At 48.7% G+C, this 230686-nt stretch carries 187 protein-coding genes, 3 tRNA genes, 1 rRNA gene, 1 pseudogene and 1 other annotated feature (1 of these 193 running past the window's edge); of the genes and pseudogenes, 164 read left to right on the forward strand and 28 right to left on the reverse strand.

Translation table 11 applies throughout. The annotated features are described in order from the left end of the window. Positions 1-166 precede the first annotated feature (166 nt). The 4 genes from RHOM_RS00145 to ftsH all read left to right on the forward strand — a co-directional run bounded on the left by RHOM_RS00145 (position 167) and on the right by ftsH (position 5416). A 23S ribosomal RNA gene (locus tag RHOM_RS00145) occupies positions 167-3055 on the forward strand. 138 nt (positions 3056-3193) lie between these two features. Continuing rightward, positions 3194-3266, forward strand: a tRNA-Asn gene (locus RHOM_RS00150). A gap of 57 nt (positions 3267-3323) precedes the next feature. Then, positions 3324-3394, forward strand: a tRNA-Cys gene (locus tag RHOM_RS00155). A 186-nt stretch (positions 3395-3580) separates the two neighbouring features. Then, positions 3581-5416 (forward strand): ATP-dependent zinc metalloprotease FtsH, encoded by a 1836-nt coding sequence (ftsH, locus tag RHOM_RS00160; RefSeq protein WP_014078248.1) that lies wholly within the window; start codon positions 3581-3583, stop codon positions 5414-5416. Between the two features lie 93 nt (positions 5417-5509). Here the strand turns inward: ftsH and RHOM_RS00165 are convergent, their stop codons facing one another. Further along, complete coding sequence (locus RHOM_RS00165; RefSeq protein ID WP_014078249.1) at positions 5510-6532, reverse strand: CPBP family intramembrane glutamic endopeptidase; 1023 nt, start codon at positions 6530-6532, stop codon at positions 5510-5512. A gap of 248 nt (positions 6533-6780) precedes the next feature. Between RHOM_RS00165 and RHOM_RS00170 the strand changes: the two genes are divergently transcribed. The 5 genes from RHOM_RS00170 (at position 6781) to mgtE (ending at position 11398) form a co-directional block, all read left to right on the forward strand. Further along, positions 6781-7248 (forward strand): immunoglobulin-like domain-containing protein, encoded by a 468-nt coding sequence (locus tag RHOM_RS00170; protein WP_014078250.1) that lies wholly within the window; start codon positions 6781-6783, stop codon positions 7246-7248. A gap of 150 nt (positions 7249-7398) precedes the next feature. After that, positions 7399-7469: transfer RNA gene (locus RHOM_RS00175), tRNA-Cys, on the forward strand. A 222-nt stretch (positions 7470-7691) separates the two neighbouring features. Further along, entirely contained in the window at positions 7692-8777 is a 1086-nt protein-coding gene (locus tag RHOM_RS00180) for a GGDEF domain-containing protein (RefSeq protein WP_014078251.1), read from the forward strand. A gap of 23 nt (positions 8778-8800) precedes the next feature. After that, complete coding sequence (locus RHOM_RS00185) at positions 8801-9646, forward strand: alpha/beta hydrolase (RefSeq protein ID WP_014078252.1); 846 nt, start codon at positions 8801-8803, stop codon at positions 9644-9646. Between the two features lie 324 nt (positions 9647-9970). After that, positions 9971-11398: a magnesium transporter gene (gene mgtE / locus RHOM_RS00190; protein WP_014078253.1), complete on the forward strand. Its 1428-nt coding sequence runs from the start codon at positions 9971-9973 to the stop codon at positions 11396-11398. A 20-nt stretch (positions 11399-11418) separates the two neighbouring features. Here the strand turns inward: mgtE and RHOM_RS00195 are convergent, their stop codons facing one another. The 5 genes from RHOM_RS00195 to tyrS all read right to left on the reverse strand — a co-directional run bounded on the left by RHOM_RS00195 (position 11419) and on the right by tyrS (position 17767). Continuing rightward, on the reverse strand, positions 11419-13287 hold the full coding sequence (locus tag RHOM_RS00195) for a CotH kinase family protein (RefSeq protein ID WP_014078254.1): 1869 nt from the start codon (positions 13285-13287) through the stop codon (positions 11419-11421). 22 nt (positions 13288-13309) lie between these two features. Continuing rightward, a complete protein-coding gene (locus RHOM_RS00200) occupies positions 13310-15046 on the reverse strand; it encodes a CotH kinase family protein (protein WP_158307312.1) in 1737 nt (578 codons plus the stop codon). 17 nt (positions 15047-15063) lie between these two features. Next, positions 15064-15741, reverse strand: a complete 678-nt coding sequence (locus RHOM_RS00205; protein WP_014078256.1) for a DUF4956 domain-containing protein — start codon at positions 15739-15741, stop codon at positions 15064-15066. A 23-nt stretch (positions 15742-15764) separates the two neighbouring features. Further along, entirely contained in the window at positions 15765-16454 is a 690-nt protein-coding gene (locus RHOM_RS00210; RefSeq protein ID WP_014078257.1) for a polyphosphate polymerase domain-containing protein, read from the reverse strand. An 86-nt stretch (positions 16455-16540) separates the two neighbouring features. Continuing rightward, positions 16541-17767, reverse strand: coding sequence for a tyrosine--tRNA ligase (gene tyrS, locus RHOM_RS00215; protein ID WP_014078258.1), 1227 nt, complete (start codon positions 17765-17767; stop codon positions 16541-16543). Positions 17768-18281: 514 nt separating this feature from the next. Between tyrS and RHOM_RS00220 the strand changes: the two genes are divergently transcribed. Together RHOM_RS00220 and RHOM_RS17830 are read left to right on the forward strand one after the other, a co-directional pair. Continuing rightward, the gene (locus tag RHOM_RS00220; protein ID WP_014078259.1) at positions 18282-18737 is read left to right on the forward strand and encodes a ferritin-like domain-containing protein; all 456 of its coding nucleotides are present in this window, start codon (positions 18282-18284) and stop codon (positions 18735-18737) included. A gap of 348 nt (positions 18738-19085) precedes the next feature. Beyond that, positions 19086-19295 (forward strand): transposase, encoded by a 210-nt coding sequence (locus RHOM_RS17830; RefSeq protein WP_242823152.1) that lies wholly within the window; start codon positions 19086-19088, stop codon positions 19293-19295. Between the two features lie 37 nt (positions 19296-19332). Here the strand turns inward: RHOM_RS17830 and RHOM_RS00225 are convergent, their stop codons facing one another. Further along, positions 19333-20352: a LacI family DNA-binding transcriptional regulator gene (locus tag RHOM_RS00225; RefSeq protein ID WP_014078260.1), complete on the reverse strand. Its 1020-nt coding sequence runs from the start codon at positions 20350-20352 to the stop codon at positions 19333-19335. 201 nt (positions 20353-20553) lie between these two features. On the opposite strand from RHOM_RS00225, the gene RHOM_RS00230 reads away from it, so the two are divergent. The 22 genes from RHOM_RS00230 to RHOM_RS00335 all read left to right on the forward strand — a co-directional run bounded on the left by RHOM_RS00230 (position 20554) and on the right by RHOM_RS00335 (position 43606). Further along, the gene (locus RHOM_RS00230) at positions 20554-21816 is read left to right on the forward strand and encodes an extracellular solute-binding protein (RefSeq protein ID WP_014078261.1); all 1263 of its coding nucleotides are present in this window, start codon (positions 20554-20556) and stop codon (positions 21814-21816) included. Positions 21817-21870: 54 nt separating this feature from the next. Beyond that, a complete protein-coding gene (locus RHOM_RS00235) occupies positions 21871-22764 on the forward strand; it encodes a carbohydrate ABC transporter permease (protein WP_014078262.1) in 894 nt (297 codons plus the stop codon). Then, the gene (locus tag RHOM_RS00240; RefSeq protein WP_014078263.1) at positions 22757-23602 is read left to right on the forward strand and encodes a sugar ABC transporter permease; all 846 of its coding nucleotides are present in this window, start codon (positions 22757-22759) and stop codon (positions 23600-23602) included. Before RHOM_RS00235 ends, RHOM_RS00240 begins: the two co-directional genes overlap by 8 nt. 7 nt (positions 23603-23609) lie before the next feature. Further along, positions 23610-25376 (forward strand): glycoside hydrolase family 13 protein, encoded by a 1767-nt coding sequence (locus RHOM_RS00245; protein ID WP_014078264.1) that lies wholly within the window; start codon positions 23610-23612, stop codon positions 25374-25376. A 144-nt stretch (positions 25377-25520) separates the two neighbouring features. After that, complete coding sequence (locus RHOM_RS00250; protein WP_408639169.1) at positions 25521-26432, forward strand: DUF362 domain-containing protein; 912 nt, start codon at positions 25521-25523, stop codon at positions 26430-26432. A 30-nt stretch (positions 26433-26462) separates the two neighbouring features. Further along, entirely contained in the window at positions 26463-27374 is a 912-nt protein-coding gene (locus RHOM_RS00255; protein WP_014078266.1) for a hypothetical protein, read from the forward strand. Between the two features lie 123 nt (positions 27375-27497). Further along, complete coding sequence (locus tag RHOM_RS00260) at positions 27498-28889, forward strand: MATE family efflux transporter (protein WP_014078267.1); 1392 nt, start codon at positions 27498-27500, stop codon at positions 28887-28889. A 70-nt stretch (positions 28890-28959) separates the two neighbouring features. Next, positions 28960-29628, forward strand: coding sequence for a response regulator transcription factor (locus RHOM_RS00265; RefSeq protein ID WP_014078268.1), 669 nt, complete (start codon positions 28960-28962; stop codon positions 29626-29628). Next, complete coding sequence (locus RHOM_RS00270) at positions 29615-30703, forward strand: sensor histidine kinase (RefSeq protein ID WP_014078269.1); 1089 nt, start codon at positions 29615-29617, stop codon at positions 30701-30703. Before RHOM_RS00265 ends, RHOM_RS00270 begins: the two co-directional genes overlap by 14 nt. 131 nt (positions 30704-30834) lie before the next feature. Then, positions 30835-33210 (forward strand): ABC transporter permease, encoded by a 2376-nt coding sequence (locus RHOM_RS00275; protein WP_014078270.1) that lies wholly within the window; start codon positions 30835-30837, stop codon positions 33208-33210. Positions 33211-33232: 22 nt separating this feature from the next. Then, complete coding sequence (locus RHOM_RS00280) at positions 33233-33994, forward strand: ABC transporter ATP-binding protein (RefSeq protein ID WP_014078271.1); 762 nt, start codon at positions 33233-33235, stop codon at positions 33992-33994. A 16-nt stretch (positions 33995-34010) separates the two neighbouring features. Next, on the forward strand, positions 34011-34169 hold the full coding sequence (locus tag RHOM_RS17525) for a hypothetical protein (RefSeq protein ID WP_014078272.1): 159 nt from the start codon (positions 34011-34013) through the stop codon (positions 34167-34169). Positions 34170-34187: 18 nt separating this feature from the next. Further along, complete coding sequence (locus RHOM_RS00285) at positions 34188-34625, forward strand: GNAT family N-acetyltransferase (protein ID WP_044024728.1); 438 nt, start codon at positions 34188-34190, stop codon at positions 34623-34625. 146 nt (positions 34626-34771) lie between these two features. Further along, entirely contained in the window at positions 34772-35383 is a 612-nt protein-coding gene (locus RHOM_RS00290) for a hypothetical protein (RefSeq protein WP_143761622.1), read from the forward strand. Between the two features lie 179 nt (positions 35384-35562). Next, positions 35563-36885, forward strand: coding sequence for an MATE family efflux transporter (locus tag RHOM_RS00295; protein ID WP_014078275.1), 1323 nt, complete (start codon positions 35563-35565; stop codon positions 36883-36885). An 8-nt stretch (positions 36886-36893) separates the two neighbouring features. Then, positions 36894-37757 (forward strand): AraC family transcriptional regulator, encoded by an 864-nt coding sequence (locus RHOM_RS00300; protein ID WP_014078276.1) that lies wholly within the window; start codon positions 36894-36896, stop codon positions 37755-37757. A 227-nt stretch (positions 37758-37984) separates the two neighbouring features. After that, positions 37985-38827 (forward strand): Cof-type HAD-IIB family hydrolase, encoded by an 843-nt coding sequence (locus RHOM_RS00305; protein WP_014078278.1) that lies wholly within the window; start codon positions 37985-37987, stop codon positions 38825-38827. Between the two features lie 11 nt (positions 38828-38838). Further along, the gene (locus RHOM_RS00310) at positions 38839-39699 is read left to right on the forward strand and encodes a hypothetical protein (RefSeq protein WP_014078279.1); all 861 of its coding nucleotides are present in this window, start codon (positions 38839-38841) and stop codon (positions 39697-39699) included. Positions 39700-39887: 188 nt separating this feature from the next. Further along, entirely contained in the window at positions 39888-40556 is a 669-nt protein-coding gene (locus RHOM_RS16415) for a helix-turn-helix domain-containing protein (RefSeq protein WP_014078280.1), read from the forward strand. A gap of 394 nt (positions 40557-40950) precedes the next feature. Then, positions 40951-41310: a helix-turn-helix transcriptional regulator gene (locus tag RHOM_RS00325; RefSeq protein WP_014078281.1), complete on the forward strand. Its 360-nt coding sequence runs from the start codon at positions 40951-40953 to the stop codon at positions 41308-41310. Positions 41311-41361: 51 nt separating this feature from the next. Continuing rightward, entirely contained in the window at positions 41362-42615 is a 1254-nt protein-coding gene (locus RHOM_RS00330) for an erythromycin esterase family protein (protein WP_014078282.1), read from the forward strand. Positions 42616-42691: 76 nt separating this feature from the next. Further along, the gene (locus RHOM_RS00335) at positions 42692-43606 is read left to right on the forward strand and encodes a lysozyme inhibitor LprI family protein (protein ID WP_014078283.1); all 915 of its coding nucleotides are present in this window, start codon (positions 42692-42694) and stop codon (positions 43604-43606) included. Positions 43607-43795: 189 nt separating this feature from the next. Here the strand turns inward: RHOM_RS00335 and RHOM_RS00340 are convergent, their stop codons facing one another. Both RHOM_RS00340 and RHOM_RS00345 read right to left on the reverse strand, forming a co-directional pair. Further along, positions 43796-46147, reverse strand: a complete 2352-nt coding sequence (locus RHOM_RS00340; RefSeq protein WP_014078284.1) for a thiamine pyrophosphate-dependent enzyme — start codon at positions 46145-46147, stop codon at positions 43796-43798. 58 nt (positions 46148-46205) lie between these two features. Further along, a complete protein-coding gene (locus tag RHOM_RS00345; protein ID WP_242823153.1) occupies positions 46206-47297 on the reverse strand; it encodes a 2-oxoacid:acceptor oxidoreductase family protein in 1092 nt (363 codons plus the stop codon). A 191-nt stretch (positions 47298-47488) separates the two neighbouring features. Between RHOM_RS00345 and RHOM_RS18150 the strand changes: the two are divergent. The 20 genes and pseudogenes from RHOM_RS18150 to RHOM_RS00440 form a co-directional block, all read left to right on the forward strand. Continuing rightward, positions 47489-47671 (forward strand): annotated as a pseudogene (locus RHOM_RS18150) (SLC13 family permease); the annotation flags it as partial. Positions 47672-47765: 94 nt separating this feature from the next. After that, on the forward strand, positions 47766-48617 hold the full coding sequence (locus tag RHOM_RS00350; RefSeq protein ID WP_330364837.1) for an SLC13 family permease: 852 nt from the start codon (positions 47766-47768) through the stop codon (positions 48615-48617). Positions 48618-48699: 82 nt separating this feature from the next. Next, positions 48700-49554: a DMT family transporter gene (locus tag RHOM_RS00355; protein WP_044024731.1), complete on the forward strand. Its 855-nt coding sequence runs from the start codon at positions 48700-48702 to the stop codon at positions 49552-49554. A gap of 449 nt (positions 49555-50003) precedes the next feature. Then, a complete protein-coding gene (locus RHOM_RS00360) occupies positions 50004-51428 on the forward strand; it encodes an ethanolamine ammonia-lyase reactivating factor EutA (RefSeq protein WP_014078287.1) in 1425 nt (474 codons plus the stop codon). 9 nt (positions 51429-51437) lie between these two features. Beyond that, a complete protein-coding gene (locus RHOM_RS00365) occupies positions 51438-52805 on the forward strand; it encodes an ethanolamine ammonia-lyase subunit EutB (protein ID WP_014078288.1) in 1368 nt (455 codons plus the stop codon). A 14-nt stretch (positions 52806-52819) separates the two neighbouring features. Continuing rightward, entirely contained in the window at positions 52820-53605 is a 786-nt protein-coding gene (gene eutC, locus RHOM_RS00370; RefSeq protein WP_014078289.1) for an ethanolamine ammonia-lyase subunit EutC, read from the forward strand. Positions 53606-53688: 83 nt separating this feature from the next. After that, positions 53689-55170 (forward strand): APC family permease, encoded by a 1482-nt coding sequence (locus RHOM_RS00375; RefSeq protein WP_014078290.1) that lies wholly within the window; start codon positions 53689-53691, stop codon positions 55168-55170. A gap of 28 nt (positions 55171-55198) precedes the next feature. Then, positions 55199-56761 (forward strand): amidohydrolase, encoded by a 1563-nt coding sequence (locus RHOM_RS00380; protein ID WP_014078291.1) that lies wholly within the window; start codon positions 55199-55201, stop codon positions 56759-56761. A 142-nt stretch (positions 56762-56903) separates the two neighbouring features. Beyond that, entirely contained in the window at positions 56904-57704 is an 801-nt protein-coding gene (locus RHOM_RS00385) for a glycerophosphodiester phosphodiesterase (protein WP_014078292.1), read from the forward strand. Continuing rightward, on the forward strand, positions 57701-58741 hold the full coding sequence (locus RHOM_RS00390) for an alpha/beta hydrolase (RefSeq protein ID WP_143761624.1): 1041 nt from the start codon (positions 57701-57703) through the stop codon (positions 58739-58741). The genes RHOM_RS00385 and RHOM_RS00390 overlap by 4 nt, the downstream gene beginning before the upstream one ends. Further along, positions 58695-59984, forward strand: coding sequence for an MFS transporter (locus tag RHOM_RS00395; RefSeq protein WP_014078294.1), 1290 nt, complete (start codon positions 58695-58697; stop codon positions 59982-59984). Before RHOM_RS00390 ends, RHOM_RS00395 begins: the two co-directional genes overlap by 47 nt. Positions 59985-60042: 58 nt before the next feature. Then, positions 60043-60666, forward strand: a complete 624-nt coding sequence (locus tag RHOM_RS00400; protein WP_242823154.1) for a GTP pyrophosphokinase — start codon at positions 60043-60045, stop codon at positions 60664-60666. 136 nt (positions 60667-60802) lie between these two features. Further along, positions 60803-61771, forward strand: coding sequence for a substrate-binding domain-containing protein (locus RHOM_RS00405; protein ID WP_014078296.1), 969 nt, complete (start codon positions 60803-60805; stop codon positions 61769-61771). Between the two features lie 112 nt (positions 61772-61883). Then, a complete protein-coding gene (gene pstC / locus RHOM_RS00410) occupies positions 61884-62735 on the forward strand; it encodes a phosphate ABC transporter permease subunit PstC (RefSeq protein ID WP_044024735.1) in 852 nt (283 codons plus the stop codon). 3 nt (positions 62736-62738) lie between these two features. Beyond that, complete coding sequence (gene pstA / locus RHOM_RS00415; protein WP_014078298.1) at positions 62739-63617, forward strand: phosphate ABC transporter permease PstA; 879 nt, start codon at positions 62739-62741, stop codon at positions 63615-63617. Between the two features lie 25 nt (positions 63618-63642). Next, a complete protein-coding gene (pstB, locus tag RHOM_RS00420) occupies positions 63643-64395 on the forward strand; it encodes a phosphate ABC transporter ATP-binding protein PstB (RefSeq protein WP_014078299.1) in 753 nt (250 codons plus the stop codon). Between the two features lie 15 nt (positions 64396-64410). Next, on the forward strand, positions 64411-65064 hold the full coding sequence (phoU, locus tag RHOM_RS00425) for a phosphate signaling complex protein PhoU (RefSeq protein ID WP_014078300.1): 654 nt from the start codon (positions 64411-64413) through the stop codon (positions 65062-65064). Positions 65065-65250: 186 nt separating this feature from the next. Next, complete coding sequence (locus RHOM_RS00430) at positions 65251-67011, forward strand: Na/Pi cotransporter family protein (RefSeq protein ID WP_014078301.1); 1761 nt, start codon at positions 65251-65253, stop codon at positions 67009-67011. A gap of 51 nt (positions 67012-67062) precedes the next feature. Continuing rightward, positions 67063-67734: a response regulator transcription factor gene (locus RHOM_RS00435; protein WP_014078302.1), complete on the forward strand. Its 672-nt coding sequence runs from the start codon at positions 67063-67065 to the stop codon at positions 67732-67734. Between the two features lie 10 nt (positions 67735-67744). Further along, positions 67745-69058: a sensor histidine kinase gene (locus RHOM_RS00440; protein ID WP_014078303.1), complete on the forward strand. Its 1314-nt coding sequence runs from the start codon at positions 67745-67747 to the stop codon at positions 69056-69058. 1083 nt (positions 69059-70141) lie between these two features. Here the strand turns inward: RHOM_RS00440 and RHOM_RS00450 are convergent. Further along, positions 70142-71713: a methyl-accepting chemotaxis protein gene (locus tag RHOM_RS00450; protein WP_014078304.1), complete on the reverse strand. Its 1572-nt coding sequence runs from the start codon at positions 71711-71713 to the stop codon at positions 70142-70144. Positions 71714-71807: 94 nt separating this feature from the next. Next, entirely contained in the window at positions 71808-72602 is a 795-nt protein-coding gene (locus RHOM_RS00455) for a MerR family transcriptional regulator (protein ID WP_014078305.1), read from the reverse strand. Positions 72603-72760: 158 nt separating this feature from the next. Here RHOM_RS00455 and RHOM_RS00460 point away from each other — a divergent pair, with 158 nt between their 5' ends. The 13 genes from RHOM_RS00460 to RHOM_RS00525 all read left to right on the forward strand — a co-directional run bounded on the left by RHOM_RS00460 (position 72761) and on the right by RHOM_RS00525 (position 89019). Then, on the forward strand, positions 72761-76066 hold the full coding sequence (locus RHOM_RS00460) for a DEAD/DEAH box helicase (RefSeq protein ID WP_014078306.1): 3306 nt from the start codon (positions 72761-72763) through the stop codon (positions 76064-76066). A gap of 332 nt (positions 76067-76398) precedes the next feature. Further along, positions 76399-76980 (forward strand): manganese efflux pump MntP, encoded by a 582-nt coding sequence (locus RHOM_RS00470; RefSeq protein ID WP_014078308.1) that lies wholly within the window; start codon positions 76399-76401, stop codon positions 76978-76980. Positions 76981-77057: 77 nt separating this feature from the next. Next, positions 77058-77999, forward strand: a complete 942-nt coding sequence (locus RHOM_RS00475) for a calcium/sodium antiporter (RefSeq protein WP_044024569.1) — start codon at positions 77058-77060, stop codon at positions 77997-77999. 104 nt (positions 78000-78103) lie between these two features. Then, a complete protein-coding gene (locus RHOM_RS00480) occupies positions 78104-78475 on the forward strand; it encodes a zinc ribbon domain-containing protein (protein ID WP_014078310.1) in 372 nt (123 codons plus the stop codon). Next, the gene (locus RHOM_RS00485) at positions 78462-79859 is read left to right on the forward strand and encodes a hypothetical protein (RefSeq protein WP_014078311.1); all 1398 of its coding nucleotides are present in this window, start codon (positions 78462-78464) and stop codon (positions 79857-79859) included. Before RHOM_RS00480 ends, RHOM_RS00485 begins: the two co-directional genes overlap by 14 nt. Positions 79860-79998: 139 nt before the next feature. Further along, positions 79999-81087, forward strand: coding sequence for a GGDEF domain-containing protein (locus RHOM_RS00490; RefSeq protein ID WP_014078312.1), 1089 nt, complete (start codon positions 79999-80001; stop codon positions 81085-81087). Positions 81088-81307: 220 nt separating this feature from the next. Beyond that, positions 81308-81985: a GntR family transcriptional regulator gene (locus RHOM_RS00495; protein WP_014078313.1), complete on the forward strand. Its 678-nt coding sequence runs from the start codon at positions 81308-81310 to the stop codon at positions 81983-81985. An 18-nt stretch (positions 81986-82003) separates the two neighbouring features. Further along, complete coding sequence (locus RHOM_RS00500; RefSeq protein WP_014078314.1) at positions 82004-82927, forward strand: AEC family transporter; 924 nt, start codon at positions 82004-82006, stop codon at positions 82925-82927. 112 nt (positions 82928-83039) lie between these two features. Beyond that, positions 83040-84188, forward strand: coding sequence for a glycoside hydrolase family 28 protein (locus tag RHOM_RS00505; RefSeq protein WP_014078315.1), 1149 nt, complete (start codon positions 83040-83042; stop codon positions 84186-84188). Continuing rightward, positions 84175-84417 carry a hypothetical protein gene (locus tag RHOM_RS18400; protein WP_014078316.1) on the forward strand — a complete coding sequence of 81 codons (243 nt, stop codon included), beginning with the start codon at positions 84175-84177 and terminating at the stop codon, positions 84415-84417. Before RHOM_RS00505 ends, RHOM_RS18400 begins: the two co-directional genes overlap by 14 nt. Before the next feature lie 186 nt (positions 84418-84603). Further along, the gene (metG, locus tag RHOM_RS00515) at positions 84604-86601 is read left to right on the forward strand and encodes a methionine--tRNA ligase (protein WP_014078317.1); all 1998 of its coding nucleotides are present in this window, start codon (positions 84604-84606) and stop codon (positions 86599-86601) included. Then, the gene (locus tag RHOM_RS00520; RefSeq protein WP_014078318.1) at positions 86595-88016 is read left to right on the forward strand and encodes a DUF6056 family protein; all 1422 of its coding nucleotides are present in this window, start codon (positions 86595-86597) and stop codon (positions 88014-88016) included. The genes metG and RHOM_RS00520 overlap by 7 nt, the downstream gene beginning before the upstream one ends. Before the next feature lie 118 nt (positions 88017-88134). Continuing rightward, positions 88135-89019, forward strand: coding sequence for a hypothetical protein (locus RHOM_RS00525; RefSeq protein WP_014078319.1), 885 nt, complete (start codon positions 88135-88137; stop codon positions 89017-89019). A 590-nt stretch (positions 89020-89609) separates the two neighbouring features. Here RHOM_RS00525 and RHOM_RS00530 read toward each other — a convergent pair. The 3 genes from RHOM_RS00530 to RHOM_RS00540 are packed head-to-tail and all read right to left on the reverse strand — an operon-like array spanning position 89610 to position 92912. Continuing rightward, the gene (locus tag RHOM_RS00530; RefSeq protein ID WP_014078320.1) at positions 89610-90776 is read right to left on the reverse strand and encodes an ABC transporter permease; all 1167 of its coding nucleotides are present in this window, start codon (positions 90774-90776) and stop codon (positions 89610-89612) included. Continuing rightward, on the reverse strand, positions 90763-91959 hold the full coding sequence (locus tag RHOM_RS00535; RefSeq protein ID WP_014078321.1) for an ABC transporter permease: 1197 nt from the start codon (positions 91957-91959) through the stop codon (positions 90763-90765). Before RHOM_RS00535 ends, RHOM_RS00530 begins: the two co-directional genes overlap by 14 nt. Positions 91960-91970: 11 nt before the next feature. Further along, the gene (locus RHOM_RS00540; protein ID WP_014078322.1) at positions 91971-92912 is read right to left on the reverse strand and encodes an ABC transporter ATP-binding protein; all 942 of its coding nucleotides are present in this window, start codon (positions 92910-92912) and stop codon (positions 91971-91973) included. Between the two features lie 224 nt (positions 92913-93136). Between RHOM_RS00540 and RHOM_RS00545 the strand changes: the two genes are divergently transcribed. From RHOM_RS00545 to RHOM_RS00555, 3 genes are all read left to right on the forward strand, one after another. Continuing rightward, positions 93137-94261 carry a sensor histidine kinase gene (locus RHOM_RS00545; RefSeq protein ID WP_014078323.1) on the forward strand — a complete coding sequence of 375 codons (1125 nt, stop codon included), beginning with the start codon at positions 93137-93139 and terminating at the stop codon, positions 94259-94261. Between the two features lie 30 nt (positions 94262-94291). Beyond that, a complete protein-coding gene (locus RHOM_RS00550) occupies positions 94292-94915 on the forward strand; it encodes a response regulator (protein WP_014078324.1) in 624 nt (207 codons plus the stop codon). A 91-nt stretch (positions 94916-95006) separates the two neighbouring features. Continuing rightward, the gene (locus RHOM_RS00555) at positions 95007-95783 is read left to right on the forward strand and encodes a TatD family hydrolase (RefSeq protein ID WP_014078325.1); all 777 of its coding nucleotides are present in this window, start codon (positions 95007-95009) and stop codon (positions 95781-95783) included. A gap of 13 nt (positions 95784-95796) precedes the next feature. On the opposite strand, the gene RHOM_RS00560 is transcribed toward RHOM_RS00555, so the two are convergent. Together RHOM_RS00560 and RHOM_RS00565 are read right to left on the reverse strand one after the other, a co-directional pair. After that, the gene (locus RHOM_RS00560; protein WP_014078326.1) at positions 95797-96585 is read right to left on the reverse strand and encodes a TIGR03915 family putative DNA repair protein; all 789 of its coding nucleotides are present in this window, start codon (positions 96583-96585) and stop codon (positions 95797-95799) included. Between the two features lie 40 nt (positions 96586-96625). Continuing rightward, positions 96626-97921, reverse strand: coding sequence for a putative DNA modification/repair radical SAM protein (locus tag RHOM_RS00565; RefSeq protein ID WP_014078327.1), 1296 nt, complete (start codon positions 97919-97921; stop codon positions 96626-96628). Between the two features lie 443 nt (positions 97922-98364). On the opposite strand from RHOM_RS00565, the gene RHOM_RS00570 reads away from it, so the two are divergent. From RHOM_RS00570 to RHOM_RS00600, 7 genes are all read left to right on the forward strand, one after another. Then, positions 98365-98784, forward strand: a complete 420-nt coding sequence (locus tag RHOM_RS00570) for a hypothetical protein (RefSeq protein ID WP_014078328.1) — start codon at positions 98365-98367, stop codon at positions 98782-98784. Next, on the forward strand, positions 98772-99650 hold the full coding sequence (gene rsmA / locus RHOM_RS00575) for a 16S rRNA (adenine(1518)-N(6)/adenine(1519)-N(6))-dimethyltransferase RsmA (protein WP_014078329.1): 879 nt from the start codon (positions 98772-98774) through the stop codon (positions 99648-99650). The genes RHOM_RS00570 and rsmA overlap by 13 nt, the downstream gene beginning before the upstream one ends. Positions 99651-99672: 22 nt before the next feature. After that, on the forward strand, positions 99673-100452 hold the full coding sequence (locus RHOM_RS00580) for a hypothetical protein (protein ID WP_014078330.1): 780 nt from the start codon (positions 99673-99675) through the stop codon (positions 100450-100452). A 66-nt stretch (positions 100453-100518) separates the two neighbouring features. Next, the gene (locus RHOM_RS00585; protein ID WP_014078331.1) at positions 100519-101442 is read left to right on the forward strand and encodes a SpoIID/LytB domain-containing protein; all 924 of its coding nucleotides are present in this window, start codon (positions 100519-100521) and stop codon (positions 101440-101442) included. Positions 101443-101516: 74 nt separating this feature from the next. Further along, the gene (locus RHOM_RS00590; RefSeq protein WP_044024741.1) at positions 101517-102299 is read left to right on the forward strand and encodes a M23 family metallopeptidase; all 783 of its coding nucleotides are present in this window, start codon (positions 101517-101519) and stop codon (positions 102297-102299) included. A gap of 82 nt (positions 102300-102381) precedes the next feature. Continuing rightward, the gene (locus RHOM_RS00595; protein ID WP_014078333.1) at positions 102382-104019 is read left to right on the forward strand and encodes a tetratricopeptide repeat-containing diguanylate cyclase; all 1638 of its coding nucleotides are present in this window, start codon (positions 102382-102384) and stop codon (positions 104017-104019) included. A 312-nt stretch (positions 104020-104331) separates the two neighbouring features. Beyond that, positions 104332-105924 carry a DEAD/DEAH box helicase gene (locus tag RHOM_RS00600; RefSeq protein ID WP_044024743.1) on the forward strand — a complete coding sequence of 531 codons (1593 nt, stop codon included), beginning with the start codon at positions 104332-104334 and terminating at the stop codon, positions 105922-105924. Between the two features lie 676 nt (positions 105925-106600). On the opposite strand, the gene RHOM_RS00605 is transcribed toward RHOM_RS00600, so the two are convergent. Then, positions 106601-108004: an MATE family efflux transporter gene (locus RHOM_RS00605; protein ID WP_014078336.1), complete on the reverse strand. Its 1404-nt coding sequence runs from the start codon at positions 108002-108004 to the stop codon at positions 106601-106603. Between the two features lie 100 nt (positions 108005-108104). Here RHOM_RS00605 and RHOM_RS00610 point away from each other — a divergent pair, with 100 nt between their 5' ends. The 19 genes from RHOM_RS00610 (at position 108105) to RHOM_RS00700 (ending at position 128453) form a co-directional block, all read left to right on the forward strand. Beyond that, positions 108105-108524, forward strand: a complete 420-nt coding sequence (locus RHOM_RS00610; RefSeq protein ID WP_014078337.1) for an ATP-binding cassette domain-containing protein — start codon at positions 108105-108107, stop codon at positions 108522-108524. Then, the gene (locus RHOM_RS00615) at positions 108517-109281 is read left to right on the forward strand and encodes an ABC transporter permease (RefSeq protein WP_014078338.1); all 765 of its coding nucleotides are present in this window, start codon (positions 108517-108519) and stop codon (positions 109279-109281) included. Before RHOM_RS00610 ends, RHOM_RS00615 begins: the two co-directional genes overlap by 8 nt. 242 nt (positions 109282-109523) lie before the next feature. Then, entirely contained in the window at positions 109524-110219 is a 696-nt protein-coding gene (locus RHOM_RS00620; RefSeq protein ID WP_014078339.1) for a response regulator transcription factor, read from the forward strand. Then, a complete protein-coding gene (locus RHOM_RS16420) occupies positions 110216-112621 on the forward strand; it encodes a sensor histidine kinase (RefSeq protein ID WP_014078340.1) in 2406 nt (801 codons plus the stop codon). The genes RHOM_RS00620 and RHOM_RS16420 overlap by 4 nt, the downstream gene beginning before the upstream one ends. A 173-nt stretch (positions 112622-112794) precedes the next feature. Next, positions 112795-113742, forward strand: a complete 948-nt coding sequence (locus tag RHOM_RS00630) for a VanW family protein (protein ID WP_014078341.1) — start codon at positions 112795-112797, stop codon at positions 113740-113742. A gap of 347 nt (positions 113743-114089) precedes the next feature. After that, positions 114090-114371 carry a flagellar biosynthesis anti-sigma factor FlgM gene (flgM, locus tag RHOM_RS00635; RefSeq protein ID WP_014078343.1) on the forward strand — a complete coding sequence of 94 codons (282 nt, stop codon included), beginning with the start codon at positions 114090-114092 and terminating at the stop codon, positions 114369-114371. 23 nt (positions 114372-114394) lie between these two features. Then, the gene (locus tag RHOM_RS00640; protein WP_242823156.1) at positions 114395-114907 is read left to right on the forward strand and encodes a flagellar protein FlgN; all 513 of its coding nucleotides are present in this window, start codon (positions 114395-114397) and stop codon (positions 114905-114907) included. Positions 114908-114932: 25 nt separating this feature from the next. Next, positions 114933-116750, forward strand: coding sequence for a flagellar hook-associated protein FlgK (gene flgK / locus RHOM_RS00645; RefSeq protein WP_014078345.1), 1818 nt, complete (start codon positions 114933-114935; stop codon positions 116748-116750). A 31-nt stretch (positions 116751-116781) separates the two neighbouring features. Then, positions 116782-118623 carry a flagellar hook-associated protein FlgK gene (gene flgK, locus RHOM_RS00650; RefSeq protein WP_014078346.1) on the forward strand — a complete coding sequence of 614 codons (1842 nt, stop codon included), beginning with the start codon at positions 116782-116784 and terminating at the stop codon, positions 118621-118623. 25 nt (positions 118624-118648) lie between these two features. Further along, a complete protein-coding gene (locus RHOM_RS00655) occupies positions 118649-120220 on the forward strand; it encodes a flagellin N-terminal helical domain-containing protein (protein ID WP_014078347.1) in 1572 nt (523 codons plus the stop codon). Positions 120221-120253: 33 nt separating this feature from the next. Next, on the forward strand, positions 120254-120715 hold the full coding sequence (gene fliW, locus RHOM_RS00660; protein WP_014078348.1) for a flagellar assembly protein FliW: 462 nt from the start codon (positions 120254-120256) through the stop codon (positions 120713-120715). A 3-nt stretch (positions 120716-120718) separates the two neighbouring features. Then, positions 120719-120937, forward strand: coding sequence for a carbon storage regulator CsrA (gene csrA, locus RHOM_RS00665; protein WP_014078349.1), 219 nt, complete (start codon positions 120719-120721; stop codon positions 120935-120937). 90 nt (positions 120938-121027) lie between these two features. After that, the gene (locus RHOM_RS00670) at positions 121028-121459 is read left to right on the forward strand and encodes a flagellar protein FlaG (RefSeq protein WP_014078350.1); all 432 of its coding nucleotides are present in this window, start codon (positions 121028-121030) and stop codon (positions 121457-121459) included. Positions 121460-121476: 17 nt separating this feature from the next. After that, positions 121477-124224: a flagellar filament capping protein FliD gene (gene fliD / locus RHOM_RS00675; protein ID WP_014078351.1), complete on the forward strand. Its 2748-nt coding sequence runs from the start codon at positions 121477-121479 to the stop codon at positions 124222-124224. A gap of 82 nt (positions 124225-124306) precedes the next feature. Beyond that, the gene (fliS, locus tag RHOM_RS00680) at positions 124307-124687 is read left to right on the forward strand and encodes a flagellar export chaperone FliS (protein ID WP_014078352.1); all 381 of its coding nucleotides are present in this window, start codon (positions 124307-124309) and stop codon (positions 124685-124687) included. Between the two features lie 43 nt (positions 124688-124730). Beyond that, the gene (gene flgN, locus RHOM_RS00685) at positions 124731-125210 is read left to right on the forward strand and encodes a flagellar export chaperone FlgN (protein WP_014078353.1); all 480 of its coding nucleotides are present in this window, start codon (positions 124731-124733) and stop codon (positions 125208-125210) included. A gap of 196 nt (positions 125211-125406) precedes the next feature. Beyond that, on the forward strand, positions 125407-126219 hold the full coding sequence (locus tag RHOM_RS00690; RefSeq protein ID WP_014078354.1) for a flagellin N-terminal helical domain-containing protein: 813 nt from the start codon (positions 125407-125409) through the stop codon (positions 126217-126219). A gap of 97 nt (positions 126220-126316) precedes the next feature. Beyond that, a complete protein-coding gene (locus tag RHOM_RS00695) occupies positions 126317-126616 on the forward strand; it encodes a hypothetical protein (RefSeq protein WP_014078355.1) in 300 nt (99 codons plus the stop codon). 13 nt (positions 126617-126629) lie between these two features. After that, a complete protein-coding gene (locus tag RHOM_RS00700) occupies positions 126630-128453 on the forward strand; it encodes a motility associated factor glycosyltransferase family protein (RefSeq protein WP_014078356.1) in 1824 nt (607 codons plus the stop codon). 587 nt (positions 128454-129040) lie between these two features. Here RHOM_RS00700 and RHOM_RS00705 read toward each other — a convergent pair. Together RHOM_RS00705 and RHOM_RS00710 are read right to left on the reverse strand one after the other, a co-directional pair. Continuing rightward, positions 129041-130198: a CgeB family protein gene (locus RHOM_RS00705; RefSeq protein ID WP_014078357.1), complete on the reverse strand. Its 1158-nt coding sequence runs from the start codon at positions 130196-130198 to the stop codon at positions 129041-129043. A 12-nt stretch (positions 130199-130210) separates the two neighbouring features. Continuing rightward, positions 130211-131389 carry a CgeB family protein gene (locus RHOM_RS00710; protein ID WP_014078358.1) on the reverse strand — a complete coding sequence of 393 codons (1179 nt, stop codon included), beginning with the start codon at positions 131387-131389 and terminating at the stop codon, positions 130211-130213. A gap of 109 nt (positions 131390-131498) precedes the next feature. On the opposite strand from RHOM_RS00710, the gene RHOM_RS00715 reads away from it, so the two are divergent. The 6 genes from RHOM_RS00715 (at position 131499) to RHOM_RS00740 (ending at position 137960) form a co-directional block, all read left to right on the forward strand. Continuing rightward, positions 131499-132683 carry a glycosyltransferase family protein gene (locus RHOM_RS00715; protein ID WP_014078359.1) on the forward strand — a complete coding sequence of 395 codons (1185 nt, stop codon included), beginning with the start codon at positions 131499-131501 and terminating at the stop codon, positions 132681-132683. 80 nt (positions 132684-132763) lie between these two features. Continuing rightward, the gene (gene pseB, locus RHOM_RS00720; protein WP_014078360.1) at positions 132764-133756 is read left to right on the forward strand and encodes a UDP-N-acetylglucosamine 4,6-dehydratase (inverting); all 993 of its coding nucleotides are present in this window, start codon (positions 132764-132766) and stop codon (positions 133754-133756) included. A 15-nt stretch (positions 133757-133771) separates the two neighbouring features. Next, positions 133772-134941 carry an N-acetyl sugar amidotransferase gene (locus RHOM_RS00725; protein ID WP_014078361.1) on the forward strand — a complete coding sequence of 390 codons (1170 nt, stop codon included), beginning with the start codon at positions 133772-133774 and terminating at the stop codon, positions 134939-134941. Beyond that, positions 134941-135555 carry an imidazole glycerol phosphate synthase subunit HisH gene (gene hisH, locus RHOM_RS00730; RefSeq protein ID WP_014078362.1) on the forward strand — a complete coding sequence of 205 codons (615 nt, stop codon included), beginning with the start codon at positions 134941-134943 and terminating at the stop codon, positions 135553-135555. Before RHOM_RS00725 ends, hisH begins: the two co-directional genes overlap by 1 nt. Positions 135556-135586: 31 nt before the next feature. Next, a complete protein-coding gene (gene hisF / locus RHOM_RS00735; RefSeq protein WP_014078363.1) occupies positions 135587-136345 on the forward strand; it encodes an imidazole glycerol phosphate synthase subunit HisF in 759 nt (252 codons plus the stop codon). Positions 136346-136379: 34 nt separating this feature from the next. Beyond that, positions 136380-137960: a glycosyltransferase gene (locus tag RHOM_RS00740; RefSeq protein WP_014078364.1), complete on the forward strand. Its 1581-nt coding sequence runs from the start codon at positions 136380-136382 to the stop codon at positions 137958-137960. 527 nt (positions 137961-138487) lie between these two features. On the opposite strand, the gene RHOM_RS00745 is transcribed toward RHOM_RS00740, so the two are convergent. Both RHOM_RS00745 and RHOM_RS00750 read right to left on the reverse strand, forming a co-directional pair. Further along, positions 138488-139357, reverse strand: coding sequence for a glycosyltransferase family 8 protein (locus tag RHOM_RS00745; protein WP_014078365.1), 870 nt, complete (start codon positions 139355-139357; stop codon positions 138488-138490). Next, entirely contained in the window at positions 139354-140328 is a 975-nt protein-coding gene (locus RHOM_RS00750) for a glycosyltransferase family 8 protein (RefSeq protein WP_014078366.1), read from the reverse strand. Before RHOM_RS00750 ends, RHOM_RS00745 begins: the two co-directional genes overlap by 4 nt. 120 nt (positions 140329-140448) lie before the next feature. Between RHOM_RS00750 and RHOM_RS00755 the strand changes: the two genes are divergently transcribed. Continuing rightward, on the forward strand, positions 140449-142059 hold the full coding sequence (locus tag RHOM_RS00755) for a glycosyltransferase family protein (RefSeq protein ID WP_014078367.1): 1611 nt from the start codon (positions 140449-140451) through the stop codon (positions 142057-142059). Here RHOM_RS00755 and RHOM_RS00760 read toward each other — a convergent pair whose 3' ends face one another. Then, a complete protein-coding gene (locus RHOM_RS00760; RefSeq protein ID WP_014078368.1) occupies positions 142060-143241 on the reverse strand; it encodes a DUF3880 domain-containing protein in 1182 nt (393 codons plus the stop codon). Positions 143242-143298: 57 nt separating this feature from the next. Here RHOM_RS00760 and RHOM_RS16425 point away from each other — a divergent pair, with 57 nt between their 5' ends. The 38 genes from RHOM_RS16425 to RHOM_RS00945 all read left to right on the forward strand — a co-directional run bounded on the left by RHOM_RS16425 (position 143299) and on the right by RHOM_RS00945 (position 185929). Continuing rightward, positions 143299-144384 carry a glycosyltransferase family protein gene (locus RHOM_RS16425; RefSeq protein WP_052298507.1) on the forward strand — a complete coding sequence of 362 codons (1086 nt, stop codon included), beginning with the start codon at positions 143299-143301 and terminating at the stop codon, positions 144382-144384. A gap of 23 nt (positions 144385-144407) precedes the next feature. Next, the gene (gene pseF, locus RHOM_RS00770) at positions 144408-145100 is read left to right on the forward strand and encodes a pseudaminic acid cytidylyltransferase (RefSeq protein ID WP_014078370.1); all 693 of its coding nucleotides are present in this window, start codon (positions 144408-144410) and stop codon (positions 145098-145100) included. A gap of 44 nt (positions 145101-145144) precedes the next feature. Beyond that, complete coding sequence (locus RHOM_RS00775) at positions 145145-146125, forward strand: LicD family protein (protein WP_014078371.1); 981 nt, start codon at positions 145145-145147, stop codon at positions 146123-146125. Positions 146126-146173: 48 nt separating this feature from the next. Beyond that, positions 146174-146833 (forward strand): hypothetical protein, encoded by a 660-nt coding sequence (locus tag RHOM_RS00780; RefSeq protein ID WP_014078372.1) that lies wholly within the window; start codon positions 146174-146176, stop codon positions 146831-146833. A 24-nt stretch (positions 146834-146857) separates the two neighbouring features. Next, positions 146858-147511, forward strand: a complete 654-nt coding sequence (locus tag RHOM_RS00785; RefSeq protein WP_014078373.1) for a glycosyltransferase family protein — start codon at positions 146858-146860, stop codon at positions 147509-147511. 122 nt (positions 147512-147633) lie between these two features. Beyond that, positions 147634-147996 (forward strand): hypothetical protein, encoded by a 363-nt coding sequence (locus RHOM_RS00790; protein WP_014078374.1) that lies wholly within the window; start codon positions 147634-147636, stop codon positions 147994-147996. A gap of 77 nt (positions 147997-148073) precedes the next feature. Beyond that, complete coding sequence (locus RHOM_RS00795) at positions 148074-149228, forward strand: CgeB family protein (protein ID WP_014078375.1); 1155 nt, start codon at positions 148074-148076, stop codon at positions 149226-149228. A 4-nt stretch (positions 149229-149232) separates the two neighbouring features. Then, the gene (locus RHOM_RS16430; protein ID WP_014078376.1) at positions 149233-151056 is read left to right on the forward strand and encodes a GNAT family N-acetyltransferase; all 1824 of its coding nucleotides are present in this window, start codon (positions 149233-149235) and stop codon (positions 151054-151056) included. A gap of 10 nt (positions 151057-151066) precedes the next feature. Further along, entirely contained in the window at positions 151067-152410 is a 1344-nt protein-coding gene (locus RHOM_RS00805) for a methyltransferase domain-containing protein (protein WP_014078377.1), read from the forward strand. Between the two features lie 59 nt (positions 152411-152469). Further along, the gene (gene pseI / locus RHOM_RS00810) at positions 152470-153498 is read left to right on the forward strand and encodes a pseudaminic acid synthase (protein WP_014078378.1); all 1029 of its coding nucleotides are present in this window, start codon (positions 152470-152472) and stop codon (positions 153496-153498) included. Positions 153499-153502: 4 nt separating this feature from the next. Continuing rightward, positions 153503-154537, forward strand: coding sequence for a UDP-2,4-diacetamido-2,4,6-trideoxy-beta-L-altropyranose hydrolase (gene pseG, locus RHOM_RS00815; protein WP_014078379.1), 1035 nt, complete (start codon positions 153503-153505; stop codon positions 154535-154537). A gap of 11 nt (positions 154538-154548) precedes the next feature. Further along, positions 154549-155796, forward strand: coding sequence for a glycosyltransferase family protein (locus RHOM_RS00820; RefSeq protein ID WP_014078380.1), 1248 nt, complete (start codon positions 154549-154551; stop codon positions 155794-155796). Then, positions 155796-156917, forward strand: coding sequence for a UDP-4-amino-4,6-dideoxy-N-acetyl-beta-L-altrosamine transaminase (gene pseC, locus RHOM_RS00825; protein ID WP_014078381.1), 1122 nt, complete (start codon positions 155796-155798; stop codon positions 156915-156917). Before RHOM_RS00820 ends, pseC begins: the two co-directional genes overlap by 1 nt. A 57-nt stretch (positions 156918-156974) precedes the next feature. Then, positions 156975-158714 (forward strand): methyltransferase domain-containing protein, encoded by a 1740-nt coding sequence (locus RHOM_RS00830; protein ID WP_014078382.1) that lies wholly within the window; start codon positions 156975-156977, stop codon positions 158712-158714. Further along, the gene (locus tag RHOM_RS00835; RefSeq protein ID WP_014078383.1) at positions 158711-159736 is read left to right on the forward strand and encodes a glycosyltransferase family 2 protein; all 1026 of its coding nucleotides are present in this window, start codon (positions 158711-158713) and stop codon (positions 159734-159736) included. Before RHOM_RS00830 ends, RHOM_RS00835 begins: the two co-directional genes overlap by 4 nt. 37 nt (positions 159737-159773) lie before the next feature. Further along, positions 159774-161498 (forward strand): SAM-dependent methyltransferase, encoded by a 1725-nt coding sequence (locus tag RHOM_RS00840; protein ID WP_242823177.1) that lies wholly within the window; start codon positions 159774-159776, stop codon positions 161496-161498. Between the two features lie 102 nt (positions 161499-161600). Beyond that, complete coding sequence (locus RHOM_RS00845) at positions 161601-162428, forward strand: flagellin N-terminal helical domain-containing protein (RefSeq protein WP_014078385.1); 828 nt, start codon at positions 161601-161603, stop codon at positions 162426-162428. 93 nt (positions 162429-162521) lie between these two features. Beyond that, complete coding sequence (locus RHOM_RS00850) at positions 162522-163277, forward strand: class I SAM-dependent methyltransferase (RefSeq protein WP_014078386.1); 756 nt, start codon at positions 162522-162524, stop codon at positions 163275-163277. Between the two features lie 18 nt (positions 163278-163295). Next, on the forward strand, positions 163296-165101 hold the full coding sequence (locus tag RHOM_RS00855; RefSeq protein WP_014078387.1) for an aminotransferase class I/II-fold pyridoxal phosphate-dependent enzyme: 1806 nt from the start codon (positions 163296-163298) through the stop codon (positions 165099-165101). A 125-nt stretch (positions 165102-165226) separates the two neighbouring features. Then, on the forward strand, positions 165227-166420 hold the full coding sequence (locus RHOM_RS18085) for an HAD-IIIA family hydrolase (RefSeq protein ID WP_143761634.1): 1194 nt from the start codon (positions 165227-165229) through the stop codon (positions 166418-166420). Positions 166421-166437: 17 nt separating this feature from the next. After that, complete coding sequence (locus tag RHOM_RS00865) at positions 166438-167439, forward strand: GHMP family kinase ATP-binding protein (RefSeq protein ID WP_044024572.1); 1002 nt, start codon at positions 166438-166440, stop codon at positions 167437-167439. Between the two features lie 8 nt (positions 167440-167447). Then, the gene (locus RHOM_RS00870) at positions 167448-168278 is read left to right on the forward strand and encodes a TylF/MycF/NovP-related O-methyltransferase (RefSeq protein ID WP_014078390.1); all 831 of its coding nucleotides are present in this window, start codon (positions 167448-167450) and stop codon (positions 168276-168278) included. 9 nt (positions 168279-168287) lie between these two features. Continuing rightward, positions 168288-169226 (forward strand): glycosyltransferase family 2 protein, encoded by a 939-nt coding sequence (locus tag RHOM_RS00875; RefSeq protein WP_044024752.1) that lies wholly within the window; start codon positions 168288-168290, stop codon positions 169224-169226. Positions 169227-169233: 7 nt separating this feature from the next. Further along, a complete protein-coding gene (locus RHOM_RS00880) occupies positions 169234-170244 on the forward strand; it encodes a radical SAM/SPASM domain-containing protein (protein ID WP_014078392.1) in 1011 nt (336 codons plus the stop codon). A 39-nt stretch (positions 170245-170283) separates the two neighbouring features. Then, positions 170284-171480 carry a glycosyltransferase family 2 protein gene (locus RHOM_RS00885; RefSeq protein ID WP_014078393.1) on the forward strand — a complete coding sequence of 399 codons (1197 nt, stop codon included), beginning with the start codon at positions 170284-170286 and terminating at the stop codon, positions 171478-171480. A 23-nt stretch (positions 171481-171503) separates the two neighbouring features. After that, on the forward strand, positions 171504-173333 hold the full coding sequence (locus RHOM_RS16435; protein WP_014078394.1) for a glycosyltransferase: 1830 nt from the start codon (positions 171504-171506) through the stop codon (positions 173331-173333). Between the two features lie 45 nt (positions 173334-173378). After that, positions 173379-174596, forward strand: coding sequence for a glycosyl transferase GT2 family protein (locus RHOM_RS00895; protein ID WP_014078395.1), 1218 nt, complete (start codon positions 173379-173381; stop codon positions 174594-174596). After that, the gene (locus tag RHOM_RS00900) at positions 174581-175786 is read left to right on the forward strand and encodes a hypothetical protein (RefSeq protein WP_014078396.1); all 1206 of its coding nucleotides are present in this window, start codon (positions 174581-174583) and stop codon (positions 175784-175786) included. The genes RHOM_RS00895 and RHOM_RS00900 overlap by 16 nt, the downstream gene beginning before the upstream one ends. Beyond that, positions 175770-176984: a hypothetical protein gene (locus RHOM_RS17530; RefSeq protein WP_014078397.1), complete on the forward strand. Its 1215-nt coding sequence runs from the start codon at positions 175770-175772 to the stop codon at positions 176982-176984. The genes RHOM_RS00900 and RHOM_RS17530 overlap by 17 nt, the downstream gene beginning before the upstream one ends. A 2-nt stretch (positions 176985-176986) precedes the next feature. After that, positions 176987-177232 carry a phosphopantetheine-binding protein gene (locus tag RHOM_RS00910; protein WP_014078398.1) on the forward strand — a complete coding sequence of 82 codons (246 nt, stop codon included), beginning with the start codon at positions 176987-176989 and terminating at the stop codon, positions 177230-177232. Next, positions 177222-178739: an amino acid adenylation domain-containing protein gene (locus RHOM_RS00915; RefSeq protein WP_014078399.1), complete on the forward strand. Its 1518-nt coding sequence runs from the start codon at positions 177222-177224 to the stop codon at positions 178737-178739. The genes RHOM_RS00910 and RHOM_RS00915 overlap by 11 nt, the downstream gene beginning before the upstream one ends. A gap of 116 nt (positions 178740-178855) precedes the next feature. Beyond that, positions 178856-179428, forward strand: a complete 573-nt coding sequence (locus RHOM_RS00920; RefSeq protein ID WP_014078400.1) for a D-sedoheptulose-7-phosphate isomerase — start codon at positions 178856-178858, stop codon at positions 179426-179428. Positions 179429-179481: 53 nt separating this feature from the next. After that, on the forward strand, positions 179482-180624 hold the full coding sequence (locus tag RHOM_RS00925) for a glycosyltransferase (protein ID WP_014078401.1): 1143 nt from the start codon (positions 179482-179484) through the stop codon (positions 180622-180624). A gap of 11 nt (positions 180625-180635) precedes the next feature. Continuing rightward, a complete protein-coding gene (locus tag RHOM_RS00930; protein ID WP_014078402.1) occupies positions 180636-180962 on the forward strand; it encodes an MmcQ/YjbR family DNA-binding protein in 327 nt (108 codons plus the stop codon). 83 nt (positions 180963-181045) lie between these two features. Further along, on the forward strand, positions 181046-181222 hold the full coding sequence (locus RHOM_RS17535; protein WP_207635403.1) for a hypothetical protein: 177 nt from the start codon (positions 181046-181048) through the stop codon (positions 181220-181222). Between the two features lie 254 nt (positions 181223-181476). Then, a complete protein-coding gene (locus RHOM_RS00935; RefSeq protein ID WP_014078404.1) occupies positions 181477-183345 on the forward strand; it encodes an AAA family ATPase in 1869 nt (622 codons plus the stop codon). Between the two features lie 12 nt (positions 183346-183357). Beyond that, on the forward strand, positions 183358-184593 hold the full coding sequence (locus tag RHOM_RS00940; RefSeq protein WP_014078405.1) for a glycosyltransferase family protein: 1236 nt from the start codon (positions 183358-183360) through the stop codon (positions 184591-184593). Positions 184594-184723: 130 nt separating this feature from the next. Then, positions 184724-185929 carry a CgeB family protein gene (locus RHOM_RS00945; RefSeq protein WP_014078406.1) on the forward strand — a complete coding sequence of 402 codons (1206 nt, stop codon included), beginning with the start codon at positions 184724-184726 and terminating at the stop codon, positions 185927-185929. Positions 185930-186594: 665 nt separating this feature from the next. Here the strand turns inward: RHOM_RS00945 and fliD (RHOM_RS00950) are convergent. After that, positions 186595-187896, reverse strand: coding sequence for a flagellar filament capping protein FliD (gene fliD, locus RHOM_RS00950; protein WP_014078407.1), 1302 nt, complete (start codon positions 187894-187896; stop codon positions 186595-186597). A 432-nt stretch (positions 187897-188328) separates the two neighbouring features. Between fliD (RHOM_RS00950) and rpmG the strand changes: the two genes are divergently transcribed. The 22 genes from rpmG to RHOM_RS17265 all read left to right on the forward strand — a co-directional run bounded on the left by rpmG (position 188329) and on the right by RHOM_RS17265 (position 221395). After that, positions 188329-188478 (forward strand): 50S ribosomal protein L33, encoded by a 150-nt coding sequence (gene rpmG, locus RHOM_RS16695; protein ID WP_007885763.1) that lies wholly within the window; start codon positions 188329-188331, stop codon positions 188476-188478. 24 nt (positions 188479-188502) lie between these two features. Further along, positions 188503-188715 carry a preprotein translocase subunit SecE gene (gene secE / locus RHOM_RS00955; RefSeq protein WP_014078409.1) on the forward strand — a complete coding sequence of 71 codons (213 nt, stop codon included), beginning with the start codon at positions 188503-188505 and terminating at the stop codon, positions 188713-188715. Between the two features lie 18 nt (positions 188716-188733). Further along, positions 188734-189252, forward strand: a complete 519-nt coding sequence (gene nusG, locus RHOM_RS00960) for a transcription termination/antitermination protein NusG (protein ID WP_014078410.1) — start codon at positions 188734-188736, stop codon at positions 189250-189252. Positions 189253-189298: 46 nt separating this feature from the next. Continuing rightward, positions 189299-189724 (forward strand): 50S ribosomal protein L11, encoded by a 426-nt coding sequence (gene rplK / locus RHOM_RS00965; RefSeq protein ID WP_014078411.1) that lies wholly within the window; start codon positions 189299-189301, stop codon positions 189722-189724. A gap of 101 nt (positions 189725-189825) precedes the next feature. After that, on the forward strand, positions 189826-190521 hold the full coding sequence (rplA, locus tag RHOM_RS00970; RefSeq protein ID WP_014078412.1) for a 50S ribosomal protein L1: 696 nt from the start codon (positions 189826-189828) through the stop codon (positions 190519-190521). Positions 190522-190657: 136 nt separating this feature from the next. Then, positions 190658-190799: a sequence feature (ribosomal protein L10 leader region), on the forward strand. A 44-nt stretch (positions 190800-190843) separates the two neighbouring features. Further along, positions 190844-191404, forward strand: a complete 561-nt coding sequence (gene rplJ / locus RHOM_RS00975; protein WP_014078413.1) for a 50S ribosomal protein L10 — start codon at positions 190844-190846, stop codon at positions 191402-191404. 95 nt (positions 191405-191499) lie between these two features. After that, positions 191500-191877, forward strand: a complete 378-nt coding sequence (gene rplL / locus RHOM_RS00980) for a 50S ribosomal protein L7/L12 (RefSeq protein ID WP_014078414.1) — start codon at positions 191500-191502, stop codon at positions 191875-191877. A 222-nt stretch (positions 191878-192099) separates the two neighbouring features. After that, on the forward strand, positions 192100-193176 hold the full coding sequence (locus RHOM_RS00985; RefSeq protein ID WP_014078415.1) for an HD-GYP domain-containing protein: 1077 nt from the start codon (positions 192100-192102) through the stop codon (positions 193174-193176). Between the two features lie 78 nt (positions 193177-193254). Next, positions 193255-194031, forward strand: a complete 777-nt coding sequence (locus RHOM_RS00990) for a flagellin (RefSeq protein WP_014078416.1) — start codon at positions 193255-193257, stop codon at positions 194029-194031. Between the two features lie 281 nt (positions 194032-194312). Further along, positions 194313-198173 (forward strand): DNA-directed RNA polymerase subunit beta, encoded by a 3861-nt coding sequence (rpoB, locus tag RHOM_RS00995; RefSeq protein ID WP_044024574.1) that lies wholly within the window; start codon positions 194313-194315, stop codon positions 198171-198173. Between the two features lie 19 nt (positions 198174-198192). Further along, a complete protein-coding gene (rpoC, locus tag RHOM_RS01000; RefSeq protein WP_014078418.1) occupies positions 198193-201870 on the forward strand; it encodes a DNA-directed RNA polymerase subunit beta' in 3678 nt (1225 codons plus the stop codon). 178 nt (positions 201871-202048) lie between these two features. Next, positions 202049-210046, forward strand: coding sequence for a fibronectin type III domain-containing protein (locus tag RHOM_RS01005; protein ID WP_014078419.1), 7998 nt, complete (start codon positions 202049-202051; stop codon positions 210044-210046). 30 nt (positions 210047-210076) lie between these two features. Continuing rightward, positions 210077-211207: a class B sortase gene (locus RHOM_RS16440; RefSeq protein WP_014078420.1), complete on the forward strand. Its 1131-nt coding sequence runs from the start codon at positions 210077-210079 to the stop codon at positions 211205-211207. 70 nt (positions 211208-211277) lie between these two features. Beyond that, the gene (locus RHOM_RS01015; RefSeq protein WP_014078421.1) at positions 211278-213578 is read left to right on the forward strand and encodes a leucine-rich repeat protein; all 2301 of its coding nucleotides are present in this window, start codon (positions 211278-211280) and stop codon (positions 213576-213578) included. Between the two features lie 241 nt (positions 213579-213819). Then, positions 213820-214239, forward strand: coding sequence for a 30S ribosomal protein S12 (rpsL, locus tag RHOM_RS01020; protein ID WP_014078423.1), 420 nt, complete (start codon positions 213820-213822; stop codon positions 214237-214239). Positions 214240-214468: 229 nt separating this feature from the next. Further along, on the forward strand, positions 214469-214939 hold the full coding sequence (gene rpsG, locus RHOM_RS01025) for a 30S ribosomal protein S7 (RefSeq protein ID WP_014078425.1): 471 nt from the start codon (positions 214469-214471) through the stop codon (positions 214937-214939). Between the two features lie 17 nt (positions 214940-214956). Beyond that, positions 214957-217074 (forward strand): elongation factor G, encoded by a 2118-nt coding sequence (gene fusA, locus RHOM_RS01030; RefSeq protein ID WP_014078426.1) that lies wholly within the window; start codon positions 214957-214959, stop codon positions 217072-217074. A 171-nt stretch (positions 217075-217245) separates the two neighbouring features. After that, positions 217246-218433, forward strand: a complete 1188-nt coding sequence (tuf, locus tag RHOM_RS01035) for an elongation factor Tu (protein WP_014078427.1) — start codon at positions 217246-217248, stop codon at positions 218431-218433. Between the two features lie 279 nt (positions 218434-218712). Then, positions 218713-219318, forward strand: coding sequence for a helix-turn-helix domain-containing protein (locus RHOM_RS01040; protein ID WP_014078428.1), 606 nt, complete (start codon positions 218713-218715; stop codon positions 219316-219318). Between the two features lie 46 nt (positions 219319-219364). Then, positions 219365-220354, forward strand: a complete 990-nt coding sequence (locus tag RHOM_RS01045) for a nucleotidyltransferase family protein (RefSeq protein ID WP_014078429.1) — start codon at positions 219365-219367, stop codon at positions 220352-220354. A 143-nt stretch (positions 220355-220497) separates the two neighbouring features. Continuing rightward, entirely contained in the window at positions 220498-220935 is a 438-nt protein-coding gene (locus tag RHOM_RS01050; protein WP_014078430.1) for a hypothetical protein, read from the forward strand. A 163-nt stretch (positions 220936-221098) separates the two neighbouring features. After that, positions 221099-221395, forward strand: a complete 297-nt coding sequence (locus RHOM_RS17265) for a hypothetical protein (protein ID WP_143761636.1) — start codon at positions 221099-221101, stop codon at positions 221393-221395. 7 nt (positions 221396-221402) lie between these two features. On the opposite strand, the gene RHOM_RS01055 is transcribed toward RHOM_RS17265, so the two are convergent. Further along, positions 221403-222191: a class I SAM-dependent methyltransferase gene (locus tag RHOM_RS01055; protein WP_014078431.1), complete on the reverse strand. Its 789-nt coding sequence runs from the start codon at positions 222189-222191 to the stop codon at positions 221403-221405. 66 nt (positions 222192-222257) lie between these two features. Then, positions 222258-222863, reverse strand: a complete 606-nt coding sequence (locus RHOM_RS01060) for a TetR/AcrR family transcriptional regulator (RefSeq protein ID WP_014078432.1) — start codon at positions 222861-222863, stop codon at positions 222258-222260. A 153-nt stretch (positions 222864-223016) separates the two neighbouring features. On the opposite strand from RHOM_RS01060, the gene RHOM_RS01065 reads away from it, so the two are divergent. After that, positions 223017-224753, forward strand: a complete 1737-nt coding sequence (locus RHOM_RS01065; RefSeq protein WP_014078433.1) for a methyl-accepting chemotaxis protein — start codon at positions 223017-223019, stop codon at positions 224751-224753. A 616-nt stretch (positions 224754-225369) separates the two neighbouring features. Here RHOM_RS01065 and RHOM_RS01070 read toward each other — a convergent pair. Genes RHOM_RS01070 through RHOM_RS01080 form a run of 3 tightly spaced genes read right to left on the reverse strand, consistent with a single transcriptional unit; the run spans position 225370 to position 229916 of the window. Continuing rightward, the gene (locus tag RHOM_RS01070; RefSeq protein WP_014078434.1) at positions 225370-226797 is read right to left on the reverse strand and encodes a sensor histidine kinase; all 1428 of its coding nucleotides are present in this window, start codon (positions 226795-226797) and stop codon (positions 225370-225372) included. Then, positions 226794-227498, reverse strand: coding sequence for a response regulator transcription factor (locus tag RHOM_RS01075; RefSeq protein WP_014078435.1), 705 nt, complete (start codon positions 227496-227498; stop codon positions 226794-226796). The genes RHOM_RS01070 and RHOM_RS01075 overlap by 4 nt, the downstream gene beginning before the upstream one ends. A 30-nt stretch (positions 227499-227528) precedes the next feature. Beyond that, entirely contained in the window at positions 227529-229916 is a 2388-nt protein-coding gene (locus RHOM_RS01080) for an endonuclease MutS2 (protein WP_014078436.1), read from the reverse strand. Positions 229917-230105: 189 nt separating this feature from the next. Between RHOM_RS01080 and RHOM_RS01085 the strand changes: the two genes are divergently transcribed. Further along, on the forward strand, positions 230106-230686 hold the 5' end (the start) of the coding sequence (locus tag RHOM_RS01085; RefSeq protein WP_014078437.1) for a S1C family serine protease. It continues 730 nt past the right edge of the window; 581 of the gene's 1311 nt are visible here — the first part of the coding sequence; its start codon is at positions 230106-230108; its stop codon lies off the right edge, out of view.

Genomic DNA, 230686 nt, shown 5'->3' on the forward strand with positions numbered 1-230686 from the left:
CATACAGAAGATTTTGATGAAAATGATTTTTTATCAAGACATCCGAGAATATCGTAAACAAAGTTTACGACCAAACCAAACGAACGAAAGTTCAAGATCGAAGCAATTCGATCCGCGTTATTAAACGCAAAGACCCAGTTTCTAACGCTATAGAAACTGTAAACGAGGTCAAGCAAAAAAGAGCGCAGGGTGGATGCCTTGGCACTAAGAGCCGATGAAAGACGTGATAAGCTGCGAAAAGCTACGGGGAGGAGCAAATATCCTTTGATCCGTAGATGTCTGAATGGGGAAACCCACATGAGCATACCTCATGTATCCATACGCCAATCCATAACGTATGGAGGGGAACCCGGTGAACTGAAACATCTAAGTAGCCGGAGGAAGAGAAAGAAACATCGATTTCCAAAGTAGCGGCGAGCGAAATGGAAAGAGGCCAAACCGGAATGCGTGCATTCCGGGGTTCGGACCGCATAATTGATTCATTGATCCTAGCAGAAAGGTTTTGGGAAAGCCTGCCAGAGAGGGTGAAAGCCCCGTAAGCGAAAGGAAAGATGACATGGCGGAATCCAGAGTACATCGAGACACGAGAAACCTTGATGGAATGAGCGGGGACCACCCCGTAAGCCTAAATACTCCTTAGTGACCGATAGCGCATAGTACTGTGAAGGAAAGGTGAAAAGGACCCCGGGAGGGGAGTGAAAGAGAACCTGAAACCCTGTGTTTACAAGCTGTGGAAGTGCTTTATATGCACAACCGCGTACTTTTTGTAGAACGGTCCGGCGAGTTACGGGTACCGGCAAGGTTAAGCACTTAAGGTGTGGAGCCGAAGGGAAACCAAGTCTGAATAGGGCGTCAAGTCAGTATCCGTAGACCCGAAACCGGGTGATCTACCCATGTCCAGGTTGAAGTTGCCGTAAAAGGCAATGGAGGACCGAACGCACATCCGTTGAAAAGGGTGGCGATGAGGTGTGGGTAGGGGAGAAATTCCAATCGAACCCGGAGATAGCTGGTTCTCCTCGAAATAGCTTTAGGGCTAGCCTCATTTTAGTCTTATGGAGGTAGAGCACTGAATTTCCGCGGGGGCGTCAAAGCTTACCAAAGAATATCAAACTCCGAATGCCATGTAGATGATGAATGGGAGTCAGACTGCACGAGATAAGTTGGGCAGTCAAAAGGGAAAGAGCCCAGACCACCAGCTAAGGTCCCAAAGTGTGTGTTAAGTGGAAAAGGATGTGGGATTTCAAAGACAACTAGGATGTTGGCTCAGAAGCAGCCACACATTCAAAGAGTGCGTAACAGCTCACTAGTCGAGAGGTCCTGCGCCGAAAATGTCCGGGGCTAAAACACAACACCGAAGCTGTGGAATCACGTAAGTGATTGGTAGAGGAGCATTCTTAAGACCGACGAAGCTGTACCGGAAGGAGCAGTGGAGGGATAAGAAGAGAGAATGCCGGAATGAGTAGCGAGAGAGAGGTGAGAATCCTCTCGGCCGAATATCCAAGGTTTCCAGAGTAAAGCTGATCTGCTCTGGGTAAGTCGGGGCCTAAGGAGAGGTCGAAAGACGTATCCGATGGACAACAGGTTTAGATTCCTGTACCACATATGAACAGAACTGTGGGGACGCATGTGGAGAGCACGAGCCGGGAATGGAAATACCGGTACAAGCGGAGAAGGAGTCTGGTTGGCAAATCCGCCAGGCAATCCGAAGACGTGATGTGGAGCGAATTAAAGTAGCGAAGCGTGTGAGCCATGTGCCGAGAAAAGCCGCTATTGTTTCATGTGTGCCCGTACCGTAAACCGACACAGGTGGATGAGGAGAGAATCCTAAGGCCGGCGGAAGAAGCATTGTTAAGGAACTCGGCAAAATGACCCCGTAACTTCGGGAGAAGGGGTGCCTGCTAACGCAGGCCGCAGAGAATAGGCTCAAGCAACTGTTTAGCAAAAACACAGGTCTATGCGAAACCGAAAGGTGAAGTATATGGGCTGACGCCTGCCCGGTGCTGGAAGGTTAAGAGGAGAGGTTAGCGCAAGCGAAGCTTTGAATTTAAGCCCCAGTAAACGGCGGCCGTAACTATAACGGTCCTAAGGTAGCGAAATTCCTTGTCGGGTAAGTTCCGACCCGCACGAAAGGCGTAATGATTTGAGCACTGTCTCGACAATGCATCCGGTGAAATTGAAGTACCAGTGAAGATGCTGGTTACCCGCGCCAGGACGGAAAGACCCCATGGAGCTTTACTCCAGTTTGGTACTGGGATTCGGTACTGCATGTACAGGATAGGTGGGAGACTAAGAACTTGGGACGCCAGTTTCAAGGGAGTCGCTGTTGGGATACCACCCTTGCAGTATTGGATTTCTAACCAGCCGCCGTGATCCGGCGGTGGGACAATGCCAGGCGGGGAGTTTGACTGGGGCGGTCGCCTCCGAAAGGGTATCGGAGGCGCTCAAAGGTTCCCTCAGAATGGTTGGAAACCATTTGAAGAGTGCAAAGGCAGAAGGGAGCTTGACTGCGACACCGACGGGTGGAGCAGGTAGGAAACTAGGACTTAGTGATCCGGTGGCATAAAGTGGGATTGCCATCGCTCAACGGATAAAAGCTACCCTGGGGATAACAGGCTTATCACTCCCAAGAGTTCACATCGACGGAGTGGTTTGGCACCTCGATGTCGGCTCATCGCATCCTGGGGCTGTAGCAGGTCCCAAGGGTTGGGCTGTTCGCCCATTAAAGCGGTACGCGAGCTGGGTTCAGAACGTCGTGAGACAGTTCGGTCCCTATCCGGCGCGGGCGGAGGATATTTGAGAGGAGCTGTCCTTAGTACGAGAGGACCGGGATGGACGGACCACTGGTGTATCTGCTGTCGACCAACGGCATGGCAGAGTAGCCAAGTCCGGAAGGGATAAACGCTGAAGGCATCTAAGCGTGAAGCCCCCCTCAAGATGAGATATCCCTCACATAAGTGAGTAAGATCCCTTGAAGACTACAAGGTAGATAGGGCAGAGGTGGAAGCACGGTAACGTGTGGAGCTGACTGTTACTAATCGATCGAGGGCTTGACCAAAAAGTTTGTTGGATGATTTCTGTATGAAGTTTTGAAGGTACAATTTAAAAAAGTATTGCAATTATAACAATTTTGTTATATAGTAAATGACGTACTAGCTACGTCATTTTGTGTCATTTTGTATCTTTCAGTTAGTATTCCTCGATAGCTCAGTCGGTAGAGCACGCGGCTGTTAACCGCGCTGTCGTAGGTTCGAGTCCTACTCGGGGAGTTTTTTTATCAGTAATTTTGTAAAGCGGGCATCATTATTCTGTCCGTGCTTAAATATGGCGACTTAGCCAAGTGGTAAGGCGTGGGACTGCAACTCCCTGATCGTCGGTTCAAATCCGTCAGTCGCCTCTGTAAAGATCTCGAAGATTTTTTCGGGATCTTTTTTTGTTTAAAAATCACTCTGCATCTGGATTGTGTGGAAAACGGATCGCAAATTTTTTAGATTTGTTTATAAAAATATAATATGACACTGTTTAGAAACCGTGTTAAAATTATCACAATATATAAGAGAATAAACAGGAAAGGGGAGTCAGTATGAATGAAGTAAAAACACCGAAAAAACCTCTGATCTTCTATTATGTTATGGTTTTTCTGCTGTTGATGATGCTGAATTTTATGGCGATTCCGTGGATGGCAGAGCGTCAGGTCAGGGAAGTGGACTATGGAACGTTTATGACCATGACGGAAGATAAAAAGATTGCAAAAGTCGAGATCGATGAGAGTGAGATCGTCTTTACGGACAAGGATGGAAATATTTACAAGACGGGTCCGATGAATGATCCGGATCTGGTACAGCGGCTTCATGATTCCGGAGCGGAGTTTGCAAGTCAGATTGTAGAGCAGATGTCTCCGTTTTTAAGCGCATTGCTGGGCTGGATTGTGCCGATCGCCATTTTCATGATAATCGGCCAGGTTATGTACAAGCGTCTGATGGACAAAGCCGGCGGCGGCGGGAACGCGATGATGTTCGGTATGGGCAAGTCGAATGCCAAAGTATACGTAAAGTCTTCGGAGGGAATCAAGTTCACAGACGTGGCAGGCGAGGATGAAGCGAAGGAGAATCTGACGGAGATAGTGGATTATCTGCATAATCCGGACAAGTACCGGGAGATTGGTGCATCCATGCCAAAAGGTATTCTGCTTGTCGGCCCTCCGGGAACCGGTAAGACGATGCTGGCGAAGGCTGTCGCCGGAGAGGCGAACGTACCGTTTTTCTCGATGTCGGGATCTGAATTTGTGGAAATGTTTGTCGGCATGGGCGCTTCAAAGGTGCGTGACCTGTTCCGCCAGGCGAAAGAGAAAGCACCATGTATCGTATTTATTGATGAGATTGACGCCATCGGCAAAAAGCGTGACGGAAATATGGGCGGAAATGATGAGCGTGAGCAGACACTCAATCAGCTTCTCACGGAAATGGATGGTTTTGAGGGCAACACAGGAGTGATTATCCTGGCGGCAACGAACCGACCGGAGTCTCTGGACCCGGCACTGACGCGTCCGGGACGTTTTGACCGGCGTGTACCGGTAGAACTGCCGGATCTAAGCGGCAGAGAGGCAATTCTTAAGGTACATGCAAAGAAGATCAAAGTATCGGATAATGTGGATTTCAACAAGATTGCCAGAATGGCGTCCGGGGCATCCGGAGCGGAGCTGGCGAATATTGTAAATGAGGCTGCGCTGCGCGCGGTGCGTGATGGCAGAGCCTATGCGACACAGGCGGATCTGGAAGAGAGCATCGAAGTTGTCATTGCCGGTTATCAGAAGAAGAATGCGATTCTGACAGACAAGGAAAAATGGACGGTGGCTTATCACGAGATCGGTCATGCCCTTGTAGCGGCAAAGCAGACCAATTCCGCTCCGGTACAGAAGATCACGATTATTCCGAGAACTTCCGGTGCGTTGGGTTATACGATGCAGGTAGAGGAAGGTACACATTATCTCATGAATAAGGAAGAGATTGAGAACAAGATCGCAACGCTGACAGGCGGTCGTGCCGCGGAGGAAGTGGTATTTGATTGTGTTACAACAGGTGCTTCTAACGATATTGAGCAGGCGACCAAGCTGGCAAGGGCGATGATTACCCGTTATGGTATGAGTGAAGAATTCGATATGGTGGCGCTTGAGACAGTGACCAATCAGTACCTTGGCGGCGATGCATCCCTGGCATGCTCAGCAGACACGCAGGCACAGATCGACAGAAAAGTAGTGGAACTGGTAAGGAAGCAGCATGAGAAGGCGGCGAAGATCCTTAAGGACAACCGCGCAAAGCTGGATGAACTTGCGAAATATCTCTATGACAAGGAGACCATCACAGGGGAAGAATTTATGAGCATCTTAAATGCACAGGATGGGCAGACCGTGGAAAATTAGAGAAGCTGCGGGAAAGAGCAGTAAATATTGCATAATAAAAGCTGTCACAGGAATAGAACCGATAAAACGGGATACCTGCGGCAGCTTTTTTCATTATTGCAAGAGCTGTACAATGATTATCACGATCCAGACGATCATGTAGAGGGCCATTCCAACGTTTAACACGGTTGTGGAAAAGCGTTTTCCTTTCGGAATCGTGTTCATTCCAGGCAGGAAGCGGATTTTCTTCAGATTGACGATAAAGAGAATAATACCAGCAATCGCCACGCCGAGCAAAAGGAAAATGTAAATAAAGTAAACGATCAGTTTTCCAAAGTTTCCTGTCATGTAGGACATCATGCCTGCAGGATCGGAAGCGATGGAGAGAAAATCATCTCCCAGCCATTTCAAGATCGCCACACCGAGTACAGAGCCGAGGAAGTTCACCAGCATGTGTAACCCGATCGTGTAGCGGATATTGCCGGTTTTGACATAGATAAAGCCGAAGCACAGGCCGAGAACGAAAGCATAGACGAACTGGTTCAGATTTCCGTGAAACAGTCCGAACATCAGGCCGGAGAAAAGCACAGCTACGCCCTCGCCGTACTGTACAAGGCGGTCAATGAGAAGCTTCCGGAAGATCAGCTCTTCGGCAACCGGGGCGCAGAGTACCATGATAAACAGATTCACCCAGAGATTGGAGCTTGTGGCGACTTCAAGCATGGTGTTTGTTACCGGGCTTCCCTTCAGGATACTGATCAACTGTGTCAGGACAAGACCGGTATAATTGCTCACATACATGGCACCATAGCACATGAGAAAAGCGATCAGCCACTGACCGAAGGTCATGTGTTTTTTGGGAAGGGTCACAGCCGGAATCCTCTTGATCAGAAGTGCCATGACCGGCATGGCGATCACATACATAGGAATCATAACAATCAAAAGCGCGTAGCTCGTGCTGGAAAGCAGATCCGGATTGATCGCGTTTGCGATTCCGCTTGCGCCGAACTGAACTCCATAGATGAGCACGGTTCCAATCAGAAACATCAGACCGATGCGGGAAAATTGTCGTCTGGCATCTGCACAGACAGTATTGGGTGTGCCGGTCATATAATCCGGCGTCATTTCTTCGTTCATATAATCCTCCAATTCCGCAGACGTTGTGTGTTGAAGAAACCGGGAGCCAGAGCTTCCGTTCCATCGACGGTTGAGGCTGCTTGTGACATCTGCGACACAAAGAGCCATGCATTGACAACTTTACTTGTCAAAATAATTATATGTATGACAAGTAAAGTTGTCAAGTAAAATAAATAAGAAAATCTTTCGAGACAAACCATGCACTTATCGGTTATAATAAAAAGGAAGACGTTATCGGAGGAAGATTCATGAGAAAATTATGGATAACAGGCTGTATCGCGATGATCTGCATGGGAATGCTGACAGCCTGCGGTGGAAATAAAACGGAGGTTGTACCGATCGAGGATACGGAGGAGGCAGAACGGGAAGTACCTTACGCAATGTACATCAACCGTGTGGAAGGCGGAAAGGCATCGGTTACGATCTCAAATTATACGGATGAGGAGATTCTGTACGGAACCGATTTTCATCTGCAGAAATATATCGGGAGCGACTGGGTGGACGTGTCGACGCTGGTTCCCAATTACAGGTTTAACGAGGGGGTCTATTCCATTCCGGCGCACAGCAGCGTGGTCACGGATGTCAAATGGGAGTGGCTGTACAGCACGCTGACGGACGGGGAATATATGCTGACGAAGACAGTGCTTGATCCGAAGGAAGACGGAACTTACGATCAGGCAACGATGTATGTGACATTTGTTTTTGGAACGCCGTAGGCGGCAGATGCTGTTTATTTTAAAAATATGACTTGACGGGAGACAATGGTTTTGTTAAAATCTCTGTGTGTCTGATGTGATGCTTCCCGGCAGAAGTGATCTGTCATAAATGACGGGAAGCTGCATATAATAGGCATATAAGAGAGATAGGGCGACTTAGCCAAGTGGTAAGGCGTGGGACTGCAACTCCCTGATCGTCGGTTCAAATCCGTCAGTCGCCTTTGGGTCAGTAATGGCGTACGAGAAATCGTACGCCTTTTTACATGTTATCTTATTTTACATCAAGATCAGAAAAAGAAATGACGTTGCGCCAGGGGATGCAATGTTTTTTGGAATACAATATATGGTACTTAAGATATAAGGAAAACCTTGAAAAAAAGACTTCAAATGTATATGATAGAACTATGGAGAAAGGACGGTTTTCTGGGGGAGGGGACTGTACTATGGTGCAAAAGATAAAGGACTTTGTATTAAAAGACGTGCAGAGCGAGAACGAGACGAAGAAGACGGCGGTTACGCTACGGATCAGCGCATTGATGCTGTGTCTGTACTTTTTAAGCCTGTTTGCTGTATTCTGCGCGATTAAGGATATCCGTTCAGCGGTGATCTGCCTGGTGTGTATAGGATGTTATCTCGTATCTTTTTACACGACCTATCTGAATCATACGAAGTTTGCATCGATATTTTCGCAGGCGCTGATGGCGCTATGGATTCTGATTTTTATCTGGGAGTATGGCTGGGACTGCGGTGTACAACATTTTGTGTTTGTGCTTCTGGTTCTCAATTTTACCGTGAGCGCGGGAACGATGGGAATGAAGATCGGCGCTGCGGCACTGGCATGTGCGTACCGTATTTTTCTGTATGCCTATACGAACAGGTATGATCCGGTGACAAATATTTCTGTGGATACCGGTGTTCTTTTTCAGATTATCAATACGCTTGCTATTTTTGCGGAATTGACGGCAATCATGATCGTGTTTACCAGAGATTCGCAGGAGATGGAATACAAGCTTGTAAAATATAATGAGAAGCTGGAACACATGGCGTCCATCGATCCGCTTACCGGCCTGTACAACCGCTGGAGCATGCGGTCGTATCTGGAGAAAATCGCCGGAAAATATGCGTCCGGAGAGATTGGATATGTGTCAGTTGCAATCGGCGACATCGATTTTTTCAAAAAGACAAACGATACCTACGGGCATGATGCCGGGGATATGGTGTTGAAAGAACTGGCAAAAGTTTTTCTGGAGGCGATGGAAAAGGAAGGAAAAGTCTGCCGCTGGGGCGGAGAGGAATTCCTGTTTGTATTTCAGAATAAAAACGGCGATCAGGCGAATGAGGTACTTCACGATATATTGAAGAGAATCCGCGGCATGGGCATTCCTTATCAGAGCGATTGGATTCATGTCACCATGACATTTGGACTGGAGGAGTATAGCGGAGAGAAGGATATGGAAACGATCATCCGTGCTGCGGATCAGAAGCTTTATCATGGGAAAGAGAACGGGCGGAACCAGATTGTATATTAAGAAAAGACGGGGAGAATAGACAGATGCTGACAGAAACAATCACAATACAGGTGGAGGGATCCCAGCCGGGTGCAAGACTTTGTATCTACATTCAGGAAAAGAGCAGGGAGCTTCGGATTAAGGAGCGGCCGCTCATATTACTGTGTCCGGGAGGCGGATACGAATGGACCTCGGACCGGGAGGCGGAGCCGATGGCAGTACAGTTTCTCGCAATGGGATACCATGTTGCCGTGCTGCGTTATTCCTGTGCGCCGGCGGTGTTCCCGACAGCGCTTTTAGAGTTGGCGGAGGCGATGAAGCTGATCCATGCACACGCTGCGGAATGGGGTGTTAAGAAAGAGCAGATTTATGTAGAGGGATGCTCCGCGGGAGGTCATCTCGCGGCAAGTCTGGGCGTATTCTGGCACGAATCCTGGCTTTCCGAGAGAGCCGGCGTGGCAAATGAGATCCTGCGTCCGGCGGGACTGATTCTCTGCTATCCGGTTATCACGTCTGGCGAGTATGCACACAGGGGATCGTTTGAAGCTCTGTTAAAGGGACAGAAGACGGAGGAGATGATGGAAAAAGTCTCACTGGAGAAGCAGGTGACAGAGCACATGCCGCCGGTATTTTTATGGCACACGTTCACCGATGACTGTGTGCCGGTTGAGAATTCCCTGCTGCTTATCGCAGCGATGCGCAAGGTGAATGTGCCGGTGGAATTTCACATGTATCCAGCAGGCGGACACGGGTTATCGACCTGTACGGAGTTATCCATGAATGTGGATGGCTATGGTGTGCAGGAGCAGTGCCAGAGCTGGCTTCCGCTGGTGCGAACCTGGCTGGCAGAAAAAGTGCGTTGCAAAACTGAGACAAATATGTTAGGATAGCAACGGATTAAAATAAGAATGGAGGTGGCAGCATGACTGACGACAGTTGCGGACGAAGTAATCATATTGTCTGTGGGGAAAGAATGAGCGGCAGTCTGCCTGCCATTTTTTGATCGAAGAACGATTATCGAGGATATCTTTTTTTCTTATGCTCTGTATTCACAGACAATATTTCCAGACAACATAATCAAATCATGCCGAAAACAAGGAGACAGCCGTGCGCTGTCTGTATCAGAATGCCATAAATAACGTGGCGTTCGTTGTTTGCGTGCACATTTTGTCCCGGCAGAATGTGACAACATCGGAAAGGAAATGGTGGCTTGCATGAAAGAGCAGATGACAGAGAAAAAGAAACTGGAAGATGTGACGGAAGTTCAGATGAAATATCAAAAAGAGATCGAGGCGATTGTACGCGGAATGTCATCCCCGAAGGTGATGCGTGACAGACTTCTGGATTATCATGAGAATGATATTGCGGCGGCGCTCGAAGACATGAATCCCACCGAGCGGCAGCGCCTGTACCGCATTCTAAATGCGGAGGAGATCTCGGAGGTTCTCTCCTACATCGATGAGGAGGAGATTCCGTTCTATCTGGAAGAGATGGATATGAAGAAAAAGGCAGCAGTCGTCTCGGAGATGGACGCAGATGAAATTGCCGATCTGCTGCGCCAGATGGACAAAAAAGAACGCGAGACGCTGACGGAGCTGCTCGATGAGGAGGTACGGCATAAGATCGATCTCATCGATTCTTTTGATGAAGAGCAGATTGGAAACCGGATGTCCACCAACTATGTGGAGATTCCGTCTAATGTGACCGTAAAGCAGGCTATGCGCGAGTTGATCCGGCAGGCGGCAGACAATGACAACATATCCACACTTTACATTGTAGATGAGAACCGTATCTTCTGCGGTGCGATCAGTCTGAATGATCTCATCATCGCGCGGGAGGACACGAATCTGGAGGATCTGATCGTGGTGTCCTACCCGTTCGTCTATGCCACGGAGGAGATCGCGGACTGCATCGAATGGATCAAGGATTATTCCGAAGATTCCATTCCAGTTCTGGACGAGGAGAACCGGATCATCGGAGTCATCACCTCGCAGGACATTGTTGAGGTGGTCGATGACGAGATGGGCGAGGATTATGCCATGCTCGCCGGTCTGACTGCGGAGGAAGATTTGGAAGAGCCGTTAAAAGACAGTATCAAAAAGCGTATGCCGTGGCTGATCGTGCTGCTCGGACTGGGACTGGTCGTGTCCTCCGTTGTGGGGATGTTCGAGCACGTGGTCGCAGAACTGACAATTGTCATGTGCTTTCAGTCGCTGATTCTCGATATGGCGGGAAATGTGGGAACGCAGTCCCTGGCTGTGACGATCCGTGTGTTGATGGATGAAAATCTCACTGCCGGGCAGAAAGTGCACCTGGTCTTTAAGGAAGCACGCGTCGGACTTAGCAACGGTCTGATCCTTGGTATGATGTCAATTATCCTGATCGGGTGTTACATTTACTTTTTCAAGTCCGGCTCCCTGCAGTTCGCCTTTGCGGTGTCCGGCTGTATCGGAGCGGCGTTGATCCTTGCCATGCTGATCTCAAGCCTGGTGGGAACGCTGATCCCGATGTTTTTCCACAAAATTCATATTGATCCTGCCGTTGCATCCGGACCGCTCATCACGACGGTCAATGATCTGGTGGCGGTAGTGACATACTACGGGCTTGCGTGGCTCTTTTTGATCGAGATGCTGCACTATTGAGGGGGACGAACCGGTCTTTATCAGGAGAGCGGTTCGAACACAGCCTGGATATCGGCTCCGCTTTCGGGCAGAGTCACGCTGGTGGAAGGGTCTGTGATGTGTTCTCCGTTGATCAACCACTCCTTCAGCCGGTATCCATCCATTGGTTCTGCTGTGACAGTGACAGGATAGTCGGTGTAGTAGTTGCCGCTCCAGCTGCCGGAGGATAGATCCGGTGTGATCGTATTCAGCAGGATCTCTCCCATAGAGGCGTCATTGACCGAGAGGGTCACGGGCACGAGAGTGCCTGTCAGGGAAAAGGTTTCTGCGAGAGAGTCGTTGATATAAGCGGGGCGGTTGGCAAAGTATGCGTCCATCATATCAGGATCGTCGATATAGCCAAGACAGGTATCCATCGCCGCGCGCACGGTCGCGTAGGAAAAGTTCTGGTTTTCCAGGTCGAGGAAGGTCGTTACAAACTGTTGGCGGAAGGAGGCATTTGCGAGCAGGGATTTGAACATCGTCTCTTCCGTCTGGATTACGACAGCTGATTCTGTATCGGAAAAGCTGTTTGTGGCATAGTTTTCGACACCGCCGAAGGAAGTGAGAGACAGATCGACATCCATCAGGGAAAAACGCCATTTTCCATCGGCGTAGGGGTTTGCAGCATCGGTGCTGTCCGAACGCCACATGACCTGATTTTTCGATTCCGAAAAATCAAAGTTATTGATATAGATCTGGGTTGCATAATAATCAATATAACTCTGGATATCCAACTGTGAGCATACAGTATCATAGTTTTCTGAAATGCTTAGATCATTTGCATCCATATAAGCCAGAAGCTGTCTATAGTCTTCCAGAGAATATGCAGATCCCGAAAAAAGTTCCCCGTCTTTTAAAATCGTGACGTTGTCGTCATCGACCTGGTAGTGCCCCGCCAGATAATCTGTATCATAACGCTCAATCATATAATAAATTCCCCAATATTCCCCATCAATAAATACAACACATGGAACATAATCCTGGGTTCCCATATTACGGTCGGCGACGAGCGAAGGAAGAAACTGATTAATAAATGTTCCTCGGCGCAGGATAACAGAGTTGGGATAGATGTTATTGCTGAAGATCGGGTAGGTGAACAGGCTGTTTCCGTCATATTTTTTTCGGGCATACAGGCGGAGACTTTTTCTGGAATCACCGCGGGAAGAGTTTCCGTTGATGCGGATTCCACCTTCCTGTGAAAAGGCATAGGTCTTATCCATATTAAAGTAGTCAATATGCACCGGACGTTCCCAGTCACTTCCCGTCTGCATAAAGTTGGCATCCAGTTCATTTCCCGATTCGTAGTAGGAATCTCCCAGAACATAAATACCGGTTTTGGAATCGAACAGGTTGGAAGGATCCGTTATGAGTGATACAACGGAGTAACCGTCATAAAAGCCATCGTAGCCCACAAAATAGGTCTCGGTCACAACATCGGTTGATACACCGGCATCATTGATTCCAACTGCCCGGACGATATAAGCCTGGTCGGGCACATCGCCGGACACGTTGTTGCCATCAACGGAAAATATCGTCTGGTTTGCATACTTTTTTTCTGGGGAGGAAACGTTTGTGACGGCAAGCGGAGCCGTGTAGTGCTCGCTGGTCTCATCCGGAAGCGAGCCATCCAGCGTGTAGTAGATGGAAAAACCATCCGGTGCAGATAATGTCAGTGAAAAATCATCATCGTAAAAGCCACTGGGGGCAGAAAAAGTGACGCAGTAGTCATCCACGTACTCTGTCTGTGAGCTTTCATCCGAAAGTGCGGGTGTTGCGTTTAAATATTGTATTCCCATCAGAATTCCCACTAAGAGAAGAAACGCGGGGAGTACAAAAATATATTTTTTGATCTGATCAAATGATTTCATAAGAGTATCCTCTTTCTCCTGTCTAATCGGAAAGTCCCTCTTCTGTGAGGAGATCTTCCAGGTAGCTTAAAATAAATACGGAGCGGTCGCGGAAGAACTGCGAAAATTCGCCTTCCAGATTGTCTGTATCCTCTTCCGGGTAAGTGGTGCCGGCAAGGAGTGCCTCTGCCGCAGCCTCGTTCAGCCGGTTTTCAGCAAGATCTGTGAAGTATTCCGAAAACCGGTCACGGAAATCGGGGTTCTGAAGGAGTACTTCAAACAGCGGATCAGTATCCTGCACGTGGGAAAATGTATTGGTCAGAGTATTGCTGTTTTGGGTAAAGAGAGCCCGGGACAGTCCGGTGATCTCATAATGCCATTTTCCATCGGAAAAGGTATTTCCCGGATCAACTGTTTCACTCCGCCAGACAAGGCAGGAGTCATAAGGTGAAAAATCATTGTCATTCAGAAGAATGTGCAGCACATAGTAGTTGATCAGGCTGTCAATATCGATCTTTTCACAGAAATTTTCATAGGCAGCAGGATCGGTCAGACCGTTGGCTGTGGCATCTGCGATGAGTGCGCGGTATTCCAACAGTCCATAGGAAGAACCGTATGTCAGCTGGTTTTCGGTAAGTATGGTCAGATTCTTCCCGGAGACACCATAGGAAGACTTGAGATAGTTTTCATCGACAGGTTCTGCCAGATAATAGTTCCCGTAAAATGTGCCATTCAGGAAAACACTGCATGGGAGGAAGGAGACAGTCTGTATATTCTGCTGTGCCAGAAGCGTATAGAGCAGATACTGTTTATCTGCTCCGTGTAGAAGGAGCAGTCTGTCATGTTCTATACCATTACCGAAAAAATCTGTGGAAAACGTATCCGATCCATAGATATTCCGTGCATAAAGATTAAAATCCAGACACTGCAGATTATTTGACCGCTTACTCACACGCAGTCCGCTGTAAAACGAACTCTCATTGGAACGATCCGGGGAGAAATAATCGACCTGGCATTCCCGTTCCGCTGTGCGGCCGGAGAGAGTTCTGTTTTCACTGAGAAAAATACCGTCATCGCCATAGAGAGAGTCCTCCGGGATGGAGATTGATAAAACGGCAGCATCGGCGGCTTCCGCAGGGAGTGACAGATCGGTTAACGGATAAGCGGGCTCTGCGGGCGCGTCATCCCTGTCCGCCCAGAAAGGAGCAGAGGCAGATGCGTTGTCCGTACAGGGAGTGCCGGTAAGAATTTTCCAGGTGTCCGCGCCGTCCGTCTCTCTGGCATACACGGTGTTGTAGGTGAGAGCAGGAACAGTCACGTAGTCGGTTGTTTTATCGGAGGAATTGCGCAGATAGAGCGTGTCTCCATCTTTGGCGACAGAGCATGGGATTTCCAGAGAAAAGGAATCCTTCGGGGAGACGGTAATACTGGAAGTGTCTGTGTCGGATGCGGCATCATCCCTATGGATCAGCAGCACACGAGCCTGTGGTAACAGACGGATATCTCCAAAGGTGTACGTTCCTGAATCTTTTTTTCCGGTATGCAGGGTCCAGTTTAAAAGAGAAATGGTTGTATCGCCTGCATTATAGAGTTCAATATAATCAGCATATTTCCCGGCAGAATTTTCCACCAGAGAAAAATCGTTGCTGCACACTTCGTTGATCACGATCGTACGGGTATGTGATGCCTTGTGTGTTGCGATCAGGACAAGCAGAGTTGCAGCAACGAGCAACAGAAACAGAAAAAGTTCTTTTATATAGGTAGAAATCTTGAATTTCATCGGAATCTCCAAAATCATTAAAAACGGCGTTCTCCGTCATGGGACAGGATAGAAACATGTGTAACATGGGAAAGTTCATGAAGTGTGGCAAGGAGCGTGGCATCTTCATTTTCTTTACACTTAAATTCGATCACAAGATCCAAACCGTCTTTCGTGAGACTTTTGGATTTTACATCAAAAGATTTGGTGTGGGACTTCACGAGATTTTCAATTTCGGAAAAAGTGTTGACATCGGAACTGTTGACGATTAGAAGTAACGCTGCCTTCGGTGTCGGAACCAGGTCGAGCAGGAATAAGAGAACAGTCAGGATCAGGGAAGCCACAAATGCGATCTCATAGAGTCCGGCGCCACAGATGATACCAATACTGATGGACCAGAATAAAAAGACAAGATCCATAGAGCTTTTGATGGCATTCCGGAAACGGACGATTGAAAGTGCACCGACCATACCAAGTGAGATGACCAGGTTCGACTGCATGGCAAGCACGATGGCAGCAGTGATAACGGACATCAGGGCGATGGATTTGTTAAATTCTTTGGAATAGAAGCTGGACTTCGTTGTCATCCGGTAGATATAAAAGATGTAAAGGGACAGTACAACGGCAAGTCCCAGGGAAATACATACCCTTGCCAGGGAAATGTCAGCGGTAAAATTTTCAAGAACAGAATTCTTGATGATATCTTTGGTGCTCATAAATAACCTCCTCGTATGGATACTTATAATTGGTTGGTAATATCACACGCCTGTCTGCAGAGAAAATATTTGGAGCAGGCGGTCTGGGTCAACGTGTCAAGCTCTAACAGCTGGGCAATGTGATCCGGCAGCAGTTCATCGTATTTTACTTCTAAAACATGCTCATGTGTGGGCAGGACAGGGATGCGGGCATTTTGTGCCGAAAAGAAACCCGATGGATCTGCGATTGCGGAAATATTCCGGTCGAATGTAATACGTACATTTCCGATCGGATAAGTAAACGCAGTACGCTCGTATTCGACGATGACGGCAGGGTGCAGAAACTGCAGGTGCTCTTTTAAGTAAATCTGACTGAGAACGGAAGAATCATTATCTGCAGGTAGAAAGTGCCCGGCAATCAGATCCTCGCACTGACTGCGGGTGATCGGGACTGTAGATTTTTTCGTTTTTCCACGCAATTTTTCTTTGATCTCAAACCGGATATTTGAATCAGAATGATCGTAAATACGGATACGATATTTTTTCCTGTCATCCACGCCGGCAGAATTTTCGTAATAGCACTGATTGTCTGCGGTATCAAAATAGAGACTACTGATCGTATAGGATGAATCCTTCTGATGGACATCATAGGGAAGGATGGCTTTAAGCCGGTGTTTTAAGATCTCCAACTGATAGTCGGAACAGAAATATTTTCTCTCCTCACGGTATTCCATGACAGATACTCCTTTATCATTGAAAAAGAAGGGATATGCAAAATGCAGTCCCCTCTTTGTCTTGTTGTATTCTAGCATGCACTATCTTATTTTACAATGATTTTGACGAATTTCTTCTTGCCGCGTTTTACGACAAGACCGTCAGCACCGAAGGAATCAGCGCTGTAGGTGGTCTTGATATCGGTGACCTTTGCATCTGCAACGCTCACGCCGCCCTGCTCAACGGCACGTCTTGCATCGGAGCGGGATGGAGCAAGCTCTGTCTTCACGAGAAGTGCAAGGATGTCGAGATCGCCCTCTGCAAAATCAGCAGCCGAAAGCTCTACGGTCGGCATGTGTGCGGAATCTCTGCCGCCTGCAAAGAGTGCATGGGATGCCTCGCGTGCCTTGGCAGCTTCCTCCTCGCCGTGTACCAGCTTGGTCAGCTCGAAAGCTAAGATTTCTTTTGCCTGGTTTAACTGTGCGCCTTCCCAGCTCTCCATTGCGTCGATCTCCTCGAGCGGAAGGAAGGTCAGCATACGGATGCACTTTAAGACATCGGAGTCAGCCACGTTTCTCCAGTACTGGAAGAAATCGAATGGGGAGGTCTTCTCCGGATCAAGCCATACAGCGCCGGACTGCGTCTTACCCATCTTTTTGCCTTCGGAATTAAGGAGCAGGTTGATCGTCATGGCGTAAGCGTCTTTTCCGAGCTTACGGCGGATCAGCTCCGTACCGCCGAGCATGTTGCTCCACTGGTCGTCGCCGCCGAACTCCATGTTGCAGCCGTATTTCTGGAATAAGGTGTAGAAATCGTAGCTCTGCATAATCATGTAGTTGAACTCAAGGAAGCTTAAGCCCTTTTCCATACGCTGCTTGTAGCACTCAGCGGTCAGCATGCGGTTTACGGAGAAATGAGCGCCGACCTCGCGCAGAACATCAATGTAATTTAAGTCCATCAGCCAGTCCGCGTTGTTGACCATGAGCGCTTTGCCGTCGGAAAAATCAATAAAGCGGCTCATCTGCTTCTTGAAGCAGTCGCAGTTGTGCTGGATGGTCTCCGGTGTCATCATCTGGCGCATGTCGGTACGGCCGGACGGATCACCGATCATGGCAGTACCGCCGCCGATTAAGGCGATCGGCTTGTTGCCTGCCTGCTGGAGGCGCTTCATTAAGCAGAGCGCCATGAAATGTCCGACATGCAGACTGTCTGCAGTCGGGTCAAACCCAATGTAGAAGGTTGCTTTTCCGTTGTTGATCAGTTCTTTGATCTCTTCTTCGTCTGTTACCTGCGCGATTAAGCCGCGGGCAACTAATTCATCGTATAATGTCATGATGTCAGTTCCTTTCTTTGTGGTTGTAGTTGTGGTTGTCTTTTTCTGGCGGCGGTACAACAGCCGAACAGTGCCGGACCGTTGCTGCCGCACAAAAAACCCCCGTCCTTCAAAAAGGACGAGGGTATAAACTCGTGTTACCACCTTTGTTCACAGACCATTCACACGGTCTGCCTCTGCGAGTGTCCGACAACACTCAGGCGCTTGTAACGTGCGCCGCTACGTCACAGCCTACTATCACATCACCGCAAAAAGAACGGTCATGCAAATTGGGTGTGAAGCTCGGGGATGTATTCGTAATAAGCTTTCCGTGCACCTCTCATCAGCCGGTTGCTTTCTGTTCGTTCCACTTATTCTTACTTCTTCCCGTCAAAGCCTGTGTTCTGCTCCGATTAACGCCATTATAGACGCGGCCGTGCGCATTTGTCAACCGGAAAATAAATATTGTGTATAATTGCGAAACTTTTTCCCAATAATACCAGCATAGAAAAAAATAAGAAAAGAGGTAACAACGATGGTATTAAGTGAAAAAGAGACAGCGGCGATCAAAGATCTCCAGACCCAGGAGAAAACCTGCGTGGAGAAGTATTCCCGATACAGCAAAGAGGCGAAGGATCCGGTTCTCGTGAACCTGTTCACCGATCTTCACAAGAAGGAGCAGCAGCACTTTGACTCGCTGGGACAGGTGTTAAACGGTACCGTGCCGAACTGCAACTGCAACGACAGCGATGGAAAGAATTATAACCCGACCGCCACCTACTCCCTCGCGGAGTCCGAGGACAAGAAAAACGACTGCTTCCTTGCGACTGACTGTATCGGTACCGAGAAGCTGGTGTCTTCCGAGTATAATACCGACGTGTTTGTATTTGCCGATCCGGGCGTCCGCAAACTGCTCGCAGACATTCAGGTGGAGGAGCAGAATCATGCGGAGATGCTCTATAAGTATAAGACTGTCAACAGCATGTCATAAAGCAGACAAAGTATCATGTATAAGAGAAGTCCCGGTGCAAAGAGTTCCGCACGCGGGGCTTTTTTTAACTTATAGGATTGGGGTGTCAAAAGGTTTATAACCTTTGATATAAATTTGTACCTTGAAAGCTTAACACGATATGTAAAAACATTGGATTCTTTGGTAAAATGCAGGCAGCATTTTATGAGGTCATCCATATGTCTTTTGTTAAAAATGATAATCAACAGCTTACTGTTTTAGACAGCACTTTTCATCTTACAGACAGATAAAGTTGTTCCTGCTATTGATGAAAATATTTTTTCTGTTCTTTACAGTGAAAAAGCATCCAGACCTAATACTCCGGTCAATGTGATTGTTGGGCCACTGATTCTTAAAGAAGCTCTTAATGTTACTGACGATGAGATCGTTGAAGCTAGGGTATTTGATATCCGCTATCAGTATGCGCTGCACACAACCAGTTTTGGAGAGCAGCCAATTAGTGACAGAACCCTCACCAGGTTTAGAGCAAGAGTTCTTTCTTACGAAACAGAGCATGATGTTGATCTTATTCATGAATGAGGGGTCAGGAGAGTTGAGAGTGTCGAGGGCACTTTTTTTATGTCAGTGGTCTGGTGCTTTCTCCCTGGATGATAACAGGAAGCGTTGTATAGCTTTGGATGAGAAGCTCCGGGTTCTGAAGCTTACGGATCATCATGGAGCCTGCCTGCACACCGGTATCATAGACATTGATATCTACAATGGTAAGCTGTGGGTCGATGATGCTGGAATATGGGTAGACGTCAAAGGTAAGTATGGCAATGTCATCCGGGATGGAAAGCTGCCGGTCTTTGACTGCCTGGATGACACCTAATGCGAGGGTGTTATTTTCACATACAATAGCGCGAGGCGGTACAGGCTGTGTCAGCATATCAGAAGTAACAGAATAAGTGTGCTGCCAACTGGAATCGGTATTTCCGATACGGGCAGCCGGAATGTGAAAGCCTCTGTCTAACATGCCTGCCATAAATCCTTTTTGACGCTGGGCAGAAATATAATCGGTTTTGCGCTCTCCGATAAAGGCAACATCTGTATAACCACAGGCTATCATGTGGGCAGCGGCATATTCACCGGCAAGGGCGTGGTTGGTATCTACCCAGCATAAGCAGCTTTCAAAACTCGGATGTCCAATGATAATGTGTGGAAAGCCTGCATCCAGAATAAGATTTGCAATTTCTTTATTAATGGCAGAGCCGTGGATGATAAGACCATCGGAGGAACGGCTTGTGATAACTTCGCTGACTTTTTCTCCGGGATAGTGCTCTTCAGAAGTGTTGACAAGCGTTAGGGAATAGTTGTTTTCGGACAAGGTATGGTGTACGCCGCACATAATGTCAAACATATGCGGATTCCGATAAGCAGTATCTTTCTCCAGATTGGTAAGATAGACAATATTGGAAGTAGCACCTTTTGCAAAGTTTACAGCCCGGGAGTTAGGGGTATAATGAAGCTTTTCAATTGCTGCATGAACCTTTTCCACAGTGGCTGGGGATATGGTGGTCCAGTGATTTAAAACTTTAGAAACAGTGGATTTGGAAACACCGGCTTCATTGGCAACATCATTGATGGTAACAGACATAAAATACCTCCTAAAAAAATGTATAAATTTACAAATACAATATAGCGGTTTCCTAACAAAGTCAATCATTTTTGACAAATAAACATTGTAAACAATGGGAAGAAGTGATAGATATAGACTTAGCAAGAGGAACAAATTGCATGAAAAAAAGAAAATAAAGAAAACGGTTTCCTAAAGAAACCGGAAAACGGAGGTATTTTTATGAAGAAAAGGGTGTTGAGTCTGTTGCTCTGTACCGCAATGACAATCGGCGCATTATCCGGTTGTGGAAAAGATGCAGGAAAAGACGAAGGACAGACTACAGAAGTACTTGGAAATGATGCAGGGGATGAAATGACAGAAGTAAAAATCTGGCATGATGGGGATGAGAATATCATGCAGACCATTGCAGATTGTGCGAATGAGAAACTGGCAGAGGATAATATCAAGGTTACCTTTGAAAAGAAGAGTGGTCTGACCGACCAGCTTCAGTTATATGGAAATGATGAATCCAACGGACCGGATATGTATCTTTATGCACATGATTCATTGGGAACATTTGCAGAAATGGGAATTTTAGCTCCGATTACGGATGTTATCAGTGAGGATGTAATGGCAGATTTATTACCGATGACCGTAGAAGCAGGTAATTATAAGGATACCCAGTACCTGCTGCCGGTTTATTATGAGACATTGCTCTTTATGTATAATAAGGCAAGATGGGAAGGTGATGTGCCGGAAACAACAGATGAACTGTATGATTATATGGTAGCACATACCGATGTGGATGCAGGAACTTATGCACTGGTAAATCAGCATTCTACCGCATACAATGTGGCACCGGTGATCAATGGTTTTGGTGGATATATTATTGATAAGGATGCAGATCCTGGATTAAATACAAAGGAAACCAAGGATGCTATCGCGTACAATCAGAAATTTGCAGCATTGGAGGCAGATGGAGATTACAACACAGTAACTGCATTATTCAATGAAGGTCAGGCAGCAGCAATCATCGGTGGACCATGGCTGGTATCCGGAATCAAGGCGGCGGGCATTGACCTTGGTATTAAATCCTTAGCGGATTTTAAACTTCCGAATGGAAACGGACTGGCACCATATTCTGGTGTACAGAGCATTGGTGTCTTAAAATATGCAGCAGAAAATAAGAAAGAAGCAATTGCAAAAGCATTAGAGACAATTGCAAGCCCGGAAGTAGGTATTGCACTGGCGAATAAATCAAACTGTGCACCGGCAAACAGCAAAGCATATGATGATGCAGATGTTGCTGCAAATGAGATGATTATGGCAATGAAAGCAACTGCAGAAACTGCACAGCCTATGCCAAACATTCCTCAGATGAGCGTTATGTGGGGACCGGCAGAAGCATTTTTGGCGGCAGTCAACAAATCCGGGGAAGATATTGACACTGCAGCAGAAACTTATCAGCAGGAGGCATTGGATGCCATTGCTGATATGCAGTAAGAAGGAGTTTATTTAGAAGCAATAAAGAGGAAAATCAGGAAGAGAAGTGTGTATATGAAGATCAAACGGAAATTAACACCATGGCTTTACAGTATGCCGGCGCTGATATTGATTGGAATGGTTATTGTATTCCCAATTATTTATACGGGTTATATATCACTGACCAATATGAATCTTTTTCACTGGTCAAATTATGAATTTATCGGACTATCCAACTATAGCAGGGCATTATTAAAGGCAGACTCCGGTTTCCTTGGAGCACTGTTTACAACATTACTTTGGACCGCATTAAATATGGTGATACAGGTAGTTGTGGCATATTTTATTGCATTGGGATTTCAAGGAGAAGATTTCAAGGGAAAACGTGTATACAAGACCCTTTTGATGTTTCCGTGGGCAATGCCTGCATATGTGTCCATTCTTTTGTGGAGAGTAGGCATTTATAACACAGAGTTTGGTCTTCTGAATAAGATTCTGGTGGCACTTGGCTTTGGAAAGGTAAATTTCCTTTCCACCAATGTGCCGGCATTTCTCTCCTGTATGACCTTAAACCTGTGGATGGCATTGCCGTTTATGATTATGATGATAGACGGTGCACTGTCCAGCATTGACCGCAGCTATTATGAAAGCGCAGAACTGGATGGAGCAGGTTTCTGGTCAAAGAACATCCATATTACCGTTCCGGCAATGAAAGGAATTATTGCACCGGCGGTTATTATGACGACATTTACCACATTTAAGCAGTTTGATATCGTATATCTTCTTACGATGCAGAAGGGAGCATATTCAGGAGCAACCTTACAAACCGTAATTACCTATGCACAGCAGAATGCGTTTGTTTCAAATAACTATGGGCTGTCCTCTGCGGTATCCATGATTATCTTTTTCCTCATCATGGTATTTTCGCTGTTTACCAATCGAGGGGTAAAGGAGAAAAATTATGACTAAGAAAAAGAGAAAACAGATTTTACAGCGTAGCGGATTACATATTTTTTATATTATACTGTGTCTGCTGGCACTGGTGCCGATTTTATATGCGTTGAATCTTTCCTTTGAAAGGGGAAGTGGAGCATTGTCCTCTGGATTATCTTTGTTTCCAAAGGAATTTACACTGGATAATTATAAAAATATACTGACGCAGAAGCCGTTTTTGCGGTGGTTTTATAACTCTGCCGTATTAAGCTTCTTTACAATGGTCATTGCTATCGGATTTGCCGTGGTGTCATCTTATGCATTTTCAAGATACCGTTTTAAAGGAAGAAATGGCATTTTAAAATTACTGCTTCTCTTAAATGCATTCCCACAGATCCTGTCCATGTTTGCATTATTCCGTCTTTTAAAACAGATGAATATGCTGGACACGAAACTGGGACTGGTGATTATTTATGCGGGAAGCATGTGCATCTTCTCTATCTGGAATATGAAGGGGTATTTTGATACCATTCCGGTAGAAATTGAAGAAGCATCGAAAATTGACGGTGCATCGGATTTCCAGCTGCTGTGGAAGGTAGTAATGCCGCTGGCTCGTCCGGCAATCATTGTAACTTCTGTGATGGTACTTATTTTTGTATGGAATGAATATCTGTTTTCCACAACATTTCTACTGAATGAAAACAGTTATACACTGGCAGGTGGATTATATCAGTTACAGTCCAGCGATTACACCAGAAGCTGGGGAATGTTTTCCGCAGCCGCTATCCTGGTATCTGTTCCAGTGCTGATTATTTTCTTCTGTATACAAAAGTATATGGTATCCGGTCTTACTGCAGGTGGTGTGAAAGGATAGAAATAAAATGGAAAAAGAAGCAATTTTGCATATTCCACTGTCACAATTTGCCTTTGCAGAAAAAGAAGACCGGCTGGTAATAAGAATCCGTTGTAAAAAGGACGATTTAAAACGGTGCGTGCTGTATTGGGGAGACCGGGTGGCGATGGAAGAGCCACTTCCGGTGAAACAAAGTGAAATGGAACATGTGGCATCCGATATGCTTTATGATTATTATGAAGTTAAGATTACATCTCCGTATACCAGGGTATGCTATTATTTCCGGTTAGAGGACGATACAGAAAGCCTTTATTATTATGGAAGAGGATTTGCAGAGAAACTGTCCTGTGGCAGGGCAGAATATTTTCAGTTTCCATATATTCGAAGAGAGGATATTTTAGATATCCCGGAGTGGGCAGAAGACATTGTTATGTATCATATTTTCCCGGACAGTTTTGCAAATGACAGACGGGAACTGAAGGAAAAAGCGACAAGGCATATGCTTTTGCCGGATGAAAAAAGCGACAGCAATGGAAAAATTTTACCGGACCGGATTTGCAAGAATCATCTGGGTGGTACACTGAAAGGAATTTGTGAAAACCTTGACTATATCGAAAAGCTTGGAATTAACTGCATTTATCTGAATCCGATTTTTGAAGCGGCGTCTTATCATAAATATGATACCATTGATTATTTTGAAATCGACCCCTGTCTTGGAAATAAAGTGGATTTAAAAGAACTGGTGCAGCAGTGCCACAAGAGAGGAATCCGTGTTATTTTAGATGGTGTATTTAATCATTGTGGAGCAGATTTCTTTGCATTCCGGGATGTGCGGCAGAAGGGAAAAGCATCAAGATATTATAACTGGTTTTATTATCTGCCGGAAACGATACAGTACGCTGATCCGCCGGATTATGAGGCGTTTGCCTATGTAAAGGAAATGCCAAAGCTTAATACCGGAAATCCTGAAGTGGTGGAGTACCTTTGCAATGTTGGAACTTACTGGATTCGGGAAGCAGACATTGACGGCTGGCGCTTGGATGTGGCAAATGAAATCAATCATGAATTCTGGAGAACCTTCCGTCATGCGGTGAGAGCAGTAAAAGAGGATTTATTTCTAATAGGCGAAATCTGGGAAGAAGCAGGCATCTGGCTTCAGGGAGACCAGTTTGATTCTACGATGAATTATACTTTTTCTTATCTGTGCCGGGATTTTTTTGGAAAGGGAGAACTTTCGGTCAGTGAATTTGATGCCCAGATGCAGCAGATGATTTACCGCTACCCATGGCAGGTGAGTCTGGCACAGATGAATTTTCTGGATTCCCATGATATTCCGAGATTTTTAAGCTATTGCAATGGAAATAGAAAGAGAATGGAGCTGGCATTTTTCTATCTCTTTATGGGGGTGGGCGTGCCATCGGTATTCTATGGGGATGAAGTGTATATCGAGGGAATGAAAGAGCTGGAGTATCGGGCAGCCATGGACTGGCAGGCAGTAATGGAGCAGCAGATAGAAAACAACAGATTACAGGGAAATCTGGCAGAGAAGTTCAGCTGCTGGATTGTACTCCGAAAAGAGCATGTGGCGTTACGCAAGGGCAATTACCGGACAATTTACTGCAATGATATTACAGGAGCATATGTATTTTCGCGTAGTTTTGGGGACGACAAAGTCCTGATATTTTTAAATACCGGCACCGGCAGTGTGACACTGACATCAGTGGAAGTTCCGCAGTTGCAGAAAAAAAAGATAATTCTTTCTTCCTATGAGGGAAAACTTTTGGCTGTTTTGTAAAAACAAAAGATATTTCTATAAATAGTATCGTTCTTTAAAAAAGATAAGAGACATCTTTACATACGTGTGCTATACTTTGGAAAAGAATACATGAAAGACAAATGGGGAATAGAAGTAACGGATAGAAATACGTTCCAAACAGCGATGTTGAAATCGAGTCAGGAGAAAGGCTGGATTCTGTATATGAGTGAAAAAGCAAAAGTATACTTTTCAAAAGAAATCAGCCCGGAGAAGGTATTAGAGATGTATCAGCTTCTCGGGAAGAAGCTGGACGGCAAAGTGGCGATCAAGCTTCACTCCGGTGAGGCGGGGAACCAGAATTTTTTAAAACCGGAATTCTGGAAGCCGGTCATTGATTACGTTGGCGGTACCGTTGTGGAATGCAACACTGCATACGAAGGCGAGCGTAATACAACCGCCAAGCACAAAAAGACGCTGGAGGCACATGGATGGAGCCGGTACTTTAAAGTCGATCTTCTGGATGCGGAGGGACCGGATCTGGAGCTTGCGATCCCGAACGGCAAAGTCATTCAGAAGAACTTTGTAGGAAAAGACCTTGCGGATTATGATTCGCTTCTGGTTCTCTCCCATTTCAAGGGACATCCGATGGGAGGATACGGCGGAGCGCTCAAACAGCTTTCGATCGGCATTGCATCTTCCGCCGGCAAGGCATATATTCATGGTGCAGGAAAGCCGGAAGATATCTGGACGGCAGACCACGACTCTTTCCTGGAGTCTATGGCGGATGCGGCATCTTCCGTTGTCGATTACTTTAAGGGGAATGCAGTTTACGTCAATGTCATGAAAAATATGTCGGTTGACTGTGACTGCTGTGCAGTGGCGGAGGATCCGTGCATGGAGGATATGGGTATCCTGATTTCGACAGATCCGATTGCAATTGATCAGGCATGTCTTGATCTGGTCTATGCGAGTGACGATCCGGGCAGAGATCATCTGCTCGAGCGAATCGAATCCAGACATGGCGTACACACCATCGAGGCGGCCGCAGCCTTAGGTTTCGGAACCCGCGAGTACGAACTGATCACGGTTGCCTAGACCGGGAATCAGCGAGGTGACGAGGCAGATATGGCTTCATTAAAAAAAGATACCGCATACTATCACCTTCCGGGGCTGTTTGAATTTTATGAATTGTATCGCGTGTTTCTGCCGCTGTTCTATGAGCACAGGGAATATTTTTACGACTGGTGCGACATCGGATCGATCTATGGTGCACCGGCGGACTGTCTCTGGGGCGGAGGCCGCGTCGGGTTCGGAGATCACGACTCCGCGGAGATTCTGGCGTTGCTGCGGGAGTACGGAATTTCTGCCCGGCTGACGTTCAGCAACTCTCTGCTGCGGGAGGAGCATCTCTCGGACCGGAAATGTAATGACCTGTGTGCCCTGTTTGAGGAAGGTGGGGATCAAAGAAACGGTGTGATCGTTCACTCGGATCTGTTGTTAGCGTATTTGAAGCAGCAGTATCCGGGGTTCTATTTTGTCTCCTCGACCACCAAGGTTCTGACGGATTTTGAGGATCTTCGCGGGGAGATCGACCGGGAGGATTTCCGCTATGTCGTGCCGGATTTCCGGCTGAATAAGGCGTTTGCGCAATGGGATACGCTGACCGGATGGCAGAGGGACAAAGTGGAATTTCTGTGCAATGAATGCTGCTGGTTTGGCTGCAGGGACAGGAAGCGCTGTTACGAAGCCGTCAGTCGCAAAAATCTCGGAGAAAGCGGCGGGGAGCATCACTGCGCGGCTCCGGATGCAGAGGGCGGCTATCTGTTTTCCAAAGCGATGGCTAATCCGGGATTTATCGGTACGGACGCCATAAAAAATGTCTACCTGCCCATGGGATTTTCCCAGTTCAAGATCGAGGGGCGGGGACTTGGCAGTGCGCTGATTCTGGAGTTCCTTCTCTACTATATGACGAAACCCGGGTATCAGCTGCATGTCAGGGAAAAAATTTATCTGGACAATATGCTGGATCTGTTCTGAGTGGCAGCAATGGCGGCAGACGGGAAATGGCACTGTTTTTCAAAAAAACAGTGCTTTTTTTGCGGGAAGATGTTAAGATGATCAGATAAACACAAAAGAGATCTTATAGAAGGAAAAGAACGTATGAAGTTAGCAGAATTTAAGGAAAAATATATCGGAGACCGGGCGTTTTATAAAAGATATTTATATCTGGCGCTGCCCATGATTGTACAGAATGCGATCACGAATCTCGTCAGCTTTCTGGATAACATCATGGTGGGACAGCTCGGCACGGAGCAGATGTCCGGGGTTGCCATCGTGAACCAGCTCATTTTTGTATACAATCTGGCGATTTTCGGCGCGGTTTCGGCAGCCAGTATTTTCGGGGCGCAGTATTACGGCAAGAGGAATCACAAGGGACATATGTATTCCTTCCGCTTTAAGCTATATGCGGCGCTGCTTGTGACGGGGCTTACCATTCTGCTGTTTCTAACATGCGGGGACAATCTGATCTCGCTTTATCTGACGGATACCGCCGGAGACGGGGCGACGGATGTGGCGCTTGGGTATGGACTGCAGTATCTTGGGATCATGGTAGTGGGACTGGTTCCGTTTGCGGTCAACCAGGCGTATGCGACGAATATCAAGGAGACGGGACAGACGATGGTGCCGATGGTTGCGAGCTTTGTCGCTGTGGGAAGCAATGCGCTGTTAGATTATCTTCTGATCTTCGGAATCGGACCGTTCCCGGAGCTTGGTGTTGCCGGCGCCGCGCTTGCGACGGTGATTGCACGCTACATTGAGGCGTTCATCATTATTGTCTGGGCGCACAGCCATACCGGACAGAACCTGTATTTAAAGGGCGCCTATACCGGATTTGGCATTCCGGGAGAGGAATTGAAGGCGATTATCGTGAAGGGATTTCCGCTGATGCTCAACGAGGTTCTGTGGGCGGCGGGTATGACAGCGGTCACACAGTGCTATTCCGTCCGCGGACTGGAGGTTGTGGCAGGACTGAATATCGCGACGACAATCACAAACCTGTTCAACATCATCTATCTGCAGCTTGGTTCCTGCATCAGTATCGTGGTCGGACAGTATCTGGGCGCCGGCGAGCTGGAAGAAGCAAAGGACGCAGACAACAAGATGATCGTGTTCAGTGTGTTCTGCTGCGTGATCGTGGCAGGTCTTATGCTGGTGGTCGGAGGATTTTTCCCACAGATCTACAATACAACGGAGGAGATCAAGGCGCTTGCGACAAGCTTCATCGCCGTATCGGCGATGATCATGCCGTTCTGTTCATTCAGCCATGCGTCGTACTTTACGCTGCGATCGGGCGGAAAGACGATGGTTACGTTCCTGTTTGACTCTGTTTTCACGTGGATCGTTGTCGTGCCGGCCGCGTTTGTACTGGCACGTTTTACAGGACTTGGCATTGTGAGCGTGTACTTTCTGGTGCAGGCGACCGAGCTGATTAAGGTGGCGATCGGATACCGCATGGTGCGGAGCAATGTATGGCTGGTGCAGATGGTGTAGCTGCCCGGGCGGAGAAGAAATCCGCGCAGAAAAGCAGTGAAAAATAACGGGAGCAGGTGAGACAGGATTTATGCCGGATATTATTATTGTAGAAGATAACAGGGAAATAGGTACGCTTTTATGTGATTTCCTCAGAAAAGAAAATTATACGGTCAGCCTTGCAGACACGGGAGAAAAGGCGCTTGATATTTTTGAACGGTACGGTGCTAATCTGCTGGTGCTCGACATCGGTCTGCCGGGAGTGGACGGTTTTTCTGTCTGCGCAAGGATCCGGGAGAACTCGAATACGCACATCCTGATTGCCAGTGCCAGAACGGATAAGGAGAGCACATTAAAGGGGTTGCAGATAGGCGCGGACGACTATATCAGCAAACCCTACGATATTGATATTCTGCTTGCGAAGATCAACGGGATTTTTAAGCGGAAATATGCACTGGATGAAATCGTCTGCGACCATCTGCGGTTAAACAGTGTTACACAGACACTTACGGTCGATGGCATGCCGGTTAATGTCACAGAAAAAGAGTTTCAGCTGTTAAAGCTTTTGATAGAAAACAGGGGAACCACGTTGAAGAAGGAATATCTGTTCAACCGTATCTGGGGCAGCGACAGTGAGTCTGAGATGCAGACGCTTACTGTCCATATCAAATGGCTGCGGGAGAAAATCGAGCAGGATCCGAAAAATCCAAAACATATTATTACGGTCTGGGGGACAGGATACCGGTATGAAGCATTATAAAAAATTGGCGGCGGGGGTTCTTGGCATAGAACTTTTTTTCATCATGGCGGCGAATGTGTTCTATTATATGGCAGCAGTGACCCGGGAACCGCGTATTGAGAGAGCGCAGGAAAAAACAGATACCATCTATAAAATTATTTACACACAAACAGACTACGGAACATGGATTTTCATGGATATCGTCCTGGGAATCATGTTTTTGTTGTCTGTTTTTTTCGTATGTTACGTTGGAGAGAAAGTGATAAGACCGTTTCAGAATATGCAGAATCTGACGGAGGAACTGGCAAAAGGAAACCTTTCTACGCCAATCAAGGCAGAGAAAAGCAGGTTCTTCGGCAGGTTCCTCTGGGGAATGGATATGCTGCGGGATACGTTAGAGAGCAACAGGAAGAAAGAACTGGAGCTGCAAAAAGAGAAAAAGACCCTGGTTTTATCGCTGACGCATGATATTAACACTCCGCTGTCCGCCATCCGCCTGTACACAAGGGCTTTGGCGGAAGGTTTGTATACAGAGGAAGATAAACGTATGGAAGCATATCGGGGAATTGAGAAGAATGTAACAGATATTGAGAAATACGTGAATGAGATTACCGTTGCATCAAGGGAGGATTTCCTTTATCTGACCGTAAATCTGACAGAAGTGTATCTGTCAGATGTGATAGAAGCAATCAGGAAACTTTATATGGATAAATTCGGCAGTCTGCATACGGTATTTGAGATGGAACCCTATACGGACTGTCTGCTAAAAGGTGATGCAGACCGATTGATCGAAGTGATGCAGAATCTTTTGGAGAATGCATTGAAATACGGAGACGGGAAAAGGATTATTGTTTCTTTTTCGGAGGAAGAGGACTGCCGGCTGATTACAGTCACAAATTCCGGCTGTACATTAAAACAGGAGGAACTTGTGAATATATTTGATTCATTTTACCGCGGAAGTAATGTAGAAGCGGGAAATGGTTCCGGACTTGGACTGTATATCAGCAGACAGCTGATGCATAAGATGGATGGCGAAGTGTATGCAGAGATCAGAGACGATGATTTCTGTGCGACGGTAGTTGTGCGGAAGGCATAACGACATTTAAGGATTGTTTAATAAATTCTCCTGTAAGATGAGTACATCAAATAAAGGTGAGGAAAACAAGGAGGAAAATCCTCTGCTCACCAGAGGGTTCGCATTTTCCTTCGGAAAACAAGGAGGATTAGATGTTTTTTCGTATTTTGAAGAAAGACTTAAAAAGAAAAAAGGCGATGAATGCCGTTATGCTTTCCTTTATTCTGCTGGCGACAATGTTTGTGGCGAGCGGAATCAGCAATGTCGTTTCTGTCACGAACGGAATCGACTCTTATCTGGATAAGGCGGGCATCGGAGATTATGTTGTAATCTCTATGGGAACGGACAGCGGGGCGGCACTGGATGAGATGCTGCGTACGGAGGAGAAGGTCATAGAATACCGCACGGAGCCGGTCGTCTGGGGCGACAAATCCAATCTCAAGGATGTGGACGGAAAAGAATTGGAGGCTAAGAACTCGGTGGTCTACCAGGCCGTAGAAGACAGCCGGCTCAAATTTTTTGACAAAAACAATGAGCAGATTACGGAGATTGAACCGGGACATGCCTATGCAACCGGAGATTTTATGGAAAAGAATCATCTGAAGCCGGGCGATCAGATTACCATTACGCATCATAGCGTATCGTTTTCTGTGACGTTAGACGGCATGGCAAAGGATGCGCTGCTCGGATCCAGCATGATGGGAAACAGCCGTTTTCTGTTTAACAAAGCGGAGATTGAGCAGCTGCTTTCCGATGACAGTATCCGCAATGGATATCAGGGACAGATCTGTTACATTGATCTGGCAGATGATACCTCATTGTCTGATATTGCATCCCTGATAGCCGGGGTTCCGGAGATTATGTTTTCCGGAACGCGTTCCATGATAAAAATGTGTTATGTCTTGGATATGATCGTGGCATTCACGATGTTAGTTCTTAGTATCTGTCTGATTCTGGTATCCTTTGTGGTACTGAAATTCTCCATTACATTTACGATTTCGGAGGAATTCCGTGAAATCGGCGTGATGAAGGCAATCGGAATCAGCAGCTTCAAGATTCGCAGTCTGTATCTGGCAAAATATCTGATGCTCGCAGTGGCAGGAGCTGTTGCGGGGTTTTTGCTCAGTATTCCGTTTTCCAATCTGATGCTACGGTCAGTCAGCAACAACATTGTGCTTGGAGCGGACAATCATTTTGGACTTTCTGTGCTTGGAGCGGTTCTGGTCATTGTTGTGATTCTTCTTTTTGCATTCCGGTGTACCGGCCTGGTGAAGAAGTCTTCCCCTATCGATGCAATCCGCTCCGGTCAGACAGGGGAGCGTTACAAGAAAAAATCGTCTGTCCGGCTGGGGAAAAGTCATGGAAGCACGAGTATGTTTCTGGCAGTCAATGATGTGCTTAGTGCGCCGCGGCGGTATGCAACGATTGTGATTACATTTTTTATCTGTACCCTGTTTGTGCTGGTGTTTGTCAATCTCATCTCAACAATGCGGAGTGACACATGTATCACGACATTCGGATCCCGGAGTGATCTGTATTATACCGATCTGGCGGAAGCGATGAGCAGTATGAATCCGGACGGGTTAGAGCGGGTCGAGAACTATCTCAGGGATACGGAAAATCTGCTGGAAGCGAATGGAATGCCGGCAAAGATGTGTGTGGAGGCGCAGTACAAATATAAGGTGCGTGTGGATGGAAACGATTATTCTATCGTCTGCGAGCAGGGAATTGATGTCGGTGCGTCAGATTATGAATACACGGAAGGTATTGTCCCACAGAGCAGGAACGAGATTGCGATCACACCGACGATTTCAAAACTGACGGGGGCAAAAATGGGAGATACGGTAACAATTGATTTTGGAACCGAAACGCTGGATTGTATCGTAGTGGCATACTTCCAGAGTATGAATCAGCTTGGAGCCGTGATACGGCTTCATGAGGATGCACCGACGGATTTTTCCTATATTGCAAGTCTGATGTCCTATCAGATTAACTTTACCGATCATCCGTCTGCAAAAGAGGTTGAGATCCGCAAGGATAAGATAAAACAGCTTTTTGATAATGATAAGGTAATGAATGCCGCAGAATACTGTGATGACTGTATGGGAGCGGCGTCAACGATCGAATCCGTACAGTATCTTCTGCTTGGAATTACACTCATTGTGGTGCTGCTGGTGTGTATTCTGATGGAACAGTCATTTCTTGCAGATGAGAGAAGCCAGATTGCAATTTTAAAGGCGATTGGCTTTTCAAATAGCAGAGTGATAAGATGGCATGTGATCCGGTTTGGCATAGTCACGCTTGCGGCGGTATTTCTGGCGGGAATCTGTTCCATTCCTGCAACGTATCTGATTGGAAATCCGATTTTTGGCATGATGGGGGCGGTAGAGGTTTCTTATGTCATCAACACGTGGAAGATTTTCCTGTTGTATCCGGGAATCATTTTCCTTATGACGCTTCTGGCATCGGGAATCACGGCATTGCAGATCCGGACAATTAAGAGCAGCGATACTGCAAATATAGAGTAAAAATAAAATGGAGGAACATCATATGGCAGCATTACTTTGTGCAAAGGATCTTTGCAAAACATATGTAATTGATAAAAGGCAGAATAACGTATTAAAAAATGTAAATCTTGAGGTAAATGAGGGGGAGATGGTGGCGATCATGGGACCGTCCGGCTCCGGAAAATCTACACTTTTGTATGCCATTTCGGGCATGGACCGGGCAACGAGCGGACAGGTGCTCTTTGAGGGGCAGGATCTGACGAAGCTTGGAGAAAAAGATCTGGCAAAGCTCCGTCTGGATGAAATGGGATTCATTTTTCAACAGATGTATATGATGAAGAATCTGACGATTCTGGATAACATCGTGCTCCCGGCAGTGGAAAGCAGGAAATCAAAGGAGAGCAGGGAAGAGAAGCAGGCAAGAGGCGAGCAGCTGATGCGTAAGCTCGGAATTATCGAAATTGCAGATAATGATATGAACGAGGTGTCCGGCGGACAGCTTCAGCGGGCATGTATATGCAGAAGTATGATGAACCGCCCCAGACTGTTGTTTGCGGATGAGCCGACAGGTGCATTGAACCGCACATCCTCCAATGAGGTTATGGATGAACTTGTGAAGTTAAACGGCGAGGGGACAACGATTGTCATGGTGACGCATGATGCGAAAGTTGCCGCAAAATGCGGCAGAGTCCTCTTTATCGTAGACGGCAATATCAAAGGGGAGTATACCAATTTGAAAAATATTACCGACGAAAAGGAACGGGAAAGAGGACTGAATAACTGGCTGCTGGATCTGGGATGGTAGCAGATTCCTTTTAAAAGTGTGTTACCGCTTAACCTATGACATGCTGCGCAGAACGAAGAACTGCCGGGAGATTATCGAATCCGCTTCCAGACCGAATGAAAATCTGGACAAACGATTGACGTTCGACGGTTTTCAGGCGTGGTATCTGGAGCGGGCAGGGCTTTTAGGGGAATAGCGTGGAAAGGGATTTATGATGATCAGCAGATTACAGAGTGAATACACAGGCAGAGTTGCCGAGATATGGTTAGAGGGTAATTTAAACGCCCATTGTTTTATTCCGGCTCAATACTGGAGGGATAACTTTGAACTGGTAAAGGAACTGTTGGGACAGGCAGAGGTTTACGTATATGAGGATGCCCGGCAGATACAGGGATTCATCGGATTAAATGATGAATATATTGAGGGTATTTTCGTTTCTGATGATATGCGGTCGCAGGGAATCGGAAAACTTTTACTGGATTTTGTGAAAAACAGAAAAGCAAAGCTAAGCTTAAATGTGTATCAAAAGAACACACGGGCGATCCATTTTTATCAGCGGGAAGGCTTTGCGATCCGGTGTGAAGGGGTGGATGAAGCTACCAGTGAAAAGGAGTATGTGATGACGTGGGAAAATTTCTATAATCAGAGATGATGGAGGGGTGTATGGTACTTGATTTTTACTATTTTTCATATCAATGTCCGTTGAATGACAACATGATCCGGCTGTTAAATGAATATCGGGATAAAATAGATATCAATCTATATGACATTTCCAACAATCATTTATTGGCGGGGGAAATGAAGATGTTTTTTCCCACACTGATTGTTCTGGATAAGAAAAAAAGATACTATAGTCCGCTCAGGAAGTCTTTTCTGGAGCAGGCAGCAAACGGAATATATCCGGAGGAGAAACCTTTTTTACCAACAATATCCAGAAATTTTACCAAAGGGATCATAGAGCCGCTCTCCTTAGACAAGTTCGACATCGCCTGTGAGTGCTGTGGGGACAAAACGTCTGAAAATTGTAAAAAGAAAATAGAATTTCTAAAACAGTACGAGCTGGATATCTATGGTTTTATTCATAAAAACGGGAAGGGAGAGCTCGTTGGCGGTGTGGAATACCTGCCTGCGAAGGTCATTCCATACGACATTCCACACGATGATGATATAGCGTTTCTGACTTGTGTATACATGACGGATGCAGCCTATGATTATAAAAGTGCTCCCCTTATGAAACTGGAAAAATATTTAGCGGGCGAATATAAAAGAATCCTTGCAATATCCGATGAAAAAGGCGTCTTTCCAAATGGGGATTTGGACTTTTTTATCAGCAATGGATTTCAGGATGAAGGTGTCATTTTTGAAGATGAAAATTATTGCAGATTACATTTGGTGACGAAAAAACTGTGATGAAGAGGTTAAAGCAGCAGGTTTGAGGGCGGTGTCAGACGCTCCGTAGATTTCTCACAGACTGCATAGTAGAAATAGTGCAATTTTTGCATGATATTATACAAGAAATATATGCAGATATATCGTATTATTGATAATATAGATTATATTAGCATCTAAGGAGCATCTGAGGAGAAAATATGGCAGCTGAAAGAAAAACATTGACACAGCTATTTGTGCCAATATGTGTAGAGACTTTATTTTATATGCTTTCAGGCATGGTTGATACACTTATGTTATCATCTGTAAGTGACCAGGCTGTGGGAGCTGTTGGAACAGCAAATACATATATAGGCGTTTTTATCATCATGTTCGGCGTAATATCATCAGGTATGGTAGCGGTTATGTCACAAAATATCGGAGCGGGAAGACCTGGAGTTGCATATCAGGCCAGACAGCTTGGACTGATGTTTAATGCAGTGATGGGCATCCTGATGTCTGTTATTCTTGCTGTTTTTTCTGGTGGAATACTTAGAATAGTAAGTATTGCCCCGGCTTTGTTTGAACCGGCGGAAACATATCTTAAAATTGTTGGAGGCGCATGTTTTTTAAATGCACTGATTCCTATTTATTCCAGTTATCTGAGAGTGTTTGGATATACAAAGCACTCACTGATAGGAACGGTTGTTGGAAATCTCATTAATATAATACTTAATTCGGTATTTTTGTTTGTGTTTAACTGGGGAGTAATGGGAGTTGCCGCTGCCACAGTTATTTCAAGGGTTGTAAATCTACTGATTGTAGCAGGCATGGGCGCGGTACTTATAAAAGCAAAGCAGAGCCCGGAGCGAATTCCGTCCCGGAAGATACTTGCGCAGATCGTTAAGATAGGTTTTCCTTCTGCATTAGAAACAGCGCTTTATAATGTGGCAATGACACTGATAGTACGATTTATGAATCAGATGGATGCGGACGGAATGAATGTTACAGCACGTTCGTATACTATGCAGATAGCAAATTTCTCGTACTGTATAGGAGCTGCACTTGCACAGGCCAATGCTATTATGACTGGCTGGAGAATTGGGGCAAAGGAGTTTGAAGAATGTGACAGGGGGACACGAAAAGCTGTGATATATGGTCTTATAACAGCAACGTGCTTCTCTGCGGCATTTGCAATGTCCGGACATTTTATCATTCATATATTTACGGATGACACACAAATGATAAATCTTGTGGTAAAGCTGTTGATAGTAGATATATTTCTTGAGTTTGGAAGGGTGACAAATCTTGTATATGGACAGGCGTTAAAAACCAGTGGAGATGCAATTTTCCCGGTTATTATGGGTGCGATATTTATGTACCTGTTTGCAGTTGGCGGAACGTATTTTCTTGGAATACATATGGGACTTCAGGCTGTAGGAGCATATATTGCCATGGCAGCGGATGAGTGTGCGAGAGCTGTTGGAATGGTGTTTAGATGGAAAAGCGGAAAATGGAAAAGTAAGAGTCTTGTAGAACTGTAGGAGAGAATATGTACTTTGAATTGAAGGAAAACAAACCACATGGCACAAAGGACGATCCATTTAGCACATATCATATAGAGAATGCGGGGCGCTCATTTCAGATACCGGTACATTGGCATGATGAATTTGAAATTATATATGTAAGAAGCGGTTTTCTGGCGGTAAGTATATCCGGAGAGAGCTATATTGGAAAAACAGGAGATGCGTTTGTGGTGTCGCCGGGCAATCTGCATCTTATGGGATCACAGACCGGTACTGTGGATTATTATACCTTCCTATTTCCGTTAAAGTATATATCTTTTCGTACAGATGACATGTTAGATGAAAAATTGCTTGAACCATTAAATAGCGGTCACTTGATGATATGTCCAAGAGTAAAGGATACAGCAAAAGAACTGTGTGAACAGCTGATTGAGATATATGAGGCAAAAAAGGATGAAAGTGAATCGAAAATAACGACACAGGTCAGGACAAAAATAATTCTTTTACAATTTATTCTTGAAATGTGGAAGAAAGGATTTGTAATAGAAAATGATACAAGTGGCAGAAATACAGTAGAAAAAGAGATGGTTTCCTATATACAGCAGAATTTTACAGGAAAGATATCGCTGAGGGAATTTGGGGAACAGTTTCATCTCTCGGAAAAATATATATCGAGGTATTTTAAGGAACATTTTCATATTACACTGTCACAATATGTAACATACCTGCGGTTGGAGCATGCAAAGCAGCTGTTACAGGACACCGATATCCCGGTTACGGATGTAGCCATGCAGAGCGGGTATCAGAATGTAAGCTATTTTATCAGAAGTTTCCAGAAGGCATATGCGGTATCACCGCTGAAATATAGAAAAAATAATTATAGCAGATAAATTGATACAGGAAGCACAGCAGAGTTTCTATGATGCCACGATCATTGATAAATATACGATCGGGTGCAAGAACAGCAGCCGATCCGGCGGCTATATGAAGGACAGGTAAGGTGGGAGTCGAAAAAATAAAGATACTTTTTTTCCATATAACGTTTAAAATAGCTTGATTCCATCCCCAAAACAACATATCATGTACATAAAAGCAATCGTGAAGAGGACAGGAAAATATGAGCGCAGAAATGATAAATAACCATAAAAAAGTGGTGTTTCTGGATGTGGACGGCACGATGGTCAATGACCGGGGAGAGATACCGGAATCTACCAAAGAGGCGGTCCGCAGGGCGAAGGCGAACGGTCACAAGATGGTCGTCTGTACGGGAAGAAGCCGTTTCCAGATTTATGATGAGCTGCTGGAACTTGGGTTTTCCGGGATTGTCGGCGCGGCAGGCGTGTTTGTGATCGCCGATGGGAAGGAAATTTATCACGCATATATTGATGAAGAGCACAGGAAGAGCGTTTACGATTATCTGGAGGGCAACGGATTCCTGTTTTGCTATCAGGCGGACGACGGTGTGGTGTTGAACCGCCGCAGCAGTGAAGGAATCTTAGAGATCTACCGAAAGATGGGGATGAGCGAGGAGCGCCTTGTGCGTCTGACCGGAAATATGCATCTGACAGAAGAGCCTTGGAAGAATCCGAGAAATGAAAAGCTTCTATATTATAATGCGCCGTTTCCGGTGGCGAAGGTACATGCAGATCTGGAGCCTTACTTTGACACGGTGGCGATCAGCCTGGAAGGTATGGGAGAATATGCGGGCGAGATCGGCATCAACGGAATCAATAAGGCAACCGGCATGGAGCGATATCTGAAGGCGGCCGGCATTGCGAGAGAGGATTCCATTGCCGTGGGAGACGGTCCGAATGATCTTCAGATGATGGAATACGCAGGAATCGGTATTGCGATGGGCAACGCGCGAGAAGAAGTCAAGGAACGGGCGGACATGGTTACATCGTCCATCGACGACGATGGAATTTATCGGGCATTTGAAACATTGGGATTGCTGGCATAGAGGATAGTGCTATGGAAAAAAGAAAGCTGCGGATACTGACAGTCGTTGTATTTGCCGGTGTGCTGATATTTGGCGCACTGCGTCAGAACAGTACGGGAAGAGGAGAACTCGGAGAGATTCAGGTTGCCATGTGGAATTTGGGAAAAGTGGACAATCTGCAGCTTTCCTATGAATATCGCTGGAAGCAGAACGGAAGCGCCGGAGGAGAGACGATGCATGCCTGGGCGGATATGCTGACAGGTGACTGGATAAGCGAACACTACACGACGGATGAGGACGGGACAAGACTCTATTTAAAGCAGTTCTGTGACGGGAGGAATCTGTATCATTACATTGACTGGAGTGGTGAGTGGGAGCAGATACTGCCACAGCAGCGGGAGAACACCGTCATTCCTGATTATGAAATGGTGACAGATCTGGGTTACGACGGGACAGATGTGGAAGACCTGGAGCGTGTCACAGAGGACGGGGCTGTGGAGATTACCTGCTCTTTTACGCAGGAATATTTAGAGGAGGCATGGGAGAATCAGGTGGCACAGGTGGAGAAGTCCTATGCTTTTTATGAAAAAAGCGGGGCAGACGAGAACGCCGTGAAGACGGCGGCGCTATCCGTCCAGCAGCACAAGCAGGCACATTACGAGGATATGACGGCGACCTATGTGATCGATGAGAATCAGATTCTGCGAAGCATTGAATATCAGATTACGCTGATTATGCCGGAGATCACACAGGATCTTTCCGGCAATAAGATGCTTGGAAAAGACCGCAAGATGCAGATTACGGTGACGGCGGAAGTCGACCGCTACAATCAGGGCGGGATTGCCAATAAGGTGCAGCAGTATAAGACGCTGGTGCAGGAATATATGGAGTAGGAGAAAAAGCCGCGCAGGGAGATAATCTACGCGGCTTTCTTTGCTTTATAGAGCGTATTCTACGGTGAAGGGATTGCACTTTACGGGTCGGTGAACTAAGGTGTAGCTATAAAGCTGCAGCTTTACAAAAGCATGACAGGTCCCTCGGAACGGTGGACAGCGACCTGTTCGGAAAATGGAGGAAGTATATGGATCAGACGAGGATCGGAACATTTATCGCAGTATTGAGAAAGGAAAAAGGTTTGACGCAGAAAGAACTGGCAGAACAGATTGGCATCAGTGACAAGACGGTATCCAAGTGGGAGACCGGGAACGGGATGCCGGACATAGCATATCTGTCGCCGCTCTGTGAGGTGCTGGACATCAATGTAAACGAACTTCTGTCGGGTGAGAAGCTTCCTTCCGAAGAATATCTTGGAAAGGCGGAAGAAAATATGAAACATTTAATGCAGGAGAATCAGAATAATAAAAATGCAGGCAGATGGCAGGGGCTGGTGGGAATCGCATTGCTCGCAGTGGCAGTCTTTCTGACATTTGGTTTGTCGCAGGCGAAGATCGGGTGGTATGTGGATTGCCCGTCCATCATCCTTATAGTATGTATCTGTGCGGCGTGCGTGCTTTTCAGTGGCTGCCGGACAAAATATGAGGTGGTTCATTTCTTAAGGAAAACAGTGCTGCCCGCCGGTCTGGTGGTTATGGTCATCATGGTTCCGGCATTACTTCATTCTCTTTCAGATCCAGCTGCCATCGGACCGAATATTGCTGTGATGGTACTCACGCTTTTGTATGCGGCGGTGGCATATCTTGTACTTTACGTTGCAGAGACACGTATGGAGCGCAGGAGGAAGCAGAACTAGCGCGCCGTCTCTGCGGCTATGGGAAGAGAGCCCCTGGTGGCTCTCCGTTTCACAGACAATATAAAACCGCGCGAACCGAACTCGCCGGCATCTGCTATTGAAAACAGGGTAGATGCCGACTCAGACATCGGCTTCGCGCGGTTATGTTTTGTTAGACAACAGGTGGCGTATAGTAAGCGGGGCTGGGCAGTTATTGTAATAGCCAGTCAGATATGGTATGGTAAAACCGTTTAAAAATCCGGATTTGTTGTTTTATTAATTTACATATATGCCTTTTACATAAAAAAGTGTTATTTTAGTTCCGCAACCGTTCGCAACCAAAGAAATATCGTGATAGTTGGTGGTAGCAACCATGAAATTTCGCTATCATGAAGTCACGAAAGGAGGTAATTAAGTGAAATATGATTTTTTAGGAGTTATTGTTTTTGGTATTGTACTGCTAATCGGGGTGGCGGTGATAGCGGCATTTATCACTGTGGGAATTTTCCTCATAAGAGCATTGAGTAGATATGTCAAATCAGGCAATGTCAGAAAAGAAAAGTCCAGCATCAAGAAATCTCTCGGTGAGGTTTTGAAGCAGCATCGTGAAGAGTGTAAGATGACGCAGGAGTTTGTTGCAGAATCTATCGGCGTAAGCAGGCAGGCTGTCTCTAAATGGGAGACCGGAGCATCTGACCCAAGCACTTCCAATCTGCTTACACTTGCAAAATTGTTCAACACTACGGCAGAAGAACTATTACGTGAAGTACAATAAGCGTGGAAAACGGATGTAAGACAACTGATTCATTATAAAGGGCTATCAGATATGAAGAATAAGAAGACAAGAAGATTTAAGATAAGATATATCGTTTTTGGATTATTAGGTGTTATGGCTTTAGCGGCACTTGTATTTATGCGTTTTGGAGGTTTTGGCACAGGAAAAAATGTGAATCCAGAAGAGTTTTTAGCTTATGCTGAACCCGTGGAAAATATAACTGTGCCTGAAAGTGCAAAAATAATTGCATTGGGAGAAGCTACTCACGGAAATGCAGAATTTCAGCAGTTGAAGCTGGAAGTGTTCAAGCAGATGGTAAAAAATAATGGTGTTAGGGCGTTTGCCCTTGAAGGTGACTACGGCGGCTGCGAGCAGGTAAACCGATATATACACGGCGGTGAGGGGACAGCACAGGAAGCAGCCGCAGCGATTGGATTTTCCATTTATAGAACGGAAGAGATGGCAGAACTTATCTCCTATATGCGCCAGTACAATGAAAGTGCATTGGAAGGCGAAGACCTTCGCTTTTACGGTTTTGATATGCAGAGGATTTCTTACAGCATGAGGTTTTTGAAAGAATCCTGTAAAGAACTGGAAGTGGACACAACAAACTTGCAGAAACTTGTGGAAGGTGAAAACTGGAGCAGTGAATGCGATTTATCTACTCGAATTGAAACCCTTACGCAAGTGAAGAAAGAATTGGAAAGCAAGAACGGTTCGGAAAATGCAATTCACTTTGTAGATATTTTAATGCAGCATTCCGAGCTTCAAACTCTGACAAATGCTGATGGTGCTACATTAAGAGATCAATTTATGGCAGAAAATGTACAGTGGATTTTACAGCAGGAGCAGCGAAATGGGCATGAAAAAATCTTTGTGACAGGTCACAACAGCCATGTCGCAAAATGGGGCAGTTCTGACTCGATGGGTAAACTTCTTTCCAAGGACGCAGCAAATGGTTACTATGTCATTGGTACCGATTTTTATAAAACCCATTGCAATATGCCGACCCGTTCGCCTGAAAAGCGTACAATTCAGGTGTTTTATTCCCATGACCCTTTAGCAAAGGCGGCAAAACTGGCGGGATTTGATATTTGTTGGTTGGATTTTACTAAAGTCCCGGAAAATTCTGAACTAGGTAGGCAGGCTTCTGAATACACCTATATGGGAACACTTGGAGAAAGCTACTCAATCATTATGCGACTTCTTCCTCCAAGTTATCGAATGTTTCAACCTCCTGCGGTGCTTTATGATAGTATGATATTTGTAACGGATGCGAACCCTACAAAAATATTAGAAGAATAACGTATGCAAAACTTCCAGTTTGCAGAGCGAATGGAAACACAGGATGAAGAAAAGAAAATATGGGGAGAGGTAATATATGAAAAAAGCAATCTATCTGCTGGTATTAGTGTTAAGCATGGGAATTTATACCGGATGTGGTAAAGAGAATACAGAAATCGAAAATTCCCGCATGGAAGAACAAACTACACCTGAGAACAGTGAAAACGATGAGATTCATTTGGAGGATGGACTGAAAATAGACTTTACCCGCGATTATTCTGAGAATATTAAGGAAGATGTAGACGATGTAGTAGCGGATTCCACATCTCTGCAGGAAGAATTGACGAATATGGAGAAGGTTACACAAAAGTATACCCCATTAGCTGAGGCGGCACAAACGCAGGGCGAAATGAATGTAGCCGCGCAATGGCTTTATACGATATGGGATACGGAACTGAATAATCTTTGGGGCAGATTGAGTAGTTCAGCGGACCGGCAGATGAAGGAGAATCTTCTGGCAGAGCAGAGAAACTGGATAGATCTGAAAGAAGAAGTGACTTTATTAAATATTGGTTCCAGAGAAGAAAATGGTAGTATGTATCCGCTTTTACAGGACTCTTATCTGGAGGAAATTACAAAAAACAGGGCGTATGTTCTTGCAAGAGAGCTGGCGAAGATAAAAGAGGAAGACTTTGTTATGCCGGAAGTTTCCGCAAAGTACGGAACCTTTGTAGATAATCAGGGAACCGGTGATATATACAGTTCCCTGATCATCAGACAGAATTGGGAAGGAAAAGATGAAGCGGTGATCTCTATTTACAGACAGGGGGAAATGGAAGGAAGCTTTGTGGATCATGGAAATGGAGAACTGAGCTTTACATCAGAAGACGGAAGTGTAAAAGGAATGATCAAAATCGACGGATGGAATGGCGCAAGTTTTAAAGTTACGGAAATATACGGGGAATTTCCATTTTCTGTAGGAGAAGAGTTCGAATTTCCTTTTGCCTTTTGATTTGTGATGCTCCGTGTCTATCTGGGCTTTGAGCGCTCCGCGGGTGTGTCCGCAGAGTGTCAAAGCGTGGCAAGAGACATGGAATGATATGGGGAGCGCGGCAGGAAGAAATTCCTGTCCTTTTTAATTACCGGTCTGGCTATGAGCTTCCGGACACAGCATCCCGCCGACCGGATTCTCTCTGTGTGCCTACAGAAGCGGATGCTCGGCACGCGCTCTAAGACGGGCGTAGCGCCGGTCGATCTCTTTTTGGATCTCTTCGGCCACGGAGCGGTACTCCTCCTTCAGCAGATGCCTGGTGCGTCCCATCATACCCAGCCATTCTGTGACAGGGATTTTCTTATTGCTCGAAGCAGGATCATAATTCAGCGCTGTGATACCACGCTCAATTTCGTAGAGCGGAAAATAACAGCAGTCTACGGCGGCAGCAATGACGCTCCGCTCCAGATTGGGCTTATCATTCCAGTTTAACGGACAGGCGGACAGCGCCTTGATATAGGCAGTGCCAAACTCCCTGGAATAGGCGGCGGCTTTTGCCGCTTTCCGGATAAAATCGGTCGGATTCGATTCTGCGACCGTGGCGACATAGGGAATGTGGGTTGCGGCCATCAGCTCCGGTGTGTCCTTGTGGAAGAAGTTCTTGCCGTACTGCGTCTTTCCGACATGGGAAGTAGAACTCTTTGCGCCGAGCGGTGTGGAGTAGGAGAGCTGGTAGCCGGTATTCATGTAGCCGCCGTTATCGTACTCAAAAATGATCAGCTTATGACCGCGCAGGGCGGTGCCGAGTGCCGATCCCATACCGATATCCATGCCGCCGTCACCGCTCACCATCACAAAGGTAATCTCGCCGTCCGGATATTCCCCGCGCTTCTGGCGCTGGTGAAACGCCTCCACAACGCCGCTTAGGGTCGCCGCGCCGTTCTGAAACAGATTGTGCAGAAATGGAACGCGGAACGCGGTTTTGGGGTAGCCGGTTGTCACTACCATGCCGCAGCCGGTCTGAAACAGCAGGACGACATTTCCCTCGATGCCCTTTAACAGGAGGTTCACATTGATCGGAATGCCGCAGCCCGGGCAGGCACCGTGTCCCGGTGCGACGCGCATCGGCATGGCGGTCGTATCTTTTACGGAGCCGCCGGAGACTTTCATTTCCCCGGTTGTGGGATCGAAGGTGCAGGTGGTAAGACCCGGTGTGGATTCTTCCTTTGTGACAGGCTTAAAATATTGCGGCTGCATCGCAGAAACCGCCATCGCCGGGTCAGCTCTGCCGGAAGTGCCTGAAGTCTCCTCATCCGAAGCTTCCGTGCCCGCAGTGACGCCGTAGTAATCGAACGCCGGAGCGTCCGGCGAGAGTGCCTCTTTAAAGAGGGCAAGGGCGTCCTCCACGAAAAAGTCCTTGCCGCCGAGACCGTAGATCCGGCTTAAAATGCGCGGCGGGTGCGGCAGGGAAGAGAGAGCGGCCTTTAATTCAAGCGACATGTTGCCGCCCCCGGCGCCGTAGCTGTCCTGCCGGTCTGCAACAAGAATCGTGAAAGCATTGTGGCAGAGGACGCGAAGTTCCTTAGCGGGGAACGGGCGCAGAACGTAGAGGGTGATCACGCCTGCCGCTACGCCGTCCTGCCGCAGCCGGTCGACGGCTTCCATGGCGGTGTGGTAGGAGGAACCGAGCACAAAGAGCAGCACCTCGGCGTCCTCGTGCCGGTAGGCACCGCAGAGGGAAAGTTCCCTGCCGGAGAGGGCAGCATATTCCGTAAACAGCTCCGGCAGCTTGTTTCTCGCGGCTTCCATGGCGAGATGGAGCTGGTAGCGGTTATTGATGACATCCGGCTCGTTCATATAGGAACCGATGGAAACCGGATGCGCGAGATCTAAGACGCTGGCGTAGGGAAGCTCTGCGGCGGTGCCGCAGGTGCCGGTGCCGGCAAATGCGGAGACCTTCGGGTTGTCACAGGAAAGCTTTTCCCCGATATAGCGGGTGACGGTGTCATCATTCTCAAATACAAGGCACTTGCGCTTCTGATGGCTCGTAAAAAAGCCGTCGAACGCGACTGCGACCGGGAGACGGACAGCCTCGGCAAGCTTTAGACCGAGCAGGTTAAAATCATAGACTTTCTGCGGTTCATCGGCAAAAAGAATGATCCAGCCGGTGTTGAGCAGATACATGACGTCGCTGTGATCGCCTTTGATGCACAAAGGGCCGGAAACCGTGCGGCATGCAACATTCATGACCATCGGCATGCGTGTGCCGGACTGCACCGGAAACTGTTCTAAGGCGTACAAAAGCCCGTTGGCGCTGGTGGCATTAAATACACGGCCTCCAGCGGCTGAGGCGCCGTAGCAGATGCCGGCGGCGCTGTGTTCTCCCTCGGCGGCGATCAGGGCAATGTCGTGAAGCCCCTCCGCGCCCATGACATCCAGATTTTCCGCAATCTGTGTAGAGGGCGTGATCGGATAATACCCCATGACGTGATAGTTGATCTGCTTTGCGGCAAATGCAGCAAGCTCATTGCCGCTGTCATACATAATTTTTTGTTTTTCCATATCATTCTCCATTCTGCAGACGCTGTGCGCCGGTACGATTCACGGGTGCTGCCTGCATTTATACGACGCCTCCGTCGACCCGCTTTTCGTCGGTAAAAGAATCGCTTGTGATCCAGGAATTCGCACCGACGGTCTGATAGCGGATGGCGTCGGGCAGCAGATGCTGATTCGGAAGAAAATGCGGTTTTTCCGGGTAATCTTTTTCGAGTGCCGGCACGAGTGCGCCGGTGGGGCAGACTTCCACACAGCGCAGGCAGCCCTTGCAGTGATAGTAGTCAAGCCCCCGGTTGACCATGCAGTTTTTTCCGCGGTAGGTGCCGGGAGCAAACTGGAAGACCATATCCGGGCATGCCGTGTCACACAGTCCGCAGTTGATACATTTTTCCTGAATAAAAAGGGGAATGTACCCTTCGCGCGAGGCGGTCAGATCGTTGGAGACGGTGCTTCCGATCCGCGGATTGACGCCGCCGATCGGAGCGTTGGCATAGCCCCAAGCATACCGGTCCGCCGGGGCGTCCGGCAGAGGGGCGAGGTTGCGGTCGCCCTGAGCCATTTTGACATTTTCATATCCCAGGCGCAGACCCGCGAGATTGGCTTCGATGAGTGCGGGATATTTTTTCCCGATCGTATCGCGGCAGAGCGTTTCGGCAGCTTCCGGCGGGATAAATCCGCTGGCGCGCACCAGAGCACCGAGCATGACCATGTTGATGCGGGAATGACTTTCCATCGCAAGTACGAGCGCATCCAGACAATAGAGTTCTCCGATGGAAATATGGTATTTATCTGCCGCCTCGTCAGCGGACAAGGGGGTATTTAATACGATTTTGGTGTCTACGGTGACGCCCTCCAAGACCGGGTAGGTGCCGATCAGTCCCCCGTGAAAGATGCCAAGCAGATGCGGCCGGGTCACGGGGCTGTTGACGCGCAGCGGGCGGTCATCGGCGCACCAGCGGACATACGCCTTGACCGGTGAACCGCGCTTTTCGGAGCCGTAGCTGGAAAAGCTTAAGGAATTGAGCGAAAGCGACAGTGCGCCGAGCTCCCCGAGCATTTTTCCGCAGAGATTGGCGCCCAGCCCGCCGATGCTCTCCAGGCGGATCTCATAGGAGCCGTTTTCATTTGTGACAGGTAAGGATAATGTATTTTTCACGTAAATCTCCATTCCTGCGCGGGCAGCTGTGCATGGGAAAATGACAGGCACCGGCTGTGCGCATACAGCGATAACAGGCTATCTTGTGGTAGTATGCCGCATTTTCAGAAAAAAATCCTATGCAAGTGCAAAAAAGAGAAGTAAAATAGGAAAGGAATTTTTACAATGAAACAGAAAAGATGATGGACAACATGTTGCAGAAGATCACAGATTTTATAAAAAAAGAAACGGTACTCACGATCGCCACAGCCTTCGCTGTGGCATCGGCATTCTGGGTGCACCCGGGTCCGCAGTACGTGGGCTACATTGACTGGCGCGTGCTCGGCATTTTGCTGTCGCTGATGCTGATTGTGGCAGGATTTCAGAGCAACGGACTGTTCGATGCGATCGGCAGCCGGCTTCTGGCAAAGACCAAAAATACCGCGCAGCTGATGCTGGTGCTTGTTTTTTTTGTGCTTTTTTTCCAGTATGTTTATCACAAACGACGTCGCACTTCTGACGTTTGTGCCGTTTGCGTGCACGATCCTGCAGAAATGCCACCAGGAGCGGCTGATTGTGACAACGTTTGTGCTGCAGACGCTTGCAGCGAATCTGGGGAGCATGCTGACGCCGGTCGGGAATCCGCAGAATCTGTATCTTTACAGCATCTCCGGTGCCGGGCTGGGTGAATTTATCGGATGGATGGCGCCGTATACGCTCGTGTCAGGTGTGCTTCTGCTGCTTGTCGTGTTCGTGCTCAGTGCGGGAAAATGCCGGATCTCGCTGGAGACCGGTTCGCTTTTGCAGGTGTCCAGCGCATCCGGCAGGAAGAAAAACGGGATTTATCTGGCGCTCTTTGCATTAAGCCTGTTTTCGGTAGCGCGGGTGCTTCCGTGGGAGCTGATGCTCGCCGTGGTGCTCATTGTGCTCATTTTTACGGATCGTGCGGTGTTTTTGCAGGTGGATTACTGTCTGCTGTTTACGTTTATCAGTTTCTTCATCTTCATCGGCAATATGGGGAATATCGAGGCGGTACGGTCTGTCCTGCAAAGTCTTGTGGCGGGCAGGGAACTGGCGGTTGGCATCGGGGCGAGCCAGATCATCAGCAATGTTCCTGCAGCTCTGCTTCTGGCGGATTTTACGCACGATCTGAAAAATCTTGCGATCGGCGTGAATCTGGGCGGACTGGGAACGCTCATCGCGTCGATGGCGAGCCTGATCTCTTATAAGATCTACGCGCACAATTATAATAAGACGAAAGGGCACTACCTCCTGTGGTTTACGATCGCAAACGTACTGTTTCTGGCAGTACTTGTGCTGGTCTATGTTTTCATTTCATAGGAAGCGGCGGATGCACGGATGGGAGAATACGGCAGAAGCGCGGATGGAGAATACGACAGAAACCCGGATGGGAGAAATGGATATGAGTGATAGAAAAATGAATGTGGAAAGCCTGAGGGGAACAGTCTGCGTGCTGCTATCGGCAGTCTGTTTCAGCACCGGAGGCGTTTTAATCAAATCGATCCCGTGGTCGTCGGTGACGATCCAGGGAGCGCGCAGTATCTTCTCGGCGCTGGTTGTGGGATGTTACATGCTTCTGCGCCGCCAGAAGTTCGTGTGGAATAAGACGGTGTTCTTCGGCGCGGTGTGCAATACGGTGATGGCGTTTGCCTTTGTGGCGGCGACCAAGCTCACGACAGCCGCCAACGCGATTGTGCTGCAGTTCACGGAGCCGGTGTTTGTCATTCTTCTGATGTGGCTGATCTTTCACAAAAAGCCGGGGCGGGATGCGGTGTTTGCCTGCGCGGGAGTCTTTGCCGGGATTTTCTGCTTCTTTTATACGTCGCTGGATGCCGGAGCCATGGCGGGGAATCTGCTCGCGATTCTCTCAGGTCTTGCCTATGCGCTTGTGATGATGCAGAAAAAATTCCGCGGAGCGGACTTTGAATCGTCGCTTCTGGTGTCCTGTGCGCTGAGCGCGGCGATCGGAATCCCGTTTTACGGGCAGGAGAGCGAAATGTCACTGCATATCTGGTTCTTCGTGCTGCTGCTCGGCGTGGTACAGTTCGGTCTGTCCTATGTGTTCCTGTCGCGGGGACTGGATGCAGTCTCTCCGGTCACAGCGTCTCTGACCTCGACGATCGAGCCAATCTTAAATCCGGTTCTGGTGGCTGTTTTTTATGGGGAGACAATCGGTGCAACCGCTGTTATCGGTGCCCTGCTGGTGGTTGGTTCGGCAACGGTCTACAATGTAAGGCAGGCAAAAAACGCTGCCTGAATCCGTACAAAAAGGCTGGAAGAAGTCATACAAAAGGTACAAAAAAGACAAAAATATATGAGCAGCCGGTAAAATATTTGTTAAAAAAGGAAATTGCTGAACAAAAAGTGTCATGCTATAATAACTTCTAAATTCAGATATCAGATGACATGTGCAAGGGAGCACCGCGGTAGCGGCTGCTCTCTTTTTTTTTGTAATTAGGAAACTTCGTTCCTATTACATAAAAAAGCTCCCCGGGGATGCGCACTGCGGCGGAGACGAAAGATGTCGCAAGAGCGACCCGCCGCAGGCGGAGAATCCTGCAGGCAGGGTTCTTATTTATTCCATAGGAAATACCAGATTGCACTAAGATGTAAAAGCCGGGCTGCCGCAGATAAAAAACCACCGCGCAATTATATGGTGAGCGGCAGACACAGACAAAAAAGAACAGTTTTTGGAGGAGGAGAAGAATGCAGACGGAAGAGATTTTAAGTGCCGGAATTGATATTGGAACGTCGACGACGCAGCTTGTGTTCAGCAGGATGATTCTCCAGAACACAGGCGGATTTGGCAGAATTCCACAGATCAAGGTAGTGTCCAAGGAGGTCATTTACGAGAGTGAGATTTATTTTACACCGCTGTCATCCCGGGAGGAGATTGATGGGGAGCGCGTGCATGAGATTATAAAAAAGGAGTATGAGAAGGCGGGCGTTTGTCCGGCAGATCTTGCAACCGGAGCCGTCATCATCACGGGGGAGACTTCCCGGAAAAGAAATGCCGAGTCGGTAGTACGGGCGATTGCCGACGTGGCGGGAGAGTTTGTCGTGGCGACAGCGGGAGCGGATCTGGAGTCTGTTTTGGCAGGAAAAGGTGCGGGAGCCGCAGATTTGTCCCAAAAGACGGGGAAGCGGGTAGTCAATCTGGATATCGGCGGCGGCACGACAAATATCTGTGTCTTTGAGGACGGAAATATGGTTGATACGGCATGCCTCGACATCGGCGGCAGACTGATCCGCGTGAAGGACGGCAGAGTGATCTACATGGCGCCAAAGCTGCAATGGCTGTGCGGCAGGCTTGAGATTGATCTTGCGGAGGGCGGGACGGCAGAACCGGAAAAGCTGCGCAGACTCACCGCTGCGATGGCGGAACTTCTTGCGGAGGCAGTGCATCTGGCGCCGGAGGCAGCAGAGCTTTCCTACATGCAGACCAACCATCTTCTGGCGGATGGCACGCCGTCCGATATTGTGATGTTCTCCGGCGGGGTGGCGGCATGCTTCGGGGAAGAGGAGGATCTGTTCCGCTATGGGGACATCGGAATCCTTTTGGCGCAGGCGATCCGGAAGAACGAAGCGTTTCGCCGGGCGGCAGTGACGGATGCGCGGGAAACCATGCGGGCGACGGTGATCGGCGCAGGAAACTACAGCATGAACATTTCCGGAAGTACGATTGAGTACACGACGAAACCGTTTCCGTTAAAAAATATTCCGGTGGTGAAGCTTCCACTGGAGCGTGAGGAAGAGATTGAAAAACTGCCGGAAAACATGCACCGGGCGCTTCTGCTTTACCGGGAGGATCAGGAAAAAGACCGGCAGGTGGCGCTTGCCATGAAGGGGTTAAAGTGCCCTACTTTCGCACAGGTACAAAGAATAGCAGAACTGATTGCAGACCAGTATGTCAGGGAGTGCGGCATGGACAGGCATCTGATCCTGGTGCTTGAGGAGGATATCGGAAAAGCAATCGGGCAGGCGCTGCATCACAGACTGAAAGAGAAGTGCAGCGTTATCTGCATCGATGGAATCAGCTGCGGGAGCGGAGATTTTATTGATCTGGGCGAACCGGTTGCATCGGGTAACGTCATTCCCGTGATAGTAAAGACATTGATATTTAATGGTTAGGAGCAGCTTATGATATTAAAGACACGGATGCTGGGGCAGACCTATGAATTTAAGGATGTAAAAGATGTGCTGGCAAAGGCGAGCGAGAAAAAATCGGGAGACGAGCTGGCAGGCGTCGGGGCGGAGAGCGCCTTAGAGCGGATTGCCGCCAAGGAGGTGCTGGCGCAGCTGACCGTGGCAGATTTAACAGAGCATCCTGTAGTGCCCTACGAGGAGGATGCGGTGACGCGGATCATTCAGGATGATATCGATGAAACGGTCTACGGCACGATCAAGGACAGAACGATCCAGGAGATGCGGGAGTGGATTCTCTGTGACGCCACAGACAGCGGGGCGCTGATGCGCGCAAGCCGGGGAATGACCAGCGAAGTGATTGCCGGGATTTCCAAGATTATGAGCAATATGGATCTGATTCTTGCCGGAAGCAAGATCCGGGTGACGGCGACCTGCAATACCACGATCGGCACGGAAAACGTGCTTGCGTCGAGACTGCAGCCCAATCATCCGGTGGATGATGTGGAAGGCGTGGCAGCCAGCACCTTAGAGGGACTCAGCTACGGCATCGGTGACGCCGTCATCGGACTGAATCCGGCAATTGATACGGTGGACAGCACACTTGCGATCTGGAAAGTGCTCGGGGACATCCGGGATAAATATGAGATTCCGACACAGACCTGTGTGCTCTCACATGTGACAACACAGATGGAAGCGCTTAGAACCGGGCAGGGAAGCGCCGATCTGTGTTTCCAGTCGATTGCGGGATCGGAGGCGGCGCTCTCGGCGTTTGGCATCAATACCGGGATGCTGTCGGAGGCGGAGATGCTGTTTCGGGAGGAGGGACCGGCAAAGGGTCCCAACGTCATGTATTTTGAGACCGGGCAGGGTTCGGAACTGTCATCCTCGGCGGCGTTTGGCAGCGATCAGCAGACGATGGAATGCAGATGTTACGGTCTGGCACGGCACTATCACCCGTTTCTGGTGAACACGGTGGTAGGTTTCATGGGACCGGAGTATATCTACGACACCAAGCAGCTCACGAGGGCGGCGCTCGAGGACGTCTTCTGTGGGCATCTGCACGGACTGCCGATGGGATGCGACGTATGTTATACGAACCACATGCCGACCGATCAGAACGACTCGGAGACGATCCTGACACTTCTGGGAACGGCGGGCGTTCACTATGTGATGGGACTGCCGCAGGCGGATGATATTATGCTGATGTATCAGTCCACCAGCTATCACGATGTGGCGAGTATCCGGCAGCTGCTGAAAAAGGAGCCGATACCGGAGTTTAAAGCATGGCTTGAAAAACGGGGCATCTGGGAAAACGGGCATCTCGGTCCGAACGCCGGAGACCCGTCCATATTCTTTAAATAGGAGGAACGGGATTTATGAGTGAAAAAGAGACCGCCTGCCTCCGCGATATTACAGAGACAGACATTATGGAATATATGCAGGTGGAGCACCCGCACAATGAAAAGGAACTCTGGAAGATGAAGCATGCGACGCCCGCGCGGATCGGGATCGGACGGTGCGGCGCACGCTATACGACCGAGGCACAGCTCCGGTTTCTGGCGGCGCATGCGGCGGCAAACGACGCGGTGTTCAATGAAGTGCCAAAGGAAGTGGTAAAGGAACTTGGCGTTTTTGAGGTGCGGACAAGATGTTCCAATAAAAACGAAATGCTTCTCCGCCCGGACTGGGGCAGGGAGTTTTTGCCGGATGCCAGACAAAAAATTGCGGAAAACTGCATTCACCATCCGCAGGTTCAGATTTATTTTGGCGACGGTCTGTGCTCGCCGTCCATCAAGGCGAACATTCCGGATCTGTTTCCAACCATAAAAATGGGTCTGGAGGATAAGGGAATTACCGTCGGGACGCCGTTTTTCGTGCGGTATTGCAGAGTGAATACCGCGCGGACGATCGGACCGCTCCTGGATGCGGAGGTGACCTGCGTGCTCATCGGAGAGCGCCCGGGTCTTCTGACGTCGGAGAGCATGTCGGCATATATCGCCTACCATGCGAGACCGGACATGCTTGAGTCGGAGTATACGGTCGTATCGAATATCAGCAGGCACGGTGTGCCGCCGGTGGAGGCAGCCGCACATATTGCGGATCTGATCGCACAGATCCTGGAAAAGAAAAAAAGCGGTGTAGAATTTTCAAAAGCAGAATAAAGACATGGTTGCGAAGGAGCACAGGCGGGACGTCTGTGCTCTTTTTCTATAGGAGCAGCAAGACAGACAAAGGAGGATACGTTATGGAGAAAAACGAAGGAGGTCAGCTGGTGCGTGCTCTCGGACTGAAAGAGTCGATCAGTATGACGATAGGAACGGTAGTAGGAGTGGGACTGTTTACCTGTGGTTCCTCACAGATTGGATATGTCGGATCGGGGATTATTGTAATTACATTTTTATCCCTGCTCATCTCGATCTGGCCCTGTCTGATCTACGGCGAGATGTCGGCGGCACTTCCGTGTGCCGGAGGTACTTACAATTATGCGAAGCGCGGACTCAACCGGGTCTGGGCGAACCTGGCAGGCTGGCATTACATCATTTCTGTGGTCGGCATCGGTGCGGGTGAGACACTGGCATTTTCCAATTATTTTAAAATTCTGTTTGGAGAACTCGGCATCAATATCGAGGGCGTGGATTCGCGGATCATTGCGATTGTTCTGGTCCTGTTTTTCCTGATCTTAAACTTCCGGGGAATTGAGATGTCCGGAAAAGCGCAGACGGGATTCATTTTCTTCTTCTGGGGCTGTGCCGTGGCATGGTTCTTATATATGATACCGCGCATCCACCTGGACTATTTCGGCGGGATTGCCATGGATTCCCTGCCGCCGTTTAAGGAAATGATGTACATTTTCGGGCTGGTATGGTGGTGTTATACCGGATTTGAGACCTGTGTATCGATGGGGGCGGAGACGAAATATCCGCAGTATACGCTTCCGAGAGCGTTAAAAGTATCGGTATTCCTTGTATTTGCAGTCAACGCGTTATTCCAGTGGTTTCTTGCCGGACTGGTGCCGCACGAGTTTTACCACATCCTTGCAGTGGCAGACGCACCGTATGCGGAGGGACTCCGGGCGGCCGGACTGGTGGGCTTTCCGATCATTCTGCTCTGCATCGGCATTGCATTCGGCGGCGATCTCTCCACCATCAATCCGGGAATTGCCGCACCGGCGCGCTACATTTACACGATGGCGGAGGACGGTTCCCTGCCGAAGTTTTTGTGCAAGGTACATCCGAAGTATAAGACGCCGTATATGGCGGTTCTTGTGGTCGGCATCATCAATATTATCCTGATTGCAACCGGGTCGATCAATTATATCGCGTCGGTATCGCTGATCTCACTCGCGGTATGTTATATGATCGGCTGTCTGGCTTACCTTGGCTTAAAGAAGCACTATCCGGATATGAACCGGCCGTACAGGGCGCCGGCAGGAACGGTCGGATGCTATGTCACGATCGCAGCCTACACCATTATTCTGATTTTTGCAGACCGCATAGCGCTTCTGACGGCGGCGGTTGTGACTGTGGCGGCGATTGTCTACTGGGCGCTTTTCACCAGAAAGCATGAGAATAAGATTCCGTCCATCGAGGAGGAGATCGGTATCCTCGAGGAGCCGTCCCCCCAGGAAAAGGCAAAGATGGACAAGGAGTACCGGATCTGGAAAGCCGGCACGATTCTTGTGACGGTGATAGCACTTGGCATTTACATTATTCCGGTCTTATTTTAAAATTTAAGGGATTGGAAAGGAGCACGGTATGAGACTTTATGAGGGTAACATTTTAACCTGTGACAAAGAGAACCGGATTGCACATTATCTGTTGGAGGATCAGGGGAAAATCCTTTACTGTGGGGACGTGCTGCCGGCCGGCTGTGTGGCGGCGGAGCGCGTGTCCACCGGGGAGGGGGCATTGATTCCGCCGTTTGTGGACAGTCATATCCATTTCGCAAGTTACGCGACGTTTCATGCCGGGCTCAATGTCATGAATGCGCAGAGCAATGAGGAGATTCTTCAGATGCTCCGGGAGCATGTGAAGAAAACGAAGGAAAAGCTGGTGATCGGGTTTGGCGCATCGCCGTATTCCGTGTCAGACGGACATCTGGTGCGCAGGGTGCAGCTGGATGAGGTGTGTCCCGACAAACCGCTCTTTCTGGTAAAGTACGACGGTCACGCGTGTGTCGTCAACACGGTGCTGTTAAACGAAGTGCGCGGCAAGGTGCAGCATCTGCGCGGTTTTCATGAGGATACCGGGGAGATGAACCAGGAGGCATTTTTCGCCGTCTCGGATTATATCACAGCTTCGCTCTCTACGGTGCAGCTGGTGGCGCACATGCAGAAGGCGCTGGACGATCTGGCTGCGCGCGGCATCGGCATGATCCATACGGTCAGCGGCGTCGGCTTTGCGAGAGATCTGGACGTCGATCTGGAGCGTTTTTTTGCGCGCGGCATCACAAACGGCATGCAGATGCGCGTGTTTATGCAGACGCTCGATGTGAATAAGGCGGTAAAGCGGAAGCTTCCGAGAATCGGGGGCTGTTTTGAGACAGCGCTTGACGGATGCTTCGGTTCCATGGATGCGGCACTGCTCTCGCCGTATGAAAACACGTCGGACTGCGGCGTACTCTACTATTCGGATGAAAAAGTGACGGAATTCTGTAAGGCGGCAAACCGCGCCGGTCTGCAGATCGAGATGCACGCGATCGGCGATAAGGCGTTTGTGCAGGCGGTGCGTGCCATCAAGGCGGCGCTTGACGATCTGCCCAGAGAAGATCACAGACATACGATCATCCATGCATGTCTGCCGACTGCGGAGGAGATTGCGGTCTGTGAGCGGTATCACATCAATCTGGCAGTGCAGACGGTGTTCATTGACTGGCCGCAGGAGCCGGACAGCTATCTGGAGCAGATCCTTGGAGAGCGTGCGGGCAGGCTGAATCCGATCCGCACATTCTGCGAACACGGACTGATTTTAAGTGCGGGATCGGACGGACCCTGCACAGATCCGGACCCGCTTTTATGGATGTATAAGGCATGCAATCACAGCAATCCGGCAGAATCCATCTCCGTGCAGCAGGCGCTGCGCATGTGTACCTACAACGGATATTACACGACCTTTGATGAGAGGGAGCGCGGAAGTCTGGAAGCGGGAAAAATAGCGGACATGGTGTTGCTGGACCGCAATCCTTACGACATCCCGAAGGAGGAACTGGCTTCCGTCAAAGTGAAGCAGCTCTACCTGCGGGGGCAGGAATATAAAAAAGGAAACGGCGGCGGAGCCGCACAGATTCTGCGCGGAATGATAAAGCGGGGAAAATGCTGACCGGCATTTTTCCCAGTTAGGGTGATCTTACAGATATTTTACATATCCCTTCTAAATTTTACACAACGCACCCGAACAATTTTACAAACCTCCGATATGATAGAAGAAATAAGAAGCTATCATATCGGAGGTTTTTGTATACATGGAAAAACAGACATTGGTATGGGCGCACCGCGGCGCAAGCGGCTACGCGCCTGAAAATACACTGGAGGCATTCCGGAAAGCGGTTGAGATGGGCGCGGACGGCGTGGAGCTGGATGTACAGCTCACAAAGGATGGAGAACTGGTTGTCATCCACGACGAGACGGTTGACCGTACCAGCGACGGCAGCGGCTGGGTCAAAGATTTTACATACGCGAGAATTTCCAGATTTAATTACAACCGGACGCATAAGGAAGGGTACGAGCGGGCGATGATCCCGACGCTTGAGGAAGTCTATGAGCTGTTAAAGCCGACGGGACTTACGATCAATGTGGAATTGAAGACCGGCGTGGTCTTTTATCCGGAGATCGAAGAGCGCGTGCTTGACCTGACCGCCCGCATGGGACTGGAGGAGCGCGTGTGGTACTCGTCGTTTAACCACTACACGGTGCAGCGCATCAAGGAGCTGAATCCGCAGGCGAAGACCGGCATGCTCTACTGTGACGGCATTGTCAATCCGGTCAGCTATGGCGCGCTTGTCGTGGGCGCAGACGCCATGCATCCGGCGCTCTACAATCTGCAGTATCCGAATTACATGGAAGACTGTAAGAAGCACGGAAAGCGCGTACACGTCTGGACGGTGAACGAGGAGCAGTACATGCGCATGGTGTGCGAGATGCAGGTGGACGCCATGATTACGAATTATCCGGACGTGGGCAGGCGGATCGCTGCCGAGTATCTGGACGGAACGCTGACACCGGAGCTGGTGCGCGTGATAAAGAAGCAGGGGAAGCAGGGATGATGCCGGAGGATAGAAGCTGTGCGAAAGAGGAGAAGACTGCTTATGCCGTCTGGATGGCGGAGACGGTAGAGCCTTATCTGAAAGAGCACGGCGAGAAGGGCTATCTTAAGATGGAAGATGGCATGTCGATCGCTTACCGGCGCTATTTTCTGCCGGATGCGGGGAAATGTGTTGTGATTTCCCACGGGTTTTGCGAATTCGCGGAAAAATATAACGAAGTCGCATACCGTTTTCTGCAGGCGGGATACTCGGTCTATGTGCCGGAACACCGGGGACACGGGTATTCCGGGCGCGAGGTGGATGACCCGGAACTGGTGCATGTGCAAAGTTATGACTGCTATGCCGCAGATCTCGCGCGGTTTGTGGAGACGGTCGTAAGTCCCGGGGAGGAACACCGGATCGTGTTTGCACATTCGATGGGAGGCGCCATTGCAATCCTTGCACTGGAACGTTATCCGCAGTTGTTTGAGGCGGCAGTCCTCTCCGCGCCGATGTGTGCCATGCAGACCGGAAAATATCCGCGGTTTCTGGCAAAACTGCTGGCGGAGTTCTGCTGTCTGACCGGAAAAGGAAAATGCTTTGCCACACTGGCGGGACAGCAGGGCTTTTCAGAGACGCCGCAGTTTGAGGGGAGCAGCTGCCTTTCAAAAGAGCGTTATGACTATATGTTTCAAAAGCGGCTCTTAGATGAACATTACCGCACCTACGGCGGAAGTTATGCCTGGGTCCGCGCAGGGCTTCGCGCCAGCCGTAAGCTGATGCGGCGGGAGAATCTGGCAAAGATCAAGGTGCCGGTGCTGCTTTTTGCAGCAGGTCGTGACCACATGGTGGATAACGATGCGATCGCGCGGTTTGCGGAGGAGACGGAGCGGACAAAGCTTTTCTTTATGCCGGATTCCAGACATGAGATTTTTAATGCGGATGAGCGGACGCGTGCGAAATATTATGATGAAATATTCCGCTTTATTAAGGAAGAAGAGGTAAAAGATTATGAAAACGAAAATGAGCAGACTCGAAAAATTCTGGGTACTGTATGATGTCGGAAATTCGGCGTTCACACTGCTGGTGTCGACGATTATACCGATCTATTACAAAAACATGGCGTCTGCAAACGGCATCAGCGCATCGGACTCCACCGCATATCTAAGCTACGCCATCTCGATCTCCACGCTGATCGTGGCGGTTTTAGGACCGGTGCTTGGTGCGGTCGCCGACAATAAGAACCGCAAGAAGCCGCTGTTTACATTTTTCATGATGATGGGAGTGCTCGGCTGTGCGGCGCTTGCGATTCCAAGGACCTGGATTCTGTTCCTTGCCATTTTCGTAATTGCAAAAGTCGGATTCTCCGGAAGTCTCATTTTCTACGATTCCATGCTTGTGGATGTCACGACGGATGAGCGGATGGATGAGGTGTCCTCCCAGGGCTATGCGTGGGGATACATCGGAAGCTGCGTGCCGTTTGTGGCGAGCCTCGGTCTGATCCTCGGCGCGGACGCGATCGGCATCTCCGGCACGGTTGCGATGATGATTGCATTTTTTATCAACGCGGCATGGTGGGTGGTTGTGACACTTCCGCTGCTGCGGAACTATCAACAGAAATACTATGTGGAAGCGGGCGGCACCAATGTGCGCGAGATCTTTTCCAGACTCGGCAAAGTCTTTGCGGAGATCCGGGATGACAAAAAGGTGCTGTGGTTTCTGGCAGCGTTTTTCTTCTATATTGATGGCGTGTATACCATCATCGAGATGGCGACTTCCTACGGAAAAGACGTCGGAATCAGCGACACCAGCCTTCTGATGGCATTGCTGCTCACGCAGGTCGTCGCATTCCCGTGCGCGATTCTGTTCGGAAAACTGACCCAGCGCTTTGCATCTTCAAAACTCATTTCGGTATGCATCGGCGCTTACTTTGTGGTTGCAGTTTATGCACTCTGGCTGGATGCGGCGTGGAAATTCTGGATGATGGCAACGTTTGTCGGTGTATTTCAGGGAGCCATCCAGGCGCTCTCCCGTTCCTACTATGCCAAGATCATCCCGAAGGAAAAGTCGACGGAGTATTTCGGCATCTTCGATATTTTTGGAAAAGGAGCTTCCTTTATGGGAACGATGCTGATGGGAATCACCACACAGCTGTTTGATACGTCAAGAGCCGGTGTGGCAGCGATCGCCGCCATGTTTGTTGTGGGATTTATCTGTTTCCAGATGCAGCGCCGGTGCATGGCAGGGGAGACGTCACAGAGCGGTGCGATGGGAGGCGCAGCGGGTTTTGCCAAAGAATGATTCTAAAAAGAAAAAGAAGCGAATAGAAATAAAGGAAAAACAAAACGGAGAACAAAAATTGCCGAATGAAGACCTGTTGAGTGAGAAACTGTTACAGCCGATGGTGCAGCTATCCTATGCCGCCGCCATGGATCTCGTACAGGCACGATTAAGACTGATCAATGCTGACCTGACGGAACAATGCCACCGCCAGGTCATTCGCAATATGTCCTGCCGCATCAAGACGCCGGACAGCGTCATCAAAAAGCTCAAAAAGAAAGGGCGGGAAGTCTCCTTTGAGGAGGCGGTGCAGACACTCAATGACATCGCCGGCATCCGGGTCGTGTGCTTTTTCTGTGACGACATCTACCGGATAGCGGATGTCATCAAGAAGCAGAAGGATTTTCACATTATCAAAGAAAAGGATTATGTGAAAAATCCCAAGAAGAGCGGCTATCAGAGTATTCATGTGATTGCGGGTGTTCCGGTGACGTACAATGACACGGTCACGGAGATCCGGGTGGAGATTCAGATCCGCTCGTTTGCGATGGATTACTGGGCAGAGCTGGACACGCAGATGTGTTATAAGAAAGATGCCGGCCAGATCGCCAATGTGGAGCGCGAGACGCGCGGCTACTCGGACGTGATCGCAAAGGTGGACAATAAGATGTTAGAGCTGCGCCGGCAGATTGAAATGATGTGACAGGATTTTTACACAGGTTTTACATAAGTGCTCTTCTGCATTTTACATTCCTCCCGTAAAGTAAACCATGTTCTAAGAAACGAGGTAAAAGAAAAAACGGAGAAGAAATTCCGTAAAATTGAATGGAGGATTCAAAATGAAGAAGAAAGTAATGTGTATGTTATTGACAGGTGTTATGGCAGCGAGCATGTTCGCAGGATGCGGCAGCAGTGATACAGCAGACACCACCACAGATGCAGCAGCAACCACAGATGCAGCAACCACCGCAGACGCAGCAGATACCACAAGCGAAGCTGCACCGGCAGAGAATGCAGATTTCGATCATACATCAGCAATCGCCGTATATTCCCGTGAGGATGGTTCCGGCACAAGAGGAGCATTCATCGAGCTGTTCGGTGTGGAAGAAAAAGATGAGAGCGGCGAGAAAGTGGATAATACCACAGAGGAAGCGATCATCACCAACAGCACGGACGTTATGCTCACATCGGTAGCAGGTGATACCTACGCAATCGGTTATGTATCTCTCGGTTCCTTAAACGACACGGTAAAGGCAGTGAAGATCGACGGAGCAGAGGCTACCGTAGAGAACATCAAGAGCGGCACCTACAAGATCGCAAGACCGTTCAATATTGCAACAAAGGGCGAGGTCAGCGAGGCTGCACAGGATTTCATCAACTACATCATGAGCGGTGACGGACAGAAAGTAATCTCCGACAACGGTTATATCGGAGATGATTCCGCAGCAGCATTCGAGTCCAACGGAGCAGAAGGCAAAGTCGTAGTCGGCGGTTCCTCTTCCGTATCTCCGGTAATGGAGAAACTGATCGAGGCTTACAAGGCAGTTAATGCAAACGTGGAGATCGAGCTTCAGACAAGTGATTCTACCACAGGTATGACCGGCGCAGCAGACGGCACACTTGACATCGGTATGGCTTCCCGCGAGTTAAAGGATTCCGAGACAGAGGAAGGACTTACCGCAACGAAGATCGCCATGGACGGTATCGCAGTGATCGTAAATCAGGAGAACCCGGTAGAGGATCTCTCCTCCGACACCGTAAAGGGTATCTTCACGGGCGAGACAACAACCTGGGATGCAGCAAACTAGGACGGACAGCTGAAAATAGCATAGCAGGACGGACCGGGGGAACAGAATGTTCTTCCGGTCCTTTCGTGGAACATACACGTTATTTAGGAAAAACCTGTAAATGGAGGCTCTGATGAAAAAAAGAGAGAAGATCATGGAATATGTATTTCTGCTGGCTGCGGTCATCTCCATCGTGGCGGTGGCGCTGATCTGCATATTCCTGTTTGCAAACGGAATCCCGGCAATGAAGAAAATCGGATTTGTGGAATTCCTGACCGGAACCAAGTGGAAGCCGGGAAACAATAAATTCGGTATCTTCCCGATGATACTGGGAAGTATCTACGTCACCGGAGGCGCGCTGATCATCGGTGTGCCGGTCGGTGTGCTGACATCTATATTTATGGCAAGATTCTGTCCGGAAGGACTGTACAAGCTCTTAAAGCCGGTCGTGAACCTGCTCGCGGGCATTCCGTCTATCGTATACGGATTTTTCGGACTGGTTGTGCTCGTGCCGTTTATCCGGGAACATTTTAAGAACAGCAACGGACAGAGTATTCTCTGTGCGTCGATTCTTCTGGGAATCATGATCCTGCCGACCATCATCGGAGCGTCTGAACCGACGATCCGCGCGGTGGAGCAGAGTTACTACGAGGGAGCCCTGGCGCTCGGGGCAACGCATGAGCGAAGCGTTTTTACCGTCGTGGTACCGGCGGCAAAATCCGGCATTCTGGCGGCGGTCATCCTCGGCGTCGGACGTGCACTCGGAGAGACGATGGCAGTCATGATGGTTGTGGGCAACCAGCCGCGAGTACCAAACAGTATTCTGCAGGGCGTCCGCACACTGACGACGAACATTGTCATGGAGATGGGCTATGCGACGGATCTGCACCGGGAGGCGCTGATCGCCACCGGCGTGGTGCTGTTCGCGTTTATCCTGATTATCAATCTGTGCTTCTCGGCAATCAAGCGAAGCGGAAAGGAGTAGGGGATGGAGCAGATAAATCCAATTAACAAAGTAACATTGAAAGATAAAATGAAATCCTATACCAGACATCCCGGCTCTTTGATCCTGCTGCTTCTGGTTCTGATTGCAGCCGCGCTCACGGTGGTGACGCTGCTTTTCCTGGTGGGCTACATTCTCATCAGCGGCATTCCGTACTTAAAGCCGAGCCTGTTTGCGTTACATTATAATTCGGACAACGTGTCCATGCTCCCCGCCATCATCAACACGGTGGAGATGGTTGTGGTCTCGCTGCTGTTTTCCGTGCCATTTGGTGTGGGGGCGGCAATCTACATGATCGAATATGCCAGAAAGGGCAATAAATTCGTGGAGGTTGTTCGTCTGACTGCGGAGACGCTGACCGGTATTCCTTCCATTATCTATGGTCTGTTCGGTATGCTGTTTTTCAACATTGCACTACACTGGCGCTATTCCATGCTCTCCGGAGCGGCGACGCTCGCCATCATGGTGCTGCCGACGATTATGAGAACCACGGAGGAGGCGCTTTTATGTGTGCCGGATTCCTACAGAGAGGGAAGCTTCGGACTGGGCGCCGGAAAACTGCGGACAATTTTTAAGATTGTGCTTCCGGCAGCAATCCCGGGAATTCTATCCGGTATTATTCTCTCGATTGGACGTATCGTCGGAGAGACCGCAGCGCTCATCTACACGGCGGGTACCGTGACCGGTGTGGCGGGACTTATGGATTCCGGGCGTACGCTCGCCATCCATATGTATGTGCTTTCTAATGAAGGTTTACATAAAAATGAAGCAAATGCGACTGCAGTGGTGCTGCTTGTCATTGTCCTTCTGATAAATGGAGTCTCATCCTTGATCGCGAAGCGGTTTGAGGCAGTGAAAGAATAGCGCGAAGCGCGGAAATGAGGAAAACATGGGAGAAAAGTTTAATATATCGAATCTGAATCTGTATTACGGCGATTTCCACGCGCTCAAGGACGTGGATCTGTCCATTAACGAAAAAGAAATTACCGCATTTATCGGTCCGTCCGGCTGTGGAAAATCCACCTTTTTAAAATGCTTAAACCGCATGAACGACCTGGTACAGGGATGTAAGATCACAGGACAGGTGCTGCTCGACGGGGAAGACATCTACAGCGGCATGGACGTGAACCTGCTGCGCAAGCGTGTCGGCATGGTATTCCAGAAGCCGAATCCGTTCCCGATGAGCATTTATGACAACATCGCATACGGACCGCGCACGCACGGCATCCGCTCCAAGGCAAAACTGGATGAGATCGTGGAAAAATCCCTGCGCGATGCGGCGATCTGGGATGAGGTGAAAGACCGGTTGAAAAAGAGTGCGCTCGGAATGTCCGGCGGACAGCAGCAGCGTCTGTGCATCGCACGTGCGCTGGCGGTCGATCCGGAAGTGATTCTGATGGATGAGCCGACGTCTGCACTTGACCCGATCTCAACCTCGAAGATCGAGGATCTCGCGGTGGAACTGAAGAAAAAATACACGATCATTATGGTGACGCACAACATGCAGCAGGCAGTGCGTGTGTCCGATAAGACCGTATTCTTCCTGCTCGGCGAGGTCATTGAGAGCGGAGATACGGAAAAATTGTTCTCCGTGCCGCAGGATAAGCGGACAGAGGATTACATTACCGGACGTTTCGGTTGATGAAAGGAGCAAGCAATGAGAAACAGATTTGAGAGACAGCTGTTAGAACTGAACAATGAACTGATCCAGATGGGAAGCATGATTGAGCACGCGATTGAGATGGGGATCTCCGCGCTGGTGCGCCAGGATGTGGAGAAGGCGAAGAAGGCGATCGCCTACGACGAGGAGATCGACGAGCAGGAAAAGACCGTGGAGTCGCTCTGCATGAAGCTGCTGTTGCAGCAGCAGCCGGTCGCAAAGGATCTGCGTCTGATCTCCGCGGCATTAAAGATGATTACCGATATGGAGCGGATCGGAGACCATGCGGCGGATATTTCCGAGATGACGATTCTGATGTCCGATGCGACATACGAGCGCAGCGCGATCAACATTGATCTGGTGGAAAGTATGGCGAAAGAGACTACTGATATGGTCATCAAGTGCGTGGACGCATTCGTCAACAAGGATCTGGAGCTGGCGCGCACGGTGATTGCGCAGGATGATGTGGTCGATGATCTGTTCGCGGACTTTAAGCAGCAGCTGATCAAAAAGATTAATGAGAACGTCAAAAACGGCGAGCAGGCGACGGATATGCTGATGGTGGCAAAATATTTTGAGCGTATCGGCGATCACGCGACAAACATTGCCGAGTGGGTCATCTATTCGATCACGGGAGAGCACGAGAAGTAGAAAATTGGTCTAAAAACCGTGATTTTACACAGATTTTACATAAAGCTTACCGGAAAATTACCTGAAATTAAAAAATTTTACCGACTCCTTGGATTGTAATTGCAAAACGTCAAAAAATACGTTATAAATGATTATGTATGCGTATGTAAAAAAGATGTAAAGCAATGAGATGCAAAGGAGATTAGAATGGATATTTTTGGAGTATTGTCCCTGATTGGCGGGCTGGCATTATTCTTATACGGAATGCACGTGATGGGTGCAGGACTGGAGAAGATGTCAGGCGGAAGGTTGGAGCGCATTCTGGAGAATCTGACATCGAATCCGTTAAAAGCGGTACTGCTCGGTGCAGGCGTCACAGCGGTCATACAGTCATCTTCCGCGACAACGGTTATGGTCGTCGGGTTTGTAAATTCCGGTATTATGAAGCTTTCACAAGCGATCGGAATCATCATGGGTGCCAATATCGGTACGACGATTACCGCATGGCTGCTCAGCTTGACGGGAATTCAGGGAGACAACCTTTTTATAAATATGTTAAAGCCGACATCGTTCTCACCGATTCTGGCTATGATCGGTATTATTCTGCTGATGTCTGGCAAGAGCGATAAGAAGAAGATTACCGGAGAGATTCTGCTTGGATTCGTCGTGCTGATGTACGGTATGTCGGCGATGAGTGGTGCGGTGGAGCCGCTTGCGGACGTGCCGGAGTTCACGAACCTGCTTACCATGTTCAAGAATCCGGTGCTTGGAGTGCTTGCAGGAGCGCTGCTTACGGCGGTCATCCAGAGTTCTTCCGCTTCTGTCGGTATTTTACAGGCGCTTTCGGTAACCGGTGGATTTACATTTGGCACAGCGATCCCGATTATTCTGGGACAGAACATCGGTACCTGTGTGACGGCAATGATCTCCGCAATCGGTGCGAACAAGGGTGCAAAGCGTACCGCGTTTGTACATTTATATTTCAACATGATCGGTACGGTTCTTTTCCTGTGCCTGTTTTATCTGGGGAATGCCATTTTCAGCTTTCCGTTTACGAACGACGTCGTAAATGCAGCGGATATTGCGCTGGTTCACAGTATTTTTAATGTATTTACTACTCTGGTTCTGCTTCCGTTTACGAAGGGACTGGAGAATCTGGCATATCTTACGATTCCGAAGACAGAGGATGAGAAGAAGACGGCAAACGATGCGTTTGTAATCTTGGACGACAGATTCCTTTCTTCGCCGGCATTCGCGATCGAGCAGTGCCGTTCACTGGTAAGCCAGATGGCAGAGATGACAAGAGACGGATTTCTGGAGGCGATGGACGTGCTGGGCGAGTATTCGGAGGAGAAAGCGCAGGATGTCATTGACAAGGAGAACCGGGTCGATGTCTATGACGACAAGATCACCGCATATCTGACGAAGCTGAGCAGTGAGAATCTGTCCTATAAGGACAGCCTGCAGGTGACGTCGCTGCTGCACTGTATTACGGATTTTGAGCGTATCTCCGACCACTCGATCAATGTGGTGGAGAGCGTACAGCAGATGCGCAAGGAAAATCTGACGTTTTCCAGGAAAGGTGAAGAGGAGATGAATCTCTACGGTGCGGCAATCCGTGACATTCTGACAAGAACCACGGATGCGTTTGTGAACAACGATCAGGCGCTGGCGCATACGGTGGAGCCGTTAGAGGAAGTAATTGACGAATTAAATAAAGATGTGAAGAAGCATCACATGAAGCGGCTGCGCAAGGGCAAGTGCAGTATGGAGCTGGGACTGGTCCTGTCGGATCTTGCCATGAATTATGAGCGTGTGGCAGACCACTGTTCCAATATTGCCGTGTACATGATGCAGCTGAAGGATACACAGCTGGAGGAGCACAGCTTTACAGAGCAGCTGGATGAGGCGGAGAGCGCAGAGTTCACCAGACTGCTGGATGAGTTCGGAAGCAGGTACTCTCTGTAATTCGTATCTTCGATCTGGTGTGCATAAGCGGCCGCGGAAGAGAGGAGAACAATGGCAACAATTTATATTGTGGAAGATGACGTCAACATCCGTGAGATTGAGCGCTATGCGCTGAAGAACAGCGGATATGAAGTGGAGGAATTCGAGAGCGGAGAAAGCATGTTTAAACGGCTGGAGCGGGCGGTTCCGTCCCTTCTGCTGCTGGACATTATGCTTCCGGATGAAGACGGTCTGGAGATTCTGGGAAAACTCCGGGCGAATAAAAATACGGCAGCCATTCCGATCATTATGGTCACTGCAAAGACCAGTGAGCTGGACAAGGTCAAGGGACTGGATCTCGGAGCGGATGACTATATCACAAAGCCATTTGGCGTGATGGAGCTGATTTCCAGAGTGAAAGCGCTGCTGCGCAGGACGCAGAGTGTGGCGGAGGAGACGAAAATCTGCCATGGTGAGATCAGGATGGACAACGACAAGCACGCGGTATTTGTCGGGGATGAGCCGTGTGAGCTGACGTTCAAGGAATACGAATTGTTGAAATATCTTATGATCAATGCGGGGATTGTCCTGTCCAGAGACAAGATCATGGATCAGGTATGGGGCTTTGAGTACGAGGGCGAGAGCCGGACCGTGGATATGCACATCAAGACATTGCGCCAGAAGCTTGGGGCGGCGGGAAGCTGCATCAAGACGATCCGCAATGTGGGATATATGATCGAGTAGACAAAAATCTATGAAGAAAAAATTAAATTCCAAATTTATGTTGATTGCGGCAATCGCCATTCTGGTGACTGCCGTATGTTCTATCGGGCTGTTTTACAGCATTCTGGTACAACAGATCTATGATGACTTAAAGGCAAATGCACATGTGATCTCCCGGCTGGATTTTGAGGATGCGTCGCAGAAAGTGTGCGATCAGCTTTCCGAGGATGGGCTGCGGATCACTTTGATTGCTACGGATGGAACGGTTCTCTATGACAGCATGGAGGACGAGACGAAGATGGAGAATCACAGGGGGCGTCCGGAGGTCGAGCGGGCGCTTGCGGTCGGGGAAGGCCGCGGGATGCGCAAATCGACGACTTCCGCGGAGCACACATTCTATTATGCGATGCGCCTCTCAGACGGAAATGTTCTTAGAATCGGAAAAGAGAGCGGCAGCATCTACCATCTGGCATGGAATATGACGATGCTTACGCTGGGTGTGGGATTGTGTGTATTCCTGGTGTGCGCCTTTTTTGCAAAACGCATGACAAAGCGCTTTGTGGAGCCGATCGAAAAGATGGCGGACAACATTGTGCTCGTCGATGAGCGGGAAGTATACGAGGAGATGCGTCCGTTTGTGTCGATGATCAAGCAGCAGCATATGGATATCTTAAACCATGCACAGATGCGGCAGGAATTTACCGCGAACGTATCGCATGAACTCAAGACCCCGCTCACGGCGATCTCCGGCTACGCGGAACTGATCGCAAGCGGCATGACCAACGAGCGCGACACCGAGCATTTTGCAAATGAGATTCACCGGAGCGCGGAGCGTCTGCAATCTTTGATTAACGATATCATCAAGCTCTCGGAGCTTGACAACAGTGACCTCAAGCTGGAGTTTGAGCCGATCGATCTCTATGCGCTGGCGACGACCTGCATCGATCAGATGCAGATTGCGGCGCAGAAGAACGAGGTCACATTGCTGCAGGAAGGCGGGCCGGTGACGATCAACGGCAACAAGACGCTCATCGAGGAACTGCTCTACAATCTGTGCAGCAATGCCGTGCGCTATAATAAGAAGGGCGGCAGTGTGACCGTCATTACGGGCATGAAGAACCAGAGACCGGCGCTCACAGTGCGCGACACCGGCATCGGCATCCCGAAGGAGCAGCAGGACCGTGTCTTTGAGCGGTTCTACCGTGTTGACAAGAGCCGTTCCAAGTCGACGGGCGGTACGGGACTCGGGCTTGCGATCGTAAAGCACATCGTCGTGCAGCACGAAGCCCAGATCGAACTCTCCAGCGAGGAGGGCGTGGGCACCGAGGTGACGGTAATCTTCTAGCCCGCGCGACGCGGCAGAAACCGGGGCGCTTTGGTATATTATGACGGCGGCCGGAGAAATCCGCCGGATTCTGCCGGTTGCCGGGAGTCGCGATTCGATCGCAAAACCGGCGGTTTCTAACCATGCTGTTCTCACATCTGCGATCGTCCGTGTCTTTCCAAGCTTTGAACACGCTATGGGGAGTGTTCGCACAGCAAAAGACAATTTTAAAATTTTTGTGCAGTGCTTGGCACACCGGTGAGCAAAATATAAGAAATTGTCGCAATAAGCAAAGATCTCTTTGAAGTGATAAGTAATATTACAGGAATACCAGAGAACAAAAAGTTCCAGAATAAACAGACGGCGGCAAATTCTTTGAAGCAAAATTCGTGTATTTCTTCCATGCCGTGGCTGGCATCCAATTCCGTGTCTTGGCCACGTTTGGACACTCACGGAGTGTGTCCGACAAGCCGCAGACAATGAGCGGACTTTTTGGTGTCCCTAATGGCACCTCTTCACAGACAATATAAAACCGCGCGAACCGAACTCGCCGGCATCTGCTATTGAAAATAGGGCAGATGCCGACTCAGACAGCGGCTTCGCGCGGTTATGTTTTGTTCAGAGGTGCCATAAAGGGACACACACAAAAGTCCTAAAATTGTCTGCCGGCTTGCGGACACAGTCCGTAGAGTGCTCCAAACTTGGAAAGACACGGATCATCACGGATGCCAGCTGCGGCATGGTTAGAAATACCGGATTTTGCGGTCAGACTTTGCCGCCGCATGTTTATCTGGAACTTTTAAGTATCTATTTCTCGTAATATTACTTATCAAAGCAAAGTGCGATATGCTTATTGTGACAGTTCCTTTTATTAAATCTGTAAAGAGGTGTGCCAAGCGCTGCCCAAAAGTCCACTCATTGTCTTTGCTGTGCGGACACACCCGCATAGAGTGTCAAAGCGTGGTAAGAGACACGAACCCGGATGTTCCAGTCGGCATGGAAGAAATCGCGCTATTTTGCTCAAACGAATCGTGACTCCCGGCAGCCGGCAGAAGCTTGCGGATTTCTTCCGGACGTCAGCATGAATTGCTGAATCGCCCCGTTCTATGCCGTGTGGAGCGCCTGCCGGGAGATTGCCGTCTCGGCGTCGGTGTCCGCGTCGTGCAGGCGGTGGTACTCTTCGATAAAACCGTTCATTTTGCCGGCTTCGGCGGCAAGCTCCGCGATGACATTGTTGACGCTCTTGAAGCGCTCGGCATTGTCGGTGCACATCGCGTTGGTCTCCTCCGCAGAGGCACTGATCTCCTCGCTGGTCGAAGAGAGCGTGTTGGTCTCATCGACCAGCATGGTGTTGGTTTCTCTTAAAATGCGTGTCTTCTCTGAGATGGCGGCGGCATTCTGTTCAAGGCCGGTCAGACCGGAGCGGATGCCGCTGAAATTTTCTTCAATATCATGAATCATGCTGACCTGATTGCCGATCTTGTCCATGACATGATCCATCGAGGCGATTGTGTCACCGGCATTTTGATTCAGCTTTGTGATGATTTCCTCAATATTTTCAGTGGACTGCTTGGTCTGCTCGGAGAGCATGCGGATCTCCTCCGCGACAACAGCGAACCCCCTGCCTGCTTCCCCTGCGCGCGCTGCTTCTATCGTGGCGTTCAAGGCGAGAAGATTGGTCTGTGCGGAGATCTGCTGGATAATGCTGATAATTTTTAACATGTCCTGCGTATGTGCCTGCAGTGCAGTCATATTTTTCTTGACGAGCTTATTCTCGGATTCTACTTCCTCCGTCTGGGAGACAATATTGCTCACAAGCGCCTGACCGGTCTCTACATTTTTACCAGAAGACTGGGAGATGTTGGTAAGTGCGTCTGCGATCGACACGGTATCGGCAATGATGTCCTGAATCCGTCCGGTCATGGAAGCCTGTTCCTGAATGCTTGCGACTGTGCTCTCCATGCTTACGGTAATGTCGCCCATTGCCTGGCTGACGCAGCCGGTTGCCTCTGTCATCTCCTCGATCAGCGCATGAATGGACTGGGTGGATTCATTGACGGATGTGCCGACGGTCACGATGGAATTCATCATATCCTCCTGCTTTTTCTTGTGGGCTTCCAGTTCGGCGAGCTCCTCTGTGTTGTGCAGGACGGCCACGCGGGACGCCAGGCAGGTGATTGTGTTGATGACAATAATAATGGAACAGATGACAAAGATCAGGTTTCTTTCTGCAAGTGAATTCGTTCCAAGCACATGGATGGAATAGAGACCATTTAGTATGCAGCAGATCATGTTTAAAACGCCTGAGCAGATCTCGAGTTTTAAATCAAAATACATGAGCAGTGCCACGAGCACAGGAATCATAAAGAGATTATAGACAAAAAGTTTTGAGGATAGACAGCTGACTTCATAAATGATCAGAAAGCATGTAATCGCTACATTGCGGTAGCGTATGGAAACAGGATTAAAAAAATAGAACAATGTACTAACAGCTGCAGGGAGGGCAATCATGCCTGCAATGACAAAAAGACGGAAAAGAGCATGATTTCCCTGCAGAATTGTTCCTATAAACAGAAACATCATATAGATGGAAATGATGAGAACTGTAAGCATCAGACAATAGTTGGCACGCTTTGTGGAGCGTTCCTGTAACGTTAACTCTCTTGAATCGTTCATGATAGACCTCCTTTTCCTGTACGAAAGTACCAGATGTTTGTGATACTAACATAGACCTTGGTGCAGGTCTAAGGTCAATAGGAGGTTGAAAAAATCAGGAGTCTTCCAACGGAAGATATACTTCGTAATAATCCAGGATGACATCCGGCTGTGCTATGCTGAAGACGTAGAAAGCGTAAGCTTCCAGTTTGCAGGAAAGCTGATGTTCCCCGGCGTATTTCAGGACGGCGGAGAGATCCCAGAGTATCTCCTGCTCGGTCGGGAATGCGACTACGGTGTAGAGACAGCGGCAGCTGTCCCGGCTGGGCAGATTGGTGGAATTGAGCTGGGTGAGTGCAAGCATCGGCTCGCGGATGGCAAACTGGAAGGCGCTGACCTGGCAGGAACCGGACGGTTCCACGGAGAGGATGTAGCTGAAATTCCCCATCGAAAACAGCGGAGAATGAAAGACATCCTTTAGCGTGCGGTAACCTAAAAAAGCGGAATCCTGATGGTAGAGCGGATAGACAGCGGGAAGCGTCCGGATGCTTATAGTGCGGCTGCCTTCATCCAGGGTATCCAGGTGCTGTTTCATATAAGACATTTTTTCGACTTCCAGGGTAAGCCGCTCGATCTCTTTTTTGCGCGAATCAATGAAACCGGAAAAGCTTTCGGAAAGATCACCAAGGGTGGAGACAGCGAGAAGCCGCTTGATCTCCGCGATGCTCACGTTGAGCTTGCGGTAGAGACAGACTCCCATGATGCGGTGGATCTGTTCGGTGTCATAGCAGCGGTAGCCGTTCTCCGGATTGCGGGTGGGTGAGACAAGACCCTCCTTCTCGTAGAGCCGGATGGCGTCGGTGGAGATATTAAGCAAACCGGCAACTTCATGGATTGTATATTGTATCATGACAGACCCCCATAAAAAATAAGAAGTATTTCAATCACAAGATATGTACCATTGTACCATATTTTGACAAAAAAATTAAAAGAAAAGAATGAAGAAAAAAGGATTTTATGGTACAATTATATGTCAGAGAACAGAGGGCAAAAGCAGGAGGAGAGGTTATGTTTTCCGTATCGGATATCAAAGAGGATGTGTATCCGGCAGTCTACCGGAGAGGAAAGGAATTATATGAGACAGGGGGCGTGCTGGATTTCGCGTATGATATTTATCTGGAGCATGATCTGCCCGTTGCCGAGGTGCGAGCGGAGGTACGTGGGAAGGAACAGAGCAGCTACCGGGTGACGGCGGTTGTCGATGAGGAGTACGGCACGGTGTCAAGCAGCAACTGTACCTGCGAAGCGTTTTATAATTATGAGGGAATGTGCAAACACTGTGTCGCAGCGCTTCTTGCTTATGTTAACCGAAGGCAGGCGAAGGACATTCTGGCTGCGAAGCGCACCGGACATGAGGCGGGAGAGCAGGGAAGCGCCGCGGAGGAGAAGCCTGTCGCCCCGATGCAGACGGCAGGAGCGTTCAAGACGCTTTTGAACCAGTATTCACTGCGTGCCGGTGTGAGCTATCTGATTCCAGAGAGCGTCTATGGAAAGGTGGAACTGGAGCCTTATTTTAAGCTGGATTACAGTTATGCGACGGTGGAATTTAAGATCGGAATGGAGCAGAAGTATGTATTAAAGAATATTTCTGCCTTTTTACATTCCATCGAGCGGAATGAAAAGGTGCATTACGGTAAAAAGCTGGACTTTTATCACAACAGACAGGCATTTACAGAAGATGCATGGCGGATGGTAGAGTTCATGCGGATGCAGGATGACGACAAGAAACGCCAGAGCAGATTTCATGCCTATTATGCTTACACTGGGGGATATGAGCGCACGATGGAGCTCGATGAGGTCGGCATCGACCGTTTTTTTGACGCCATCGGGGAAATGCCTTTATCTGCCGAAATCGGGTATCTGCCGGAGGAGGAGTATCATGTGCAGGAGGGAGAGCGCAAGCCGAAGCTTGAGATCCGCGCAGGGGCGTCTGGTGTTTTCGTTCTGCTGGAGGATCTGCAGGTCATAAGGGGAAGCAGATTTTACTATTTTTATGAAGATGGCATGATCTATCGCAGCAGTGAGGCGTTAAAGGCGAAGACGGGAGACTTTTTCGACTATATGGAGCGTCAGGCCGGCGGGGAATGTTACATTGCGGCGGATGAACTGCCGTCGTTCTGCCGGGATCTGCTGCCGCTTTTAAGAGAGACGTTCCGGGTGACGGCGGAGGGCTTCGATGAGACGCTCTACGTCCCGAAAAAGCCGGAGTTTGAACTGTATCTGGACAAGCAGGACAACCAGACGGTCGGTGCGAAGCTGGTCGCTGCCTACGGGGACGACAAATATAACGTATTGCAGAAGATTGAGCCGGGCGAGGTGCGGGATCTTGGGGAGGAGATGCGCGTGCGCACGCTGGTCGAGCCGTACTTCAACGAATACGGACTCGGGCAGACGATCTTCATTCTCTCGCACAACGAGGACATGCTCTATCAGCTCATAAGCAGCGGTCTGCAGCGCCTCAGCGAGTATATGTCGATCTACACGACGGAGGATTTCCGGGGAATGAAGGTCGTCTCATCGCCGTCGGTTTCGGTGGGCGTTGCGCTAAAGAGCGATCTTCTGGAATTGCAGATCCACTCGGATGAGATGTCGCGCGAGGAGCTGGCATATCTTCTGACCCGGTACGACCGGAAAAAGAAATACGTCCGTCTGAAAAACGGAGATTTTCTTGATGTGCGCGAGGATGGTCTGGGACTGCTTGCGGAGATCAGCGAGGATCTCCGCCTGACAGAATCCGGACTGAAAAAAGGTCATGTGAACGTACCAAAATACCGCGCGATGTATCTGGACGCGGCGTTAAAGAGCAATCAGGAGCTTTCCGTGGAGAAAAACCGCGAGTTCAAGGGCATGGTCCGCAATATGAAGACGATCGAGGACAGCGATTATGAGGTGCCGGATTCGCTCCGCAGTATCATGCGCGGCTACCAGAAGAGCGGTTTTCTGTGGTTAAAGACACTGCGCGAGAACGGATTCGGCGGAATCCTTGCGGACGATATGGGACTGGGCAAGACCCTGCAGGTCATCAGTCTGCTCTTGTCGGAACAGGAGAGTGCCAAGGCAGGAGAGCGGGAGTGGCACCGTTCCCTCATCGTATGTCCGGCGTCGCTCGTCTACAACTGGCAGAAAGAGATCAGCCGTTTTGCACCGCAGATCAAGACGACGCTCGTGACCGGACTCGCCACAGAGCGCCAGAGGATTGTCAGACACACGAAGGAAGGGGAAGTGCTGATTACGTCCTACGACCTGTTAAAACGCGACGTGGAGCTGTACCGCGATATGGTGTTTGCGATTCAGGTGATCGACGAGGCGCAGTATATCAAGAACCCTGGAACCCAGGCGGCAAAAGGCGTCAAGCAGATTACTGCGGGTTTCAAGCTGGCGCTGACCGGAACGCCGATCGAGAACCGGCTGAGCGAACTGTGGAGCATTTTTGATTATCTGATGCCGGGATTTTTATATACTTATCAGCGGTTCCGAGAGGAGATCGAGATCCCGATCGTGGTAAACGGGGATGAAAACCGTATGCAGCGCTTACAGCGCATGATCCGGCCGTTTATTCTGCGCCGTCTGAAGGGGGAAGTGCTGCGGGATCTTCCGGCGAAGCTGGAGGAGAATGTCTTCGCGAAGCTCGAAGGAGAGCAGCTTGCGCTCTATGACGCCCATGTGCAGCGCATGAAGGAGAGCCTGGAGGGCAAATCCGAGAAGGAATTCCGCTCCGAGAAGATCCAGATTCTTGCGGAGCTGACGAGACTGCGCCAGATCTGCTGTGACCCGGGGCTTCTGTTTGAGGGCTATAAGGGGGAGTCCGCAAAGGCGCAGATGTGCATGGAACTGATCGAGAACGCGGTTGGTGCCGGGCACAAGGTGTTATTGTTCTCGCAGTTTACGTCCATGCTGGATCGTCTGGCGGCAGGGCTTAAGAAGGCCGGGATTGACTACTATATGCTGACCGGTTCTGTCGGCAAGGAAAAGCGCATGCAGATGGTGGAGAGCTTTAACGAGGACGACGTGCCGGTATTCTGTATTTCCTTAAAGGCAGGAGGAACCGGGCTGAACCTGACGGCCGCGGATATTGTGATCCACTATGATCCGTGGTGGAACGTGGCGGTGCAGAACCAGGCAACGGACCGCGCCCACCGCATCGGGCAGAAGCATGTCGTGACGGTCTACAAGCTGGTATCCGAGGGAACGATCGAGGAGAAGATCATTGCGATCCAGGAGCGCAAAAAAGAACTGGCAAAACAGGTGCTCGAGGGGGAGGGAATGGATTCCGTTTCCTTTACCAAGGAGGAAATTCTCGAACTTCTGGGATAAAAAGGTTGTTTTTTTGACAAATTGGTTGACAAAAAATGCGGGCTGCTATATAGTAAGAAAACAGCGTTATTGATGAATGCAGATTCCGTGAGGGAGTAGTTCGCGCAGAGCGTGATTTGTCAACAGACCGGTCGGACAGCCTGACCTGGCAAATCTTAAAGAATGAGACTCATGTATATCTTTGGTGTTATATCGCAGACGGAGACGGGAGCGGTGCGCAGAGGATATACATCAGTCTCTTTTTTATGTGTGCGCCGGCGGGAAATGCATCATCCGGGCTGAATGTGTATGTGCGCCCTGTGGCAGGGGCAGAATAAAATGTGGAGGTTGGTATGGCTGTTTTTATTGAATTGCTGCTCATTGGAGTGGGTCTTTCGATGGATGCGTTTGCAGTGTCGATCTGCAAAGGTCTTGCGATGCGCAGGGTAAATAAGAAGCAGGCGTTTGTGATTGGTCTGTTTTTTGGAGGATTTCAGGCGCTGATGCCGTTTATCGGCTGGGCGCTCGGCACACAGTTTGAGAGCTACATTACCAGTATTGATCACTGGATTGCCTTTGTGCTGCTGGTATTCATCGGCGGCAAGATGATCGCCGAGGCGGTGCGGCCGGAGGATGAGAATGTGGAGATCGACAAGATGGATCCGCCGCTCGACGTAAAAGAGATGTTTGTGCTGGCGGTGGCGACCAGCATCGATGCACTTGCGGTCGGAATTACATTCGCATTTTTGAATTATCCGATCGGGGAGGCGGTTACGATCATCGGTCTCACCACGTTTTGTATCTCCATCGGCGGCGTCTATGTCGGCAATTTCTTCGGAAACCGCTACAAGAAAAAGGCAGAACTTGCAGGCGGCATTATCCTGGTGCTGATCGGCGTGAAGATTCTGCTGGAGCATCTCGGGTTTGTGGGATAGGTGCTGGACTACCGGAAGTTGAGATAATTTTGAGAAAATAATTACAGTAGAGAAAACAGAGAGGAATGGAGATTATTATGACAGAAATGCTTTGGGCAGTTGTGCTGCTTGTTGTTGGATTTGTGCTTCTGATTAAGGGAGCAGATTTTTTTGTGGAGGGAAGCTCTTCCGTGGCAAAGATGCTGAAAGTGCCCTCAATCATTATAGGACTTACGATCGTGGCGATGGGGACGAGTCTTCCGGAATGTGCGGTCAGTATTACGGCATCGGTAACGAACAATAATGCACTTGCAGTCAGCAATGCTATTGGCTCTAATATTTTTAATCTGATGGTGGTCTGTGGATTCTGTGCCCTTTTTAATCCACTCTATGTTGAAAAGAGTACGTTAAAAAAAGAGTTTCCGTTTTCTGTAGTCTGTGCAGTCTTGCTTTTAGTCTGCGGATATCTGGGAATGCAGCTTGGCAGGGCAGACGGAATCATCCTTCTTATTGTATTTGTCGCTTTTCTGGTCTGGATGGTGCGCTCGGCACTGAAAGCGCGTGCTGCTGCCGGAGATGATGAGTATGAGGTATTGCCGGTGTGGAAATGTATCGTGTTTATCGTCGGTGGTATTGTGGCGATCAAGTTCGGTGGGGATTTTGTTGTAAACGGCGCATCCACGGTTGCTGCAAAGCTGGGACTCAGCCAGAATCTGATCGGACTTACGATTGTTGCCTGTGGAACCAGCCTGCCAGAACTTGTGACCTCAGTGGTTGCAGCGCGCAAAAATGAACTGGATATGGCGCTCGGTAATGTGATCGGCTCCAATATTTTCAATATTCTGTTTGTGCTCGGTATCGCAGCAACGATCAGTCCGATCGCATTTATCATGGAAAATGTGATCGATATTGTGATTCTGGTTGTGATGAGCGTACTGGTGTGGGCGTTCGCCTGGACGAAGAAGAAGCTGGACCGCTTCGAGGGCATTGTGATGCTGGCGCTCTATGCGGTCTATCTTGTGTATATCTGCATGCGGTAGCATGAAAAGATATTGCAGAAAAAGATTTTTCCTGTTTTTTCGATTGCTGTAAAGGGAAATTGGCGTTATACTGGGGAAAAAGAAACGACAGGGAGGAAAACTTCATGGAATTTTTTGATAAGTTAAGCGAGTCACTGGTAAGTGCGGGGAAGGATGTCAGCCAGAAGGCGAAGGATGTATCCGAGATTGCAAAGTTAAAGCTGGATATCAAGTCCAAGGAGGACTATGTGCAGAAGCAGTATGAGGAGCTGGGACGCTCTTATTATGAGAAGCACAAGGATGAGGAAGAATGTGAAGAAGCAGAGCAGTTTTTCCTGATCAAGGAAGCTGTGGAGGAGATCGAGCGCATGAAAGCCGAGGTTCTGCGGATCCAGGGTTCTGCAGAATGTCCGAAGTGCGGTGCGAAGATGCCGGAAGGTGCTGTATATTGCAGCAACTGTGGTACGAAGATGGATGATATGTATGAGGAAGAGTAGCAGATACGCGGCATACCTTCCGTTTGTGCTGGTGGCGGTGATCGGACTGGTCTACCACGTCGGGATGAAGCCGATGGCGGGGGACGACATTTTTTTCCGGGATGCCACAAAAGACACGACGCTGTGGGCGTATCTGACGCAGCGCTATCTGACCTGGACGTCGCGCGTGGTGTCGGAGTGTGTACTGGTCAATGTCATACAGTGCCCGGTTTTGTGGAGAATTATTGATTTTCTGCTGTTTGCGACGCTGCCTCTTCTGCTGTCCGGGCTTTTCGGCGGTGGGAAGACGATGAACTGGTGCGCGGCAGCGGCGGTGCTGATTTTTCCGTTTCACGACATGGGTACGGCGGGATGGATTACGACAACAGTTACACATTTCTGGCCGTTCTGGGGATTTTTTTATGTGGCGTGGGTGATAAGGAAGCTTGCGCTTGCGGAGAAAATTCACCCGGCAGCGGCAGTGTCCGCGGTTCCTGTCGCGGTTGTGACAGGAAGTCATGAACAGTATGCCGTGATTATGACGCTGCTGCTCGTGCTTAGCGGCGTGTATCTGTGGAAAGCGCACAGAAGGCCGGGAAATGCAGTGCTTTTTTGGACTCTTGCGGTGATCGATGTGGTTTCACTGCTCGTAATTGCACTCTGTCCGGGCAATGCCGGACGCAATGCGGTCAGTATTGCGGATCTTCCGGTTTATGCGACGTTTGGATTCGGACAGAAGCTGTATCTGGGACTTTTGAGTATTGAGCGCGTGTTTATTGCCAATGCGGACATTGTATTTTTTCTGGTGGTGCTGATCTGGACATGGCTTGTCTGGGAGAAGACAAAAGATTACCGCAGGACGTTTCTCTCGGCGCTTCCGCTGCTCATTCTGTTCGGGCAGACAGTGTTAAGAACTGCATATCCGGGGCTCTCGGGGCTGTTCGTGATGCCGGGGGAGATTCTGGAGTGGAGCTGGAGCGATCTGTCGACGTGGATTCCTATGGTGTATCTGGCAGTGACGGTGGCAGCGATGATTTATGCGCTGTACCAGCTGTTCGGCGACGATCTGTTTACTTTCATCAGCGTGCTGCTTCTGGTGGGGTGCGGCTTTGGTGCCGGGATGGTGCTGGGCTTTATGGCGACGATCTACGTCTCGGGAGAGCGCGTGTATGCGCCGCTGTACGGGATTCTTCTGGCGGTCACACTGTTTGGCATCTGCCGGCAGCGCAGCGTGTGGAAGGAGCCGGCGGCTGTGGCGGTATCTGGACGGAAAGCAGAGCCGGCGGCGGATGCGGGCGTGACTGCGGCGGTTTCCAAAGCGGCAGTGCCGTCCGCAGTGTTCCTGACGGCACTGACAGTTGTCTGTTGTGCGGTGAACGTATTGTTTATCGTTTTGTCATTGTAAGACCGGAAGTATAAAAGATAGAATATGAGTTCCATACAGGGAGCAGATTCTGCAGGGCAGAATCTGCTCCCTGTTTTTTTGACACACAGTCAGAGAGAGGATATAATCATTATTAAAAATAAATCCAGTTAAAGGTGAAATGAAGGTTATTGAAGGTATAGGGGTAAACGGAGAGATGGAGTTGAATAAGGAAAAGAAAAATATAATTGGCATTACACAAAGCGGTCTTATATTGGTATTGGTAGTTCTTATTGTCTTTATGATGGTACAGATCAACAGGTTACAGGGGACTGCACGGGTAATAAATTATGCAGGTCTGGTACGTGGAGCCACACAGCGTGAAGTAAAGTTAGAAATTACAGGAAACCAGAATGAAGAATTAGTTCAGTATCTGGATGATATTCTGAGCGGATTAAAATACCAGGATGGACATTATGATCTGGTAAAGCTTCATGATAAAGAATATCAGGATAAATTACAGGTTCAGAGTGACTACTGGGAAAAATTAAAAGTAGAAATTGAAGCGGTGAGAAGCAGAGGATATGAAAATACAGATATTGTAAATATGAGTGAAACTTATTTTAAGATGGCAGATGAAACAGTATCTGCAGCGGAAAATTATTCAGAAAAGATTGCAAGAAAGATTCGTACCATAGAGATTTTGTCAGCACTTGATATGTTGTGCCTGGTAATATTGGTTATTATGCAGACGCTGATGGCAATGAAGATGGCAGTGCAAAACAAGCTGTTAGAACAGAGGGCATATACAGACAGCCATACAGGATTACCCAATAAAAGTGCATGTGAGAAAATACTTAATAATAAAGAGATCATTGATGAACCGACAGCATGCATAATGTTTGATCTAAATAATTTGAAGACGGTAAATGACACAATGGGACATTCGTCAGGAGACCAGCTAATAATGAATTTTGCCCGGCTTTTACGCAGTGTGATTCCGGAAGAAGATTTTGTTGGAAGGTATGGCGGGGATGAATTCATGGCAGTTATATATCATACCAGTAAAGCGGAAGTTGAGGATATTTTAAAATACTTACGCAGGGAAAAAGATAGATTAAATGGCAATGAAAATCCTATGTCAATCGATTATGCATGCGGATGGGCGTTATCCGAAGACTATAAGGAGTGTACAATGCAGATATTATTGGATAAGGCCGATTCTTATATGTATGATAATAAACAATTATGCAAACAGCATACCCTTTAGGTATTTTATGGAGCGTCGGCAGGCTGATCGGAATTGCGTTGGAGCAGCTTGAAAAGTGAAATGTTTTCCCATGTTTTTATTTGACGGAAGAACGCGGCAGTGATATATATAACATATTCTGTTATATATATCACTGCCGCGCTTTTGTTGTGCCGGAAAAATATTGCTCATCATGCCAAAGAAGCGCAGAAATACAGGCAGAAAGTACAGGAGGAGACCGATGCTTACCATCATGGAGCGGAAGAAGGGTGAGTCCGCGCGGGATTACGTGACGCGGGTGCTCATAGACAATATCGTAAACGTACATTTGGAACCGGGGGAGAAGCTGCTGGAAAATGATCTGAGCGGGCAGCTCGGGGTGAGCCGCACGCCGTACCGGGAGGCGGTACTTGCGCTTGCGGAGCGGCAGCTCGTGCATATAAGACCGAAGAAAGGCACCTATGTGTCGCACATTGATTTGAAACTGGTCGAGGAGGTGCGGCATCTGCGCAGCATTGTGGAGACCGAGCTGGCAGTCATGGCATGTGACCTTCTGACGGAGGAAGATCTGGATGTGCTGCGCGAGAATATTGCCATCTGGAAAATGTACATGGAGCGGAAGCAGACGGACAAGATACTGCAATATGACAAGGAATTTCACCGGCATTTCTATGAGATGTGCGACCGGAATTACTGGTATACGCTTCTGGAGAGCCTGTCGCCGCATTTTGACCGCACGACGGTGTTAAGCTTCCGCTGCCGTCCGGTCAACGGCATTGTATCCGACCACGAGGAGCTGGTGGATGCGATTGCGGCGAGGGACCGGGAGCGGGCGGCGGAGACCGCAAGACGGCATATGCTCCGCTACACCGAGAACATCGACACGATCCGGCAGGCGTTTCCGGAATATTTTGCGTAGGAAAGGAGGCAGAGGGTTATGGAACTGGCAATCATTACGGCAAAACAGGTTGTGATACTGTACTGTCTGATCCTGGCCGGGTTTGCGGGTGTAAAGAGTGGTGTCATAAAGCCGGAGGCAAAAAAGGCGTTTTCCAATCTGCTGCTCTACCTGGCGGTGCCGGCGATGGTCATTCATTCCTATATCTCAAAGGCAGACCGCTCCGTGCTTGCCAGACTGCCGCAGACGTTTGCGTTCAGTGTGCTTGCGATTCTGGCCGGACTTGCGATTACGATGTTATGTACCTGCCGGATGAAAGGAAAGGAACGTCCGATCCTGCGGTTTGCCTGTATATTTTCCAATGCGGCATATATGGGGTTCCCGCTGATCGAGGCGCTGTTTGGCGCGGAGGGACTGATCTATGCGAGTGTGTACGTGACGGTGTTCAACATTCTGCTGTGGACGGTGGGATTTGGCATGATTACAGGAACCGTGGAGCCGAAAGAGGTCGTCCGCACAGTCTGCACAAATCCGGTGCTGATTGCCGTGGTGATCGGACTGGTGATCTACCTGTGCCAGATTCCTGTGCCGGAGGTGATCGAACAGCCGCTCGCGCTGATCGGAAATATGAATACGCCGCTCTCCATGATTATTACCGGAATGATGATCGCCGGAAGCAATCTGGCGCAGATGCTTTGCGACCGGCGCATTTTATCTGTGATGGGAATCCGCATGCTGCTGATCCCTGCCGTGTGCTTCGCGCTGTTTTTTGCATGCGGCTTTTCCGGGATGGCTGCAGGCGTGGTGCTGCTGCTGGAAGCATGCCCGAGCGCGGCGATCACCTCCGTCTTTGCGGTGCAGTATTCGTATGATGAAGAATTTGCGGCGGGCAGCGTGGTCATTACGACCCTGCTCAGCATTGTGATCCTGCCGGTATGCGCCATGCTTCTGCCGGGAATGTAGAAAACCGCGGGAAGAAGTCATGTGGAAGCCATATAGCGGGAAGAAGCCATATGGCGGAAGAACCCGGAGATGGCATGGGAAGCAGGCAGGATAAGAAAAAGGAGAGAGTCACATGGAAATCAGATGTGTGTATACAGAAGGAAATCAGAATGTCATTCAGGAGGCGGTGGATCGCCTTCCTGCGTCGGGAGGTACAGTAATCGTGCCGCGCGGCGAGTGGAAAAGCGGTGCAATTCATCTGAAAAGCAATGTGAAACTGTATCTGGAAGAGGGATGCGTGATTCATTTCAGTTCCTGCATGGAGGATTACCTTCCGCCGGTATTTACACGCTGGGAAGGCGTGGAATGTTACAATTATTCGCCGCTTATCTACGCGGCAGACTGTGAGAACGTTACAATCTGCGGCACCGGTGTGTTAGACGGTGCAGGAAGCGCGTGGTGGCACTGGAAAAAGCTCCAGCAGAATGCGGCGGATCACCTGATCCGTGCGGAAAGTCAGGAAATTCCGGTAGAAGAGCGGATATTTGCGACCAGGAAGGATGCGCTCCGCCCCTCGTTCATCCAGTTCATAAATTGTAAGCATGTAACGCTGGAAGATTTTACGATCGAGGACGGACCGCAGTGGACGATTCATCCGGTGTACTGTGAGGATGTTGTGGTGCGTGGGGTGACAGTGAACACCAAGGGACCGAATACCGATGGCTGCAATCCTGACTCGTGCAGGAAGGTACTCATTGAGGACTGTACCTTTGAGACCGGCGATGACTGCATTGCCATCAATTCCGGGATGAACGAGGACGGATGGCGAGTGGGACGTCCCTGCGAACAGATTGAGGTGAAAAATTGCCGCTTTATAGGAGGACACGCGGCAGTGGCAATCGGAAGCGGAATGTCCGGCGGCATTTGTGATATCTGGATCCACGACTGCGTGGCCAGAGGGACCGAGCGCGGCATCCGCATCAAATCCATGCGTGGGCGCGGTGGCTATGTAAAGCGGGTCAATGTGGAACGGATGCAGATGGATGAGATAGAAAAGGAAGCGATCGAGGTAAGCATGAATTACGGTTCCAGCACGGCAGTGCCGGTGTCGCAGAAGGCTCCGGAATTTTCGGAGCTTCGTTTTGCCCATATCCGGGGAAACCATGCTGCCATCGGTGTCTCACTCTGCGGCCTGCCGGAAAGTCCGCTGCGGGAAATTACCCTGGAAGACGTATCGATCGCTGCAGAAGACCCGCTGCGGGAAGAGTATGTGGAAAAGTAAAATACTTTTTCTCTGGCGCTCTTGTGCTTATGAACGCTTGACTTTCCGCGGGTTTGGTGCTAATCTTAGAAAAGTCGATACACACAAACACGAGGAAAAAGAGAGTACATCAGCAGATACTTTACAGAGAGATTTCCAGCTGCGCGGTTGCAGCTTGCTGCGAGGAAATGAGGAAGGGCGGATGGAAGATGGCTTTGGAGTGGCAGGACTGAACACTGGACGTTACTAAGGACAGCGATAAGTTCTGACGGGACCGCCTGTTACAGCGGGGGATATTCGTTGCGATATCCGCAGAGGCACAGAGTGCAGATTCTGTGTGAATAGAAGTGGTACCACGGGAGTTATCCCGTCTTCTGGTGGCTATATCAGCCCCGAAGACGGGATTTTTTTGTTTTATTAGGAAGGAGCAGACAAAATGAGTGACAAGGGAAAATTTTACATGACGACCGCGATTGCCTACACATCCGGCAAGCCGCATATCGGAAATACGTATGAGATCGTGCTCGCTGATGCGATCGCGCGTTATAAGAGACTGGAGGGCTACGACGTTTATTTCCAGACCGGAACAGACGAGCATGGCCAGAAGATCCAGGAGAAGGCAGAAAAAGCAGGCATTACGCCAAAAGAATATGTAGACAACGTAGCAGGCGAGGTAAAGCGCATCTGGGATCTGATGAACACGTCCTACGATAACTTTGTCCGCACGACCGATGCAGACCATGAGAAACAGGTGCAGAAGATTTTTAAAAAGCTGTACGATCAGGGAGACATCTACAAGGGATCTTACGAGGGACTTTACTGTACGCCGTGTGAGTCCTTCTGGACAGAGTCCCAGCTGGTGGACGGCAAGTGCCCGGACTGCGGGAGAGAGGTAAAGCCGGCGAAGGAGGAGGCATATTTCTTCAAGATGAGCAAATATGCGGACCGCCTGATCGAGCATATCAACACCCATCCGGAGTTCATTCAGCCGGTATCCAGAAAAAACGAGATGATGAACAATTTCCTGCTTCCGGGATTACAGGATCTGTGTGTTTCCAGAACATCATTTTCCTGGGGAATTCCGGTAGACTTTGACCCGAAGCATGTGGTTTATGTATGGCTGGATGCACTGACCAACTATATCACGAAGATCGGTTATGATGTGGACGGCAATTCTTCCGATTTATTTAAAAAGAACTGGCCGGCAGATCTGCATCTGATCGGCAAGGACATCATCCGTTTCCATACGATCTACTGGCCGATTTTCCTGATGGCGCTGGATCTCCCGCTGCCGAAGCAGGTATTCGGACATCCGTGGCTCTTACAGGGCGGAGACAAGATGAGCAAATCCAAGGGAAATGTGATCTATGCGGACGATATGGTGGATCTGTTCGGCGTGGATGCAACCCGTTACTTTGTACTGCATGAGATGCCATTTGAGAATGACGGTGTGATTACCTGGGAACTGGTGGTGGAGCGCTTTAATTCCGATCTTGCCAACATCCTCGGAAATCTCGTCAACCGCACGGTTTCCATGAGCAACAAGTATTTTGGCGGCGTGGTAAGAAGCACGGGCGTGACAGAGGACGTGGACGAAGACTTAAAGACAGTTGTGACCGGAGCCAGAGACAGAGTGGCACAGAAGATGAAAGATCTGCGTGTGGCAGATGCCATTTCTGAGGTATTCGGCGTGTTCCGCCGCTGCAACAAATATATCGATGAGACGGCACCGTGGGTACTTGCGAAGGACGAGGCGAAATCCGACCGTCTGGCAGAGGTACTTTATAATCTGGCAGAGTCGATTACGGTGGGGGCATCCCTGCTGTACAGCTTCCTGCCGGAGACCGCAGAGAAGATTGTGGCACAGCTTCATACACAGCTCCGCGGTTTTGAGGAACTGAATCAGTTTGGTCTGTATGAGAACGGCACGAAAGTGACCGGGACGCCGGAGATCTTATTCGCACGTCTGGATGCAAAGGATGTGATGCCGAAGGTAGAAGCGATCCGCGAGGCACAGAAGAAGGAGTTTGAGGCAGAGCAGAGAGCGCTTGGCGAGGAGACTCCTGCAGAAGAAAAAGCAGAAGACGTCATCGACATCGAGGCGAAGGAAGAAATCACATATGATGATTTTATGAAGCTTCAGTTCCAGGTGGGAGAGATCATTTCCTGTGAGGCTGTGGAGAAGTCGAAGAAGCTTCTGTGCTCCCAGGTAAGAGTCGGCAGCGAGGTGAAGCAGATCGTTTCCGGCATCCGCAAGTATTACACGCCGGAAGAGATGGTCGGTAAAAAAGTGATGGTACTGGTAAACTTAAAGCCTGCGAAGCTTGCGGGAGTTCTCTCAGAGGGGATGCTTTTATGCGCTGAGGATGCGGAAGGCAATCTGGCGCTGATGACGCCGGAGAAACCGATGCCGGCAGGTGCTGAAATATGTTAAAAGGAGACACCGGAGCAAAACGGACATGGTTTTATGAAAACGGTGCATTTGTGGCGGCGGCGCTTGCCGCCGTCCTTTGGCATGTGGTATTGTCCACGAATGTCGGCGATGATATGGTCTATTTTAAAACCCTTCTGGACGGTAACAGTTCACTCGGCGAGATCCTGGCACATCGCTATGAGACATGGTCATCGCGCATGGTGATCGAGGCGGTGTTAATTCCACTGGTGCACTGTCCGCTGCTCTGGAAAATCCTTGATATTGTCATCTTTACGTCCCTCCCGGTGCTGCTCTGCGGACTGCTGGGTGTGACCGGGCGCGGACGCTGGTTTGTAACCGGACTGGTGCTGCTCTATCCGTTTGCGGATATGGCATCCGCCGGATGGATTGCGACGACGACCAATTATCTCTGGCCGCTCTGGGGCGTTCTGGTGATCGGCATGGTGTTAAAGCAGCTTCGCTGCGGCAGAAAAGTGCCGGTGTGGGAGGCGGCAGCAGCGCTTTTAGCGTGTGCTTATGCGGGCAGCCAGGAACAGGCTGCGGTGCTGCTGCTTCTGCTGCTTGGCATGGAAGTACTGCATTATATCTCGGAAAAGTGTATGAAACAGCCGCTTCTCTATGCATTATGCGGCATAGATATTATTTCCCTCATATATATTTTCAGTTGTCCGGGAAATGCAATCCGGAGCGCGCAGGAGATGGCGGGGAGAATGCCGGAGTTCGCTGATTTTACATTCTGGGAGAAGCTCTACATGGGACTTGCCAACGTGGAACGGATCTTTATTGCCCAGCTTGATCCGGTCTATTGCGTTGTGGCAGCAGTGATTGCGCCGCTTGTGTACCGTAAGACAGGCAATTACCGTAAGACGCTTTTGGCGGGGATTCCGGCGCTGCTGCTGTTTGGACAGGCGGTGGTGCGTGTCAGCCACCCATCCTTGAAAAAGGTGTTCGTGCGACCGGAACAGACGACACACTGGGACTGGCATGAGCTGGTGACCTATATGCCGCTGGTATTTTTGATACTGTCCGTTTTTGGAATCCTGTACGCCCTGTGGCAGCTGGCGGATGGAGCGTGGAAGCATTACCTGTGGACGGCGTTTTTACTGGCAGGCGGATTTGCCACGGGGGTCGTCATGGGATTTTCACCGACGATTTACGCATCGGCAGACCGGCCGTACCTCTATCTGTATTTCGTGCTGATCTATGTGTGTACGGATGCCGTGTGGAACTTGGGAGGCATGAGGGTCGTCTGGAAGACAGGCAGTGCAGATGCTGCGCAGAGCGGAAGCGGTGCACACAGTAAGGGGAAAATGCCTGTGCCGGAAAAACTGATGTTTACTGTACTCGGGCTTCTGGTGCTGGCAAACATTCTGGATGTGACCCGGATGTGCTGGCTGCTTGGAAGGCTTCTGTGATCGTTTATAACAGAAATCCGCTGTTTCATGCAGGAAACCTAACGAAAAATCCAATTTCAGCCGATGTATACCATATGAACGGATTCAGTCAGGGATACATTCAGGGAGGAATGTGGATATGGGAATCAGCATCAATGCACCGGGAAGTGTGAGCAATCAGGCATCGATGACAGGCACACTTTCCATCCGAAAAAGCACAAATACATTTGAGCAGATGGCGGGGGTCAGTAGTTCAGGGGGAACCTCGAAAAAACAGCTCAATTATAATCACAGAGATATTTCCGGACAGCTGCTCCGGGCGAAGAAGCCGCAGAGTGCATCCGCGGCGCTGACCCGTGCAAAGAGCAAGGTGTCTATGCTTCAGCGTGCGGCGGCATCCGGACAGTATGATTCCAAGGAAGTGGCGAATGCGCTTGCGCATGCGAGACGGATGGTGCGCTGTGCGCAGTTGAAAGTGCGCAATCTGCGCGAGGAAGAGCGCGAGCAGCAGTCTGCGCAGAAGGAAAACAGCGGTAAGAGCCAGAAGAAGGAACATGAAGTGAAGCGCCGTGTGGCACAGAAAGAGCGTCAACTCAAGCAGAAGGTATCGATTGAGAATACGCAGGAAGTGCTTCGGCAGAAGAAAAAGAAGAACGAGATAGCGCAGAAGCAGCAGAGACACCGCTCGCAGGAGCGGGGTAAGATTGCGGAAGCGGATTTCAAATATATCAAGTCACAGCTCGAGGCTGGCAAAGGCTTTGGCGGCGGCAGTTCTTATTGTGAGGACAGCGGATTTACGCTGGATATCAGTGATGCCGCAATGTCGATGGCGGAACTTGAGATGATGGCACAGAATCAGATCGAAGCGGAGGCAGAGGCGGAAGTGGAAGCGGAGATGTCGCTTACCGACGGAGGAACTCTTGCAGTTGCGACAGCGGGAGCCGTGCCGGCAGGTACAGGAGCGGGAACTGCATCGGACACAGCGCCAGCCGCTGCCGGCGCATCTGTGGATGTGTCAGTGTAACAAAACGGCGAGGGACACTGCCCCATGAAGCAGGCGGTGTCCTTTGAAGGCTAAGTCATATTATAAGAAAATCACACTTTTCGATTTTAGGTAGAATGCACAGGAAATATTTTGTTCAAAAAATGTGGCATTTCTAACCAGCCGGTGGCTGCATCTGCGATGATTCGTGTCTTTCCAAGTTTGGAGCACTCCGCGGAGTGTGTCCGCAAGCCAGAAGACAATTTTAGGACTTTTGTGTGTCCCTTATTGGCACCAATGAGCAGAACATAACCGCGCGAAGCCGATGTCTGAATTGGCATCTGCCCTATTTTCAATAGCAGATGCCAACGAGTTTCGGTTCGCGCGGTTTAATATTGTCTGTGAAGCGGTGCCATTAGGGACACTAGAAAGTCCGCTCATTGTCTGTGGCTTGTCGGACACCCTCCGGGAGAGTCCAAACGTGGAAGAGACACGAAATCAGATGCAGTCATCCGGCTGGAAGAACTGCACACATTTTTTTCAATAAATCTTTCCTATGCAGTTCTACCTGAAATCTATAGAATGTGTTTTGGATAATATGACTTAGCACTTCAAAGGACAGCGTTGTCTGCCTATGTGGCAGTGCTCCTGCGCTGTTTCGCAGTGACAGCAGTCAGGGCGAACATGGCGGCGGCAAAGAGGAACTGGATGCCGATGCATTTCCAGTAAAAGCCTAGGTCGAAGACTTCCTTTCCGAATCCCGCCAGCATATTGTTGGCGCGGATGTACCAGTAAGCGGGAAGGAAACGTCCTACGGCAAGTACGGAACCGGAGAGCATGGACTGCGGGACAAAGACACCGCAGAGAAAGGACATGGACAGACCGACGATATTTGCCAGCATATTTAATACGTTGTCATCCGGCGAGAACGTCGAGATGAGCAGGGAGAGTGCAGCCGTAAAAAACAGGAAAGCGAGGCTGTTTAAGATTGCATAGCCGACATACGGCTGCAGCATGGCTTTCTGGTAGAATACGAGACCAAGCAGCAGAAAGAGCAGCCAGATGCCGAGACTGTACAGGAGACAGCCGGATGCCATGGCAAGAGTACGTGTTCTTCCGGGAAGAGCGGAGCACGCCGTCCGGGCTTTCATGTCGCGGCTGTTTAAGGTAACCAGAATCGGAGCCATGCCGGCGAACAGGATTGCCAGAAAGATATACGGAAGATACTGGAAAAAATAAAAAACCATGCTGTTGGTGTCGGCGTCGGACATCTGAAAAGATGTGACGGAGACTTTGGGAAGGTCGGAAATGGTATGATCCGTATGGTCGATGGCCTCGGCAATGGTGTCACCGCCCGCCAGGTAGAGCTGCAGTGCCTGCACATACTGCGTAATCTGGTTGTCCACGTACTGGCTGCTGCTGCTTCCCGGAATTGTCAGGGAGGAGACAAGGTCTTTGGTCTCGCCGGCGAGCACCCGGTCTTCAAATCCTTCCGGGATGACCATGGCATAGTTGAGCGTGCGGTAGTAGATTGCATCTAACAGTGCGGTGTCCTCTCCAGGCTCCGGTGTTGTTACCTGGTGGATGGATGCGAGGTAATCGCACAGAGCGCGGCTTGCATCCGTGTTGTCTTCATCTGTGATGGCGATAGAGCGCTGGCTGGCTTTGAAGTTCTCGTTGATGGAATCCTGCGAGAGTGCCGACAGCAGCAGCGTGATCACCGCGTAGACGCCCAAATAGATCAATGCGGCATTTCGCCGTTTTTTTGCGATTGCGAAAAATGCTTTAAAGACTGGCATATTTTTTCCTCCTTACCAGTGCAAGACCGCCGAGACAGAAAAGTGCCGAGAGTAACAGGAGTCCTGCGATATTTGTAAAAAACCGTGTGTAGGACGGGTACACGACGAGTGAATACAGCGCATCGGAGATGAGAGCTGCAGGATTGATGCGGTTGAGCAGCGGGCAGAAATCTTCCACAAGTGCACGCATGTTTCCGATCATCAGACCGCTTAAAAAGCAGCAGATCATAATTGCAGCCATCAGGAAACCAAACTTGGTCTCTTTGGAAAACTGCCCGATACAACCGACCAGAAATCCCAGACTCAGCCCGGCAAGACAACCGCAGAGGCAGGTCAGCGCCACACCGCCGAGATGGTTTCCGAAATCAACCTTAAGAACCAGTGTCAGATAGGCAATGGTGATCAGCAAGGAGGAAAACTCAAAAATCAGAGCTCCGGTCAGATCACCGAGGGTGGCAAGCAGCCGGGGAACCGGCGAGACATTGCGTCTGGCACCCAGATCTGACAGATTTGCCTGATTGGAGATGGCGAGCGTGTTGCCGATCATGGCAGCATAGAGGCAGGTCATGGCAATCAGATTGAAAAAGTAAGTAAGGGATTCATCCACGGAGCCGGCACCAAGGGATTCGTGCCGGATATAGCTGACTTCCGTAGAAACCGCATCAAGCAGTGCCGGAAGCTTCGTGGGATCTTTCATTGCGGCCTGGGCGATGGCACTGTATTCTATGTTGAAACGATCCACAAGCACACTTAAAATACTCTGGTACAGAGGATCGGAAGTCATCTCTGCGGAGAGTGTCAGCGATAGAGGATACGTGGAAACATCCTTGGCGGATGCGGCATTTCTATAATCGGAAACGGTTGGCAGATCAGCGGTAATGATGCCGTAGACTTCTTTTGCTTTCAGCAGTTCACTGGCATCCGCAGCGGAAGCATAGGTAACTTCAAGGAACTGATCTTCGCCGGGTTTGGACAGGGAATCAAACATGGAGCGCAGCTCGGAGGATTCCTCTTGCATCACAACTGCAACCGGGATGGCGGAAAAACTTTCGCCACTTCCCAGTCCGCCGAATGCAAAATGGAACATCGTTCCGAGCAGAAGTGGAAAAGCGACACACCAGAATACCTGACCTTTATCCCGCAGCAGATTAAGCAGTGTATATTTCATCGTATGAAAAAACATGGTGGTACCTCCTAATCACGAAGTTCTTTTCCGGTAATTTCCAGAAAGACGTCATTTAAGGTCGGAAGTTCGGAATAGACTCTTCCGAAAGACACATTCTGTTCCTGCAGATAGTTCAGAATGTGCGGCAGATTGTGGGAACCGCCGCTGCACAGCACTTTTAAGCAGTGATGTTCAAAGGTCACCTCATAGACGTGCTTTATGTCACGGATCGCTGCAATCTGCGCAGGAAGAAGATCCAGAATATCAATCGAGATGATCTCGCTCTTTTTGATCATTCGTTTTAACTCTTCCGTGGTTCCAATGGCAAGATTTTTGCCTTTGTCCATAATGGCGATCCGGGTACAGATCTGCTCCACCTCCTCCATATAGTGGGAAGTGTAAATGATCGTGGCGCCATTGCGGTTTAACTCCTGGATTCCCTCCAGAATTTTATTGCGGCTCTGTGGGTCAACCGCCACAGTCGGCTCGTCGAGAATGATGAGCTTTGGCTTGTGGGCAATTCCGCACGCGATATTCAGACGGCGCAGCAGACCACCGGAAAGCTTTTTCGGATAAAATTTGCGGAAATCGTTGAGACCGACAAAATCGATGGCATCTTCCACATACTGGCGCCGGAGCGCTTTGTCGCGGATATACAGACCACAGAAATAATCAATGTTTTCATAGACGGTCAATTCCTGAAAGACAGCGACATTTTGCATGACAACGCCGATCTGACGTTTCAGATCGTAGCTGTCCGGCCGCATTTCCCGGCCGAAGACCCGGACGGTTCCCTTGTCAAAGGCAAGCAGTGCAAGGATGCAGTTGATGGTTGTCGTCTTTCCGGAGCCGTTTGGTCCAAGCAGACCGAAGATCTCACCTTCCTCAATTGTGAGATTGAAGTGATCGAGGGCGACAAGCTCCTGATAGCGTTTTACCAGATTTTCTATTTCTACAACAGGTACTGACATAACAAATCCTCCTCATTTGATGGTAATTACAGTATAGCGGGTGACGCCCGGCGGTACCAGTGAGCAGCGTCAGATGTTTGATGTGACAAATGTCATAAATCTCTTATTTTTCAAAAAAGATGTGGCGGCAGCCCTGTAATGATGATATGGTTATCATAACGTGTGCGGGAAAGTGGAAGATATCCCGGAAATATGGCGGCATATGTGGACAGGGAGAGGGTAGAATGAAGCGGATTGTGGATAAAGGACTGTTGCTTGCCGGCGGTCTGCTTATGGCGGGACAGTCGGGAAGGCTTGCAGCGCCGGTCATAGCGTTGCTGTTGGCGATGACTGCGGCGGCATATGGCAGCTGTGTGGACAACAGACGATGGCATTGTGTGTGCCTTGCGGGGATGTTTGCGGTCTGCTTTATCCTGCCGGAACTCTGTTTTTTCGTGCCGGTTCTTCTGTATGACTGTGCGGAAAAAAAGGAGATGCGGCTCTGGTTCTTGAGTGTTCCGGGGCTCGCTTTTTTCTATCGGGAACAGATTATCCGGCAGCCCTTTTTGTGGGCGGCGGACGGTATGCTGATCGTGGCTGCGATATTGCTGGCGTGCAGAACGGGCAGAATTCTGTATCTGGAACAGGAGATGATCCGTCTTCGGGATACCAGCACGGAATTGAATCTGGTGCTGCAGGAAAAAAACAAGAACCTGATGGAAAAACAGGATTATGAGATCTACCTTGCGACACTGCGGGAGCGCAACCGCATTGCAAGAGAGATTCATGATAATGTGGGGCATATGCTTTCAAGAAGTATTCTGCAGATGGGGGCACTGATTACGATTCATAAGGAGGAGCCGCTGCACGGACAGCTCGCCGGGGTGGGGGAGACGTTAAATCAGGCGATGAACAGTATCCGTGAGAGCGTGCACGATCTGCACGATGAGTCCATTGATCTGCGGCAGTCCATTGCGGAGGCGACCCGTGAGATGAAGGAGCACTATCAGCTCACGGTTGATTACGATATGTCTCCGGAGATTCCACGCAATGTAAAGTACTGCTTTATCACAGCGGTAAAAGAAGCCATGTCGAATATTGCAAAACACTCCGATGCGGATAAGATCTCCGTGATTTTGCGGGAGCACCCGGCGTTCTATCAGATGACCGTTGAGGACAACGGAACGGTGGGACGAAAGGGACAGAGCGGACCATTGTGGGAGGAAGAGGTCGTCCGTATGGACGGAAAGGAAGGGATTGGTCTTTCTAATATGAAGGAGCGCGTGCAGGCACTGGGCGGAACCTTCCGGATTCATACGGAAAAGGGATTTGTGATCTTTATTTCGATTCCCAAGAGGGATAAAATGTAGATACGGTAATGAAGGCTGGGAGAGAGAAAAATGAGAGTTCTGGTGGTTGATGATGATAAACTGGTGGCAGTATCCCTAAAAACGATTCTGGAAGCTGACGGGGAGATTACGGTCGTGGGTCTTGGAGAGGCGGGAGATGACGCCATCCGGCTTTATCGGGAGCAGCATCCTGATATTCTGCTGATGGATATCCGCATGCAGGGAATGTCCGGATTGGATGCAGCTGAATGTATCTTAAAAGAAGATCAAGCGGCAAAAATTTTGTTTTTGACAACCTTTTCCGATGACGAATACATTGTAAAGGCACTGAATATGGGAGCGAAGGGGTATCTGCTGAAACAGGACTTTGAGTCGATCGTTCCGGCACTCAAGGCTGTCTACGGCGGGCAGAGTGTATTCGGCGGACAGATTATGGGAAAAATTCCGGTGCTTCTGGCAGGAAAAGGCAGCTTTTCCTATCATGATTACGACATCAGTGAGAAGGAGCAGGGCATTATTGAACTGGTGGCAGAAGGCTTAAGCAACCGGGAGATTGCAGAAAAATTGTATTTGAGCGAGGGTACGGTGCGCAATTATATCAGCACCATACTGGATAAATTAAAGTTACGAGACCGCACACAGCTGGCAGTCTTTTATTATAAGAACTGCGGCTGAGCCGGCGGTACAGCAATCGCACAGAAGCTGTGCCGACAGACAGCGACATGAAAGAGACGGCAATGCAGCAACAGGGAAGATGAGGAAAACAATGATATTTGAGACACATGCACATTATGATGATGAAGTATTTAATGAGGATAGAGAGCAATTATTAGCTGGGCTCCCGGAAAAGGGAATCGGGAGGGTGATTAACGTCGGTGCGTCCATTGAGACGACGAGGACGACGCTCGCGTTGGCGGAGGCGTATGATTACATCTATGCCGCCGTGGGTGTGCATCCGAGCGATATTGACGGGCTGAACGAGGAGACATATTCCTGGCTCAAAGCGCAGACGGCACATCCGAAGACGGTAGCGGTGGGAGAGATTGGTCTGGATTATTACTGGGACAAGGAGCCGGAAGTACAGGCAGCGCAGCGGGAATGGTTCGTGCGCCAGCTTGCACTTGCCGGGGAGACGGATCTCCCGGTAATTATCCACTCGCGTGACGCGGCGGAGGATACCATGCGGATCTTAAAAGAGACCGGAAGATTCCGGGAACATCCCGGTGTCATTCACTGTTACTCGTACTCGCCGGAGCAGGCAAAAGAGTACGTGAAGATGGGATACTGCATTGGTGTGGGCGGTGTGGTTACCTTTAAAAATGCAAAGAAACTCAGGCAGACGGTGGAGCAGATCTCTCTGGAACACATTCTGTTGGAGACGGACTGCCCGTATATGGCGCCCGAGCCGCACCGGGGAACCCGCAACGATTCCTCCAACCTCTCTTATGTGGCTGCCAGGATTGCAGAGATCAAAGGCGTCTCTGTGCAGGAGGTGGAGCAGACGACCTGGGAAAATGCCTGCCGTGTATTCGGCGTCCGGTAGGTGTCTGCCCGAATCAGCAGAAGCGGGAATATTCCGGGGTGTCTGCCCAATAGCGCTTCGGGATTAACTGCATCTGCAAGCCCGGATTTTTGCGGGATTCTATGGCAATGTGATCAAAAAAGGTCAGCCAGAGCTGCCGGAAGGCTTCCTCGTCGGAGGAATACCGGCTGACTTTCTCCAGATCCAGATCTGCGGCATCTGTGAGAATGTAGCTGGAAAGCGCTTTGTGCACCGCGACAGACTGATGTGTGGCGTCATAGATCATAAAGTTCTCGGAGGGCAGACGGTCGGTGAAATGCTCTGCCAGATAGGGAAGGACGTTGTCCTTCGGATGGATCGTGGCAAAGAGAACGCCGTTCTCAAGCTCGGAGAAGCGCAGAAATTCGAGATGATGGCAGGCTTCGCGGTTGGTCGCCCGGCAGAGCTCAAAAATCCGGTAGACACACGGTTCGCCTAAGGAAAGAAGCACTTTCTGACCGTCTCCGCTTGCGAGTGCGAGGAGGATGGTCTCATAGATGGCGTCTGCCTTGTCCATCTTCCTGCCGGAGGATGGCTCGCCGGACATTGCTGCCTGATAGATCGACTCATAGAACTGCATGCCGAAACGGGACGTGATGGTGCGGATCACCTTGCCGGTCTTATCCGCGGAAGGAGTTACGTGAATATATTCGGAAAAAAGCTCGTAATTCTCCGGTTCTCCGGTGGCAAGCCGGATATTGCGGTGACCGAGCCGGCTTGCGCAGGCGTCATAGACACCGGTAAAGATACCTTCAAGACTGTCCTCACAGATAAATACATACATGTAAAATACCTCTTTTCTATGTGTAATCAGGGCGGTGGGCTCACAGGGCAAGCCCGGTGTCAAACAGCGACAACTGCTGATAACCGCTGTTGCGGAGCTCCGTTGGAACCTGCGTGTGGTCTGCCATGAGATGAGAGCAGATATAGTCCTCGTCGAGCTTCGTGCGGTACATCATCCGGCCGGAACAGGTGATGAAATACAGGGCGCGCTTTAGCACAACGCCGATCTTTTTCAGATCGTCATAGGTGAGCGCGGTATCCCGTCTGGCGGCGACGATCCGCTGGGCGGACTTGTATCCGATTCCGGGTACGCGCAGAAGAGTCTGATAACTGGCGCGGTTGATCTCGACCGGAAATGTGTCGAGATGACGCAATGCCCAGTCACACTTGGGATCCAGATAAATATTAAAGTTCGGGCGGTCTTCCGACAGAAGCTCATCCACATGAAAGCGGTAATAGCGCAGCAGCCAGTCTGCCTGGTACAGGCGGTGCTCGCGCAGCAGCGGAGGTCCGCCGGGGAGCACCGGCAGTGACGAATCGCCGTTGACATTGATGAATGCAGAGTAGAAAACGCGCTTCAGATGAAACTTCTCATAGAGTGCCTCGGACACACGCATAATCTGATAGTCGTTCTCCGGGGTAGCACCGATAATCATCTGTGTGCTCTGCCCGGCGGGCACGAACTTCGGCGCTTTGCGGTAGACCATCAGTTCATTCTGGTTCTCCGTGATGCCATTCTGGATCTGGCGCATGGGGGAGAGAATCGTGTGTCTTGATTTGCAGGGAGCAAGCTGCTTCAGTCCGTTTGCCGTGGGAAGCTCAAGATTGATGCTCATGCGGTCCGCAAGAAACCCTGCTTTCTCAATCAGTGCCGGGTCAGCGCCGGGAATCGCTTTTACGTGGATGTAGCCGTTGAAGTGATGGACGGTACGGAGCCGGTAGAGCGTCTGGTAAATCAGATCCATGGTGTAATTCGGACTGATGAGGATGCCGGAACTTAAGAACAGACCCTCGATATAATTGCGCCGGTAGAATTCCATGGTGAGCGTGCAGATCTCATCCGGGGTAAAGGAGGCGCGGGGGACGTCGGAGTTGCAGTTGTTCTGGCAGTAGGCACAGTTAAAAATACACTCGTTGGTGAACAGGATCTTGAGCAGGGAGATGCATCTTCCGTCTGCAGCAAATGCATGGCACACGCCGGGAGCCAGACAATTCCCCATGTGCCTGCCGTCTCCCCTGCGGTCGGCGCCGCTTGAGGTACATGCCACGTCGTACTTCGCGGCATCGGTAAGGATGGCAAGCTTCTCCATGAGGGAGAGATTCTGCTGAATGTTCATGTGAAAACACCTCCTGGCAAAACAAATGTTCGGTTAAAGAATAGCACATATGTTCGACAAAAGCAAGATGAAATCGAATATTTGTTCGAGAAAGATTATGGTTCACTTGGACAGTGGGTATATGGTATAATGTACGTAAGCAATGAGCAGTGCCAGACGTGACAGTCACGAGATATGCCTGCTTGCAGGCTATATCTCGCGACTGTTGCGGATGATAGGGCGAATGCCCGTTAGTCCGGGAAATCTATGATTTCCTGGACGAGCACTGCGAAGACGTGACATTTGCCGGAGCGGGCATCGGAGACTTTAGACGGATGATAGGGCGAATGCCCGTCAGTCCGGGAAATCTATGATTTCCTGGACGAGCACTGCGAAGACGTGACTTTTGCCAGAGCGGAGTCGTACAGATAGAAGCCCTCGGACGGGCTTTGGAATGGAGAAAGATGGATACAGATATTTTTGAGCAGTTCCCGGATCGGGAAACATTTGACAAATACTGGAACGAGAATTATCAGCCGGTGACATACGAGGATGTGCGCGAGGCGTTCACGGATTTTGTGAAGTCCGCGGACGGTCACATCTACCTCTCGGATTACGAGGAGAAGGGGCTGATCTCACGGGAAGATTTTAAGGAAAATCTCTCGCAGGAGGCACAGTTTACATTTGAGGACGGACTGACGGAAGTTTTTTACGATAAGAATCCGGAGCTTTATGAGACGGCGTTTGCGCTCTATGAGGAGTCAAAGCTTACCGGAAAGGGAGATGCATCGGTGGCGCAGACGTTTCACGAGACGTTTCGCGCGCTCTATGCAGAGTTTCTGGACAGACTGTATGATGAGGTGCTGGCAGCATGGCAACATTAGGAATCCCGCAGAATACGATTACGGTTCTGCAGAAGTATCATTTTAATTTTCAGAAAAAGTTCGGACAGAATTTTCTCATTGATACCCATGTGCTCGAGCGCATTATTGAGGCGGCGGGCATTACGAAGGATGACTTTGTGCTGGAGATCGGACCGGGCATCGGCACGATGACCCAGTATCTGTGTGAAAATGCCAGAGAGGTGACGGCGGTGGAGATCGATCAGAACCTGATCCCGATTCTGGCGGACACGCTTAGCGCTTATGACAATGTGACGGTTATCAATGAGGACATTTTGAAGCTGGATATTGTAAAGCTCGCGGAGGAGAAGAATGCCGGGAAACCGATCAAGGTGGTGGCAAATCTTCCGTATTATATTACTACGCCGATTATCATGGGGCTGTTTGAGAGCCATGTGCCGATTGACAGCATTACGATCATGGTGCAGAAGGAAGTCGCAGACAGGATGCAGGTCGGACCGGGGACGAAGGATTACGGTGCGCTCTCGCTGGCGGTGCAGTATTATGCAAAGCCGGAGATTATCGCAAACGTGCCGCCGAACTGCTTTATGCCGCGGCCGAATGTCGGCAGCGCGGTGATAAGGCTGACGCGTCATGAGACCGTGCCGGTGCAGGTGGAGGATGAAAAGCTGATGTTCCGGCTGATCCGGGCATCTTTTAACCAGAGACGCAAGACGCTTGCGAACGGTCTGAATAATTCGCCGGAGATTCATCTCTCCAAGGAAGTGATTCAGGAAAGCATTGAGGAGCTTGGCGTGCCGGTGACCATCCGTGGAGAGGCGCTTACATTGGAACAGTTTGCGGCGCTCTCGAATATTATCGGACGCAGAATGAAGCAGCAGGTATAGAGAGAATAGGGGGAAACAGACAATGGATGGACAGCAGAACAATCAGAATGGATGGAACGGGAGCGAGGCGCCCAGAACATACGGTGAGGATACGAAAATGTATCAGAACCGGCAGAACGCGCCGCAACAGCCGAATTACGGAAGCGGTCAGAACCCGTATCAACAGCCGAATTACGGAAACAGCCAGAATGCATATCAGCAGCCGGATTACGGAAATGCACAGAACATGAATCAACAGCCGAATTACGGAAACAGCCAGAATGCATATCAGCAGCCGAATTACGGAAACGGTCAGAACCCGTATCAGCAGCCGAATTACGGAAACTGGCAGGGCAATCCGTATCCGCAGGAGCAGCACGGACCGGTATCCGATGTTCTGTGCAATATTCTCCTGGTGATCTTTATGGCGCAGATTATTATCAATTTTGTGGTATTTGGCGCGACATGGAATGCGATGGCAGGGGAAGGAATAGACGCTTATCTCGACGGATCCGTGAGCCTTGGCAGCCCGGTGCAGATGCTTTCCATGTTTTCCAATCTGCTGTTTGTGGCGATGCTTGTGCTGTTGATTCTGGATATTATAAAAATCAGCAATCAGAAATACAAGATCACCGGTCTGGTGTTGTTTGCGATTTTCTTAAGACCGGGCTATTACATCTGGAGAGCACATGTGCTTAAGAGAAAAATGACGTTCCCGATCATCTATACCATCGCTTACAGTGGAGTGACCGTGGCATACTTTTTCTATTCGTTTTATAAAGTTTTTTCACTGACATTCGGAATTATGCAGAGTCTGAACTAGTGCCGCGGCTTTGTGGGAATGGAAGATCTCCTTGGTTCATATAATAATGGACAAGGAGATTTTTTTATGCGGAAAAAATGGAAATACTATATTGATAGAATGCTTACTTTCGCGCTGATCGGCATATTATTGCCGCTTTTTGTTACGATAATATGTCAGCGTATGCGACTGGAGGAAGTGATATACGGCACGTACGACGCGATGACGGAGGCGGCAGAAAGAGAGGGCGGGGAGGAACTGGAGGAACAGCTGCCCCTGATTCTGGCGAAGGAGATCCGTGCGGACGCGGAAGATGCGGCGCTTAAGGCGCAGTGCGTGATTGCGCGGACAACACTGTATGATGCCGCGGCGAGAGGGGAGGAACAGCCGGCTGCTTTTTCGGAGGAAGAATTAAGGCAGGCGCTGGGGGAAACATATGAAAAGACCATGGAACGGCTTGAGACGTGCGTGGAGGAGACGAGTGGGCAGGTGCTCTCCTGGAACGGTGGCTATGCGTATGCTGCATATCATGCGATCAGTGCAGGAAGTACGAGAGATATGAGCCGGTCGGCGGAAGCGGCGGTGCCATATCTTCCCGCGGTGGAGTGCCCGGCGGATCTGACGGCGGAGGGCACGCTCTCGGTCATTTATTGTGAGGAAACGGACATTTTAAAGCGGTGCGGGGAGCATTTTGCGGAGGCAGACGTGTCCGCGGTGTCTGAGATCCAGGTTACAGAGCGGGATGCGGCGGGCTATGTACAGCAGGTCATGCTGGGGGAGTATGTCTGCACCGGGGAAGCGTTCCGTGAGGCGATGGGCTGGAATTCCGCGTGTTTTACGATCACGCAGATGGGGGAAAATGTGCGGATCGTGACAAGGGGACTGGGACACGGGTACGGACTGAGCCAGAATGAGGCGCGCGCGATGGCGCAGGAAGGAACCTCTTACGAGGAGATTTTACAATATTTTTTTCCGGGAACAACGCTTGTGACAGCGGATCAGATAAAATAGGCGACGCTCTGCATAAACCATCCGTGCAGGGGGAACAATAGGAATAAAAATAAATAATATGGATGGTGAAAAAAATGAGAAAAAGCAGATTTTGGGCATTCCTCGGGCGTAAACAATATGTGATTGCGGGGGCGATTGTGATTGCGGCAGCAGTTGCGACCACGGTAATTTACAGCGATCATGAACAACAGCAGCGCGAACAGCTGGAGGAAGAACTGGCACAGGAAAACACACCGGAGGAAGCCGGACTTGTCGCTGCGACGGAAAGTACGGAACAGACAGCACAGGCATCCGCAGTTATTCCGCCGGAGCAGACCGCGGAGACGGAAAAGCTGGAGCAGAAAGCGGCAGAGACGACAGAGAGTACGGAAGTGGCGCAGGTGGAAAAAGAAGCGGAGAATGAGACCGCAGAGACGGGAGCAGGGGTCAATGCCCTTCATTTTGATCCGGAGGACGGCATGCTCTGGCCGATGGAGGGAAATGTGATCTTAAATTACAGCATGGATTCTACCATATACTTTGCGACGCTGGACCAGTACAAATACAATCCGGCGGTGATTATCGCGGGAGAGGTCAACAATAAGGTATATTCCGTCGCAAAGGGAAAAGTCATCGGTCTCTCCAACAACGAGGAGACTGGCTGTACGATGACGGTCGATCTGGGTGACGGCTACCGCGCGATCTACGGACAGTTAAAGGAGCCGAACTTTGCGGTGGGTGATTATGTGGAATCCGGCCATGTGCTGGGCTACGTGGCAGAGCCGACGAAATATTATTCGGTGGAGGGCAGCAATCTGTATTTTGCGCTGCAAAAAGACGGACAGCCTGTCGATCCGGTAGCATTTTTTCAGAGCTAGTTTGTAAAAGGAAGACACCGGTTCTTGAATATGTTGGATTTCTTCATTATAATGAAACAAGAGATAAGGGAGGAATCGGTACATGGAATTCAAGGAATACAGTAAAGCTGTGATGGCGTGGGTGGACGGAGTGATGCAGAACCGCGGCGCCGATGCCGAGAAAACATTGAAATACTGTGCGGATATCGAACAATATGCAAAACAGACGGGGGATCCAAAGCTTCTGGGGTTTGCCTACTATTATGCGGGCGAGACCTACTATGTGCTCAATGAGGGCGAGCAGCTTCTTAAGACCATTACCAGAGCTATCACCTATCTGGATCAGGCGGAGCAGTGGGACATGGTTGCCAGGGCTTATAATATCCTTGCGATTGCCTTTTTGAACCGTGGAAATACGCCGATTGCGCTGGATTACTATCTGACCGGACTCGGTTATTGTAAAAAATATAAGCTGGCGAACGAAGAAAACGTCATCAACTTGAATCTCGGAACCCTCTATCTGGGCAACGAACAGTGGAATGAGGCGCAGAGATATTTTGAAAAAGTCTCCTCCGATATCAAGGCATATCCGGAGACCCCGAATTATTACGGGCTGATGAGCTGTGTAGCGGTCTGTCTGGGGCGGTGCTTTATGCAGCGGGAACAGAATGAACGCGTGCAGGCACAGATGGATTATCTGGATCAGGTCTGCTGGGAGCACATGCAGAAGATCGAGCGGCTCTCGGCGCTGATTTTTAAGGCGGAATATTATCACCGCGTGGGAAGAATCACACTTCGTGAGGAATGTATTGAGCAGATCCGCGGACTTGTGGATATGGACATGGCGGTTATGGATATCTTTGATGACGTGTACGGGCTGTGCAGACTGTTGCTGGAGATCGATAAGGAAGACGTCTTCTGGGACATCGTGGCGGTATTGGAAAAATTGACGAAAAACGCCAATATTGCGAATCTGCAGCGGAAAATAGTTTCCTTAAAAATCCTCTGCTACCGCAGGAAACAGGACGAGGCGGCTTATCTCGAGGAGGCGGGCCGGTTCTATGAGCTGACCGAGGCGCTGGATCGGGAGAACCATTATATGATTGCCAACATGCTCTCCGTGCGCAGATCATTAGAACATGCGAATGAGAAGCGGCGGGAGATGGAGAAAGCGAATGAGCGTCTGCTGGAGAAGTCCGAGACGGATCCGCTGACGCGGCTGGCGAACCGGTTCCGGCTGAATGATTATCTGGAGCGTGCGTTTGAGCGGACGCGGGATGACCATAGAGCATTTGCGGTAGAGATTCTCGACATCGACTACTTCAAGGAATACAATGATAACTACGGCCATCAGGCGGGAGATGCCTGCATCGTGGCGATTGCGGATGAGCTGCGGAAAATGCAGAGCCACGATACCTTCTGTGCGCGGTATGGCGGGGATGAGTTTATCATTATTTACGAGTACAAGACGGAGGACGAGGTTTTTTCCATGGCGGACAGTCTGCGGGAGCGTATTCTTGACAGGCGGATCGAGCATGTGTGCTCGAAGGCGCTTCCGGTTGTCACAATCTCGCAGGGAATCTGTTTTGACGTGGCTCCGGAGGGAAGCCGGAGCTGGGATTTCCTGCATGCGGCGGATATGATGCTCTACGAGGTGAAAAAGCGCAGCCGCAACAATATTTCGCTCGGTCATCTGGATGCAAAAGAGGCGAGATACGGAGAAGAGAGGAAACTTTTATAGATTCCGGCATAGAATATACTGTAACGGAAAATCCGCAATCGAGCCTTTTACTTTTACCGAAGCACAGCAGTATGAAAAAGTACAGATCAAGTAAAGTACGCATCTGTCGATTGCTTTTCATAGGAGTATTGCCCAAAGCCGCGAGCGGATTTGGGTTACATAGACAGAAGTTCGGAGATTTGCGCATTTCTTGACAAAAGAGAGATGCCGTGCTATGATTCAAAATACTGCGCAGTCGGCAGAAGTGGGCACTTTCTGCCGGTGCTGGGCATGCGTCAGAGAATTGGCTCTGGCGTGACAGAAAGGAAAAAGATGGAAACAGTTAGATTTGATGAGTTAGATTTATATCCTCAGGTGTTAAGAGCGATTGCGGATATGGGATTTGAGGAGGCAACGCCGATTCAGAGCCAGGCGATTCCGGTTGTGATGTCGGGCGTGGATGTGATCGGACAGGCACAGACAGGTACCGGTAAGACGGCATCCTTTGGTATTCCGGTGCTTCACAAGGTAGACCCGAACAGCAGAAAGACGCAGGTAATCATTCTCTCTCCGACCAGAGAGCTTGCCATTCAGGTGGCGGACGAGATCCGCAAACTTGCCAAGTATATGCACGGGGTCAAGGTACTTCCGGTGTATGGCGGACAGGAGATCGGACGCCAGATCAAGGCGTTAAAGGGCGGTGCGCAGATTATCGTCGGAACGCCGGGACGCGTGATGGATCATCTGCGCCGCAAGACGATCCGCTGTGATGCGATCCACACGGTGGTACTCGATGAGGCGGACGAGATGCTGAACATGGGCTTCCGCGATGACATCGAGACGATTCTTGAGTATATTCCGGCGGAGGGACGTCAGACGATCCTTTTCTCCGCGACGATGCCGAAGCCGATTCTCGATATTACCAGGAAATATCAGCACGATGCGGTCAACATCAAGGTGGTAAAAAAAGAGCTGACGGTTCCGAGCATTGAGCAGTATTACTACGATGTCAAGCGTAGCGACAAGGTAGAAGTCTTAACGCGGCTTCTCGATTACTACAATCCGAAGCTCTCGCTGGTATTCTGCAATACCAAGCGGATGGTGGACGAACTTGCGGAAGAATTAAAGGGACGCGGCTATTTTGCAGAGGGACTGCACGGAGATATGAAGCAGTCGCAGCGTGACCGCGTGATGAAAGGATTCCGCAGCGGCAAGACCGAGATCCTCATTGCGACCGATGTGGCGGCGCGCGGAATCGACGTCGATGATGTGGAGGCCGTTTTCAACTACGACATTCCGCAGGATGACGAATACTATGTGCACCGGATCGGCAGAACGGGACGTGCAGGTCGGACCGGACGCGCCTTTACCTTCGTGAAGGGCAAAGAAGTCTACAAGCTGAAGGATATCATGCGCTACTGCAAGACCAAGATCGTGGCAATGCCGATTCCGTCAACGGATGATGTGGCACAGATCAAGGCAGAGAAGGTCATGGAGGAGATCGGCAGGATCATCGACGAGGAGAACCTGTCGGACATGATCGACATGATCGAGCGCCAGGTGAATGCTTCGGATTACACCGCAATGGATATTGCAGCGGCATTTTTGAAGCAGGCACTCGGCCAGGTCAATCTCGACAACGGCAGCGAGGATGACTACGACTTCGACAATACCGGCGCGGAGGAAGGGATGGTACGTCTCTTCATCAACATCGGTAAAAAAGACCGCGTCAAGCCGGGAGACATTCTCGGTGCGATCGCCGGGGAGTCCGGCATGCCAGGCAAGCTGGTCGGCGCGATCGACATGTACGACAAGTATACCTTCGTGGAGGTGCCGAGAGAGTACGGCAGAGAAGTCCTCGAGGGAATGAAGAACACCAAGATCAAAGGGCGCTCTGTCAATATGGAACCGGCAAATCAAAGGTAGATTTAATAAATGGAACGCTATCGGAATCTGGAACTGCCGCAATAAGCATAGACCTCTTTGGGGTGATAAGTAATATTATTAGAATACCAGAGAACAAAAAAGTTCCAGAATAAACAGACGGCGGGAAATTCTTTGAAGCAAAATTCACGTATTTCTTCCATGCCGTGGCTGGCATCCCATTCCGTGTCTTGGCCACGTTTGGACACTCACGGAGTGTGTCCGACAAGCCGCAGACAATGAGCGGACTTTCTGGTGTCCCTAATGGCACCTCTTCACAGACAATATAAAACCGCGCGAACCGAAACTCGTTGCCATCTGCTATTAAAAATATGGCAGATGGCAATTCAAACATCGGCTTCGCGCGGTTATGTTTTGTTCGACATAAAGGTGGCATTTATGCCACCTGTTGTCTGGTGCCGCTAGGGACACACACAAAAGTCCTAAAATTGTCTGCTGGCTTGCGGACACAGTCCGTGGAGTGTTCCAAACTTGGAAAGACACGGATCATCACGGATGCCAGCTGCGGCATGGTTAGAAATACCGGATTTTGCGGTCAGAATTTGCCGCCGCATGTTTATCTGGAACTTTTAAGTATCTATTTCTTATAATATTACTTATCAGAGCAAAGTACGCTATGCTTATTGCGACAGTTCCATTTTCTGACAGGCGTTCCTTTTTATTTTTCTATGTGTTTGCCGAGGAGCGCCTCTCTTTTGCGGAGGAGTCCGGGGACGACGGTCACAAAGACGATCGTCGTGACGACGGCAGCAACGACATCGGAGAGCGGCTCGGCATAGAACATCGCCGGTGCGCCAAAGCGAATCGGCAAAAAGACTGCCAGCGCGATGTAGATCCCTTTGCGGAAGAAGGAAAGCGGCAGCGAGGCACACACGAGGCTCATGCCGGTCAGCCCGTCAACGAGCGCATATTGTACGGCAAGCGGTATGACGGAGAGCGTGTAGATGTGGATAAAATGCACCGTCATAGATCTGTAAGCGGCATTTTGCGTAAATAATCCGACGAAAATGCCTGCACTGACATCCCACTGGGCAAAAACGAACATGATGGTGCAGAAAAGCAGTGCCGTCTTTAAAATATGCTTCTCGGCAAGGCGGATGCGGGCGGTGTCGCCGGCGCCGTAGTTGTAGCCGAGCACCGACTGTGTCCCGCCGGAGATTCCACCGAGCGGCATCGTGATAATCAGCATGAAGCTCTGCACAATCGTGTTGCAGGTTAAGAGCATGTCGCTGTCGGCGCCGCCGTAATTTTTCAACATGACATTCTGGACGATGATCAACACATTGTCGAACAGGATGATCAAAAACGGCGTCAGTCCCAGCGTGAGGACATCGCGGCATACCGGGAGGGAGTAACCGCGGAACGTGATTTTCACCGGCACGGGACCGCGGAACAGAATGTACAGCGAAAATGCGCAGGAAACAGCCTGTGAGAGCACGGTGGCGACAGCTGCTCCGCGCACACCCATGTGCAGGGCGAAGATAAAGAGCGGGTCGAGCAGAATATTTAAAACGGCGCCGATGATGACGGAGACCATGCCCAGATTGGAAAATCCCTGACAGATGATGAACTGGTTCAGCCCGAGCGAAAGCACGGCGAAGACGGTTCCGATCAGGTAAATGCGCATGTAGGTTTCTGCGTAGGGAAAAATGCGCTCCGTCGCGCCGAACCATACTAGCAGGGCGTCCTTGCACAGATACGCTCCGATGGTCAGGCAGACTGCCATGCCGATCAGAAGCACAAAGCAGTTGGCGAGGATGGCGGAAGCGCCCTCCTTATTCTGTTCACCGGATTTGATGGAGAGTAACGGCGCTCCACCGTTCCCGATCCAGGCGGCAAACGCGGAGATCATCGTCACGATCGGTCCGCAGATTCCCACGCCCGCGAGCGCAATGTCCCCGACGTTTGCAATATTTCCGATATACATGCGGTCGATAATGCTGTAGAGTACATTGACAAACTGGGCGAGCATTGCCGGAAGGGCAAGCCGGCGCACCAGCTGTGGGATGGGATCGCTCCCGAGATGATTGACTCTGACCGGATGTTTTCTCCTGATTTTCACATTGGCACCTCTTTTGTATTCTCTATTTCACACGAAAAATCCCTGAAAAAAGAGTTTCTTCTATCATATATCAAAGCATGCAGGAAGATATTAGAATCAAATGTCCGAAAAGTCAAGAAAAAGTACGGCGGATGCCGCGATTGACCGGGGAAAAGAGAAATTCCCAATCTATGAGACGGTGAAAAATAAACTGGTCGAAACGCTCTCGTACGGGCAGAAGCGCATCGTATCGCTGATGTCTGCGGTTGTGACAGGCGCAAAATGCGTGATTATTGACGAGGCGACGGACGGACTGGATATTGATAACCGAAAGCTGGTTGCGGATACCATACGCAGTGTCCGTGATGGCAGAAGTATCATTGTCATTGCGCATGATTTCTCATTTGCATCGGATGTCGCAGATACGCTTATTTTCCTAAAGGACGGGCGCTTTGCAGAAGTCGTGGAGAATGGAAGAGAGGAAGAAATCGGGCAGATTTATAAGAAACTGTATCATGGGGAGGAGCGGGCAGATGTTTAGAATGTTCTGGTATGAGATAAAAATGGATTTTCTGCGGTCGATCCGTTACCGGTTTGGGATGATTTCCGACTTATTGGTCTATTTCGCTTTGTTTACGGTATTTATGGTGACGGATTCCGGAAATTCTTACGCACAAACCTATCATTATGGAAATTACAAGGAACTGGTGCTTTTGGGATATGTTGCCTGGATCTATGCGATCTCGGCAATTTCCAATGTCGCGGGATCGCTGCAGAGCGAGCTGACACACGGAACCTTGTACAAGAAGGTATCCTCGAAATATCCGTTACAGTATCTGTTTGGAGGATTATATGTCTCCTCGGTACTGCTTGAGACGATTACGATTGTGATTGTTGTCATCATTTCAAAGTTCGTGTGGGGGATTGAATTTTCTTTTCATCCGGCGTTTCTGGTGCCGATTCTATTAGAATCCCTCGGAATGTACGGCATAGGTCTGATTGTGGCAGGTATCGCAATTTACTTTAAGCGGACGGGAACGATCGTATTTCTGATACAGACCGCGCTTCTTTTTGTGACGGATACCGTGCCGACCAGTGATGCCATATTAAAGATTACGCATTACATTCCGCTGACCAGATGTAACGAAATATTGCGTCAGATCGCGGTTGGCGGTGAATATACAGGCATGCTGCCGGGATTGTGTATCGTGGCGCTGGTGTGGCTGGTGATAGGAAGCGTGTTCTTTGATGTGATGCTAAAGCAGGCAAAGAAGCGGGGAAATCTGCTGTTCTATTAGTGGACGGTCAGGAAATGGCTTAAATGCAGAATAGAACCTTATAATTAAATGTAGATATAAAAAAGACAGGAGGAAAGACGCCCTACTGTCTTTTTCCTTTCTTCATCAAATCTTAATGAATTCACTTCTTTTAACTTCATAAACATTCCGCTACAATAAAATCAGAATCAAAAAGCGTCAAATAGCGGCAGGCGGCATGTGCGGCGCGGCTTGCGGGGAGTTTACGCGGAAAAGGGGAGAAAATGTACAACATACTGGTGTGTGACGATGAAAAGGACATCGTGTCGGCTCTGGAAATCTATCTGACGGCGGACGGCTATCAGGTATTTACGGCATACAACGGAAGGGAAGCCGTAGATATATTAAATAAGGAAGAAATCCATCTCGTGCTCATGGACATCATGATGCCGGAGATGAACGGTATCTCTGCCATGGTGAAGATCCGTGAGAAAAGCAACGTGCCGGTCATCCTTTTGACGGCGAAGAGCGAGGACACCGATAAGATTCTGGGACTGACGGTGGGAGCAGACGATTATGTGACGAAACCTTTTAACCCGGTGGAACTGCAGGCGCGGGTAAAATCACAGCTGCGGCGCTATATGCAGCTTGGTGGCAGTATGAAGCAGGAACGGGATGTGCTTGCCATCGGCGGGATTGAACTGTGCGACCGCACAAAGGAGGTCACGCTCGACGGGGAGCCGGTATCGCTCACGCGCACGGAATACGATATTTTAAAACTTTTGATGGAACACCCGGGGGAAGTATTTTCGCCGAACCAGATCTATGAGCAGGTGTGGCGGGACAATCCCTACGGCACGGAGAATACGGTCGCGGTACATATAAGGCATTTGCGGGAAAAGGTGGAGTATAACCCGGCGGAGCCGCGCTACTTGAAAGTCGTGTGGGGACGGGGCTATAAAATGGAGGAAACAGTGTGAGAAACAGAAAAGACAGTGTGGGAGCAAAAGCGGCAGCGTGGGTCGGCATCACGCTCGGTGCGGTGGTATTTTTCACAGGGGCTGCCGGCGTGTTGCTTATGGATCAGGCGGGCGTGTATGAGATGTCGCGCGAGCAGTTCCTTACAAAGAGTTATCAGAGTGTTGCAGATCAGTATGCCATCCGGTCGCTGGATTACAGTGTGAACATGGAAAATGGTGCAAAACCGGAAAATAATCGGTGGAATGACACGTATTTCCGCTATGGAATCATTGAAGCGGAAAATATTGATTCCGTAGATCTCAACGAATCGTACACTTATGTGGAGCGCAATTTTGATGAGAAGGTCACAAGGGATAAGCTGTACTGCAAAAGCTATGACATCAATGAGGTGACACGCTACGATTACAGCATGACGCTGTGGGGCGGGTACAGCCTCTACACGGATGGCGGAGATTACGCTGCGCAGGTGGAGATTGAGAAGCGGTGTTACAATGCGGATGACGGCATATTTTATTATGAAACGCCGGACGCATACATCCCGGTAAAACATGTGAGCATTCTGATGCTGTCGCCGGATCTGGCGACAGGCTATGATTACACGTATGACGCAGATGTAGGAAAATATCTGGATCTCCATGCGTACAGCGGGACCTATGTGACATTCGACGATGCAGACAGTCTGAGCGAAAACACGGGATTTCAGACGGTCGACTGGACGAACAGTGTGATTCTGGACGGAGTCACCTGCGGTGAGCTTGTGGGAATACCGGTCACTGTAATCGGGAACTCTGATCTGGAGCAAAAGGGAAGCGATGCCAGGACAACGTACCAGCTTACTGACGGCATGCTGCAGATGAACTACACGGCGGAATCACTGCACCGGAAATACTGGGTAGTCACGATTCTTCCGGAGAATGTGCCGCTTGGCTGGAGTGACGATTTGTTTGTGCAGGTGACGACGCTTACGGCGCTGATGTATGGCGTCCGCTATGCCATTTTCCCGATTCTGGCGGCGGCATTTGTGCTTGCCGTATTCTGCCTGGTGTGGCTGGTGCGGTCGGCGGGGCATCACGCGGGAGAGGACGGGATTACGCTTACCTGGCTGGATGGCATGCCGCTTGATGTGTATCTCGGATTTGCGCTGGTGGCGGAGGGATTTCTGTTTCTGATCCTGATGGAAGCTGTCAACGGCAGAAATGCTGCAGTGCCGATGCTTGTCGGGGTTTTGTTTTGCCTCATAGCGGGAGGGTGGATTGCGCTTCTGTCGCTGCTGACCTTTGCTGCGCGCGTGAAAGCCGGGGCATGGTGGAAAAATACCGTCGTCTACATGGCGCTTGGCGTGATCGGCAGGCTTTGCGGCGCGGTGACCCGGAATCTGCCTCTTTTCCTAAGGGCGGTGCTTGTTTTTGGCATTGCCATGATGGCGGAAGCGCTTGCCGGCACGCTTCATACAGGAAGCAGCATGGGAGCGGGCTGGCGGTTTGTAAAAGTCGTAGAGTTTGCATGCATCTTCTGGGGAGTTTTACAGATGAAGCGTCTCGCAGAGGGAGGCGAACGCCTTGCGGAGGGCGATATGGAGCACCCGGTCGATACGACGCACATGTACCGGGATTTAAAGGAACACGGCGAGCACCTCAACAGCATCCAGACGGGTATGGCAAAGGCGGTTGCCGAGAGCGTGAAGAGTGAGCGGTTTAAGACGGAACTCATCACGAACGTCTCGCACGATATTAAGACGCCGCTTACTTCCATCATCAATTATGTGGATCTTCTGGAAAAAGAGGAGCTTTCCAATGAGACGGCAGAGGGGTATCTGGAAGTGTTAGAGCGTCAGTCAAACCGGCTGAAAAAGCTGATTGAGGATCTGATCGAGGCGTCGAAAGCTTCCACGGGCAATCTCGCCGTGCATCTGGAAAAACTCGAGGCGGGCGTCTCTGTGGTGCAGATCGTCGGAGAATTCGAGGACAAACTGAACGCCGCAGATCTGACGCTGCTGATCCAGAAGCCGGAGACGCCGGTGTATGTGATGGCGGACGGCAGACATTTCTGGCGCGTGATTGACAACCTGATGAACAATATCTGCAAATATGCACAGCCGGGCACGCGGGTATACGTGGATCTGCGGGAGAATGGCGGGCAGGTGGAACTCATTTTCCGGAATACGTCGCGCTACCCGCTCAACATATCCAGTGAGGAACTTATGGAGCGTTTTGTCCGCGGGGACGAATCGCGCAATACCGAGGGAAGCGGACTCGGTATCTCCATTGCAAAGAGCCTGATGGAACTGATGGGCGGCAGCTTTATGCTCTATGTGGACGGCGATCTCTTTAAGGTTGTGCTTGGATTTGCACAAATGGAGGAAGAAAAAGAACCACTTGATGAAGATAAAAGCGGAAAATAGATACAAATGCAATTTTTCTGACACTTTCTGAAAACTTTGCTTGTTTTTTGATAAACCCTCTGTTACAATGCAAAAAAAGACAGAACCGCAGGAAACGGAAAGAATGCACACAGGAGAAAGACAGAAGGAAGGCGGTCTGTGAGGAAACTGTGGTTACGTTCGGAGGAAGAGTTATGAGAGCTGTGAAAAAGGAATGGTTATTAGGAATGTTGTGTGTGCTGTCTGGCGTGATGCTTATGGTGATGCATCCGGTACAGGCACAGGCAGGGCAGGCGGATCGCGCGGCGTACCGTGCGGTGTTTGACGCATCCTATTACAGTGCGGCGTATCCGGATGTGGCGGCAGCCTATGGAAATAATGCAGATGCGCTTCTGAACCATTTCATCAGCTTTGGCGTGAAGGAAGGCCGCAATGCCAGCGCGGAATTTAATCCGCAGGCATACAGACAGCGTTATGAGGATCTGCAGGCGGCGTTCGGCAGCGACATGGCGGCTTACTGCAGACATTATGTGGCATATGGAAAAGCCGAGGGCAGAAACGGCAGCGCGGACGGACAGCCGGTGGTGGCAGTACAGCAGGCAGACAGCCAGGCGCAGCAGACGGACAGCCAGACTGGGACACAGAACAATGGGACAGCGCAGAGCAGTGCACCGGCACAGAGCACGCAGCAGGCATCCGGCACGGTGATCGGTACCTGTACGACTTCTTATGTTGACAATATTCCGCGCGCAACAAACGTGGCGCTTGCGGCACAGCGCATTAACGGCACGGTGGTACAGCCGGGCGGCAGCTTTTCTTTCAGCAATACCATCTTACCGCGCACATCTGCGAACGGATATGTGACGGCTCCGATCTATGTGAGCGGCAAAAAGGGCACCGGCACCGGCGGCGGTGTGTGCCAGGTATCGTCCACACTGTATGCGGCGATGGTATATGCGGGACTTCCGGCAACGGAGCGCCATGCACATTCCCTTCCGGTAGACTATCTTCCGGCGGGACTTGACGCGACGATTGCAGGCAGCTATCTGGATCTGAAGTTTACGAATACATTTTCACAGCCGCTGCTGATTCAGGCATCAGCGAATGGCGGAACACTGACCGTGACACTCGTATTGCAGTGATTGCCATTGCGCAGTGAATTGGCTGATACACAGTGAAACGGTTTTTATACAGCGAATTGGCTGATGCACAGTGAAATTGTTTTTGCACAGTAATGGTATCTGCGGGTAAGCAGGTGCTTGTATTCAAATGAATGGATTCATATACATTATTTTGCAGGGGATTGCATCTGCGCCTTAAGAATGACTCTGAGGGCAGATCAATGCCCTTGTTTTGGTGCCGTCAATGATGAAAATAAGACGAAATCTTTTTATCTCATAAAAATTATCACTAAGGAAAAAACCAAATCATCCGATATATTGACTAGAAAAGTTATTTTTGCGTTACAGAATAGAAAGGAGATGCCATTATGCGAGTAGAAGCGTATAACAGCGTGGCACAGATTTATAAGACAAACAGAGCAGCCGGGGCATCCGCAGCAGCAAAGACTGAGAAGAGCCGGGATCAGGTTGAGATCTCTTCCATAGGATATGATTATCAGATCGCAAAGCAGGCAGTAGCCGAGACTTCTGACATCAGAGAGGACAAGGTGGCGGCGCTCTCCGCAAAGGTGAAATCCGGCACTTACGATGTGAGCAACGAGGCTTTTGCAGAGAAGCTTCTGGAGAAATATCGTTCCTTTATGCTGTAGGATAAGAGAAATGAGGGCAGATTGTGGCTAGTTTAATGGAAGAACTTCTGGGAGTTCTGGAAAAAGAAGAAACGGAATATCTGACGCTGATTGATCTCGCGGATGTGAAGAGCCAGGCGATTATCAAAGCGGACATTGCGAAGCTTGGCGAGGTGACGGAGAAGGAGCAGGAGGCGGCGAGCACCCTGTTAAACCTGTCGAACAAGCGCACGCAGGTGCTTAATGACATGGCGACGGTTCTCGGGAAAAAGCCGGAGCAGATGACGATCAACCGTATGATCGGTTATCTGGAGAACCAGCCCAGAGAGCAGCAGATGCTTGCGGAGCGCCGGGACAGACTTTTAGAAGTGGGAACGAAGATGCAGACATTGAACCATCAGAACGAGGCCCTTTTAAAGCAGGCGATGGAGATGGTGGAATTTGACCTTACGCTGCTAAAGAGCATGCGGCAGGCGCCGGAGACCGCTAATTACAATAAAAACGCCTATAATACAGGAGACCTGCTTGGCGGCAGCGGATTTGACGCGAAGCAGTAGATAGAGCAGCACGGAGGAAGATACCATGGCAAATGGTTTTGGAACATTGTTTATCGGCGTGTCCGGCTTGCAGAGCAGCCAGAACGCATTAAATACAACGGCAAATAACCTTGCAAACGTAGATACCACGGGATATGTACGTCAGCAGGTACTGTTTACCGACCGCAACTATGTAACCTTTAATGAGACGACGGCAGTCAGCAAGCAGCAGTCCGGTCTGGGTGTTTACATCGGTGATGTGATTCATTCCAGAGACGTATTTCTGGATCGCTCTTACCGCACGGAGTCGGGACGGCAGGCATTCTATGCGGCAACTTATGAGGCGACCAACGAGGTCGAGACTTATTTTCAGGAGATGGAGGGACAGGCTTTCCAGGATGCACTGGAAGATTTCTGGACCTCTTTTCAGGAATTGTACAAGACGCCGGATGACAGCGTGAGCCAGAATCTGGTTGTCCAGAAGGCACAGCTGTTCGTGAGCCGCGCGAATGCGGTTTATTCGGGATTACAGAGTTACCAGTACAACATCAATACGCAGATCAGCGACAATATCGATCAGGTCAACAAGCTCGGCGATACCATCCAGGATCTCAACCTTCAGATCATGAAAGTAGAGGCGGGCGGCATCGAGACAGCCATGACCCTGCGCGATGCGAGAGACCAGGCGCTGGATGAGCTGTCCGCCCTCGTGGATATTTCCTACAACGAGACAGCCGATGGTATTGTGAAAGTCAGCATTGAGGGCACGGAGTTTATCGATGAGAGCCGTTGCTATCATATCGAGAAGAAAACAGACAAGCTGACCGGTTTTATCACACCGTACTGGGGCTACCTTTCGGATGTGAACAAGGGAAAATACGTCAACGTATTTGATTTTGGCAGCCGGGATATCTCCACAGAGAACAAGAACGATATGGGTGAACTGAAAGCGCTGGTACTGGCGCGCGGCGACCATATCGCGAACTATACGGATATTGAAGGACTGGATCAGGATACCTATAACGATACGACCGGAATGTCCGTCATGCTGCGGGCAGAGGCACAGCTGGATCAGATGATCCACGGCATCGTGACCGCGTTAAATGATGTGCTTTGTCCGAATGTGACTGCGGAAGATACGATTAAGAATCTTACGAACGGTGCTGCTACAACGCTGGATGTGATACTGGCGGACGGCTCGACCGTAACATTAAATGCGAACACCAAAATTCTGGATGCAGACAACTGCGCGACCGGTTCCGACAAGCAGCTTCCGCCGCAGGAACTGTTCTCCAGAATCGGAACAGAGCGGTACACAAAGGCGACTTACACCTATCAGCCGGTAGATGAGAACGGCAATCCGAAAGTGGACGCCAACGGCAACCCGGTGACGGAGACCAAGGAGATCTACATTTACAATGAAGAGGACCCGAACGATACCACAAAGCAGTACACACTGCAGAGCTTAAGTGTCAACGAGGCGCTTGTGATCGATGAAACGCTGCTGCCGCATCTATGCCAGAACGGTGATGTCGATTATGCACTGGCAGCAAAGCTGGCCGGTGTGTGGGATGAGGAGCGGCTTACGCTGAACCCGAACGACACCAAAGCTTGCAGCTTTAAGGATTACTACAAAGATATGATCGGTGAGATGGCAACCTACGGAAATGTCTACAATTCCACGGCGACCAGCCTCACGGGAACGGTGGCTTCTGTGGACAATCAGAGACAGCAGGTCATCGGCGTATCTTCCGATGAGGAGCTGACCTACATGATCAAGTATCAGAATGCTTACAATGCAGCCAGCCGTTTCATCAATGTGGTCAATGAGATGATCGAACATCTGCTGACCCAGCTTGGATAATTGAGCGCGTAATAGAAAGAGAGGGTGTTACATGCCATCTACATTTTTTGGTTTAAATATTGCATCATCAGGCTTAAGTGCCTATCAGGTCGCACTGAATACAACGGCTAACAATATTGCAAACGTGCAGACAACCGGCTATTCCAGACAGCAGTCGAACCGTGTGGCATCGGATGCGCTTTTAGTGCACCAGCAGTACGGAGCTGTGGGAAGCGGCGTTACGACCTTATCTGTCAAGCAGATCCGAAATCAGTATTACGATACAAAATACTGGTACAATCAGTCATCGGTCGGACTGTATGAGACAAAATTGAGCTACTTACAACAGATCGAGAACTATTTTATCGACGACAGCTCATCCAAGGGCTTTACGACGATCCTGAACACGATGTTCAATTCACTGGATACATTGAAGAACAATGCATCGGATGTCAATACCCGCCAGCAGTTTATCGGAAGCGCACAGAATCTGGCAACCTACTTCAACAGCGTGTCAGAAGGACTGACCGATATTCAGAAGGGGACGAATGATGAGATCAAATCCACGGTCCAGAATATTAACGCGATCGCGGAGAAGATAGCGGTATTGAACAAGCAGATCAACGTCATTGAGATTCAGGGCGGCTACGCAAACGAGCTGCGCGACCAGCGAGCCCTGTTGATTGATGAGTTGTCCGAGATTGTGCCGACCGAGGTTTCCGAGGTGCCGATCACGGATACGAACCATCCGGACGAGCCGACAGGTGCCAATTACTACACTGTAAAAATCGGTGGTCAGGTGCTTGTAGATACCTACAATTACGAGACGCTCGAGTGCAAGGCGAGAGAGTATAAGGTCAACCAGACGGATGCAGCCGGACTTTATGATATTAAATGGTCGAAGACAGGCAATACCTTTAATGCGGGCGGAAGCTCGATGTCCGGCACGTTAAAAGCGCTGTTTGACATCCGCGACGGAAATAACGGCGAGAATTTCTCAGGACTGGCAAAGGTGTTAAACAGCACCGAGGTTCAGATTACCAATCCTTCCATCACGAGTATTGTGGGAGTCAGCATGCCGGAGGAAGGCATATTGACGATCAACGGTAGAGAGTACGCATATGAGGGATTTACCTTTGAGCAGGATGCGGACGGCAACATCACTTCCTATACCTTTAATATGAAGAGAGCGCTCACGGCGGAAGAGCAGGCACGTGTAGACGGACGCACGGCATCGGTCGGAACGTCGATTGACGCGATGGGTATTCCGTATTATATGAGTCAGATGAACCAGTTCCTGCGCAGCTTTGCGACGGAATTCAACAATATTTTGAAAAAAGGTGTCGATCTGGACGGCAATTCCACCAGCGGATATGCATTTTTCACCGGTACAGACACCGTGACCGGCGAAGAGTTTTCCTTCGACGGCAAAGATGCGAACGGGAATGCAGTCAACGGATCTGGCTCAGACACGTATTACAAGCTGACAGCAGCAAATATCTGTGTGAACAGTATGATTGTCAAGGATCCGACCAAGCTGGCGACAACCGTTGACATCAACGGAAAGGGTGGCGTGGATGCGTACGATCTCGTGGAGGAACTTGCGACGTTAAAGAGCGGCAAGGTGCTTTACCGCGGAGGTACGGCGGACGGATTCTTAAAATGCATGATTGCAGATATTTCCGTGGACACCCAGCAGTCAGAAATTTTCAGCAAGAATTACCAGAATGTGGCGAGCGCGATTGACACGCAGCGTATGTCGATTTCGGGCGTTGATGAAGATGAGGAGGCAATGGATCTGATCAAATTCCAGAATGCCTACAATCTTTCTTCAAAGATGGTATCTGTCATGGCAGAGATTTATGACAGACTGATCCTTGAGACCGGTGTATAGACAAGGACATGAGGAGGAATCATAAATGCGTATTACGAATAACATTATACTTCACAATACGACGGGCAATATCAATGGAAATAAAGTGAATGTCAACAATCTGAACAATCAGATGACATCCCAGAAAAAGATTCAGAGACCTTCCGAGAATCCGGTCATTGCGGTGCGTTCACTCAGACTCCGCACAACACTCAGCGAGATTGACCAGTATTACGAGAACAATATTCCGGATGCAGAATCCTGGATGAAAGTGACAGAGACGGCACTTGCCAATATGAAGACGATTCTGACGGACATCCGTACACAGTGTACTTACGGAGCATCCGATCAGATTACCGCAGATGACCGCAAGACGATCTTGACCCAGTTAGAGAAGCTGCGGGATCAGGTCTACGCGGAGGGAAATGCAGATTATGCGGGACGTACCGTTTTTACCGGTTACCGCACGAATCAGAAGCTGACCTTTATGACAGACGACAATACGACATCTTACAATATCACACAGGGACTTTCCTATAAGAACCTGGAAGAGCACCGCTACTACAGCGATGAGGTGACACTCCCGACCACAGCGGCGGAGGTGACAGGCAACACCATCTCGAATCCGAAGCAGGCGACATTCGACCGTATCCGTTTAAGCTACGGCGAGATCGACAGCATCACGGACAAGGACGGCAATGCGCTGTCGGCAAACGGTGCGACCGGAACGCTCAGCTATTCCTACACAGATGCAGCCGGTGTGACACAGACGGACGGCGAACTGAAGGTAACCGTATACGATACGTTTGAGGACTGGGCAAAAGCATCCCAGACTGCGGACAACACCTACAATATCACAGACGGTGAAGCGGTATTTATTAAGGAGAGCGGTGAGCTGATCTTAAGCTCTGATGCGTCATCAACGATCAAGAGCGGCAAGGCAAGCCTGGATGTCAACTACACCAAGACCGGATTTAACAAAGGCGAGGTACGCCCGGAGTATTATTACAACTGCACCAACATCACAGATGCGGCAAATCCGGTGGAATATATAAAGTTTGAAAACGGCAAGGAAATCTATCAGGATATCAACTATGTCGTAGCGGCAAACCAGACCCTGACGGTCAATACACAGGCATCCGCTGTATTTGATGCATCGATTGGAAGAGACGTTGACGCCATGATCGAGGCGGTAAAGTTCGCACAGGACGCAAACAATAAAGTCGAGGAACTGGAGAAAATGCAGAAAATGCAGGAGTATTCTTCCGATGACTGTCAGGCGGCACTTGAGGACTGGATCGCAGCGGCGAAGAAAGAACGCGATTACGCGGACGATAATCTGCAGAAGCTTTATAACAGCTACATCGGTAATTTTGACGATTATCTGCAGAAGGTTAATCTGGCGAACACGGACCTCGGAAGCAAGGGGCAGAGCCTGGATCTGACCAAGAACCGTATGGCAAATCAGCAGACCACGATGGAGGAATTAAAGTCCACCAACGAAGACCGGGATCTGTCCGAGATCATTATTGACTATGCGTCGGCGTACACTGCATATCAGGCATCCTTACAGGCTGCGGCGAAGATCAATCAGACAACATTATTGAATTATATTTAACAGACACCAAACGGGGAAGCTGGAGGAGAACCGATGAAAGCAAACACAAGACTTTTTGGGGAAATCGATATTGCGGATGATAAGATCATTACATTGGAGGATGGAATGATCGGACTTCCGGAATACCGGAATTTTGCATTGATATTTGATGAGGAAAAGGAAAAAGACAAGAGTTCCGTGATGTGGTTCCAGTCCATGGACGATCCGCACACGGCGTTTCCGGTCATGCAGCCAAACCTCGTGCGCCCGGATTACAATCCGATGGTGAACGATGAGATGCTTCGTCCGCTCGGCGGGATGACAGAGGACAATACTTACGTGCTCGTCACACTTACGGCAGCGCCGGATCCGAAGGATACCTCGGTGAACCTCAAGGCGCCGATTGTCATTAACACAGACACCCGCAGGGGAGCACAGATCATTGTGGAAGATGACTATCCTGTCAAATATAAGATCTATGACGTAGTAAAAGGAAAGAAGAAAGCGGAGGAATAAGGCATGCTGGCATTGACACGCAAAAAAGGGGAGTCACTGGTCATCAACAATAATATTGAGATCACGGTGTTAGAGATCCGCGGAGATCAGGTCAAGATCGGAATCAGTGCACCGAAGGAAGTGCCGGTATACCGTAAGGAGGTTTACCTCCAGATTCAGAATGAGAACAAGGCGGCATTGAACGCAACAGATGCAATGGAGGCGTTGAAGAATCTTTTCTGATGCGGTTAATAAAAGCCATAGTTTCTCCGATATAAGACATAGAAAACCGGGAACATAGAGGAGCCATGTATCACACGGAGGTGGTAAGAGATGGAAATAGAGAGTATGAAGAGCGGAGCGGCAGCGTCGTATCAGGGAAGTGCGGCAGCGACATCCACAAAAACGCCGGATACTGCGGTACAGCCGGAAGCATCCACACAGGCAGGGCTGTCGCAGACAGCAGATAAGAAGCCCGCGGTGCAGAACTTTTTTACAGAGAAGGATCAGGAGGATAAGGATCCGTCCCAGGAAAAAGATGCAAAGCAGGGAACACAGTTAAAAAAAGCGGTCAATGATCTGAACAAACAGATGAAGAACTCGGAGGCGATCTTCGGAATTCACGACAAGACGAACCGTGTTACAATCAAGATCATCGACAAGACCACAAAGGAAGTCATCAAGGAGTATCCGCCGGAGGAGACACTGGACATGATCGCCAAGGTATGGGAGATTGCGGGAATCCTTGTGGATGAGAAGTTATAGAAAGGAACGGTGAGCATATGCCAATTCGTATTACTGGATTAAATTCAGGACTGGACACAGAGGCGATCATCTCGGCTCTGGTATCGTCGTATAACTATAAGACCAACAAGTACAAAAAAGCGCAGACCAAGCTTTCCTGGAAGCAGGATGCCTGGAAGACGCTCAATACCAAGATTTACAGCTTGTATTCCAGCGTGGGTAATCTCAGATTATCCAGCGCATACAATCTGAAATCCACCACGGTGTCCGATACCACCAAAGCTACAGTGACAGCAAGCAATACTGCGCCGAGCGGTACACAGACCCTGAATGTTATCAGTGTGGCGCAGGCGGGATATCTGACCGGCGGCCAGCTGGATAGCAGCGTGTCCACAGGCACGACGCTGGCGGAGCTTGGCTATACCGGTGGGGACGGTAAGATCAATCTGACGATGGGAGACGGAACGACGACTTCCATTACGGTAACACAGGGGACGACGGTTGCGGGCTTCCTTGCATCATTGAAGGACGCAGGCGTCAGTGCGAATTACGATGAGACGAACCATCGTTTCTTTATCAGCTCCAAGAGCACCGGAAAGGATAATGATTTTACACTTACAGGCGGCGATGCAGATGGTATCAGTGCATTGACAAAGCTGGGGCTGAATGTACAGTCCAAGGCAACCGATGCCACCTATACGTCTTATACACAGTATTATGATGCAGATGGCAATAAACTTAACCAGAATATCACGGATGCGATCGCAGCTTACAAGGCGGCGCAGGAGGATTACAAGACAAAGTCGGCACAGAATGCCAATCTGACCGCATCCTATGGTTATGCCAGCGCTTATTCGGCAATGATGGATGCCTTAAAGAGCAGCGGACTTTCCGATGCAGATCAGAAGAAGCTGCAGACACTGCTTGGAATGACGGCATCCCAGCGAGTGGATTCCCTGATGGATGCAAACGGAAATGTCTACACGAAGTCCGATACGGACAGTCTTGGTAATACCATTTACAGCTATAAGGATGAGAACGGTGATACGACTTATATCCGCAAGATGGTTACCTATGAAGATGGCAGCAACAACGTTTACACCAAGAATGACGACGGTACTTACACAGACGGTGACGGTCATGTATGGACAGCGACCGGCGGGAAGGACACAGACGGCAATGCCACGTATTCATATACGGCGGATGACGGTACGGTGAACACTGCCACGATCAAGGAGAACACCAATTACTATGAGGTAACCGCAGAATCGCGTGGAACCGGTTATTACAAGTATACAGACAGCAATGGTGTGACCTACACACAGAATGACAACAATACTCTGGCAGGTTCTGACGGGAATACATACAAAATCAGCAGTGGCAATCTGGTACAGATCGACAGTGACGGTAATGAAGTAGCAGACGGCAAGACAGTTGCACTTTCTGCCTGCACACAGAGTGAAATCCAGAAGATGGTGTATCATCAGAAAGCCGCAGCAACAGATATCGGCCGTGCCGCAGATGCGCTTACAGATTTAAAAGAAGCAAACAAGGACACCCTGACAGATGATTTTGTCAACAAGATGACCTCAAATGTTGAGAAAGTCAATGCGTTTGAAAATGCGGAGGATACGTTAGACAGCGCTGACAGTGCTTCCAGAGCGAGCATTGCAGCAGCGGTAAAGAATGCCTATGCGGCGAGTGGTTCAGCGGGGGTGACGACGCTTACCAATACCTACGCATCACAGATTACTGCCAACAAGACAGCCATGAAGGCAGACCAGGATGCCATTGATAAGAATGCGGTATTGTCGAAGCTCGCGGCGATGGATGAGACATCTGCAGAGTATGCAACCGCATTTGCAGACTTTGTGAGCCAGGTGCAGAGTGCCCATGAGATTCAGAACGGCACGAACATAACGTACAATTCAGATGCTAAGAAGATCGATGGTACAGATTCCGAGATTCTTCTGAATGGAATCAAATATACCAGTTCGCTCAATACATATACCATCAACGGTCTGTCGATCACTGCATTGCAGGCAACCGGTGCGGGAGATACGAATGCGATTTCTATTACCACATCGACAGATACACAGGGAATTTACGATAAAGTAAAGGATTTCCTGACACAGTACAATGCGCTGATCAATGAGATTACATCACTCTACAATGCGGATTCCGCAAAGGGTTATGAGCCGTTGACTGATGATGAGAAAGATGCTCTCTCGGATTCCGAGGTGGAGAAATGGGAGCAGAAGATCAAGGATTCCCTGCTGCGCCGTGATGAGAGTCTGGAAAAAGTCATGAATGCCATGACATCCTCAATGAGCAAGGGCTATGAGGTAAACGGAAAGACCTATTATCTGTCCAACTTTGGCATTAAGACTCTCGGCTACTTCAATGCGCCGGAGAATCAGGAATATGCATACCATATTGACGGGGACGAGGATGACACCGCTACGTCCGGAAATGCCGACAAGCTGATGGCGATGATCACTTCTGATCCGGATACGGTAATTTCCTTTATGCAGCAGCTGACAAGCGGTCTCTATGATGCAGTCGGCGAGAAGATGAAGTCATCTACCTTAAGCAGCAGTTACAAGGTATATAATGACAAGGAGATGGCATCAGAATACAGCGATTATACCGATCTTATCAAGAAATGGGAAGAAAAACTGCAGGACAAAGAGGATTATTATTACAATAAGTTTTCCGCGATGGAAACAGCATTATCCAAGCTGAACAGCCAGACATCCTCACTGTCGAGTCTGTTTGGAAATTAGACGGCATAATGCCGTGAAAGCGTCTCTGCTGAGTGCATAAAAGCACCGGCAGAGACGAATATATGTATGGAGGACAACCATTATGTTAGCAAATCAGGGATATGCAGCATATGCCAATAACAAGATTATGACCGCTTCCCCGGCAGAACTTACTTTGATGCTTTATGAGGGGGCAATCAAATTCGCCAATCTTGCGATCGAGGGGATCGATGCGAATGATATTCAGAAAGCACACAATAATATTATGAAGGTGCAGCGTATTATTGAGGAGTTTCAGAGTACACTTGACCATAAATATCCGGTGGCAAAGGATTTTGACGAGGTCTACAACTATCTGTTGATGCGCCTTCGCGAGGCAAATATCAAAAAAGATAAAGACATCATGGAAGAGGTGCTAAAGCATCTTCGTACCATGCGTGATACATGGAAGGAAGTTATGAGAACGGCACATGCATCAAGATAGAAGCAACGGTGTGTCGGTTACAGCAGATTGACAGGAGCAGCGAATGGAGAAGAATCCATATCTTACAATCATGATCCAGAGCCTGAAGAAAAAAAGTGCGGTTCTGGATGCGATTATTGAACTGAATATACGACAGAAGGAAGAACTGGAGAATCCGGGTCTTGATCCGGATGACTTTGACGCCTGCGTGGAGGAAAAAGCAAAGCAGATCGAACAGTTGGAGCTTCTTGACGCCGGATTCCAGGAGGTTTACGATAAGATAAAAGCAGATCTGCAGACCAATCAGCAGGAATACCGCGAAGAGATTGCGGAAATGCAGGAATACATCCGCAGGCTGACTGATAAGAGCGCAACGATTCAGGCGCAGGAGGCGCGCAACAAAGATCTGATGACGCAGAAGTTTGCCTCTGTGCGCAAACAGGTCAAGGAAGTGCGCAAGAGTCAGAAGGTCGTCAATCAGTATTACAAGAGCATGATGAAGTCCGGCTATATGGAGCCGCAGTTTACGGATAATAAAAAATAATTGCAGATAGTAAAAAGATTTTTCTTTTTTCTATAAAGTATCGTGACTTTCGTCCGATATATATTACAAGTAAACAAGATAACAATTGTTACTTGAGGTGGAAGCTTAAGCGGAGCGTACGGCCGGGAGAGGCAGAAACCACATTACAAAGCACATGCAGCATGGATGCTGCATCATATTCAAGGAGGAAACAATTATGGTAGTACAGCACAATCTTACAGCAATGAACGCTAACAGACAGTTAGGTATCACAACAGGCGCACAGGCTAAGTCTTCTGAGAAGTTATCTTCTGGTTACAAGATCAACCGCGCAGCAGATGACGCAGCAGGTCTTACGATTTCCGAGAAGATGAGAAGCCAGGTTAGAGGCTTAAATAAAGCTTCTGACAACGCACAGGATGGTGTATCCCTTATTCAGGTAGCTGAGGGTGCATTAAGTGAGACACACTCCATCTTACAGCGTATGAATGAGTTAGCAACTCAGGCAGCAAACGATACCAATACAACCTCAGACAGAACTGCAGTTCAGCAGGAGATCAACCAGTTAGCATCTGAGATCACCAGAATCGCTTCTACAACTCAGTTCAACACAATGAACCTGATCGATGGTAACTTCACAAGTAAGAAGCTTCAGGTAGGTTCCCTTTGCGGACAGGCTATCACAATCGATATCTCTGATATGTCTGCTACAGGTCTTGGCGTTAGCGGATTAGTAGTATCTTCCTTCTCTGCAGCTGGTAAGGCAATGTCTGCAGCTCAGGATGCTATCAGCTACGTATCTTCTATGCGTTCTAAGCTGGGTGCATTACAGAACAGACTTGAGCACACAATCTCCAACCTGGACAACATTTCTGAGAACACATCTTCTGCAGAGTCTCGTATCCGTGATACAGATATGGCTGAAGAGATGGTTGAGTACAGCAAGAACAACATCCTTGCTCAGGCAGGACAGTCTATGCTTGCTCAGGCTAACCAGTCTACTCAGGGTGTATTATCCTTATTACAGTAATCATTATTGTAGTAAATTTAAAAGCCGGCAGTTTACTGCCGGCTTTTTTCAGCTTAAAGGTCAGATAGCGAATGAGTAAGATAGAGGAACATAATCGATGGATACTGTAAAATTAAGAACAGACATAGAACATGCAACCGAGTGCCTGTACCAGAACAGGGGGCAGGATGGATTGGAAGCAGTCCGCAATTTATTGCCGCAGTTTCAGGAAATGATACAGGCAATCTATGCAGGGGCAGACAGTGCGCGTGCGCTCGAATTTCTGGAAGTGTTAAAAACTTTAATCGAGAACTATCAGGCTCAGGATATGCTGGGGATGGCGGACTGCCTGAAGGGATTGGCAGAGGAAATGATCCTTTGCCTGGAAGCAGAAGAGAATCAGAGTCCGGAGAAATAAGGGGAACGAACAGATGACATTGCTCGATAAGAATGAAAAAGCATGGAAACAGAGAAATAAAGCGCTTCTGGAACAGCTTTATTCTATAACGATAGATAACAATATCATAACGGCAGAGACAGAGAAGCAGGAGAAGATCTTTGGAATTCAGACGACGAACAGGGTCTGGTATTTAAACAGCAGACTGGATCCGGAAGCAGCGGCAAGCTGCTATGCAAAGCGGTATCCGCCGCGGATTTACGAGACCTATTTTGTGTTTGGATTGTCGGATGGACGACACATCCGGGAACTGCTTGGGCAGTGTGACGACACCAATCATGTCATCGTGTATGAGCCAAACGCTTCCTTTTTTTATCTGGTGAACTGTGTCATGGATTTGTCGGATCTTATTGCGGATGACAGACTGCAGATCTGCGTTCCCGGGGTGACGGCGGATATAGAAACCATTATGAGATTTACGCTGCAGGATCTGAATTTTATGATTATGGAATTTTGTATTCTGCCGGGATATGATGTCTTGTACCATGATGCGTGCGAGGAATTCATGGATGCGATACAGGAACGTCTGCAGGAAGAGATTGTACACAAGAGCACGCGGCTGACCTTTCAACGCATGGTGCCGCAGCATACGCTGTACAATATGAAACATATGATCGGATGCAGAAATATTTACCAGATCAGGCAGGCACTTGAGGGATTAAACGTCGAGGAGATACCGGCGATTCTGGTGTCCGCCGGACCGTCCCTGGATAAAAATATTTCAGAATTGAAAAAAGCACAGGGAAAGGCATTTATTGTGGTGGTTGACGCCGCGCTGCGCACGGTGCTGCGGGCGGGCGTAAGACCGGACATGGTGTGTACGATTGACCCGGAATCCCCGGACCGTTTCTTTGAAAATCTGGATGTGACGGATCTGGCATGGTGCTGCAACCGCATTACCCGTCCGTGGGTATTGGAACACTGTGCGAAGCGGGTGTACTATTATGGCTTTTTTGAAAAGCGCTGGAATCAGATCCTGGATGAGAACATGGAGTACCCGTTTCCGGATATTCCGTCCGGCGGCTGCGTTTCTGCGACGGCGTTTGCGCTTGCATGCTATCTGGGCTTCCGCAAGCTGATCCTGATCGGCCAGGACATGGCGTTTACCGGCGGAATCTCACATACGGCGGGAATTGAAGGGGCGTTCGGCGACAATGACGAATATATAAAGAGCCGAAACCGGATCCAGGTCGAGGGAATTGACGGAACCATGTTAGAGACGGATTTCCAGATGTGGTACTACAAAAAATGGTTTGAGAAGGCGATCCGTGCGAACGAGGGGCTGATTGAGGTTATCGATGCGACAGAGGGAGGCGCACGCATCGAGGGAACCCGGCTTATGACATTGAAAGATGTCGTCGCGGAATATTGCAGTAGACCGCTTCCGTTCGAGGAGATTGAGAAGAACATTCCGGATGCATATTCGGCGGAGACGAAGACAAAGCTGGCAGCGGAATGGCATAAGATGCGCCAGCAGATTGACAGCATTGGCACGCAGGTAAAGCAGGGACTTGCGATACAGGAGAAGCTGCTGCAGGAACTGCGCCAGCAGCGGTCTGTGGCGGAACTGATGCCAGACCTGAAGCGTATGATGGATCACAACGAAGAACTGGAACAGCTTCCGCTGTTTGGTATGATGGTGTCTTATGCGCAGACAGAAGAATATGCGCTGGGAGATGAAATCTATCAAAAAGAAGAGATGGGAATCGAGGAACTTGTAGAGAAGAATTATACCCTTTATCAGGGATATGAGAGAGCCGTATCGCTTCTGACGGAAGACATTGAAATGTATGCCTAAAAAGACTGCCGCATAAAACGGGAGGTTGATTTGAGGTGCTAAGTAATATGATAAGAAACACATCCCACCGATTTCAGATGGAAATGCAGATGGAATATTCATTGAAAAAAATGCGTGCATTTCTTCCCGACGGGCTTTTGCATCGGATTCCGTGTCTCTTCCACGTTTTGACAATCCACGGAATGTGTCCGACAAACCGCAGACAATGAGCAGATTCCCTAGTGTCCCTAGCGGCACTGCTTCACAGACAATATAAAACCGCGCGAACCGAACTCGCCGTCATCAGCTATTGAAAACAGGGCAGATGACGGCTCAGACAGCGGCTTCGCGCGGTTATGTTTTGTTCATCAGTGCCGCAAGGGACACACGAGAATCCTAAAATTGTCTGCGGATTGCGGACACACCCGTGGAGTGCTCAAAACTTGGAAAAACACGGATCATCGCAGATGCAAAACCCGTCGGGTTAGAAATGCCGTATTTTTTGATCCGAATTTCCAGATGCATTCCATCTGAAATCGAAGGGCATGTTCTTCTCCTCATATTACTTAGCGCGTCAAAGCGACTGTCCGTTTTATGCGGCGGTCTTTTTAGATAACATTCAACATAGCGTTGACGCGGTGGACAAACGTGTGGGATTCCGACATTTTCCCAAGGCAGTTTGCCGCGATCTGTCTTCTCTCAGCATCATGTGAGAGGTAGTAAGTGATTTTGCCAAGAAAATCATCTTCGCTCTCATAAAATACGAGATCTTCGCCCGGCTGAAAATCATCCAGGAAATCTTCCTGATAGTTCGTCAGCAGGAAACCGCCGCTGCCCATGATGTCCATGCAGCGGAGCGGAATGCCGGAATGAATACTCTTTAACGTGATGTTCAGGTTGATGCGGCTGTGTTGAAAAATGTAGGGCATCGTGTCGTAATAGTCAACGGGACCGATGTACTCCGCCTTTGGGAGCAGAGGACTGGGATGGTGTGTATACAATTTGAGTGGAAAGCGGTCGGAGGCAAGGCGCAGCAGTGACAGGCGCTCGTTGGATGTAATTTTCCTGCACAGGAAGTAGTTGGCATATACAAATGCAGCGGATTCCGTGCCGTCCGGAAGCGGCTGGTACGGGCATGCGGCCTGTAGATCCTCAAGGATAGGCGGCGTGAGCAGATCCTCAAGAAAAAAGTAGCCGTAGACGTTCTGCTGTGCGAGCATAATGGAATCGAGGTAGCCCCTGGTATAGTCGGATAGACCGTTCAGCCGTTCAAAAAGATTATGCTCCTCGTTGTATAGCGATCCCACAAATGAAACGTCGGAGGATACCTGCGGAAGCAGTGCGTCCGGGCACTTCATGGCAGAAAGGCGGGATACGTTTGCCGCGAGCGGAAGATAATATACGGTTGGGATTCCTGCGTTATGGAATTCCAGATAGGTCGCCTTGTCAAAAAGAAATACATAATTGCAGGAATTGATCAGCGTGTAGGAGTACAGCGTGACCAAGGGGCTGTCGTATACGTACGAAATGTATTTCAGATGATGCTTCATGCAACAGTTTGACAAAATTGGAAAATAATTAAAGGAAAAAACAAAATCGTAGGAAAAACGGGAAACGGCGGCGTCAAACTTCTCCTCGTAAGAAACATTCTGCCTGTCGTTGTACGCCTCATGAAAAAAGAGGTCGCAGGTAATGCCGCAGGCGGTAAAGGCGTCTATCATATCCTGTTTGGCAAAAGCCGGTGAGTCTAAAAATAAAATTCGCATAAAATCCTCCGTCTAGGAAAGACCGTAAGCCAGTGCAATCATCTGCAACAGCCGTTCCGGGTAAGTGTGGTATTTTTGAACTTTTTCAAAACCATTGTGTGCAATCTCTGCACGGTCCTTGTCATGGGACAGGTAATATTCCACCTTGGCAAGCAGATCATCCTCACAAGAGAAGCAGTCGAGATCCTCGCCGATCGAAAAACAGTCCGGCAGTTCACTCTGTGCATTCGTGAGCAGGAACCCTCCGCATGCGAGAACATCGAAAATGCGGAGCGGAAGCCCAGTCCGGATGGAACGGGAGGTAATGTTGAGGTTGATTTTACTGTTCGCAAATACAAGAGGCATCTGGGTGTGCGTCTTTACGCGTCCGCAGTTTCTGACCGGAAGCCCGGTGGTGTCGCTTCCCGTGTAAAGGCATACCGGGTAGCGGCTGCCAAGCGAGCGCATGATAGAGATGCGCTCTGTGGAAGAGATCTTGGGACACAAATAGTACTGCGCAGCCACAGCACGGTCATCGCGCCTGGAATTCTCAGGCGGAATGTAGAATTGCGGCATGGCATCGCGGAAAGAATCAACGATGATGTCCGGCAGCAGTTCTTCGAGAAGATAGCAGCCGGGTAATTGCATCTGTGCATCCATAATACCTTCCAGATAGCCCTTCAGATACGCATCTTCGGTCTGAAGCCGGTCGTAAGGACATTTCTCGGTGTATAATGAGCCGACGAACGAAATATCGGCGGAATATTTCCGGATCAGATCGGGGGTGGCGTTCCTGATGACGGGTGCGTAGCGGGCAGGATTGCCGGCTAACGGAAGATGAAAGATACATTCCGGGTTCTGTGGATGAAAATCCTCGTACTGCGCGCGGTCAAATAGAAAAATGCGGTTCCACGGAAGCCGGATCGAATTGGAAAAAAGCTCCAGCACCGGAGCGTCCACCGTCAGACACAGGTAGCGGATCTGAAAGATATTACATACTTCTGCAATAAAAGGGTAAAAATTGATGCTGAACACGAAGTCGTAACTGTGACGCATCAGCTCGTCCTTCAGTGCGGTCAGTCCTTCGAGCGGAGTTGTGTTTTTGTTGTAGATTTCAAGACATATCTCAGAGACCTGATTCCCAAGTTCTTTAAAGCCGTCGATTATATCCGGTTCTACAATGCTGCCGTAGCGGTAACACAATATATTCATAGATCGTTCCTCAATCATCAAAAAAATTGAATTCCATATATGATTATTATATAATAATTACATGCACACTGACAAGGGTCAGCGGGGATAAGAAATGAGGAGACGGCTCATGAAAAAGATACTGGTGATAAGAGGGATTTCAGCGTATGACGTACTGGGAAGAGCGGCGGATGAAATCTGTGAGGGATTCCGCAAATGCGGATATCAGGTAGATATGATCGGGGCGACAGAACCCGGAGCGGATGACAGGTTTATAGAATGTCTGGAACACCGGGATCAGTATGCATTTTATTTTTCCATACAGGCGATCCTGTGGAATCTGGAAAGCGAAAATCTGCCGGAACTTGCGGAGATGAAGCGTGTCGGCTGGATTGTGGACGATCCGGTGTACCACCAGAAAAGAATCTGGGGAAGCCTGGGAACAAACGCCCGTCTTCTGATGGTGCGCGATTCGCACGCGGCGCAGCTGCGGGAGGAATTTTCAAAGTTCGAGCGGGTGGAGACGCTGTATCATGGCGGATTTCTGCCGGAGGGCCGGGTACCGTACCACAAGAAGGACATTGCCTTGTTTTTTCCGGGAACGTACAAACCGCTGCGGGATTCCGAGAGCAGGATTGACGCGATACCGGGCGTGTTCGGAACCATAGCAAAACAGGTAATGCCCCGCATTGTGGGAGAGCATCTGGCGAGCTCCTGGACAGAGGAAGTGCGGAACTATCTCCGGGAGATCGGATTTGAATACAGTGAGGATGAGTTTTTTGCGATGCAGAAAGTGCTCGAACCGCTGGACCAGTACCAGAGAGACTATATGCGCCAGAGCATCATAGAGACACTCCTGACAAACGGTCTGAAAGTCGCGGTGGTCGGTGCTGGATGGGATGCCTATGACGGCGCGGGCAGGGAAAATCTGGAAATACTTTCCTCAGAGGGCGTCGATATCACAGAAGTGATAAAGCTGATGCAGCGCTCGCGCATTGTGATCAACAATACGAACATACTGGACGGCATGCATGAGCGCATTTTTACGGCGATGCTTGCGGGAGCCGTGTGTGTGACAAACGAGTACACGCTGTTGAGCAAATTACTGGTACCTGAAAAGGAGATTGTGACCTTCCCGCTGAACAGACTGGAGGAGCTTCCGCTTCAAATCAAAGATCTTCTGGAGCATGAGGAACGGGCGGCGGAAATTGCCGAAGCGGGGTATCAGAAAGCGCTGGCACATCATACCTGGCAGCACCGCGGGGAGCAGATCGTAAAATGGATGGAAGACGGCGGCGATTTTCAGTATGAATAGAGGTTATGAGAACGGACAAAAAGTTCGATATAAACTATGATATGGCAACAGGATGTTGCGGGAAAGTAGGAGGCTTACATATGTTAAACGGAAAGACAATATTGGTTACAGGCGGAACGGGATCCTTCGGAAATGCGTTTACGCAGTATGTGCTGGATCATTATGATGTGAAGAAGATTATTATTTATTCCAGAGATGAATATAAGCAGTTTATCATGAGCAACAAATTTAAAAAGTACGGCGATAAGCTCCGGTTCTTTATCGGAGATGTCAGAGACAGGGAGCGTCTGTACCGTGCGTTTGACGGAGTGGATTATGTCGTTCATGCTGCAGCATTAAAGCAGGTTCCGGCGTGCGAATATAACCCGATGGAGGCAGTGAAGACCAACATTAACGGAGCGATGAATATCGTCGATGCAGCATTAGACTGCGGCGTAAAGCGCGTGGTTGCCCTGTCCACAGATAAGGCGGTAAATCCGATCAACCTCTATGGCGGTACAAAGCTTGTATCGGACAAGCTCTTTATTGCCGCGAATGCATATGCGGGAGCCAAAAATGTCTGCTTTTCCATCGTGCGTTACGGCAATGTTGCGGGAAGCCGCGGATCGGTTATTCCGTTCTTCCGTAATCTGGTAGAGAACGGGGAGAAGGCGCTTCCGATTACCGATTATCGGATGACACGTTTCTGGATCAGCCTGGATGAAGGCGTGCAGCTTGTTATTAAGGCACTGTCGGAAGCCAAGGGCGGTGAGACGTTTATTTCCAAGATTCCTTCCTTTAAGATCACAGATCTCGCGCAGGCGATCCTGCCGGGATGTGAGATGCCGGAGGTCGGCATCCGTGAGGGAGAGAAGCTTCATGAGATCATGGTTACGCGTGAGGACTCCATGATGACCTACGAATATGAGAAGCATTTCATTGTATATCCGCACTTCGAGTGGTGGGATGATTCCAAGATCCAGGCAGGCGGCAAGCGTGTGGAGCAGGGCTTTGAGTACAGCTCGGGAACCAACACGGAATGGCTGTCGGTAGAACAGATTCAGGAAATGCTTAAGACTGTGAAAGAACACTAATGGAGGAAATCAATCATGATTAAATATTGCAAGAGATGTTGCCTGCCAAGTACCAAACCTCATCTTTCTTTTGATGAAGAGGGAATCTGTAATGCCTGCAGGAATTATGAGAACCGCAAATCCGTAGACTGGGATGAGAGAAAAGCAGAGCTGATGGAGATTCTGGACCGCTATCGTTCCAAGGATCACTCAAACTGGGACTGCATTATTCCGGTCAGTGGCGGAAAAGACAGTACCTATCAGGTAATTACCATGCTGGAGCTGGGCATGAACCCGCTCTGCGTGACCGCGACAACCTGCGATCTTACACCGATCGGAAGAGAGAACATCGAGAATATCAAAAAGATGGGTGTGGATTACATCGAAGTGACGACCAACCGTGTGGTACGTGCGAAGCTCAACCGCATCGGACTGACAGAGGTAGGAGACATTTCCTGGCCGGAGCATGTCAGCATTTTCACGGTACCGGTGCGTATGGCGGTGAACTTTAACGTCCCGCTGATTATCTGGGGAGAGAATTCGCAGAACGAGTATGGCGGACCGGCGGCAGCAGTTGAAAATAACGTGCTGGACCGCAGATGGCTGGAAGAGTTCGGCGGTATGCTCGGTCTCCGCGTGAATGACCTGATCGGTCAGGAAGGCATAACGAAAAAGGATCTGATTCCGTTTACGTATCCGACGGATGAAGAGTTGAAGCGCGTCGGCGTGACGGGAATCTTCCTGGGATACTACATTCCGTGGGAAGGCCTCCACAATGTTCTGGTTGCAAAGGCGCACGGATTTAAGAGCTGGGGCAAAGTGGTCGAGGGCGATTATGACGACTATGAGAATCTCGATAACTATCAGGCGGGAATCCATGAATACTTCAAGTACCTGAAGTTCGGATTCGGACGCTGCTCGGATCAGGCATCCATGCATATCCGCAGGGGACGCATCTCCCGTGAGGAGGCAATGCAGGTGGTAAAGGAGCGCGACGGCGCATTCCGCTGGACTTACCTGGACAAAAAGCTGGAGGATATCCTCGAGCCGATCGGTATTACGGTAGACGAGTTTATCAAGATCTGCGATGAGTTTACGAACAAGAAGCTTTTCCTGACGGACAAGAATGGTAAGCTGATCAAGGATAAAAACGGTAATCTGACCAAGATAAACTATGACAATGTAGAAGAGAAAGACAACAAATAATGGAAACAGTCATTATAGATTATGGAATGGGCAATCTGCTTTCCGTACAGAGAGCGTTTGAAAAATGCGGATCGGATGCGGTAATCATCGATAATCCGCTCGACCTTAGGGAGGCAGAGCATATTGTGCTTCCCGGGGTCGGCGCTTTCCCGGATGCAATGAATAATCTAAGAGACGGCGGATGGATTGAGGAATTAAACCGCGCCGTGCTTGAAAAAGAGACACCGATTCTTGGAATCTGTCTTGGGATGCAGCTGCTGGCAGAGCGGGGCTATGAGGTCTGCGAGTGCGAGGGACTGGGATATATTCCGGGCGAGATCGTGCGTTTTGAACAGACACAGGCGAAGGAAAGAATCCCGCATGTCGGATGGAACGACATTGAAAAGCGCGTGGAAACGCCTCTCTTTGATGGAATTGAAGATGGAACGAACTACTACTTTGTGCACAGCTATCATTTTAAAGTGAGGGATGAGGAGAATATTGCCGCGGTTACTCCGTACTGCGGTGAGTTTGTCTCGGCAGTGGCAAAAGATCATATTGTCGGTACGCAGTTTCATCCGGAGAAGAGCCAGAAAGCCGGTTTTCGCCTGATTAAGAATTTTCTGGCGATGTGACGGAAGAGAGAAAGGGAGCAGAGATAGAGAGATGTTAAAAGTTCGCGTGATTCCTACCTTGCTGTACAAATCAGTAGGCCTGGTGAAGGGTGTGGGATTTAACTCCTGGAGAAGAGTGGATACGGTATTGCCGGCGATTAAAGTATACAACATGCGCGAGGTGGACGAGCTCATTTTGGTGGATATTGAGGCAACCAAAGAGGGGCGCGATCCGGATTACGAGTCCATCCGTGATTTTTCGAGAGAGTGTTTTGTGCCGTTCTGCGTGGGCGGCGGAATCTGTAATATAGAGCAGATCCGGCAGCTCCTCCGGGCCGGTGCGGATAAAGTTGCGATCAACAGTGCAGCGTACGACAATCTGGAACTGATAACGGAAGGCGCCAGATTATTCGGATCACAGTGCATTGTGGCAAGCATAGACTGCAGGAAGATCGACGGTTCCTACCGCTGTTTTTCGCATAACGGCGAAGTTGACACGGGATATTCGCTGGAAGAATGGGTCCAGAAAGTCGTGGAAGCCGGTGCCGGTGAGATTCTGCTGACCTCGGTGGAACTGGATGGAACCATGCAGGGCTACGATGTAGAGATGATAAAGATCGCGACAGAGTTAGTGAATGTTCCGGTGATTGCATCCGGCGGTGCCGGCAGTTACGAAGATATGTACCAGGCAATTACGCAGGGCGGAGCATCGGCGGTTGCAGCGGCGAGCATCTATCATTTTACGGAACAGACACCCAGGGAGGCAAAGGAATATCTGGGAGAGCGGGGCATACCGGTACGAATCAAATAATGGTTTTGCGGGTGCGCCAAAATAAGGAGCGAATATGGAACTCGGAACATTCATCGGACAAATCTGCCGTTATAGCAGGCAGGAATATTTTGAATGTTATGGACAGATAGAAGAACGGCTTCATAATTTGGAGAAAATACTGGGAACGCTGGAGGAATCGCAGCGCAGCATGATATTGGAGCAGATGGAGCACCAGGCAGGAGAAGCACCTGTCTGGATGCGGATACATCTGCTTTCTTTTTGTATGAAAGTGTCAAAGACGCCGGCTTATACGCAGGAGCTGCTGCAAACAGTGCTGGATGCAGACTGGAATGAAGTGGGGGAATATGAGAAGCTCAGCGATTACTGGCAGATTGGTACGGCTGTGTTTGCCGATGCGCGGCTCAAAGGGGAGCGGACACAGGAACAGCTCGCGGCGCTGTACCGGATGCTGTTTGATGCTTTCTGCGGGGCGCTGGGAATCAAGGGACGGAACTATGTTCCGGTAGAGGAGAGAGACGGGAATCTGGTCTTTGTGATGACCTCACAGGTGCTCGGCCAGAACCATGCGCCGACAAAGACATTGCTCGACCGTTGCCTGGTGCTAAAGAAGTACCTGAGGAAGAAGGTCGTGATCATCAACACGGCGATGCAGATTTCCGGAAAAGGTGCGGGGCCGTTCTACGATCTCTGTGAGGCGGGCTATCTGCCGGAATTGTGCAGCTTTGATCACATCGAGTTTCAGGGAGAAGTGTTCGAGTTTCATCAATGTGCGAATGATATGCCGAATCTGGATACGATGGTACAGCTGGTGCAGATGATTCGGGAGCGGAAGCCCTGTTATCTGCTCGATATCGGAGGAAGCGACATCTGTGCGGATATTTGCGGTATGTTCGTGCCGGAGATTACGGTGGGGACGGTTTTTTCGGCGGTGGCGATGTCCTGTGGGGAATACCAGTTGCTGGACGGAAAGCCGGGAACAGGAGATCTGCCTGTGCTGGAACGCCTGGGAGTGGATGCGGAAAAAATAGCTGCTGCCAGATTTACATTTGTATTTAAGCCGCAGGAACACCACTATACCAGACAGGAGCTGGGGATCTGGGAACACGGATTTGTCCTGATGATCGTGGGATGGCGGCTGGATTCGGAAATTGCCGATGATTTTCTGGCGATGCTGGATCGGATTGCCGCACAAAGAGAGAATGTGCAGGTAGTCTTTATGGGACGCTATGAGTCCTGGCAAAGCATACAGACGGGCTATGAGAGACTGTGGAAGCATACGCGGTATCTCGGGAAACAGGAGGATGCGCTCGCCGTTTTCGCGTGCGGAGATCTCTATGTGAATCCCAGACGTGCAGGCGGCGGAAGCTCTGTGGCGGAGGCGCTGTATCAGGGACTGCCGGCGGTGACGCTGCCCGAAGGAGATGTCTCGGCTGCAGCCGGCGAGGCGTTTCGCGTGCGTGATTATGAACAGATGGAGCGGGAGATCCTGCGCTACATGGATGATGCCGGATATTACGGCCGGCAGTCCGCCCGCGCCAGGGAGCGTGCGAAGGAACTGCTCGACAGCAGAAAAAGCTTTGGGGAAGCGATTGAAAAGCTGGAGGAGAAGATAAAAGATGGTGTGTCGTGCTAAGCATACCTTGCTTTGATAAGTAATACTATAAGAAACACACTTGGGGATTTCATGTGGAAATGCAACTGGAAATTCGGATCAAAAAATATGGCATTTCTAACCGACCGGATGTCTGCATCTTCGATGATCCGTGTCTTTCCAAGTTTGGAGCACTCCGCGGGTCATGTCCGCATCCCGGAAGACAATTTGTAGGACTTTTGTGCGTGTCCCTTATGGCACCTCTGAGCAAAACATAACCGCGCGAAGCCGATGTCTGAGTCGGCATCTGCCTTATTTTCAATAGCAGATGCCCGCGAGTTTCGGTTCGCGCGGTTTTATATTGTCTGTGAAGAGGTGCCATTAGGGACACCAGAAAGTCCGCCCATTGTCTCCGGTGTGTCGGACATGCACCCGTCGGATTGTCCAAACGTGGAAGAGACACGGAATCCGATGCAGACATTCAGCCGGAAGAAATGCTCACATTTTTCTCCAACGAATTTCCATCTGCATTTCCATCTGAAATCCCACGATGTGGTCTTCTTATAGTATTACTTATCACCCAAAAGGGGGCTATGCTTATCGCGACAGCTCGTTCTTTCTAAAATGATCTCGTATTTTTCGATAATGTCGAGCAGCTGCTTATGCTCCAGCCGGAGATTGCTGATATAATTGATAACTGTCGGATCTGTCACAATCTCATGCAGGGTGTGTTCCATCAGATCTTCATAAAAGGGAACGTCTTTCGCATAATCCCACCAGAGCTGTTCGATGTCGCAGTGAAAACAGTTGCCCTCCCACGGCTTGGAGCCGCAGAAATGAACGATGGCAGCCTGCGTGCGGACGGTCTCATAGTGCAGATTGTGTGCGGTATACGCTGTCCGTGCGGGCAGGTTGTAGACTTTGGGATCAAGCGGAAGAACAGCGGAAAGTTCTTTTTGCAGGAAAAATGGCTCCCAGGATGCGTCACAATCCAGATTGAAAAGCAGTACCCCGTCTGCAATGCCGGACGCTGTCTGGCAGGCAGCGAGCATATGATGCGTCAGGTCGGCTGCATACAGCGCGGACAGGGGGGCATTGACAATGACGTCGGAATCCAGATAGAGGATGCGCGGCAAATCTGCCGGGAGAATCCGGGGAATAGACAGATAAAAGAGACTCTCTGGGGCTGCCGGTGCAGCGTTGTCATCTGCGGAAAGCGGAATCTGATCCTCCGATAGCCGGCAGTCGTTTATGACAAGCGGATGCGTGTGGGTCAGTGTGCGCAAAAAATCAAAATCGGCAGGGCACAGTTCCCGATGCAGGACATAGACGTCAATGGGACATGCATTATTTTTCAGAAGGGAATGAAGCATGACATAGGTGTATGGCAGATAGTATTTGCTGACAGATACCGCAATGTTCATTGGTTCGGGCTTCATGAAATGGTTCCTCCGTGCGTTTCTAAAAGCTGTTCGTAGGTTTCAAGTTTCTGGTAGAGTGCGGCGTTTTTTTGCGCCAGATCCGCAATGTACGGATTGAGCGGGGAGTCCATAATATTTTCGCGCAGGGCCTCCTCCAATAACTGGCGGTAAAACGGCGTGTGTTTTGCGTATTCCCACCAGAGCCATTCGATGTCATAGTGTAGGAAGTTGCCGCGCCATGGCTTGGAGGACGCATAGTGAATGATGACACCCCGCTGCTTTAATTCGTCGTAATGGATATTATAGTCGTCATATCCGTATCGCGCATTCAGATTGTACAGAAAGGGATCGACAAAAAGTGTGTCCTGGTAATGACAGTAATTTAAGAGATCCTGATCCGGATATTCGATCGCATAATGCAGTTTCCTTGCCGTATCCATATAGGTCTGGAAGGAATAGTCCGGGCGGAGGGCGGCGAGATTGTAAAGAATCATGCCGGAGTTGAAATAGGAAAAACCGTGTTCAAAGAGCGGTGCAAATAAAACATCCCGGTAATTTCCGAACGGGGGATGGCAGGTAAATTCTTTGCAGGCAGCGATAAGCTTTGAACCAAAATCCAACTCATACAGATCATAGACCGGCGCATTTACAATAATGTCGGTATCCAGGTAAAGCGCACGGTCGACCGAAGCGGGAAGAAGATCTGTGATCGCAAGCCGGAAGTAGGCTTCGATCCCCCAGCTGCTGGTTTTAAGAACTTCGGGTGGAGGAAGCAGGGAATCCGGAACATACACCAGGGATATATGCACGGCAAACTGCTGACTTAATGTCTGCAGGGTGGCTTCATCCTCGGGGGTAAGCTCATGATGCAGAATATAGACCGATACAGGTTCCGGGTGATGGCATAAAAAAGAGTACAGCATCACATAGGCGTACTTTACATAAAGCCGGTTGATAGCGATGACCAGATTGATAGGCGTATGATTCATAAAAAATATCCTTTTCTGAGGTTATAATATCTTAAGGTTATATCGGTTTAGACGGAGGGAAAGTTAATAAATGGATCGCAGATACCGATATAATAAAGTAGACTTTATGAGGATTTGAGAATGATAAAAACAGTAAAAAAATCACAAAACAGTAACTGGTTTATGGATCTTCTGCTTGACGAAACAATCTGTGCCGGAACCGTGGCGGTTCCGCGTGAGATGGTTCGTCTGGCAGGCGGGGTGAATAAAAGACTCGGGGCAAAGCAGAAATATGAGCTGCTGCTGCGGATCGCCGCAGAGACGCCGGTTGAGCTTGAGGAGAGAGACGAGGACGCGTGCGGACAGGAGAATAGGATTGTGTTCGACGATGTAGAGAAGCCGGAGAATACCGGTCTGGGCTGGCGGACGGACTGCTACGTTCTGGGAAAGTACAGCGCACAGCTGCAGGAAGCCGGCTATTTTAATGCTGCCATCGAGGCGGTGCTCGCGGAGGCACAGATGGAAGGGCGCTATGAAGAGACGGTTTCCTATCTGGAAGGGATGATCGGGCATAAGGAGGAATATTACCGGATCGATGAGGCAGCACAGCCGATTCTGATCTACAAGGGAGACCCGGTATGTTATAACATACTCACGATCTTTGCGGAACAGCTCGGAGCGGCTCTTGAACGCAGGGGAGAGCGGGTTCTTTATTTCGATCAGGAAGAACACGATCCGCGTGAAATTATCCAGTTTAAGGGAAGGCATTTTAAGGCGGTGATCGGGGTACAGTCCTGTGCGTTCTCGATTAAGATGGAGGACGAGGTCCACTATCTGCACGAATACATATACGGTCCGAAGTACAATTTTTTCCTGGATCATCCGATCTGGGGAAAGCCGCACTTTGAACATCATTATCCGGATTTTCATGTGCTGGTACTGGATCAGACATATGCCGATTTCTTCCGGCGCTTCTACAAACAGGATGCGATTCTTTTCCCGCCGGCAGGAATGGAGACGGGGGAGGATTTCATAGAGCGGATCTATGACCTGACATTCGTCGGCACCTATGGCGGGTATGAGATGCAGCTGCAATGGATCCGGGAACAGGAACGTCCGTTGCGCTTCCTGGCGAACCGTTTCCTGCTTGTCATGCGGAAATATCCCAACCTGACCGCGGAGGCGGCGTTTTCCAGAACGCTGGAGCACTACGGGATAGAGCTGACGGATGAGGAATTTGTGGAAAAAATGTATGCGGTCAGACGGGTGATTTACGGCGCGATGCACTATTACAGGCACCGTGTGATCGAGACGATCTTACAGGCCGGAATCCGGCTGGATGTGTTTGGCGACAGCTGGACGCACTGCCCGCTTCGGAAATATCCCAATCTGATCTGCCACCCGGGAGTCACCGTGGAGGAGGGACTTCATGTGTGGAGACAGTCCAGAATGTCCTTAAATGTGATGTCCTGGCACAAGAGCGGCTTTACGGAACGGATGGCGGGAATTATGATGGCGGGAGCCGTGCTGGTTACGGATAACACCGGGTATCTTCCCGGCAGGTATGATGAGAATGATATGATTATTTTCGACCTGGAATATCTGGAAGAACTGCCGGGAAAAATAAAGAACGTGCTTGGGGATGAAGAAAAGAGATGCCGGATGGCAGAGAGCGGCAGAGAGAAGACGCGGAGGGAACATACCTGGGATAAGCGGGCGGAGCAGTTCCTGGAACTGCTCGACAACCGGTAATCAGCAGTCTTTGGATTCTGCGGCAAAGACGGTCAGCATATGGGTCAGCTGGGTGTGATAGGAGAAAAGATCACAGGCCCGCCCGTATCCATGTGCGGCAATGGCACAGCGTTCTTCCTCATGCGCCAGGTAGTAGCAGACCTTTTGCTCCAGATCATCCATATCGTTAAAGTAGACAAAATCGACATCCGGAGTGAAATATTCGCATAATTCCGGCTGATAGTTGGAGAGAAGAAAACCGCCGCAGCCTAAAATATCAAGTGCGCGGAGCGGAATGCCGGAAGTGATGGAGCGCAGCGTGAGGTTTAAGTTGATCTTCGAACGGTAGAAAACATCCGGCATTTCCGCGGTGTAGGATACCGTTCCCTTTGAGAGAACATCCGGACAGCATGCGGTGTCGGAACCGGTGTAGAGGGCGACAGAATGGGAAGCCGCCAGACGGTTTACGGCTTCGATCCGTTCCTGTGAGGTGACTTCCTTTTGAATGATGCTGCAAAAAACTTCCTTTGCAGTCAGCATTTCATATTCCGCACCGGAATAAGGCATGAAAGCGGTGAATTCCGCGAGCCTTCCGGGAGTAAGAACCGGCGAGATGAGGTCGATTCCCCACACTTCCTTCTGGGCAGCAATGATGCCTGCCAGATAGCCGCGCAGATGGTTCGGCGCGTAGCGGAAGGAACTGTAATGGGAACTCTCATAGAGAGAGCCGACAAATGAAATATCGTGCATGTAAGTATCGGGACGGAGCAGACCGCCTTCGGATGAAATGCCAAGCTGTTCCTTAAGCCGTGCTGTGTTGACAGCAAGCGGAAGATGGAATGCGTGTCTGGCACCGCGCCGGATGACTGACTGGCACATATCCCGGTCAAACAGAAAAAGATAGTTACAGGAGTTGCGCATACTGTTAGAATAAAGCGTATAGTGAGGACAGTCAAAAACCCAGCAGATATATGGTATGTGAAGGGACTCCGCCATATCGGAAATCAGCGGGAAAAAGTTAAAGGTAAAGACTGCATCATAGGTCTGCGCCTGCAGCTGGTCCCGGATGTCGGACTTGACGCCGCCGGAAAAGTAATAGGAAAGCTCATGCATACAGGGGGAGACCTGATGTCCCAGCGCCTGCATGGAGAATAAAAAATCTGACGTCGTATTTTCTTGCCAACTGTAGTAGAGGATATGCATTGCATGTACTTCCTTTCCGAGACTTGTCTGATAAGATTATATAAAAAAACAGGGAGGATGGCAACGATTATGAAAATAGCGGTGATTACCTGTGTGAACAATGAGGAAGAGTATGCACAGGCGCTTTCTTATATTGACCGTCTGCATGTGCCGGACGGATATGAACTGGATGTGATTGCAGTGCGGGAAGCACCGTCTATGGCAGCCGGCTACCAGATGGCGATGGAACATACAGATGCCAGATATAAGATCTATATGCATCAGGATACATTCATCATCAACAGGGAGTTCCTTCAGGACATGCTCTCCGTTTTTCGGAGCGATGACAGGATCGGGGTGATCGGAATGGTTGGATGTGATGATGTCCCGATCAATGCACAGGCGGTTGCGGCATGGAACGTCGGATGTGTCTACCATAACTGTATCCCGGCCAGGGTGCAGTACACACAGCGTGTAGACAGGCAGCCGGTTGACGTGGAGGCAGTGGACGGACTGTTGCTCGCAACACAGCATGATGTGCGCTGGCGGGAGGATCTGTTTGATGGATGGGACTTTTACGATATTTCGGAGTGCTTTGAGATGCGGCGGGCCGGCTACCGTGTGGTAGTGCCGTACCAGGATAGTCCGTGGTGTTATCATGACAATACATACAGCAAAATGCTGAATTATTACAAATACTGTGAAAGAGCGGTCGGGGAGTATCAGGACATCAAACCGTTTGTGGCAGGCGAGGTAAGTGCAAGGCGCAGGGAATATGACAGACTCAGAGAGGATTCGAGAGAGGAACTGAAACGGCTGGTCAACGCTGGAAATCAGGGAGAACTGATAGAAATCTTTTCCGACCCGAACAACCGGGGTTATCTGCATCTGCGCGAATACGAGATACTGGCGGACATTGCGCGCGGCGAACGGGCGGAGGGCGAGATGCGGTTCTGGCAGGCGGGAGAGACCTGTGAGGAGCTCGTCCGGAAGATAAATGATCTGAAATACAGATTAAAAAGAGTGGAATTCGGTGCGGATCAGGGAAAACCGGACATTCTCTACATCCTGAAGAATTATTCCGTCTGTGCAATAAAAACGGTTGCAGCGGCATATGAAGTGGTGGACGAACGGGTATGGAAACGGCTCGCGGAAAATATGTAAGATAAGAGGAGGAGAAAAGCGATATGGAGCGAAAAAATGCGGTTGCGGTCATTACGGCGCGCGGAGGAAGCAAGCGGATTCCGCACAAGAATATAAAGGAGTTCTGCGGGAGACCTATTATCGAGTATTCGATAGAGGCGGCATTAAAGAGCGGCGTGTTTGACGAAGTGATGGTATCAACGGATGACAGCGAGATTGCCGAGATTGCAAAACGGGCAGGGGCAGCAGTCCCGTTTTACCGTTCAAAGGAAGCGGCCGGAGATTATGCGGCAACGCACGAAGTAATTCTGGAAGTGCTCGAAGAGTATGAAAAGCGTGGAGTGACATTTGAAAAAGTGTGCTGTATTTATCCGACGGCGCCGTTTCTGACGGCGGATGTGCTTAGGGAGAGCATGGAGCGCCTGGAGCAGACGGGGGCAGACGGGGTGGTTCCGGTTGTGGCATATTCCTTCCCGCCGCAGAGATGCTTTGTCATTGAGCAGGACAGGGTGAAATACAAGTGGGAGGAGAACCGCTTGAAGCGCTCGCAGGATCTGGAGCGGTATTATCATGATTGCGGACAGTTTTATCTGCTACGGGTAGAAGCATTCCGGAAGGAGCGCAGCATGGTCTTACACAACACCATACCATACATTATGGATGAGATGAAGGTACAGGATATCGACACGCCGGAGGACTGGAAGCTTGCAGAAGTGAAATACCGGCTTGGCATGTAAATACATGCAAAGGATGGATTCTTAGGTAAGGAGATAGAAGGAAAATGGAGTTTCCACAGAACTATTTTTGCGCGGAAGTGAGAGACGATTTTGAGATTCCCGCAATGATGAAGCGCGCCTGGGCGGCAGAACTGGAAGTATTAAGCGTGATTGCGGATGTATGTGAACGGTATCATCTGCAGTATTTTGCGGATTACGGTACTCTGCTTGGCGCGGTGCGCCACAAGGGATTCATACCGTGGGATGATGATATTGACATCTGTATGCTCCGGGAGGATTACATGGAGTTGATCCGGGTTCTGCCGGAGGAGCTGCCGCAGGGATTTTGCATGGCGGGAATGTACGCCGGGGAAAAGCGCCTGCAGATGGCGGCGTATGTGCCGCATCTGAGGGTTATGGCGGATGAACGGATGTGGAACATCAACACGTACATGCAGCGTTTTCACGGTTTTCCGTATCAGCGCATAGGAATAGATATTTTCCCGATGGATTATGTCCCGAGAGATCCGGAATTGAGCCGGCTTCAGAAAAAAATCGTGGAGACGGGAATTGCCCTGCTGCGTGACTGGGAGCAGCTTCAGAACGAAAATTTACTTGAAGATAAAATAAAGGTGTTCGGGGAACTATGCGGTATTCAGATTGCCCCGGATGCAGACAGACAGAATGAGATATGGCGTATCACGGATGCCGTGCAGGCGTTATACCGCAGGGAGGAAGCGGACGAGGTGACAAATTACGTGTTCTGGCTCAACCGGGAGCAGCTGCACATCCCTAAGACGGCGTATGAAAAGACGGTATACCTGCCGTTTGAACATATCAGGCTTCCGGCGCCGTGCGGATATGATGAGGTGCTCACGGCGGAATACGGAGACTATATGGTTCCGGTGAAGGGGACGGCCGACCACGATTATCCGTTCTACCGGCATATGGAAGAAGACTTGAAGCGGGAGCTCCAAAGGGTCGGTTTTAAAGGAACCGTGGAGGAATTCTGTGAAAAGGTATCTGCCGGTGAACTTTATGTATAAAATTTTGTGGATGCAGAGTGCTGTTACGAAAGCATGGAGGAGAAAGAGATGAGTGGGGAGAAGGGTACGGAACGGGTGCTGTGCACCACATCTGAGGAATATGCAAGAGAGCGTGAGAAAGAGTATATGCTATGGGAGACATGCCATAGTGGTGATTTGAATGTTTTATTAGAAAAGACGAATTTGCTTTTGCAAAAAGGCGATGAACACGCACGGGAAGAATTGATGCAATTATATTTAAATGAAGAGATTGTGAAACCGTATATTGGCATTGATAATAGAATCATTGAACTGCGGACAATAATGGAGATTTACAGTTTAGAAGTGAAAGCAGGAGAGGAATATACCATCTTAGGAAGAAAAAATATTGCAAAAGGATGGACGTTGGAGAAAATCAGAAGTTATATACGTGAACTTAAGTTTTTGCTGTGGCGAATGGAATTTGCGGATGAAGCGGAAACGGAAGCAGGAGAGAAGCTGATCGGTTTTATAAAGGAAAACAGTGTTTCTCCGGTATATTTGATACAGACAATTCGAACGACAGCAATGGAGACGTTTGACGTGATGGTAAACATTGTTGAAATTATGATTGATTCGTCTATGTACAGGCATGCATACTGGATACTACGAGCAATGCAGGAGGAAAAACCGCAGGAAGAAAGTATTCAAATTATGGTACAAGAATTGGGGAAATATGTAACGGAATAATATATGTGGTCAGGTGGAGTTGGTATGAACGATAAAAAGTTTGCATTTGTGATGTGTGCAAATAATGAACAGTATGAAAAAGAAGCGTTATATTACATAGAACGTTTGGAGGTTCCTGAGGGCTATTCGTGTGAAAGTGTTGTGATCAGAGAAGCAGAGAGTATGGCAGAGGGATATAATCGGGCAATGCAATTGAGCGATGCCAGATATAAGATCTATATGCATCAAGACGTAATGATTACGGAAAAGAAATTTCTGAAAAAAATACTTTCCCTGTTTAAAAATAGAGAAATAGGAATGATAGGACTGGTTGGTTCACCGGTATTTCCGGAGAATGGTGTCATGTGGTATGGCGACAGGATTGGAAGTTTATATACGCAAGGCTCGGAAGGATATGGAACATATATTTTTGGACAAGTTGCGGCTCCGTGTGAATACGTGGAAGCGGTGGACGGATTTTTAATGATAACACAGTATGATGTACCGTGGAGAGCGGATATATTTAAAAAATGGGATTTTTATGATGTATCCCAATGCTTTGAATTTTCAAAGCGGGGATACAAGATCGCTGTTCCTGCAATGCTGAATCCGTGGTGTATCCATGATTGCGGTGCATCTGATTATCATGACTATTTTGGTGAACGCGAAAAATTTTTGCAAGAATATAGAAATAGTTGATAAGAGTTCCTTTTACAAAAAAGATATTAAGCAAATGGAAAAAGGAACCGATATATTTAACAGTATAATTATGAGAAAGGAAGCCGGGATGGCTGTGCTGCGGGTGCAGTGAGGGAAAGATCATGGAAGATAACAGAGCAGAACAGATAGAAGCACTGGAGGTTTTGACAGAGTTCAATGACCGCCTCGTGCATAATATGGAGATTATCGTAAAAGAGTTAAAAGGGGAGCGTCTGGACGATACCGATCAGTTTTTGAAAGGCATTGTGGATGCCGTCAACTGGGAGATACAGGTTGTCAACGGAACGCTGGATACGCTCAATGACGGAAAGGTCCGTGTTGACAAGGCAGGTTTTAACACGGCGATTGTAGCGTTAAGCGATGCGATTGCGGCAAAGGATGATGCCAGAATGGCAGTAGAATTTGAAAATGTAATTCCGGTATTTCAGCAACTGGGCGAAGCGGCAAAGGAAGTAACTAAATAAAGCGTCATAGAACCGGCTTTGGGATGACCAGAAGCCGGTTTTTTGCTTGGATATAGGACATCATCAGGAGATATTGTGTGGGAAAGATACTTTATTTTCAATGGAATTCATTTATGAATGACGGAATTGAGCGTGCACTTCAGAAAATGAATATAATCTATGATACTTTTTGTTATCAGTTTGCGGACTGGGAAAAAGATGACGCGTTTTGTGAGCAGTTTGAGGCAAAAATAAAGACAGGGGCGTATAGGGCGGTATTTTCCATCAACTATGCACCGCTGATTTCAACGGTATGCGCGCGGCATGATGTGCGATATATTTCGTGGGTGTATGATTGCCCGATTCATATCCGCAACCTTGCTACGCTGAAAAATTCCTGCAATACAATTTATTTTTTTGACCGGGTACAGGCAGAGGAGTACCGGAGCCGGGGAATCGATGCAAGGCACATGCCGCTTGCGGTGGATACGGAACTGTACCGCCGGATCTATGAGACGCGGTCTGAGCGTGCGGAGAGAGAAAAATACGAGACGGACATTGCGCTTGTGGGAAAATTATACCGGACGGAGTATCAGCACTATCTACAGCCGCTGTCCGCTTATCAGAGGGGACGCCTTGAGGGCATCATCGCAGCGCAGCTAAAAGTGTATGGAGGCTATCTGATTCCGGATCTTGTAACGGACGAACTGCTGGCGGAATTAAATGACTCATATGTGAAGGCCAGCGGCGGCAAAGTCAGCATTTCCCGCAGAGAACTGGAGTTTTTGCTTGCCTGCGAGACAACGGGAAGAGAGCGGTTTCTTGTCTTAGGACTGCTGTCCCGCCACTTTGCGACGGCATTGTGGTCCAATGAGAAGGACGAGCGTCTGACAGAGGTTCACTATTACGGATATGCGGATTACTATAAGCAGATGCCGCATATTTTTCATGACGCAAAGATCAACCTGAATATTGCGCTTCGGGTCATACAGACCGGAATTCCGCTGCGTGTGCTGGATGTTATGGGCTGCGGCGGTTTTGTACTTACGAATTACAGGGAAGAAATCGCGGAACATTTTGTGAACGGCGCGGAGTGCGTGATCTACGAGGATATCGAGGATATGTATGCAAAAGCACAATATTACCTGAGCCATGACACCGAGAGACGGCAGATTGCCGCCAACGGCCTTGCAAAGGTACAGCGCGATTTTACATTTGAACAGGCATTAACCGGAATGTTGGGAGCAGAGTAGAGAGATGACGGCGAGAGATTTGGATGAGCTGCTGCAGGAACAGACTGCATATGAGCGCAAATGTCAGATCATAAGTGAAATAGCCGCTTACATAGATGGAATGAGCAATCAGGCGGCATACAGGGAGCAGATTGACCTGCTGTTTGCGGCGCTGGAGAAGAGCGCCCGGGATCTGGAGAGCGGCGGAGGGCTGGATGATGTGTGCGCAAAAGAGATTGTCGGCCGAGTATCGGATTTAAAGAGAGAGCAGGAAAAATATCAGGTATGGCTTCTGGGGGAGGCGGCGGACTGTGCGCCGGTGGAAAAACTGCTGGATGTCAGTCAGGTTCATCTGCTTGGCACCGTAAGACAGATTTCGGACGGGCAGAGGGAAAGTGATTACATCATTATATGTTCCCAGTATGAAAATATAGCGGGGATACACTGGTTCGGGAAGGTAAGACTGCTCCGGTTTGATCTTTTCCGTCTGATGAACGAAATCAGCCCGGAGGCGACGTATCAGCAGATAAAAAATAAAAAAGAGGTCACAACGGCGGCAGGCGTCGTATGCGGAATGAGCTACGAGCAGAAGGGCATCTGCTATGAGAGACTGGCGCGGGATATCATGTGTCTGGCGGGACCGTCGCAGGATCTGTACACGGATTATTACCGCTTTTTGTGGGCATATGACGAAATCACGGACAGACAAAAACGCCGGATGGAGTATTGCATCATCGGAATGAGCGCGTACCGGCTCTGGTGGGATCTGTCACGGGGATCACAGAGTCTAAGAGTGCTGGGATTCTACCCACAGACGAAAAAGCTGCATCATCTGGACTGGGCAGAGGACGCCGCCGAGGCATGGGAAGACCAAAGAATCTGTGAAAAACTGATGGGGCAGGACTTCCTGGAGCGCGACTTTCTGGGACGGTTTCCGGGAATCGCGGAGATTTGTGAGACGAAAAGAGAGGAAATCTATACGCCGTCAAAGGAGCAGCGCAAAGAGGATGCAAAGTCCATCGAGCGTATTTTTCACAAACCGTATCCCGAGACATACAAAGAGAATCTTGCGGTTTTAGAACGCTGGCTGGAGTTTTTACAGAAAAACAACATAAAGGCCGTGTTTCTCTTCATGCCGTTCCCGGCGCAGTTTTGTGAGCTGACGAGCGGGGAGATGAAGCGGCAGACGTATCTGGTGCTGGAAAATCTCTGCCGCAAATACGGCGCGGATCTGATTGATCTGGGCGGGGATCAGACGGCATTTACAGATGCGGACTTTTTTGATTGGTCACACTTAAACGCCGCAGGTGCGGCAAAAGTGACGCGGTACCTGAATGAATATCTGATGCGTGAAACAAAGCAGGAGGACAGGATGCGGGGGCTGCATTTAAGACCGGCGGATGCGCAGGACTGCCGTTTTTTGTACGAGCTAAGAAATGATCCGCTCGTCCGGGCAAGTTCTTTCCATACGGAAGAGATTCCCTATGAGCAGCATCAGAAATGGTATGAGCAGAAGCGGAAGAATGAGAACTGCAGGATTTACATTCTGGAAGACGCCGGTGCACCGGTGGGACAGGTGCGGGCGGACCGGGATGAGCGGGGTGAAAGCGCAGAAATATCCTATGCCATTGCAGAGTGGGCGCGGGGAAATGGCTATGCGTCGTGGATGCTCGCAGCCGCAGAGGAGCAGCTTTCGGAAAAAGGATTTTGCAGAGAATTGCTTGCGGAAGTAAAGAATGATAATATAGCATCACAGAAAGTTTTTCAGAAACTTGGCTATGAAGAGCAGAGAGAAGACTACGGTTTTTCTTACCGCAGGGCAATCGGACAGAACGCAGACGGTAAATAAAGGAGAAAATATGAAAGTAATCATTGTCGCGCATAATCAGTTGAAATTAGTGCAGATGGAAATAGAGGCGCTCCGCCTGCTTGCCGGAATAGAGGAGAGAGATCTCATTATTGTGGACAACGCTTCGCAGGACGGGCTGCGCCAGTGGCTGGAAGAGAGACCCGGCATAAATTATCTTGTCTGCGATGAGGGAAGAGAGAATTACAGCACCATTCTTAACTATGCGAAAACAGAGTTTGTCACAGATGAGGACATTTTGCTGCTTGATCCCTGCTATATGATACTGCCGGATGCTATTGGAGAAATGCAGAGATTACTGTACTCCGACAGCACAATCGGTGCGGTTATGCCGAAGGTGATTCAGAACGGTTCAGAGACCGCGCCAAGCTACACAGAGGCAATTTCGCGGATACAGGCAGGGCAGATTGCGGCGGGGATGAATCTGCAGAAGCTGGAACTGACCGCAGGCTGTGTACTGCTAAAGTATGCAATGCTGGAAGAAGTGGGAGCCTTTGATGAGAAGATTGCCCTTGCGGAGAATGTGATGTGGGATTACTGTGTCAGGGGGATCAAGCTTCAGTACAGGCTGTTTGAAAGCGGCGGTGCGTTCTTCTATCAGATTGCGGAAAAGAGAACCGCGGACGAAGACGAGGAATGGGCAGTGTCAGACCGGCAGATTCTGAAGAAAAAATGGAACATGAACTACTTTAATGCCGTTCCGAACGCCGGACTGCTTTCCTACATCACAGATCCGGAAGATGCCCCCATCCGTGTTCTCGAGATCGGGTGTGACTGCGGGGCAAATCTGCTCGGGGTAAAGAACCGTTATCCCAATGCAGAGCTTTACGGTGTGGAAATCAACCCTTCGGCGGCGGAGATTGCGAACTGTATTGCGAAAGTGACCGTGGGAAACATTGAAGAACGCCAGATGGATTTTGGCGGAGTGACCTTTGATTACATTGTATTCGGGGATGTCCTCGAACATCTGAGAGACCCGGAAGGAACCCTGACATATTGCAAAGGCTTTTTAAAAGAGGACGGAAGCATTTTGGCGTCCATCCCCAATCTGATGCATGTCTCGGTTGTGCGGGGGCTGATCAACGGCAATTTTACCTATGAGGACAGGGGACTGCTCGACAGAACCCATATCCATTTTTTCACCTACAAAGAGATTCTTAGCATGTTACTGCGGACGGAACTGGAAGCGGAGGAGATAAGGATGACCTCAAACGGAGTCAGCTCCGAGGACCGGGAATTTGTAGGCAGGCTGATGGAACTGTCGGAGATTACCGACGAGAACCTGTTTTTCGCGTACCAGTTTCAGGTACAGGCGAAGGCGAAGCGCGTAGAATAGGGATTCGTGTTGAAAAACGGTTTGGAACGTGGAAAAGAAAAGGGAGGCGGCTGTCACAGATGAAACTATATGAGAAAATGAACAGCGGGGTCTATGTGATTGCAGAGATGTCCGCAAACCATGCGGGAAAAATTGAGAATGCATTCAAAATCATTGAGGAGGCGGCAAAAGCCGGCGCGGATTGTGTGAAGATACAGACCTACACGGCGGATACGCTCACGATCGACTGCAGGGAGGAACCGTATCAGATCAAGGGCGGTCTGTGGGACGGCTATAATTATTATCAGCTCTACCAGGCGGCCTATACCCCGTGGGAATGGCAGCAGGCGCTGCGGGATAAGTGCAGGGAGGTCGGTGTGGATTTTTTGTCTACGCCGTTTGACCGGACAGCGGTCGATTTCCTGGAGGATCTGGATGTGGAGTTCTACAAAATCGCGTCCTTTGAGCTGGTGGATATTCCATTGATCGAGTATACGGCGAGCAAGGGAAAGCCGATGATTATGTCCTGCGGAATGGCGTCGGAGGAAGAGATCAGGGAGGCACTTGAGGCGTGCCGGAGACAGGGAAACGAGCAGGTGGTGCTGCTGAAATGCTGCAGCCAGTATCCGGCGCAGTATGAGGATATGAATGTGGCAACAATCGCGGATATGAAGGAGCGGTTCGGCGTGCCGGTGGGACTGTCGGATCACTCAATGGGATCACTTGCGGATGTTGTGGCGGTGTCTGTGGGAGCGCAGGTCATCGAAAAGCATGTATGCCTGGATCGGACGATTGACAACCCGGACGCAGCGTTTTCCATGGAGATCGGTGAATTTGCGCAGATGGTGCAGGATGTGCGGAATGCCTGCGTGATTAAGGGAAAGGCGACCTATGAGCTGACCGAACATGAGAAGAGCAGTTTAAAATACCGCAGATCGCTGGTTGCGGTAAAACCGATTGCGGAGGGGGAGGCTTTCACCGAGGAGAATGTGCGCAGCATCCGGCCTGCCATCGGTATCAAGCCGAAGTATTACCGCACGCTGCTGGGGCGCAAGGCGAAAAAGGCGTACCGCTTCGGAGAGCCGATTCTTCCGGGTGAGGTGGAGTAGACAGATGATTGTATTTCGGGTGGATGCGAACGAGCAGGTGGCAACCGGACATCTGATGCGCACGCTTTCGATCGCGTCGGCGTGCAGGAAGCGCGGGCTGACGTGTGAGTTTTGGCTGGCAGAGGAAAAAGAGACGGAGCGGATCGCAAAGGCAGGATTTCCCTATCGGATTCTAGAGACGCGCTGGGATGCGCTGGAGGACGAACTTCCGGTCATGAAGCAGCGGTTACAGGCACAGCCGGTGGACTGGCTGGTTGTGGATTCCTACTGTGCGACGGTGCGCTATCTGGCGGAATTAAACCGGATGGTGCCGGTATTCTATGTTGACGATTTCAGAAGGGAACACTACGAGGTGTCGGCGCTGCTTCAATATATACCGTGCAGGGAGAGACAGAAGACGCCGGAGGGGCTGCATGAAAAGGACGGGGTACAGTACCTTACCGGACTTTTGTATGCGCCGCTCCGGGAGGAGTTTTCGCATCTTTCCTTTGATAAGCCACGGGAGAAGAGTATTCTTCTCTCGACGGGCGGAACCGATCCTTACAATATGGCGGGCAGAATTCTTGCGTACGGCACACAGATGCAGGAATTGCAGGACTATCTGTGGCATGTGATTGTCGGAAGCATGAACCGGAATGAGGACATGCTGCGTGAACTGGCGGCAGCAAACCCGAAGATCATACTTCACAAGAATATTCCCGATATGTGGCGCTACATGCAGCAGTGCGAGGTGGCGGTCTCGGCGGGCGGTACAACGCTTCTGGAACTGTGCGCCTGCGGGATTCCGACGGTCTGTTTTGCGTTTGCGGACAATCAGCTGGAATTTGCGGAGGAGATGGCAGAACACAACCTGTTAATTTATGCGGGGGATGTGAGAGAAAAGGATGATGCGCCGCATGTAATCTGTGAAAATCTGGTCTGCTATACGAAAGACGCCGGGAAGAGGGCGCAGAGCTTTGAGCGGATGAGAAGGCTGGTGGACGGAAAGGGCGCAGAGCGGATTGCGGCATTTTTGCAGCAGTATAAAAGAGATGTATGAGGTAGAAAATCATGCCGGTAGAGGACAGAAAAGACACAATCGCATTCATTATATGCGTGAATAATGAGCTGTATTTTGAAGAGTGCAAGTATTACATAGAGCATCTGGAAGTTCCGGCGGGATATGACATAGATGTGATCGGCATCTGGGAGGCGGATTCCATGTGCGCGGCGTACAATCTGGGGATGCGAAGCAGCGATGCAAAATATAAAGTCTATATGCATCAGGATGTTTTTATCCGCGACAGCCGTTTCCTGGAGAAGACGCTGCGTATTTTTAAGGAGCACCCGGAGACGGGGATGATCGGGATGGTTGGAGGAATCGGCATTCCGGAGAACGGCGTCGTCTATTCTTCCTGGAATGTGGGAAAAGTGGACTGCAGGGAGCCGGATCTTTCCTATGTCCTGCTGTGCGGGCCGAACCAGACCAAGGATCAGACCGTCGATGCGGTGGACGGGCTGCTGATGATGACGCAGTATGATCTGCCGTGGAGAGAGGATCTGTTTTCGGATTTTGATTTCTATGATGTGTCGCAGGCGTTTGAATTCCGCAGGGCAGGCTATGAGATTGTGGTGCCTTATCAGGAAGAACCCTGGGTGGTGCACGACTGCGGATTCGCAAAGCTCACCAATTATGACAGGAACCGGAAAATCTGTATGGAAGAGTATCCGGAATTTTTCAACGTTCCGGAGGGGGAGGAGCTGTTCTCGAGCGGAGAGTGGGATCAGCTGAGCAGTCAGCTGGCAGCGGCGATCCGCAGGATGATAGACCAGGGGCAATGGGACGAGGCCAGTCAGGCCATCGGGATCTATCATCAGAGCCAGATGAAGAGCTCCGAGCTGGAGATGCTTGCGATTATCTGTGAGATTGAGCAGACGGATCGCAGGGTAAGCAAAAGATCGTCGTTTCTGGCACAGGCGGGCAGCTGTGAAGCGATATGCCGGACCTATCTCTCGGTACGCTTTTTGCTGCATCGCATGGAGTTTGACAGACCGGCACAGGATTATCAGGAATTGATTCACGCGGTAGAAAGCGGTAACATATCAGTAGATGCCATTCTCATTCTGATCTTACATGGCGTGCTGGATAAGGAGAAGGTTCTCGGGCAGCTGGAGACATGGCATATGCCGGATCCAATGAGTGCAGAGCGGCTTAGATCCTTTCACAGGCGGATGCAGAAGGAAAACAGGGGCATTCCGTATTCCTACAGTAAGAGGGCAAAGATGGAACTGGAAAAGTACAGCAAGGAGGAACAGTGATGATACCATACGGAAGACAGACGATTGAGGAAGATGATATTGAGGAAGTAGTAAAGGTGCTGAAATCGGATTTCTTGACGACAGGACCGAAGGTGGCAGAGTTCGAGCGGGCAGTGGCAGAGTATGTCGGCGCGAAATATGCGGTCGCTATTTCAAACGATACTGCGGCACTGCATGCGGCATGCCATGCGGCGGGAATCGGACCGGGGGATGAGGTAATCACCACGCCGATCACGTTTGCGGCATCCGCCAACTGTGTGCTGTACTGCGGCGGAACGCCGGTTTTTGCAGACATTGATCCGCAGACGTACAATATCGATCCGGAGGACATCCGGCGCAAGATCACGGATAAGACCAAAGCGATTATTCCGGTGCATCTGGCAGGACAGCCCTGCGATATGGATGCCATTCATGCGATCGCAAAGGAGCATCATCTGATCGTGATCGAGGATGCGGCGCATGCGCTCGGCTCGGAATATAAGGGACGGCGCATCGGCTCCATGTCGGATATGACGACATTCAGCTTTCATCCGGTGAAGCCGATCACGACAGGCGAGGGCGGTATGATTGTGACGGACAGTGAGGAATTGTACCGGAAATTAGTGCTGTTCCGCAGCCACGGAATTACCAGAGATCCGGACCTGATGACGAGAAATGAGGGACCGTGGTTCTATCAGCAGCTCGATCTCGGCTATAATTACCGCATGACGGATATCCAGTGTGCGCTTGGCTGCAGCCAGATGCGGAAGCTGGACCGCTTCCTTGCGCGCAGAAGGGAGATCACAAAGCGCTACGATGAGGCGTTTGCGGACTGCGCGAATATTATGACGCCGTATCAGTTGCCGGAGACGAACAGCGGATGGCATCTCTATATCATACAGGTGAAGAATCACGACAGAAAGACCGTGTTTGAGCAGCTTCGGGAGAACGGTATCGCAGTGAATGTCCACTATATTCCGGTGTACTATCATCCGTACTACCAGGAGCACGGTTACAGAGAAGTACATTGTCCGGTGGCGGAGGAAGTCTACTCGCACATCATCAGCCTTCCGGTTTATCCGGGACTTACCGATGAGCAGCAGGATACGGTCATTGAAACGGTGAAGCGGCTGACAAAATAGTTTGCGGATGGTGTGGGAGAGGCAGATCATCAGAAAACAGCAGGAGAATAGAGCGGGATGGGATATGCAGGATTAAAGCAACTTATTGAGCAGAATGCGTGGAGGGAAGCCGGAAGAGAACTCGGGCAGTATATGAACGGGGAATGGGATGATGAACTCGCCGTGCTGGCAGCAACGGTTTTCTCTGCGCTGGGCGACTGGGAAGGCGCCTATACCTGCATCGCGCAGGGACTGCAGTACAATTACAAAAATTACGAACTGTATCTGCTGCTGGGCAATTATTATGAGCGCAAAAATTGCAACCAGGCGTGGCTCTGCTATGAAAATGCGCTCTATTATTGCAGCGATGAAGACGATCGCAGGATCATACAGCAGCACAAAGAGCGTGTACAGCAGGATGACCGGTGGTGCGTGCATAAGGTTTCGATCGTGATATTGACGTATAATCTCAAAGACATGAATATGCAGTGTATCGGCAGCATCCGGGACACCTGCGATCCGTCGAGCTACGAGCTGGTCGTGGTGGACAATGCATCTACAGACGGCACGCTGGAATGGCTTCGGGAGCAAAAAGATATGACACTCGTGAGCAACCAGGAAAACAAGGGCTTTCCGGCTGGGTGCAATCAGGGAATCAAGGCGGCAGAGCCGGAAAATGATATCCTTCTTCTGAACAATGATACGATTGTTCTGCCCAATTCTATTTTCTGGCTTAGGATGGGGTTATATGAGGAGGAACGGATCGGCGCCACGGGAAGCATGTCAAACAGCGTGATCAACGGGCAGAGAATTGAGGCGAAGCTTGCCGGTGTGGAGGAATACATAACATACGGCACGGCAATGAATATCCCCATGGAAAATGCGCTGGAGAAAAAGACCTGGCTGGTAGGATTTGCGATGCTGCTGAAACGGAAGGCGCTGGATGAGGTCGGACTTCTGGATGAACGGTTTTCCCCGGGGCAGAACGAGGATGTAGATCTGTGCATCCGGCTGAATCTGGCGGGGTGGCAGATGCGCCTCTGCCACAATAGTTTTATCGTGCATTACGGTCATGGAAACGGCAGGAACTCGGATATCTGGAAGCAGACGTTCTCAGTTACAAGTGAGAAGTTCCGGGAAAAATGGGGCTTCGATATGTCCTATTATACCTACAGCAGAAAAGAACTGATTGCGATGATTTCCGAGCCGAAAGAGAGCAGAATACGCGTGCAGGAAGTGGGATGCGGATGCGGTGCAACGCTTGCGCATATTGCGTATGAGTGGCCGGACGCGAAGGTAAGCGGAATTGAGATCCAGGATGACATTGCGAAAATCGGTGCAAATTATCTGGATATCCGGCAGGGAAACATTGAGACCATGCAGATCCCGTATGAAAAAGATACGTTTGACTATATCATACTGGCGGATGTGTTGGAGCACCTGCATGATCCAGAGCGGATTCTGCAGAAATTACTGCCCTATCTGAAGGCGGACGGCAGTATTCTGTGCAGTGTTCCCAATATTTTAAACCGCCATGTAATCAGCGATCTTCTGCGCGGAAAGCTGGAGTACCAGGACGCAGGAATTTTAGACCGCACGCATCTGCGCTTTTTCACAATGGACAGTATTGTGAGGGTATTTGAACGGTGCGGAATGGAAGTCACACAGATGATGGCGACCTACGATACGGAAGAGCTGGATGCCGAAGCGGAAGAATTGATGAACGCACTGTATCAGATTCCACATATTGCGGACAGACAGTTGTTTCAGGTGTACCAGTATGTTTTCCGGGCAAAGAGGGGGCGGGAGGCGGAATGAAAAAAGTAAGTGTAATTGTACCCTGCCACAATGCGGCGAAATGGCTTCCACAGTGCTTTCTGTCGCTGGTGCAGCAGTCGATCGGAATCGACGGACTGGAGCTGATTTTTGTGGATGACGCATCGGACGATGCGGGCGAGACATGGGCGCTGCTGGAGGAATTTGAGCGCGCGTATCCCGAGAGCATCATGATTATCCATCTGGAAGAAAATCTGCGTCAGGGAGGCGCCCGAAACGTGGCGCTCGGTTATGCGACGGGGGAGTATCTTGCGTTTGTCGATGCGGATGATTTTGTGGAGAAGGATTTCCTTGAGAAGGTATACCGGCGTGCGGTGGAGAACGAAGCCGATATCGTACAGTTTGATTATGTGTACTATACGGAAAGACTTGGAAAAGTGGCGTCGGGAAGGACGACCGCGGACGAGAGCATCCAGATTCAGACAAAGGAGGAGCGGAAGCGTTTCCTTATCAGCGAGAAGATCACCTACGGCTGTTGGAACAAGCTGTACCGGAGATCGCTCGTGGAGCGGGCGGGCGTCCGTTATGCCGAGCATGTCATTTATGAAGAACCGCTGTTTGTGTATCCGCTGTTGTTCTACGGAAACCGCTTTGAAATCATGGCGGAAGCTTTTTACTGCTACCGCCAGAATGAGGTGGGAACCATGCGCCGGGATATGCGTCAGATGACAACGTTGCAGATGCATGCAGATGTGCAGCTTGCCGTGTGGCATTTTATGAAGCAGACGCCGTTTTTCCGGGAGTATTATGAGGAGATCAAGCTGTATTTTCTGCATACGTATTTCTATGAGACGCTGCTGTTTGCGGTGCAGCGCGGATTTGAAGTGCCGTATTCCATGTATGAGACGCTGCGGGATACCGTAAAGGCGGAGGTGGCAGACTATAGGGAGTCTCCCTATGCGGCGATGATTCCAAGGCAGATGGAGCTGTACCGGGTAGAGAATGAAGCGGAAAATAGAGAAAGTATACAGAAGCGGGTAAAGGCATTTATAAGTAAAATGTGAAAAATACTTGCGAAAAGTGTTTGGAAGTTATGCTGTGATGAAGGGAGAAAGAAGAATGTATGAAGAGTTAATTGCAAAAATGAATCCTCGCCCTAAATTTAATCTGCAGTGGTATAAGAACGAAGATTTATATTCGGATGGCGAGGTAGAAGATTTTATAATTAAGATAATTGCAGAAAATAGACCGGAAGACTACAGCAATGCTGTCTATGAGCAATTTAATTGGCCGATATATTATCATTTGTCGCCGCTACGAAAAAATATTCTAAATTGGTACAAATTCAAACCAGATAGCAGTGTATTGGAAATTGGCTGTGGTATGGGCGCAATTACAAGTGTACTGTGCGATGAATGTAAGGATGTTACGGCAGTGGAACTCTCAAGAAAACGTGCAACAGCAACGCTTCTCCGGTGCCGTGAAAAAGAAAATCTTGAGATTATTGTTGGAAACTTGAATGATATTGAATTTGATAAAAAATATGACTATATTACACTGATAGGCGTTTTGGAATACCAGGGGACTTATACGGAATCAACAAATCCGTACATGGACTTTTTGGTTAAGATTAAGCAGTTGCTGAAACCAGATGGGAAATTGCTTGTCGCAATAGAGAATCAGTACGGTTTAAAATATTGGTGCGGAATGCCAGAAGATCATGTTGGAATACCGTTTGAAGGGATAAATCAGTATAGGGATGTTGAGAGAGGGGTAAGGACATTTTCAAAAACAGCGTTAGACATACTTCTTAGAGAAAGTGGTTTTCTTAATACATACTTTTATTATCCATTTCCGGATTATAAATTGCCTACCGTTATTTACTCTCAGGATGTTTTGCCAAGTAAGAAAGACACGGTAAATTCTGAAAATTTCAGAGGTTACAGCTCGGCCGGTGAAAACACATTAATTGCAAATGAAAAAAATCTTTATATGGATATTGTAGAAAATCATGTGTTTGAGTTTTTTGCAAATTCATTTTTGGTGGAGTGCTCCGACAGCAGTCAGCTAGGGGAAATAACATTTGCGAGATTAACAAGCGAACGCAAGGAACAATATCGAATGGCAACAAGATTTACGAGGGATAGCACCGTTGAAAAGAAGCCGCTTACGATGTTATGCGCACAGACACATATAAGGCAACTGCTCAAAAATGTAAATATTTTGAAACAAGCGGGTATAAAAATAGTAGAATATAGGGCTGATAATGGGATGGTGGTCAGTGATTACATTGAAAAACCGCTTTTGGAAGACGTAATTTTAAACGTGTTAAAAGAAGAGAACACCGATGAAATTTACAGATTGATAGATTTGGTGTATGGAGAAATATTGCGATCTTCTGAGCAAATTTCGTGGAAGGATAATATATTATATACACTGGATCTGGGAATAGAAGAGAACGAGGAAGTATTTGGACCAATATTAAAAATCGGTTTTCTGGATATGAGTTTTAGAAATGCATTTTATTGTGAGGGAGAAATACTTTGGTTTGATCAGGAATGGGTTTTGGAGGCAGTGCCAGCTAAATTTATTTTATACTATGCATTGACATTGTTGTATTATTCATATCCTCAGTTGGAAGGGGCATGTCCGTCTGCGGAGGTAATTGCACGTTATCATATGCAGGATGCTTGTGAAGCATTTGAAAAGCTCCGGGAATTGTTTGGATACTTAGTGTCCGATGAGGCACAGGTTATGATGGGAAGAGCATTCAGTATTGATAGTACAATGGATTATATATCAAATGTTAAGAAACTTATGAAATAAAAAGTTGAAAGTAGCGGAAGTGTTATGCTAAAGAAACAGCACGGATGATTCGATATAAATATCAGAAGTATATCAAAAATCTCAGGGAAGAGGTAGAATAACATGGTGGTTAATCATAATATGGCGGCAATCTGTGAGAGCAGGCAGCTGCGCTATAACGTGAAGAAGATGGAAAAATCTTCCAAAAAGCTTGCGACAGGGTACAAGCTGAACACAGCAAATGATGATGCGGCAGGCTTGCAGATATCAGAGACGATGCGGCATCATGTGAAAGGGCTGAACAAAGCCTCCCGGAATTCACAGGACGGCATCAGTATGCTGCAGACGGCGGATGCAGCGCTCCAAGAGACGCAGGATGTTCTCGATCGTATGGTGGAGCTGACGACGCAGGCAGCCAATGACATCAACACAGACTCGGATCGCAGGGCTATTCAGGATGAGTTGGATCAGCTGAACAAGGAAGTGGACCGCATCGCCTATACGACGCACTTCAATCAGCAGTATATGTTGGCGGAGGGAACGCCGCAGGCGGCACCGGGATATTACCGCATACAGTCCGGGGCACTGAACGGACAGGCGATAGATATCCATTTTGTAAATGCGAGCAAGGAGAGCCTTGGCACAGACAAAGTGAATGTATCTTCGCATGCGAAGGCGTCGGAATCCATCACGATGGTTCAGGACGCGATTGAACAGGCGGCGCTCTGGAGAGACGAGTTCGGCAGCCAGCAGGAGCGTCTGGAACATGCCGTGCGCAATACGGACAACACATCACAAAATACGCAGAGTGCGGAGTCAGGGATCAGAGACACCAACATGAATATGGAGATGGTATTATATTCGACCAACCGGATTCTGGTGCATGCATCCCAGAGTATTCTGGCACAGTATAATGATGATGCAAAATCAGTGCTTGAGATTTTGAAATAGTCAGACACGATAAAGAGATAAGAGGGGCAGTTTGTTGATACGAATGCCCTTCCTATCTCTTTATGAGCATTTTTAAGCAGATAAGCATCTGGGATGACAGAGGCGTCCCGGGCGTTTGCCGGGGAACATGGAGCAATGAACAACTGGGATAAGATATGGAAGAAGCGGACCGCGAAGATTGAGAATCGCGCAACCGTATTTGAAATGTTTAAGGAATTAAAACGGGCGGACGGATTTGATACACAGGATGTGCAGGGATATTATGAGGCGTTTTTCCTGCAGTGGGAGTGCATGGCGCAGCGGATCGAGACGGGGTGTGCGGGAACGATCGGCAGTCTGTATGAGATTGGCTGTGGAAGCGGTGTGAATCTGTATCTATTTTCCGCGTTGAAGCATGTGGCGGTGCTCGGCGGTCTGGATTACTCCAAAAACCTCATCCGCATAGCCCAAAGCGTGGTGCCGGAGGCGGACGTGGGATGTGAGGAGGCGCTCAGGGTGCCGACAGAGCTGAGGTACGATGTCGTTCTGGCAGACAGTGTGTTTCAGTATTTTAATGATGCTGATTACGGGCAGAAGGTGCTGGAACGCATGTGGGCGAAGGCGGGGAAGATGGTTGTTGTCACCGAAGTGCACGATCAGGAGAAAAAAGACGAACACATGGCATACCGCCGGAAGTGTGTTGAGAATTATGATGAAGTATATGCGGGGCTGGACAAAACATTTTACACCAGAGAGATGTTCCTGCAATTTGCAGAGGAGCACGGGGGCAGATGTGAGATCGTACAACCTGATAACGAACTGTACTGGAATAACCGGTTTGTGTTTGATTGCTATTTGTATAAAGAATAATGCGTGAAGGGTGACGGTATGCAGGCAATTATTTTAGCGGCAGGAATGGGAAAACGTCTGGGAAAGCTTACTCAGAACAATACAAAATGCATGGTGGAAGTGGGCGGCGTGCGCCTGATAGAGAGAGCACTATACATTCTGGATAAGAAGAATCTGTCGAGGATTGTAATGGTCGTGGGCTATCAGTGTGAAAATCTGATGCAGTTTGTCGACAGACTGGGAATTGATACGCCGGTAGAATACATCATCAATGAGGTGTATGACAGAACCAATAACATATACTCGCTCTCCATGGCAAAAGACTGGCTTGTGAAAGAGGATACCCTTTTGCTGGAATCGGATCTGATTTTTGAGGAAGCGCTGATTGACCTGTTGCTTGAGGATTCGCGCGAGACGCTGGCGCTTGTGGACAAGTTTGAAAACTGGATGGACGGGACATGTCTGGTTGTGGATGAGGACGACCGGATTGTCGATTTTATTCCGGGAAAGCTGTTGGAGTATTCGCAGAAGGAGCGCTATTACAAGACGGTCAATATCTACAAGCTGAGTGCAGATTTTTCCCGGAATGTGTATGTGCCGTTTCTGGAAGCGTACGCCAGGGTCATGGGGAATAACGAGTATTATGAAGCGGTAATCAAGCTGATTCTGATGCTGGATAAAAACACCATGAGGGCAAAGCGCCTGGAAGGACAGCGGTGGTATGAGATTGACGACATACAGGATCTTGATATTGCGGAGGTACTGTTTGCGGCAGATGCCGGGGAACGGTATAAAAAATTGACTTCGCGGTATGGCGGCTACTGGAGATTCCCTCATTTAAAGGACTTCTGCTATCTCGTAAATCCGTATTTTCCGCCGGCGCGCATGATGGAAGAATTAAAGTCGAACTTTGACATCCTTGTGCGGCAGTATCCGTCGGGGATGCGGGTCAACTGTCTTCTGGCGGCAAAAACATTCGGTATTTCAGAAGAACATATCGTGCTTGGAAACGGGGCGGCGGAGCTGATTAAGGCGCTGCTGGAGGAGCTTCCGGGAAAAGTGGGCGTGATCCGTCCGACCTTCGAGGAGTATCCGAACCGGTGCAGTGAGCAGTGCGTCGTTTATGATGCAAGACAGAATGATTTTGCCTACACGGCAGAGGATCTGATCGGCTATTTTGCAGAGCATCCGGTACAGACACTTGTTCTGATCAATCCGGACAATCCGTCCGGTCACTGCTTCGGGAAAAAAGAGGTGCAGCAGCTGCTGGAGTGGACAAAGGAGCGCCGCATTGCGCTGATTCTGGACGAAAGTTTTCTCGATTTCGCGGAGGATAAGGAGGCGTCGCTGCTTACGGATGAGATGCTGAACCGTTATCCCGGACTCTACATCGTAAAAAGCATTTCAAAGTCCTATGGGGTGCCGGGACTGCGCCTCGGGATTCTGGCGTCGCAGGACAAGGAGCGGCTCGACCGGATAAAGAAGGCGGTGTCCATCTGGAATATCAATTCCATGGCAGAATTTTTTATGCAGATTCTTGATAAGTATAAGAAAGATTATGAAGAGGCACTTGTGGAACTGCGGAAAGAGAGAGAACGGTTTTACCGGAAGCTGTGCCAGATCGAGGGATTGAAGGTATATCCGTCCTCGGCAAATTATTTTATGTGCGAGCTGGTCAATGGCAGGAAGAGTGAGGAACTGGCGGCAGAGCTTCTGGAAGAGCAGATTCTGATTAAGGATCTCACGGGAAAGATTGCGAACGGAAGACAGTATGTCCGGATTGCGGTAAGAAGCCGCAGGGAGAATGAGCAGCTGGCAGAGGCATTGAAAATAAAGTTTTTGTAAGGATAGCCGATATAATATATAATGAATGAGAAGCGCATGGATGGCTGTCAGAAAATCATGGAAGATATATAATGTGATCAAAAAGCATCCGGTAGCAGGATGCTTTTTTGCGTGGAAAGGGAAAGATGCGGAAGAGAAAAAATGTTCAGCAGGCAGTGATACTTGCAGGAGGTTACGGAAAACGTCTGGCACCATTTACGGAACATGATCCGAAACCGATGTATCCGTTTAACGGGGAACCGTTTCTGGGCTACCTGCTCAGACAGATTAAAGGTTTTGGAATAGAAGATGTTGTCATTTTGTTGGGATATTTGCCGGAGAAAGTGACGGAGTATTTTGGAGATGGGAGTCGGTATGGTGTCCGAATCAAGTATTGTATAACGCCAGTAGAGTATGAAACTGGTGCAAGAATAAAAGCGGCAGAAAGCTTTTTACAGGAAGATTTTCTGTTGATGTACTGCGATAATTATTGCCCGATTGATTTTGAAAAGCTTCAGCAGGATTATGATACAAATAATGCATCCGTACAGATTACGGCATATGTAAATAAGGAGCATTATACGAAAAACAATTTAAGGCTGGACGGGGATGACTGTGTACGATGCTATGATAAAAAACGGGTTCAGGAGAACCTGAACGCGGTTGATATAGGATATGCGATTATTTCAAAACAGGTAATCGAACAGATACCCGATGCAAACTGCAATTTTGAGGCAGAGATGTATCCCAAACTTGTCAACAGCGGAAAACTATTTGCGACTCTTACAGAACACAGATATTATTCCATTGGATCATGGGAACGAATCGAATTGACAAAGCAGTTTTTCTCGGGGATAAAGACCATTTTTCTGGACAGGGATGGAACCTTGAATGTCAAGCCACCCAGAGCGCACTATATTGAGAGTGCGGAAGCGTTTGTGTGGATAGATGGCGCAAAAGAGGCGCTTCGTATGCTGAAAGAGGCGGGGTGTCGTCTGATTTTGATTACAAATCAGCCTGGAATTGCAAGAGGGAATCTGACAGAGGAGACATTGGCTGAGATTCATCACAAGATGCAGGCGGATCTGGCAAAGATTGGAGCAGCCATAGATGCGATTTATTATTGTCCACATAACTGGGAAGAGGGATGCGAGTGCCGCAAACCCAAACCAGGTATGTTATTTCAGGCGCAGAGAGATTTTTCACTGAACCTCCGGGAGTGTATAATGATCGGAGATGATGAACGGGATATGCAGGCGGCGCATGCGGCAGGATGCCGTGGAATACTTGTGGATAACAGCTATACATTGAGGCACGCCGTGGATGATATATTAAAGTGATGCAAGGAGAATAACAGATGATAATATCGAAAACGCCCCTTAGAATGTCTTTTTTTGGTGGGGGAACGGATTTTGCTGATTACTATAAAAACAGCCGTTACGGATATGGAACGGTAATAAGCACTGCGTTGGACATGTATGTATACATTATGGTGTGCAAGAGATTTGATGATAAGATCAGAGTGTGCTATACCGTCAATGAATTTGTTGATTCGGTGGATCAGATCAAACACAATATTATCCGGGAAGCATTAAAAATGCTCGGGATAGAGAAGGGGATCGATATTGTGTATTCGGCGGATATTCCGTTAAGCTCGGCAGGTATCGGACTGGCTTCTTCCAGTGCGCTTGCGGTAGGAGTGTTAAATGCGCTGCATGCTTATAAGGGAGAGCATGTTTCGCCGGAAGTGCTTGCGCGGGAAGCATGTGAGATAGAGATTGAACGTCTGAGCAATCCGATCGGCGTGCAGGATCAGTATGCGGTTGCCTACGGAGGATTTCGTAAATATAAGTTTCACAGAGACGGAAGCGTTACGAATGAGATGGTCGTATGCAGACAGGACACGCTGGATCAGTTAAAGAACAATTTTATGTTGTACTTTACAGGACTCACCAGAGTATCATCCAATATTCTGGCGGAGCAGAAAGCTCATATCTATGACAAGGAGAAAGTGCTTGATGCAATGGTAGAGATGGTTCTGTCGGCGGAACAGGCATTGGCAGAAGGGGATGTCGCTCAAATAGGCAAGATGCTGGATGATGCATGGAATTTGAAAAAGCAGATGTCCAGTGGTATCTCAAATCCACTTATCAATGAGATGTATACAAAGGCGAAGAACGCAGGCGCTGTGGGAGGAAAAATTCTCGGAGCAGGTGGAGGCGGTTTTATGTTGCTTTTTGTTCCGCCGCAAGAACAGGAAAGAGTAAGATCAGCAATGAGTGAATACAAGGAGACCCAGTTTGGTTTTGAGACTGAGGGATCGCGCATTATTTTTACAGAAAAAAATCGGGGAGAATAGGACACACGATGAAGAAAATTATTATTTTTGGTGCGGGTCCGACGGGAAAACGCGCTTACGCATTTTATAGGGAGTTTTGCGATGTGGTTGCTTATGCAGATAATAATGAGGCAATACAGGAAACGGATATCGGCGGTGTACCTGTTGTTTCGGCAGAGCAGATTGTGAATATGGCTTACGATTATATCGTAATAGCTTCTGTGCCTGGGTATGATTCCATATGTCGGCAGCTGGAAAACTACGGTGTTGCTCAGGAAAAGATAAAGAAGTATTCATCCGATGTGAATAATAATAGAGAACTTTCCTTTTTTCAATATGCGAGAGAATTAAGGGATACATCAGGAGCCTGTGCAGAGGTGGGGGTATTTCAAGGAGATACAGCCAAAATCATCAATCAGGCATTTGCGGATAGAAAGCTTTATTTGTTTGATACATTCAGCGGATTTGATGAACGGGACGTGGAGACGGAAAAGAAAGCGGGATTTTCAGAGGCGAAAGCAGGGGATTATCAGGATACATCCGTAGAGCGTGTATTAGAAAAAATGAAATATCCAAATCAGTGTATTATAAAGAAAGGCTATTTTCCGGAAACTGCGGAAGGAATAGAGGAAACATTTGCGTTTGTAAGGCTGGATGTTGATATGTATAAACCGACGAAAGCGGGATTGGAGTGGTTTGGGAAACGCATGGAAAAAGGCGGACTTCTAATTTCCCATGATTATTATACGAAAAGTTATAGCGGTGTTGCGCAGGCAATCGATGAGTATGTAAGCGAGCATCCCCAACTGCGTAGAATCCCGGTCGGAGACGGTTTGAGTGTAATGTTGATAGGATTTTAGGTGGAAAATATGATATCAGTCATCATGTTGACGTATAACAGGGAAAAGTATATAGCGCGATCCATCGAGGCAATTTTGGCGCAGACATACAGACAGTTTGAATTTGTGATTGTCGACAACGGGTCAAGCGATCAAAGCGGAACGATTGCAGATGAATATGCGTTAAGAGATTCAAGGATTAAGGTGCTTCACATTGAAAAAAGCAGCATTGGGCATGGGAGAAATATCGGAATTGCGAATGCAACAGGAGAATACATTGCATTTGTGGATGATGATGATGTTGCTGCACCGGACATGCTGGAATTTTTAGACCGGCTTGTACAGGAAAATCATGCAGATATAGCAATATGCGGTGCAAAAAAGGATGTAAATGGAAAGATTCTGCCACATAGCATGTGGGATGAATACTGTATCTGGAGCGCGGCGGATGCTGTGACAGAACTTTTAAAGCGCAAGCGCAATAATGCAGGGCTGCCAACCAAACTGATCCGGAGAGAATTGTTTGAACAGATACCGTTCAAGGAAGACTGCAAATACGAGGATATCTGGATCTGTTACAAATATATGGCAAATGCGAATAAGGTGGCAGCGTATGGACTGCCCAAATACTGTTTCACCCGGCATGAGAGCAATAACAGTTCTTTTACACAAAATGCAGGTTTGTGGAAGGCAGAACAAATGCGGGAATATCTGGCGGCGTTTTGTGAGAGGACAGAGTATATCAGTGCTAAACTGCCGGAATTGACGGGGCTGGTGCAATACAGCGAGTGGTCTTATATGATCAGTATGTGCGACAAAATAAAAACCTATGATCTAAAGGACTGCCAGGGCATATTCATAGAATTGGTCAGAGAACTGCGGCTAAAGCAGGAGGAATTCCTGGCGTTACCATATATTCAGAATTTTGAGAAGGAATGGATGAACAAATACGTTCTGCAGGAAGGATAGACTGGAAATGAGTTATAGTAATATTATAAAATCATATAGTCAGGATAGAAATGTACTGGGAAAAGTATTACCGCTTGATACGCCCTATACGGTATTGATCGATATAAGTGATTCCTGTAATCTTCGTTGCAAATATTGCTTTCGTTATGATACAAGCATTGGGGCGGAAGATTATCGGAAAAATCGTCTGATGGATTGGGAAACGTTCCAAATAGTTGTTGAGCAGTTAAAAGAATTTCCAAGCCAGATTAAAAGAATTGCCTTGTCACATAATGGAGAGCCTTTGTGTAACAGGAAACTGCCACAAATGGTCAGTTATATTAAAAATGCCGGTCTTACCGGGAGAACGGAGATACATACCAATGGATTACTTTTGGATAAACAGTATATAGAGGAATTGTGTGAAGCAGGAATTGACAGGGTAGTCATTTCCCTGCAGGGTCTGGACGGGGATGCATATTATAAAGAGTGTGGAGTTAAAATCGATTTTGAACGGTTTTATTATCATTTGAAATACTTTTACCAGAAGAAAAGAGATACACAGATACATATTAAAATTGTAGATGAAGCTGTGGGAGATGAGAGAGACAGGTTTTATGAGATGTTTTCGCCTATTGCGGATCGTGTTTTTGTGGAATCGGTGGTGCCTTTATGGACGGATTCGGATATGAAGACTGGAGAAGTAGAAAAAAATAAATACGGAGATACGTTTAAAGTCCAGCAATGCTGTCCGTTGGTCTTTTATACAATTAATGTGCTGCCGGATGGAACGATATACCCGTGCAGTCATATCAGACCGCCATTTAAACTTGGAAATGTGAAGGAAACGACGATATATGAGGCATGGAATGGGGCGCAGAAAAAGGCGTTTATGAAGGATATGCTTGAATCAGGAAGATTTAAAATGGAGGCGTGTAAAAATTGTTATATTCCACAGAATACGGTAATGACTCCGGAAGATAGTATAGATGCATATGCAGAAGAAATATTAGAAAGAATCAATAGGACTCAAGGGTAAGAGGAGTCGGCTATAAAATTAGGGTTGGGAGAATGTAGAATGTCAAAATGTGTTACGGTTTATACACAGGCGTATAATGTTGAGAATTACATAGAACAATGTATTAAGAGTGTTTTATCACAGACATTTCAAGATTTTGAATGGATTTTAGTTGAGAATGGTTCGACAGATAAAACGAGAGAAATAATACGTAAATATGCAGCACTTGATGAACGAATTAAACCAGACTATTTTGATGTAAATCAGGATGGGTTTACAAATTATTATATTGCGGAAAAAGCAGACGGACGGTATATTGTAAAAATTGATAGTGATGATTGGATTGAACCAGAGTATCTTGAAAAATTGATCGCGCCACTTGAAGATCCTGATGTGGATATATCTATTTGTGGCGCAGTAAATTATGAGGAGGAAACAGGAAGGGAAACTCCGCATGAATATGGAGAACTGGATGGGGTTTATTCTAAAAGTGATATAGAAAAACAATTCATAGAAATGCGTTCTTATATGGGAACTTATTGGGGTAAGATGTTTCGCAGGGAAATTTTTTGCAGTATTTTGCCTGATATGAAAGAAATAGGGGAAAAACTGAAAAAAGGAGATAATTTCGGAGGAGATGTGGCATTTGCTTTGTGTTATTTAGGCGAGTGTAAGAAACTGGCTTTTGTGAATGAGAGAATGTATCATTATAGAATTCATAATAACAGTTATGCTACCCGGACAATAGGAACCAATAGAGTATTTAGCTGTCTGGCTTTAAGAGAAACAGAGCATCATTTTTTACATAAGGTAAATGCGTATACGGAACAAAATGTAATAATGGTTGATCTGCTATTCTGGCAGAATATAGAACAGTTATTTAAAAACATTATTAGAGCAGATTGGGATACAGACCAAAAAATAAAAACGATAAGCGAGGTTTGCGCTAATAAAGATTTACAACTTCTTCGGAAAGAGGCATATAATTCTAAGGTACGCACAATTTTAATGGGGGATATTGCATGGTGTTATATGAATGCAGGCAATAGCAAATATTTGAAAAATGTTTTAATGCTGCTGGAACCTGACATATTTGACAGCATTTCAAATGAAACTTATGAATGGATGAGGGAAAATCAAATATTGATGTCCTATATTATTATGGGAGAATTTGATAACGCAAAAAGATATATGGAAGAAATTACAACAGGAAATAATGTGGATTACATTCGGGAGCTTCAACAGAGAATGCATTAGAAATGTGGGAGAGAGAACGTAGCATGAGAGAAGAGTTGATAAGTGTTATCATACCAACTTACAATAGAAGAGATAAAGTAACATATGCTGTAAAAAGTGTTTTAGATCAGACCTATTCAAATATAGAAGTAATTATTATAGATGATGCGTCAACAGATAATACGGAGGCAGAGATAAAAAAAATAAAAGACGATCGGATCCGGTACATATATCTGGAAAAAAATCATGGAGCTGCAGGCGCAAGAAATGTTGGTATAAAAGAAGCCAATGGAACCTATATTGCATTTCAAGACAGCGACGATATATGGGAAAAAGAAAAATTACAAATGCAGATTGATAAAATGGCTGGAACTGACAACGTTGGACTTGTATATTGTGCTATGGTTCAGTTTGATGCAAAGGGAAGGCTGCTTTCGCTAATTCCAGAAAAAAAATTGCCAGAAAAATACACTTCCGGTAAGATTTTTGATTTTATGCTAACGTATGCATTGATTAGTACACAGACAATGCTTGTAAGAAGCGACATAATAAACAAAATGAACGGCTTTAATGAAAATTTGCGAGCATTGGAAGATTATGAATTTGCCTTAAGATATGCAAAGGACAATGAAGTTGGTTTTGTTGAAATGCCGCTTGTAAGACAGATTCTAACAAAGGACAGCGTAAATCAAAATGGAAAGAATAAGATTTTAGCGGAAATTTATATATTGGAAGAGTTTTGGGAGGATTATAAGCGCTTGAATAAGGTAATTCCCCAGTTTGAAATAATGAGAGCAGAAGCGGAACGCTATGGGTGCTTGGAAATATTACAAGAGTATGTATTAGACCATAGAAATTTCTACGAATGTGAGGCGGAGTGGAAACAAATATATCAAATTTGTTTTAGTGAGCAAAAGTTGCTGTATTCTCATAACCGAAAATATGAGGGAGTACAACTAATAATACAATTATGTGAAAATTTAAAGAAGGATATAGAGGAACAGCAGGCAGAAGAAATTATAGAGGGAATAAAAACTTTTTCAAAGCAAATTGGATTAGATATATGTGATGAACAGGAGTTATGTGAGTACAATCATCAATATCAAAAATTGGCAGATAAAATAGAAAATAAATTAAGAGGACAGATTTATGTTTGCTCGGTATGTAAAAATAGAGTAATATTTGATCCAATATCTGATTATTACAGGGAAAATAGAATGAAATATGGCTTCCCTTATTGGAATCGCGAGTTTCAACTGGAAAACCGAGAGCGCTATTTCTGTCCTGTATGCGGTTCGACAGATAGGGCAAGACTGATTATTGAATTTTTGTCGTATATTAAAAGCGAAAACAATCAAAAAATAAAGGTATTGCAGATTGCGCCGGATTCTGTCATAGAAAGATACTTGCGGGCAAGAGAGGATGTGATCTATGAGTCAACAGATTTATATATGGATAATGTGACTTTTAAAGCAGATATACAAAAGATGGACATGGTAGATAGTAACTATTATGATCTGGTTATCTGTGCCCATGTACTTGAGCATGTTAAAGATGACATATCTGCAATGAAAGAATTATATCGTATTTTAAAGGCAGAAGGATTATGCATCGTTCTTGTGCCGCTTATTGTTGGCTTAGAAAATACAGATGAACAATGGGGATGTTCAGAAGAAGAAAACTGGCACAGATTCGGGCAGGGAGATCATTGCAGGTTATACGCACGAGATGATTTTATGAAAAGATTAGAAGCGGTTGGATTTCAAGTGAATGAATTAGGGGGAAAATGGTTTGGAGCCGATCTGTATAAAAAGTGCGGTTTTGATAGAAACTCGATTCTTTATGTTTTGTCAAAGCAGGAAATGTTAAATTAGAGATAACCTATAAGCAACAGTATCATAGAAAGAGCAGGTTATGTCATGGGAAAAGAAGACATTGTAATAGAATGTATAGCAGAAGAAAGCTTTAATAATTTCTGCGAGATTGTAGATGCAACAAGCATACTGAGACAGGATAAGCAAATTGTAATATTTGGCGCGGGAATTATGGGAATGCAATTTGCGTATACGTTGCAACAGTTGGGAATAAATAATTTTATTTTTTGTGACAACGATTCGCAAAAATGGGGTGTCCGACTAGTCGGTACAACGATAAATAACCCTATGCTGTTACAAAATGGAGATAACTATTTTGTTTATCTTGCAATGGAAAACTATGAAGAATGTGCGACCCAGCTTGAAGAAATGGGATTTGAGATGGGGATAGACTGGGTTAATCTGACAAACTGCTCAGAAAGGAAATTGCTGGATTCATTTGAAAAAAATGATGATGCGCATGTCTTGATTTTAGGAGATTGCACAGTGTCTACAGTCTCTGTGCAAGAGAAATATAAGGTATCGATAGGCGAAATATTGAGAAAAACCGGGGATACAAAAGTACTTGCATTAAATGGCTTATATATGAGAAGCTATTATAACATTCTGAGACTATGCAAAAACAGAATGAAATATTTACAAGAGGTTTATGTGCTGCTGAATGTTGACATAATGGGAAATCGATATTTTTTGTATCCCAAAAACCAGCATGGCAGAGTAATGAAAGAGTTGTATAAAAAAAGTAAAAAAACGGATGATAAAGAGATGCAGGACTTTCTTCAAGTTATTGAAGAAAGAGAAAAAGGGACAAGTATCTTAGATTTGTCATCTCCGAATCGTTATAAACATTTATCGGAAAAGGAAGTTGAGAATCAGAGACGAGTCCATATGAAGCTCAATTTTTTGTATCATATATCGGAAAATACAGAGAGTATGGAATATCTGCATCATATCTTAGATTTCTGTAGAAATGTAGGTATAAAGATAACATTTGTGATTATGCCGATAAATTATGAGCGGGGAGAAGAGTATTTTGGTGATGAATTTCGGACTCGTTACGGGGAAATTATAACGGTGTTACAGAGGCATATCATAAATGGCAAAGGAAGTATATTAGATTTAAGTTATTTGCTGCCTCAGGGGGACTTTATCTGTCTTAGATCCACGAATGAGGGAATTCTGGAACATGGAAGAAAGCTAATCGCAGAAAAAATTGTGGAACGGATGAAAAAAGGATGTCAAAGCGAATGGAGTGGCCATTAAAAACTGCACAAAAAGAGATATTGAAGGCATTTGATCAATTTGTAATAGAAAATAAATCGTTTTTAGAAAATAAAAAGCTGCTAGTATGGGGCGCGAGTGTTCGCGGCACTTTGCTGGGTATGATACTTGAAAAAAAGGGGTTAATAGATTTCCTGTATATCGACAATGATGAACGAAAATGGGGAAATCATATTAATGGGCATTCCATCTTAAATCCGAACGAGGTAAGGAATCAATTACAAAATACTTTTATTCTTATACCGGTAGAATATCCCGAAGAAATTTGTAAGCAATTATATAGTTGGGGATTAAAAGAGGATTCATTTGCAGTTATAAAATCCAATATTGAAAAAAGCTATACAGAAGAATTTTTTCGGCAATATGGTTATGACCGATTGGTTATAGGTGAAACTTTTTTAAATGAAACAATCATTGATGAAGAAAATCCGGAAAGTATAAAGGACTGCCTGTGGAGAACATATAAAAAAGAAAATATGAAAGTTTTGGCAATGAATTGCATGGGAATGCAGGGCTTTTATCATATGATACGGTTGCAGATTATGCTTGGATATGTGCCCCAAAAGGTATGGATTTTCGTCAATTTTGAAACATTAACGGAATTTCATCATATGTTGTCGAGAACACAACATCCGGATTTGTTGAAGATGATCGCTGAAACAGGACAAATCCGGGATGAGTATTTTCAACAGTACATACAGCAGGCAGAGGAAAGAGCAAGAAATTATAAAATTGAAATGCAGTATTCTCCACAAAGAACATTTGACGGTAAAAACGTTGACAATGAGACGATTCAAAAAGAGTATATGAAGATTCAGATTCTTCGACCATTATCTTTGGAGACAGAGGAAATGTTATATTTCAAAAGAATATTGCAAGTGCTTAGAAAATATGACATTGCAGGATATGTTATCAATACACCTATCAACTATCAACTGGCAAAGAAATTATATCATGAAGAATTTGTGGAAATTTATGAAAAAAACAGAAGGGTGCTTAAGAAGCTTGCAGATGACTATAAATGCCAATTTTGGGATATGGGTGATTTGCTGGAGGAGGGAGATTTTGTTTCGATGGTAACGATTAACGATGCGGTTTGTCAGAGCGGAAGAGATAAAATCCTTGCTTATATTGACAGAAATGAGGAGATGGAAGATGGAGCAGAAAATTAATTTTGCGTGGCCGGTAACTTCGAGCAGCAAGGAAGAATATGTAGCTTTTTGTGAATGGATGACAGCACATAAAACAATGTTGGAAAGTAATGAGATTGCTATTTGGGGAGCAGGAATTCGAGGAACTGAATTTTCGTTGTTTTTTAAACGAACAAACTATACAAAAATTTTTTTTGTAGATAGTAACAAGGAGAAATGGGGAGGATACATCAATGAATTTCCGATTGTTTCTCCGGATACAATGAGAGAGAAAATCCAGACAGGAAAGGTAAAAATATTAATATCCGCAGAAAATAGTAAAGAAATAGAAGAATTTCTTGAAGAAGATGGTTATAAAAAGGAAGAAGATTTTTTTACAGTTAGATCAAATTTATATGAAAAATATGTAGAAGAATTTATTCGTCCTTATACAAGAGATGTGTTGATTATGGGAGATTGTGAATTTTCGAAAATCTCTTTGGAAGATACGGATATGCGGAACCTGGCAGAAATGTTAAAAGACGAACTGGGAGAGCGCCGGGCAAAAGTTTTGGCTATGCATGGAATGGGATTACGATCGCATTATAATTTGCTGCATACGCAGATTGCCATGGGGATGATTCCTAAGATATTAGTGATTATGATAAATCTGGATACGCTAACAGGTAAACAGCATTTATTGCCAAGATCACAGCATGAAGAATTGTTAAGAATGGTATACGAAAAGGCTCATGTAGACAGCAAAGAGTATGAAGAATATCTCGAAATTGTGCATGAACGCAAAAAGAATCTTCAGGCAGAATTTTTTACTACTAATAAATTTGGAAAAAGAGATGTTCCTTCCGATGCGAAATCCAAAGTATACTTTAGGGTTAATTACCTTTATGAATTGGATGTGGAAACAGAGGGGATACAGTATTTGAAAAAAATAATTCAACTGGCAAGGGAAAATAATATAAAAGTAATTCCATTTGTACCGCCGGTGAATTACGAACTTGGGGAAAGAATTTTCGGAGCGGATTTTAATAAACGTTATGCTAAGAATGTAAATAAAATTGATAGTATAGTAAGAGAAAATGATCTGGAGCTTTTGGAAATGAGCTATAGTTTAAAACAGAATGAATTCGCTCAGCCAGACACGCCTGATGAAACAGCTAATGATGCAGGGAGAAAGAAAGTTGCGGAAATATTGTGCCGAAAAATTGAGGAGGTAATGTAACGATGGAACAGGAAATATTGCATATATTACAGGAAATAAATCCATATATGGAAATAGAAACAGATACGAAGCTGTTGGAGGAAGAAATTTTAGATTCCATGGAGATATTATTGCTGATATCTGAATTAGAGGATAAGTATCAAATACAAATTCCACTGGAAAGTTTACAGTTAGAAGATTTTCAAGATATTTTAAGCATTACAAAGTTCGTAAAAAAGCAAATTGAGGGTACGCAATATGATAACTAATGTAACACAGTACTTGGATCAAAGAAAGATTGATAGTGGAAAAAAAGTGGCAATCTCAGACGGAGAAAAAAGTTTGAGTTTTGAGGAGCTGTATGATCGCTCACAAAGAGTAGCAGTAAGTATTAGGCGGAAAAATAATAACATAAATAACAGACCCATCATTATATTCGGCAATAAAGGAATAGCAGAGTATATAGCATTTATGGGAGTGCTCTACAGCGGAAATTATTATGTTCCGCTTGATGTAAAAATGCCGGTTCCGCGGTTGGAGAAAATTGTTCGCTTGCTACAGGCAGAAGTGGCTATTGTAGAAAACGAGTATGAAAGCCGCTTGCGCGAGGCTGGATATGAGGGAGAAGTCATTTATTTACAGGATGATCCGGCTATTGAGGAACAGCAGGTGCTTGAAAATTACAGAGGAAGAGTGGTGGATACAGATCCTGCATATGTTTTATTTACGTCAGGGTCAACCGGAACACCGAAAGGTGTTGTCGTGAGCCATAGGGCGATCGTTGATTACATAGAATGGCAATGCGCGTATTTGCCTTTTGATAAGAATACAGTTTTGGGAAACCAGGCACCTTTCTATTTTGATGCGTCGATGCCGGATATATATACACCGCTATGTATGGGAGTTACATTATATATTATTCCGGAAATGCTGTTTCTGGTTCCGAATAAGTTGGTTGATTATATCAATCAGTATAAAATTAATACATTAATCTGGGTGCCGTCAGCGCTGATGACATTAACAAATCGAAATTATTTTGAAAAAAAGAAGATTGATGACTTGCGGTTAGTGATGTTTTGCGGGGAAATAATGCCCAATAGGCATCTGAATATTTGGAGAAAGTATTACACCAAGACCGAGTTTGTTAATTTGTATGGACCAACGGAGGCAGCATATGCATGTACCTATTTTGTTGTAAATAGGCCGTTTGCAGATAACGAACCACTACCAATCGGAAAGCCTTGCGAAAATACGGACATAATTGTACTGAATGAAAATAATACAAGGGTTCAGCAGGGAGAAGAAGGCGAATTGTGTATACGGGGCACTTGCTTGGCAAACGGATATTATGATAACAAGGAAAAAACCCTTCAGGTATTTACACAAAATCCACTTAATTCATTATATGAAGATAAAATTTATAGAACAGGTGATATTGTAAAGTATAATGAATTTGGGGAACTTGAATATGTTGGAAGAACTGATTTTCAGATAAAACATTTGGGCTATAGAATTGAACTGGGAGAAATCGAAACCGCTACTTATGGATTAGATGGAATCAAGCAGTGCTGTGCAATATATCAAAAAGAGGCTGATAAGATTGTATTGTTTTGCGTTGGAGATTTGGAACAAACAGAGAAGCAGATATATACATACTTAAAGGAACATATACCAAGATATATGTTACCTGGGAAAATTATTTTACTGCAAGAGATGCCTCTAAACGCAAATGGAAAGATTGATAGATTGCTGCTGGCGGGCAAGATACAACTATAAAACTATAAAACCCGAATTGACTCAAGTATTTCCTGATACGAAGTAATCGTGAATAATAGACCGATGGACAATTTGCGGAGAAATGTGGCGCTTGAAAGGTTATACGGAGGTTACAGATGATACGTGACAGTTATTTAAAACAAATCGTAGAATTGCTTGACAATATAAGATTTTCCGGAGAGAACGGTCTGGATAATACAAGCTACACCGAAAGCATGGAGCTGCTTACGAGACAGTTTGAGAAGGTCAGAGCGGGCAAAGGTCGGGTCTTTTTTATCGGCAATGGAGGAAGCGCTGCGATTGCAAGCCATATGACGGCGGACTTTATGAAAAACGGAGACATGAGAACATATAGCTTGTACGATAATGCGGTTCTTACCTGCCTTGGAAATGACTATGGCTATGAACATGTATTTTCCAAGCAACTGGAATCGCTGATCGAGGAGGGGGATCTGTTGGTGTGCATCAGCAGCTCCGGGAATTCCGAAAACATAATAAGAGCAATTAAAACGGCAAAAGAACATGGGGCATATGTGATTACCTTTACTGGGTTTGATGCGGATAATAAAGCGAGGGCGATGGGAAATTTTAATGTGCATGTACCGGTCAGACAATATGGGATGGTAGAATCCATTCACAATATGATGCTTCAGCAGATTGTGGACATGCTACATGAAAATAAAAAGTAACGTGTATGATTGTGTATGGTGGAATACGATCCGGAAAATGAAAGGAATCCCACATGAACCTATCCATCTGTATCATTACAAAAAACGAAGAACAGAATATCGACCGATGCTTAAAGGCGCTTGCTCCGTACGGTCTGGAGACGATTGTGGTGGATACCGGATCGACGGACCGCACGAAACAGATTGCGGCGCGTTACACGGACAGGCTGTATGATTTCCCGTGGTGCGACGATTTTTCGGCGGCAAAGAATTTTGCGATAGAAAAGGCTTCACATTCCTATGTACTGGTTTTGGACAGCGACGAGTTTGTAGAGCAGCTGGATCTGTCCGCGCTGGAAAAACAGATTGTCGCGCATCCGGGGGCGGTCGGCCGGATCCGCAGGCGGAATGTGTTTCACAGAAACGGGGAGGAGCAGGAGAACCGGGAGTGGATCAACCGCATATTCGCAAAAGAATATTTTCACTACGAGGGCAGGATCCATGAGCAGGTGACGCCACTGCGTGGCGCAGAGAGCGGTTATCGGACGTATGAGACGCCGGTTGTGATCTTGCACACCGGATACGATCTGCCAGAGCAGCAGAAAAAGGAAAAGGCGGAGCGCAACATCCGCCTGCTGGAGCAGGAATTAAAGCAGCTGGGCTGGGATGGAAATGCCGGGGCAAAAGACGGCGTCGCAAAGGCAGAGACAGCCGGAACAGATGCGAATGCTCGTTGGAGCGGGCAGATTCCGTATCTTCTGTATCAGCTTGGCAAGAGCTATTACATGATGGGAGAATACGGCGCGGCGTGCGGCTGGTTCGCGCAGGGGCTTTCGTTTGACCTAAATCCTGCACTGGAATACGTGATTGACATGGTGGAGACGTACGGATATGCGTTAATCAACAGCGGGCAGGAGCAGACGGCACTGTTTTTTGAGAATATCTATGACGAATTTGGAAAAAGTGCGGATTTTCAGTTCCTGATGGGATTGATTTACATGAAAAACGCACGGTTCACAGAGGCGGTGCGCGAATTTGAGAAAGCGGCCGGGCATGCAGAGTGCCGGGCACAGGGAGTGAATTCCTATCGGGCAGACTATAACATCGGCGTCATCTACGAGTGCCTCGGGAAAAAGGAAGAGGCGCTTGCCTATTACCGGAAGTGCGGCGGCTATGCGCCGGCAGAGGAGCGGATACGCGAGCTGGGGCGGAGGTAGAAGAAAAAGCTATGACAACGAGAGAAGAAGCATTGGAATACGGAATGTCATTTCCGGATGTCTATGTGGATACACCGTTTCACGATCCAAACTGGGTGCTGGTGCGTTCCCGGAAAAATAAGCGGGCATTTCTCTGGACTTATGAATATCAGGGACAGATGCGGATTAATGTCAAGGCAGATCCGGAGTGGATTGATTTCTGGCGGAAAGCGTACGAAGCAGTCATTCCGGGTTATCATCAGAACAAAAAGCACTGGAATACGGTCATCCTTGACGGCAGTGTGCCGGATGGAGATGTAAAGCGGATGATAGCGGAAAGCTACGATCTGGTTAGGTAAGGGTAGTGTCGTGCTCGTGCCTGGATATATGAGGGGATGCAAATAGAGTTGTATTTGAGGCTACAGTTGGATTTCTACTATGTTTGACAGGGATCGAGGCGTTAAGTGTAATGGGACTGGCATTACTGGCAGTGGGGATTTTATCCGGTTTAAAGGCTTATATGCAGAGCGTAGGAAAAGCAGCACTTCAGGCTATTCTGGGAGCAGGTACATCGGAGGTTGTGAAAGAGTTATTGACTCTGGTGCTGCGGAAAGGATGATAGCGATATCGAAAATGCTTAAAAGAAGATGGCAGGGACAACGGGAACCCTGCCATTTTATTCGTGAATATTTTGGACAGATAGATCGGGTTTATAATTTACATAACAGATCCGGGGTGGAAGCCTACATTAAATCCTTGCATGTGATATAAGGATAAGAACATATAAGGAAATAACTGGGAAGTAACTGGGAAATGACGTTGCAATTTCCCACCCACGGGCTTATAATTGGGGCAGTTAGGGGAGGGCATGCAATGCAATATATGACATCCAGACAGAAAGCTACAGAATGGTCTGTCACGAAGCGTATGGTAAATTACTGGTGCGCAAACGGGCAGATTGAAGGTGCATACAAAGAAGGCAGCCGCTGGTGGATTCCAGTGGATGTAGAACGTCCTGGAGAAGAGGAGTGTTTGCGGCGCATGAGAGCGTACACCGTTCGGATTACAGGCAAGAAGAGCGTTGCGGTTGGCATTCAGGATTTTGAGGCGTTAAGACGTGATCAGATGTTTTATGTAGACAAGACGGATTTTATTCGGCAGTGGTGGGAATCTGGCGAGACGACTACGCTGATTACACGCCCCAGACGTTTTGGCAAGACGTTGAATCTGAGCATGCTGAACTGCTTTTTTTCCGTGTTCTATGAAAATCGTGCGGATTTATTTGAGGGGTTGAAGGTTTGGGAAGAGAAAAGCTATCACAAGCTGCAAGGGCGTTTCCCCGTTATATTTCTGTCATTTGCAGGTGTTAAGGGGACAACGTTTGAGGCGGTGCTTCGGCAGATAAATTATGGTATTATAGAGGTATATCGCCGCTTTGAGCGGATACTTGACATGTCGCGGTTCACGGAAAGGGAACGACAGGATTTTGGCAGAATATCATGGGACATGGATGCGTCCACGGCTGCGCAGTCCGTACGGCTTCTGACGGATTTGCTCTATGTGTATTATGGGCATAAGCCCATTATTTTACTGGATGAATATGATACTCCGCTTCAGGAAGCTTACTTTAATAGCTTTTGGGATGAGATGGTTTCTTTTGTGGGGGCTTTTTTTAATAATTCCTTTAAAACGAATCCATCGCTGGGGAGAGCATTGCTGACGGGCATTACCAGAATATGCAAGGAATCTATCTTCTCCGACCTCAATAATATAGATGTGGTCACACAAACGAGTACGAAATATGAGACGGCATTTGGCTTTACGGAAGAAGAGGTAAAGGTGGGACTTGCCAGAGTAGGTCTGCTCGATTACAGGGAAAAAGTAAAAGAATGGTATGACGGATTTACATTTGGACAGCGCAGGGATATGTATAATCCGTGGTCGATCACAAAGTTTATCGATGCAGAGGGGATCTTTGATACTTATTGGGCGAATACAAGTAATAATAAACTGGTGAGCTCGTTAATCCGAAAGTCTTCAAAGAATATGAAGATGGCGATGGAACAGCTTCTTGAAGGAGAGATGTTACATGTGGAGATGGACGAGCAACTGGACTTTGCACAATTGGAGTATCGGGAATCGGCTATTTTCAGCCTTCTATATGCGACGGGGTATCTACGCGTAAACCAAAAGAACGATCAGGAATATGTGCTGATGCTGACGAACAAAGAAGTGGAGATTATGTTTCGACGCATTATACGGGAATGGTTTAACGATATGGATACTGGCTATGGAGATTTCAGAAGAGCGTTGCTGCATGATAATATAGAAGAGATGAACTACTATATGAATATGGTCACGCTATCCACCTTCAGTTACTTTGACACAGGCACAGGGCGTGGTAATATTGATGAGACAGAGCGCTTTTACTATGGCTTTGTGCTTGGATTGCTGGCAGATTTATCAGATCAGTTTTCAATACGGTCAAACAGGGAGAGTGGTCTGGGAAGATATGACATTATTCTCCGCGCGCGGGAAGAAAACGGCAATTCTTACATTATGGAATTTAAGGTTTTTGACCGGGAGAGAGACGAGAATATGAAAGCGTGCGTTGCAAGGGCGTTGCAGCAGATAGAAGAGAAACAATATGAGACAGAGCTTGTGGCAGACGGAATTGCGAGGGAGCGGATCAGAAAATATGGATTTGCATTTGACGGGAAAAAGGTTCTGATCGGCTCATAGAAGGAGAGTATCTTGAAGCATACCATTATCTATTTCATCGGTGTATACGACACACTTGATTTATTTACCGGAAAATTGCGGGAAGCCTTTGAGACGATGGACTATGCGTCCTTTGTATATGACGCGCGGCTGCCGCAGAGCAAGGATGCCCTGCTGTCCCTGCTTGCGGAGAGTACAGCACCGGAACGTGAATTTTCGTGTGTGACATTTAATAATCTGGGATACAATCTGGATATGGAGGTGCCTGCGCCGGCACAGAGCGTACGGGAGAACGATGCGTGTATACAAAAGGGTGGGACCAGAAATGTCTGGGAATATTACGGCATCCCGTATCTCAACATTCTGATGGATCATCCGTTTCACTATGAGAAGCCGCTGCGCCTGGCGCCGGAGACGTCGGTTGTGCTCTGCACAGACCGGAATCACGTAAAATATATCCGCAGATATTTTAAAAATATCCATCAGGTGGATTTTCTTCCGCATGCGGGAGTGGAGCTGGGAAGCCGGCACAAGCCGCTTGCGGAGAGAGGGATTGACGTTCTGTATGCCGGAGCGCTTCCGATTTATACGGTGGCAAAAATGATACCGGATCTGTCTTCCATCCCGGAAGTGGACGGACAGCTGATGGCGGGGGATGTGCTGGCGGAATTGGTGCACCATCCGGACCGGACGACGGAGGAAGTCATTGAAGAGTATCTTAAAGACCGGCGAAGCGATATCCCGGACAAGCGCGTGCAGGAGATCATTGTGCAGATGCGTTTTATCGACTCCTACGCCACTTCGTTTTTCAGGGAGCAGGCGGTGCGTATTCTGGTGGAAAACGGAATCCGGGTCACGGCGTACGGTACGGGATGGGATCAGTGCGAGTGGAGCGGCAGCCCGTATCTTGATTACCGTGGAAAAGTTCTTGCGCCGGAGATCCTTCCGTCTATGAACGATGCCAAAATTGTGTTGAACACGATGACCTGGTTTAAGGCAGGAGCGCACGATCGGATTTTTAATGGAATGCTGGCGAAAGCGGTGGTGGTAACCGACGATTCTACCTATCTGCGCCGCGAATTTACCGATGGCAGGGAACTTGTGATGTTCCGGCGGCAGGAGCTTGGAACACTGCCGGAGAGGGTGTTTGATCTGTTTGGACATCTGGAGCGGGCACAGGAGATTGCAGATTGTGGATATGCTGCGGCGAGAGACGGTCATACGTGGAAAAGCCGTGCGGAGTATCTGAAGGAGTGCTTTCTGACCTGACGAATGCACATGGGCGAAGATGGGAGCGGTAAATGTAAGCTTCTGCGCGCGGTAAGGCGAACAAAGGCGGTAAGTCTCTGCGCGCAGTACTGCAAAGAAGGCAATATATAGGATAGAGGAATGGACAGCTATGCACATATTGATGTACCGATGGAAAGCATATAATTACAGAGACATTGAGCAGACTTTTTTGCTGCTTGGACATACGGTGGACAATATCGAACAGGAACTCGGAAGCTATGACGTAAGTCCTGAATTTGAGCGGGTGATCGAGGAGAAGATCCGGGGGACGCATTATGATATGGTATTTACGGTGAACTATTTCCCATTGATCTCGAATGTATGTGAGCGCACAGGCGTGAAATATGTTTCCTGGACATGCGACAATCCGCTGATCAGTATGTACCATGAATCGGTGTTCCACGCCTGCAATTACATTTTTACGTTTGATAAGACGAATTACCTGGAGTTCCGCGGGATGGGCGTAAAACATATCTGGTATCTCCCGCTGGCGGTAGATACGGAGCGGATGGATGCGCTGCTCGGGGCGCCGGAAAAACCGGAAAGACGGAATGCCACACAGGATTCGGAGATGCGGAAATACCGCGGAGATGTGGCGTTTGTGGGAAGCCTTTATGAACGCAATTCCTATGACAAGATCAAAAACAGGCTGCCGGAGTATTTAAGGGGATATTTTGACGCTGTTATGGAGGCGCAGCTTAACATCAGCGGAGCAAATATCGTGGAGCCGATGCTGACCACGAACATTCTCGAACAGCTGCAGGAATATTTTCAGCTGGAAAAATCCGAGGGATCTTTTTCGGATCTGGGGCTGATTTTCCAGACGACCGTGCTTGGATTCAAGATTGCAGAGATCGAGCGGAGAAGAGCGCTGATTGAGCTGTCAAAGCATTACAGGGTCAATGTTTACAGCAACAGCGATGTCAGTGATCTGCTGCGGATTCAGTATTGCGGGTCAGTGGACTACTGGAGTGAGATGCCGAAGGTCTTCCGCATGTCGAAGATCAATCTGAATTTTACGATACCGAACATCAAGAGCGGCATTCCGCTGCGCATCTGGGATGTACTTGGCTGCGGGGGCTTTCTTCTGACGAACTACCAGGCAGAGATTCCGTACTATTTCAAGGAGGGGGAAGACCTCGTCTGCTTTGATGGTCTGGAAGACCTGTGTGAGAAAGTGGGGTACTATCTGGAACACGAGGAGGAGCGTAAGCGGATTGCATGGAACGGGTACCACAAGGTGCGGGAGAAGCACTCTTATATAGAAAGAATCCACACCATTCTGGATACGGTTGCAGGTGAAGACGCAAAATAAATAGGTGGCGGCGCACTGCCGGACCGCGCTAATTAAAAGGAACTGCCGCAATAAGCATATCGTGCTTTGGGCTGATAAGTAATATTATAAGAAACAGATACTTAAAAGTTCCAGATAACCATGCGGCGGCAAATTCTGATCGCAAAATCCGGTATTTCTAACCATGCCGCAGCTGGCATCCGTGATGATCCGTGTCTTTCCAAGTTTGGAGCACTCCACGGACTGTGTGCGCAAGCCAGCAGACAATTTTAGGACTTTTGTGTGTGTCCCTTGCGGCACCAGACAACAGATGGCATAAATGCCATCTTTATGTCGAACAAAACATAACCGCGCGAAGCCGATGTTTGAGTTGCCATCTGCCATATTTTTAATAGCAGATGGCAACGAGTTTCGGTTCGCGCGGTTTTATATTGTCTGTGAAGAGGTGCCATTAGGGACACCAGAAAGTCCGCTCATTGTCTGTGGCTTGTCGGACACACTCCGTGAGTGTCCAAACGTGGCCAAGACACGGAATGGGATGCCAGCCACGGCAAGGAAGAAATACGTGAATTTTTCTTCAAAGAATTTCCCGCCGTCTGTTTATTCTGGAACTTTTTTGTTCTCTGGTATTTCTGTAATAATAATTATCACCCCAAAGCAGTCTATGCGTATTGCGGCAATTCCTTTTAACAATAGGTATCAAGCATCAGACCGGAATACACCGAAGAGTGATAAGCCGCCGCAAAATTGTGCCCCGGATTCTTGTAGGCAATCAGGACTTTGCTGACATAGCTGATCGGGTCGATGGAAGCCTGGGTGGCTTTGCGTTGAAGACCGTTTTTGAAATTATTCAGGGTATGAAAACTTTCGCGCGCGTCTGGTGCGGAAACGGCGTCGGTCAACAGGCTCTTGTCAATATGGATCGATCCGTCCTGCTGCAGATTTAGCCCGATGGATTCCAACTCGTTGAAATAGGACTTTGCAACGCTCTCCATATCGTGGAGAAGCTTGCCGGACTCCTGACTGCCGTGGTAATTGTGACCGAGCTGTATCATGTTGTTGTAGACGTTGACCAGCGACTGCACATTGTCTGCGATCGCATCCGTATCCGCTTTGAAGCCGATCGTTGCGGTTTCCCCGCCAGCACTGGGGGCTTTCAGCGTCAGTTCAAAAGCGTTGTTGACGGTAAATGTGTTGGACAGTGACGAATGTTCGGTACCGTTTAACAAAAAGAGCGAATTGACCGGCATTTCCGTGATATCATTGATGCCAAGCGTGCGCATGGCACGTATGGAACCGCTGTCCGGCGCCGGCATAATCTCAAACAGGTACTGCTCGTTATCGCTGAGACCGGTCTGCTGCGACGTGATGGAAAGCGCATTCTGTCCGCGGTCGTTGGAGACCAGTGTGGCGTTTAAGCCGATATTGGCATTGTTGATCAGCCGCATGATCTTGCGCTGCACGGTCTCGTTGGTGTCCCTGCCGCTGATTGTGTACTGGAATTCATAAGAACTCAGATTGGTATTCAAGTCGAAGCTGTAATTGCCCGGCACAAAGTCGCTTGCGCCCGGGGCAAGATAGACGCCGCGGTTGACCTGCGGTGTGGCGAGACGTTCTACCGTCACATCGAACTGCTTGGAGTTGTCCGCGTCCATGTTCGAGCCGATGTACTGCACACTCACAGCGTCCTCATCAGAAGACTGCGCAATTTTCCGGGAAAAAGCGTGTTCCGCATTGTCGTCCGGAGCATTGTTTGAAAGCGCCGCGATAAAATTCTCGATCGAGCGGGCCTGCTCCTTGATGTCGATGGCAAAACGGCCGGTATCCCTGGTAAAATTGATTTTGTAAAGGGGGGAATCTTTATTAACTTTGACAATATTATTGTATACGGCGCGCAGCTGGCTTTTTTTGTGCGTGTCGTAGCGAGACGTGCCGGAACCGGCATAAGTGCTCAGGTAATACTGATAGGCACTGTCGATGACTGCCATTGGAATCCCTCCTTTCTTCCATGAAATCATATGCCTTCGCATATGCAGGGATATAAATCCGTTTATATTGCTTCCTACTTATATATAATGAAACTGTATTTTTGAATGTACAATAGATATACTTCTAATAATTTTTATCGGTAAATAGATATAAAATATTTACAGTAAAAATAAAAATTACGCGATAGATTTGTAAAATCAGAAAAAAGACTTGCGGCACACTATATGTAGTGCTAAAATAAATTTGTTGCACGAGTTTAAAAAAGTGGTTGACGCTCCATATTGATTGTGATATATTAGACTAGCGATGGAAGTAGGTCTTTTTTTTTTATGCCTTTTTTTAGGACTCCTTTCCTGAGGGGAACCTAAGCCCGGTCGCAGGGAACAAAAGACATAAGAAAAGCACAAAGAATTTTAATGGAGGTGGAAGTTGTGCGCACGAAAATAACATTGGCATGTACTGAGTGTAAGAATCGTAATTACAACACGACAAAGGACAAGAAAGCTCATCCGGACAGAATGGAAACCAAGAAGTATTGTAGATTCTGCAAGACTCATACATTACACAAGGAAACCAAATAGGCTTTTGGGCAAAGGAGTGAGAAAATGGGAGAAACCGAGAACAAAGCTGCTCAGAAAGAGAGCTTTTTTAGCGGCCTGTCGGCTGAATTCAAAAAGATCATTTGGCCGGACAACAAATCACTTGCAAGACAGACAGCAGCCGTTGTTGCTGTTTCCGTAGTAATGGGTCTTGTGATCGCGCTTCTGGATTTTGTGATTCAGTATGGCGTTGATTTCCTTGTTGGTTTAAGTTTTTAATGGAGGCATAGGTGATTTATGGCAGAGGCACACTGGTATGTAGTTCATACCTACTCAGGATATGAGAATAAGGTAAAAGCGAACATTGACAAGACAATTGAGAACCGGCATCTGGAAGACCAGATCTTAGAGGTCCGCGTACCGATGCAGGAGGTCGTTGAGCTGAAGAACGGCGCAAAGAAATCCGTATCAAAGAAGATGTTTCCGGGATACGTGCTTATCAATATGGTTATGAATGATGACACTTGGTACGTTGTCAGAAATACCCGTGGTGTTACCGGATTTGTTGGTCCGGGATCGAAGCCGGTACCGCTTACCGATATGGAAATGAGACCGCTTGGGATCAAGACAGAGAACATTGAGGTTGATTTTGCTGAGGGAGACACCGTAGTTGTCACCGGAGGAGTCTGGAAAGATACCATCGGCGTGATTCAGGCGATGAATCCTGGCAAGCAGAGCGTGACCATCAATGTTGAGCTTTTCGGCCGCGAAACGCCGGTAGAAATAAGTTTCGCAGATGTAAAGCTTGCAAATTAAGCGAGCAATCCTAATCAGGAAAGAATGAATTAAGGAGGCAATTCCAATGGCAAAGAAAGTAGAAGGATATATCAAATTGCAGATTCCTGCTGGCAAGGCTACACCAGCTCCTCCAGTCGGACCTGCACTTGGACAGCACGGTGTGAACATTGTTGAGTTTACAAAGCAGTTCAACGCCAGAACAGCGGATCAGGGCGATTTAATCATCCCTGTAGTAATCACTGTATACGCAGACAGAAGCTTCAGCTTCGTTACAAAGACTCCGCCTGCTCCGGTACTGATCAAGAAGGCTTGCAACATCAAGTCCGGTTCTTCCACACCGAACAAGGATAAGGTTGCAACTCTCTCCAAGGCAAAATTACAGGAGATCGCAGAGTTAAAGATGCCAGACTTAAACGCAGCATCCTTAGAGGCAGCTATGAGCATGATCGCAGGAACTGCAAGAAGTATGGGCGTTAACGTAGAGCAGTAAGACACGAGAGTGTAATGCATCAGAGAGCACCGGCGGTGTTCTTATGGAACGATATAGTGGGAGGGTCCTCTCCCGATACTACCACCAGGAGGTTTATATTCATGAAAAGAGGAAAGAAATATCAGGACGCTGTAAAGTCTTTTGACAAGGCGAATCAGTACGATGTTGCTGAGGCAATCAGCTTAGTAAAAAAGAACGCTACAGCGAAGTTTGATGAGACAATCGAGCTTCATATTAAGACCGGTTGTGATGGACGTCATGCAGAGCAGCAGATCCGTGGCGCAGTTGTACTGCCGCACGGAACAGGTAAGACTGTAAAAGTTTTAGTATTCGCAAAGGGCGTAAAGTTAGATGAGGCACAGGCAGCAGGCGCTGACTACGTTGGAGGCGAGGAGTTAGTTCCGAAGATCCAGAACGAGGGTTGGTTAGACTTTGATGTGATCGTTGCTACACCTGACATGATGGGCGTTGTTGGACGTCTCGGTCGTGTACTTGGACCGAAGGGCTTAATGCCGAACCCGAAGGCTGGAACTGTTACAATGGATGTTACCAAGGCTATCAACGACATCAAAGCTGGTAAGATTGAGTACAGATTGGACAAGACCAACATTATCCACGTGCCAGTAGGAAAAGCTTCTTTCACTGAGGAGCAGTTAAGCGACAACTTCCAGACCCTTATGGGTGCTATCAACAAAGCGAAACCGTCCAGCTTAAAAGGTCAGTATGTAAAGAGCGCAACTCTTACATCTACCATGGGACCTGGCGTTAAGTTAAACGTAACCAAGATCACAAACTAGTTTGTGTTGTTGGCGAAAAGTGTTGACAGCCGCAATATACAGTGTTATAATGCAGAAGCGTTGTAACGCGGTGCGTCCGTACGGATGCAGTCGTCTCACATGAGACAGATGCCACAGCAGTGGCAGATCCACATCTGTGGATTGCATATAATGGCCGAAGACAGCAGGTGCCGCAAGGCGTAATCATAGAGCCTGCCGAGGGACTTTCATGAGCAATCATTGAGAATGAGATTCTGATCCCTCTCTGTCCAGGCAGAGAGGGATTTTTATATCCTTTCGGATTTGTTATATGCGTAAAATCTAAAAAGGAGGTGCACGATTCGTGGCAAAGGTAGAATTAAAACAGCCTATCGTACAGGAAATTTCTGAAAACATCAAAGATGCGCAGTCTGTTGTAGTCGTTGATTACCGCGGACTTACCGTTGCAGAGGATACTCAGTTACGTAAAGCATTAAGAGAAGCTGGTGTTACTTATAAAGTATATAAGAACACATTAGTAAGCCGTGCCGTAGAGGGAACACAGTTCGAGAGCTTAAGAGACGTTCTTGAGGGACCGAATGCATTCGCAATTTCTACGACAGACGCAACAGCTCCGGCAAGAGTATTAGCAGATTTCGCTAAGAAAGCTCCGGCTCTTGAAGTAAAAGCAGGCGTAGTTGAGGGTAACTTCTATGACGAGGCAGGCATGAAGGCAATCTCTTCGATTCCGTCAAGAGAAGTTCTTCTTTCCAAGTTACTTGGAAGCTTACAGTCTCCGATTACCAATCTTGCCCGCGTTCTTAATCAGATCGCAGAAAAGGGCGGTGCAGCTGACGCGGCAGTAGAGGCTGCTCCGGCAGAGGAAGCTCCTGCAGCAGAAGCAGCAGAGACTCCGGCAGAATAATCCGGATCGAATGTAGTGAAAAAAGCCGCAGGGATCTGCAGGCAGAAAACGTATCATCGTGATACAATCTCAATATTAAATGGAGGAAAATAATCATGGCAAAGATGACAACAGCAGAATTTATTGATGCTATCAAAGAGTTAAGCGTATTAGAGTTAAACGACTTAGTAAAGGCTTGCGAGGAAGAGTTCGGCGTATCTGCAGCAGCAGGCGTTGTAGTTGCAGCAGCAGGTGCTGGTGACGGCGCAGCAGCAGAAGAGAAGACTGAGTTCGACGTTGAGTTAACAGAGGTTGGCCCGAACAAGGTTAAGGTTATCAAGGTTGTTCGTGAGGCAACTGGCTTAGGCTTAAAGGAAGCTAAGGATCTCGTTGATGGAGCTCCTAAGGTTCTCAAAGAGGCTGCTGACAAGGCAACCGCTGACGACATCAAGGCTAAACTTGAGGCTGAGGGCGCAAAGGTTACTTTAAAATAATCGCGTAAGCTACGAGAAGCATATAAGCGGAAACGGCGTGACTACGGGAATTTATTCCCGGCGGTCGCGCCGTTTTTGCTTATGCGCGGCGACAGCCGCTACGGGAAAATAAATTCCCTACTTCCCAAAAGAAAATACTTGGTATATGATAGTACTAACAGACTTTATAGGAAAATAGTACTTTTCCAGAGGATGAAAGTACGGGAAAGAGGAGAAGATACCATGCCGTGTTTGAGGATGTCGGTCAACCGCCTGCGGGAGGGAATGATGATAAAAGAGGATGTGTTTTCAAAGACAGGGGCGGTGATTGTGCCGGACGGAGCGGTCGTCACGAAGGACGTCGTCGCGCTGCTGACCAGACATTTTGTGGACAGTGTGATGGTGGAATATCCGACGGGCAGGAAAGAACGCCCGGAACAGCAGGAACAGAGTGCGCCGGCGAAGGAACAGCATCTGAAAGAGTTCCAGGCAGAGTTCTCGGTTGCCGAACAGTCGATTTCGGAAGAACTGAAAGATATTGTATACCGGAGTAAGGATGTGAACATTTCCATGCTGCTGGAGCCGCTGAACGGACTGCTGAAAAAAGCAGATGATGATACAGATCTTGCGGACATGCTGCTTCATATGAAAAAACAGCAGTCAGGTCTGTACGCACATACCATTAACGTGGCGCTTTTTGGACAGCTTCTTGCACGGTGGAGCGGATGCGCCGAGGCGGAGATGGAGGAGGTCATGGCGGCGGGGCTGCTTCATGACATTGGATTTCTTGAACTCTGGAAGGACGGGCAGGAACAGACGGAATTTCTGCAAGAATACGAGACGGAACGATATGAGAAACATGTCGTGAGCGGATACAACCTTATTAAGAAGATGAACATAGACCAGCGGATTAAACAGGCGGTTCTGACGCACCACGAGCGCGTGAATGGAAGCGGGTTCCCACTGCAGGTAATGGGGGATAACATCAACTGGATTTCCAGAATTCTTGCGGTGGCAGATACTTACGATGCCCTTACGATGCGTCAGGGAGATAAAGCGGGCATCTCGGCATTTGAAGCGATCAAGAAGATGGAGGATGAGGGGTATAACCGTCTGGACGCCAACTATCTGATGACATTTCTGAAGCGGATTGCCGAGACGATGATCCAGCGCAACGTGATCCTGAATGATGGCAGGATGGGAAGAGTGGTCATGATTAACAAATATAAGCTGTCATGTCCGCTTGTGCAGGTGGGGGACACTTTTGTCGATCTCGCAAAACAAAGCCGGTATTACATTCAGGAGATACTTGAAGAGTAGCGGTATTGTGTGTTATAAAGAAAATAGAAAAGGCGGACAGGAAGAGCAGCGGAACTTGAGAACAGAAAGGAGGCTTTTATGAACGGTATTACTTCGATGCAGCGAAGCAGCACATCTTATGCAGATTACGGGAAATTTGCAAGCGGCAAAAAAGTGAACCGGGCGGCAGACGGTGCGGCGGAGCTTGCGATCATCCAGAAGCAGGAGACGCAGACCAGAAGCTATAAGGTCGGGGAGAACAACATTGGCGCGGCAAAAGATATGCTGAATGTGGCGGATGGCGCAATGAGCGGGATTACGGATTATCTTCAGAAGATCCGTGAACTTGGTGTTCGGGCGTCCAATACGGTGACGATCACAGATGCGGAGCGGACAAGTATTCAGGCGCAGATCGAGCAGTATAAGCAGGGCATTTCAGATATTGCAAAACAGACAAGCTTTAACACGAAGCCGCTTCTGGATGGCACGTCGCAGAAGTACAATATCATGACGGATGCCACCGGCAACGGAATGAAGATTACGACTGCAGATGCCACATTACAGGCACTTGGGATTGCGGATTTTGATGTGACGAAAGATTTTGATCTGACGCAGGTGGATGATGCACTTGCCAGAGTGAGTGCAGGGCGCAGCGGTATGGGCGCACAGAGCAATGCACTGGAGTATGCATACCGCTACAGTACCAACACCAGGCTGAATGTAACGGCAGGAAAAAGCCGGCTCGAGGATCTGGATTACGGACAGGCGGTATCCGAACAGAAAAAGAAGCAGACCCTGCAGCAATATGCATTTTTTATGCAGAAAAAACAGATGGAACAGAGAACCCGCGCGGCGGCAAATTTTCTTGTCTCATAAGCGGTGGCGAACGGCGGAGCGAAGGCTTTAGAGCTTTCCTTCGTCGTTTTTTGCGTACTCACGGAGAAGAAATAAATATTTTAAAAAATCCTTGACGCGGCACTTGCTATTGTGCTATCATATACGTTGCACTATTGTGGTGCATTGGGCTTATTGCGCGCTTTTCGCGTTGTATGCCGCCGGATGTGCCTATACCGTATCTTGTGGTTACGGTGGATTGAGACAGTTGCTGCCACTTTTGGGGCAGCTTAGTGTAAATAAAAACGAGAGGTGAAACGTCAATGGAGAAAAACAGAATACGTCCAGTGAAAGCTGGAAAGGGCATACGTATGAGTTACTCGAGACAGAAAGAGGTATTGGAAATGCCGAATCTGATAGAAGTCCAGAAAGACTCCTATCAGTGGTTCTTAAGCGAGGGCCTGAAAGAAGTTTTCGATGATATCTCTCCAATCGCTGATTACAGCGGTCATCTGAGCCTGGAGTTTGTAGATTTTACGTTGTGTGAGGACGATGTAAAGTACACAATTCCGGAGTGCAAAGAAAGAGATGCAACTTATGCGGCACCTTTGAAGGTCAAGGTCAGACTTCACAACAAGGAGACTGACGAGATCAATGAGCATGAGATTTTCATGGGCGACCTTCCTTTGATGACAGAGACCGGTACTTTCGTGATCAACGGCGCAGAGCGTGTTATCGTCAGCCAGCTGGTGCGTTCCCCGGGTATCTACTATGGAATCGCTCACGATAAAGTGGGTAAAAAGCTGTATTCCTGTACTGTCATCCCTAACCGTGGTGCGTGGTTAGAGTATGAGACAGACTCCAATGACGTATTTTATGTCCGTGTAGATAGAACCAGAAAGGTGCCGATCACGGTATTGATCCGTGCACTTGGCGTCGGAAGCAACCAGGAGATCGTAGACCTGTTCGGTGAGGAGCCGAAGATTCTTGCAAGTTTCGGCAAGGACGTGGCAACCAACTACGAAGAGGGACTTCTGGAATTATATAAGAAAATCAGACCAGGCGAGCCGCTGACAGTTGAGAGTGCGGAGAGCCTTATTTCTGCTATGTTTTTTGACCCGAGAAGATATGATCTTGCAAAGGTCGGACGCTATAAGTTTAATAAGAAGTTAATGTTGCGCAACCGTATCAACGGACATGTTCTGGCAGAGGATGTTGTCGATGTGTCCACAGGTGAGATCATCGCCGAGGCAGGAACCGAAGTGACAAGATCCCTGGCGGATGATATTCAGAACGCGGCTGTTCCGTATGTATGGATTCAGGGCGAGACCAGAAATATCAAGGTGCTGTCTTCCATGATGGTAGATCTGAGACATTATGTGGACTGCAACCCGAAGGATCTCGGCATCACAGAGCTCGTGTACTATCCGGTATTAAAGCAGCTCATGGATGAATATCCGGACGTGGAGGATTTAAAAGAGGCCATTCACAAGAATGTGCATGACCTGATTCCGAAGCATATCACCAAGGATGATATTTTTGCGTCCATCAACTATAACATGCATTTAGAGTACGGCATTGGTCATGATGACGATATCGATCATCTGGGCAATAGACGTATCCGTGCGGTCGGAGAACTGTTACAGAACCAGTACCGTATCGGTCTTTCCAGACTGGAGAGAGTGGTTCGTGAGAGAATGACCACCCTGGATCTGGACGGTATTTCCCCGCAGAGCCTGATCAACATTAAGCCGGTAACCGCAGCTGTAAAAGAGTTCTTCGGATCTTCCCAGCTGTCCCAGTTTATGGATCAGAACAACCCGCTGTCAGAGCTGACACACAAGAGACGTCTTTCCGCATTGGGACCGGGCGGTCTGTCCAGAGACCGTGCAGGATTCGAGGTGCGAGATGTACATTACTCCCACTATGGAAGAATGTGCCCGATCGAGACGCCTGAGGGACCGAACATCGGTCTGATCAACTCTCTGGCAAGCTATGCAAGAATCAACGAGTACGGATTTATTGAGGCTCCGTACCGTAAGATCGATAAATCCGATCCTAAGAATCCGCGTGTCACAGACGAAGTTGTCTACATGACCGCAGACGAAGAGGATAACTACCATGTAGCACAGGCGAATGAGGCGCTGGATGAGGAAGGACATTTCGTCCGTAATTCCGTATCCGGTCGTTATCTGGATGAGACACAGGAATATGAGAAGACCATGTTTGATTACATGGACGTCTCCCCGAAGATGGTGTTTTCCGTCGCTACCGCATCCATTCCGTTCCTGCAGAACGACGATGCAAACCGTGCACTCATGGGATCCAACATGCAGCGTCAGGCAGTGCCGCTTCTGACCACAGAGGCGCCGGTAGTCGGTACCGGTATGGAGACGAAGGCAGCGGTAGACTCCGGTGTGTGTGTTGTGGCGAAAAAAGCCGGTGTTGTTGAGAGCTCTGAGTCCAACCAGATCATCATCAAGAATGACGAGGGCGGCAGAGATATATACAAGCTGACGAAGTTCTCCAGAAGTAACCAGTCCAACTGCTACAACCAGAAGCCGATCGTGTTTAAGGGCGACCGCGTGGAGGTTGGCGAAGTGATCGCAGATGGTCCTTCCACCGCAAACGGTGAGCTGGCACTCGGTAAGAACCCGCTGATCGGATTCATGACCTGGGAAGGTTACAACTACGAGGATGCCGTTCTTTTGAGCGAGCGTCTGGTACAGGATGATGTTTATACATCTATCCATATTGAGGAGTATGAAGCAGAAGCGCGTGACACGAAGCTCGGACCGGAAGAGATCACGAGAGATGTTCCGGGTGTCGGCGACGACGCGTTGAAGGATCTCGATGAGAGAGGTATTATCCGTATCGGTGCGGAGGTTCGCGCCGGTGATATCTTAGTCGGAAAGGTAACTCCGAAGGGAGAGACTGAGCTGACAGCCGAGGAGAGGCTGCTCCGCGCAATCTTCGGCGAGAAGGCAAGAGAAGTGCGTGACACTTCCTTGAAGGTGCCGCACGGCGAGTACGGTATCATCGTGGATGCAAAGGTATTCACAAGAGAGAACGGCGACGAGCTGTCTCCGGGCGTGAATCAGGCAGTCCGCATTTACATTGCACAGAAGAGAAAGATCTCCGTCGGTGATAAGATGGCAGGTCGTCACGGTAACAAGGGTGTCGTTTCCCGTGTACTTCCGGTAGAGGATATGCCGTTCCTTCCGAATGGCCGCCCGCTTGACATCGTGCTGAACCCGTTGGGTGTGCCGTCCCGTATGAACATCGGTCAGGTCCTCGAGATTCACTTAAGCCTTGCTGCGAAGGCACTTGGCTTCAACATCGAGACACCGGTATTCGACGGTGCGAAGGAGATTGATATCCAGGATACGCTGGAGCTTGCCAATGATTACGTCAACTTCGAGTGGGAAGACTTTGAAGCAAAATATAAAGACACACTGAACGAGGAAGTCATGAAGTACCTGTATGACAACCGCGCACACAGGGCACTGTGGAAGGGCGTGCCGATTTCCCGTGACGGAAAGGTACAGCTTCGTGACGGACGTACCGGAGAGCCGTTTGATTCACCGGTTACAATCGGACACATGCATTACCTGAAGCTGCATCACCTGGTAGACGATAAGATCCATGCACGTTCTACCGGTCCTTACTCCTTAGTAACGCAGCAGCCGTTAGGTGGTAAGGCACAGTTCGGTGGACAGCGTTTCGGAGAGATGGAGGTATGGGCACTCGAGGCTTACGGTGCATCTTATACCTTACAGGAGATTCTGACAGTGAAGTCCGATGACGTGGTCGGACGTGTGAAGACTTACGAGGCGATCATCAAGGGTGATAATATCCCTGAGCCGGGTATTCCGGAGTCCTTCAAGGTTCTCTTAAAAGAGCTGCAGTCCCTCGGACTGGATGTCAAAGTGCTCGATGAGAACCGCAACGAAGTAGAACTCATGGAGACCAGTGAGTACGGTAATACCGATTTGAATTCTATCATTTCCGGCGATAAGGATTTTGCATTTGAAGACAGCGAGTCCTTTGCAAAGATGGGATTCTCCCAGAAGCAGTTTGATACAGAGAACGAGGAACTGGTAGACGTAGAAGATGAGGAAGAGGATGAAGACGATTCTGAGTTTTTTGATGAGTCATCAGACGACGTTCTTGACGAAGAATAGATAGAAGGGAGTGTCATAAATGCCAGAGACAATGAATAAAGAGGCAACAGGCCAGTCTATCTCTTTCGATGCCATTAAGATCGGTTTGGCATCACCGGAGAAGATTCATGAGTGGTCCAGAGGCGAGGTTAAGAAGCCTGAGACGATCAACTACAGAACATTAAAGCCTGAGAAGGATGGTCTGTTCTGTGAAAAGATTTTCGGACCGAGCAAGGACTGGGAATGCCACTGTGGTAAATACAAGAAGATCCGCTACAAAGGTGTGGTATGTGACCGATGCGGCGTTGAGATTACAAAAGCAAGCGTTCGTAGAGAGCGTATGGGACATATCGAGCTTGCAGCTCCGGTTTCCCATATCTGGTACTTTAAGGGAATTCCGTCCCGCATGGGACTGATTCTTGACCTCTCACCGAGAACTCTTGAGAAGGTATTATATTTTGCATCATACATTGTACTGGATGCCGGTAACACGGCATTACAGTATAAGCAGGTGCTTTCCGAGAGCGAATATCAGGAAGCCAGAGAGCAGTACGGCAATGCGTTCCGTGTCGGAATGGGTGCCGAGGCAATCCAGGAACTGTTACACGCGATCGATCTTGAGAAGGATTCCGCAGAGCTTCAGGCAGAGCTTGCAGACGCAACCGGTCAGAAGCGCGCGCGCATCATCAAGAGACTGGAAGTTGTAGAAGCATTCCGCGAGTCCGGCAACAAGCCGGAGTGGATGATCCTCACGGTCATCCCGGTCATTCCGCCAGATCTGCGCCCGATGGTACAGCTGGATGGCGGACGTTTTGCAACATCCGACTTAAATGATCTGTACAGAAGAATCATCAACCGTAACAACCGTCTGAGAAGACTCTTAGAGCTTGGCGCACCGGATATCATCGTCCGCAACGAGAAGCGTATGCTTCAGGAGGCTGTAGATGCCCTGATCGATAACGGCCGCCGCGGACGTCCTGTTACAGGACCGGGTAACAGAGCACTCAAGTCTCTGTCTGACATGTTAAAAGGTAAGTCCGGACGTTTCCGTCAGAACCTGCTTGGTAAGCGTGTTGACTATTCCGGACGTTCCGTTATCTGCGTAGAGCCGAAGTTAAAGATTTACCAGTGCGGTCTTCCGAAGGAAATGGCAATCGAGCTGTTCAAGCCGTTCGTTATGAAGGAGCTCGTTGCAAACGGAACCGCTCATAATATCAAGAGTGCGAAGAAGATGGTCGAGAGACTTCAGACTGAGGTCTGGGATGTGCTCGAGGACGTCATCAAAGAGCATCCGGTTATGCTGAACCGTGCTCCTACACTGCACCGTCTCGGTATTCAGGCATTCGAGCCGATCCTCGTAGAGGGTAAGGCAATCAAGCTTCATCCGCTTGTGTGTACCGCGTTCAACGCCGATTTCGATGGTGACCAGATGGCTGTTCATCTTCCGCTTTCTGTGGAAGCGCAGGCAGAGTGCCGTTTCATGCTGCTCTCTCCGAACAACCTGTTAAAGCCGTCTGACGGTGGACTGGTAGCCGTTCCTTCACAGGATATGGTGCTTGGTATTTACTACCTGACACAGGAGAGACCAGGCGCAAAGGGAGAAGGCAAATTCTTCAAGAGTGTCAACGAAGCAATCCTCGCCTATGAGAATGGCGCGGTAACACTTCACTCCAGAATCAAAGTCCGCATGAGCAAGACCATGCCGGATGGAAAAAAGATTACCGGAATCGTAGAGTCCACGCTGGGACGTTTCATCTTCAACGAGATTATCCCGCAGGATCTGGGCTTTGTAGACAGAAGCATTCCGGGCAATGAATTAAAGCTCGAGGTCGATTTCCTCGTAGCAAAGAAGCAGAATAAGCAGATCCTTGAGAAAGTCATCAATATTCACGGCGCAACCAGAACTGCCGAGGTGCTGGATGCTGTTAAGGCGATGGGTTACAAATACTCCACCAGGGCGGCAATGACCGTATCCATTTCCGATATGACCGAGCCGCCGGAAAAGCCACAGATGATCAAGGACGCCCAGGATACCGTAGACCGCATTACAAAGCAGTATAAGCGTGGTCTTATCACAGAGGAAGAGCGTTACAAGGAAGTCGTAGAGACATGGAAAGAGACGGATGAGCAGCTGACACATGCACTTCTCTCCGGACTGGATAAGTACAACAACATCTTCATGATGGCGGATTCCGGAGCCCGTGGTTCCGATAAGCAGATCAAACAGCTTGCTGGTATGCGAGGACTTATGGCAGATACAACCGGTAGAACAATCGAGCTGCCAATCAAGTCCAACTTCCGTGAAGGTCTTGACGTACTGGAATACTTCATGTCTGCGCATGGAGCGCGAAAAGGTATGTCCGATACCGCCCTTCGTACCGCCGATTCCGGATACCTGACCAGACGTCTGGTAGATGTATCACAGCATATGATCGTTCGTGAGTCTGACTGCTGTGAGGGAACAGGCAGAGAGATCCCTGGTATGTGGGTAACTGCATTCATGGATGGCAAGGAAGAGATCGAGAGCCTTCAGGAGCGTATTACAGGACGTTTCTCCTGCAATACCATCTGCGATGCCGAGGGCAATGTCCTCGTGAAGGCAAATCATATGATTACACCGAAGCGCGCAGCGCTTGTTATGAGCAAGGGTGTGGATGAGAACGGAGAACCGCTTACAAAGGTGAAGATCCGTACTGTATTATCCTGCCGTTCCCACATGGGTGTGTGTGCGAAGTGCTACGGTGCCAACATGGCAACCGGCCAGGCAGTACAGGTTGGTGAGGCAATCGGTATCATCGCGGCACAGTCCATCGGTGAGCCTGGTACACAGCTTACCATGCGTACGTTCCATACGGGTGGTGTTGCCGGTACCGATATTACACAGGGTCTTCCGCGTGTCGAGGAAATTTTTGAGGCAAGAAAGCCGAAGGGACTTGCGATCATTACCGAGTTCAGCGGTGTTGCCAATATCAAAGATACCAAGAAGAAGCGTGAGATCGTTGTGACGAACAATGAGACTGGAGAGAGCAAGGCATATCTGATTCCTTACGGTTCCAGAATCAAGGTTATGGACGGTGCAGTCTTAGAGGCCGGCGACGAGCTGACAGAAGGTTCTGTCAACCCGCATGATATCTTAAAGATCAAGGGTGTGCGTGCCGTTCAGGATTACATGCTTCGCGAAGTACAGCGTGTATACCGTCTGCAGGGTGTTGAGATCAACGATAAGCATATCGAGGTGATCGTGCGCCAGATGCTGCAGAAAGTCCGTGTGGAGACAAACGGAGATTCCGATATGCTCCCGGGAACATTAGTAGATACGCTTGACTTCGAGGATACAAATGAGCTTCTGGAGAAAGAGGGCAAGGAGCTTGCAGAAGGCAAGCAGGTACTGCTTGGTATCACAAAGGCTTCTCTTGCAACCAACTCCTTCCTGTCAGCAGCATCCTTCCAGGAGACCACAAAGGTTCTGACGGAAGCTGCCATCAAGGGTAAGGTTGATCCGCTCATTGGTATGAAGGAGAACGTTATCATTGGTAAGCTGATCCCGGCTGGTACCGGTATGAAGAGATACCGCAATATCAAGCTGAGCTCGGATATTGATGAGAACGAGGAGATTGCATTCGATGATTTCGACGATTTTGATGACACTGATGTGGCAGATGAGAATTACACATTAGAGGAGAATGCGCCGGAAGAGTCCGAGGATACAGAAGAATAAAGCGCAGATTATATCTGCATTACAGAATGGGGCGGCCAGATAATGTATGGCTGCCTCGTTTTTTTTGAAAAGATGTTAAAGAACCGTGAAAAGATGTCGATAAAATAGATAAGGTATAATTTAGAGTTTCATAAAATGGGACGAACGCTAAAGGGATAGATCAAAGGAGATGGCGCGTATGTACAAGGATGTATGCAAGAGAATTTCGGCGTTTATGCTGACAGTATGCCTGATTGTGACGATGGTGGAATGGCCGACGACTGTCTGGGCAGGACAGGGAACGGTAAACACCTATCGGAACGGAGACGGGGTACTGGCGGGAGCGCCGTGCGAGGCCCAGGCTGTAGCTGCGGTATTTACAGCGGACCGCAATGCGGACGGAGCAGAACTGTTAGACAGTATTGACTTCTACGCACATGTGGATGACGGCAGCAAGGCAACGGCTACCGTGGAATATTACAAGGATGTAGAAGGCATGGCGCCGGATGCGGGAACGAGCATTTTCCAAAAAGAAGTCAGCGTGAAGGAAGGAAAGAATACTTATTCCGCAGGGCTGGCGAATCAGGTAATGGAGAATGGTTCCAGGTTTTCTGTGATCGTCCGGTTGAACGGAGCGTCCTTTTATGTATATGGCGGTACGGCAGAGGGAGAGAGCTATATTCTCGGCAATGCCGGCTGGCAGGATATGTATACAGTGAACGGAAGCAGTGCGGCGATAACTGCATACACCTATGATGTAACTGCTACAACCGGAAGAAGTTCTTCCGGTTCGGATAATCAGACGGCGGCACAGAGCAGCAATGTGAAGAAGAGTGCTGCCGCAGCACTGAACAAGAACAGCATGACCATCGGTGAGGGATGGACGGATCAGGATCTTACACTGCAGAATGCCACGGGAACGGTAACATGGGTTTCCGGCAATGAAACGGTGGCAAAAGTAAGCAGTACGGGCAACCCGGCAACCATCGAAGGTATTGCCGTAGGCAGCACGACGATCACGGCAACCTATGCAGGAAAAAGCTACACCTGTAATCTGACGGTCACACCGAATCTTTCGGAGGATGCGGTGACAGTCAGCCCGGAGAATCCGGTATACAACGGCGGACAGCAGATTCCATCCGTTGCGGTACAGGTGGGAGATACCATATTAAAAGAGAACGATCAGTACCAGCTTTCCTATGCACAGATGGTTGGCGGTGCGGCGACAACTTTTGACCCGGCTACGGATGCGACCGTGCTTGTGAATGCGGGAACCTATTACCTGTACATTACCGGACAGAACGGTTACAGCGGAAAGATTCAGAAGGAATACGTGATTGCACAGAAAGACGTATCAGACGCGACGGTGGAAGTGACACTGCAGGACAATATTGACTGGGATAAGGTGCTGGCTGATGCGGCAGCAGATCCGGACAACGCTTCTGCCACACTTACCTCCTGTATCCAAGAGGTAAAGGATACGGCGCGTGCAGATGCGGATGCCGTAGACGGCGTGAAGAATCTGGTTGAAGGAACAGATTACACGATTTCCCTCAGCAAGACAGGAAGAGGAATTACACTGACTGGTACCGGCAACTATACCGGAGAGAGATATTGCGGTGCACCGCGCAATGCGGCGGACGCGAATGTTGTTTTTGACAAGACTTCCTATGTATATACCGGAAGTGAGTGGACACCGGCATTCCAGCTTCTGGTGGACGGGGAGACCATTTCCCAGGCGGATTACGATGCGGTATATTCCGACAATGTCAATGTCGGACAAGCCACATTGACGATTACCGGAAAAAATTCCCTTTACGGAACAAAGACGGTAAATTTTGAGATCAAGGCAAAAGATATTGGCAACAAGGATCAGGAAGAAGTTGGCATGGCTGTGTCTGTGACGGCTGCTGCGGCAGGAGGAGCGGACAAGGAGCCGGTCATCACTGCAACCTACAACGGCATGACGCTGGAGAAGGGGACGGATTACACCGTCGGAACAGATATTATCAATGCCGGAAACGGAACCTACCGTCGTGTCATCACCGGTATCGGAAACTATCAGGGAACCTACACGGTGGAGTATCAGGCGGCAGGCGCTGATCTCTCAGACCTGATCCAGAAAGTGACGGCAGCGGCTGTAACTTATAACGGCAATGCACAGACACCGGAACCGGACATTACCTGGAAGAGCGGCAACAACGATCTGGGACTGGTTGAGGGAACGGATTACTCCGTTACTTACGCAAGCAACACGAATGCAGGAACAGCAACCATTACGCTGCAGGGTATGGGAACATACGGCGGTGCAGTGACCGGTAAATTCACAATCGAGCAGGCGGACATGTCAAAGGCGGTATGCTACTATGTGGATGCCGATGGCTCCGAGGTAAGCACTGCAAACTATAAGATGGAATATTCTCCGGACGGAGCAGACGTGAAGCCGAAGGTGGTTGTAAAGTTTGCGCAGGGCGCGGACATGGTAACACTTCCGGAGTCGGACTACAAGCTGACCTATTCTGCGGATACCAAGATATTTGCAGGTACGGCGAGCGTTGAGATTGCGCCGAGCGATTCCAACAGCAATTTTAAGACCGGTACAACGAAACGTCTGACGTATACGATTGCCCAGTGCAATCTTACAAGCACGAAGATTACTGCCAGCATTGACAGAGAGCTGTTTGACTATACGGGAGCAGAGATTGCGCTTCCGACAGAGAGTGTTGTATATCATTCCGCATCAAAGACAGATCATACACTGAAAAAGGGAACCGATTATACGGTGGCATGTTCACCGACAACGGTAAAAGACATCGGAACCTACACGATGACGATTACCGGAAGCGGCAACTATACAGGCGTTGTTACCAAGACGTTTGAGGTTACAGCGGTAGATATCCAGACACTGATCAACGACAAGAACCTTAAGGTAACCAACAGCACGGACAGGATGGTGACAGGATATGACGGACCATACTGGGCAATGCTGTGGTATTCCAACAATAAAAACGATAACCAGCTTGAGATTTCACTCACGGATAACCAGGGCAATACGCTGGTAAAAGGAACTGATTACGAATTAAAGTATGACGGCATCAAGGATATTTCAAAAGAAGGAAGCACTGCTTCGGTAACGATTACCGGAAAGGGCAAATTCTATGGCAAGCAGGAGATCAAGTATCTGCTCGCATCCAAGCTTGATGAGGATTATGATGTATCGGTGAATCCGGCAGAAAACCCGGTATACACAGGAGATCCGATTACGCTTGCTGCGGATGAGATTTCGGTATCGGACGGCGGATTCGGACTCTGGAAGAGCGTCCTTGAGCAGGGAACAGATTATACGGTCAACTACAGTGACGGAACCAACGCGGATCAGGCGATCAATGCCGGGGAGGCGACGGTTACAGTAGAGCAGATCCCGCTGGAGGATCAGCCGACGGCAAACGGATGCTATGTGTACAGCGACGGCGCCACAAAACTGAGTGCAACCTTTACGATTCGTCCGAAGGACATTGCAACCGGTGTTTCCTACGAGGCGATCAAGAAAGCGTACGACGGAAATGCAGTGACCCTTACAGAAAGTGAGATAAAGCTTACTTATAATAAGAAGACATTGACTGCGCCGACCGACTATTCGATCGTGGCTGGCAGCTACGCGAACAACGAGAAACCGGGACCGATGGCAAATGTGACCATACAGGGTAACGGCAACTACACAGGAACGAAGATTATTGTATTCACCATCAGCGGAAAATCCCTGGACGAGATCATCAGCTGGAAGGTGGATGAGAACGAGACGACCTACACCGGCGAGCGTCTGTATCCGAAGATCACCGAGCTGACGCTGAGCGATGGAACAAAGCTTACGACAGCCGATGAGATCGAGAAAGTGATCGCGTATGACGAGTCTTCCTACGCGGACAACCTGAATGCCGGCGAGGCATCCATCACCGTTTCCGGTAAGGGAGATTACTACGGAACAGATGACAGAATATTGACATTTGCGATTCTGCCGAGAAGCCTGGACAACAACTGCACGCTTGGCGGATTAAAGTCCAGCTATACATACACTTCGGAAGAGATTACACCGGTACCTACGGTACAGTGCACAGATCTGAAGAAAAAGCTCGGCGAGGATGATTACAAGATTTCCTACGAGAATAATGTGGATGCCGGGACCGCAACGATGACGATTACCGGAAAAGGAAACTATCAGGGAACCTTTACGATAGATTATACGATTGCGCCGAAGAATCTGGCAGAGCCGGAGGTAAAGATCGCACCGATCGACGCGCAGGAGTACAACGGAATGGCTGTCACACCGGCACCGTCGGTAAGCTATGAATTTGGAGACGGAACCTATGCGTTAAGCCCGGTCAACGATTACACGGTGGCTTACGCGAACAACAAAGGAACCGGAACCGCAACGGTGACAGTGACCGGAACCGGCAACTTTACCGGAAGCAAGACGGCAGAATTCAGAATTGGCCAGCTCATCACAAACGAGAGCAAATTTACGATCAGCTGCCCGGCACTCACCGACGGCACACAGTATGTTTATGACGGAAGTGCATTTGAGCCGGAGGTGACGGTAACACGGATCGAGGGCAACAAAAAGCTGGTAAAAGATTCTAACTATTCCGTGACATATACGGATAATATCCACGCGGGAACCGCAACGGTAAGCGTGGAAGGTCTGGGAGGATACGTCGGTGTATGGCAGAAGACTTTTGCGATTGCACCGAGAGATCTTACGGACAGCAGCGTAGAGCTCTCTGTCGGCGGAGTGACCGATGGAAGTTATCAGACACAGTATACCGGAAGCCCGGTAGAGCCTGAAGTGAAGCTTACTTATGACGGACAGAAGATCAGCACGACGGATTACACGGTATCCTACGGGGCGGATCATACCAGCCGCGGAACCGTGACGCTGACGGCAACGGCAAAGGACGGTACGGACTTTACAGGATCGAGAAGCACAACCTTTACGATCACACTTGCAAGTATTGGCAATGGCGGATATACACCGGCAAACGGCTTTAAGATCGGAGCGATCGAACCGCAGCCGCTGGTGGACGGAACGGCAACACCGCAGCCGAAGCTGTACTATAACGGAACAGAACTTGTCATGGGTACGGATTATATTTGTACTTATGAGAAGAACGACAGCATTGGCTCCGACGCGGTTGTCATTCTCAAGGGAATCGGCAATTACACAGGAAGCGTGAAGAAGACCTTTAAGATCTGCGCAAACATTGCGGACGCCGAGATTACCGTTCCGGATGAACTGTGGTTTAAAGATTATGTGAATGCCGGAGAGACGGACATTGCAATCGGCGATAAGAACATCACGTTTGACGATCAGATCAGTGTTGTGCTGAACGGAACAACACTTCAGAAAGATACCGACTATACGCTGGTCTATGCAGACAACAGCTGGGTCGGCAACGCAGTAGTTACCATCAAGGGTATGGGAGGCTTTGCGGGAAGCGTGGAGAAGACGGTTCCGATCAAAGCGGATCTTTCGGAGGCAGGCATCCAGGTGGCAATCGGAGATCAGCAGTATACCGGAGATCCGGTGGAGGCAATCCCGAGCATCAGCTACTACGGAACAGAGCTGACATCCGGAAAGCACTTTGTGATTCATACATACGAAAACAACGTGAAGATCGGTGATAAGACTGCGAGCGTGACGGTAATCGGAAATGAGAAAAACGGATTTACCGGAACACTCACAGAGAATTTCAGCATTGTTGCAAATGCGGGAATTCTGGAGGTAAGCGGTGTAGAGAGCAGCTACCTGTACCGCGGAACACAGATCCGCCCGCAGGTTACCGTTAAGATAGGGAACAAGACACTGTCCACGTCCGATTATGATGTGACCTATGGAGAGAATATCAAGGCGGGAACAGACGGCGGAAGCATTATGGTAAAGGGTAAGAACGAGTATGCTGGTCTGATCAAGCTGGTAACCTTTGATATTAACCCACTTCAGATGGACGACCTGAAGGTGCTTGACGGAACGCAGAACGCGATCGGAAGCAGAGAGTACACCGGTAAGGAGATTGTGCCGGAGTTCTCATTGAAGACAACCATCGGATCAACGGATTACATTCTGCCGGCAAGAAGCTATACCATTGCAAAGAAGGCAGACGCGGATAATACGAATGTAGGAACCGGTACAGTCGTGATTACCGGTGATGGAAGCAACGTAATCGGAAGCCGTGAAGTATCCTTCCAGATCGTGGCGAAATCATTGGCAAAACCGTCATCCGGCACCGACCTGATTGCGGTAGAAGTGATTCCGGACAGCTTTTCTTATGACGGAACGGAAAAGAAGCCGACTGTTCTTGTGACATATCAGTACGGAACAGAGGTTGAGGTACGTCAGCTGACAGAGGGAAGCGATTTTACCGTTGCATACAGCAACAATATCCATGCAGGAACAGCGACAGCGGTGATTTCCGGTATCGGAAATTATACGGGATCCCGCACCGTGGAATACACGATTACGGAGAAGAGCTTTGACGGAGCGATTGTCACGTTCCCGAACGGAACTTCCTATCCGTATATGGGAAGCGACAACGGGGTGGAACCGGAAGTGCAGGTAACACTGGACGGCAATGTACTCACAGCGGGTACGGATTATGAGGTATCTTATCAGAACAACAAGGCGTGCGGTACCGCAACTGTGACCGTGACAGGAAAAGGAAGCTATGCGGGAAGCGTAACGGCACCGTTTACCATCGTAAGCCACGATATTGCAGCTGCGGATGTTACGGTGGATCCGATTCCGAATCAGGCATACACAGGTCAGCCGGTGATTCCGGAAGTCAAAGTGACCTGCGGCGATTACACCTTAAAGCAGGGTGAGGACTATACACTGAGCTTTGACACGGACAACACAGAGATCGGCACTGTGCTGATGCGGATCAACGGAACCGGCGGATTTACGAATTACCGCCAGACCACATTTCATATTGCGAGCGACATCAGTCCGGCGGAGATTGTAGGACTGCGTGACAGTTACCCGTTCACGGGAAGCGTTTATACGCCGGATGATCTGGGCATTACAGAGGTACGCATCGGCGAGACGGTTCTGACAACAGACTCCTACAGCTTTGCATTTGACAACAACAGCGATGGCATGAGCGCCGGAACGCAGACCCTTCTTCTGATCGGTCAGGGAAGCTATGGCGGAACCAAGAAATGCACCATCGAGATTACACCGAAGGACATCACCGATGAAGATGTGGTGATGAGCGGATTTGAGGACACGGTATCCTACTCAGAGCAGATTACACAGAATGTAACATTCCAGTGGGGTGAGATCGCACTCGTAAGAGACACCGATTATACCGTGACATGCAGACCGGCAGGAGTGGCAGGAATCTACGAAATGGAGGTTGCCGGAACCGGCAACTATACAGGAACCGTTACAAAGCAGTTTACTGTAGACCAGACGCCGATCGACGGACTGGAAGTGAAGGGTATTTCTTCTACTTACACATATACCGGAAAAGCAATCACACCGGAGCCGGAAGTATGGGCAGACGGTGTGCAGCTGGAAAAAGATAAGGATTACACGGTATCCTATGAAGACAACATCAACGCGGGTGTAGCGAAGCTGGTAATCACAGCAAGCGGAACCCATTATGCAGGTACTAAGGAACTGAGTTTCCAGATTCTGCGCAAGAGCATACATCTGTGCGACATTGGTTCGATTCAGACACAGGTATATACCGGATCTGACATCAAGCCGACCGTGACGGTGGAAGATGACGGCAAAGCCCTGGAACTTTTAAGCGACTACACACTGATGTATTCCAACAACCGCAAGGCAGGTACCGGTGTGGCGGCAGTTGCAGGAAAAGGCAATTACACCGCGACAAAGAACCTGACGTTTGACATCAGACCGTGCGATGCGGGCGCGGCGGTTGTGACAGGCGCATCCGCAGACAGTCTGTCCATCAGCTGGACGGGCGACGGTGCCGTGACGGGATACGAAGTATACCGTGCCGGCGCAGATGGAAAGTGGCAGCAGGTAACGCGTACCAGAGACGCTTTCTATACCGATAAAAAGCTTGCGGCAGAGACAACATACTCTTATAAAGTAAGAAGCTACCTGGTGGCGGACGGCGAGACTTACTACGGTGAGTTTACCGGAGCAGTTACCGGAACAACCACAAAATAAAGATAGAGAGGAGGGAGAGCGGTTCCGATCATGGCGGCATATAAGATAGGGAATTTTACATTTGACACAGAAGAGGAATATGCCCGAGGGCTCGAAGATGCGAAGAAAATCGAAAAGATACAGAACACCGTCGATCTCAATGAACCGGAAACCGCTCTACGCCTCTATTGGCTGATCCGAACAGGGAAGATCAAGTTCGGCAGCAAAGTCGGCAAGAAATTTTTTCTGGATATTGCAGATGTCGTGGCAAAATCCGCGGCAAAAAATATAACGCAGGCACAGGCGCCGGAACAACAAGCGGGGGAGGAACCCCGGCAGGTGGCGCAGGACCGCAGCAGAAAGATTCTCGGTGCGGTGTGTGTGACGGCTGCGATTCTATGTTTTGGCTGGTATTTCTGGTCAGATTACACGAATCACCGCGGCAGTCAGGCGAATGAGTATTTGAAGATGCTAAAAGAAAATCCGACAGAAGCCGCAGAGATGGTGGACAATGACACCTTTTTTTCGGAGGATGCACCGGAACTTGCGGCGGGATTAGACCAGACGGAGCGGGAGAACGAACCGCCTCCTCCGGTTCTGCCGGAATATGAAGCCATCGTGGCGCAGCACAGTGATTTTGCCGGATGGATCACCATTGACGGGACGAAGATTGACTATCCGGTCATGCTTACCCCGAATGACGGGGATTATTATCTCAAGCGCAATGTAAACGGGGAGGACGATATCAACGGAACCTTGTTTATGGATCCGAGAACGGATCTGGTGCAGCGCAGCACCAATATTATTATCTACGGACACAACATGAAAAGCGGTGCGATGTTCGGAAGTCTCAAGAAGTATCTGGATGAAGATTACTGGAGGGAGCACGCGCAGATCAGATTTGATACAATTTATGAGAAAGGCACCTATGAAGTGTTTGCCGTCTGTCTGGCAAAGGTGCAGTACCGAAATTCACAGGAATTTCGTTATTATGATTTTATACAGGCGGATTCCGAGGAGGCGTTTAACGACTACCTCGATCATATCATACAACTCTCGGTGTTTACCGGAACAGATCTGCCGGTCTACGGGGACGAGCTATTGACCCTGTCGACCTGTAACAATTTTACAGAAGACGGAAGACTGTTTCTGGTGGCGAAGAAATGCAGGGAAGCAGAGTAAAAGCGTGGGATCGCGCGTGAGGTTTACGGGCGGGCTGCGGCGAAATAAAGGATGATGGGAGAGAGTGCTAATGAAATACCGGATAAAACGAAAAATAGGTTATGTGCTGGTCGTTGCCATGCTTGTGGTGATGATCTATCCCGGAGAGCTCAGTGCAGCGTCCGGTCAGGAGGACGGATTTGTCATAAAAGGGACAACCCTGCAGGGGTATGTCGGAGCGGAGAACGCAGTTGTCATTCCGGATAACATCACGAAAATTGATGACGATGTATTCCTCAATACGACGATCACATCGGTGGAGATCCCGGACAGTGTGACAACCATCGGAGATAACGCATTTGCAGGATGTGAATATCTGACCGAGGTTACGGTTCCGGACAGCGTGACAAAGATCGGAGACAATGTGTTCTACGGCTGTACCAGTCTGGAAAGTGCAACGTGGGAGAGCAAGGAAGGAATCGGCGATGGCACATTTGCAGAGTGTGCGGGACTGACGGACTTAAGTATTTCCAAGGAACTTCCATCGATCGGAAAAGAAGCATTTAAAAATTGTGAGTCCCTCGAGAGTATCGTGATACCCGAGGCGACCAAAACCATTGCGTCGGACGCATTTGACGGATGTGTCAACATGCAGTCCATTGACGTGGAAGAGACGAATACTTACTTTATGTCATACGACAATGCACTCTACACGGCGAACGGGGTTACGTTATACCGCTGCCCGCAGGGGGCGAGAACCATCGAGGTGTATGACGGTACCAAGATGATCGGTGAAAATGCATTTTACGGCTGCAAGCTTGGAAAAGTCACACTTCCGGAGAGCGTGACAACCGTGGAAGATGGTGCGTTTGACGGCAGTGAGATTCAGACACTCTGCCTTGGCAAAGCCTTAGAAACGTTTGGCGAGCAGAATACTTCTTTCAAGATCCACTCGATTGAAGTGCCGGGAAGCGCTCCGGCTGCACCGAAGCTGGTGGAGACGTACGGTGCGATTGTGGTGACGGATTATAAGCCGGACGACACCGAGGATACGGAGAAACCGACCGAGGACACGGAAAAGCCGACGGAAGACACGGAGAAACCGACCGAGGATACAGAAAAGCCGACGGAGGATACGGAGAAGCCGACCGAGGACACGGAAAAACCGGCAGATGACAATAACAACAATAACAACAATAACAACAATAACAACAATAACAACGACAATAATAACAGCGGTAACAACAATAACAGCGGCGACAACAGCAATAACAATAACAGCAGTAATAACAATAGCAGCAATAACAGCAGCAACACGAGCAGTGGTAATAACAGCAGCAGTACGGGCAGCGGAAGCGGCAGCAGCGGAAAGAGTAACGGCACATCATCTGGAAGAGGCAGCAGAAGCGGCAACGGCAGTGGAAGAGGCAGCGGTGCGGTAAAGGGCAGTGCCGGAGCGGCAGGCGCACAGAGCAGCGGTACCGGATCGGCGGCAGCGACGACGGCGGAGACACAGGGAGATGTGCAGCCGACAGCGGCGGAAGTGCCTGCGACGACCAGATTTGCAGAGCAGGGAACCGCATATATCACCGGAAATGAGGAACTGAAGGGCTGGGATGCGATTTACACGCAGATGACGGTGGCGGATCCAGGTTCAACGATCTATATTACCATGAACGGCACCACGGTTGTGCCGAAGGATATTCTGACACTGGCGGCAGATAAGCAGCTGACGCTGGTTCTGGATATGGGAAATGGAATCTCATGGACGATTGACGGAAGCAGCATTGACACAAGCGTTGTAGCAGATACGGATTTTGGCGTGGAACTGGGAACAAGCAATGTGCCGGCGAACCTGCAGAGCACAGTAACCGGAAGCGGATGGTCAACGCAGATGCATCTGGCGCACGACAACCTGTTTGGCCTGACGGCGCAGCTGACCGTAAATGTCGGTGCGGCGAACGCCAATAAGCTGGGCACTTTGTTCTATTATAATGTAGATAATCAGATCCTGGAGTATATGGGACAGTCTGATACAGATGCGGACGGCAATGTGTCATTTTCCTTTGTGCATGCGTGTGATTATGTCATCGTAGTGGATGAGCGTCACTCGGATTCAACGGCGCAGGCAACCTCCGGGTTTGTGATTACACCGGCAGGCGGAAGCCAGGCGGAAAGCCAGCCGGCAGAGACGACGGAAGCGGCGGAGACGGAGCAGCCGGCGGATAATGCGCAGGCGGCGGATGACTCGCAGGTAAAGGATGAGACGCCGAAGACCGGACAGTCGTTAAATCCGAAATATGTTCTGTGCATCGGTGTGATGCTGCTGGGAATCTATATGATTCTGACCAGTGAGAGACAGGAGAAGCAGAGAAAACGGGCAAATGGCTGACCGTTTGGTATAAACATGTAAAAATGTGGAAGAATAGATAGATGGAAGATATCCGTTGGGAGTTTTCCATCTTTTCTTTTTGCATGCAGAACTCTTTTTTACCCACGTATTCCGCGAAATTCAAGGAAATTTTGGAAAAGAACTTGACAAAAAAAGATAGGGTTAATATAATGATTTAGCGTGCATACGTACGCCGAGATCAATTTATGATCTCATACAAATAAAACAGGAGGTGAAAATAATGCCAACATTTAACCAGTTAGTAAGAAAAGGACGTCAGACATCTGTTAAGAAGTCTACAGCACCTGCACTTCAGAGAGGTTACAACTCTTTACAGAAGAAGCCAACCAATACTTCTTCTCCGCAGAAGAGAGGTGTATGTACTGCTGTTAAGACAGCTACTCCTAAGAAACCTAACTCAGCTCTTAGAAAGATCGCCAGAGTACGTCTTTCCAACGGAATCGAGGTTACAAGCTATATCCCGGGTGAGGGACATAACTTACAGGAGCACAGCGTTGTTCTGATCCGTGGTGGTCGTGTTAAGGATTTACCAGGTACAAGATATCACATTATCCGTGGTACACTTGATACTGCCGGTGTCGCTAACAGAAAGCAGGCTCGTTCCAAGTACGGCGCTAAGAGACCAAAGGCTGCAAAATAGTAGCGTAGAGTTACTGTAATTCAGCGAACCAATAGTATCACATGGTAAGTGTTGGAATTGTTTCACACAGAGATATATTTCCGCACGAACACGAAGAGGCAGATACCTGCCACTACATTGTGAGTACCGTTGAATTAATCGAAATGAAGTCCTCCGGATCCAGAGACTGGAGACCGGGCAATGCAGACAGAGTTCTGTATAGTAAATTATGATTAAGGAGGGAAGAACCGTGCCACGTAAAGGACATACTCAGAAAAGAGACGTATTAGCAGATCCAATGTACAATAACAAAGTGGTTACCAAGCTTGTCAATAACATCATGTTAGACGGTAAGAAGGGTGTAGCACAGAAGATTGTATACGGAGCTTTCAAGAGAGTAGAGGAGAAGGCTGAGAAGCCGGCTCTCGAGGTATTTGAAGAGGCCATGAACAATGTTATGCCAGTTCTTGAGGTAAAGGCAAGACGTATCGGTGGTGCTACTTATCAGGTGCCGATCGAGGTCAGACCAGACCGTCGTCAGGCTTTAGCACTTCGCTGGTTGACAACATACTCCCGTAACCGCGGTGAGAAGACCATGGAAGAGAGACTTGCTAATGAGATCTTAGATGCAGCTAACAACACAGGTGCATCCGTTAAGAAGAAAGAAGATATGCACAAAATGGCAGAGGCAAACAAAGCGTTTGCTCACTACCGTTTCTAATTTAGGGAGGAAATACCTTGGCTGGAAGAGAATATCCATTAGAGAGAACCAGAAACATTGGTATTATGGCTCATATCGATGCGGGTAAGACCACATTGACCGAGCGTATTCTGTACTATACCGGTGTTAACTATAAGATTGGTGATACTCACGAGGGTACTGCTACCATGGACTGGATGGAGCAGGAGCAGGAGAGAGGTATCACCATTACATCAGCCGCTACGACCTGCCATTGGACTCTGGAAGAGTTCACAAAGCCGAAGCCGGGTGCTCTGGAGCATCGTATCAACATCATTGATACCCCAGGACACGTTGACTTTACGGTTGAGGTAGAGCGTTCACTCCGTGTACTGGACGGCGCTGTCGGCGTCTTCTGTGCAAAGGGTGGTGTTGAGCCTCAGTCAGAGAATGTATGGCGTCAGGCTGATACCTACAACGTACCGCGTATGGCATTCATCAACAAGATGGATATCTTAGGTGCGAACTTCTACGGCGCTGTTGATCAGATCCGTACAAGATTAGGTAAGAACGCAATCGTTCTTCAGCTGCCGATCGGCAAGGAAGATGATTTCAAGGGAATCATCGACCTGTTCGAGATGAAGGCATATATCTACAACGACGATAAGGGTGATGATATCACCGTTACCGATGATCTTGGAGATATGAAGGACGACGCAGAGCTTTACCGCAGCGAGCTGGTAGAGAAGATCTGCGAGCTGGACGATGACCTTATGATGATGTACCTCGAGGGTGAAGAGCCATCCGTTGAGGAGATGAAGAAGGTCTTAAGAAAAGCTACCTGTGAGTGTACTGCAGTACCTGTATGCTGCGGATCTGCTTACAGAAACAAGGGAGTGCAGAAGCTGATCGATGCAATCATCGAGTACATGCCGGCTCCGACCGACATCCCGCCTATCAAGGGTGTTGACTTAGATGGCAATGAGGTAGTAAGACACTCTTCCGATGAAGAGCCGTTCTCCGCACTTGCATTTAAGATCATGGCTGACCCGTTTGTAGGAAAGCTTGCATTCTTCCGTGTATATTCCGGTACAATGAACTCCGGTTCTTATGTACTGAACGCAACAAAAGACAAAAAAGAGCGTGTTGGACGTATCTTACAGATGCATGCCAACAAGCGTCAGGAGCTGGAGAAAGTATACTCCGGAGATATCGCTGCAGCCGTTGGATTCAAGTTCACAACGACAGGTGATACCATCTGTGATGAGCAGCATCCGGTAATCTTAGAGTCCATGGAGTTCCCGGAGCCGGTTATCGAGCTCGCAATCGAGCCGAAGACCAAGGCTGGACAGGGTAAGATGGGTGAGGCTCTTGCAAAACTTGCAGAAGAGGATCCTACATTCCGTGCTCATACAGATCAGGAAACTGGTCAGACAATCATCGCTGGTATGGGTGAACTCCACCTGGAGATCATCGTAGACCGTCTGCTTCGTGAGTTCAAGGTTGAGGCGAACGTTGGTGCACCTCAGGTTGCTTACAAAGAGACATTTACAAAGCCGGTTGATGTTGAATACAAATATGCAAAGCAGTCCGGTGGACGTGGTCAGTACGGACACTGTAAAGTGAAGTTTGACCCGATGGATCCGAACGGTGAAGAGACATTCAAGTTTGAGTCTACCGTAGTCGGCGGTGCGATTCCGAAGGAGTACATCCCGGCAATCGGCGAAGGTATCGAGGAAGCTGCTCAGGCAGGTATCCTTGGTGGATTCCCGGTACTCGGTGTTCATGCGAACGTATACGATGGATCTTACCATGAGGTCGATTCCTCCGAGATGGCATTCCACATTGCCGGATCTATGGCATTCAAGGAAGCTATGCACAAGGCAAACCCGGTATTACTCGAGCCGATCATGAAGGTTGAGGTTACAATGCCTGAGGAGTACATGGGTGATGTTATCGGTGATATCAACTCCCGTCGTGGACGTATCGAGGGTATGGATGATATCGGCGGCGGTAAGCTTGTAAAGGCATATGTACCGCTTGCAGAGATGTTCGGTTATTCTACAGACCTGCGTTCTAAGACACAGGGTCGTGGTAACTACTCGATGTTCTTCGAGAAGTACGAGCAGGTACCGAAGAGTGTACAGGAGAAGGTATTGGCTGACAAGTCCAAATAAGCTTTCCGTATGCAGTTTGTAAAAATCCCGGATTTTCCCATAAACAGGGGAAATCCGGTAAGAAATAGCTTGAAAAACCGCTGATTATTTTATATAATCAGAGTTAGCCGAGTTATTCTTATATAATAACTATAGCCCGCAAGGGGCATCATTTTAAGGAGGATATTCAAAATGGCAAAAGCTAAGTTTGAAAGAACAAAACCACATTGTAATATCGGTACCATTGGACACGTTGACCATGGTAAAACAACTTTAACAGCAGCTATCTCCAAAGTATTAGCTGCAAGAGTTGCTGGTAACACAGCTACAGATTTCGAGAACATCGATAAGGCTCCGGAAGAGAGAGAGCGTGGTATCACAATTTCTACCGCTCACATCGAGTACGAGACAGAGAAGAGACATTACGCACACGTTGACTGCCCAGGTCATGCTGACTATGTAAAGAACATGATCACTGGTGCTGCTCAGATGGATGGTGCTATCCTCGTAGTAGCTGCTACCGATGGTGTTATGGCTCAGACAAAAGAGCACATCTTACTTTCCCGTCAGGTAGGTGTACCTTACATCGTTGTTTTCTTAAACAAGTGCGATATGGTAGACGATCCGGAGCTCATCGAGTTAGTAGAGATGGAAGTTACCGAGCAGCTTGAGGAGTACGGCTTCGAGGGATGCCCGATCATCCAGGGTTCTGCTCTTAAGGCTCTTGAGGATCCAATGGGCGAGTGGGGCGACAAGATCATGGAACTCATGGATACAGTTGATGAGTACATTCCGGATCCGCAGCGTGACACAGATAAGCCATTCCTTATGCCAGTCGAGGACGTATTCACAATCACAGGTCGTGGTACAGTTGCTACCGGACGTGTTGAGAGAGGTACATTACATCTGAATGATAACCTTGAGATCCTTGGTGTTAAGGATGATGTTCAGACAACCGTTGTAACCGGTATCGAGATGTTCCGTAAGCAGTTAGACGAGGCTCAGGCTGGTGATAACATCGGTGCATTACTTCGTGGTATCAACCGTGACCAGATCGTTCGTGGACAGGTTCTTGCTAAGCCGGGTACTGTTACCTGCCATCACAAGTTCACAGCTCAGGTTTACGTTCTGACAAAGGACGAGGGTGGTCGTCATACTCCGTTCTTCAACAACTATCGTCCGCAGTTCTACTTCAGAACAACAGACGTAACAGGTGTTTGCAACCTTCCGGCTGGTACAGAGATGTGCATGCCTGGTGATAACATCGAGATGACTATCGAGTTAATTCACCCGGTAGCTATGGAGCAGGGTCTTACATTTGCTATCCGTGAGGGTGGACGTACTGTAGGATCAGGCCGTGTTGCTACAATCATCGAGTAATTAAATATTATTCAGTAAATTTAAGACTCCCAGGGTTTTCCTTGGGAGCCTTTTTTGCATTAAAGTGGGAAACTGTAGCTGCCGGGATCTGGATCGGCGGTTGCAGGAGAAGGAAACTGTAGTTGCCTGAGTTGAGGATAACCGGTCATGAAACCGAGAGACCGAGGGCAAGAGGCACTCGACGGAGCGTAGAATCCGCACAAATTCACCATATTCTACGCTGCGTGTGTGTGAAAGCCGTGGGAGCGGGAACATAATGAGACCAGAAAGGAGGAAGACATGGATCAGATTAAGACAGGAAAATTTATTGCAGATGAGAGAAAGAAAAAGGGTTACACGCAGAGACAGCTGGCAGAGCAGCTGGGAATCAGTGATAAGACGATCTCAAAATGGGAGCGCGGAAATGGTTTCCCGGAGATTTCACTGCTGCTGCCGTTATGTAACGAATTGGATCTATCTGTAAACGAATTGCTGACAGGAGAACGGATTTCCGAGACAGAGTATCGGGAGAAAGCGGAGGAGAATATGGTGAATTTAGTGAAAGAAGCACAGGAAAGCAAGAAGAAAATTATTTTATCCGGAATGGTATCGGCGCTTGTGATTATTGCAGCTACGCCAATGTTTGTGGTAGCGGGAGCTTTTCCGATGGAGGACTGGATGCAGATTGCGCTGATTGCAGTTGGCATAGTTGTCATTGTGATCGGCATTGCGATTGCATGCATTCTTGATCGTGATGCAGGAGCTTATGAGTGCCCGGAGTGTAAGACGCGGTTTGTGCCTGAGATGGGTGCTTATGTTATGGGACCGCACACGCTGACCAGGAGGAAGCTGGTATGCCCGCATTGCGGAGCGCACCGATACTGTAAAAAGGTGTTGACGAGATAAAAAATATATCTGAAAATATAGGTAGAAACCCAAAGAAGGTATGCCTATGATTACATTAAACGATTATCTCTACTCCGGAGACACCGTCTTAAAAATTTTGAAAAAATACACCGAAGACCTGCGGCAGTCCGCAGCGCAGACCGGGAATGAAGTGGATGTCAGGCACTGTGAATTTCTGTCGCAGATTATGGAATTGCTCGAGCACAATGATTTCCTGACGGCACAGTCGCAGAAGATCCGGGAATTTTATAAATATATGGCGCGGGAATATCCCTACCTGTCCTTCACGTTCAAAGGAAGGATCAAGTCTTTGATCCGTGCGGAGGCGAAGTTCAACGGTTATGTGGTGGAGTACATCTATGACTACTATACGAAGAACGGAACGTATCCGCCAGTGCCGGAATTGCAGGAACGCTTGAACTGCTTCCGGGATCTGATCGCGTACCGGATTGTCATCTCGATGCCGAAGTGCCATCTTAAGAATCCAGACGACGGAGAGCGGGAGGAGATCCGTTATCTGTATGAGATTGCCAATGTGCTTAAGGGATTTCTGGAGGAGCGCGGGTTTACGGCGGAGCCCGCCGGAGGTGTGAAGGAGAGCGACTCCCCGCTGCTTTCGGATGCGGTGCGCCCGTATTACCGCGATTATATCGCGCATGTGGACCCGGACGGCTACCGCTCCCTGCATATTACGTTTTTTGATAACAGCGCGAAGTGCTACATGGAGATGCAGCTTCGGACGAAGCGGATGGACGATATTGCAGAGATCGGACCCGCCAATCATCTGGGGTATGAGAAAAAGCAGGAGAGCGACCGGGCGAGAAGGGACGCCATCCCCGAGGGGGAATGTGTCTACTTTGATGAAGCCTACGAGCGCTGCCGGAGACTGCACGAACTCGAGCTTGCAAAGCTGGACGTCAATATGTTTGCGGCAATCGACAACAGCCTCATCAATGACGGGTGCGGGCTGTACCGCGGCCGGCTGATTCTTCCGTATGAGCACCTGTCGCGTTTTCAGAATGATCTGATTGACTAGGAGAAGGCACCGACCGTTTTTTCTGTATTTATGTGAAAGATTCTGTGGCGGATGATTGACGAATGGAGTCAGGCAGAGTATGATAGAAAGATAGGAATGTGTACACATTCTATCAGAGAACACAGGAATAAGGGGAAAAGAACATGGGGACAAAACAGTATGAGAGGATCTTTCAGATTCTGGGTGCTGTGCTGCTCGCCGCAGTGGTTGTGGGAGTGATCGCTGTATGTTTTGGCAACGGAGCGAGGAGCGGAGTCAAGAGAGAGATCGGAGCGTCCGACTATTATTCGCAGGAGGAGATCAGTGCGGCGATGGATACCGCGCAGGAGTATTTCGACGATCATTTTCCGGGATGTGTGATGACGGCTTTCTGGTACGATGAGGAGAGCGTGCAGGAAGCGGAGTCGGAATGGGCAGATCAGTATCAGGCAGATCAGGCAATTGTTCTTCTGTCAGATTTTCAGACGGACAAGCACGGCGGAGACGGAAGCCTCAATCCAAACGAAATTTATCAGGACTGGCAGTGGGTGCTGGTGCGCTCCGGAAACGGTGACTGGACATTGAAGACATGCGGGTATTAACCTGCATGTCTTTTTTTTATTCATAGGAAATTACATCCTATGAATGAAAAAGCCCTCCGGGCAGGATCGCACTGCGTCGGAGTGGAATTATGTCGCTAGAGCAACCCGCCGCAGGCGGAGAATCCTGCAAAGCAGGATTCTTTCTTGTTTCATAGGAAATACCATGATACATTCATGTGCGAAAGTAGAACCTTCCTATGAAATAAAAAACGCTCCGAGAGGATGCGCAGCTCGCGGTAAGGAAAATATCGCTTTGCGAACCGCTCGCGCGCGGAGAATCTCGCAAGCGAGATTCATTTCATTAGGTTACTTTCCGGTAACCGGGCACAAAAAAGGTGCGTACTTTACACGGCAGGAGGCGTATCTTGCCGGGATGACAATGGAAAAAGGAATCACGGAACTTGACGGACGCTCGATCTGCATTGACGGCGACATCGGCGAAGTGCCGGCGCAGCTGTAGGGAACTGTTATTTTTTCCCGTAGAGAATGCCCATGCCGCTGATCATCCAGGGTGTGCGCACGTAGGCGGGGACAAAATCCAGTGTTTTTTCCAGATTTCCGATGTAGTGGATCTCGGAAATGCCTTCCTTTTTCAGCTCTTCCACAAAGGCATCCATGTCGCCGTAGAGGCTTTTCTGGGCGAAGAGATCCTGGAAGGAAAAAACTCCGCCGCGCTTTACGATGCGCAGTGCCTCCCGCACGACATCACGCTTGTCTCTGGCGGAGTGGACTTCATGGAAGACAAAGTTGCTGACGGCGGCGTCAAACGTCTCGTCGGCATAGTTCAGGTGTGCCGCATCGCCTTTCTCAAAATGGATGCGGGAAGCGACGCCCTCGATTGCCGCATTTTTTTCACACTGCTCTTTGGCGTAGTTCCACTGTGCGCCCCAGTAATCCATGCCGGTGAGCGCTGCGTCCGGGAATGCCTTGGCACAGCGGATGGTGAGCGGGGCAGCGCCGCAGCCGATGTCGAGAAGCGTGCCGTGTCCGTCCCAGTTGAGATGGGCGACCAGATGTGCGTGAACCTTTGCCATCATATCGCCTTTTCCAAAGGCAAAGCATTCGTGGCACGCATACATATAGATGCCGAAGGCGAGCAGAACGGCGCAGAGAATGGCGCAGATGACCGCGAGGGGCGTGTTTGAGAAAGCAAGACCTGCCAGCAGTGCAAGCACCAGAAAGAGGGCGGCGCCGCCGAAGGTCAGATACAAGAGTTTTTCAGGTACCCAGTTTCCGTAGTTTGGTTTTTGATTCATTGTGTTTTCCTCCTCGATAACAAATATTTTTTTTGTTATGTTTTATAAAAGAAAATGCCCACCGGATTAACGGTGAGCATCATTCTCTTCCTTTAAATATTGTATTAAACTCAGGGTGCCGGCGTCGGCGTGGATGCCGATCGCTCTGGCTAAAAACAGTCTTTCTTTCATTGTGTAGTCTCCATGAACTAATTCCAGATACCCGTGCAGGCGCATGGACGCAAGAATCCGGATCAGTTCCGGATCCGGTTCGGCGCCAAGATACTTTCTGTAATAACGGCGGAAAGATTCCTGCATCATCGCGGCTGCTTCCTCATGAAAATGTTCATAGCAGCTGCCGGCGGATTTCTCCATCAGGATAATACATTCCTCGCGGTGTGCAGAGAGATACCGGATGATCTGGATCTCATTGTCGTCTGCAGTCTCGGGATGTTCCTCCTCCATCCGGGCAAGCCCGGAAAGGAGCTCTCTGGAATCTGCGATGAAGGGATCTAAGATGGCGCGAAGCAGCGCTTCCTTGCTCGCAAAAGAAAAGTAAAAGGCGCCGGTTGTCACGCCGGAAGCTTTGCAGATCGAGCGGAGGTTCGCCTTCGCATATCCCTTTTCCAGAAATTCCCGTTTTCCGCAGGAAAGTAATTTCTTTTCGGTTAATTTTTTTCGGTCTTCTTCCATAACAACTGTTATGTTAGTACAAACTAACTTGGATGTCAAGATATACGAGGATTTTTTTAAAATGTATAGATTTCGTTAAAAAAATGAATAGAATATGTCCGCATATCATGATAAAATGGGGCTATAGACAATTTTAATGGAGGATACGAAAGGATGAAGAAAAAATCATCGGTTATTGCCAAACTCATTATACCGGTTGCGGTTCTTGGGTGCATCGCGATTATGATTGCAGGCGTGAGTCTTTATTCCATGACCGCCGTTCAGAAGGAAAGCAATCAGATCTCCGGAGAGGGTGTACGTGCGACAATCTGTATGGATGAGATCAATCTTGCTTTTGCCAACACGCAGAAGCTTACGCTTGCGCTCTGCGCAGAGCCGAGCAAGGATCTGTATGAGTATGTGGCATCCCAGCTGACGGAATACCAGTCGAACGTGGACAGCTATGAAAAGGAGCTTCTGGCGATGGATCACTATTTTACGGCAGATGATATCCAGCTTATGAATGAGACATTTGATCTGCTCACAGAGGCGCAGGGGACAACCGTGGAACTGATGCAGACGGCGATGGCCGGTGATTCTGCAGCAGCGGTGGCAAAGGCAAATTCTGTGATGACGGAGTGGTCAGATACGATTGCGGTCAATATGGATACGCTCATATCTCGCAACGATGAATTGGTGAAGCAGAATATTCAGGAACAGAAAGATCTGTACAACCAGAATATGATACTATCGCTGATCCTGCTGGCAATTTCTTTTGTGGCATTTGTCATGGTGGTTGTTGTGATTATCAAGACGGTTGTAAAGCCGCTCAGAAAGCAGACGAGTGAACTGACAGAGATTATTGATGAGATCAAAGGTGGACACGGTGACCTCACAAAGCGCGTTACGGTAAAGTCGATGGATGAGATCGGGCAGTCATCGATCGGTATCAATCATTTTATCGAGACGCTGCAGAATATCATGTCCAACATCATCAGCAATTCCAATGTCCTTGACGGAGTTGTCGGAAATGTAGCAAGTAGCGTTGCAGCGTCCAGTGACAATGCCAATGATATTTCCGCGATCATGGAAGAGCTTTCTGCAACGATGGAGGAGGTATCCGCAACGACGAACAGCGTCAGCGAGAATACGACCGCCGCGGAAGGCAAAGTACAGAAGATGGCAGATCAGACCAAGGTTATGTCACAATATGCGCAGGATATGAAGAAGCGTGCGACGGAGCTTGAGCACACGGCGACAGAGAACATGAACAACACCAACGAGATGATCGGCGAGATTACGACGGAGATGAACCAGGCGCTCGAGAATTCCAAGAGTGTGGAGAAGGTCGCACAGCTGACGGCGGATATTTTAAATATTTCCAGCCAGACGAATCTGCTTGCACTGAATGCATCGATTGAGGCGGCGCGTGCCGGTGAAGCCGGAAAGGGATTTGCAGTTGTAGCAGATGAGATCAGACAGCTCGCAGATTCTTCGCGTGAGACAGCGAACAATATCCAGACGATCAATGAGCAGGTAATTGAGGCAGTACAGGGACTGGTTGTTTCTTCGGAGAAGATTGTTGGTTATATCAACGAGAACATCCTGCCGGATTACCGTGCGTTTGTGCAGGGTGGTCAGCAGTACAATGATGATGCGACCCACATCGACAACACGATGGCAGAGTATGCGGGCGAGGCGCAGGATATACTGGCGACAATGATGGAGATGACAGAGGCAATTGAGGGCATCAGCCGTGCGGTCGAAGAATCCGCAAATGGCGTGACCGATGCAGCCACGAACATTGATTCCCTGGTACAGTCCATGTCCACTGTAAACGGACAGATGGAGGAGAACAGTACCGTGGCAAAGAATCTCAAGGAAGAATCAGCAGCATTTGCATGTGTATAGAACGCGGGACGGAGCCATCTGAAAGAAGCTGCCGCACGAAGCAGGTAAGCAGCTTTGTGTGATAAGTTATACTATGAGAAGCATACCCCTACGATTTCGGATGGAATGCCTATGGAACATTCTGTTCAAAAAATGCGGCATTTCTTACCAGCCGGTGACTGCATCTGCGATGATCCGTGTCTTTCCAAGTTTGGAGCACTCTACGGACTATGTCCGCAAGCCAACAGACAATTTTAGGACTTTTGTGTGTCCCTTATGGCACCAGACAACAGATGGCATTTATGCCATCTTTATGTCGAACAAAACATAACCGCGCGAAGCCGATGTCTGAATTGGCATCTGCCCTATTTTCAATAGCAGATGCCAACGAGTTTCGGTTCGCGCGGTTTTATATTGTCTGTGAAGCGGTGCCATTAGGGACACTAGAAAGTCCGCTCATTGTCTGTGGCTTGTCGGACACACTCCGGGAGAGTCCAAACGTGGAAGAGACACGGAATCAGATGCAGTCATCCGGCTGGAAGAAATACACACATTTTTCTCCAACGAATGTTTCATATGCAGTTCCAGCCGAAATCTGTATCAAGTGCTTCCTGTAATATAACTTATCGCCCCAAAGTCAACTGCCCGCCTGATGGGACAGCTTCTTTGCTAACGGCAGGGTAAAGATAAATTCCGTTCCCACGCCTTCCGTGCTGATACAGTTGATGTTTTCGCCGTGTGCCTGGACAATCTCCTTTACGATGGAGAGACCAAGCCCGGTTCCTTTTTTGTCCTTGCCGCGGGAGAGATCCGTCTTGTAGAAGCGCTCCCAGATCTTTTTGATGCTGTCGCCCGGGATGCCGATGCCGGTGTCCTTGACGGAGACGAAGATCTTGTCGTTCTTCTCCGTGGTCTCGATCGTGATCGCGGAGTCCGTGTGGCTGAATTTGATTGCATTGTCGATCAGGTTGTAGAGTACCTGCTCGATCTTACTCATATCGGCGGAGACAAAAAGCTTCTCGCCGGTTAAGATCAGGTTGAAAGTAATGCGCTTTTCCATGCAGCGCCCCTCGAACGTCTGGACTGTCATGCGGATCGTGTGATTGATGTCGAAATCCGTGATGTCCAGCATCGTGCCGTGTGAGCCGAATTTGTTTAACTCAAGAAGGCTCTTGGTCAGCTTGTTCAGCCGCTCGGTCTCAAAGAGGATGATGTTTAAATATTTGTCCTGCATCTCTACGGGAATGGTGCCGTCGAGCATCGCTTCCACATAACCTTTGATGGAAGTGAGGGGCGAACGGAAATCATGCGAGACGTTGGAGACGAACTTTTTCTGGTCGTCCTCCAGGGTATTCAGTTCGTTCGCCATGTAGTTGAGCGAGGCGGCGAGATAGCCGATCTCATCATTGGAGTGAACATCAATCTTTTTTTCAAAGTTGCCGGCGGCATATTCGTCCGCCGCTTTTGTAATCTTGCGGATCGGTATGTACACCACATAGGTAAACAGAATCAGTACCACAAAGGCTGCCAGAAACAGAAGCCCAAGCGTCTCATAAGCGATGGCGACAAGTCCGTTCGCGTAGGACACGAGACTGCTGGTCGGCTTGTGGATGACCACATAGCCGCGCACCTTGTAGTTGACGGTGATCGGCGAGAAAACACTTAGCATCTCTGACGTAAACTGGTTATAAAACGTGCCGGTCTGATAATAGCGGCTTCCGAAGTCGGTAATGTTGAAGCCGGGAACCGGTGTGGGATCACAGCCCGGCGCCGCCGTGTTCAGAATGATGCTGCCGCGCGTGTCCACGATCCAGATTTCGCTGGAGAGATAGGTGCTTAAGGTGGAAAGCTGTGTCTGTATCTCGTCCAGCGTCATGGTCTTGGAAAAATAATTCCCGGCATAGTTGGAGGAGATCAGGGCGGATTCCCGGTAGAGGCTGGCAGCCTCCTTTTTTTCCACAAAGGCAAACGTAATGTGGTAGGTAAAGGTTGTGATGATGAGAAAACCGATCAGACCGTACATCAGATAGCCGGCGAGCAGTTTGGGGTAAAGGGTACGTTTCATAGGTCACGAACCTCGAATTTGTAGCCGATGCCCCAGACCGTTGCGAGGCTCCAGTTGGCATGATCCTTGATCTTCTCGCGGAGACGCTTCACGTGAACATCCACAGTACGCGTGTCGCCGATGTATTCATAACCCCAGATGTGGTCTAATAGCTGCTCTCTTGTAAAAACCTGATTCGGCGAAGCCGCAAGAAAATATAAAAGCTCCAGTTCCTTTGGCGGCATATCGACGGCCTGCCCCATGTAGATGACGGAGTAGTTCGAGAGATTGACCACCAGATCCGTGTACTTGACGCATTTTAACTCTGCGGCAGGTTCCTCCGGCTTTGCCGGCTGATAGCGGCGCAGCACTGCCTTGACGCGCGCGACAAGCTCCTTGGAGTCGAACGGCTTCATCATGTAATCGTCCGCGCCGAGCTCCAGACCGAGTACCTTGTCAAAAATCTCGCCTTTGGCTGACAGCATAATGATCGGAACATTTGCCTTCGCACGGATCTCACGGCAGACCTGATAGCCGTCCATGCCGGGAAGCATCAGATCGAGCAGGATCAGATTCGGATTGTACTGATCAAAAGCGATCATGGCTTCCTCGCCGTCATTGACGATCCGGGTATCGAAACATTCCTTTGTGAGATACAGGGAAATCAGTTCTGCGATATTATTGTCATCATCTACGATGAGAATTTTCTGTTTTGCTGCCATATCATCATCTCCTCATTTTTATTTTAAATATCAGTCCTTAAACTCGGCAATCGTGACACCGGCATCGCCCTCGCCGAACTCGCCGAGGTGGAATGATTTGACATATTTTAAGCGCTTTAAATGAGCCTGCACCGCGTTGCGGAGTGCGCCCGTGCCTTTTCCGTGAACGATGCGCACGGACGGCAGATGTGCCAGATAAGCGTCGTCCAGATATTTGTCGAGAAGCGGAATGGCCTCGTCGGTCGTCTTACCGATGAGATTGATCTCTGTGGAGACGGAGGCGGATTTGCTCATCTTGATCTTGCCGGCACTGGTCTTCTGGAACTTCTTGGTGCCCGGTGCGGCATCCTCTTCCAGAAGGATCAGGTCGTTGATGTTGACCAGAGAGCGCAGAATTCCCATCTGCACATACAGGTCGCCCCTGGCATTCGGAAGGGAATGAACGGTGCCTTTTAAGTTCATGCTGATGACTTTGACGCTGTCGCCGATGCGCAGCTTCTTCGGAACGTTGTGGTTCGGTACGGAAGCTTTTTTCTGCTCGGACATCTTCTGTGCGGCTTTGTCCATCTTGCCGCGCAGCTTGGTACGTTCTTTTTCCATCTCGCTGACCGGTGCGCCCGCCTTGCCGTATTTGTTAAAATTGCGGATCGTCTCATCGGCGACGTCCTTGGCTTCTTTTAAGATATTGTATGCCTGCTCGTTTGCCTCGCGCAGAATCTTGTTGCGGCTGGAATCCAGACGCTCCTGCTTCTGCTCCAGCTTTTCCTTTAAGGACTCGATCTCGGCTTTGTACTGGTTGATCTCTAACTGCTCCCGCTCGATCGTGCTGCGGCTCTTCTCAAGATCTGCGATCAGGTCTTCAAAATCGCCCTCACTCTTGCTGATGCGCCCCTTGGCGTCGGTAATGAGATCCGACGGAAGACCGAGCTTTTCAGAGATGGCAAACGCGTTGCTCTTGCCCGGAATACCGATTAAGAGGCGGTAGGTCGGACTTAACGTCGCCACGTCGAACTCACAGCAGGCATTTTCCACGCCTGGTGTGGAGAGGGCATAGACCTTGAGCTCGCTGTAATGCGTCGTAGCCATAATGCGTGCTCCGTAAAGGTGGAGCTTCGAGAGAATGGAGATCGCAAGCGCAGCGCCCTCGGTCGGATCGGTTCCGGCACAGAGCTCATCGAAAAGTACCAGAGAACGGTCGTTGACCTGCTCTAAGATACGGATGATGTTGACCATGTGGGAGGAGAAGGTACTGAGCGACTGCTCGATACTCTGCTCGTCCCCGATGTCAGCGAACACTTCGTCAAAAATACCGAGTTCCGAGCGCTCGGACGCCGGAATATGCAGGCCGGACTGTCCCATCAGCGTCAGCAGACCGACGGTTTTTAAGGAGACCGTCTTACCGCCGGTGTTCGGACCGGTCACGATCAGCAGGCGGAAATCCTCGCCGAGCCGTACGTCGATCGGAACGACCTTTTTCGGATCGAGTAACGGGTGGCGTCCTTTGCGGATGTGAATCCGTCCGTCATCATTAAAAAGCGGGGCGACCCCGTTGTATGTCTGCGCGAAAGCCGCTCTGGCAAAAATAAAGTCCAGCTCGGTCAGAAGTTCATAGTCGGCGAGCAGCTGTGTGGCGTAGGAGGCGGTCAGATTGCTTAAGCCGGCAAGGATGACCTCGATCTCCTCCTGCTCACGGAGCTGCAGCTCTTTGTATTCGTTGTTCAGATTGACGACAGCCATCGGCTCGATGAAAAGTGTGGAGCCGGTGGAGGACTGGTCATGGATCATGCCTGGAACAAGAGACTTTGCCTCCGCTTTGACCGGGAGACAGTAGCGCCCGTCGCGCATGGTAATGACGGTGTCCTGCAGATAGCTTCTGGTCGTGGTGTTGTTGATCATGGAGTTCATCTGTGCGCGGATCTTATCGTTCATTCCGCGCATGGAGCGCCGGATCGAGTGCAGCGTGCTGCTGGCGTCGTCGGCAATCTCGTCCTCGGAGAGAATACAGCGCCGGATCTCGTCACACAGCGGCGTGAGAGGCTCGATGCCGGCAAAAAGACTGGTCAGGGAATCGTCCGGCTGATCGTTGTCGTCCTGTGATCTGGCAAAAGCCTTCGCGCGTTTCGCGGACTCTAAGAGGGAGCAGACGCGCAGCAGTTCGATGGCGCTTAAGGCGCCGCCGATCTCTAAGCGCTTTAGCGAATCGCGGATGTCCGTAACTCCAGAAAAGGACAGGGAGCCGTATTTGAACAGCCGGCTTAAGGCATCCGATGTCTGCTGCTGCAGCTGTTCGATCTGCGCGCGGTCGGTGATCGGGCGCAGCTTCTGACAGCGCGACTTGGCGTCAGCGCTGAAAGCATATTCGGTCAGTTGATCGAGAATCTTGTTATATTCTAAGGTGTGTAATACTTTTTCGTTCATAGCAGTTCCTTTGATTTGATTGTCACATGGTTATGTCCTTCTTATTATATATGATTCCGGGAGTCTTGGAAAGCAGAACCTGAAAAGAATTGTAGAATCCTATTGCAAGCGTATGTGATTCATTTTATAATGATTACTGGTACGGTTTTCAGAAATTCGTGTGTAAATACATGCAGAAAAGAGGAAATCATGCAGCAAAAGGATAACGATCAGTTTTCTTTTATTAACGAAAAAATCAAAGAAAAGCCGGTCAATAAGAAGCGATTGCTGATGCAGGCAGGTTTTATTGCCCTGATGGCAGTCGTTTTTGGAATCATAGCAAGTCTGGTTTTCGCGTATTTTCAGCCTAAGTTTGAATCACTGTTTTACCCCGAGGAGGAACCGGTGGTCACCATTCCGCAGGATTCGGTTGCGGTGACGGAGCTGACGGAGCTGACTGAGGAGACAGAGACATCCGAGGAGACGGAGACATCCGAGGAACCACAGGTACCTTCCGAGGAACCGCCGCTACAGCAGCCCCAGGAGCTTGAGATTGCGGATGTACAGAACGTGCAGAACAAGCTGTATGCGGTGGGAAGAGAAGCAAACCGCTTTGTCGTGACCGTGACGGGGGTCAAGAGCGACACGGACTGGTTCAACAATTCTTACGAGAGCAGAGGACAGGCATCCGGCATTATCATTGCAGACAGCGGTCAGGAACTTCTGATTTTAACTGAGCGCAAGGTCATCTCAGATGCACAGGAGGTCTATGTTACTTTCATCAATGATGT

This window comes from Roseburia hominis A2-183, assembly GCF_000225345.1.
GTDB classification, from domain to species: Bacteria; Bacillota; Clostridia; order Lachnospirales; family Lachnospiraceae; genus Roseburia; species Roseburia hominis.

Coding starts and splice junctions, on each gene's coding strand:
- RHOM_RS01015 (WP_014078421.1), top strand. CDS start 211,278: ATGAAATACCGGATAAAACGAAAAATAGGTTATGTGCTGGTCGTTGCC.
- RHOM_RS00565 (WP_014078327.1), bottom strand. CDS start 97,921: ATGAACATTCAGCAGAATCTCTCCCTCATGGAGAAGCTTGCCATCCTT.
- RHOM_RS00780 (WP_014078372.1), top strand. CDS start 146,174: ATGAGTGGGGAGAAGGGTACGGAACGGGTGCTGTGCACCACATCTGAG.
- RHOM_RS00435 (WP_014078302.1), top strand. CDS start 67,063: ATGGCAACAATTTATATTGTGGAAGATGACGTCAACATCCGTGAGATT.
- pseG (WP_014078379.1), top strand. CDS start 153,503: ATGATTGTATTTCGGGTGGATGCGAACGAGCAGGTGGCAACCGGACAT.
- RHOM_RS00500 (WP_014078314.1), top strand. CDS start 82,004: ATGGAACTGGCAATCATTACGGCAAAACAGGTTGTGATACTGTACTGT.
- RHOM_RS00555 (WP_014078325.1), top strand. CDS start 95,007: ATGATATTTGAGACACATGCACATTATGATGATGAAGTATTTAATGAG.
- RHOM_RS00170 (WP_014078250.1), top strand. CDS start 6,781: ATGAGAAAATTATGGATAACAGGCTGTATCGCGATGATCTGCATGGGA.
- RHOM_RS00260 (WP_014078267.1), top strand. CDS start 27,498: ATGAAGTTAGCAGAATTTAAGGAAAAATATATCGGAGACCGGGCGTTT.
- RHOM_RS00725 (WP_014078361.1), top strand. CDS start 133,772: ATGATTAAATATTGCAAGAGATGTTGCCTGCCAAGTACCAAACCTCAT.
- RHOM_RS00355 (WP_044024731.1), top strand. CDS start 48,700: ATGAGTGATAGAAAAATGAATGTGGAAAGCCTGAGGGGAACAGTCTGC.
- RHOM_RS00520 (WP_014078318.1), top strand. CDS start 86,595: ATGTTAAAAGGAGACACCGGAGCAAAACGGACATGGTTTTATGAAAAC.
- RHOM_RS00885 (WP_014078393.1), top strand. CDS start 170,284: ATGTCAAAATGTGTTACGGTTTATACACAGGCGTATAATGTTGAGAAT.
- phoU (WP_014078300.1), top strand. CDS start 64,411: ATGAGAAACAGATTTGAGAGACAGCTGTTAGAACTGAACAATGAACTG.
- fliD (WP_014078351.1), top strand. CDS start 121,477: ATGCCAATTCGTATTACTGGATTAAATTCAGGACTGGACACAGAGGCG.
- eutC (WP_014078289.1), top strand. CDS start 52,820: ATGAGTGAAAAAGAGACCGCCTGCCTCCGCGATATTACAGAGACAGAC.
- RHOM_RS00380 (WP_014078291.1), top strand. CDS start 55,199: ATGAGACTTTATGAGGGTAACATTTTAACCTGTGACAAAGAGAACCGG.
- RHOM_RS00845 (WP_014078385.1), top strand. CDS start 161,601: ATGGTGGTTAATCATAATATGGCGGCAATCTGTGAGAGCAGGCAGCTG.
- RHOM_RS16435 (WP_014078394.1), top strand. CDS start 171,504: ATGAGAGAAGAGTTGATAAGTGTTATCATACCAACTTACAATAGAAGA.
- RHOM_RS00775 (WP_014078371.1), top strand. CDS start 145,145: ATGGAGTTTCCACAGAACTATTTTTGCGCGGAAGTGAGAGACGATTTT.
- RHOM_RS00585 (WP_014078331.1), top strand. CDS start 100,519: ATGCGGAAAAAATGGAAATACTATATTGATAGAATGCTTACTTTCGCG.
- RHOM_RS00305 (WP_014078278.1), top strand. CDS start 37,985: ATGAGCGCAGAAATGATAAATAACCATAAAAAAGTGGTGTTTCTGGAT.
- RHOM_RS00870 (WP_014078390.1), top strand. CDS start 167,448: ATGAAGAAAATTATTATTTTTGGTGCGGGTCCGACGGGAAAACGCGCT.
- RHOM_RS00495 (WP_014078313.1), top strand. CDS start 81,308: ATGCTTACCATCATGGAGCGGAAGAAGGGTGAGTCCGCGCGGGATTAC.
- RHOM_RS00230 (WP_014078261.1), top strand. CDS start 20,554: ATGAAGAAAAGGGTGTTGAGTCTGTTGCTCTGTACCGCAATGACAATC.
- RHOM_RS00900 (WP_014078396.1), top strand. CDS start 174,581: ATGGAGTGGCCATTAAAAACTGCACAAAAAGAGATATTGAAGGCATTT.
- RHOM_RS00460 (WP_014078306.1), top strand. CDS start 72,761: ATGTTTTCCGTATCGGATATCAAAGAGGATGTGTATCCGGCAGTCTAC.
- RHOM_RS00690 (WP_014078354.1), top strand. CDS start 125,407: ATGGTAGTACAGCACAATCTTACAGCAATGAACGCTAACAGACAGTTA.
- RHOM_RS01060 (WP_014078432.1), bottom strand. CDS start 222,863: ATGGAAGAAGACCGAAAAAAATTAACCGAAAAGAAATTACTTTCCTGC.
- RHOM_RS00925 (WP_014078401.1), top strand. CDS start 179,482: ATGAACCTATCCATCTGTATCATTACAAAAAACGAAGAACAGAATATC.
- RHOM_RS00195 (WP_014078254.1), bottom strand. CDS start 13,287: ATGAAATCATTTGATCAGATCAAAAAATATATTTTTGTACTCCCCGCG.
- RHOM_RS00620 (WP_014078339.1), top strand. CDS start 109,524: ATGTACAACATACTGGTGTGTGACGATGAAAAGGACATCGTGTCGGCT.
- RHOM_RS00880 (WP_014078392.1), top strand. CDS start 169,234: ATGAGTTATAGTAATATTATAAAATCATATAGTCAGGATAGAAATGTA.
- RHOM_RS00440 (WP_014078303.1), top strand. CDS start 67,745: ATGAAGAAAAAATTAAATTCCAAATTTATGTTGATTGCGGCAATCGCC.
- RHOM_RS01065 (WP_014078433.1), top strand. CDS start 223,017: ATGAAGAAAAAATCATCGGTTATTGCCAAACTCATTATACCGGTTGCG.
- pseF (WP_014078370.1), top strand. CDS start 144,408: ATGGAGCGAAAAAATGCGGTTGCGGTCATTACGGCGCGCGGAGGAAGC.
- RHOM_RS01040 (WP_014078428.1), top strand. CDS start 218,713: ATGGATCAGATTAAGACAGGAAAATTTATTGCAGATGAGAGAAAGAAA.
- nusG (WP_014078410.1), top strand. CDS start 188,734: ATGGCAGAGGCACACTGGTATGTAGTTCATACCTACTCAGGATATGAG.
- fliS (WP_014078352.1), top strand. CDS start 124,307: ATGTTAGCAAATCAGGGATATGCAGCATATGCCAATAACAAGATTATG.
- RHOM_RS00610 (WP_014078337.1), top strand. CDS start 108,105: ATGTCCGAAAAGTCAAGAAAAAGTACGGCGGATGCCGCGATTGACCGG.
- RHOM_RS00920 (WP_014078400.1), top strand. CDS start 178,856: ATGATACGTGACAGTTATTTAAAACAAATCGTAGAATTGCTTGACAAT.
- RHOM_RS00185 (WP_014078252.1), top strand. CDS start 8,801: ATGCTGACAGAAACAATCACAATACAGGTGGAGGGATCCCAGCCGGGT.
- RHOM_RS16430 (WP_014078376.1), top strand. CDS start 149,233: ATGACGGCGAGAGATTTGGATGAGCTGCTGCAGGAACAGACTGCATAT.
- RHOM_RS00915 (WP_014078399.1), top strand. CDS start 177,222: ATGATAACTAATGTAACACAGTACTTGGATCAAAGAAAGATTGATAGT.
- RHOM_RS00820 (WP_014078380.1), top strand. CDS start 154,549: ATGCCGGTAGAGGACAGAAAAGACACAATCGCATTCATTATATGCGTG.
- RHOM_RS00830 (WP_014078382.1), top strand. CDS start 156,975: ATGGGATATGCAGGATTAAAGCAACTTATTGAGCAGAATGCGTGGAGG.
- RHOM_RS00745 (WP_014078365.1), bottom strand. CDS start 139,357: ATGAAGCCCGAACCAATGAACATTGCGGTATCTGTCAGCAAATACTAT.
- RHOM_RS00255 (WP_014078266.1), top strand. CDS start 26,463: ATGGCTTCATTAAAAAAAGATACCGCATACTATCACCTTCCGGGGCTG.
- RHOM_RS00805 (WP_014078377.1), top strand. CDS start 151,067: ATGAAAGTAATCATTGTCGCGCATAATCAGTTGAAATTAGTGCAGATG.
- RHOM_RS00525 (WP_014078319.1), top strand. CDS start 88,135: ATGGGAATCAGCATCAATGCACCGGGAAGTGTGAGCAATCAGGCATCG.
- RHOM_RS01075 (WP_014078435.1), bottom strand. CDS start 227,498: ATGGCAGCAAAACAGAAAATTCTCATCGTAGATGATGACAATAATATC.
- rpoB (WP_044024574.1), top strand. CDS start 194,313: ATGGAGAAAAACAGAATACGTCCAGTGAAAGCTGGAAAGGGCATACGT.
- pseI (WP_014078378.1), top strand. CDS start 152,470: ATGAAACTATATGAGAAAATGAACAGCGGGGTCTATGTGATTGCAGAG.
- RHOM_RS00760 (WP_014078368.1), bottom strand. CDS start 143,241: ATGCATATCCTCTACTACAGTTGGCAAGAAAATACGACGTCAGATTTT.
- tyrS (WP_014078258.1), bottom strand. CDS start 17,767: ATGACATTATACGATGAATTAGTTGCCCGCGGCTTAATCGCGCAGGTA.
- rpoC (WP_014078418.1), top strand. CDS start 198,193: ATGCCAGAGACAATGAATAAAGAGGCAACAGGCCAGTCTATCTCTTTC.
- RHOM_RS00550 (WP_014078324.1), top strand. CDS start 94,292: ATGAGAGTTCTGGTGGTTGATGATGATAAACTGGTGGCAGTATCCCTA.
- RHOM_RS00385 (WP_014078292.1), top strand. CDS start 56,904: ATGGAAAAACAGACATTGGTATGGGCGCACCGCGGCGCAAGCGGCTAC.
- RHOM_RS00755 (WP_014078367.1), top strand. CDS start 140,449: ATGATAAAAACAGTAAAAAAATCACAAAACAGTAACTGGTTTATGGAT.
- RHOM_RS00570 (WP_014078328.1), top strand. CDS start 98,365: ATGGATACAGATATTTTTGAGCAGTTCCCGGATCGGGAAACATTTGAC.
- RHOM_RS00450 (WP_014078304.1), bottom strand. CDS start 71,713: ATGAACGATTCAAGAGAGTTAACGTTACAGGAACGCTCCACAAAGCGT.
- RHOM_RS00910 (WP_014078398.1), top strand. CDS start 176,987: ATGGAACAGGAAATATTGCATATATTACAGGAAATAAATCCATATATG.
- RHOM_RS00235 (WP_014078262.1), top strand. CDS start 21,871: ATGAAGATCAAACGGAAATTAACACCATGGCTTTACAGTATGCCGGCG.
- RHOM_RS00485 (WP_014078311.1), top strand. CDS start 78,462: ATGAGGAAGAGTAGCAGATACGCGGCATACCTTCCGTTTGTGCTGGTG.
- RHOM_RS00630 (WP_014078341.1), top strand. CDS start 112,795: ATGAGAGCTGTGAAAAAGGAATGGTTATTAGGAATGTTGTGTGTGCTG.
- fliW (WP_014078348.1), top strand. CDS start 120,254: ATGAAAGCAAACACAAGACTTTTTGGGGAAATCGATATTGCGGATGAT.
- tuf (WP_014078427.1), top strand. CDS start 217,246: ATGGCAAAAGCTAAGTTTGAAAGAACAAAACCACATTGTAATATCGGT.
- RHOM_RS00560 (WP_014078326.1), bottom strand. CDS start 96,585: ATGTATGTATTTATCTGTGAGGACAGTCTTGAAGGTATCTTTACCGGT.
- RHOM_RS00935 (WP_014078404.1), top strand. CDS start 181,477: ATGCAATATATGACATCCAGACAGAAAGCTACAGAATGGTCTGTCACG.
- RHOM_RS00220 (WP_014078259.1), top strand. CDS start 18,282: ATGGTATTAAGTGAAAAAGAGACAGCGGCGATCAAAGATCTCCAGACC.
- RHOM_RS00930 (WP_014078402.1), top strand. CDS start 180,636: ATGACAACGAGAGAAGAAGCATTGGAATACGGAATGTCATTTCCGGAT.
- RHOM_RS00670 (WP_014078350.1), top strand. CDS start 121,028: ATGGAAATAGAGAGTATGAAGAGCGGAGCGGCAGCGTCGTATCAGGGA.
- RHOM_RS00840 (WP_242823177.1), top strand. CDS start 159,774: ATGAAGGGAGAAAGAAGAATGTATGAAGAGTTAATTGCAAAAATGAAT.
- RHOM_RS01050 (WP_014078430.1), top strand. CDS start 220,498: ATGGGGACAAAACAGTATGAGAGGATCTTTCAGATTCTGGGTGCTGTG.
- RHOM_RS00285 (WP_044024728.1), top strand. CDS start 34,188: ATGATCAGCAGATTACAGAGTGAATACACAGGCAGAGTTGCCGAGATA.
- RHOM_RS00945 (WP_014078406.1), top strand. CDS start 184,724: ATGCACATATTGATGTACCGATGGAAAGCATATAATTACAGAGACATT.
- pstC (WP_044024735.1), top strand. CDS start 61,884: ATGAAAAAAAGAGAGAAGATCATGGAATATGTATTTCTGCTGGCTGCG.
- metG (WP_014078317.1), top strand. CDS start 84,604: ATGAGTGACAAGGGAAAATTTTACATGACGACCGCGATTGCCTACACA.
- RHOM_RS16440 (WP_014078420.1), top strand. CDS start 210,077: ATGGCGGCATATAAGATAGGGAATTTTACATTTGACACAGAAGAGGAA.
- flgK (WP_014078345.1), top strand. CDS start 114,933: ATGGCAAATGGTTTTGGAACATTGTTTATCGGCGTGTCCGGCTTGCAG.
- RHOM_RS00300 (WP_014078276.1), top strand. CDS start 36,894: ATGTACTTTGAATTGAAGGAAAACAAACCACATGGCACAAAGGACGAT.
- RHOM_RS18400 (WP_014078316.1), top strand. CDS start 84,175: ATGTGGAAAAGTAAAATACTTTTTCTCTGGCGCTCTTGTGCTTATGAA.
- RHOM_RS00200 (WP_158307312.1), bottom strand. CDS start 15,046: ATGAAATTCAAGATTTCTACCTATATAAAAGAACTTTTTCTGTTTCTG.
- rplA (WP_014078412.1), top strand. CDS start 189,826: ATGAAAAGAGGAAAGAAATATCAGGACGCTGTAAAGTCTTTTGACAAG.
- flgN (WP_014078353.1), top strand. CDS start 124,731: ATGGAGAAGAATCCATATCTTACAATCATGATCCAGAGCCTGAAGAAA.
- RHOM_RS00695 (WP_014078355.1), top strand. CDS start 126,317: ATGGATACTGTAAAATTAAGAACAGACATAGAACATGCAACCGAGTGC.
- RHOM_RS00785 (WP_014078373.1), top strand. CDS start 146,858: ATGAACGATAAAAAGTTTGCATTTGTGATGTGTGCAAATAATGAACAG.
- RHOM_RS01080 (WP_014078436.1), bottom strand. CDS start 229,916: ATGAACGAAAAAGTATTACACACCTTAGAATATAACAAGATTCTCGAT.
- RHOM_RS00700 (WP_014078356.1), top strand. CDS start 126,630: ATGACATTGCTCGATAAGAATGAAAAAGCATGGAAACAGAGAAATAAA.
- csrA (WP_014078349.1), top strand. CDS start 120,719: ATGCTGGCATTGACACGCAAAAAAGGGGAGTCACTGGTCATCAACAAT.
- secE (WP_014078409.1), top strand. CDS start 188,503: ATGGGAGAAACCGAGAACAAAGCTGCTCAGAAAGAGAGCTTTTTTAGC.
- RHOM_RS00580 (WP_014078330.1), top strand. CDS start 99,673: ATGGATGGACAGCAGAACAATCAGAATGGATGGAACGGGAGCGAGGCG.
- RHOM_RS00240 (WP_014078263.1), top strand. CDS start 22,757: ATGACTAAGAAAAAGAGAAAACAGATTTTACAGCGTAGCGGATTACAT.
- hisF (WP_014078363.1), top strand. CDS start 135,587: ATGTTAAAAGTTCGCGTGATTCCTACCTTGCTGTACAAATCAGTAGGC.
- RHOM_RS00615 (WP_014078338.1), top strand. CDS start 108,517: ATGTTTAGAATGTTCTGGTATGAGATAAAAATGGATTTTCTGCGGTCG.
- RHOM_RS00245 (WP_014078264.1), top strand. CDS start 23,610: ATGGAAAAAGAAGCAATTTTGCATATTCCACTGTCACAATTTGCCTTT.
- RHOM_RS00985 (WP_014078415.1), top strand. CDS start 192,100: ATGCCGTGTTTGAGGATGTCGGTCAACCGCCTGCGGGAGGGAATGATG.
- RHOM_RS00405 (WP_014078296.1), top strand. CDS start 60,803: ATGAAGAAGAAAGTAATGTGTATGTTATTGACAGGTGTTATGGCAGCG.
- RHOM_RS00540 (WP_014078322.1), bottom strand. CDS start 92,912: ATGTCAGTACCTGTTGTAGAAATAGAAAATCTGGTAAAACGCTATCAG.
- RHOM_RS00710 (WP_014078358.1), bottom strand. CDS start 131,389: ATGAATATATTGTGTTACCGCTACGGCAGCATTGTAGAACCGGATATA.
- hisH (WP_014078362.1), top strand. CDS start 134,941: ATGGAAACAGTCATTATAGATTATGGAATGGGCAATCTGCTTTCCGTA.
- RHOM_RS00165 (WP_014078249.1), bottom strand. CDS start 6,532: ATGAACGAAGAAATGACGCCGGATTATATGACCGGCACACCCAATACT.
- pstB (WP_014078299.1), top strand. CDS start 63,643: ATGGGAGAAAAGTTTAATATATCGAATCTGAATCTGTATTACGGCGAT.
- RHOM_RS00395 (WP_014078294.1), top strand. CDS start 58,695: ATGAAAACGAAAATGAGCAGACTCGAAAAATTCTGGGTACTGTATGAT.
- RHOM_RS00595 (WP_014078333.1), top strand. CDS start 102,382: ATGGAATTCAAGGAATACAGTAAAGCTGTGATGGCGTGGGTGGACGGA.
- RHOM_RS00310 (WP_014078279.1), top strand. CDS start 38,839: ATGGAAAAAAGAAAGCTGCGGATACTGACAGTCGTTGTATTTGCCGGT.
- ftsH (WP_014078248.1), top strand. CDS start 3,581: ATGAATGAAGTAAAAACACCGAAAAAACCTCTGATCTTCTATTATGTT.
- RHOM_RS00990 (WP_014078416.1), top strand. CDS start 193,255: ATGAACGGTATTACTTCGATGCAGCGAAGCAGCACATCTTATGCAGAT.
- RHOM_RS00270 (WP_014078269.1), top strand. CDS start 29,615: ATGAAGCATTATAAAAAATTGGCGGCGGGGGTTCTTGGCATAGAACTT.
- RHOM_RS00455 (WP_014078305.1), bottom strand. CDS start 72,602: ATGATACAATATACAATCCATGAAGTTGCCGGTTTGCTTAATATCTCC.
- RHOM_RS00490 (WP_014078312.1), top strand. CDS start 79,999: ATGAAGGTTATTGAAGGTATAGGGGTAAACGGAGAGATGGAGTTGAAT.
- RHOM_RS17530 (WP_014078397.1), top strand. CDS start 175,770: ATGGAGCAGAAAATTAATTTTGCGTGGCCGGTAACTTCGAGCAGCAAG.
- RHOM_RS00360 (WP_014078287.1), top strand. CDS start 50,004: ATGCAGACGGAAGAGATTTTAAGTGCCGGAATTGATATTGGAACGTCG.
- rsmA (WP_014078329.1), top strand. CDS start 98,772: ATGGCAACATTAGGAATCCCGCAGAATACGATTACGGTTCTGCAGAAG.
- RHOM_RS00430 (WP_014078301.1), top strand. CDS start 65,251: ATGGATATTTTTGGAGTATTGTCCCTGATTGGCGGGCTGGCATTATTC.
- fliD (WP_014078407.1), bottom strand. CDS start 187,896: ATGGCAGTCATCGACAGTGCCTATCAGTATTACCTGAGCACTTATGCC.
- RHOM_RS00715 (WP_014078359.1), top strand. CDS start 131,499: ATGAAAAAGATACTGGTGATAAGAGGGATTTCAGCGTATGACGTACTG.
- RHOM_RS00265 (WP_014078268.1), top strand. CDS start 28,960: ATGCCGGATATTATTATTGTAGAAGATAACAGGGAAATAGGTACGCTT.
- rpsL (WP_014078423.1), top strand. CDS start 213,820: ATGCCAACATTTAACCAGTTAGTAAGAAAAGGACGTCAGACATCTGTT.
- RHOM_RS00330 (WP_014078282.1), top strand. CDS start 41,362: ATGAAGAATAAGAAGACAAGAAGATTTAAGATAAGATATATCGTTTTT.
- RHOM_RS00475 (WP_044024569.1), top strand. CDS start 77,058: ATGACAGAAATGCTTTGGGCAGTTGTGCTGCTTGTTGTTGGATTTGTG.
- RHOM_RS01070 (WP_014078434.1), bottom strand. CDS start 226,797: ATGAAACGTACCCTTTACCCCAAACTGCTCGCCGGCTATCTGATGTAC.
- RHOM_RS18085 (WP_143761634.1), top strand. CDS start 165,227: ATGCGGAAGAGAAAAAATGTTCAGCAGGCAGTGATACTTGCAGGAGGT.
- RHOM_RS00295 (WP_014078275.1), top strand. CDS start 35,563: ATGGCAGCTGAAAGAAAAACATTGACACAGCTATTTGTGCCAATATGT.
- RHOM_RS00855 (WP_014078387.1), top strand. CDS start 163,296: ATGCAGGCAATTATTTTAGCGGCAGGAATGGGAAAACGTCTGGGAAAG.
- RHOM_RS01005 (WP_014078419.1), top strand. CDS start 202,049: ATGTACAAGGATGTATGCAAGAGAATTTCGGCGTTTATGCTGACAGTA.
- RHOM_RS00180 (WP_014078251.1), top strand. CDS start 7,692: ATGGTGCAAAAGATAAAGGACTTTGTATTAAAAGACGTGCAGAGCGAG.
- pseB (WP_014078360.1), top strand. CDS start 132,764: ATGTTAAACGGAAAGACAATATTGGTTACAGGCGGAACGGGATCCTTC.
- RHOM_RS00470 (WP_014078308.1), top strand. CDS start 76,399: ATGGCTGTTTTTATTGAATTGCTGCTCATTGGAGTGGGTCTTTCGATG.
- RHOM_RS00390 (WP_143761624.1), top strand. CDS start 57,701: ATGATGCCGGAGGATAGAAGCTGTGCGAAAGAGGAGAAGACTGCTTAT.
- RHOM_RS00225 (WP_014078260.1), bottom strand. CDS start 20,352: ATGTCTGTTACCATCAATGATGTTGCCAATGAAGCCGGTGTTTCCAAA.
- RHOM_RS00505 (WP_014078315.1), top strand. CDS start 83,040: ATGGAAATCAGATGTGTGTATACAGAAGGAAATCAGAATGTCATTCAG.
- RHOM_RS00290 (WP_143761622.1), top strand. CDS start 34,772: ATGAAGATGTTTTTTCCCACACTGATTGTTCTGGATAAGAAAAAAAGA.
- RHOM_RS00340 (WP_014078284.1), bottom strand. CDS start 46,147: ATGGAAAAACAAAAAATTATGTATGACAGCGGCAATGAGCTTGCTGCA.
- RHOM_RS16425 (WP_052298507.1), top strand. CDS start 143,299: ATGGCAACGATTATGAAAATAGCGGTGATTACCTGTGTGAACAATGAG.
- RHOM_RS00865 (WP_044024572.1), top strand. CDS start 166,438: ATGATAATATCGAAAACGCCCCTTAGAATGTCTTTTTTTGGTGGGGGA.
- RHOM_RS01045 (WP_014078429.1), top strand. CDS start 219,365: ATGATTACATTAAACGATTATCTCTACTCCGGAGACACCGTCTTAAAA.
- flgK (WP_014078346.1), top strand. CDS start 116,782: ATGCCATCTACATTTTTTGGTTTAAATATTGCATCATCAGGCTTAAGT.
- RHOM_RS00875 (WP_044024752.1), top strand. CDS start 168,288: ATGATATCAGTCATCATGTTGACGTATAACAGGGAAAAGTATATAGCG.
- RHOM_RS00375 (WP_014078290.1), top strand. CDS start 53,689: ATGGAGAAAAACGAAGGAGGTCAGCTGGTGCGTGCTCTCGGACTGAAA.
- RHOM_RS17265 (WP_143761636.1), top strand. CDS start 221,099: ATGATACATTCATGTGCGAAAGTAGAACCTTCCTATGAAATAAAAAAC.
- RHOM_RS00530 (WP_014078320.1), bottom strand. CDS start 90,776: ATGCCAGTCTTTAAAGCATTTTTCGCAATCGCAAAAAAACGGCGAAAT.
- RHOM_RS00895 (WP_014078395.1), top strand. CDS start 173,379: ATGGGAAAAGAAGACATTGTAATAGAATGTATAGCAGAAGAAAGCTTT.
- RHOM_RS00280 (WP_014078271.1), top strand. CDS start 33,233: ATGGCAGCATTACTTTGTGCAAAGGATCTTTGCAAAACATATGTAATT.
- RHOM_RS00740 (WP_014078364.1), top strand. CDS start 136,380: ATGGAACTCGGAACATTCATCGGACAAATCTGCCGTTATAGCAGGCAG.
- RHOM_RS00835 (WP_014078383.1), top strand. CDS start 158,711: ATGAAAAAAGTAAGTGTAATTGTACCCTGCCACAATGCGGCGAAATGG.
- RHOM_RS00350 (WP_330364837.1), top strand. CDS start 47,766: ATGTTTATCACAAACGACGTCGCACTTCTGACGTTTGTGCCGTTTGCG.
- RHOM_RS00655 (WP_014078347.1), top strand. CDS start 118,649: ATGCGTATTACGAATAACATTATACTTCACAATACGACGGGCAATATC.
- RHOM_RS00790 (WP_014078374.1), top strand. CDS start 147,634: ATGGAAGATAACAGAGCAGAACAGATAGAAGCACTGGAGGTTTTGACA.
- pstA (WP_014078298.1), top strand. CDS start 62,739: ATGGAGCAGATAAATCCAATTAACAAAGTAACATTGAAAGATAAAATG.
- RHOM_RS00250 (WP_408639169.1), top strand. CDS start 25,521: ATGTTGAAATCGAGTCAGGAGAAAGGCTGGATTCTGTATATGAGTGAA.
- flgM (WP_014078343.1), top strand. CDS start 114,090: ATGCGAGTAGAAGCGTATAACAGCGTGGCACAGATTTATAAGACAAAC.
- RHOM_RS00705 (WP_014078357.1), bottom strand. CDS start 130,198: ATGCGAATTTTATTTTTAGACTCACCGGCTTTTGCCAAACAGGATATG.
- RHOM_RS00275 (WP_014078270.1), top strand. CDS start 30,835: ATGTTTTTTCGTATTTTGAAGAAAGACTTAAAAAGAAAAAAGGCGATG.
- pseC (WP_014078381.1), top strand. CDS start 155,796: ATGATACCATACGGAAGACAGACGATTGAGGAAGATGATATTGAGGAA.
- RHOM_RS00335 (WP_014078283.1), top strand. CDS start 42,692: ATGAAAAAAGCAATCTATCTGCTGGTATTAGTGTTAAGCATGGGAATT.
- RHOM_RS00535 (WP_014078321.1), bottom strand. CDS start 91,959: ATGTTTTTTCATACGATGAAATATACACTGCTTAATCTGCTGCGGGAT.
- RHOM_RS00210 (WP_014078257.1), bottom strand. CDS start 16,454: ATGGAATACCGTGAGGAGAGAAAATATTTCTGTTCCGACTATCAGTTG.
- RHOM_RS00850 (WP_014078386.1), top strand. CDS start 162,522: ATGACAGAGGCGTCCCGGGCGTTTGCCGGGGAACATGGAGCAATGAAC.
- RHOM_RS00480 (WP_014078310.1), top strand. CDS start 78,104: ATGGAATTTTTTGATAAGTTAAGCGAGTCACTGGTAAGTGCGGGGAAG.
- RHOM_RS00590 (WP_044024741.1), top strand. CDS start 101,517: ATGAGAAAAAGCAGATTTTGGGCATTCCTCGGGCGTAAACAATATGTG.
- RHOM_RS01055 (WP_014078431.1), bottom strand. CDS start 222,191: ATGAATCAAAAACCAAACTACGGAAACTGGGTACCTGAAAAACTCTTG.
- rplK (WP_014078411.1), top strand. CDS start 189,299: ATGGCAAAGAAAGTAGAAGGATATATCAAATTGCAGATTCCTGCTGGC.
- RHOM_RS00205 (WP_014078256.1), bottom strand. CDS start 15,741: ATGAGCACCAAAGATATCATCAAGAATTCTGTTCTTGAAAATTTTACC.
- rplL (WP_014078414.1), top strand. CDS start 191,500: ATGGCAAAGATGACAACAGCAGAATTTATTGATGCTATCAAAGAGTTA.
- RHOM_RS00365 (WP_014078288.1), top strand. CDS start 51,438: ATGATATTAAAGACACGGATGCTGGGGCAGACCTATGAATTTAAGGAT.
- RHOM_RS00545 (WP_014078323.1), top strand. CDS start 93,137: ATGAAGCGGATTGTGGATAAAGGACTGTTGCTTGCCGGCGGTCTGCTT.
- RHOM_RS00600 (WP_044024743.1), top strand. CDS start 104,332: ATGGAAACAGTTAGATTTGATGAGTTAGATTTATATCCTCAGGTGTTA.
- RHOM_RS16415 (WP_014078280.1), top strand. CDS start 39,888: ATGGATCAGACGAGGATCGGAACATTTATCGCAGTATTGAGAAAGGAA.
- mgtE (WP_014078253.1), top strand. CDS start 9,971: ATGAAAGAGCAGATGACAGAGAAAAAGAAACTGGAAGATGTGACGGAA.
- RHOM_RS00750 (WP_014078366.1), bottom strand. CDS start 140,328: ATGAATCATACGCCTATCAATCTGGTCATCGCTATCAACCGGCTTTAT.